The 227,098-nt window shown below is 70.6% G+C and carries 216 protein-coding genes, 4 tRNA genes and 1 riboswitch (2 of these 221 cut by a window edge); of the genes, 151 read left to right on the forward strand and 69 right to left on the reverse strand.

Annotation, left to right across the window (positions count from 1 at the left end):
* The 4 genes from nuoL to recQ all read left to right on the forward strand — a co-directional run.
* On the forward strand, positions 1–326 hold the 3' end of the coding sequence (gene nuoL / locus OG892_RS23910; RefSeq protein ID WP_328865822.1) for an NADH-quinone oxidoreductase subunit L. Its footprint begins 1,570 nt before the window's first position; only the last 326 of its 1,896 coding nucleotides appear in the window; its start codon lies beyond the left edge, outside the window; it ends in the stop codon at positions 324–326.
* Positions 327–330: 4 nt separating this feature from the next.
* Entirely contained in the window at positions 331–1,926 is a 1,596-nt protein-coding gene (locus OG892_RS23915) for an NADH-quinone oxidoreductase subunit M (protein ID WP_073732745.1), read from the forward strand.
* Entirely contained in the window at positions 1,923–3,587 is a 1,665-nt protein-coding gene (gene nuoN / locus OG892_RS23920) for an NADH-quinone oxidoreductase subunit NuoN (RefSeq protein WP_199884276.1), read from the forward strand. Before OG892_RS23915 ends, nuoN begins: the two co-directional genes overlap by 4 nt.
* Before the next feature lie 198 nt (positions 3,588–3,785).
* Positions 3,786–5,819 (forward strand): DNA helicase RecQ, encoded by a 2,034-nt coding sequence (gene recQ / locus OG892_RS23925; RefSeq protein WP_371631677.1) that lies wholly within the window; start codon positions 3,786–3,788, stop codon positions 5,817–5,819.
* A 267-nt stretch (positions 5,820–6,086) separates the two neighbouring features.
* On the opposite strand, the gene OG892_RS23930 is transcribed toward recQ, so the two are convergent.
* The 4 genes from OG892_RS23930 to OG892_RS23945 all read right to left on the reverse strand — a co-directional run bounded on the left by OG892_RS23930 (position 6,087) and on the right by OG892_RS23945 (position 11,613).
* Positions 6,087–6,734, reverse strand: a complete 648-nt coding sequence (locus OG892_RS23930; RefSeq protein WP_371630249.1) for a GPP34 family phosphoprotein — start codon at positions 6,732–6,734, stop codon at positions 6,087–6,089.
* On the reverse strand, positions 6,731–7,960 hold the full coding sequence (gene fahA / locus OG892_RS23935) for a fumarylacetoacetase (RefSeq protein ID WP_073732742.1): 1,230 nt from the start codon (positions 7,958–7,960) through the stop codon (positions 6,731–6,733). Before fahA ends, OG892_RS23930 begins: the two co-directional genes overlap by 4 nt.
* Positions 7,961–8,109: 149 nt before the next feature.
* A complete protein-coding gene (locus tag OG892_RS23940) occupies positions 8,110–10,104 on the reverse strand; it encodes a CocE/NonD family hydrolase (RefSeq protein WP_371630250.1) in 1,995 nt (664 codons plus the stop codon).
* Positions 10,105–10,113: 9 nt separating this feature from the next.
* Entirely contained in the window at positions 10,114–11,613 is a 1,500-nt protein-coding gene (locus OG892_RS23945; RefSeq protein WP_371630251.1) for a peptide MFS transporter, read from the reverse strand.
* A gap of 156 nt (positions 11,614–11,769) precedes the next feature.
* On the opposite strand from OG892_RS23945, the gene OG892_RS23950 reads away from it, so the two are divergent.
* The 5 genes from OG892_RS23950 (at position 11,770) to OG892_RS23970 (ending at position 17,059) form a co-directional block, all read left to right on the forward strand.
* A complete protein-coding gene (locus tag OG892_RS23950) occupies positions 11,770–12,780 on the forward strand; it encodes a polyprenyl synthetase family protein (RefSeq protein WP_371630252.1) in 1,011 nt (336 codons plus the stop codon).
* 238 nt (positions 12,781–13,018) lie between these two features.
* Positions 13,019–14,278, forward strand: a complete 1,260-nt coding sequence (locus OG892_RS23955; protein ID WP_371630253.1) for an outer membrane lipoprotein carrier protein LolA — start codon at positions 13,019–13,021, stop codon at positions 14,276–14,278.
* 147 nt (positions 14,279–14,425) lie between these two features.
* The gene (locus tag OG892_RS23960) at positions 14,426–15,379 is read left to right on the forward strand and encodes an ABC transporter ATP-binding protein (protein ID WP_328865816.1); all 954 of its coding nucleotides are present in this window, start codon (positions 14,426–14,428) and stop codon (positions 15,377–15,379) included.
* A complete protein-coding gene (locus OG892_RS23965) occupies positions 15,366–16,271 on the forward strand; it encodes an ABC transporter permease (protein ID WP_073732736.1) in 906 nt (301 codons plus the stop codon). Before OG892_RS23960 ends, OG892_RS23965 begins: the two co-directional genes overlap by 14 nt.
* 197 nt (positions 16,272–16,468) lie before the next feature.
* The gene (locus OG892_RS23970; protein WP_073732735.1) at positions 16,469–17,059 is read left to right on the forward strand and encodes a TetR/AcrR family transcriptional regulator; all 591 of its coding nucleotides are present in this window, start codon (positions 16,469–16,471) and stop codon (positions 17,057–17,059) included.
* 24 nt (positions 17,060–17,083) lie between these two features.
* Here OG892_RS23970 and OG892_RS23975 read toward each other — a convergent pair whose 3' ends face one another.
* Positions 17,084–17,671 (reverse strand): TetR/AcrR family transcriptional regulator, encoded by a 588-nt coding sequence (locus OG892_RS23975; protein WP_371630254.1) that lies wholly within the window; start codon positions 17,669–17,671, stop codon positions 17,084–17,086.
* 147 nt (positions 17,672–17,818) lie between these two features.
* Between OG892_RS23975 and OG892_RS23980 the strand changes: the two genes are divergently transcribed.
* A complete protein-coding gene (locus OG892_RS23980; RefSeq protein WP_328865813.1) occupies positions 17,819–18,964 on the forward strand; it encodes an NAD(P)/FAD-dependent oxidoreductase in 1,146 nt (381 codons plus the stop codon).
* Between the two features lie 23 nt (positions 18,965–18,987).
* Here the strand turns inward: OG892_RS23980 and OG892_RS23985 are convergent, their stop codons facing one another.
* From OG892_RS23985 to OG892_RS24020, 8 genes are all read right to left on the reverse strand, one after another.
* Positions 18,988–19,794, reverse strand: a complete 807-nt coding sequence (locus OG892_RS23985) for an HAD family hydrolase (protein WP_371630255.1) — start codon at positions 19,792–19,794, stop codon at positions 18,988–18,990.
* A gap of 67 nt (positions 19,795–19,861) precedes the next feature.
* Entirely contained in the window at positions 19,862–21,061 is a 1,200-nt protein-coding gene (locus tag OG892_RS23990) for a serine hydrolase (RefSeq protein WP_073733148.1), read from the reverse strand.
* A gap of 139 nt (positions 21,062–21,200) precedes the next feature.
* On the reverse strand, positions 21,201–21,650 hold the full coding sequence (locus tag OG892_RS23995) for a VOC family protein (RefSeq protein ID WP_073732731.1): 450 nt from the start codon (positions 21,648–21,650) through the stop codon (positions 21,201–21,203).
* A 65-nt stretch (positions 21,651–21,715) separates the two neighbouring features.
* Entirely contained in the window at positions 21,716–22,375 is a 660-nt protein-coding gene (locus OG892_RS24000) for a class F sortase (RefSeq protein WP_371630256.1), read from the reverse strand.
* A complete protein-coding gene (locus OG892_RS24005; RefSeq protein ID WP_371630257.1) occupies positions 22,372–23,838 on the reverse strand; it encodes a hypothetical protein in 1,467 nt (488 codons plus the stop codon). The genes OG892_RS24000 and OG892_RS24005 overlap by 4 nt, the downstream gene beginning before the upstream one ends.
* Before the next feature lie 58 nt (positions 23,839–23,896).
* Positions 23,897–25,504, reverse strand: coding sequence for an FAD-dependent monooxygenase (locus OG892_RS24010; protein ID WP_371630258.1), 1,608 nt, complete (start codon positions 25,502–25,504; stop codon positions 23,897–23,899).
* A 74-nt stretch (positions 25,505–25,578) separates the two neighbouring features.
* Positions 25,579–26,604 carry an EamA family transporter RarD gene (gene rarD / locus OG892_RS24015; RefSeq protein WP_328865808.1) on the reverse strand — a complete coding sequence of 342 codons (1,026 nt, stop codon included), beginning with the start codon at positions 26,602–26,604 and terminating at the stop codon, positions 25,579–25,581.
* A 159-nt stretch (positions 26,605–26,763) separates the two neighbouring features.
* Complete coding sequence (locus OG892_RS24020) at positions 26,764–27,627, reverse strand: SDR family oxidoreductase (protein ID WP_371630259.1); 864 nt, start codon at positions 27,625–27,627, stop codon at positions 26,764–26,766.
* Positions 27,628–27,831: 204 nt separating this feature from the next.
* Between OG892_RS24020 and OG892_RS24025 the strand changes: the two genes are divergently transcribed.
* Positions 27,832–28,176 carry a helix-turn-helix domain-containing protein gene (locus tag OG892_RS24025; RefSeq protein ID WP_073732725.1) on the forward strand — a complete coding sequence of 115 codons (345 nt, stop codon included), beginning with the start codon at positions 27,832–27,834 and terminating at the stop codon, positions 28,174–28,176.
* Between the two features lie 16 nt (positions 28,177–28,192).
* Here OG892_RS24025 and OG892_RS24030 read toward each other — a convergent pair whose 3' ends face one another.
* The 6 genes from OG892_RS24030 to OG892_RS24055 all read right to left on the reverse strand — a co-directional run bounded on the left by OG892_RS24030 (position 28,193) and on the right by OG892_RS24055 (position 37,341).
* The gene (locus tag OG892_RS24030; protein ID WP_371630260.1) at positions 28,193–30,148 is read right to left on the reverse strand and encodes an APC family permease; all 1,956 of its coding nucleotides are present in this window, start codon (positions 30,146–30,148) and stop codon (positions 28,193–28,195) included.
* Between the two features lie 167 nt (positions 30,149–30,315).
* Positions 30,316–31,404 carry a 2-oxoacid:ferredoxin oxidoreductase subunit beta gene (locus tag OG892_RS24035; protein WP_371630261.1) on the reverse strand — a complete coding sequence of 363 codons (1,089 nt, stop codon included), beginning with the start codon at positions 31,402–31,404 and terminating at the stop codon, positions 30,316–30,318.
* Positions 31,397–33,349, reverse strand: coding sequence for a 2-oxoacid:acceptor oxidoreductase subunit alpha (locus OG892_RS24040; protein ID WP_371630262.1), 1,953 nt, complete (start codon positions 33,347–33,349; stop codon positions 31,397–31,399). Before OG892_RS24040 ends, OG892_RS24035 begins: the two co-directional genes overlap by 8 nt.
* A gap of 272 nt (positions 33,350–33,621) precedes the next feature.
* Entirely contained in the window at positions 33,622–34,281 is a 660-nt protein-coding gene (locus OG892_RS24045; protein ID WP_073733147.1) for a response regulator transcription factor, read from the reverse strand.
* A 181-nt stretch (positions 34,282–34,462) separates the two neighbouring features.
* Positions 34,463–35,917, reverse strand: coding sequence for a sensor histidine kinase (locus tag OG892_RS24050; protein ID WP_371630263.1), 1,455 nt, complete (start codon positions 35,915–35,917; stop codon positions 34,463–34,465).
* Between the two features lie 215 nt (positions 35,918–36,132).
* The gene (locus OG892_RS24055; protein WP_073732721.1) at positions 36,133–37,341 is read right to left on the reverse strand and encodes a sensor domain-containing protein; all 1,209 of its coding nucleotides are present in this window, start codon (positions 37,339–37,341) and stop codon (positions 36,133–36,135) included.
* A gap of 170 nt (positions 37,342–37,511) precedes the next feature.
* Here OG892_RS24055 and OG892_RS24060 point away from each other — a divergent pair, with 170 nt between their 5' ends.
* The 14 genes from OG892_RS24060 to OG892_RS24125 all read left to right on the forward strand — a co-directional run bounded on the left by OG892_RS24060 (position 37,512) and on the right by OG892_RS24125 (position 50,116).
* Positions 37,512–37,922, forward strand: a complete 411-nt coding sequence (locus OG892_RS24060) for an NADH-quinone oxidoreductase subunit A (protein ID WP_073732720.1) — start codon at positions 37,512–37,514, stop codon at positions 37,920–37,922.
* Entirely contained in the window at positions 37,913–38,617 is a 705-nt protein-coding gene (locus OG892_RS24065) for an NADH-quinone oxidoreductase subunit B (RefSeq protein ID WP_073732719.1), read from the forward strand. The genes OG892_RS24060 and OG892_RS24065 overlap by 10 nt, the downstream gene beginning before the upstream one ends.
* The gene (locus tag OG892_RS24070) at positions 38,614–39,819 is read left to right on the forward strand and encodes an NADH-quinone oxidoreductase subunit C (RefSeq protein ID WP_371630264.1); all 1,206 of its coding nucleotides are present in this window, start codon (positions 38,614–38,616) and stop codon (positions 39,817–39,819) included. Before OG892_RS24065 ends, OG892_RS24070 begins: the two co-directional genes overlap by 4 nt.
* The gene (locus tag OG892_RS24075; RefSeq protein ID WP_073732717.1) at positions 39,816–40,784 is read left to right on the forward strand and encodes a complex I subunit 1 family protein; all 969 of its coding nucleotides are present in this window, start codon (positions 39,816–39,818) and stop codon (positions 40,782–40,784) included. The genes OG892_RS24070 and OG892_RS24075 overlap by 4 nt, the downstream gene beginning before the upstream one ends.
* Positions 40,784–41,419, forward strand: a complete 636-nt coding sequence (locus tag OG892_RS24080) for an NADH-quinone oxidoreductase subunit I (protein ID WP_371630265.1) — start codon at positions 40,784–40,786, stop codon at positions 41,417–41,419. The genes OG892_RS24075 and OG892_RS24080 overlap by 1 nt, the downstream gene beginning before the upstream one ends.
* A complete protein-coding gene (locus OG892_RS24085; protein ID WP_371630266.1) occupies positions 41,419–42,009 on the forward strand; it encodes an NADH-quinone oxidoreductase subunit J in 591 nt (196 codons plus the stop codon). The genes OG892_RS24080 and OG892_RS24085 overlap by 1 nt, the downstream gene beginning before the upstream one ends.
* Positions 42,009–42,437: an NADH-quinone oxidoreductase subunit NuoK gene (gene nuoK, locus OG892_RS24090; RefSeq protein ID WP_371630267.1), complete on the forward strand. Its 429-nt coding sequence runs from the start codon at positions 42,009–42,011 to the stop codon at positions 42,435–42,437. The genes OG892_RS24085 and nuoK overlap by 1 nt, the downstream gene beginning before the upstream one ends.
* Positions 42,434–44,434, forward strand: a complete 2,001-nt coding sequence (locus tag OG892_RS24095; protein ID WP_328865799.1) for an NADH-quinone oxidoreductase subunit L — start codon at positions 42,434–42,436, stop codon at positions 44,432–44,434. Before nuoK ends, OG892_RS24095 begins: the two co-directional genes overlap by 4 nt.
* Positions 44,435–44,461: 27 nt before the next feature.
* Positions 44,462–46,012 carry a NuoM family protein gene (locus OG892_RS24100; protein ID WP_371631678.1) on the forward strand — a complete coding sequence of 517 codons (1,551 nt, stop codon included), beginning with the start codon at positions 44,462–44,464 and terminating at the stop codon, positions 46,010–46,012.
* A 152-nt stretch (positions 46,013–46,164) separates the two neighbouring features.
* Positions 46,165–47,667, forward strand: a complete 1,503-nt coding sequence (locus OG892_RS24105; RefSeq protein WP_073733144.1) for an NADH-quinone oxidoreductase subunit N — start codon at positions 46,165–46,167, stop codon at positions 47,665–47,667.
* 103 nt (positions 47,668–47,770) lie between these two features.
* On the forward strand, positions 47,771–48,235 hold the full coding sequence (gene mscL, locus OG892_RS24110) for a large conductance mechanosensitive channel protein MscL (protein WP_073732712.1): 465 nt from the start codon (positions 47,771–47,773) through the stop codon (positions 48,233–48,235).
* Positions 48,236–48,430: 195 nt separating this feature from the next.
* Positions 48,431–49,294 carry a zinc metalloprotease HtpX gene (htpX, locus tag OG892_RS24115; protein ID WP_073732711.1) on the forward strand — a complete coding sequence of 288 codons (864 nt, stop codon included), beginning with the start codon at positions 48,431–48,433 and terminating at the stop codon, positions 49,292–49,294.
* Positions 49,291–49,683, forward strand: coding sequence for a YccF domain-containing protein (locus tag OG892_RS24120; protein ID WP_073732710.1), 393 nt, complete (start codon positions 49,291–49,293; stop codon positions 49,681–49,683). Before htpX ends, OG892_RS24120 begins: the two co-directional genes overlap by 4 nt.
* A 157-nt stretch (positions 49,684–49,840) precedes the next feature.
* The gene (locus tag OG892_RS24125) at positions 49,841–50,116 is read left to right on the forward strand and encodes a GlsB/YeaQ/YmgE family stress response membrane protein (protein WP_024493475.1); all 276 of its coding nucleotides are present in this window, start codon (positions 49,841–49,843) and stop codon (positions 50,114–50,116) included.
* 21 nt (positions 50,117–50,137) lie between these two features.
* Here OG892_RS24125 and OG892_RS24130 read toward each other — a convergent pair whose 3' ends face one another.
* The 3 genes from OG892_RS24130 to OG892_RS24140 form a co-directional block, all read right to left on the reverse strand.
* On the reverse strand, positions 50,138–50,797 hold the full coding sequence (locus tag OG892_RS24130; RefSeq protein ID WP_073732709.1) for an alpha-ketoglutarate-dependent dioxygenase AlkB: 660 nt from the start codon (positions 50,795–50,797) through the stop codon (positions 50,138–50,140).
* A gap of 1 nt (position 50,798) precedes the next feature.
* Positions 50,799–51,311 (reverse strand): methylated-DNA--[protein]-cysteine S-methyltransferase, encoded by a 513-nt coding sequence (locus OG892_RS24135; protein ID WP_073732708.1) that lies wholly within the window; start codon positions 51,309–51,311, stop codon positions 50,799–50,801.
* 150 nt (positions 51,312–51,461) lie between these two features.
* Entirely contained in the window at positions 51,462–51,950 is a 489-nt protein-coding gene (locus OG892_RS24140; protein WP_073732707.1) for a YajQ family cyclic di-GMP-binding protein, read from the reverse strand.
* A 215-nt stretch (positions 51,951–52,165) separates the two neighbouring features.
* Between OG892_RS24140 and OG892_RS24145 the strand changes: the two genes are divergently transcribed.
* Positions 52,166–52,247 (forward strand) — tRNA-Tyr (locus OG892_RS24145).
* Positions 52,248–52,318: 71 nt separating this feature from the next.
* Positions 52,319–52,768: a DUF523 domain-containing protein gene (locus OG892_RS24150; RefSeq protein ID WP_328868384.1), complete on the forward strand. Its 450-nt coding sequence runs from the start codon at positions 52,319–52,321 to the stop codon at positions 52,766–52,768.
* Positions 52,769–52,798: 30 nt separating this feature from the next.
* On the opposite strand, the gene OG892_RS24155 is transcribed toward OG892_RS24150, so the two are convergent.
* Complete coding sequence (locus OG892_RS24155; protein WP_328865778.1) at positions 52,799–53,455, reverse strand: SDR family oxidoreductase; 657 nt, start codon at positions 53,453–53,455, stop codon at positions 52,799–52,801.
* A gap of 36 nt (positions 53,456–53,491) precedes the next feature.
* Positions 53,492–54,766: an amidohydrolase family protein gene (locus OG892_RS24160; protein WP_371630268.1), complete on the reverse strand. Its 1,275-nt coding sequence runs from the start codon at positions 54,764–54,766 to the stop codon at positions 53,492–53,494.
* Between the two features lie 302 nt (positions 54,767–55,068).
* Between OG892_RS24160 and OG892_RS24165 the strand changes: the two genes are divergently transcribed.
* From OG892_RS24165 to OG892_RS24200, 8 genes are all read left to right on the forward strand, one after another.
* Positions 55,069–55,141, forward strand: a tRNA-Thr gene (locus OG892_RS24165).
* A gap of 45 nt (positions 55,142–55,186) precedes the next feature.
* A tRNA-Met gene (locus OG892_RS24170) sits at positions 55,187–55,259 on the forward strand.
* A 90-nt stretch (positions 55,260–55,349) separates the two neighbouring features.
* The gene (rpmG, locus tag OG892_RS24175; protein WP_003956487.1) at positions 55,350–55,514 is read left to right on the forward strand and encodes a 50S ribosomal protein L33; all 165 of its coding nucleotides are present in this window, start codon (positions 55,350–55,352) and stop codon (positions 55,512–55,514) included.
* Between the two features lie 110 nt (positions 55,515–55,624).
* Positions 55,625–56,077 (forward strand): MaoC family dehydratase N-terminal domain-containing protein, encoded by a 453-nt coding sequence (locus OG892_RS24180; RefSeq protein ID WP_073732704.1) that lies wholly within the window; start codon positions 55,625–55,627, stop codon positions 56,075–56,077.
* The gene (locus OG892_RS24185; protein ID WP_073732703.1) at positions 56,077–56,505 is read left to right on the forward strand and encodes a MaoC family dehydratase; all 429 of its coding nucleotides are present in this window, start codon (positions 56,077–56,079) and stop codon (positions 56,503–56,505) included. The genes OG892_RS24180 and OG892_RS24185 overlap by 1 nt, the downstream gene beginning before the upstream one ends.
* A 135-nt stretch (positions 56,506–56,640) precedes the next feature.
* Complete coding sequence (locus OG892_RS24190; RefSeq protein WP_371631679.1) at positions 56,641–57,189, forward strand: TetR/AcrR family transcriptional regulator; 549 nt, start codon at positions 56,641–56,643, stop codon at positions 57,187–57,189.
* Positions 57,190–57,323: 134 nt separating this feature from the next.
* Complete coding sequence (locus tag OG892_RS24195; RefSeq protein WP_371630269.1) at positions 57,324–58,754, forward strand: DHA2 family efflux MFS transporter permease subunit; 1,431 nt, start codon at positions 57,324–57,326, stop codon at positions 58,752–58,754.
* Between the two features lie 70 nt (positions 58,755–58,824).
* The gene (locus OG892_RS24200) at positions 58,825–59,880 is read left to right on the forward strand and encodes a UDP-N-acetylmuramate dehydrogenase (protein WP_328865775.1); all 1,056 of its coding nucleotides are present in this window, start codon (positions 58,825–58,827) and stop codon (positions 59,878–59,880) included.
* Between the two features lie 21 nt (positions 59,881–59,901).
* Here OG892_RS24200 and OG892_RS24205 read toward each other — a convergent pair whose 3' ends face one another.
* Positions 59,902–60,537 (reverse strand): NAD(P)-dependent oxidoreductase, encoded by a 636-nt coding sequence (locus tag OG892_RS24205; RefSeq protein ID WP_371630270.1) that lies wholly within the window; start codon positions 60,535–60,537, stop codon positions 59,902–59,904.
* Positions 60,538–60,624: 87 nt separating this feature from the next.
* Here OG892_RS24205 and OG892_RS24210 point away from each other — a divergent pair, with 87 nt between their 5' ends.
* On the forward strand, positions 60,625–61,230 hold the full coding sequence (locus OG892_RS24210; protein WP_073733142.1) for a TetR/AcrR family transcriptional regulator: 606 nt from the start codon (positions 60,625–60,627) through the stop codon (positions 61,228–61,230).
* A 19-nt stretch (positions 61,231–61,249) separates the two neighbouring features.
* On the opposite strand, the gene OG892_RS24215 is transcribed toward OG892_RS24210, so the two are convergent.
* Together OG892_RS24215 and OG892_RS24220 are read right to left on the reverse strand one after the other, a co-directional pair.
* Positions 61,250–62,272, reverse strand: coding sequence for an adenosine deaminase (locus OG892_RS24215; protein WP_371630271.1), 1,023 nt, complete (start codon positions 62,270–62,272; stop codon positions 61,250–61,252).
* A gap of 246 nt (positions 62,273–62,518) precedes the next feature.
* Complete coding sequence (locus OG892_RS24220; RefSeq protein WP_073732697.1) at positions 62,519–63,745, reverse strand: pyridoxal phosphate-dependent aminotransferase; 1,227 nt, start codon at positions 63,743–63,745, stop codon at positions 62,519–62,521.
* Positions 63,746–63,981: 236 nt separating this feature from the next.
* On the opposite strand from OG892_RS24220, the gene OG892_RS24225 reads away from it, so the two are divergent.
* The 15 genes from OG892_RS24225 (at position 63,982) to tuf (ending at position 83,133) form a co-directional block, all read left to right on the forward strand.
* A tRNA-Trp gene (locus OG892_RS24225) sits at positions 63,982–64,054 on the forward strand.
* 106 nt (positions 64,055–64,160) lie between these two features.
* The gene (gene secE / locus OG892_RS24230; RefSeq protein ID WP_073732696.1) at positions 64,161–64,448 is read left to right on the forward strand and encodes a preprotein translocase subunit SecE; all 288 of its coding nucleotides are present in this window, start codon (positions 64,161–64,163) and stop codon (positions 64,446–64,448) included.
* Between the two features lie 73 nt (positions 64,449–64,521).
* Positions 64,522–65,463, forward strand: a complete 942-nt coding sequence (gene nusG / locus OG892_RS24235) for a transcription termination/antitermination protein NusG (RefSeq protein ID WP_371630272.1) — start codon at positions 64,522–64,524, stop codon at positions 65,461–65,463.
* Between the two features lie 188 nt (positions 65,464–65,651).
* Complete coding sequence (gene rplK, locus OG892_RS24240; protein WP_024494105.1) at positions 65,652–66,086, forward strand: 50S ribosomal protein L11; 435 nt, start codon at positions 65,652–65,654, stop codon at positions 66,084–66,086.
* 79 nt (positions 66,087–66,165) lie between these two features.
* Positions 66,166–66,888: a 50S ribosomal protein L1 gene (gene rplA, locus OG892_RS24245; RefSeq protein ID WP_073732694.1), complete on the forward strand. Its 723-nt coding sequence runs from the start codon at positions 66,166–66,168 to the stop codon at positions 66,886–66,888.
* A 159-nt stretch (positions 66,889–67,047) separates the two neighbouring features.
* Complete coding sequence (locus OG892_RS24250; protein WP_073732693.1) at positions 67,048–67,944, forward strand: hypothetical protein; 897 nt, start codon at positions 67,048–67,050, stop codon at positions 67,942–67,944.
* A gap of 274 nt (positions 67,945–68,218) precedes the next feature.
* Positions 68,219–68,776 (forward strand): 50S ribosomal protein L10, encoded by a 558-nt coding sequence (rplJ, locus tag OG892_RS24255; protein ID WP_073732692.1) that lies wholly within the window; start codon positions 68,219–68,221, stop codon positions 68,774–68,776.
* Positions 68,777–68,860: 84 nt separating this feature from the next.
* The gene (rplL, locus tag OG892_RS24260) at positions 68,861–69,244 is read left to right on the forward strand and encodes a 50S ribosomal protein L7/L12 (protein WP_073732691.1); all 384 of its coding nucleotides are present in this window, start codon (positions 68,861–68,863) and stop codon (positions 69,242–69,244) included.
* Between the two features lie 607 nt (positions 69,245–69,851).
* Positions 69,852–73,337: a DNA-directed RNA polymerase subunit beta gene (rpoB, locus tag OG892_RS24265; protein ID WP_073732690.1), complete on the forward strand. Its 3,486-nt coding sequence runs from the start codon at positions 69,852–69,854 to the stop codon at positions 73,335–73,337.
* A gap of 130 nt (positions 73,338–73,467) precedes the next feature.
* Positions 73,468–77,367, forward strand: a complete 3,900-nt coding sequence (locus OG892_RS24270) for a DNA-directed RNA polymerase subunit beta' (RefSeq protein WP_073732689.1) — start codon at positions 73,468–73,470, stop codon at positions 77,365–77,367.
* Positions 77,368–77,829: 462 nt separating this feature from the next.
* On the forward strand, positions 77,830–78,303 hold the full coding sequence (locus tag OG892_RS24275; RefSeq protein WP_371630273.1) for a hypothetical protein: 474 nt from the start codon (positions 77,830–77,832) through the stop codon (positions 78,301–78,303).
* Positions 78,304–78,765: 462 nt separating this feature from the next.
* Entirely contained in the window at positions 78,766–79,137 is a 372-nt protein-coding gene (gene rpsL, locus OG892_RS24280; RefSeq protein ID WP_003948652.1) for a 30S ribosomal protein S12, read from the forward strand.
* Between the two features lie 2 nt (positions 79,138–79,139).
* Positions 79,140–79,610: a 30S ribosomal protein S7 gene (rpsG, locus tag OG892_RS24285; protein WP_014047773.1), complete on the forward strand. Its 471-nt coding sequence runs from the start codon at positions 79,140–79,142 to the stop codon at positions 79,608–79,610.
* A gap of 38 nt (positions 79,611–79,648) precedes the next feature.
* Positions 79,649–81,778, forward strand: a complete 2,130-nt coding sequence (gene fusA, locus OG892_RS24290; RefSeq protein WP_073732687.1) for an elongation factor G — start codon at positions 79,649–79,651, stop codon at positions 81,776–81,778.
* 161 nt (positions 81,779–81,939) lie between these two features.
* Positions 81,940–83,133 (forward strand): elongation factor Tu, encoded by a 1,194-nt coding sequence (gene tuf / locus OG892_RS24295; RefSeq protein ID WP_073732686.1) that lies wholly within the window; start codon positions 81,940–81,942, stop codon positions 83,131–83,133.
* 96 nt (positions 83,134–83,229) lie between these two features.
* Here the strand turns inward: tuf and OG892_RS24300 are convergent, their stop codons facing one another.
* Entirely contained in the window at positions 83,230–83,697 is a 468-nt protein-coding gene (locus OG892_RS24300) for an N-acetyltransferase family protein (RefSeq protein ID WP_371630274.1), read from the reverse strand.
* Between the two features lie 222 nt (positions 83,698–83,919).
* Between OG892_RS24300 and OG892_RS24305 the strand changes: the two genes are divergently transcribed.
* A complete protein-coding gene (locus OG892_RS24305; protein ID WP_371630275.1) occupies positions 83,920–84,537 on the forward strand; it encodes a hypothetical protein in 618 nt (205 codons plus the stop codon).
* Between the two features lie 100 nt (positions 84,538–84,637).
* On the opposite strand, the gene OG892_RS24310 is transcribed toward OG892_RS24305, so the two are convergent.
* The 3 genes from OG892_RS24310 to OG892_RS24320 all read right to left on the reverse strand — a co-directional run bounded on the left by OG892_RS24310 (position 84,638) and on the right by OG892_RS24320 (position 87,241).
* Positions 84,638–85,528, reverse strand: a complete 891-nt coding sequence (locus OG892_RS24310; RefSeq protein ID WP_371630276.1) for a hypothetical protein — start codon at positions 85,526–85,528, stop codon at positions 84,638–84,640.
* 33 nt (positions 85,529–85,561) lie between these two features.
* Positions 85,562–86,518 carry a helix-turn-helix domain-containing protein gene (locus OG892_RS24315; protein ID WP_371630277.1) on the reverse strand — a complete coding sequence of 319 codons (957 nt, stop codon included), beginning with the start codon at positions 86,516–86,518 and terminating at the stop codon, positions 85,562–85,564.
* Between the two features lie 297 nt (positions 86,519–86,815).
* The gene (locus tag OG892_RS24320) at positions 86,816–87,241 is read right to left on the reverse strand and encodes an ATP-binding protein (RefSeq protein WP_073732681.1); all 426 of its coding nucleotides are present in this window, start codon (positions 87,239–87,241) and stop codon (positions 86,816–86,818) included.
* Between the two features lie 163 nt (positions 87,242–87,404).
* On the opposite strand from OG892_RS24320, the gene OG892_RS24325 reads away from it, so the two are divergent.
* Complete coding sequence (locus OG892_RS24325; protein WP_328865768.1) at positions 87,405–88,280, forward strand: helix-turn-helix transcriptional regulator; 876 nt, start codon at positions 87,405–87,407, stop codon at positions 88,278–88,280.
* On the forward strand, positions 88,277–88,486 hold the full coding sequence (locus OG892_RS24330) for a DUF397 domain-containing protein (protein WP_073732679.1): 210 nt from the start codon (positions 88,277–88,279) through the stop codon (positions 88,484–88,486). The genes OG892_RS24325 and OG892_RS24330 overlap by 4 nt, the downstream gene beginning before the upstream one ends.
* A gap of 50 nt (positions 88,487–88,536) precedes the next feature.
* Here OG892_RS24330 and OG892_RS24335 read toward each other — a convergent pair whose 3' ends face one another.
* Together OG892_RS24335 and OG892_RS24340 are read right to left on the reverse strand one after the other, a co-directional pair.
* On the reverse strand, positions 88,537–90,789 hold the full coding sequence (locus OG892_RS24335) for a poly(A) polymerase (protein ID WP_371630278.1): 2,253 nt from the start codon (positions 90,787–90,789) through the stop codon (positions 88,537–88,539).
* Entirely contained in the window at positions 90,789–92,528 is a 1,740-nt protein-coding gene (locus tag OG892_RS24340; protein ID WP_371630279.1) for an RNA ligase family protein, read from the reverse strand. The genes OG892_RS24335 and OG892_RS24340 overlap by 1 nt, the downstream gene beginning before the upstream one ends.
* A gap of 507 nt (positions 92,529–93,035) precedes the next feature.
* On the opposite strand from OG892_RS24340, the gene rpsJ reads away from it, so the two are divergent.
* The 31 genes from rpsJ to truA all read left to right on the forward strand — a co-directional run bounded on the left by rpsJ (position 93,036) and on the right by truA (position 110,314).
* Positions 93,036–93,344 (forward strand): 30S ribosomal protein S10, encoded by a 309-nt coding sequence (rpsJ, locus tag OG892_RS24345; RefSeq protein ID WP_003948644.1) that lies wholly within the window; start codon positions 93,036–93,038, stop codon positions 93,342–93,344.
* A 14-nt stretch (positions 93,345–93,358) separates the two neighbouring features.
* On the forward strand, positions 93,359–94,003 hold the full coding sequence (gene rplC, locus OG892_RS24350) for a 50S ribosomal protein L3 (protein ID WP_014154591.1): 645 nt from the start codon (positions 93,359–93,361) through the stop codon (positions 94,001–94,003).
* Positions 94,004–94,007: 4 nt separating this feature from the next.
* On the forward strand, positions 94,008–94,661 hold the full coding sequence (gene rplD, locus OG892_RS24355; protein WP_073732676.1) for a 50S ribosomal protein L4: 654 nt from the start codon (positions 94,008–94,010) through the stop codon (positions 94,659–94,661).
* Positions 94,661–94,984, forward strand: a complete 324-nt coding sequence (rplW, locus tag OG892_RS24360; protein ID WP_014154589.1) for a 50S ribosomal protein L23 — start codon at positions 94,661–94,663, stop codon at positions 94,982–94,984. Before rplD ends, rplW begins: the two co-directional genes overlap by 1 nt.
* Positions 94,985–95,023: 39 nt before the next feature.
* On the forward strand, positions 95,024–95,860 hold the full coding sequence (gene rplB, locus OG892_RS24365) for a 50S ribosomal protein L2 (protein WP_024494973.1): 837 nt from the start codon (positions 95,024–95,026) through the stop codon (positions 95,858–95,860).
* A 12-nt stretch (positions 95,861–95,872) separates the two neighbouring features.
* Positions 95,873–96,154: a 30S ribosomal protein S19 gene (gene rpsS / locus OG892_RS24370; protein ID WP_015610726.1), complete on the forward strand. Its 282-nt coding sequence runs from the start codon at positions 95,873–95,875 to the stop codon at positions 96,152–96,154.
* A gap of 42 nt (positions 96,155–96,196) precedes the next feature.
* Positions 96,197–96,544, forward strand: coding sequence for a 50S ribosomal protein L22 (gene rplV, locus OG892_RS24375; RefSeq protein ID WP_073733141.1), 348 nt, complete (start codon positions 96,197–96,199; stop codon positions 96,542–96,544).
* The gene (gene rpsC / locus OG892_RS24380; RefSeq protein ID WP_024494975.1) at positions 96,544–97,383 is read left to right on the forward strand and encodes a 30S ribosomal protein S3; all 840 of its coding nucleotides are present in this window, start codon (positions 96,544–96,546) and stop codon (positions 97,381–97,383) included. The genes rplV and rpsC overlap by 1 nt, the downstream gene beginning before the upstream one ends.
* A 5-nt stretch (positions 97,384–97,388) precedes the next feature.
* The gene (gene rplP, locus OG892_RS24385; RefSeq protein WP_003966953.1) at positions 97,389–97,808 is read left to right on the forward strand and encodes a 50S ribosomal protein L16; all 420 of its coding nucleotides are present in this window, start codon (positions 97,389–97,391) and stop codon (positions 97,806–97,808) included.
* The gene (rpmC, locus tag OG892_RS24390) at positions 97,808–98,032 is read left to right on the forward strand and encodes a 50S ribosomal protein L29 (RefSeq protein WP_024494976.1); all 225 of its coding nucleotides are present in this window, start codon (positions 97,808–97,810) and stop codon (positions 98,030–98,032) included. The genes rplP and rpmC overlap by 1 nt, the downstream gene beginning before the upstream one ends.
* Entirely contained in the window at positions 98,032–98,316 is a 285-nt protein-coding gene (gene rpsQ / locus OG892_RS24395) for a 30S ribosomal protein S17 (RefSeq protein ID WP_024494977.1), read from the forward strand. Before rpmC ends, rpsQ begins: the two co-directional genes overlap by 1 nt.
* A 107-nt stretch (positions 98,317–98,423) precedes the next feature.
* The gene (gene rplN / locus OG892_RS24400) at positions 98,424–98,792 is read left to right on the forward strand and encodes a 50S ribosomal protein L14 (protein WP_003966950.1); all 369 of its coding nucleotides are present in this window, start codon (positions 98,424–98,426) and stop codon (positions 98,790–98,792) included.
* A 2-nt stretch (positions 98,793–98,794) separates the two neighbouring features.
* Complete coding sequence (gene rplX / locus OG892_RS24405) at positions 98,795–99,118, forward strand: 50S ribosomal protein L24 (RefSeq protein ID WP_018550616.1); 324 nt, start codon at positions 98,795–98,797, stop codon at positions 99,116–99,118.
* A complete protein-coding gene (rplE, locus tag OG892_RS24410; protein ID WP_018550615.1) occupies positions 99,118–99,675 on the forward strand; it encodes a 50S ribosomal protein L5 in 558 nt (185 codons plus the stop codon). Before rplX ends, rplE begins: the two co-directional genes overlap by 1 nt.
* Positions 99,676–99,677: 2 nt before the next feature.
* Positions 99,678–99,863, forward strand: a complete 186-nt coding sequence (locus OG892_RS24415) for a type Z 30S ribosomal protein S14 (protein WP_024491590.1) — start codon at positions 99,678–99,680, stop codon at positions 99,861–99,863.
* A 224-nt stretch (positions 99,864–100,087) separates the two neighbouring features.
* Positions 100,088–100,486: a 30S ribosomal protein S8 gene (gene rpsH / locus OG892_RS24420; protein WP_024491591.1), complete on the forward strand. Its 399-nt coding sequence runs from the start codon at positions 100,088–100,090 to the stop codon at positions 100,484–100,486.
* Positions 100,487–100,507: 21 nt separating this feature from the next.
* A complete protein-coding gene (rplF, locus tag OG892_RS24425) occupies positions 100,508–101,047 on the forward strand; it encodes a 50S ribosomal protein L6 (protein ID WP_024491592.1) in 540 nt (179 codons plus the stop codon).
* Positions 101,048–101,050: 3 nt separating this feature from the next.
* Positions 101,051–101,434, forward strand: coding sequence for a 50S ribosomal protein L18 (rplR, locus tag OG892_RS24430; RefSeq protein WP_024491593.1), 384 nt, complete (start codon positions 101,051–101,053; stop codon positions 101,432–101,434).
* Positions 101,435–101,481: 47 nt separating this feature from the next.
* Entirely contained in the window at positions 101,482–102,081 is a 600-nt protein-coding gene (gene rpsE, locus OG892_RS24435; protein ID WP_024491594.1) for a 30S ribosomal protein S5, read from the forward strand.
* Positions 102,081–102,263 (forward strand): 50S ribosomal protein L30, encoded by a 183-nt coding sequence (gene rpmD, locus OG892_RS24440; protein WP_024491595.1) that lies wholly within the window; start codon positions 102,081–102,083, stop codon positions 102,261–102,263. Before rpsE ends, rpmD begins: the two co-directional genes overlap by 1 nt.
* Before the next feature lies 1 nt (position 102,264).
* Entirely contained in the window at positions 102,265–102,720 is a 456-nt protein-coding gene (rplO, locus tag OG892_RS24445) for a 50S ribosomal protein L15 (RefSeq protein WP_073732675.1), read from the forward strand.
* A gap of 224 nt (positions 102,721–102,944) precedes the next feature.
* A complete protein-coding gene (secY, locus tag OG892_RS24450) occupies positions 102,945–104,264 on the forward strand; it encodes a preprotein translocase subunit SecY (protein WP_024491597.1) in 1,320 nt (439 codons plus the stop codon).
* Positions 104,264–104,923 (forward strand): adenylate kinase, encoded by a 660-nt coding sequence (locus tag OG892_RS24455; protein WP_073732674.1) that lies wholly within the window; start codon positions 104,264–104,266, stop codon positions 104,921–104,923. Before secY ends, OG892_RS24455 begins: the two co-directional genes overlap by 1 nt.
* A 118-nt stretch (positions 104,924–105,041) precedes the next feature.
* Positions 105,042–105,878 carry a type I methionyl aminopeptidase gene (gene map / locus OG892_RS24460; protein WP_073732673.1) on the forward strand — a complete coding sequence of 279 codons (837 nt, stop codon included), beginning with the start codon at positions 105,042–105,044 and terminating at the stop codon, positions 105,876–105,878.
* 172 nt (positions 105,879–106,050) lie between these two features.
* Entirely contained in the window at positions 106,051–106,272 is a 222-nt protein-coding gene (gene infA / locus OG892_RS24465) for a translation initiation factor IF-1 (protein WP_014047798.1), read from the forward strand.
* Between the two features lie 60 nt (positions 106,273–106,332).
* Complete coding sequence (rpmJ, locus tag OG892_RS24470) at positions 106,333–106,446, forward strand: 50S ribosomal protein L36 (protein WP_003956441.1); 114 nt, start codon at positions 106,333–106,335, stop codon at positions 106,444–106,446.
* Between the two features lie 193 nt (positions 106,447–106,639).
* Positions 106,640–107,020, forward strand: coding sequence for a 30S ribosomal protein S13 (rpsM, locus tag OG892_RS24475; RefSeq protein WP_014047799.1), 381 nt, complete (start codon positions 106,640–106,642; stop codon positions 107,018–107,020).
* Positions 107,021–107,124: 104 nt separating this feature from the next.
* Positions 107,125–107,529 carry a 30S ribosomal protein S11 gene (rpsK, locus tag OG892_RS24480; RefSeq protein WP_003956432.1) on the forward strand — a complete coding sequence of 135 codons (405 nt, stop codon included), beginning with the start codon at positions 107,125–107,127 and terminating at the stop codon, positions 107,527–107,529.
* Positions 107,530–107,666: 137 nt separating this feature from the next.
* Positions 107,667–108,689 carry a DNA-directed RNA polymerase subunit alpha gene (locus tag OG892_RS24485; RefSeq protein ID WP_024491600.1) on the forward strand — a complete coding sequence of 341 codons (1,023 nt, stop codon included), beginning with the start codon at positions 107,667–107,669 and terminating at the stop codon, positions 108,687–108,689.
* A 177-nt stretch (positions 108,690–108,866) separates the two neighbouring features.
* Entirely contained in the window at positions 108,867–109,370 is a 504-nt protein-coding gene (rplQ, locus tag OG892_RS24490; protein WP_073732672.1) for a 50S ribosomal protein L17, read from the forward strand.
* Between the two features lie 89 nt (positions 109,371–109,459).
* Entirely contained in the window at positions 109,460–110,314 is an 855-nt protein-coding gene (truA, locus tag OG892_RS24495; RefSeq protein ID WP_371630280.1) for a tRNA pseudouridine(38-40) synthase TruA, read from the forward strand.
* 38 nt (positions 110,315–110,352) lie between these two features.
* Here the strand turns inward: truA and OG892_RS24500 are convergent, their stop codons facing one another.
* Positions 110,353–111,207, reverse strand: a complete 855-nt coding sequence (locus OG892_RS24500) for a hypothetical protein (protein ID WP_371630281.1) — start codon at positions 111,205–111,207, stop codon at positions 110,353–110,355.
* A 67-nt stretch (positions 111,208–111,274) separates the two neighbouring features.
* On the opposite strand from OG892_RS24500, the gene OG892_RS24505 reads away from it, so the two are divergent.
* The 4 genes from OG892_RS24505 (at position 111,275) to glmM (ending at position 116,205) form a co-directional block, all read left to right on the forward strand.
* The gene (locus tag OG892_RS24505) at positions 111,275–112,894 is read left to right on the forward strand and encodes an ABC-F family ATP-binding cassette domain-containing protein (protein ID WP_073732669.1); all 1,620 of its coding nucleotides are present in this window, start codon (positions 111,275–111,277) and stop codon (positions 112,892–112,894) included.
* Between the two features lie 763 nt (positions 112,895–113,657).
* Positions 113,658–114,101: a 50S ribosomal protein L13 gene (gene rplM, locus OG892_RS24510; protein WP_024490227.1), complete on the forward strand. Its 444-nt coding sequence runs from the start codon at positions 113,658–113,660 to the stop codon at positions 114,099–114,101.
* 44 nt (positions 114,102–114,145) lie between these two features.
* Positions 114,146–114,682: a 30S ribosomal protein S9 gene (gene rpsI / locus OG892_RS24515; RefSeq protein ID WP_024490228.1), complete on the forward strand. Its 537-nt coding sequence runs from the start codon at positions 114,146–114,148 to the stop codon at positions 114,680–114,682.
* A 164-nt stretch (positions 114,683–114,846) separates the two neighbouring features.
* Positions 114,847–116,205: a phosphoglucosamine mutase gene (gene glmM, locus OG892_RS24520; RefSeq protein WP_073732667.1), complete on the forward strand. Its 1,359-nt coding sequence runs from the start codon at positions 114,847–114,849 to the stop codon at positions 116,203–116,205.
* Positions 116,206–116,314: 109 nt separating this feature from the next.
* Here the strand turns inward: glmM and OG892_RS24525 are convergent, their stop codons facing one another.
* Both OG892_RS24525 and coaA read right to left on the reverse strand, forming a co-directional pair.
* Complete coding sequence (locus tag OG892_RS24525; RefSeq protein ID WP_371630282.1) at positions 116,315–117,295, reverse strand: DUF389 domain-containing protein; 981 nt, start codon at positions 117,293–117,295, stop codon at positions 116,315–116,317.
* 28 nt (positions 117,296–117,323) lie between these two features.
* On the reverse strand, positions 117,324–118,319 hold the full coding sequence (gene coaA, locus OG892_RS24530) for a type I pantothenate kinase (protein WP_371630283.1): 996 nt from the start codon (positions 118,317–118,319) through the stop codon (positions 117,324–117,326).
* A 261-nt stretch (positions 118,320–118,580) separates the two neighbouring features.
* Here coaA and OG892_RS24535 point away from each other — a divergent pair, with 261 nt between their 5' ends.
* Entirely contained in the window at positions 118,581–118,946 is a 366-nt protein-coding gene (locus tag OG892_RS24535; protein WP_371630284.1) for a multiprotein-bridging factor 1 family protein, read from the forward strand.
* Positions 118,947–118,983: 37 nt separating this feature from the next.
* On the opposite strand, the gene OG892_RS24540 is transcribed toward OG892_RS24535, so the two are convergent.
* Entirely contained in the window at positions 118,984–119,610 is a 627-nt protein-coding gene (locus OG892_RS24540) for a LysE/ArgO family amino acid transporter (RefSeq protein ID WP_371630285.1), read from the reverse strand.
* Positions 119,611–119,679: 69 nt separating this feature from the next.
* On the opposite strand from OG892_RS24540, the gene OG892_RS24545 reads away from it, so the two are divergent.
* The 3 genes from OG892_RS24545 to OG892_RS24555 all read left to right on the forward strand — a co-directional run bounded on the left by OG892_RS24545 (position 119,680) and on the right by OG892_RS24555 (position 121,496).
* Entirely contained in the window at positions 119,680–120,603 is a 924-nt protein-coding gene (locus tag OG892_RS24545; protein WP_371630286.1) for a LysR family transcriptional regulator ArgP, read from the forward strand.
* Positions 120,604–120,610: 7 nt separating this feature from the next.
* Positions 120,611–121,003, forward strand: coding sequence for a helix-turn-helix domain-containing protein (locus OG892_RS24550; protein ID WP_199884274.1), 393 nt, complete (start codon positions 120,611–120,613; stop codon positions 121,001–121,003).
* 79 nt (positions 121,004–121,082) lie between these two features.
* The gene (locus OG892_RS24555; RefSeq protein ID WP_073732660.1) at positions 121,083–121,496 is read left to right on the forward strand and encodes a VOC family protein; all 414 of its coding nucleotides are present in this window, start codon (positions 121,083–121,085) and stop codon (positions 121,494–121,496) included.
* A gap of 28 nt (positions 121,497–121,524) precedes the next feature.
* Here OG892_RS24555 and OG892_RS24560 read toward each other — a convergent pair whose 3' ends face one another.
* The gene (locus tag OG892_RS24560) at positions 121,525–122,571 is read right to left on the reverse strand and encodes a sodium:calcium antiporter (RefSeq protein WP_328865756.1); all 1,047 of its coding nucleotides are present in this window, start codon (positions 122,569–122,571) and stop codon (positions 121,525–121,527) included.
* A 221-nt stretch (positions 122,572–122,792) separates the two neighbouring features.
* Between OG892_RS24560 and OG892_RS24565 the strand changes: the two genes are divergently transcribed.
* The 3 genes from OG892_RS24565 to OG892_RS24575 all read left to right on the forward strand — a co-directional run bounded on the left by OG892_RS24565 (position 122,793) and on the right by OG892_RS24575 (position 126,666).
* A complete protein-coding gene (locus OG892_RS24565) occupies positions 122,793–123,299 on the forward strand; it encodes a hypothetical protein (protein ID WP_371630287.1) in 507 nt (168 codons plus the stop codon).
* A gap of 170 nt (positions 123,300–123,469) precedes the next feature.
* Positions 123,470–126,220, forward strand: coding sequence for a hypothetical protein (locus tag OG892_RS24570; protein ID WP_371630288.1), 2,751 nt, complete (start codon positions 123,470–123,472; stop codon positions 126,218–126,220).
* The gene (locus tag OG892_RS24575) at positions 126,217–126,666 is read left to right on the forward strand and encodes a hypothetical protein (protein ID WP_073732658.1); all 450 of its coding nucleotides are present in this window, start codon (positions 126,217–126,219) and stop codon (positions 126,664–126,666) included. Before OG892_RS24570 ends, OG892_RS24575 begins: the two co-directional genes overlap by 4 nt.
* A gap of 6 nt (positions 126,667–126,672) precedes the next feature.
* Here the strand turns inward: OG892_RS24575 and OG892_RS24580 are convergent, their stop codons facing one another.
* On the reverse strand, positions 126,673–127,602 hold the full coding sequence (locus tag OG892_RS24580; protein WP_371630289.1) for a helix-turn-helix domain-containing protein: 930 nt from the start codon (positions 127,600–127,602) through the stop codon (positions 126,673–126,675).
* Positions 127,603–127,947: 345 nt separating this feature from the next.
* Positions 127,948–128,376: an ATP-binding protein gene (locus OG892_RS24585; RefSeq protein WP_371630290.1), complete on the reverse strand. Its 429-nt coding sequence runs from the start codon at positions 128,374–128,376 to the stop codon at positions 127,948–127,950.
* A gap of 136 nt (positions 128,377–128,512) precedes the next feature.
* Here OG892_RS24585 and OG892_RS24590 point away from each other — a divergent pair, with 136 nt between their 5' ends.
* Both OG892_RS24590 and OG892_RS24595 read left to right on the forward strand, forming a co-directional pair.
* Positions 128,513–129,364, forward strand: coding sequence for a helix-turn-helix domain-containing protein (locus OG892_RS24590; protein ID WP_371630291.1), 852 nt, complete (start codon positions 128,513–128,515; stop codon positions 129,362–129,364).
* Positions 129,361–129,567, forward strand: coding sequence for a DUF397 domain-containing protein (locus tag OG892_RS24595; protein WP_328865749.1), 207 nt, complete (start codon positions 129,361–129,363; stop codon positions 129,565–129,567). Before OG892_RS24590 ends, OG892_RS24595 begins: the two co-directional genes overlap by 4 nt.
* Before the next feature lie 362 nt (positions 129,568–129,929).
* Here OG892_RS24595 and OG892_RS24600 read toward each other — a convergent pair whose 3' ends face one another.
* The 3 genes from OG892_RS24600 to OG892_RS24610 all read right to left on the reverse strand — a co-directional run bounded on the left by OG892_RS24600 (position 129,930) and on the right by OG892_RS24610 (position 131,753).
* Positions 129,930–130,319 carry a hypothetical protein gene (locus OG892_RS24600; RefSeq protein ID WP_327338574.1) on the reverse strand — a complete coding sequence of 130 codons (390 nt, stop codon included), beginning with the start codon at positions 130,317–130,319 and terminating at the stop codon, positions 129,930–129,932.
* 269 nt (positions 130,320–130,588) lie between these two features.
* The gene (locus OG892_RS24605; RefSeq protein ID WP_371630292.1) at positions 130,589–131,038 is read right to left on the reverse strand and encodes a hypothetical protein; all 450 of its coding nucleotides are present in this window, start codon (positions 131,036–131,038) and stop codon (positions 130,589–130,591) included.
* A 130-nt stretch (positions 131,039–131,168) separates the two neighbouring features.
* A complete protein-coding gene (locus OG892_RS24610) occupies positions 131,169–131,753 on the reverse strand; it encodes a TetR/AcrR family transcriptional regulator (protein WP_371630293.1) in 585 nt (194 codons plus the stop codon).
* A 132-nt stretch (positions 131,754–131,885) separates the two neighbouring features.
* Here OG892_RS24610 and OG892_RS24615 point away from each other — a divergent pair, with 132 nt between their 5' ends.
* Positions 131,886–132,617 carry an SDR family oxidoreductase gene (locus OG892_RS24615; protein WP_371630294.1) on the forward strand — a complete coding sequence of 244 codons (732 nt, stop codon included), beginning with the start codon at positions 131,886–131,888 and terminating at the stop codon, positions 132,615–132,617.
* A gap of 106 nt (positions 132,618–132,723) precedes the next feature.
* Here the strand turns inward: OG892_RS24615 and OG892_RS24620 are convergent, their stop codons facing one another.
* The gene (locus OG892_RS24620) at positions 132,724–134,277 is read right to left on the reverse strand and encodes an FMN-binding glutamate synthase family protein (RefSeq protein WP_371630295.1); all 1,554 of its coding nucleotides are present in this window, start codon (positions 134,275–134,277) and stop codon (positions 132,724–132,726) included.
* A gap of 324 nt (positions 134,278–134,601) precedes the next feature.
* Here OG892_RS24620 and glmS point away from each other — a divergent pair, with 324 nt between their 5' ends.
* The 7 genes from glmS (at position 134,602) to tsaE (ending at position 142,055) form a co-directional block, all read left to right on the forward strand.
* Complete coding sequence (gene glmS / locus OG892_RS24625; protein ID WP_371630296.1) at positions 134,602–136,449, forward strand: glutamine--fructose-6-phosphate transaminase (isomerizing); 1,848 nt, start codon at positions 134,602–134,604, stop codon at positions 136,447–136,449.
* Between the two features lie 24 nt (positions 136,450–136,473).
* Positions 136,474–136,842 (forward strand): holo-ACP synthase, encoded by a 369-nt coding sequence (locus OG892_RS24630; protein ID WP_371630297.1) that lies wholly within the window; start codon positions 136,474–136,476, stop codon positions 136,840–136,842.
* Between the two features lie 93 nt (positions 136,843–136,935).
* Entirely contained in the window at positions 136,936–138,411 is a 1,476-nt protein-coding gene (locus OG892_RS24635) for an NAD(P)H-hydrate dehydratase (RefSeq protein WP_371630298.1), read from the forward strand.
* A 34-nt stretch (positions 138,412–138,445) separates the two neighbouring features.
* Positions 138,446–138,835: a DUF488 domain-containing protein gene (locus OG892_RS24640; RefSeq protein ID WP_371630299.1), complete on the forward strand. Its 390-nt coding sequence runs from the start codon at positions 138,446–138,448 to the stop codon at positions 138,833–138,835.
* A gap of 86 nt (positions 138,836–138,921) precedes the next feature.
* The gene (alr, locus tag OG892_RS24645; protein ID WP_371630300.1) at positions 138,922–140,136 is read left to right on the forward strand and encodes an alanine racemase; all 1,215 of its coding nucleotides are present in this window, start codon (positions 138,922–138,924) and stop codon (positions 140,134–140,136) included.
* A 139-nt stretch (positions 140,137–140,275) separates the two neighbouring features.
* On the forward strand, positions 140,276–141,529 hold the full coding sequence (locus OG892_RS24650; protein WP_371630301.1) for an alpha/beta fold hydrolase: 1,254 nt from the start codon (positions 140,276–140,278) through the stop codon (positions 141,527–141,529).
* Positions 141,495–142,055: a tRNA (adenosine(37)-N6)-threonylcarbamoyltransferase complex ATPase subunit type 1 TsaE gene (gene tsaE / locus OG892_RS24655; protein WP_328865741.1), complete on the forward strand. Its 561-nt coding sequence runs from the start codon at positions 141,495–141,497 to the stop codon at positions 142,053–142,055. The genes OG892_RS24650 and tsaE overlap by 35 nt, the downstream gene beginning before the upstream one ends.
* 407 nt (positions 142,056–142,462) lie before the next feature.
* Here tsaE and OG892_RS24660 read toward each other — a convergent pair whose 3' ends face one another.
* Positions 142,463–142,996 carry a L,D-transpeptidase gene (locus OG892_RS24660; protein WP_073732642.1) on the reverse strand — a complete coding sequence of 178 codons (534 nt, stop codon included), beginning with the start codon at positions 142,994–142,996 and terminating at the stop codon, positions 142,463–142,465.
* A 185-nt stretch (positions 142,997–143,181) separates the two neighbouring features.
* Here OG892_RS24660 and tsaB point away from each other — a divergent pair, with 185 nt between their 5' ends.
* The 4 genes from tsaB to OG892_RS24680 are packed head-to-tail and all read left to right on the forward strand — an operon-like array spanning position 143,182 to position 145,722.
* On the forward strand, positions 143,182–143,829 hold the full coding sequence (gene tsaB / locus OG892_RS24665) for a tRNA (adenosine(37)-N6)-threonylcarbamoyltransferase complex dimerization subunit type 1 TsaB (RefSeq protein WP_371631680.1): 648 nt from the start codon (positions 143,182–143,184) through the stop codon (positions 143,827–143,829).
* Positions 143,826–144,317 carry a ribosomal protein S18-alanine N-acetyltransferase gene (rimI, locus tag OG892_RS24670; protein ID WP_073732640.1) on the forward strand — a complete coding sequence of 164 codons (492 nt, stop codon included), beginning with the start codon at positions 143,826–143,828 and terminating at the stop codon, positions 144,315–144,317. Before tsaB ends, rimI begins: the two co-directional genes overlap by 4 nt.
* Positions 144,317–145,447: a tRNA (adenosine(37)-N6)-threonylcarbamoyltransferase complex transferase subunit TsaD gene (gene tsaD / locus OG892_RS24675; RefSeq protein WP_371630302.1), complete on the forward strand. Its 1,131-nt coding sequence runs from the start codon at positions 144,317–144,319 to the stop codon at positions 145,445–145,447. Before rimI ends, tsaD begins: the two co-directional genes overlap by 1 nt.
* Complete coding sequence (locus tag OG892_RS24680) at positions 145,444–145,722, forward strand: hypothetical protein (RefSeq protein WP_073732638.1); 279 nt, start codon at positions 145,444–145,446, stop codon at positions 145,720–145,722. The genes tsaD and OG892_RS24680 overlap by 4 nt, the downstream gene beginning before the upstream one ends.
* Here the strand turns inward: OG892_RS24680 and OG892_RS24685 are convergent.
* On the reverse strand, positions 145,667–146,374 hold the full coding sequence (locus OG892_RS24685) for a TetR/AcrR family transcriptional regulator (RefSeq protein WP_371630303.1): 708 nt from the start codon (positions 146,372–146,374) through the stop codon (positions 145,667–145,669). The two genes, OG892_RS24680 and OG892_RS24685, sit on opposite strands and share 56 nt — an antisense overlap.
* Positions 146,375–146,497: 123 nt before the next feature.
* Between OG892_RS24685 and OG892_RS24690 the strand changes: the two genes are divergently transcribed.
* From OG892_RS24690 to OG892_RS24705, 4 genes are all read left to right on the forward strand, one after another.
* Positions 146,498–148,009 carry an MFS transporter gene (locus OG892_RS24690; RefSeq protein WP_371631681.1) on the forward strand — a complete coding sequence of 504 codons (1,512 nt, stop codon included), beginning with the start codon at positions 146,498–146,500 and terminating at the stop codon, positions 148,007–148,009.
* A 260-nt stretch (positions 148,010–148,269) separates the two neighbouring features.
* On the forward strand, positions 148,270–148,740 hold the full coding sequence (locus OG892_RS24695) for a VOC family protein (protein ID WP_073732636.1): 471 nt from the start codon (positions 148,270–148,272) through the stop codon (positions 148,738–148,740).
* Between the two features lie 51 nt (positions 148,741–148,791).
* Positions 148,792–149,457, forward strand: a complete 666-nt coding sequence (locus OG892_RS24700) for a hypothetical protein (protein WP_371630304.1) — start codon at positions 148,792–148,794, stop codon at positions 149,455–149,457.
* A gap of 52 nt (positions 149,458–149,509) precedes the next feature.
* Positions 149,510–149,875 carry a hypothetical protein gene (locus OG892_RS24705; protein WP_073732634.1) on the forward strand — a complete coding sequence of 122 codons (366 nt, stop codon included), beginning with the start codon at positions 149,510–149,512 and terminating at the stop codon, positions 149,873–149,875.
* A gap of 24 nt (positions 149,876–149,899) precedes the next feature.
* Here OG892_RS24705 and OG892_RS24710 read toward each other — a convergent pair whose 3' ends face one another.
* Positions 149,900–151,174: a methyltransferase domain-containing protein gene (locus OG892_RS24710; protein ID WP_371630305.1), complete on the reverse strand. Its 1,275-nt coding sequence runs from the start codon at positions 151,172–151,174 to the stop codon at positions 149,900–149,902.
* 82 nt (positions 151,175–151,256) lie between these two features.
* Here OG892_RS24710 and OG892_RS24715 point away from each other — a divergent pair, with 82 nt between their 5' ends.
* From OG892_RS24715 to groL, 4 genes are all read left to right on the forward strand, one after another.
* Entirely contained in the window at positions 151,257–152,279 is a 1,023-nt protein-coding gene (locus OG892_RS24715) for a polysaccharide deacetylase family protein (RefSeq protein ID WP_371630306.1), read from the forward strand.
* Positions 152,276–152,677 carry a hypothetical protein gene (locus OG892_RS24720; RefSeq protein ID WP_073732631.1) on the forward strand — a complete coding sequence of 134 codons (402 nt, stop codon included), beginning with the start codon at positions 152,276–152,278 and terminating at the stop codon, positions 152,675–152,677. The genes OG892_RS24715 and OG892_RS24720 overlap by 4 nt, the downstream gene beginning before the upstream one ends.
* A 149-nt stretch (positions 152,678–152,826) precedes the next feature.
* Positions 152,827–153,135, forward strand: a complete 309-nt coding sequence (groES, locus tag OG892_RS24725) for a co-chaperone GroES (RefSeq protein WP_024490209.1) — start codon at positions 152,827–152,829, stop codon at positions 153,133–153,135.
* A gap of 104 nt (positions 153,136–153,239) precedes the next feature.
* Complete coding sequence (gene groL / locus OG892_RS24730; protein WP_371630307.1) at positions 153,240–154,856, forward strand: chaperonin GroEL; 1,617 nt, start codon at positions 153,240–153,242, stop codon at positions 154,854–154,856.
* Between the two features lie 320 nt (positions 154,857–155,176).
* Here groL and OG892_RS24735 read toward each other — a convergent pair whose 3' ends face one another.
* The 7 genes from OG892_RS24735 to OG892_RS24765 all read right to left on the reverse strand — a co-directional run bounded on the left by OG892_RS24735 (position 155,177) and on the right by OG892_RS24765 (position 162,347).
* A complete protein-coding gene (locus tag OG892_RS24735) occupies positions 155,177–156,205 on the reverse strand; it encodes a hydroxyacid dehydrogenase (protein WP_371630308.1) in 1,029 nt (342 codons plus the stop codon).
* Positions 156,206–156,229: 24 nt separating this feature from the next.
* On the reverse strand, positions 156,230–157,159 hold the full coding sequence (locus tag OG892_RS24740) for a carbohydrate ABC transporter permease (protein ID WP_073732628.1): 930 nt from the start codon (positions 157,157–157,159) through the stop codon (positions 156,230–156,232).
* The gene (locus OG892_RS24745; protein ID WP_311303719.1) at positions 157,156–158,094 is read right to left on the reverse strand and encodes a sugar ABC transporter permease; all 939 of its coding nucleotides are present in this window, start codon (positions 158,092–158,094) and stop codon (positions 157,156–157,158) included. Before OG892_RS24745 ends, OG892_RS24740 begins: the two co-directional genes overlap by 4 nt.
* A complete protein-coding gene (locus OG892_RS24750; RefSeq protein ID WP_371630309.1) occupies positions 158,091–159,422 on the reverse strand; it encodes an ABC transporter substrate-binding protein in 1,332 nt (443 codons plus the stop codon). The genes OG892_RS24745 and OG892_RS24750 overlap by 4 nt, the downstream gene beginning before the upstream one ends.
* A 199-nt stretch (positions 159,423–159,621) precedes the next feature.
* Positions 159,622–160,749, reverse strand: coding sequence for a substrate-binding domain-containing protein (locus tag OG892_RS24755; RefSeq protein ID WP_073732625.1), 1,128 nt, complete (start codon positions 160,747–160,749; stop codon positions 159,622–159,624).
* Between the two features lie 101 nt (positions 160,750–160,850).
* On the reverse strand, positions 160,851–161,624 hold the full coding sequence (locus OG892_RS24760) for an SDR family oxidoreductase (protein ID WP_073732624.1): 774 nt from the start codon (positions 161,622–161,624) through the stop codon (positions 160,851–160,853).
* A 57-nt stretch (positions 161,625–161,681) separates the two neighbouring features.
* Positions 161,682–162,347, reverse strand: a complete 666-nt coding sequence (locus tag OG892_RS24765; protein WP_371631682.1) for an MOSC domain-containing protein — start codon at positions 162,345–162,347, stop codon at positions 161,682–161,684.
* 114 nt (positions 162,348–162,461) lie between these two features.
* On the opposite strand from OG892_RS24765, the gene OG892_RS24770 reads away from it, so the two are divergent.
* Positions 162,462–163,352: a LysR family transcriptional regulator gene (locus OG892_RS24770; protein WP_073732622.1), complete on the forward strand. Its 891-nt coding sequence runs from the start codon at positions 162,462–162,464 to the stop codon at positions 163,350–163,352.
* 75 nt (positions 163,353–163,427) lie between these two features.
* Here the strand turns inward: OG892_RS24770 and OG892_RS24775 are convergent, their stop codons facing one another.
* Positions 163,428–163,763: a WhiB family transcriptional regulator gene (locus tag OG892_RS24775; RefSeq protein WP_073732621.1), complete on the reverse strand. Its 336-nt coding sequence runs from the start codon at positions 163,761–163,763 to the stop codon at positions 163,428–163,430.
* Positions 163,764–164,175: 412 nt separating this feature from the next.
* Between OG892_RS24775 and OG892_RS24780 the strand changes: the two genes are divergently transcribed.
* From OG892_RS24780 to OG892_RS24795, 4 genes are all read left to right on the forward strand, one after another.
* Positions 164,176–164,787 carry a response regulator transcription factor gene (locus OG892_RS24780; RefSeq protein WP_003948568.1) on the forward strand — a complete coding sequence of 204 codons (612 nt, stop codon included), beginning with the start codon at positions 164,176–164,178 and terminating at the stop codon, positions 164,785–164,787.
* A 285-nt stretch (positions 164,788–165,072) separates the two neighbouring features.
* Positions 165,073–165,648, forward strand: coding sequence for a sigma-70 family RNA polymerase sigma factor (locus OG892_RS24785; protein ID WP_073732620.1), 576 nt, complete (start codon positions 165,073–165,075; stop codon positions 165,646–165,648).
* Positions 165,649–165,799: 151 nt separating this feature from the next.
* Positions 165,800–167,302, forward strand: a complete 1,503-nt coding sequence (gene guaB, locus OG892_RS24790) for an IMP dehydrogenase (protein WP_073732619.1) — start codon at positions 165,800–165,802, stop codon at positions 167,300–167,302.
* A gap of 104 nt (positions 167,303–167,406) precedes the next feature.
* Positions 167,407–168,531 carry a GuaB3 family IMP dehydrogenase-related protein gene (locus OG892_RS24795; RefSeq protein WP_024490221.1) on the forward strand — a complete coding sequence of 375 codons (1,125 nt, stop codon included), beginning with the start codon at positions 167,407–167,409 and terminating at the stop codon, positions 168,529–168,531.
* A gap of 77 nt (positions 168,532–168,608) precedes the next feature.
* On the opposite strand, the gene OG892_RS24800 is transcribed toward OG892_RS24795, so the two are convergent.
* Both OG892_RS24800 and OG892_RS24805 read right to left on the reverse strand, forming a co-directional pair.
* Positions 168,609–169,226, reverse strand: coding sequence for a hypothetical protein (locus tag OG892_RS24800; RefSeq protein ID WP_371630310.1), 618 nt, complete (start codon positions 169,224–169,226; stop codon positions 168,609–168,611).
* Positions 169,227–169,353: 127 nt separating this feature from the next.
* Positions 169,354–170,616, reverse strand: coding sequence for a nucleotide sugar dehydrogenase (locus OG892_RS24805; RefSeq protein WP_073732617.1), 1,263 nt, complete (start codon positions 170,614–170,616; stop codon positions 169,354–169,356).
* A 248-nt stretch (positions 170,617–170,864) separates the two neighbouring features.
* On the opposite strand from OG892_RS24805, the gene OG892_RS24810 reads away from it, so the two are divergent.
* The 7 genes from OG892_RS24810 (at position 170,865) to OG892_RS24840 (ending at position 185,583) form a co-directional block, all read left to right on the forward strand.
* Positions 170,865–172,571: a glycerol-3-phosphate dehydrogenase/oxidase gene (locus OG892_RS24810; protein ID WP_371630311.1), complete on the forward strand. Its 1,707-nt coding sequence runs from the start codon at positions 170,865–170,867 to the stop codon at positions 172,569–172,571.
* Between the two features lie 400 nt (positions 172,572–172,971).
* Complete coding sequence (locus OG892_RS24815) at positions 172,972–174,924, forward strand: protein kinase (RefSeq protein WP_371630312.1); 1,953 nt, start codon at positions 172,972–172,974, stop codon at positions 174,922–174,924.
* A 180-nt stretch (positions 174,925–175,104) separates the two neighbouring features.
* Positions 175,105–177,924 (forward strand): protein kinase, encoded by a 2,820-nt coding sequence (locus OG892_RS24820; protein ID WP_371630313.1) that lies wholly within the window; start codon positions 175,105–175,107, stop codon positions 177,922–177,924.
* Positions 177,925–178,054: 130 nt separating this feature from the next.
* Positions 178,055–179,776 carry a serine/threonine-protein kinase gene (locus OG892_RS24825; RefSeq protein ID WP_371630314.1) on the forward strand — a complete coding sequence of 574 codons (1,722 nt, stop codon included), beginning with the start codon at positions 178,055–178,057 and terminating at the stop codon, positions 179,774–179,776.
* A 205-nt stretch (positions 179,777–179,981) separates the two neighbouring features.
* On the forward strand, positions 179,982–181,610 hold the full coding sequence (locus OG892_RS24830) for a succinic semialdehyde dehydrogenase (protein ID WP_371630315.1): 1,629 nt from the start codon (positions 179,982–179,984) through the stop codon (positions 181,608–181,610).
* Between the two features lie 56 nt (positions 181,611–181,666).
* The gene (locus tag OG892_RS24835) at positions 181,667–183,508 is read left to right on the forward strand and encodes a GMC family oxidoreductase N-terminal domain-containing protein (protein ID WP_371630316.1); all 1,842 of its coding nucleotides are present in this window, start codon (positions 181,667–181,669) and stop codon (positions 183,506–183,508) included.
* 326 nt (positions 183,509–183,834) lie between these two features.
* Positions 183,835–185,583: a peptidase gene (locus tag OG892_RS24840; protein ID WP_371630317.1), complete on the forward strand. Its 1,749-nt coding sequence runs from the start codon at positions 183,835–183,837 to the stop codon at positions 185,581–185,583.
* Positions 185,584–185,944: 361 nt separating this feature from the next.
* Here the strand turns inward: OG892_RS24840 and OG892_RS24845 are convergent, their stop codons facing one another.
* On the reverse strand, positions 185,945–186,247 hold the full coding sequence (locus OG892_RS24845) for a chorismate mutase (RefSeq protein WP_073732609.1): 303 nt from the start codon (positions 186,245–186,247) through the stop codon (positions 185,945–185,947).
* Positions 186,248–186,564: 317 nt separating this feature from the next.
* Between OG892_RS24845 and guaA the strand changes: the two genes are divergently transcribed.
* The 4 genes from guaA (at position 186,565) to OG892_RS24865 (ending at position 191,112) form a co-directional block, all read left to right on the forward strand.
* On the forward strand, positions 186,565–188,151 hold the full coding sequence (guaA, locus tag OG892_RS24850) for a glutamine-hydrolyzing GMP synthase (protein ID WP_073732608.1): 1,587 nt from the start codon (positions 186,565–186,567) through the stop codon (positions 188,149–188,151).
* A gap of 147 nt (positions 188,152–188,298) precedes the next feature.
* Positions 188,299–189,069 (forward strand): class II aldolase/adducin family protein, encoded by a 771-nt coding sequence (locus OG892_RS24855; RefSeq protein WP_371630318.1) that lies wholly within the window; start codon positions 188,299–188,301, stop codon positions 189,067–189,069.
* 125 nt (positions 189,070–189,194) lie between these two features.
* Complete coding sequence (locus OG892_RS24860) at positions 189,195–190,460, forward strand: hypothetical protein (RefSeq protein ID WP_073732606.1); 1,266 nt, start codon at positions 189,195–189,197, stop codon at positions 190,458–190,460.
* Between the two features lie 145 nt (positions 190,461–190,605).
* On the forward strand, positions 190,606–191,112 hold the full coding sequence (locus OG892_RS24865; RefSeq protein ID WP_328865727.1) for a DoxX family membrane protein: 507 nt from the start codon (positions 190,606–190,608) through the stop codon (positions 191,110–191,112).
* Positions 191,113–191,268: 156 nt separating this feature from the next.
* On the opposite strand, the gene OG892_RS24870 is transcribed toward OG892_RS24865, so the two are convergent.
* Positions 191,269–192,600: a PspC domain-containing protein gene (locus tag OG892_RS24870; protein WP_371630319.1), complete on the reverse strand. Its 1,332-nt coding sequence runs from the start codon at positions 192,598–192,600 to the stop codon at positions 191,269–191,271.
* A gap of 211 nt (positions 192,601–192,811) precedes the next feature.
* Here OG892_RS24870 and OG892_RS24875 point away from each other — a divergent pair, with 211 nt between their 5' ends.
* Positions 192,812–194,110, forward strand: a complete 1,299-nt coding sequence (locus OG892_RS24875) for a PspC domain-containing protein (RefSeq protein ID WP_371630320.1) — start codon at positions 192,812–192,814, stop codon at positions 194,108–194,110.
* Complete coding sequence (locus tag OG892_RS24880; protein ID WP_073732601.1) at positions 194,094–194,798, forward strand: response regulator transcription factor; 705 nt, start codon at positions 194,094–194,096, stop codon at positions 194,796–194,798. The genes OG892_RS24875 and OG892_RS24880 overlap by 17 nt, the downstream gene beginning before the upstream one ends.
* Before the next feature lie 54 nt (positions 194,799–194,852).
* Here the strand turns inward: OG892_RS24880 and OG892_RS24885 are convergent, their stop codons facing one another.
* On the reverse strand, positions 194,853–195,626 hold the full coding sequence (locus OG892_RS24885) for a GNAT family N-acetyltransferase (RefSeq protein ID WP_371630321.1): 774 nt from the start codon (positions 195,624–195,626) through the stop codon (positions 194,853–194,855).
* A 42-nt stretch (positions 195,627–195,668) separates the two neighbouring features.
* Positions 195,669–196,721 (reverse strand): NlpC/P60 family protein, encoded by a 1,053-nt coding sequence (locus OG892_RS24890; RefSeq protein WP_371630322.1) that lies wholly within the window; start codon positions 196,719–196,721, stop codon positions 195,669–195,671.
* A 357-nt stretch (positions 196,722–197,078) separates the two neighbouring features.
* Here OG892_RS24890 and OG892_RS24895 point away from each other — a divergent pair, with 357 nt between their 5' ends.
* On the forward strand, positions 197,079–197,432 hold the full coding sequence (locus OG892_RS24895; protein WP_073732598.1) for a hypothetical protein: 354 nt from the start codon (positions 197,079–197,081) through the stop codon (positions 197,430–197,432).
* A 17-nt stretch (positions 197,433–197,449) separates the two neighbouring features.
* Here the strand turns inward: OG892_RS24895 and OG892_RS24900 are convergent, their stop codons facing one another.
* Positions 197,450–198,625, reverse strand: a complete 1,176-nt coding sequence (locus OG892_RS24900; RefSeq protein ID WP_371630323.1) for an NlpC/P60 family protein — start codon at positions 198,623–198,625, stop codon at positions 197,450–197,452.
* A riboswitch (cyclic di-AMP (ydaO/yuaA leader) is annotated at positions 198,624–198,788 on the reverse strand. Its footprint overlaps the gene before it by 2 nt.
* Before the next feature lie 260 nt (positions 198,789–199,048).
* On the opposite strand from OG892_RS24900, the gene pcrA reads away from it, so the two are divergent.
* A complete protein-coding gene (pcrA, locus tag OG892_RS24905; protein WP_073732596.1) occupies positions 199,049–201,487 on the forward strand; it encodes a DNA helicase PcrA in 2,439 nt (812 codons plus the stop codon).
* Positions 201,488–201,539: 52 nt separating this feature from the next.
* Here pcrA and OG892_RS24910 read toward each other — a convergent pair whose 3' ends face one another.
* Both OG892_RS24910 and OG892_RS24915 read right to left on the reverse strand, forming a co-directional pair.
* A complete protein-coding gene (locus OG892_RS24910) occupies positions 201,540–203,096 on the reverse strand; it encodes a M23 family metallopeptidase (RefSeq protein ID WP_371630324.1) in 1,557 nt (518 codons plus the stop codon).
* Positions 203,097–203,262: 166 nt separating this feature from the next.
* Positions 203,263–204,180, reverse strand: coding sequence for an esterase/lipase family protein (locus OG892_RS24915; RefSeq protein ID WP_371630325.1), 918 nt, complete (start codon positions 204,178–204,180; stop codon positions 203,263–203,265).
* Between the two features lie 407 nt (positions 204,181–204,587).
* Between OG892_RS24915 and OG892_RS24920 the strand changes: the two genes are divergently transcribed.
* The gene (locus OG892_RS24920; protein WP_327340694.1) at positions 204,588–205,001 is read left to right on the forward strand and encodes a cobalamin B12-binding domain-containing protein; all 414 of its coding nucleotides are present in this window, start codon (positions 204,588–204,590) and stop codon (positions 204,999–205,001) included.
* Here the strand turns inward: OG892_RS24920 and OG892_RS24925 are convergent.
* Positions 204,967–206,667, reverse strand: a complete 1,701-nt coding sequence (locus OG892_RS24925) for a DUF5691 domain-containing protein (RefSeq protein ID WP_371630326.1) — start codon at positions 206,665–206,667, stop codon at positions 204,967–204,969. The genes OG892_RS24920 and OG892_RS24925 overlap by 35 nt on opposite strands.
* Before the next feature lie 54 nt (positions 206,668–206,721).
* On the reverse strand, positions 206,722–208,152 hold the full coding sequence (locus OG892_RS24930; RefSeq protein WP_371630327.1) for an SWIM zinc finger family protein: 1,431 nt from the start codon (positions 208,150–208,152) through the stop codon (positions 206,722–206,724).
* Positions 208,153–208,268: 116 nt separating this feature from the next.
* Here OG892_RS24930 and OG892_RS24935 point away from each other — a divergent pair, with 116 nt between their 5' ends.
* The 5 genes from OG892_RS24935 (at position 208,269) to sucD (ending at position 215,521) form a co-directional block, all read left to right on the forward strand.
* A complete protein-coding gene (locus tag OG892_RS24935) occupies positions 208,269–209,381 on the forward strand; it encodes an AAA family ATPase (RefSeq protein ID WP_073732591.1) in 1,113 nt (370 codons plus the stop codon).
* Positions 209,378–211,810, forward strand: a complete 2,433-nt coding sequence (locus OG892_RS24940; RefSeq protein ID WP_371630328.1) for a DUF5682 family protein — start codon at positions 209,378–209,380, stop codon at positions 211,808–211,810. The genes OG892_RS24935 and OG892_RS24940 overlap by 4 nt, the downstream gene beginning before the upstream one ends.
* A 185-nt stretch (positions 211,811–211,995) precedes the next feature.
* A complete protein-coding gene (locus OG892_RS24945) occupies positions 211,996–213,150 on the forward strand; it encodes a VWA domain-containing protein (protein ID WP_328868379.1) in 1,155 nt (384 codons plus the stop codon).
* Between the two features lie 283 nt (positions 213,151–213,433).
* On the forward strand, positions 213,434–214,615 hold the full coding sequence (gene sucC / locus OG892_RS24950; protein ID WP_073732589.1) for an ADP-forming succinate--CoA ligase subunit beta: 1,182 nt from the start codon (positions 213,434–213,436) through the stop codon (positions 214,613–214,615).
* A gap of 21 nt (positions 214,616–214,636) precedes the next feature.
* The gene (sucD, locus tag OG892_RS24955; protein WP_073732588.1) at positions 214,637–215,521 is read left to right on the forward strand and encodes a succinate--CoA ligase subunit alpha; all 885 of its coding nucleotides are present in this window, start codon (positions 214,637–214,639) and stop codon (positions 215,519–215,521) included.
* A gap of 151 nt (positions 215,522–215,672) precedes the next feature.
* On the opposite strand, the gene OG892_RS24960 is transcribed toward sucD, so the two are convergent.
* Positions 215,673–216,926 (reverse strand): helix-turn-helix domain-containing protein, encoded by a 1,254-nt coding sequence (locus OG892_RS24960; protein WP_371630329.1) that lies wholly within the window; start codon positions 216,924–216,926, stop codon positions 215,673–215,675.
* 125 nt (positions 216,927–217,051) lie between these two features.
* Here OG892_RS24960 and OG892_RS24965 point away from each other — a divergent pair, with 125 nt between their 5' ends.
* Complete coding sequence (locus tag OG892_RS24965; protein WP_371631683.1) at positions 217,052–218,629, forward strand: DUF6350 family protein; 1,578 nt, start codon at positions 217,052–217,054, stop codon at positions 218,627–218,629.
* Positions 218,630–218,644: 15 nt separating this feature from the next.
* Here the strand turns inward: OG892_RS24965 and OG892_RS24970 are convergent, their stop codons facing one another.
* Positions 218,645–219,661: a hypothetical protein gene (locus tag OG892_RS24970; RefSeq protein ID WP_371630330.1), complete on the reverse strand. Its 1,017-nt coding sequence runs from the start codon at positions 219,659–219,661 to the stop codon at positions 218,645–218,647.
* Positions 219,662–220,001: 340 nt separating this feature from the next.
* On the opposite strand from OG892_RS24970, the gene purN reads away from it, so the two are divergent.
* The gene (gene purN, locus OG892_RS24975) at positions 220,002–220,658 is read left to right on the forward strand and encodes a phosphoribosylglycinamide formyltransferase (RefSeq protein WP_371630331.1); all 657 of its coding nucleotides are present in this window, start codon (positions 220,002–220,004) and stop codon (positions 220,656–220,658) included.
* The gene (gene purH / locus OG892_RS24980) at positions 220,645–222,198 is read left to right on the forward strand and encodes a bifunctional phosphoribosylaminoimidazolecarboxamide formyltransferase/IMP cyclohydrolase (protein WP_371630332.1); all 1,554 of its coding nucleotides are present in this window, start codon (positions 220,645–220,647) and stop codon (positions 222,196–222,198) included. Before purN ends, purH begins: the two co-directional genes overlap by 14 nt.
* A gap of 111 nt (positions 222,199–222,309) precedes the next feature.
* Here purH and OG892_RS24985 read toward each other — a convergent pair whose 3' ends face one another.
* Positions 222,310–223,083, reverse strand: a complete 774-nt coding sequence (locus tag OG892_RS24985; protein ID WP_073732582.1) for an RDD family protein — start codon at positions 223,081–223,083, stop codon at positions 222,310–222,312.
* 229 nt (positions 223,084–223,312) lie between these two features.
* On the opposite strand from OG892_RS24985, the gene OG892_RS24990 reads away from it, so the two are divergent.
* From OG892_RS24990 to OG892_RS25005, 4 genes are all read left to right on the forward strand, one after another.
* Positions 223,313–224,179 carry a bifunctional methylenetetrahydrofolate dehydrogenase/methenyltetrahydrofolate cyclohydrolase gene (locus OG892_RS24990; protein WP_371630333.1) on the forward strand — a complete coding sequence of 289 codons (867 nt, stop codon included), beginning with the start codon at positions 223,313–223,315 and terminating at the stop codon, positions 224,177–224,179.
* A gap of 20 nt (positions 224,180–224,199) precedes the next feature.
* Entirely contained in the window at positions 224,200–224,784 is a 585-nt protein-coding gene (locus OG892_RS24995) for a DUF3017 domain-containing protein (RefSeq protein WP_371630334.1), read from the forward strand.
* 516 nt (positions 224,785–225,300) lie between these two features.
* Positions 225,301–226,476 (forward strand): helix-turn-helix domain-containing protein, encoded by a 1,176-nt coding sequence (locus tag OG892_RS25000; protein ID WP_371630335.1) that lies wholly within the window; start codon positions 225,301–225,303, stop codon positions 226,474–226,476.
* A 218-nt stretch (positions 226,477–226,694) separates the two neighbouring features.
* Positions 226,695–227,098, forward strand: the 5' portion of a protein-coding gene (locus OG892_RS25005) for a malate dehydrogenase (RefSeq protein ID WP_024488992.1). Its footprint extends 586 nt past the window's final position; only the first 404 of its 990 coding nucleotides appear in the window; it begins with the start codon at positions 226,695–226,697; its stop codon lies off the right edge, out of view.

The raw sequence follows: 227,098 nt of genomic DNA on the forward strand, positions 1-227,098 counted from the left end.
TCGCCTGGCTGATGTACGGGCGCAAGCCCGTGCCCGCGGTCGCCCCGCGCGGCTCGCTGCTCACCCGGGCCGCCCGCCGCGATCTCCTCCAGGACGACTTCAACCACGTGGTCCTGGTCCGCGGCGGCGAGCACCTCACCCGCTCCCTGGTCTACGTGGACCACACCCTGGTCGACGGGGTCGTCAACGGCACGGCCGCCTCCATGGGCGGGCTCTCCGGCCGGCTGCGCAAGCTGCAGAACGGCTACGCCCGCTCCTACGCGGTCTCGATGTTCGGCGGTACGGCGGTTCTCATCGCCGCGACCCTGCTGATGAGGGCGGTCTGATCACATGTCCTTTCCCCTCCTGACAGCGACGGCGGTGCTCCCGGCGATCGGCGCGATCGCCACCGCCGCCGTCCCGGCCGCACGGCGCACCGCCGCCAAATGGCTGGCGCTGCTCTTCTCGCTGGGCACCCTGGTGCTCGCGGGCATCGTGCTCGCCCGCTTCGAACCCGGCGGCAGCCGCTTCCAGCTCACCGAATCGCACGCCTGGATCAAGGACTTCGGCGTCCGGTACGAACTCGGGGTGGACGGCATCGGGGTGGCGCTCATGGCGCTCACCGCGCTGCTCATGCCCTTCATCATCCTGGCGGGCTGGCACGACGCCGACCCCCTGGAGAACCAGAGCCGGCGCTGGCGGCCCACCCAGGGCTTCTTCGCCCTGATGCTGATGACCGAAGCGATGGTGATCCTCTCCTTCGAGGCCACCGACGTCTTCGTCTTCTACATCCTCTTCGAAGCCATGCTCATCCCGATGTACTTCCTCATCGGCGGCTTCGGCGACCGGGCCACCTCCTCCGCGGCAGCCGCCGCGGCCGGTGGCGGTGACGAGAACGCCGCGGCGCAACGCTCGTACGCGGCCGTGAAGTTCCTCCTCTACAACCTGGTCGGCGGCCTCATCATGCTGGCCGCGGTGATCGGGCTCTACACGGTCGCGGGGACGTTCTCGCTCTCCGAGATCGCCGAGGCCCGCGCCAACGGCACGTTCTCCATGGCGACCAGCACCGAGCGCTGGCTCTTCCTCGGGTTCTTCTTCGCCTTCGCGGTGAAGGCCCCGCTGTGGCCGCTGCACACCTGGCTGCCCAACGCCATGGGCGAGGCGACCTCCCCGGTCGCCGTGCTGCTCACCGCGGTCGTCGACAAGGTCGGCACCTTCGCGATGCTGCGCTTCTGCCTCCAGCTCTTCCCGGAGGCCAGCAAGTGGGCCACCCCGGTGATCCTGGTCCTGGCGCTGATCAGCATCGTGTACGGGGCGCTGCTCGCCGTCGGCCAGCGCGACATCAAGCGGCTGATCGCCTACGCGTCGATCTCGCACTTCGGCTTCATCGTCCTCGGCATCTTCGCGATGACGAGCCAGGGCCAGTCGGGCGCGACGCTCTACATGATCAACCACGGCATCTCGACGGCCGCGCTGATGCTGGTGGCGGGCTTCCTGATCACCCGGCGCGGCTCGCGGCTCATCTCCGACTACGGCGGAGTCCAGAAGGTGGCGCCGATCCTGGCCGGCACCTTCCTGATCGGCGGTCTGGCCACCCTGTCGCTGCCGGGGCTCGCCCCGTTCGTCAGTGAGTTCCTGGTCCTGGTCGGCGTGTTCTCCGCCTATCCGGTGGCCGGCATCATCGCCACCACCGGGATCGTGCTCGCCGCGATCTACGTCCTGGTGCTCTACCAGCGGACGATGACGGGACCGGTCAAGGCCGAGGTCCAGGGCATGACGGACCTCAAGGTCCGCGAGCTGGTGGTGGTCCTCCCGCTGATCGCACTGCTGATCTTCCTGGGCGTCTACCCGAAGCCGCTGACCGAGATCGTCAACCCCGCGGTGAAGCACACCATGTCGGACGTACAGAAGAAGGACCCGCAGCCCGAGGTGGAGGCCGTCAAGTGAGCGCAACAGCTGTCCACAGCCTGTGGACAATGGCGGGCGGGGTGACATCGGCCGCTCCTGACGAGAAGTTCAAGGCGCCGGTCATCGAGTACGCCCAGCTGACCCCGGTCCTGATCGTGATCGGAGTCGCCGTACTGGGAGTGCTCGTCGAGGCCTTCGTGCCGCGCCGGGCCCGCTACCACACGCAGATCTTCCTGACCGTCGTCGCGCTGGTCGCCGCGTTCGCCGCGGTGATCGGCCTGGCGGCCGACGGATACGGCACGACGAAGGCGCACATCGCCGCGATGGGGGCGGTCGCCATCGACGGGCCCGCCCTGTTCCTCCAGGGCACCATCCTGCTGACGTCGCTGGTCGCCGTGTTCACCTTCGCGGAGCGGCGGCTCGACCCCGCCTCGCACGGCAACCACGTCGACTCGTTCGCCGCGCAGGCCGCCTCCGTGCCCGGCAGCGACAGCGAGAAGGCCGCGGTCAAGGCCGGGTTCACCACCACAGAGGTCTTCCCGCTGATCCTCTTCTCGGTCGCGGGCATGCTGGTCTTCCCCGCGGCCAACGATCTGCTGACGCTCTTCGTGGCCCTGGAAGTCTTCTCGCTCCCGCTCTACCTCCTGTGCGCCGTCGCCCGCCGCAAGCGGCTGATGTCGCAGGAGGCCGCGGTGAAGTACTTCCTGCTCGGCGCCTTCTCCTCGGCGTTCCTGCTCTTCGGGATCGCCCTGCTCTACGGGTACGCGGGCTCCGTCTCGTACGCCAAGATCGCCTCCGTCGTGGACGGGTCCATCCAGAAGATCGACCCGGCGCTCGCGGACACCATGGGCAACGACGCGCTGCTGCTCATCGGCGGCGCGATGATCCTGACCGGCCTGCTCTTCAAGGTCGGCGCCGTCCCCTTCCACATGTGGACCCCGGACGTCTACCAGGGCGCCCCGACCCCGGTCACCGGCTTCATGGCCGCGGCCACGAAGGTCGCCGCGTTCGGCGCCCTGCTGCGCCTGCTGTACGTGGTGCTGCCGGGCCTCACCTGGGACCTGCGCCCGGTCATGTGGGGCGTCGCGATCGTCACGATGCTGGGCGGTGCGATCGTCGCCATCACCCAGACCGACATCAAGCGGCTGCTGGCCTACTCCTCGATCGCGCACGCCGGGTTCATCCTGGCCGGTGTCATCGCGGCCACCCCGGAGGGCATCTCCTCGGTCCTCTTCTACCTGGCCACGTACTCCTTCGTGACGGTCGGCGCCTTCGCCGTCGTCACCCTGGTGCGCGACGCGGGCGGCGAAGCGACGCACCTGTCGAAGTGGGCCGGGCTCGGCCGCCGCTCCCCGCTGGTCGCCGCGGTCTTCGCGGTGTTCCTGCTGGCCTTCGCCGGTATCCCGCTCACCTCGGGCTTCTCCGGGAAGTTCGCGGTGTTCAAGGCCGCGGCCGACGGTGGCGCGGGCGGACTGGTCGTCGTCGGTGTGATCTCCTCCGCGATCGCCGCGTTCTTCTACATCCGGGTCATCGTGCTGATGTTCTTCAGCGAGCCGAAGGCGGACGGCCCCACGGTCGCCGTCCCGTCCCCGCTGACGATGACCACGATCGCGGTCGGGGTCGCGGTCACGCTGGTGCTCGGCCTGGCCCCGCAGTACTTCCTGGACCTGGCGAGCCAGGCGGGAGTCTTCGTGCGGTAGGGCGGTAGGGCGGTAGAGCGAGGCGTCCCACCGCGGGAACAGCGCCGGACGGGCTTGGAAGTCAAGCCCGTCCGGCGCTGTCGTACGCGGCGCCTATCGTGGCAGGAGAGCGCGAGGAAAAGAACGGGCCGGATGCCGGGGGACAGAGCGATGAGCGGGACGGGCAGGACAGGCGTGACAGACGTGACAGACGTGACCATGGATGTGACCGAGAGCGATGCACGGCAGACGCTCCACCGGGTCTTCGGGTACGAGACGTTCCGGGGCGAGCAGGAAGCGGTCGTCGACCACGTGGTGGCCGGCGGGGACGCCGTCGTGCTCATGCCGACCGGTGGCGGCAAGTCGCTCTGCTACCAGATCCCGTCCCTGGTCAGGTCCGGTACGGGCATCGTCATCTCGCCGCTGATCGCCCTGATGCAGGACCAGGTGGACGCGCTGCGGGCGCTGGGCGTGCGGGCCGGGTTCGTCAACTCCACGCAGGACCTCGACGAGCGGCGCTCGATGGAGGCCCAGTTCGTCGCGGGCGAGCTGGACCTGCTGTACCTCGCGCCCGAGCGGCTCCGGCTGGACTCCACGCTCGGCCTGCTCTCGCGCGGCGAGATCTCCGTCTTCGCCATCGACGAGGCGCACTGCGTCGCCCAGTGGGGCCACGACTTCCGGCCGGACTACCTGGCCCTGTCCGTCCTGGGCGAGCGCTGGCCCGACGTACCGAGGATCGCGCTGACGGCGACGGCGACCGCGGCCACGCACCAGGAGATCACCCAGCGTCTCGGCATGCCCGACGCCAAGCACTTCGTGGCGGGCTTCGACCGGCCCAACATCCAGTACCGCATCGTCCCCAAGGCCGACCCGAAGAAGCAGCTGCTGACCTTCCTCAAGGAGGAGCACGCCGGGGACGCGGGCATCGTCTACTGCCTCTCGCGCAACTCCACCGAGAAGACCGCCGAGTACCTCTGCCGCAACGGCATCGAGGCAGTGCCGTACCACGCGGGTCTGGACGCCGGGATCCGAGCACGCCACCAGTCCCGCTTCCTGCGCGAGGAGGGCCTGGTCGTCGTCGCGACGATCGCCTTCGGCATGGGCATCGACAAACCGGACGTCCGCTTCGTCGCCCACCTCGACCTGCCCAAGTCCGTCGAGGGCTACTACCAGGAGACCGGCCGCGCCGGCCGTGACGGCGCCCCCTCCACGGCCTGGATGGCCTACGGACTCCAGGACGTCGTCCAGCAGCGCAAGCTCATCCAGGGCGGCGAGGGCGACGAGGCCTTCCGCCGCCGGGCCGCCTCGCACCTGGACTCCATGCTGGCCCTGTGCGAGACCGTGCGGTGCCGCCGGGCCCAGCTGCTGAAGTACTTCGGCCAGGAACCCGCCACCGCCTCCTGCGGCAACTGCGACACCTGCCTGGCCCCGCCCGAGACCTGGGACGGCACGGTGGTCGCCCAGAAGCTGCTGTCCACGGTCGTACGGCTGAAGCGGGAGCGCGGGCAGAAGTTCGGCGCGGGCCAGATCATCGACATCCTGCTGGGCCGCAAGACGGCGAAGATCATCCAGTTCGACCACGACCAGCTCTCGGTGTTCGGCATCGGTGAGGAGCTGGCGGAGGCGGAGTGGCGCGGCGTGGTCCGCCAGTTGCTGGCCCAGGGCCTGCTCGCGGTCGAGGGCGAGTACGGCACGCTGGTGCTCACGGAGGAGAGCGGTTCGGTGCTCGGCCGGGAGCGCGAGGTGCTGCTGCGCAAGGAGCCGAAGAAGGTCGCCCCGGCCCGCTCCTCCTCGTCGAAGAGCGGCAAGGGCAAGGCAGCCGCCGTCGCCGACCTCCCGGAGTCGGCGGTCCCGGTCTTCGAGGCACTGCGCGCCTGGCGCGGCGCCCAGGCCAAGGAGCTGGGCCTCCCGGCGTACGTGATCTTCCACGACGCGACGCTGCGGGAGATCGCCGCGCTCCGGCCGGGTTCGCTCGCGGAGCTGGGCGGGATCAGCGGCCTGGGCGAGAAGAAGCTGGCGACGTACGGGGAGGGCGTGCTGGAGGTGCTGGCAGGGCTCCCGGCCGCCGACGCGGAACCCGTCACCCCGACGGAGGCGGCCCCGGCGCCCGCGACCTCCGCCCCGGCAGCAGCCCCCGCGGCCCAGGCCCGGGTGCCCGCCCCGGCACCCGCTCCGGCACCCGCCGCTGCGACCGCTGCCCCCGGCGCCGACCCGGAGTTCGGCTGGGACGAGGAGCCGCCGGAGTACGAGTGAGCAGTGCCGGGCGCGGTCCGCTGCCGGGCCGTTGACCGCGCCTGCCGCCGGAGCTCCGCCCCGGACCCCGCGCCTCAAACGCCGGCGGGGCTGGGTTCGGCGGGTCTACCCCCGCCGGACCCCGCGCCTCAAGCGCCGGCGGGGCTGGGTTCGGCGGGTCTACCCCCGCCGGACCCCGCGCCTCAAGCGCCGGCGGGGCTGGGTTCGGCGGGTCTACCCCCGCCGGACCCCGCGCCTCAAGCGCCGGCGGGGCTGGGTTCAGCGGCCCTACCCCCCGCCCCCCGACTGGTTCGCCCTGTCCTGGCGGATGTTGCGGAGCACCGCGTGGGCCGGCCAGTGGTCGTGGACCAGGTGGCGCATCGCGCCGCGGCTGCCGCGCTCCGTGCCGACGGAGCGGGACAGGCCCGCCGCCGAGACGAGGGCGGCCAGGGCGCGGCTCCGGGCGTCGGGGAAGCCCGCTCGCTCGGCGGCGTCGAAGCGGGTACGGGCCAGGGCGGCCAGGTCCTTCGCCACGATCGGGTGGCGGTGGTAGGGGAGCAGGCCGAGGAAGCGGTGGGTGTCGCGGCGCAGGACGCCGCGCTCCACCAGGGCGTCCAGATACAGGCCCTCGACCCGCCGCCCGGCGTGCCGCACCCATCTCTTGGCCGACTCCCCGGAACCCCCTCCGCCCTTGCCGGGTGCCGGCAGGCTCCGCAGCACCCCGGCGAGCAGCGGGTCCGGCGGGTCCAGCGGGTTGGCCACCTGGAAGCGCCCGCCCTGCCCGGTGACCCGGCCCTGGAGTTCCAGCTCCGCCAGGACGGCCCCGGCCATCGCGTACTCCAGGAAGCGGTTGCGGCAGAAGGGCTTGCCGCGCACCGGGTCCAGGGCCAGCAGCAGGAGTTCCTCCGGCAGCGTCGGCGTGGGCTGCGGGATCATGGCGCGGACACGATCCGGCCGGTCACCTCGCCGAGACCGACCCGGGTGCCGTCCGGGCCGGGCGCCCACGCGGTCAGCGTCACGGTGTCCCCGTCCTCCAGGAACGTCCGCTTGCCCTCGGGCAGCTCCAGCGGATCGCGGCCGTTCCAGGTGAGTTCGAGCAGGGAGCCGCGCTGGGCGGGCTCGGCGCCGCTGATGGTGCCGGAGCCGTACAGATCGCCGGTGCGCAGCGAGGCGCCGTTCACCGTCATCTGGGCCAGTTGCTGGGCCGCCGTCCAGTACATGGTGGAGAACGGCGGCTCCGCGACGACGTGGCCGTTGATGGCGACGGAGAGGCGGAGGTCGTAGCCGCCGGGCTCGTCCTCCTCGGCGTCGTCGAGGTAGGGCAGCAGCGGGAAGTCGCGGGCGGGCGGGGCGGTGCGGGCGGCGTCCAGGGCCTCCAGCGGGGTCACCCAGGCGGAGACCGAGGTGGCGAAGGACTTGCCGAGGAAGGGGCCCAGCGGCACGTACTCCCAGGCCTGGATGTCGCGCGCCGACCAGTCGTTGAGCAGCGAGAGCCCGAAGACGTGCTCGCGGAAGTCGGTGAGCGCGACCGGGTGTCCCTGCTCGGAGGAGGTGCCGACGACGAAGCCGACCTCGGCCTCGATGTCCAGCTTCACCGAAGGTCCGAAGACCGGGGCCGGGTCCGCGGGGGTCTTGCGCTGGCCCGACGGTCGCGCGACATCCGTGCCGGAGACCACGACCGTGCCCGCCCTGCCGTGGTAACCGATCGGCAGGTGCTTCCAGTTGGGGGTGAGCGCGTCGCCGTCCGGGCGGAAGATCCGGCCGACGTTGGTGGCGTGGTGCTCGCTGGCGTAGAAGTCGACGTAATCCGCCACCCGGTAGGGCAGGTGGAGCGTCACGGACTCCACCGGGTGCAGCAGCGGCTCTATGTCCGGGCGGTGGGCCGGGACCGTCACCCACGCGGTCAGCGCGCGGCGCACGTCGCTCCAGGCGGTGCGGCCGGCCGCGAGCAGCGGCATCAGGTCGGGCTGGGCCAGCAGTTGCGCGTAGGGCGAGCCGAGGGCGAGCGCGGCCGCGCCGGCGTCGAGCACATGGCTGCCGATGCGGACGCCGACGCGTCGCTCTCCGGGCCGGTCGGGGGCGGAGAACACGCCGTACGGAAGGTTGTGCGGACCGAAGGGATCGCCCTCGGCCAGTTCGAGCGGGCTGCTCTGCTCGGGCATCTGTTGCTGCCTCGCTTTCCGGGTCGCTTGGGGGACACGTTACGTGGGCGGCATAACCCGGCGGCAGAGTCCCAACCACCCGTCCCATGCCCGGAAAGTCCCGCCGTATCCCCGCGCGTCCGGAAGTACGCGGGGACCGGCGGTGCGGTTCACCCGGCCGTGCGCGGAATGCGCTTCTCCCAGGTCCGGTGGAAGACGACCTCGCCGCTGTCCTTGCAGACCACCTCGCTGGAGGTGATGAAGTGGGTCGAGTCGGCGCTGATCTCGGAACGTGTCTCGATCAGCGCGTCCCAGGCCGTCTCCGGCCGGTGCAGCCGGACCGTCCAGTCGGAGCGGGTGTGCGCGGAGAGCGGGTCGTGCTCCTGGATCGTGTACGTCTCGACCGCGTCCTCGGTGAATTCGAGGCCGTCGGGGTAGATCCGGGTGCCGCCGTAGCGCGGGTCCACCTCCATCCGCCACTCGCCCTTGGCGACGTCGCGGATCACCAGCCGCTCGGGGCGCTGTTCGTCGAGGGTGGCGGGGTAGACGACTCCGAGCGGCTCCGACTGTTCGGGCTCCTCGAAGTGGATCGCGGGGTCCTCGGTGTGCCGGCGCACCGGCAGTTCGACGTAGCTGCCCTCGGCGTCCAGCGTGAAGCCCTTCGAGCCGGCCTGCGGCCAGATCCACGGCCAGTACGAGGAGGAGACCGCGAGCCTGATGCGGTGGCCGGGCGGGAAGGTGTGGCCGATGCCGTTCAGTTCGAACGTCACGTCCTCCGTGGCCCCGGCGGGCCAGTCGTCCGCGCGGTCCCGGCCGTGCCGGGCTGCGAGGTTGAGGACGCCCCGGGTGACGAGCGTGGAGGAGCCGTCGGGGGCGACGTCGCAGAGCCGGGCGATGGCCTGGCCGCGCGGTACGTCCATCCGGATGCGCAGCCGTACCCGGGGGCGGCCCAGGATCTCGATCGGCGCTTCCTCGACCGGGAATTCGAAGGACACCGATTTGGCGTCCTCGTCGCGCTGGTCGGGCGGCAGGTCGGCGTCGTTGCCGAACGGGAAGAACCGGCCCGCGTCCACCCCGGTCTGCTGCGGGGAGTCGACGGTCTGCGGGCCGCCCTTGAGGGCGTACGCGACCGGCGAGACGTTCTCCGAGGGCCAGCTGGTGTCCCCGACCCAGCGGCCGGGCAGCGTCTCGTACACGGTGGCGGGCCGGTGCGACTCGCTGATCCAGGACCTCAGCAGCGGCTCCGACATGACGCCGGTGTCCTTGTCCTTGAGGTGCTGGTCCCACCAGCGCAGCGTCTCCTGGAGGAAGCCGATGCCGGGCCCCGGCGGCAGGCCCCGGTCGGGGTACTGGTGCGACCACGGTCCGATCAGCCCGCGGACCTTCGCCGGGTCCAGGTGCTCGACGAGCCGGAGCACGGTGTCGCGGTAGGGGTCGTGCCAGCCGCCGACCGCGAGGACGTTCGCCCGGATGGCGGAGTAGTCCTCGCAGACGCTGCCGTGCTTCCAGTAGTCGTCGCGCGTCTGGTGGTCCAGCCAGGTGTGGATGAAGGGGTCAACGGCTTCGAGGCGCTCCAGCCACATGTCCTTCCACGCGTCGCCCACCTGTGCCGGGTCGGGCGGGCGGCAGACGAAGGCGAGCATCGTCGCGGCCCAGGCGTGCATGTCCACGGCGAGGACGGAGCCGCCCATGTAGTGGACGTCGTTGTCGTAGCGGTCGTCGGCCGAGCACACGGTGACGATCGCCTTGAGCGGCTCGGGGGCGAGCGCGGCGAGCTGGAGGGAGTTGAAGCCGCCCCAGGAGATGCCGAACATGCCGACGCGCCCCGAGCACCACTCCTGCCGGGCCAGCCAGTGGATGACGGCGACACCGTCGGCCAGCTCCTGCGCGTCGTACTCGTCGCCCGGAAGTCCCTCGCTGTTGCCGTGGCCGCGTACGTCGACGCGCACCGAGGCGTAGCCGTGGCCCGCGTACCAGGGGTGGCGCTGCCAGTCGCGGGGCGCGGTCCAGTCGCTCAGCCGGTAGGGCAGGTACTCCAGCAGGGCGGGCACCGGTTCGTCGGTGACCGGCCGCCAGATCCGGGCGTACAGCCGGGTGCCGTCCGGCAGCGGGATACGGATGTCCTCGTGGGTCGTCTCGTACGGGAATTCGGTGCGGATGTGCATGGGGGTACCTCAGTGGACGGGGTGCATGGTGCGCTTGAGCCAGGGGGCGGCGGCGACGACGGCCACACCGGCCACCACCGCGATAGCGCCATTGACACCGAAGTAGGCGGGGTTGGAGACCTCGCCGTACAGCTTCACGATCTGTGCCTGGATTCCGTTGGCGAGGGCCAGTGAGAGGAACCAGAGCGCCATCGTCTGGCTGGCGAACGCCTTGGGGGCGAGCTTGGTGGTCGCGGACATGCCGGAGGTCTCCAGCAGGATGTCGCCGAGCCCGAGCAGCAGGTACGAGCCGACGATCCACCAGGCGGCCATCTTGTAGCTGTCGTCGGCGTGCCCGGAGGTCGGCAGGACCATCAGCAGGAACGACAGACCGCCGAGGATCACACCCATCGCGATCTTGTTGGACGCGTGCGGCTGGCGCGGCCCCATCCTCGCCCAGACGGCCGCGACCACCGGGGCGAGCGCGACCTCGAAGGCGCCGAGCGCGGAGGCGTACCAGCTGGCCGGGAAGTGGAAGCCGAAGATCTCCGTGCGGGCGTTGGTCGACGCCAGCAGCATCATCGTCGAGTACGCCTGGAAGAGGATGAAGTTGAAGACCACGGAGGCCAGGAACAGCACCACGTACGGGCGCAGCCTGCCGCGTTCCTCCGGGGTGACCTGCGGGCTGCGGAACATCACCACGAAGTAGACGACCGGTGCGATCACCGAGATGACCGTCAGTACGTCGACGAAGCGGTCCATGGTCAGCCAGCCCACCAGGGCCAGCACGGTGGCGACCGCCGCGACCACGACGACGCCGAGGACGATCCGCCACACGATGGAGCGCTTGGCCTCCGGAGCCAGCGGGAACTCGGCGGAGTGCTTACGCCCGGCCAGGTGACGCCGGCCCAGTACGTACTGGATCAGACCGAGCGTCATACCGAACGCGGCGGCCGAGAAGCCCCAGTGCCAGCTCGCGTGGTCACCCAGCCAGCCGGTGATCAGCGGGCCGAGGAACGCCCCGATGTTGATGCCCATGTAGTAGAGGGCGAAGCCGGCGTCGCGGCGCTCGTCGTCGGTGCGGTAGAGCTTGCCGACCATGGTGGCCACGTTGGGCTTGAGCAGCCCCGTACCGGCGCTGATCAGGCCCAGCCCGACCCAGGTCATGGTCGCGGTCGGCACCGCCATGGCGTAGTGGCCGCAGGCGATGAGGATGCCGCCGTACAGGACGGCCCGGTAGGAGCCGAGGATGCGGTCGGCCAGCCAGCCGCCCGCCACGGAGACCAGGTAGACCAGGGTTCCGTACGCCGCGGAGACGGAGGCGGCGGTGCCGGGCTCCATGCCCATGCCGCCGTTGGCGACCGTGTCGGCGAAGTACAGGACGAGGATGGCCTGCATGCCGAGGAACGAGAACCGCTCCCAGACCTCCAGGCCGGACAGGGTCATCAGACCCCGTGGCTGGCCGAAGAAGGCGTGGTCGTCGCCCGGCGGTGGCTGGGTCGGATCGGTGTCGTGAGCGGTGTGGGACAAAGGGACTACTCCTGATCGTATGAGCTGATCCCGAACATACCGGCGGTGGCGGGAAGGCGCCCACGGTGATCCAAAGGGGACCGGATACGCTGACTTGAGTGATGGCAGCGACACATCGACATTCCGTGTGATCGTCAGCAGACAGGAGATCCCCTCGTGACCGTCGTCGGGCCGTTCGGACTGAGCGTGCGGGACCAGGCTCTTGAAGCCGGTGTCCAGGCCGGTTTGGCTGCTGTCGAGTCGGGGCTGCTCGATGCGACCAAGAGCGAGGTGCCCTTCATCACCGAGGCCGCGCAGCACCTGGTGCACGCGGGGGGCAAGCGCTTCCGGCCACTGCTCGCGATGCTGGCTGCCCAGTTCGGTGACGCCGACGCCCCGGGCGTGGTGCCCGCCGCCGTGGTCGTCGAGCTGACACACCTCGCGACGCTGTACCACGACGACGTGATGGACGAGGCCGACGTGCGGCGCGGGGTGGACAGCGCCAATTCCCGCTGGGGCAACTCGGTGGCGGTGCTGACCGGCGACTTTCTCTTCGCGCGCGCGTCGCACATCCTGGCCGACCTCGGCCCCGAGGCCGTACGGATCCAGGCGGAGGCGTTCGAGCGCCTGGTCACCGGCCAGATCCTGGAGACCGCGGGTCCGCGCGACGGGCGTGACCCGGTCGACCACTACCTCGAGGTGATGCGCGGCAAGACCGGCTCGCTGGTCGCCGTGGCCTGCCGCTTCGGCGCGATGATGGCCGGTGCCGACGACGCGGCGACCGACACGCTCACCCAGTACGGCGAACGGCTCGGCGTCGCCTTCCAGCTCGCCGACGACGTCCTGGACATCGCCTCCGACTCCCACGAGTCCGGCAAGACCCCCGGCACCGACCTCCTCGAAGGCATCCCGACCCTGCCCGTCCTCCGCCTGAGGGCGCAGGTCGAGGCCGACGGCAAGCCGGACGACCTGGAGCTCGTCGCGCTGCTGGACGGCGACCTGACTCAGGACGGCCGGCTGGCAGAGGCGCTGCGGCGGCTGCGTGCCCACCCGGCGCTCGAACAGGCCCGTCGCGACACCATCCGGTACGCGGAGGAGGCGCGGGCCACGCTGGCACCGCTGCCCGGCTGCTACGCCAAGTCCGCGCTGGAAGAGATGTGCGACGCCGTGGTGCACCGCGCGGGCTGAGAACCCGCCGGTGCCGGTGGCCGGATCTGCGCGCCGCCCCCTACGGGTAGGTGGAGCGGGGGCCCGTCGGTGTCATACCGAAGAGGTATGAGGAGTTGCACCCCCGGGCTGACGCTTCTGGCTCCCGGATTTGGTCAGATGGAGAACAACCACTCCTGACCAAAACGGGTGAGAATGGCGGCACGGAGTGGACGAGTGCATCCGGACGGAAGCCGCCGACCACGGAGGTAGGGCACACATGGCACCGAACGACAGCGCAGACACCAACGGCACGGCCCCGCACGGCCCCGGGCGAGCCGTCGCGGGCCGCCGGAAGGCGGTGCGCTACATCGTCCCGGTCGCGGTGGCGGGCGTCGCGGCCGCGACGATCGGGCTGGTCCCGGCGCTCGCGAGCTCGGGCGATCCGGATCTGCCGGAGATCACCGCGCAGGAACTCATCGAGAAGATCGCCGCCTCGGACACGGAGCAGCTGTCCGGCACGGTGAAGATCAGCACCGACCTCGGCATCCCGTCCCTGGGCGGACTGGCCGGTTCCTTCGTGCCGGACGGCGCGGGGGACAAGGGCGGCGCGAGCGCGGACCCGCAGTCGAAGCTGACCGAGCTGGCGTCCGGCACGCACACCCTCCGGGTGGCGGCCGACGGCCCCGACAGGCAGCGGGTGTCCATCCTGGACAACGCGTCCGAGTACAGCCTCATCCACAACGGTGACGAGGTGTGGGCGTACGACAGCAAGTCCAACGCCGTCTACCACGCCGAGGAGAAGGCCGGGGAGCACGCGAAGCGCGGGGACCAGCCGGTCCCCGACGGCATGCCGACCACCCCGAAGGCCTTCGCCGAACAGGCCCTCAAGGCGGCCGACGGCACCACGTCCGTGAAGGTCGGGGGCACCGCGCAGGTCGCGGGGCGCGACGCCTACCGGCTGGTCGTCGAGCCCGAGCAGAGCGGCTCGACGATCGGTTCGATCACCGTCGCGGTGGACGCGAAGACCGGCGTGCCGCTCAAGTTCACCCTCCAGCCCAGCAGCGGCGGCAAGGCGGCGATCGACGCGGGGTTCACCTCCGTCGACTTCGGCAAGCCGGCCGCGTCCTCGTTCTCCTTCACCCCGCCCAAGGGTGCGGAGGTCACCGAGGCGGACAGCGCCGCGAACCACGAGAAGGTGCACAAGGCCGAGGGCGGGCTCGGCCCGTTCGAGGGCCTGAACGCCAAGGGCGAGGGCGTGAAGGTGACCGGCAAGGGCTGGAGCGCGATCGCCGAGATCAAGGCCCCCGGTGGCAGCGGCACGCCCTCGAAGTCCTCGGGCGACAAGGCGTCGGGCGGCATGCCGGCCGAGGCGCAGGGGCTCCTGGACTCGATGGGCGACAAGGTCACCGGCACGTTCGGCTCCGGCACGGTCTTCAAGACCCGCCTGGTCAACGCGCTGATGACCGACGACGGCCGGGTGTACGTCGGCGCGGTCACGAAGGACGCGCTGGTGAAGGCGGCGGACAACGCCGGCTGACATTCGACGACGCGCCGCGTCGTGCACGACGCATCCGCCCCGCCGTAGCCTCCGTACGGCGGGGCGGACGCGATCCGCGACCGCTGTCCGCGACCGCTGTTCGCATCAGAAGCCACGCGGGGCGGGCATGAGCCATGGGGAGCAGACATGACAGGGGCCGCAGCCGTGCCCGTGATCGAGACCCGGGGGCTGACCAAGCGGTACCGGGGCGGCCAGCTCGCCGTCGACGGGCTCGACCTCACCGTCCCCGGCGGCAGCGTCTTCGGCTTCCTCGGCCCCAACGGCTCCGGGAAGACCACCACCATCCGGATGCTGATGGGGCTCATCGACCCGACGTCCGGCACCGCGAGCGTCCTGGGCCGCCCCATGCCCGGCGCCGCCCGCACGGTCCTCCCGCACGTCGGGGCGCTGATCGAGGGGCCCGCCCTGTACGGGTTCCTGAGCGGCCGGGACAACCTGGTGCGCTACGACCGGGCCGACCCGACCGCCGACCCGCGCACCCGGGCCGCCCGGGTCGGTGACGCGCTGGACCGGGTCGGGCTGGCCGCGGCGGGCGGCAAGAAGGCGCGGGCGTACTCGCTGGGCATGAAGCAGCGCCTCGGACTGGCCGCCGCCCTGCTCAGGCCCCGCAGGCTGCTCGTGCTGGACGAGCCGACCAACGGGCTGGACCCGCAGGGCATGCGGGAGATCCGCACCCTGGTCCGGGAGCTGGCCGCAGAGGGCACCACGGTCTTCCTCTCCTCCCACCTCCTGGACGAGATCGAGCAGGTCTGCACCCACGCGGCGGTCATGGCGCGCGGCCGGCTGCTCACCCAGGGCCCGGTCACCGAGCTCGCGGCGGGCACCCGCGGCCGGCTCGCCGTCACCACCCCCGACCCGGCCGACGCCGCCCGCGTCCTGGCGGAACACGGAGTCACGGGAATCACCCTCGACGGCGACCGGGTGCGGGCCGACGCCCCGCCGGGCTCCGTCGAACTGTCGGACCTGAACGCGGCCCTGGTGAAATCCGGCGTCCGGGTACGGTCCTTCGGCGTCGAACGGGCCTCCCTGGAGGACGCCTTCGTCGCGCTCACCGGAGAGGGATTCGATGTCGCGGGCTGAACAGGTACGGGCTGAAGAGGTACGCGAGGAGGCCCCGCCGCTCCCGCGCAACCCGCTGTGGACGCTCGGCATCCTGCGCTCCGAACTGACCACCACCCTGCGCCGCTGGCGCACCCTGGCCCTGCTCGGGGTGCTGGCCGCCGTGCCCGTACTGATCGGGATCGCGGTGCGGATCGAGACGGCGAACGGCTCACCGGCCGGTCCCGGCGAGGGCGGGGCCGGGCCCGCGTTCCTCTCCCAGGTGACCAACAACGGCCTCTTCCTGGTGTTCGCCTCCCTCGCCGCCACGCTCCCGGTCTTCCTCCCGATGGCGGTCGGCGTCATCGCGGGCGACTCCGTCGCGGGCGAGGCCAACGCGGGGACGCTGCGCTATCTGCTGGTCGCGCCGGCCGGCCGGACCCGGCTGCTGCTCGCCAAGTACGCCACCACACTGGCCTTCTGCCTGCTCGCGACCCTGGTCGTGGCGGCGTCCGCGCTGGCGGTGGGCGCGCTGCTGTTCCCCGTCGGTGACGTCACGACGATCTCCGGCACCCGGATCGGTTTCGGTGAGGGCCTGGTGCGGGCGGCGGTCATCGCGGTCGCGGTCGCGGCGTCACTGATCGGCTTCGCGGCGCTCGGACTGTTCGTCTCCACCCTCACCAACAGCGGCATCGCGGCCATGGCGGCGACGGTCGGGGTGCTGATCACGGTGCAGATCCTGGACACCATCCCGCAGTTGCACGGGATTCACCCGTACCTCTTCCCGCACTACTGGCTGTCCTTCGCGGACCTGCTGCGCGCCCCGGTCTACTGGGACGACCTGCTGAAGAACCTGGAGCTCCAGGGGCTGTACGCGGCGGTGTTCGGCTCGGCGGCCTGGGCGCGTTTCACGGCGAAGGACATCACGGCCTGACCGTGAAAGGGGGCTTCACCCGTACCGTCGGCCGGGCGAGCCGTCCCCCGATCGGCTCGTCGCGGCACGAACGGCACGAACGGTGCGAAGGGTGGGAACGAGCCGACACGCTACGTTCCGTTTCCGCTTGAGCATTGTTCGACTTCTGGCGACGGACTGTCAATAAGGATTGGCTCGAACAGCCCTATGCTCACCGAATGATCACATCGCCGAGTTCGCTGCGCCGTAGCGAGAGCTCACGCAGGGCGACGCTGGAGGCGGCCCTCGACCTCTGCACGGAGAGGGGTTACGGCCGCGTCACCGTCGAGGCCATCGCGGCGCGGGCGGGTGTCAGCAAGAAGACGATCTACCGCTGGTGGCCGTCGAAGAGCGCGGTGCTGCTGGAGGCGTTCACGGAGGCGCTGGTCCAGGCCGCCCCGTCCGCCGACACCGATGACATCGCGGCGGATCTGCGGACCCATGTGAACGGCGCGGTCGGCGTGCTCTCCGTACCGCCCTTCGGTCCCGCGTACGCCGGAATACTCTCCGAGCTCCACCACGACGACGAACTGGCCGAAACGGTCCGCACCCAACTGATCGAACCCCGCTTCGAAGAGGTGGTCGTCAGGCTGCGCGTGGCCCAGGAACGGGGCCAGATCCCGCCGGGCGCCGATCTGCGGCTGGCGGTGGAGATGCTGTACGGCCCGGTCTACTACCGCCACGTCCTGCGCAAGCCGATGCAGGACCCCGAGGCGGTGGCGCTGCTGGTCGATCACGTACTGCGGTCGCTGGGGGCGACGGCGGGCTGACGACCGCGACGGGCCCCAGGGCCTTCACGGGTGCTGCGAGCCCTGCCAGCCGTGGATCAGCAGATCGAACACCGTCTCCACCGCGGCGCGGGGATCATGCCCGGACGCGGCCAGGGCCGGTACTTCCAGGACGAACCGTGCGAGCGCCGCACACGCCAGGTCATCGGCTTCCCGGCCGAGCTCCCGTGCGATCACGGCGCCGAGGGCGCTCGCGTGCCGCATCCACATGCGTTCCCAGTACTCGCGCAGCGCGGGCGTCCCGTCCACCAGTGCGGTGAACCGGTCCCGGCGCGGGTCCGACGCCATCCGCGTCCAGGACGTCAGCGCGTGGGCGCGGAGCGCCTCGACCACGTCCTGCCCCGGGGGTCGTTCGCGGACGGCGGCGGTCAGCGCGGCCTCGACCTCCGCCTCGCGGTCGAAGACCAGCGCCTCCTTGCCCGGGAAGTGGGCGAACAGGGTCGTCGTCGACACGTCGGCCTGCTCCGCGACGTCGCGCACGCTCACCCGCTCGTATCCGTGCTCCAGGAAGAGCTCCAGGGCGGCATCGGCGATGGCCTGCCTGGTCGCGGCCTTCTTGCGCTCGCGGCGGCCGACGGCCGGGGTGTCTGGCATGGCATCCACTCTAACGCATAGCTGGAACGAGCCAGAAACTGTAATGGTTGCAGTTTCGTACTCGTTCCTGCTTTGCTGGGGTCGGCAGGGGTTGCCGCCCATCGGGGCGTGACGTCACCCGGACCCCGCCGACGGAAGGAACCCACCATGAACAGCCCGGCCCCCGTCCAGGCCCGCATCGCCGTCATCGGCGCCGGACCCGGCGGCCTCACCTGCGCCCGCATCCTCCAGCGGCACGGCATCCCCGTGACCGTCTACGACCGTGACCCGGACGAGAACTCCCGGAACCAGGGAGGCTCGCTCGACCTGCACGACGACAACGGTCAGATCGCACTCCGCGAGGCGGGCCTGCTGGAGGAGTTCTTCGCGCTCGCCAGGGTCGAGGGACAGGAGATGCGCCGGCTGGATCCGGCGGGAAGCGTCCAGGCCCACCACATGCCGGACGCGGACGAAACGGCCCGGCCCGAGATCGACCGGGGACAGCTGCGCGATCTCCTGCTGCGCTCGCTCACCGAGGGGACGGTCCAGTGGGGCCGGGCCCTCGACTCGGTGAGCGGACCGGCCGACGGAGCACGCACGCTGAGGTTCACCGACGGGACGACCGTCGAGGCCGATCTCGTGATCGGCGCGGACGGCGCCTTCTCCCGCGTCCGCCCCGCCCTCTCGCCCGCGACACCGCACTACACGGGGGTCGGCTTCCTCGAAGCGCACTTCGACGCCGTGGAGACCGCGCACCCCGAGCTGGCCGAACTGGTGGGAGGGGGCAGCGCCCACGCCGCAGACGGGGACCGCGGCCTCTTCGCGCAGCGGAACAGCGGCGGCCACCTGCGCGTCTACATCATGCGGCGGGTCCCGCTGGACTGGATCGCGGCGGCGGGGCTCCGCCCGGCGGACACCGAGGGCATCCGCGCACAGCTGCTCCGCGAGTACGCGGACTGGTCACCGCGGATCCTCCGGATGATCACAGAGAACGACGGCCCCTACGTCGACCGGCCGATCCTCGCCCTGCCGGTGCCGCACACCTGGGAGAGCGCACCCGGCGTGACGCTCCTCGGGGACGCGGCACACCTCATGCCGCCGCTGGGCGTCGGCGTCAACCTCGCCATGCTCGACGCCAGTGAACTCGCCCTGTCGCTGGCCCGCTCCGCCACCGTCGACGACGCGGTGCGCGGTTACGAGAAGACGATGCTGCCGCGCTCGGCCGACGTGGCGCGCACGCTCGAAGGCGGAGCTGAATTCCTGCTGGCCGCGGCCGGCCCCGACGAGGACGGCTCGGCCCCCGGCCGCCCCTGAACGCACGTGCGTGGGGGCGCCGTTCAGCCGAAGAGCCGCTCCAGGACGACCGCGACCCCGTCGTCCTCGTGGGACAGGGTCACCTCGTCCGCCGCGGCCCGCAGGAGCGGATGCGCGTTGGCCATCGCCACCCCGTACCCGCAACTGCGGAACATCGGGAGGTCGTTCGGCATGTCACCGAAGGCGATGGCGGTTGCCGGGTCCAGCCCCAGGTGCTCGGCGACGAGCGCGATCCCGGCGCCCTTGTCGATGCCGTACGGCTGGAGCTCGACCGTGCCCGGCCCGGACAGCGTGACGGTCGCCAGATCCCCGACGGCCGCGTGCGCCGCGGCGGCCAGGGCGTCGTCGTCCAGCTCCGGATGGCGGATCAGCACCTTGATGACCGGAGCGGCCCACAACTCGTCGCGGTGGAGCGTCCGGCGGGCCGTCAGCGGGGGGTTCGGCATGAGGAAGCCCGGCTCGATCAGGGTCTCGCCGTCGACCCCGTCCTGGTCCACCGCGGCGAAGACCTGCCCCACCTGGGCCTCTATCTTGCCGAGCGCGGTGGCCGCCGCCTCCCGGTCCAGGGCGACCGCATGGATCATGCGTCCGGCCCCGGCGTCGTACACCTGCGTTCCCTGCCCGCAGACGGCGAGCCCCCGGTACCCGAGCGCGGCGAACAACTCCCGTACGCCGGGCACCGGTCGGCCGGTGGCCACCAGGTGGCGGGCCCCGGCGGCGGTGGCGAGGCCGAGCGCGGCACGGGTGCGGGGGCTCACGGTCGCGTCGCCGCGCAACAGGGTGCCGTCCAGGTCCGTGGCGACGAGGGCATAGGCGGGTGGGATAGGCATGGGGCGAGCGTATGCGGCCGGCGCCCGCCCCCGGCGCCCGGTCTGCGGCTCCAGCGGGAGGGCGCGGCTAGCGGGTGACGACCGCGCCGTCGTAGACGTTGTCCGGGGTGACGATCCCGGTGATCGCGCGGGCGAGCACCGTGGACGGCTCCTGGCCGTCGCGCTGGCTGTCCGTATTGATCATGATGACCAGGGTGGCCTTCTGCGACGGCAGGTAGACGGTCACGGTCTCGTACCCCGGGATCGATCCGTTGTGCCCGATCCAGCCGTTGGTCTCGAAGATCCCGAGGCCGTAGCCGGTACCGGGGAAGCCCGTCGGCAGCGTCCTGAGCCGCTGCGCCTGGGTCCCGGGGCTGAGCAGGGTGCCGGTGGCGACGGTCTTCGCCCAGCTGCGCAGATCGTGCAGGTCCGAGATCATCGCCCCGGCCGCCCAGGCCCAGCTGGGGTTCCAGTCCGTGGCGTCCGCGGTGTCGCCGCTGAGCGTCTGGTCGGTGTAGCCGTGCGGATGCGGCTCGGGGAACTCCGCCCCCTTCGGGAACAGCGTGTGGCGCAGGCGGGCGGGGCGCAGTACCCGCTGGTGGATGAAGTCGGCGAGCCGCTGCCCGCTGACCTTCTCGATCACCAGGCCGAGCAGGACGAGATTGGTGTTGGAGTACTCGAACTGGGCCCCCGGCGCAAACGTGTTCGCGTGTCTGAAGCCGTACGCCAGCGTCTCGCGCGGGGTGAAGGTGCGATGCGGGTCGCTCAGCAGGGCGTGGACGAAGTCGGGGTCGGACGTGTACGGGAACAGCCCGCTGCGCATCTCAGCCAGTTGGCGCAGCGTGATCCGGCGGCCGCCCGGTACGCCGTGGATGTATCGGGAGATGGGGTCGTCCAGCCCGATCCGGTGGTCGTCCACGAGTTCGAGCAGGGCGGTGACGGTGAAGGTCTTGGTCTCGCTGCCGATCCGGAAGAAGGAGTCGGCGGCCATCGGCTTCCCGGTGGCGGTGTCGGCCGTACCGCTCGCGCGGACGTAGCTGCCCCTGCCCGGCATCCACAGTCCGACGACGGCGCCGGGGATGCCCGCCTGCTCGCGGACGTCCGCGATGGTTCTGTCCAGCCGGGCGGTGAGCGCGGGGCCGAGGCCGCCGGGCCGGCAGTCTGCCCTGTGGTGGCAGGCGGTGCCCGCAGCCTGGACGGCGGGAGTGGTGAACGCCGTCACCGGGGCCAGTGCGGACGCCACGAGCAGGGCTGCGGCGAGCAGACGGCGGGAGGGGGTACGTCGCATGCGGGGGCACCTCTTCGTGCGGAGGGAGGCGGACGGCATGAACATCACCACCCCGGCCCGCGGCGCAGACCCGATTCCCCTCCGGGTGGGGAGGAGTCCACTCATTTGGCGCCCGGCCGACGCCCCCGCCCGCTCGCGGTCACTGCACGCAGAACTCGTTCTCCTCCGGGTCGGTCATGACAGTCCACGTCCCGCCCGGTTCCGCGACCTCGCGGAGCACCTTCGCGCCCAGCCGCTCCAGGCGGGCCACCTCCGCGTCTCGGCGGTCCGGTCCGGCGTGCACGTCCAGGTGGAGGCGGTTCTTCACCGTCTTGGGCTCGGGGACGCGCTGGAACAGCAGACGGCGACCGCGGCCCGTGCCGCTCTCCGCCTCGTACGGGTCGTCCGGGTGCCGGGCCGCCGCCAGGTCGAGCCAGGCCTTGCGGCCGTGCGCGGTCGTCGTGATCGCTTCCGGTACGGCGCCGAGGCCCAGGAGGCGTTCCACCAGGGGGCTGTTGTCCTCGATCTCGTAGCCGAGGGCGGCGGCCCAGAAACCGGCCTGGGCGTGCGGGTCCGCGGCGTCGATGACGATCTTCCAGTCAAGGGGCATGGCGCCATTCTGGTGCAGCCGGGCCCGCCCCGTGGTCGAATCGGTGTTCGGGCGTGGCGGAGTCGTCAGCCCGGCCGGACCGACGCCAGCCGGGCGAAGGCGACCACGTTGGACTGGTAGCCGCCGGCGCTGCGGTCGTAGGCGCCGCCGCAGGTGAGCAGGCGGAGTTGGGCGTCGTTCGTCGGGCCGTAGACGCGGGTGCTGGGGAAGTCGCGCTTCTCGTACTCCTGGACCGCGTAGACGCGGAACGTCGCGATCCGGCGGTCCGCGCGGCGGACCTCCACGGCGGACCCGAGCGGCAGCGCGTCGAGTCCGGCGAAGGCGGCCGGGCCGGTCGCGGTGTCGACGTGGGCCACCACGATCGCGTTGCCCGGGGAGCCCGGCGGCACCCCGTCCCGGTACCAGCCGGCCAGGTTGCGGTCCGCCGGATCGGGCACGCCGAGCTTGCCCCGGCTGTCCAGGGTCAGGCCCACCAGGGGTGCGCTGACCCGGAGTCCGGGGATGTCGATGCGGACGGGGCGGGCGCCGGGGAGCGCGGTCGGCAGGGGAGCCGCCGCCGTGGGTGCGGGGCCGGACCGGGGGGCGGTCCCGCCGCCGGGCTCCGCGAGGGGGGAGCCCAGCAGCAGGACGAGCGCCGCCGCGGCGGCCGGGACCAGCCCGGCCGCCCGGGTCAGGCGCGGGAACGGTGCTCGGGGCAGCCGTTCCCGCAGGATGCGGGGGCTCAACCGCGTCGGCGCCGAGCCGCGCGGAGCCCGTGGACCGAGGCGGCGACGGCTGCCAGCAGCCCGGCCGCGCCGATCGCCAGGCCGGGGACGGAGAGGCCGTTGGAGCCGGTGCCGGAGCCGGTCAGGGCGGTGGAGCCGTCACCGGCGTCGACCGGGCCGCTCGGCAGGGGTGCGCCACCGTGGCCGCCGCCCCAGTGGCCGTTTCCGTGGCCGTTGCCGTGACCGCCGCCGGGCGGGGTGGGCCTGGGGTGGTGGGGGTGGCTGGGGGACGGTGACGGGCTGGGGCGCGTGCCGGCGGAGGTGATCCGGCTGTGGTCCGTGGCGCTCACGCCCGTGCGCACCGGGCCGTCGGTGCCGTCGACGGTGACGGTCAGCTCGGTCGTCACGTCGAGCCGCCCGGCCGGCGCGCCCTCGGCCGCGGCCAGGGTGAACGCGGCCCCGGCCTTTCCGCCCGGTTCCAGCGTGCCGCCCGCCCGGAGGTTGGTCCGCAGTTCGCCGGTGAGCGACCCGTCCGTCTCCTGGGTCAGCGGGACCGCGGAGCCCTCGGACATGACGGTCAGCTGGTCCGGCTTCAGACCGGCCGGGCCCTTGAGCGTCAGACGCGTGCCGATGCCCTGGTACTCGGGGCCGTCCGCCGGATCGGTGTAGGAGACGTCGGCCGGCCGGGGGCCGTCGCCCGCCTTGATCCGCTCCGGGACGGTGAGCGCCGCCGACGCCCGGCCGGTGACGGCGAAGTCCCAGGTGGTGCCCTGGGCGGTGATGTTGTCGACGTAGGTGTTCAGCGTGCCGTTCGGGTCACCGAGCCGGCCGATGTTGGCGATCACCCCGTACGCCCCCTCGCACGCCGTGACGAAGTGCGACAGCGGGGCGTCCCCGCCCGCCGGGATGCCCGCCACGGCGCGCGAGGTCCGCATCACGGAGTCGTCGGTGAGCCGGTACTTCTGCCAGGTGTCCGGCTTCAGTGCCGCGCCCTGCGCGTCGGTGTTGTTGCCGGGTTCGAACGACAGGGTGGTGAAGCCCCCGCAGGACGCCGGGAACTGCAGGTTGGCGCCGATATCGGTGACGCTGGAGCCCTCCGACGCCGTGTACGCCCAGTACGAGACGCCCGCGTCCAGCAGCGGCCGCATCGGCACCGGTGTCCACGTCGCGTTGAAGTAGTGCGCGGCCTGGGCCTGTTGCCCGGCCGCGATGGCGAGGCGCAGGCTGCCGTTCAGGTGGACCGGGTCGGGCTTCGGCGAGATCTCCTGGACCCCCGGCTCCCGGTCCGGGGTCGTCTCCTGGAGGCGGAGCCAGGGACCGGCGGGGCCGAGCCCGTCCTGATGAACGGTCCGCACGGTGTCGTCCGCGACTGCGGTGGGAGCGATTCCGCAGGCGAGGACGGACACGGCGGACAGGGCGGCGGTGGCGGTCGCGGTGCGCAGGAGCGTGCGGGACGTCCCGGGAGCGCGCAGGAGTCGGGTCATAAGATGTGAGGAAAATATAAGCAGCGGGTCATCAGGGGGATGACCCGCTGCGACGCGCTCAAGCTCGCTCCAATGCCCCACCCCTCAGGTACGCGGCGACGGCCCGGTGGTCCCCGTCCGGGGCGATCAGCCCCACGTGGTTGTCCGGGCGGATCAGTACCAGGACGTCCTCGTCCGGCCCGATGCCGTACGCCGAGCGGGCCCGGCCGGCGTCGTCGGCCAGCGCGCCGTGCGAAGCGCCCCCGGCGGCGGCCCCGTTCGCCTCCGCCACCACTCCGTTCACCACTCCGTTCGCCCCGGTCACCGCGTACGCCCGCAGTTCGCCGTCGTGTGCCGAGGCCGCCGCCCGCAGGGCCTGGGCGGTGCCGGGGCCGAAGCCGAGCAGGGTGAAGTGCGGTCCGGCGAAGGCCTCGAACAGCCGGCGGGGAGCTCCGGTGGCGGCGTCGGTGCAGGGCGCGTCCGGCGCGCGGTCGCCCGCGCGCAGCCGGGCGGTGGAGCCCCCGTGCGCCAGGGAGCTCCAGTGGTAGCCGTCACCCAGGCCGTAGGTCTGCGGGGTGATCGCCGAGTCCAGGCCGCCGCCCGGCTCCTTGATCGCCTCCAGCGTGGCCCGCAGCCGTTCCGCGGTGATGTCCAGGGTCCTGGCGGCGATCGGCAGCCGCTCCTCCTCGTAGGTGTCCAGCAGTTCGGGCGGCGCCTGCCCGGTGGCGGTCCTGGCGAGCTTCCAGCCCAGGTTGTACGCGTCCTGGATGCCGGTGTTCATGCCCAGGCCGCCCGCGATGGAGTGCACGTGCGCGGCATCCCCGGCCAGGAACACCCGGCCCACCCGGTAGCGGTCCGCCAGACGCTCGTTGAACCGGTAGGAGGAGAGGAGCGTGGCCCGCGTGAGGAGTTCGCCGGGCAGCCGGGCGTGCTTGGCGAAGAGCCGTTGGAAGCCGGCCGGCGACGGGGGTAGGGGGCGGCCTGCGGCGTCCGTCTCGGGGGAGGCCTGGAACCACCAGCCGGAGCGGGTGCCGGGGATCGGGCAGAGCATCACGCCGCCGTCCTCGTCGAACCACTGGTGCCACATGCCCCGGTCAGGGCCCGTCACCTCGACGTCGCCGCAGACCATCGTCTGTTCCTCGTCCGTGCTGCCCTCGAACGGGACGCCGAGGAGCTTGCGCACCGCGCTGTGGCCGCCGTCGCAGCCCACCACGTACCGGGCCGCGATCTCCCGGCCGCCGGTCAGGGACGCCGTCACGGTGTCGTCGTCCTGGGTCAGCCCCGTGAGCTCGGCGTCGAGTTCGACCCGTACGCCGCACTCCGCGAGCCGGGCGCGCAGGATCTCCTCCAGCCGCCATTGGGCGATCAGCCAGGGCCGCTCGAAGGGGGCGTCCGGTGTCGGGCGGGCCGCCGCGTACGGGTCGGTGTCCGCGATCACCTCTCCGGCGCGGTACTTGCGCATCGGCAGCGGCGCCGATCCGGCGGCCAGCACCTGATCGATGACGCCGAGGTCCTCAAGGACCTCCAGTGAGCGCGGGTTGGGGCCCTTGGCCCGCGAACTGCGCGGGAACTGCGGGGACTTGTCGATGATCCGGATGCCGATGTCCCGCCGGGCCAGATCGATGGCCAGGGTCAGGCCGGTCGGCCCGGATCCCACGATCAGCACGGTGCTCGTGGACTTGGGCATGCGCACTCCTCGGTTGCCGTTTCCGTTGGGCTCCATGGAAACGTAACCAAGTTAAAAAAGCAACCAAGTAACGATTATGGGATACGGGTCATGGCGTCGGGGTCGTCACCGCGGACGAGTGCGGACGGGGACGGGGACGGGGCGGAACCGGAACCGTCCGGGGCGGGCCTCGCCTGCTTCGCCGCCGCCTCCCGCGCGGCCAGCGCCCGCACCCTCGTACGCCGCGACGTCCGCAGCGCGTCCCAGGTCAGCAGGGTGAGCGCCACCCAGACGAGGCCGAATCCGGCCCACCGCTCGGGCGGCATCGCCTCGTGGAAGTACACGATTCCCAGGATGAACTGGAAGACCGGCGCCAGGTACTGCAGCAGGCCGAGCGTCGAGAGGGGTACGCGGATCGCCGCCGCCCCGAACAGGATCAGCGGTCCCGCCGTCACCACTCCGGTCGAGGCGAGCAGCGCGCCGTGGCCGATGCCCCCGGAGAGGAACGTCGACTCGCCCCGCGCGCCCAGCCACAGCAGGTAGCCGAGCGCGGGCACGAACACCACCGCCGTCTCGGCCGCGAGCGACTCCAGGCCGCCCATGTTGACCTTCTTCTTCATCAGGCCGTACGTCGCGAAGGAGAACGCCAGGACCAGCGAGATCCACGGCGGCTGCCCGTACCCGACCGCCAGGACGAGCACGGAGGCCACGCCCGTGCCGACCGCCACCCACTGCACGGGGCGCAGCCGTTCGCCCAGGAGCAGGACGCCCATGGCGATGGTGACCAGCGGGTTGATGAAGTAGCCGAGCGAGGCCTCGACGACGTGGCCGTGGTTCACGGACCAGATGTACAGGCCCCAGTTGATGCTTATCACCACTGCGGCGACGGTGATCAGCGCCAGCTTCCGGGGCTGCCGCAGCAGTTCCCCGATCCAGGACCAGCGGCGCAGTGCGAGGAGTGCGATGCCGACGACGCCGAGGGACCAGACCATGCGGTGGGCGAGGATCTCGACCGCGCCGGACGGCTTCAGCAGCGGCCAGAAGAGCGGGACCAGACCCCACAGTCCGTAGGCGGCGAATCCGGACAACAGCCCGGCCCGCTGTTCGTTCGTCCCCTTCACGGGCCCTCCCGGCAGATGTGCGTCGACGCTTCGTCGGCCAGACGAAGGTAGCGCCGACCGGGCCCGGTGTCATTGCCGTATCGCCAGACGGTCATGACACCGGGCCCGGGGGCGCTGTCTTCCGCTCCTGCCGCCCGTTCCCGCTTGCCGGGGGATGGGCTACCGCTGGGCGGCTACCGCCTCCGTGACGGTGTCCGCGAGCGGGGTGGTCGGGCGGCCGATCAGCCGGGCCAGGTCGCCGCTGGTGCCGGCGAGGCGCCCGCGCCGTACCGCCTCGTCCACGTCCACCAGGATCGCGGCGAAGTCGGCCGGCAGACCGGCGCCGACCAGGATCTCCTGGTGCGCGGCGGCCGGGACGTCGTTGTGGACGATCTCCTGGCCGGAGGCCCTTGCCACCTCGGCGGCGTACTCGTCGAACGACCAGGCGACGTCGCCGCTCAGCTCGTAGGCCTTGTTCAGGTGGCCCTCGCCGGTCAGTACGGCGGCGGCCGCCGCGGCGTAGTCGGCCCGGGTGGCGGAGGCGATCCTGCCGTCGCCCGCGTTGGCCACGACGGCGCCGTGGGCCAGGACGGGGGCCAGGTTCGCCGTGTAGTTCTCGGTGTACCAGCCGTTGCGCAGGAAGGTGTACGGCAGGCCGGAGTCGAGGATCAGCTGCTCGGTCACCTTGTGCTCGTCGGCCAGCAGGAAGTCCGCGTCCGGGCCGGCCAGGATGCCGGTGTACGCGAGCTGCGCCACGCCCGCCGCCTTGGCCGCGTCGATGACGGCGGCGTGCTGCGCGACGCGGCTGCCGACCTCGCTGCCGGAGATCAGCAGGACCCGGTCACCGGCCCGGAAGGCGCCGTCCAGGGTCTCCGGCCGGCTGTAGTCCGCGATCCGGAGCTCGACGCCGAGGGCGGCGATCGCGGCGGCCTTCTCCTTGTTCCGGACGACGGCTGCGATCCCGGCGGCGGGCGTGGTGGTCAGCAGCTGGTCGATGACGAGGCGGCCGAGCTCCCCGGTGGCTCCGGTGACGACGATGCTCATGGGTTTTGCTCCTCTTTAGGTGCTCATGTTCCGTTCGTTCGTTCTGCTACTCACCATAGAGATAGCGCTAACTAAAAGAAAGTACGCACTTTGAAGTAAGGTACTGGTATGAGCGTAAGCAGCGTAAGCAGCGTGAGCAGTGTGAGGGACGCGGTTTCCGCAGCACCGCGGCAGGGTGGGCCGGGCCCCGACGTACGGGAGCCGATGTGCCCGTCCCGGGTGGTGCTCGAACACGTCACCAGCCGCTGGGGGGTCCTGGTGCTCGCCGCCCTGCTGGAGCGCTCGTACCGCTTCAGCGAGCTGCGCCGCGAGGTCGGCGGGGTCAGCGAGAAGATGCTGTCGCAGACGCTCCGGACGCTGGAGCGGGACGGCTTCGTGGACCGGGACGCCAAGCCGGTCATCCCGCCCCGGGTGGACTACACGCTCACCGCGATGGGCCGGGAGGCCGCCGAGCAGGTGTGGGGCCTGGCCCGCTGGTCGGAGCGGCAGCTGGACGCGGTGGACGCGGCGCGCACGGCGTACGACGCGAGCGCCCGGGGTTCCGGCTGAACCGCGCGCCGGGCGGTCAGCCCGTACGGGGCCGGTGCCGCTCCTCCATCGCCCGCAGCGCCCGTGAGACGTCGAACGGCAGGATCGTCACCACCACGTGCGGCAGCTGCGTCAGCGTTTTGCCCATCTTCTCGCCGGTGCCCCGGTGCAGCAGCTTGCCGAGCGCGTTGCTGTACATCCGCCGGGGCACCAGGACCGTCAGCCAGGTCTCCCCGTCCTCCGTGCTGCGGTAGGCGAGCTCCTTCATCGCGTGGCGCAGCCGCCGGTCCGGGCACGCCACTAGCTCCAGCGGGACGGCGGTGGCGGACGTCGCCTCCCAGCGGGCGGCCAGCCGTCCGGCGTACGCCTCGTCGATCGAGAAGTGCACCGCCCGGATCTCGTCGGGCCGCAGCTCATGGGCGTACCGCAGAGCCGTCAGCGTCGCCAGGTCGAGCGCCTCGACCAGCACCAGGACCAGATGGCGGCTGTACACCGCCCGGTCCGCGCCCGGGGCCTGGATGCCCTGGAGCGCGGCGGCCTCGCGCCGGTACTCGCGGTTGATCCGGGTCAGCGTCCACACCCCCAGCGGGAAGATCACCACGACCAGCCAGGCGCCCTCGGTGAACTTGGTGACCGCGAAGATCAGCACGACCGCGGCGGAGGTGACCGCCGCGAGCGCGTTGAGCGTGATCTTCGCCCTGCGGTAGCGGTCCCGGCGCCGCAGGTGGTAGACGGTGAGCCCGGCCCCCGCCATGGTGAACGCGGTGAACACGCCGATCGCGTACAGCGCCACCAGCTTGTCCACACTGGCGCCGGTCACCAGGAGCAGCGCCAGCGAGACGACGGTCAGCGCGATGATGCCGTTGGAGAACGCGAGACGGTGCCCGCGCCGGGTCAGCACCCGTGGCAGGAACCGGTCCTCCGCGACGAAGCTGGCCAGGTAGGGGAAGCCGGTGAACGGGGTGTTGGCGCCCGTGTAGAGGACCAGCGCCGTCGCCAGCTGCACGAAGACCAGCCCGGCCGTGCCGAGGAGGCCGCCGCCGAAGGCGAGATGGGCCTCCTGCGCGATGACGGTCGGCGTGCCGTCCGTGTACGGGACGGCATGGGTGAAGTGGGCCAGCGTCGAGACCCCGAGCACAAGGACGCCCAGGATCACGCTCATCGTGATCAGCGTGCGCCGCGCGTTGCGGCCCTGGGGCTCGCGGAACGCGGAGATGCCGTTGGAGATCGCCTCCAGCCCGGTGAGCGACGAGCCGCCGTTGGCGAACGAGCGCAGCACGATGAAGAGCGAGGCCCCGTACAGCCAGCCGTCGCCCGGGGTGCCGAGCGGCACGACCCCGGCGGCGTGCAGATCGGCGTGCGGCAGCCCGCCGGTGAGCCCGCGCAGCGCGGCGGCGAGCAGGACCAGCCCGACGGCGGCCATGAAGAGGTAGGCGGGCAGCGCGAAGAGCCGGCCCGCCTCCCGGACCCCGCGCAGGTTCCCGTACGCGAGGAGCACGATCACCGCGACGGAGACCGGCAGCTGGAGATGGTCCAGGCCGGTGAACTCGTCGCCCGCCAGATGGGCGAGCGAGATGAGGGCGTTGGTGCCGGCCGAGACCTGTACGGCGACGGTGACGATGTAGTCGACGAGCAGCGCCACGGCGGCGATCTGCGCGACGTTCGGCCCGAAGTTCTCCCGGGCGACGACGTACGAGCCGCCCGCCCGGGTGTAGATCGTCACCACATCGCTGTAACAGAGCGTCAGCAGCAGCAGTACCAGCAGGATCGCGAAGGTCACCGGCATCAGCAGCGTGAACGCGGCGGCGCCGACGACCGGCACCAGGACCCGGAGCATCTCCTCGGAGCCGTACGCGGACGAACTGATGCAGTCGGAGGCCAGCACCCCGAGCGCCGTCCGGTTGCTCAGCTTTTCGTCGCTGATGTGCTCCGTGGTCAGCGGCTTGCCGAGCAGGCGTGTCTTGACGCGGTACACCGGACGGTCCAGGGTCATGGCCACATGGTGCGCGGACGGAGGCCGGGACCCCGTCCGCAATCGCCGCACGCCCCGCAAAGACAGCCCGTTCGGCAACGCGACGCGACCCCCGGGAGAGGTTCCTCCGGGGGTCGCGTCGCGTTGCGTTGCCGAACGGGTGGCCGGCGGCGCTTCCTGCGAATTGCCTAGCCGACCACGGTCCAGTTGTCGTTGCCCGCGAGCAGCGCGCCCAGGTCGCCCTTGCCGTTCTGCTCGACGGCGGTGTCCAGCTGTTCGGCCATCTGGGTGTCGTAGACCTGCCGTTCGACGCTGCGCAGCACTCCGATCGGGGTGTGGTGCAGCGTGTCCGCGTCCGCCAGCCGGGACAGCGCGAACGCGGTGTTGGGGCTGGCGGCGTGTGCGTCGTGGACCAGGATCCGCGAACGGTTCTCCTCGGTGACCGCGACCACCGACAGATCACCCGTCAGCGAGTCCCGTACGACGCCCTTGGCGTTGTCGGTGCCGAAGACGATCGGCTGCCCGTGCTCCAGCCGGATCACGGCCTCCTGGGCCTGCTCGCGGTCCTTGAGGACCTCGAAGGCGCCGTCGTTGAAGATGTTGCAGTTCTGGTAGATCTCCACCAGTGCCGTGCCGGGGTGGTCGGCCGCCGCCCGCAGCACGCTGGTCAGGTGCTTGCGGTCGGAGTCGACCGTACGGGCGACGAAGGACGCCTCCGCGCCGATGGCCAGCGACAGCGGGTTGAAGGGGGCGTCCAGCGAGCCCATCGGGGTCGATTTGGTGATCTTCCCGACCTCGGAGGTGGGGGAGTACTGGCCCTTGGTGAGTCCGTAGATCCGGTTGTTGAAGAGGAGGATCTTCAGGTTCACGTTGCGGCGCAGGGCGTGGATGAGGTGGTTGCCGCCGATGGACAGCGCGTCGCCGTCACCGGTGACCACCCAGACGCTCAGATCCCGCCGGGAGGAGGCGAGCCCGGTCGCGATGGCCGGGGCCCGGCCGTGGATCGAGTGCATCCCGTAGGTGTTCATGTAATAGGGGAAGCGGGAGGAGCAGCCGATGCCGGAGACGAAGACGATGTTCTCCTTCGCCAGCCCCAGCTCGGGCATGAAGCCCTGCACGGCGGCGAGGACCGCGTAGTCGCCGCAGCCGGGACACCAGCGCACTTCCTGGTCGGACTTGAAGTCCTTCATGGACTGCTTGGCCTCTGACTTCGGCACCAGCTGAAGGAGCTCGTTGATCTCGGCCCCGGGCTGCAGGAGCTCGTTGGTCTCAGGCATCGATGGCCTCCTTGAGGGCCGTCGCGAGCTGCTCGGCCTTGAACGGCATGCCGTTGACCTGGTTGTAACTGTGCGCGTCCACCAGGTACTTGGCCCGGATGAGGGTGGCCAGCTGTCCCAGGTTCATCTCCGGGACGACCACCTTGTCGTAACGCCTCAGCACCTCGCCGAGATTCCTCGGGAACGGATTGATGTGGCGCAGATGTGCCTGGGCGATGGGCTCTCCGGCGGCGCGCAGCCGCCGGACGGCGGCGGTGATGGGGCCGTACGTGGAGCCCCAGCCCAGGACCAGCGTCCGGGCTTCCGTGGGGTCGTCGACCTCCACGTCCGGGACCTGGATGCCGTCGATCTTGGCCTGCCGGGTGCGGACCATGAAGTCGTGGTTGGCCGGGTCGTAGGAGATGTTCCCGGTGCCGTCCTGCTTCTCGATGCCGCCGATGCGGTGTTCGAGGCCGGGGGTGCCGGGGACCGCCCAGGGGCGGGCCAGGGTCTGCGGGTCGCGCTTGTACGGCCAGAAGACCTCGGTGCCGTCGGCCAGCTCGTGGTTGGGGCCGTGGGCGAACTGGACGCGCAGGTCCGGGAGCCCGTCCACCTCGGGGATGCGCCAGGGCTCGGAGCCGTTGGCGAGGTACCCGTCGGAGAGCAGGAAGACCGGGGTGCGGTAGGTCAGCGCGATCCGGGCCGCGTCGAGCGCCGCGTCGAAGCAGTCCGCCGGCGTCCTGGGGGCGACGATCGGGACCGGGGCCTCGCCGTTGCGCCCGTACATCGCCTGGAGCAGGTCGGCCTGCTCCGTCTTGGTGGGCAGTCCGGTGGAGGGGCCGCCGCGCTGGATGTCGATGATCAGCAGCGGCAGTTCCAGGGAGACGGCGAGCCCGATGGTCTCCGACTTCAGCGCCACACCCGGCCCCGAGGTGGTCGTCACCCCGAGCGCACCGCCGAACGCGGCGCCCAGCGCGGCACCGATGCCCGCGATCTCGTCCTCGGCCTGGAAGGTGCGCACGCCGAAGTTCTTGTGCTTCGACAGCTCGTGCAGGATGTCGGAGGCCGGGGTGATGGGGTACGAGCCCAGGTAGACCGGCAGGTCCGCCTGCCGGCCTGCGGCGATCAGCCCGTAGGACAGCGCGAGGTTCCCCGAGATGTTGCGGTACGTACCGGTGGGGAAGGCCTGGGTGGCCGGGGCCACCTCGTAGCTGACCGCGAAGTCCTCCGTGGTCTCGCCGAAGTTCCACCCCGCCCGGAACGCCGTCACGTTCGCCTCGGCGATCTGCGGCTTCTTCGCGAACTTGGCCCGCAGGAACGTCTCCGTCCCCTCGGTCGGCCGGTGGTACATCCAGGACAGCAGCCCGAGCGCGAACATGTTCTTGGAGCGCTCGGCCTCCTTGCGGGGGAGTCCGAAGTCCTTCAGCGCCTCGATGGTGAGGGTGGTCAGCGGCACCGGGTGGACGTTGTACGCCTCCAGCGAGCCGTCCTCCAGCGGATTTGTCTGATATCCGACCTTGGCCATCGGGCGTTTGGTGAACTCGTCGGTGTTCACGATGATTTCCGCGCCGCGCGGCACATCCGCGATATTGGCCTTCAGCGCGGCCGGATTCATCGCGACCAGCACGTTGGGCGCGTCGCCCGGAGTCAGGATGTCGTGGTCCGCGAAATGCAGCTGGAACGACGAAACCCCGGGCAGCGTCCCTGCGGGAGCCCGGATCTCGGCGGGGAAGTTCGGCAGGGTGGAGAGGTCGTTCCCGAAGGAAGCGGTCTCCGAGGTGAACCGGTCACCCGTGAGCTGCATACCGTCACCGGAGTCACCCGCGAAACGGATGATCACCCGGTCCAGACGGCGGATCTCTTTGTCACCGTTGTCTGTTGCGGACTGGGGGGCACGCTGTCCCCCCACGAGCGCCTCACTGGCCTCATCGGCCTGTTCGGCGGGGCTACTGACCTGGCTGGTCACTTACTGGACCTCCCTCGGCGCGGTGGCTCGGAACCATCCGGCCCGCCGGCGGTCCCAGGCTCCACCCTACGTCTGTAAGGGTCGCCTTCCTCTGGCCGATCATAAGTTGGACGGCATTTTGAGACGCCTGTCCGGCGCCGCCCCGCCATGATTCATCAGCCACCCGGATCCCCGTCGGACCCTCACTGGAGAGGGCGTGGAGCGAGTCGCGCGTTCCCGGCCCGGCGGTCGGACGCGGCGTCGGAACCGCCGGGAGTGCAGCGGGGAAACCGTCAGGAGTTCAGATAGGTCAGCACGGCCAGCACCCGCCGGTGGTCGCCGTCACTGGGGGACAGCCCGAGCTTCTGGAAGATGTTGCTGACGTGCTTCTCCACCGCGCCATCGCTCACGACCAGCTGTTTCGCCACCGCGGAGTTGGTCCGCCCCTCCGCCATCAGGCCGAGGACCTCGCGCTCACGGGGCGTCAGCCCGGCCAGCACGTCCTGCTTGCGGCTCCGGCCCAGCAGCTGCGCGACGACCTCCGGGTCCAGCGCCGTACCGCCCTGCGCCACCCGGACCACCGCGTCCACGAACTCCCGCACCTCGGCGACCCGGTCCTTCAGCAGATATCCCACGCCCCGGCTGGATCCGGCCAGCAACTCGGTGGCGTACTGCTCCTCTACATACTGCGAAAGGACCAGTACCCCCATGCCCGGGTACTCCTTTCGGAGCCGTACCGCGGCCCGCACGCCCTCGTCCGTGTGGGTCGGCGGCATCCGCACGTCCGCGACCACCACATCGGGCAGCGCGTCCTGCCCGGCGAGGTCGCCCACCGTCTTGATCAGCGCCTCGGCGTCCCCGACCCCCGCCACGACGTCATGACCGAGATCGGTCAGCAGCCGGGTGAGTCCCTCCCGGAGCAGTACCGAATCCTCGGCGATGACTACCCGCACCCTGTCCTCCACCACGACGTCTGTTCCCCCACCACTCGCTGTTCCCGCCCGGATGCCGTTCGGCATCCAGCATCCCAGTATCGGCGGTGACGCGGCGAGCGTTCGAAGGGTTGCGTCGCGCGGGACGGCGGGCGAGGCGTCGCGGAGGAGCGGAGGGGGCGGCTGAGGGGGCGGGCCGCGGTCAGCCGCGCCAGGGGAGTTCGGCGGTGATCTTGGTCGGGCCGCCCACCGGGGACTCGACGACCAGGATCCCGTCCACCGCGTCCAGCCGCTCCGTCAGACCGGCGAGACCGCTGCCCGACGTCAGGCCGGCGCCGCCGCGCCCGTTGTCGGTGACCTGGAGCAGCAGCCGGTCCGCCGTCCGCCACACGTCGACGGACGCCGTGCGGGCCCCGCTGTGTTTGCTGACGTTCTGGAGGAGCTCGGACACGGTGAAGTACGCGATGCCCTCGATGGCCTGCGCGGGCCGGGACGTCAGGTCCACCTCGACGGTGACCGGGACGGTGCAGCGGGAGGCGATGGCGGAGAGGGCGGCGTCGAGGCCTCGGTCGGTGAGGACGGCGGGGTGGATGCCCCTGGCCAGGTCGCGCAGTTCCTGGAGTGCGACTTTGACCTCGCCGTGTGCCTCGTCGACCATCCTGGCGGCGGCCTCGGGGTCGTCGGTCAGCTTCTCCTTGGCGAGGCCCAGATCCATGGCGAGGGCGACGAGGCGGGCCTGGGCGCCGTCGTGGAGGTCGCGTTCGATGCGGCGCAGGTCGGCGGCGGCGGTGTCGACGACCACACCCCGGTCCGACTCCAGCTCCGTGACCCGCGTCGCCAGCCGGGACGGACCCAGCAGCCCGGTCACCATCAGCCGGTCCACCGAGGTCAGACCGCGCACGATCCACGGGGTGACCAGGACGAACAGCAGCCCGACGGCGCTGGTCAGGGCCAGCTCGACGGGGGAGTCCAGATAGACCCGGTGCCCGTCGTCCCCGTACAGCTGGACCCCCTCGACGCCCGTGTACGCCGGGAAGATCCAGTGCCACGCCGGGTAGGTGAAGGCCGCCAGGCCCCAGGACCACAGGGCCGTCGAGACGATGAAGCCGAAGACGGCCCACGGCAGGTGCAGCAGCGAGTAGAGCAGGTGCCGCCAGGACACCCCGCTCTTCAGGACCGCCCCGACCCACGACATCAGCCCGCCGGTCCGCCCCCGCACCGGCTCCGGGGACGCCACGTCGAGGCCCAGCAGTCCACGGGCCCGCGCCCGCTCCAGCGCGCCGAACCCGCGGCACATGGCCAGGCCCCCGGCCAGCACCGGAATCCCCAGGAAGGTGATGAGCAGCCCTGCGCCCAGCGACGTCATGGTGATCGCGAGGGAGAAGAACACGATGCTGAGGGGCAGGCTGAGCAGCAGATACGCGGTCTCGCGCCAGGTCCGGCCCTCGAACGGGGCGCGCAGTACGGCGGGGAACACGTGCTTCGCGTCGGGGCGGTCGTCCCCCGAGCCGGACCCGGACCCGGACCCGGACCCGGACCCGGACCCGGACCCGGCCCCTTTCCTCGAACCGGTGCCGAAGCCGCTGCCGAAGCCGGTGCCGGTGCCGGTGCCCGAGCGCTGCTGGTCCCGCGTATCCGGTCCGTATGCCGTGGCCATGGCGTCCATCCGTTTCTTCCGCGTCTGCTGTTCTGGTTCTGGTTCTGGCTCTGGTTTTGGTTCTGGCTCTGGTTTGGTTCTGTACGTGCTCCGTGCTGCTTCAAGGGTGCTGTCCCGGGCGGCGGCGCACCATGAGGCCGGTCTCCCTCTTCAGCGGGGGGTTTTCCCCACCCCGGAGCCTGCCCTGTCCGGACCTGGACGGGCTCCGGGGGTGCTTACGCCTTCTCCATCCGGCCGCGTGCGGCGGCCTTCTCGTTCTCCCGGTCGCGCCAGGGCAGCTCCGCCGTGACGGTCGTCGGGCCGCCGGGCGGCGAGTCGAGGACGAACAGCCCGTCCACGGCGCCCAGCCGCTCGGCCAGTCCGGACATCCCCGTACCGCCGTCCATCGAGGCGCCGCCGCGTCCATCGTCGGTGACCTGGAGCAGCAGCCGGTCCGCCGTCCGCCACACCTCGACGGACGCCGTGCGGGCCCCGCTGTGTTTGCTGACGTTCTGGAGGAGCTCGGACACCGTGAAGTACGCGATGCCCTCGATGGCCTGCGCCGGCCGCCCCGGCAGATCCACCCCGACCGTCACGGGGACGGTGCAGCGGGAGGCGATGGCGGAGAGGGCGGCGTCGAGGCCTCGGTCGGTGAGGACGGCGGGGTGGATGCCCCGGGCGAGGTCGCGCAGTTCCTGGAGTGCGACTTTGACCTCGCCGTGTGCCTCGTCGACCATCCTGGCGGCGGCCTCGGGGTCGTCGGTCAGCTTCTCCTTGGCGAGGCCGAGCCCCATGGCGAGGGCGACGAGGCGGGCCTGGGCGCCGTCGTGGAGATCGCGTTCGATGCGGCGCAGGTCGGCGGCGGCGGTGTCGACGACCACGCCCCGGTCCGACTCCAGCTCCGCGATGCGGCGTTCCAGCTCGTCGGAGGGCGAGAGCAGCCCGCGCACCATGCCCCGGTCGGCGTTGGCCATGAACCGCGCCGTATAGGGGAGTACCGGCCACAGGACGAAGAGGCTCACGAGCGTCAACGCGAAGGTGAGCACGCCCCACGGCAGCCGGATGAAGGAGTACAGCACCGCGCGCCAGCCCACCGGGTCCTTCAGGCTCGTCCACAGCCAGGCGAAGAACCCCTCCTCGCGGCGGACCCGAGCCATCGGGCTCGGCTCGTCGATCCGCACCCCGAGCAGACCCCGCGCCCGGCCCCGCTCGGCCCGGCCGATCAGCCGCGAACCCTGGAGCCCGACGGCCAGCAGAGGCAGCCCGATGACCGTGACCGCGAGACCGACACCGATGCCGATCATGAGCACCGAGTACACGAACCCGAGGACCGCCAAAGGGAGATTGGCGAGGAGATGCGCGATCTCCTTCCAGGTGTACGTGTCGAAGGCGAAGCGGACGGGCGGCGGCCGGTCGTTACCGGGTACCTGCGGGCTCATGGTCATATGCCCAGCCTGCCGGGTGGGGCATCCGGACGCCATGGGGCTCGTGGGTGGCGATGAAGTGGGGATAACCCCACCCGTTGCCCGACGCGGCTGCTTACTGTTCCTTTACAGGGCCTAGACTCCCGTGCGTACAGATCGTCGAACAGGTTTGAGGGAGCGAGGGGGCGGACGTGACGGACGTTGCGGACCTGTCGGGACCGGCCGTTCTCGCGTCGGAGTACTTCCGCAGCTACTCGGTGGTCGGACTGCTCGCCGTGGTCGGTGTGCTCTTCGTCGCCGTCGCCTTCGGAGCCGGCCGGCTGATGCGCCCGGTGGTCCCGACGCCGGAGAAACTCCTCACGTACGAGTGCGGCGTGGACCCCGTGGGGGAGGGCTGGGCCCACACCCAGGTCCGTTATTACGTGTACGCCTTCCTGTACGTGATCTTCGCCGTCGACTCGATCTTCCTGTTCCCGTGGGCAACCGTCTTCGCCGCGCCCGGATACGGCGCGACGACGCTGGTGGAAATGTTCATCTTCCTCGGTTTCCTGGCCGTGGGACTGCTCTACGCATGGAAGAAGGGCGTCCTCGAATGGACGTGACGAGCCCGTCGTCAGCCGGTCAGCCGCAGCCACAGCCGCAGTCGGGACCGGAGTCGGGTCCCGCACCCGTACCCGGGCCCGAACCCGTACCCACGTTCCTTCCCGAGCCGAAGCGGCTGGGCGTGCTGTCCAGGCTCGCCCCCGAGCCGATGAAGGTGGTCCTCAACTGGGGCCGCCGCTACAGCCTCTGGGTCTTCAACTTCGGACTCGCCTGCTGCGCCATCGAGTTCATCGCCGCCTCCATGGCGCGCCACGACTTCATCCGGCTCGGCGTGATCCCGTTCGCCCCCGGCCCCCGGCAGGCCGACCTCATGATCGTCTCCGGCACGGTGACGGACAAGATGGCCCCGGCGGTGAAGCGGCTGTACGAGCAGATGCCCGAGCCCAAGTACGTCATCTCCTTCGGCGCCTGCTCCAACTGCGGCGGCCCGTACTGGGACTCGTACTCGGTGACCAAGGGGGTCGACCAGATCATCCCGGTCGACGTCTACGTACCCGGCTGCCCGCCCCGGCCCGAGGCGCTGCTCCAGGGCATCCTCAAGCTTCAGGAGAAGATCGCTCGCGAGTCGCTGAGCGAGCGCTACGGGACGGGCGGCGCGGCCCGCCCCTCCACCGCCGCGCTGCGCAGCGGACTGGTCGCCGCACCGTCCGCGCCCGATTCCTCGCCCGATTCCGCGCAGGAGGAGGGGAAGTGACCGCCGACGAGAGCGCCGAGGCTTATGACGGGCTGCCGGACGCCGTCACCGAGATCTTCGGCGAGGACGCCACGGCGGAGCAGGCGTACGAACTGCTGACCGTCGACGTGCCGCCCACGTCCTGGATCGCCGCGCTCGAAACAGCGCGCGACCGGCTCGGCTGCACCTACTTCGACTGGCTGAGCGCCGTGGACGAACCGGGCACGGGCTTCCGGGTCTGCGCCCACCTCGCCGCGCTGCCCGACCGCACCGGACCCGGTCCTGCGGTCCGCCGGCTGCTGCTCCGTACGACCGTTCCGCACGAGGCCGCCGTGCTGCCCAGCGCGATCGACGTCTACGCGGGCGCCGGCTGGCACGAGCGCGAGACGCACGAGATGTTCGGCATCGGCTTCGACGGCCACCCGCACCTGGTGCCCCTGCTGCTGCCCGAGGGCTTCGAGGGCCACCCGCTGCGGAAGGACTTCGTCCTGGCGGCCCGCGTGGCGAAGGCCTGGCCGGGCGCCAAGGAGCCGGGCGAGTCCGAGCACGGCGGCCCGAAGCGCCGCACGATGCTCCCGCCCGGCGTCCCCGACCCGAACGAGTGGGGCCCGCTGAAGGGCCAGCTCCCCCCTGCCCCCGCCCGCCCCGCCCGTGCGGCGAGGCCCGCGGGCGACCGCCCGGCCCGCCGCACCCGCAGCGCGAGCGACGGCTCGGCGGCCCAGCGGCCGGCCGCGGGCGCCCCAGCCACGACGGGCGAGGCACCTGGACCAGCACCCACGACGGGCGCTGCCCCGACGCCTGCTCCGGCCCCAACTCCTCCTCCGGCTACGGAGGCGTCAGCTCCGGCTGCGGACGCGCCGTGGCACAACGCCCGCCCGGCTTTCGACGACGCACCGTCGGACGTAGCGCCGTCCCCGGCTGACGCCGGTACCCCGGCTGACGCCGGTACCCCGGCTGACGCCGGTACCCCGGCTGACGCCGGTACCCCGGCTGACGCCGCTGCCTCTGATTCGGCCTCATCCCAGCCCCTCCGGCGTTTGAGGAGCGGGGGTCCGGGGGCGGAGCCCCCGGTTCGGGAAGGGGCGGGTAGGGGAGAGCCCCCGCGCAGCGGCACCGACACCCCCACCCCCGAGCAACCCTCAGACGCAGCAGCCGCAGCAGACACACCTGAAACCCCAGAGACCCCCGAGACCCCCGACACCCCCGCCGGAGGCGAAGAGTGAACGACGTACTGGACGTCGCCCTCCGCCTAGTCATCGTGTTCGCGGTGTTCATGGCCGTCCCCCTCATCGTGGGCCAGGCCGAACACAAGGTGATGGCCCACATGCAGGGCCGCCTGGGCCCCATGTACGCCGGCGGCTTCCACGGCTGGGCCCAGCTCGTCGCGGACGGCGTGAAGTTCGTACAGAAGGAAGACATCGTCCCGGCCGAGGCCGACCGCCGGGTCTTCCAGCTGGCCCCCGCCGTCGCGCTGCTCCCGTATCTCCTCGTACTCGTAGCGATCCCGATCGGCCCGGGGGAGGGCGCGGTCGGCCAGGTGGTCGACGCGGGCATCTTCTTCGTGCTCGCCGTGATGGGCGTCGGCGTGCTCGGCTCGCTCATGGCGGGCTGGGCCTCGGCCAACAAGTTCTCGCTGCTCGGCGGCATCCGCACCGCCGCTCAGTTGCTCGCGTACGAGCTGCCGATGCTGCTCGCCGCCGCCTCGGTGGCGATGGCGGCCGGTACGGTCTCGCTCCCCGGCATCCTCGACGCCTTCGAGTGGTGGTGGCTGCCCTGGCAGATCGTCGGAGCTCTGGTCTTCTTCGTGGCCGGGCTCGCCGAACTCCAGCGCCCGCCGTTCGACATGCCGGTCGCCGACTCGGAGATCATCTTCGGCGCGTACACCGAGTACACCGGCCTCCGGTTCGCCCTGTTCCTGCTCGCCGAGTACGCGGGCATCGTCGTGCTGTGTGCGCTGACCACCGTCCTCTTCCTGGGCGGCTGGCACGGCCCGCTGGGCGCCGACGGACTGGGCTGGGTCTGGACGCTCCTGAAGGTCGCCGTCCTCGCCTTCGTCGTCATCTGGCTGCGGGTCAGTTATCCGCGGCTCCGTGAGGACCAGCTGCAGAAGCTCGCCTGGACCACGCTCATCCCGCTCGCTCTCGCGCAGATCGCGCTCACCGGCATCGTGAAGGTGGCGATCAACTAGTGCCCCCGATCCCCGGCGCAGGCCTGGCCAAGGGCCTCGCCGTCACCCTGCGGACGATGACGAAGAAGACCGTCACCGCCCAGTACCCGGACACGCAGCCCGAGCTGCCGCCCCGCTCCCGAGGCGTCATCGCGCTGTTCGAGGAGAACTGCACGGTCTGCATGCTCTGCGCCCGTGAGTGCCCCGACTGGTGCATCTACATCGACTCCCACAAGGAGACGGCGCCCGCCGCGGCCCCGGGCGGGCGCGAGCGCAGCCGCAATGTGCTGGACCGCTTCGCCATCGACTTCTCGCTCTGCATGTACTGCGGGATCTGCATCGAGGTGTGCCCGTTCGACGCGCTGTTCTGGTCTCCGGAGTTCGAGTACGCGGAGACGGACATCCTCGAACTCACCCACGAGCGCGACAAGCTCCGCGAGTGGATGTGGACGGTGCCGGAGCCGCCGGCGCTCGATCCGGGGGCCGAGGAACCCAAGGAGATCGCCGCCGCCCGCAAGACGGCGGACAAGCTCCAGGCCAAGCGTGAGCAGGAGGAGGCCGCCGCCGAGGCTGCCCCACCCGCCGAGGCTGCCCCACCGGCCCCACCGGCCCCACCGGCCCCACCCGCCCCGACGGACCAGGAGGGCCAGGCGTGATGCCCGCCACCGTCCTCGCCGCCGGGAGCCACCCCGGTTTCCTCTCCCCGTCCGGTATCGAGATCGCCTTCGTCCTGGTCGGGATCGCCACCCTCGGCGCGGCCCTCGTCACCGTCACGACCAGGCAGCTGGTGCACGCGGCCCTCTGGCTGATCGTGGCGCTCGGCGGCCTCGCCGTCGAATACCTCCTGCTCACGGCCGAGTTCATCGCCTGGGTGCAGGTACTGATCTACGTAGGGTCCGTCGTCGTCCTCCTGCTGTTCGGCCTGATGCTCACCAGGGCCCCCATCGGCCGCTCCCCGGACGCCGATTCGGAGAACCGCTGGGCCGCCCTCGCGGTGGCCGTCGCCGCCGCCGGCACCCTCGTATGGGTCGTCGTGGACGCCTTCCGCACCACCTGGATCGAACTGGACGGACCGGCCCAGGGATCCACCGAGGTCACCGGCGCCTTCCTCTTCCGGAACTGGGTACTCCCCTTCGAAGCGCTCTCCGTTCTCCTGCTCGCGGCCCTCGTCGGCGCGATCGTCCTGTCCCGCAAGGGCCGGGAGAGGACCACCCCGGCCGGCCCGCGCCGAGAGGACAAGAGCTGATGCACCTCGCCTATCCCGCCGTGCTCGCCGTCCTCCTCTTCTGCACCGGCCTCTACGGGGTGCTCGCGCGCCGCAACGCGATCCTCGTCCTGATGTCCGTCGAGCTGATGCTCAACGCCGTCAACCTCAACCTGGTCGCCTTCGACGTCTGGCTCCGCGACGCCCTGCACTCCGGCCAGGCCCTCACCCTGTTCACCATCGCCATCGCGGCGGCGGAGATCGGTATCGGCCTGGCCATCGTCCTCGCGGTGTACCGCAACCGAGGCAGTTCCGACATCGACCGCCTCCGCGACACCGCCGAGACCGACGAGGCCGAAACGGTCCCGGCCGGCGACGACGACGCGAGCGATGTCGAAGCCCCGCAAGCCGCCGAAGACCAGGCCACTGCTCCGGCAGGGAAGGCAAAGAAGGCAGAGGCCACTCCGTGACCACCACGACCCTCGCCGTCCTCGTCCCCCTCCTCCCGTTCCTGGGAGCCGCGGCCGGACTCCTCCTCGGGCGCAGCGCCCCCGGCTTCGTCCGTCCGCTGGCGGTACTGCCCTCCCTCGCCTCCCTCGTCATCGCGGCCGTCGTCGCCGCACGCCAGGGCGGCGGCCGGGCCATCGACGCCGCGACCCAGCTCACCCCCACCGGATCGGTCCCGATCGACCTGGCCCTGCACCTCGACGGCTTCGCGGTCCTCGTGGCCGTGCTGGTCGCCCTGGTCGCGAGCTGCGTGCAGATCTACTCGACCGCGTACCTGCGCGACGACCCCCGCTACCCCTCGTACGCGGCTCTCGTCTCCCTCTTCACCTCCGCGATGCTGCTCGTCGTCTACTCCGGCGACCTGATGGTGCTCCTGGTCGGCTGGGAGATCATGGGCATCTGCTCCTACTTCCTGGTCGGCCACTACTGGGAGACGCCCGAGGCCCGCGCGGCCTCCCTCAAGGCGTTCCTGGTCACCAAGCTCGGTGACGTCCCCTTCCTCATCGGCCTGTTCGCCCTCGCCGCCGACACGGGCACCTTCCGCATCACCGGCATCCTGGGCTCCGTCGCCCACGGCGGCCTCGACCACCCCACCGTGATCGCCCTGCTGCTCCTGGCCGGCGTCGCGGGCAAGTCCGCGCAGTTCCCGCTGCACACCTGGCTGCCCGACGCGATGGCCGGTCCCACCCCCGTGTCCGCGCTGATCCACGCGGCGACGATGGTCGCGGCCGGCATCTACTTCGTGGCCCGGCTGCTCCCCGTCTTCGCCGCCTCCGGCGCGGCGCTCGTCGTCCTCGCCGTGATGGCCGCCGTCACGATGATCGGCTCCGGACTCGCCGCCCTCGCCCAGGACGACATCAAACGCGTCCTCGCCTACTCCACGATCGGGCAGCTCGGCTACATGTCCGGCGCCCTGGCCGTCGGTGACCGTGGCGCGGCCGTCTTCCACCTCCTCTCGCACGGCGCGTTCAAGGCCGTCCTCTTCCTCGCCGCGGGCGTCGTCATCCACGCCGCGGGGACCAACTCACTGGCCGCGATGTCCCGCATGGGCGGCCTGGCCAAGCGCATCCCGGACGCGTACTGGACGATGACCGTCGCGCTCCTCGCGCTGGCCGCCATCCCGCCGTTCGCCGGCTTCTTCTCCAAGGAAGCCGTCCTCGTCGCCGCCGAGCACACCGCCCTCGGTGACCGCCACGTCGCCCCGGCCGCCGCCGGCTGGACCGTGCTGGTCGCCGGACTCCTGGCCGCCGTGCTCACCGCCGCGTACGCCACCCGCCTCTGGCTCCTCGCCTTCCGGGGTCGGGGCGCGGAGGCCCCCGACCACGGCAGGCAGCCCGTCGCCATGACCTCGGTCCTGTGGGTACTGGCCGTCCCCACCATCGCCTTCGGACTGACCGTCGGTGTGCTCGGCGACTGGTTCGACGGCCACAGCCTCACCCCGTCGCTGACCACCGCCGTCCTGTCCACCGGCGTCGGCCTCGTCGGCGGACTCGTCACCTACGGGGCCTGGCGCCACACCACCGCGCTCGCCGCCCGTACCCCCATGGGCTCCGTCACCGCCCACCCCGACGCCGAACCGGCCCTCATCGAGGTCGAGGCGCTGGAGAGCCACACCGCCGCCTACGGAGACGCCGGTGACGCCCCCGACCCGGCCGACCCCGGCCGACTGCTGCTCGGCCCGCTCCACCGCCACGCGGCCACCGGCTTCCACCTGGACGCCGTCTACGCGGCCCTGTTCGTCCGCCCGGTCCAGGCCGCCGCGAGCCTCGTCCGCTTCCTGGACCGCGAGGTCGTCGACACCTACGTACGCGGCTCCGCCACCGGCGCACGCTGGCTCGGCACCGCCGTCCGCCGTGCCCAGACCGGCAACGTGCAGACCTACCTCAGCGCGCTGCTCGCCGGTTCCCTGGTCCTGGCGGTCGCCGCCGTCGTCTTCGCCAACGTCAACGCCGGGTCGTGAGCCGTGATCGATATGAGCGAATCCGTGATGCAGTTCCTTCTGGCGTTCATCGTCGTCGCCCCGCTGCTCGGAGCCGTCGCGGCCCTGCTCCCGGCCCCGCCCGGAATGAAGGGCCGCAACCCCGACCAGGCCGTGCTCCGCCACGGCGTGACCGTGACCGGCGTGATCCTCCTCGCCGCGATCGTGCTCGTCCTGGGCTTCGACCACGACCACCCGTCGAAGATGCAGGCCACCACCGACATCAGCTGGATCCCGGCGCTCGACGTCCGCATCCATCTCGGCATCGACGGCATCTCGCTCCCCCTTCTCGTACTGACCGCGCTGCTGACCTTCCTCTGCGCGCTCCACAGCTACTTCAAAATGCCGGCCGGCCCCTCCCCGAAGGCCTTCGTCGCACTGATCCTGCTCCTGGAGTCCGGCACCCTCGCGACCTTCGCCGTCCTCGACCTGCTGCTGTTCTTCCTGGCGTTCGAGATGGTGCTCATCCCGATGTACTTCCTCATCGCCCGCTGGGGCGGTGCGCGGAAGCAGGCGGCCGCCTGGAAGTTCATCCTCTACACCCTGCTCGGCTCGGTCGTCATGCTGCTCGGGCTGCTCCTCATCGGACTGAAGAGCGGCACCTTCGACATGGTGGCACTCGCCACTGACAACGGCCGCGGCCTCACCTCGTCCGTGCAGGTCATCGCCGTTCTCGCGATCGGCATCGGACTCGCCGTCAAAACCCCGATGTGGCCGCTGCACAGCTGGCTCCCGGACGCCCACACCGCCGCTCCCACGGTCGGCTCCGTCCTCCTGGCGGGCGTCCTGCTGAAGATGGGCACGTACGGATTCGTCCGGATCCTGCTCCCGATCGCCCCCGACGGCATGCACACCTTCGCGCCCTACCTCGCGGCCTTCGCGGTCGCCGGCATCATCTACGGGTCGCTCGCCTGCCTGGCGCTGGCCCGGCCCGGCGCCAAGGGCGACCTGAAGCGCCTGATCGCGTACTCCTCCGTCGGCCACATGGGCTTCGTCCTCCTCGGCATCGCGAGCATGACCCCCACCGGCGTCAACGGCGCGCTCTTCGCCAACATCGCCCACGGGCTCATCACCGGCCTGCTGTTCTTTCTGGTCGGCGCGGTCAAGGACCGCTACGGAACCGCCGACCTCGACACCCTCTCCGGTGCCACCGGCGCCGCGCTCTACGGCAGCGCGCCCCGCCTCGGCGGCCTCCTCGCGTTCACCGCGGTCGCCTCCCTCGGCCTGCCCGGACTGGCCGGGTTCTGGGGCGAGATGCTGACCCTGTTCGGCGCCTTCGACCCGGCCGACGGGCTGAGCCGCCCCGCCTTCCTGACGTTCATGTCCATCGCCGCGTTCGGCACCCTGCTCACCGCCGCGTACATGCTCATCCTGGTACGCCGCGTCTGCATGGGCGCCAAGCCCGAGGAACCGCACCGGATCCCCGACATCCAGCACCACGAGTTCGCCGCCTGGACCCCCCTCGCCGCCCTCACCGTCCTGGCCGGGCTGTGGCCCGCCGTCCTCCTCGGCCTCACCGACCCGGCCGTGCAGAAGCTCCTCGCAGGAGGCAAGTCGTGACCACAGCGGCCGAGAGCACCACCGGCCTCGTCCAGACCGCGGCGGGGGACGCCACCGGCCTCGTCCAGACCGCGGCGGGGGACGCCACCGGCCTCGTCCGGACCGCGGCGGGAGGCACGTCCAGCCTCGTCCAGTCCGTCGACTGGCTCGCCATCGCGCCCCCGCTCACCGTCGCGGCCGTCGCCCTCGTCATCCTGGTCGCCGACCTCTTCGTACCCAAGGAACGCAAACCGCTGCTCGGCTACGGAGCCGTCGCCGGTCTCGTGGCCGCCCTGGCACTGCTCCTCCCGCTGCGCGACGGCGACCGCTCCACCTTCTGCCTCACCACCGGCACCCACGCCTGCAGCTACACCGCCGACCACTTCACCCTGGTCATCCAGCTCCTCGTGCTCGGCGGCGCGCTGCTCACCGCGCTGCTGTCGATCGGAGACACCCGCAAGCTGCCGGCCGGCGAGTTCTGGTTCCTGCTGCTGTCCTCCGCCGCGGGAGCCGCGCTGCTGCCCGCCGCCCGCGACCTCGCCACGCTCGTCGTCGCCCTCGAAGTCGCCTCGCTGCCCGCCTTCGCCCTCGTCGGCATCAAGCGCGGCGACCGGCGGTCCTCCGAGGCCGCGCTGAAGTTCTTCCTGTCCTCCGTCGTCGCGACCGCCGTGATGCTCCTCGGCGTCAGCTTCGTCTACGCGGCGACCGGCACCCTCCACCTCACGGAGATCGCCACCCGCCTCGACGACGTACCCGGACAGCTCGCCACCCTCGCCGAGGCGGGCGTCGCCCTCACCCTCGTCGGCTTCGCCTTCAAGACGGCCGCGGCGCCCTTCCACTTCTGGGTCCCCGACACCTACGTCGGCGCCCCGCTGCCGATCGCCGCCTACCTCTCGGTCGTCGGAAAGGCCGTCGGCTTCTCCGGCCTCATCCTCGTCACCGTGGTCGCGTTCCCCTCCTACGCGGACGTCTGGGGCCCCGCCCTCGCCGTCCTCGCCGCGCTCACCATGACCGTCGGCAACGTCGCCGCGCTGCGCCAGAACGCCACCCGCGCCCGCAGCGCCGTACGCCTCCTCGCCTGGTCGTCCGTCGCGCAGGCCGGCTACCTCCTGGTGCCGATCGCCGCCGCCGCGTACGCCGGCGACCGGCAGATCGGCTCCACCGTCGCGTACGCCCTCATGTACGCCGTCGTGAACCTCGGCGCCTTCGCGGTGGCCGCCCTGGTCGCCCGTACCCACCCGGGCAACCGTCTGGCCGACTACCGCAACCTCTACGCCACCCGCCCCCTGGCCGCCCTCACCCTGGGCTTCTTCCTGCTCTGCCTGGCCGGACTGCCGCCGGGCATCATCGGCCTCTTCGCCAAGGTCACCGTCTTCTCCTCGGCCGTCGACGCCGGACTCGGCTGGCTCGCCGTCGTCATGGCCGTCAACGTCGTGATCGCGCTGTACTACTACCTCCAGTGGACCGCCGCCCTGTTCCGCGGCCCCGCGGAGGACGAAGCACGGGACGGCGCCCAGGACCGGACGGCCGAGGACAGTACTGACCAGCGGCCCGCCGCCCCCCACCGCGCCCCGGCACCGCTCACCGCCGCGATCGTCATCACCGCCGTCGCCGGCATCGCCCTGTCGGGCGCTCCGCAGGCCGTCCTCAGGTTCGCCGGCGTCAACCTGTTCTGACGCGTACCAAGATCGGTTTGCCCGGCGCGGTCCGCGCAGGGCAGGGTCATGCCCGCGCAACGGCGCGTACGGACGTCACATCACAACAGAGGAGCCAGAGGCAGTGCTGAACGGGTTCAAGGAATTCATCCTGCGCGGAAACGTCATCTCCATGGCGATCGGCCTCGCCGTAGGAGCCGCGTTCACCGCGGTCGTCACCGGGTTCAGCAACGCGTTCATCGTGCCGCTGATCGGCCTCATCACCCGGGGCACCGGTGACTTCAGCAAGGCCGAGTTCAAGTTCGACGGTGTGACGTTCCCCTACGGCCTCTTCGTCGCCGCCGCGATCGCCTTCCTCATCACCGCCGCGGTCCTCTACTTCTGTGTCGTCATGCCCATGGCCAAGGTCCAGGACCGCTTCACCGCCAAGAAGGACCAGGAAGCGGTCGACATCAAGGCCGCCCTGCGCGACTGCCCCCGCTGCTACACGGAGATCCCCGCCGTCGCCTCCCGCTGCGCCCACTGCACCAGCGAGGTCGAGCCCGACCCCGAGGCCCTCGCGCTCGCCAAACTCCCCGTCCAGCGCTGACCCGGCGGTACCCCTCCACCCGTACGGCCTACGGCTCGCTCCGGAACGAACTCCCGGAGCGAGCCGGGCCCCGCGGCAGCGAGCACAAGGGAACTAGCTCTCCTCGCCTGGCGTTGACCAGTACGGGAGGCTCCACTGGGGAGTGGAGCACCACCAAGCAAGGGTTCCCCTGCTGCACCATTTGGAGGGCGTACCGTGCACCGCCGGCACAACGGGCTGAGAACCGCCGTACTCCTCGGGGGCCTGTCCGCACTCATCATTCTCATCGGCAGCTTCTTCGGACGTACGGGCCTGATCGTCGCGCTCCTGGTAGCCGTCGGCACCAACGCCTACGCGTACTGGAACAGCGACAAGCTGGCGCTGCGCGCCATGCGCGCCCGTCCGGTGAGCGAGTTCGAGGCGCCCCAGCTCTACCGCATGGTCCGCGAGCTCTCCACGGCCGCCCGGCAGCCCATGCCGCGGCTCTACATCTCCCCGACGCAGGCCCCCAACGCCTTCGCGACCGGTCGCAACCCGCGCAACGCGGCGGTCTGCTGCACCGACGGCATCCTCCAGATCCTGGACGAGCGGGAGCTGCGCGGCGTCCTCGGCCATGAGCTGAGCCACGTCTACAACCGCGACATCCTGATCTCGTCCGTCGCCGGAGCCCTCGCCTCCGTCGTCATGTTCCTGGTCAACTTCGCCTGGCTGATCCCGGTCGGCCGCTCCAACGACGACGAGGGCCCCGGCATCCTCGGCATGCTCCTGATCATGATCCTGGGCCCGCTCGCCGCCTCCGTCATCCAACTGGCCGTCAGCCGCTCCCGGGAGTACGAGGCGGACGCCTCCGGCGCCCAGCTCACCGGTGACCCGCTGGCCCTTGCCGCCGCCCTGCGTAAGCTTGATGCCGGAACCAAGCAGCTTCCACTGCCCCCCGAACCGCGGATCGAGACAGCGAGCCACATGATGATCGCCAACCCGTTCCGCCCCGGCCGGGGCATGTCCAGGATGTTCTCGACCCACCCGCCGATGGCGGAGCGCATCGCCCGACTTGAGCAGATGGCAGGTCATCGCCCATGAAGACAATTCTGAACGTTATTTGGCTGGTCCTGTGCGGCTTCTGGATGTTCCTGGGCTACCTGCTCGCGGGGCTCCTGCTGTGCATCACGATCATCGGCATCCCGTTCGGCCTCGCGGCCTTCCGCATCGGCGTCTACGCCCTGTGGCCCTTCGGCCACCGCGTCGTCGACCGCCGGGACGCGGGCGCGCCCTCCTGCGTCGGCAACGTGCTCTGGCTGGTCCTCGCCGGCTGGTGGCTGGCGCTCGGTCACATCACCACCGGCATCGCCCTGTGCATCACGATCATCGGCATCCCCCTGGGCATCGCGAACTTCAAGCTGATCCCGGTATCGCTGATGCCCTTCGGCAAGGAGATCGTCAGCACCGACGAGCAGTTCGCCGGCTGGTGACGGACGGCTGGTGACGACGGCCCGGTGACGGACGGCGCGCGAGTGGCTTACGGCGCCGCGAGTGGCGTAGGGCCAGCTCACAGCCCATGTCTCGCAACCACCCACCCCTCACCCGCGTCTTGGATTCCAAGACCGAGTGAGGGGTAGGTTCGCACGCATGACGATTATTGGCTGGATCATTCTTGGACTTGTCGCGGGCGTCATCGCCAAGATCCTGCTGCCGGGACGCGACCCCGGCGGCCTCGTGGGCACCACGCTCATAGGGATCGTCGGCGCCTTCGTGGGTGGCTGGATATCCGCGCGCTTCCTGGACCGCCCGATCTCCAAGGACGACTTCTTCGACGCGGCGACCTGGATCTCGGCCATCGGCGGCTCGTTGATCCTGCTGATCGCCTACCGGCTGCTGTTCGGGAACTCCCGCGAACGCCGCTGACGCCCCTGCCGTTGTCCGTCCTCAGACGCCCAACCCGGTCTCGCGAAGGGTCAGATTGAGCCGACCACCGCTCATGCCTGTCGCGGGACCGGCCGTCCCCGGGTGGATCCTCGGCACCCCGTGGAACGCGAAACGCGAAGGCCCGCCGAAGACGAACAGATCGCCCGAGGCCAACTCCACGTCGGTGTAGGGCCTTCCGCGGCCCTCCGTGTTGCCGAAGCGGAAGACGCAGCTGTCACCGATGCTCAGCGACACCACAGGCGCACCGGACCGCTCCTCCTTGTCCTGGTGCATGCCCATCCGCGCCGCGTCGTCGTAGAAGTTGATCAGTGCGGTGTCCGGCGCGTAGGCCCGTACCTGGCTCTCCTGCCCGTACGCCGCCACCAGCGCGGCCCGCCCCAACTCCCCGAGCCACTCCGGGAACGGGGCGACCGGTGCGCCGTTCACGTCGTCCGCCGTGCGCGTGTAGCGGTACGGCTGCCAGTGCCACCCCAGGCACACCGTCCGCACGGACATCACCCCGCCGCCCGGCAGCGCCGTGTGCCGCAACGGCACGGGCCCGCGAGCCCACTCCCGGCAGGCCGCCACCAACTCCCGCTGCCGCTCCTCGGAAAGCCATTCGGGAACATGCACCGCCCCGGGCGCGATCTCCGCCCGAGGCCGGGGAAAGAGCCCGGCCATATCAGCTCGCCGCCAGGGCGCCCTCAAGCCCCAGAAGCCGCTCCTTGCGCTCCAGGCCGCCCGCGTAGCCGCGCAGCGCCCCGTCGGCGCCGATCACCCGGTGGCACGGCCGTACGACCAGCACGGGGTTGCGCCCGATCGCCGTGCCCACGGCACGCACCCCCGCCCCGGAGGCGCCGACCCGCTCGGCGATCTGCCCGTACGACACCGTCTCCCCGTACGGGACCTCGTCCAGCGCGGCCCACACCCGGCGCTGGAACTCGGTGCCCAGGCCGTCCGCGAGGGCGATGTCGAAGCGGGTCCGCCGCCCCTCGAAGTACTCCCGCAGCTGCCCGGCGATCCCGGCGAAGGCCCCGGGCTCGCTGATCCAGCCGTCCTGGACGACCGCCGCGCCCTTCTGGCCCGGCAGGGAGAGCGAGACGAGCGCGACCCCGTCGCCGGCCGGTCCGGAGGCCTTCTCACCGACCAGCAGCAGCTCGCCCAGTGGGCTGTCGACCGTCGCGTACATGGTCATGACTCGTACCTCTTCTCGTCCGACGGACAGCGCGGTCATCGGCTGCCACGGACCAGTCTGCGTCGCCCGAACCGCCGGGACCGGCGGTATTCGGACATGACGTCCGGACGCGGAACCACCCATTCCGCCCCGCGTCCGGACCGCCGCTTCCTACCGGTAGTTCGCGAACTGCACGGCGAAGTCGAAGTCCTGGCCCTTGAGCAGCGCCTGAACGGCCTGCAGGTCGTCCCGGCTCTTCGAGCTGACCCGCAGCTCGTCACCCTGGACCAGGGCCTTGACGCCCTTGGGGCCCTCGTCACGAATGATCTTCGCGACCTTCTTGGCGTTCTCCTGGGAGATGCCCTCCTCGATGGTGGCGAAGAGCTTGTACTCCTTGCCGGACAGCTGGGGCTCGCCCACGTCCAGCGACTTCAGCGAGATGCCGCGCTTGATCAGCTTGGACTGGAAGATGTCGAGGATCGCCTTGACCCGCTCCTCGCCGCTCGCCTCCATGAGGATCTTCTCGCCCGACCAGGAGATCGAGGCGCCGGTGCCCTTGAAGTCGTATCGCTGCGAGATTTCCTTTGCGGCCTGGTTGAGGGCGTTGTCGACCTCCTGCCGCTCGACCTTCGAGACGATGTCGAAACTGGAGTCGGCCATGACGTGTGGCTCCTTGTATCGGGGGTGCTGGAAACGGAATGTCTACGGGGCGGCCGCGGGGCCCACTGGCACCACGCCGCCGACCAAAGCCTAGCCACCCCGGCCCGCGCGGGCCGCTGATCAATCCAGTGGCGTAGCACCCCTGGGCATCAGGTATCGTTTACGTCGTTGCCACAGAGCGCCGTCGCGAGACGGGCCCGACGGCAGCATCCCTTGGCGGTGTGCCCGAGTGGCCAAAGGGAGCAGACTGTAAATCTGCCGGCTCAGCCTACCCAGGTTCGAACCCTGGCGCCGCCACAAAGCAAGGCCCTCGTCCTCGGACGGGGGCCTTCTCTGTTGTGCCGGTCGCGAAGGGCGTAACCATGGAAATGGAACCCGTACTGGTCAGTGCCTGCCTGCTGGGCGTGCCCTGTCGCTTCGACGGCCGGGGCAAGGCCTCCGCCGAGCTCGCCGCGGCCATCGGTGACCGCAGGGCCGTGTCCTGCTGCCCCGAGGTCGCCGCCGGGCTGCCCACGCCCCGCCGCCCCGCCGAGATCGTCGGCGGCGACGGCCATGATGTGCTGGACGGCCGCGCACGCGTCGTGGACGACTCCGGGCACGATGTGACCGAGGCGTTCCTGGACGGCGCGCGGCGGGCCCTGGAGGCGGCGCGCGAGGCCGGTTGCACCGAGGCGTTGCTGATGGCCCGGAGCCCTTCGTGCGGGCGCGGCAGGGTTTATGACGGGACGTTCACCGGGGGGCTGCACGAGGGTGACGGGGTGACGGCGGCCCTGCTGGAGCGGCACGGCATCACCGTACGTCCGGCACCGGGCGGCTGACCGGGGCGGCCGGACCCCGGCGCCCCGCCGTCAGTTGCCCGCGATGTCCTTCACCGCGACCATCACCGGCACGTTGCCCGAGATGAGTTCCAGCGTCAGGCCCGCCGTCGCCGGGGTGTCCAGCAGCTCCATGAGCGCGGCCGCCACGTCGTCGCGCGGGACCGGGCCCCGGCCGGTCGACGCGGCGAGCAGCACCTGGCCGGTGCCGGCGTCGTTGGTCAGCATGCCGGGGCGCAGGATCGTCCAGTCGAGCGCCGTCCTGGAGCGCACGTACGCGTCCGCCGCGCCCTTGGCCCGCAGGTACGCGTCGAACACCTCGTCGCCGGGGTGGTCCGCGTCGGCGCCCATGGACGAGACGACGACGTAGCGCCGTACCCCCGCCCGTTCCGCCGCGTCCGCGAAGAGCACGGCGGCGCCGCGGTCCACCGTGTCCTTGCGGTCCGTGCCGCTGTTGGGGCCCGCACCGGCCGCGAAGACCACCGCGTCGGCCCCGCGGAGCACCTCCGCGGTCTCCTCCACGGTGGCCGATTCGAGGTCCAGGACCACCGGCTCCGCGCCGACGGCCCGCAGGTCGTCACGCTGTCCGGGATCGCGGATGATCCCCACCGCCTCGTCCCCGCGCGCAGCGAGCAGCCGCTCGAGCCGCAGCGCGATCTGACCATGTCCACCTGCGATGACAATGCGCATGCTCACGACCGTACGCCGCAGCGCGCCGCAGCGCGCTCAAGCCCCGCCGCCGCGACCGGAATCCGGCCGTCCCTGGCGGGGGAGTCCGGCGCCGCCCGGCTCGGAGTCGCAGTACTCGCGTACCGCGCTCGTCCGGGCCACCACCCGGCCGCGGTGCACCACGATCCGGCTGTAGGCCAGTGAGAGCACCCCGGTGAGCTGTTCGCCGCGCACGGCGAGCAGCTCGGCCGGGAAGCCCGCCTCGATCCGCACCTCCGGCAGCCCCATCGCCCCTCTGGCCTCCGCGGACACGGCCTCGTAGGCGTGCTCGGCGCTCAGCCCGCTCTGCGAGGCCAGCAGGAAGGCGGCCTCCAGCGGGTCGCCGCGTCCCACCGGGTTGGCGAGGTCCCGCAGCGCCCCGCTGCCCGCCGCGACCCGGACCCCGGCGGCGCGCAGCAGCCGTACCGGGGCGGTACCCCGGCGCTCCGCCCCGCAGCAGCCTCCCTGGGGCAGGCAGATGACCGTCACACGGGACGCGGCGAGCTGGTCCGCGGCACGGGCCGCGGCCTCCCTGGGAAGCCGGGAGAGGCCCGCGCAGGGGCCGACGGCGACCCCTTGGCGCAGTCCGCCGGCCATGGTGGCGAGCCGGGCCAGCCGGGCCGGGTCGTCACTGTCCGTGTGCAGATCGACGGGGCAGCCGTGTTCGGCGGCGATCTCCAGTACGGCTTCCGCGTACCCCGTCGGGTCCGGATCCAGGTCGGGGCAGCCGCCGACCGCCCCGGCGCCCATCTTCACCGCGTCGCGGAGCATGGCCAGGCCGTCGGCGCCCGCGATGCCGGTGAGCAGCCGGGGGACGGCGACCGCGGTCAGATCGGCGAGCCCGCGCAGCGACCGGCGTGCCTGGAGGACGGCTTCGAGGGCGGCGAGGCCCTGTACGTCGCCGATCCGCACGTGCGAGCGCAGCGCGGTCGCGCCGTGCCCGAGTTGCAGCAACGCGGCCTCTGTGGCGCGCCGCTGGACGTCCTCGGGGAGCTGCGAGGCCGGTCCGGGGGCGCCGGAAACGGCGTCGTCGGCGGTGAGCGCGGTGTCGCTGTGGGCGTGCGGCTCGGCGGGCGCCGGCAGCAGGAGGTAACCGCGCAGATTGATGCGCGCGCCGGACGCGGGGAGGCTGCCGGCGGTGCCGACGGCCTCGATCCGGCTGCCGCCGAGCCGTACGTCCACGATGCGGCCGTCGGTGAGACGGGCGCCGCAGAGCGTCAGTGCCGTGCTCTCCCGGCTGTCGGACGCGTCGGCGGCGTGGTCGTCCGGCGGCCGCGGCCTGCTGTCGGGCATCGCGCTCCAGGGAAGGGGACAGGATTACGCAGAGTGAGACGAGCCTAGGGGTGTGATGTACCGGGATCGAGGAGGAGCTGAATAGTCGTACCGGTGGCCGTCCGCAGGGGCGTGCGCAGGGGCGTGCGGGACGAGTGGGCACGTGTGGGGCGGGAGATGGTCCGGGGGCTGCTGAACCGCTGATCAAGTGCCGGACGAGCGGCTGATCAAGGGTTCGGAGCGGCGCCGGTCAACGGCTTTGGATGGGGCTTCGAAACGGATTTGGGCGATCGGCGACCGAGCGTGTAATGTCTTCATCGCTCGCCCCAATAGCTCAGTCGGTAGAGCGTCTCCATGGTAAGGAGAAGGTCTGCGGTTCGATTCCGCATTGGGGCTCTGGTGATCGGGAAACCCCGCTTCGGCGGGGAGACTCATCATCAAAGCGGTGTAGCTCAGTCGGTAGAGCAAGCGGCTCATAATCGCTGTGTCACCGGTTCAAGTCCGGTCACCGCTACTAACAGTAGCCGATTGTGGGGTCGGTCCTCCGATCGGCTACTCTTTTTTTTGCGTTCATCCGTCCACCGTCCGTCCAAGGAGCACTCACGTGGCTGCCACCGACGTCCGCCCGAAGATCACGCTGGCCTGCGTGGAGTGCAAGGAGCGGAACTACATCACCAAGAAGAACCGGCGTAACAACCCGGACCGTCTTGAGATGAAGAAGCATTGCCCGCGCTGCAACTCGCACACTGCGCACCGCGAAACGCGCTGAATCAGGCTCGTACACGAGGCCGTCCCCGTTGGGGGCGGCCTCGTGTCGTTGTACGAAGCTGTACTCCGAGACTTCGGCCCATTCGTCTTTCATCAGGAGGTTGCGAGCCCATGGCGCTCGATCAGTCCTTCGTGGGGCGGACCTACCCGCCCACCACGCCGTACGAGGTCGGCCGGGAGAAGATCCGGGAGTTCGCCGAAGCGGTCGGCGACGCCAATCCCGCGTACCTGGATCCCGATGCGGCCAGGACACTCGGTCACATTGATGTGATCGCGCCGCCCACGTTCGTGTTCTCGATCACCTTCAAGGCCGCCGGGCAGGTCGTGCAGGACCCGCAGCTGGGCCTGGACTACAGCCGCGTGGTCCATGGCGACCAACGGTTCGTGTACGTCCGCCCGGTGCGGGCGGGGGACCGGCTGACGGTCACGTCGACCATCGAGACGGTCAAGTCCATGGCCGGCAACGACATCCTGGACGTCCGTGGCGAGGTCCACGACGAGTCCGGCGAGCTGGTCGTGACGGCGTGGACGAAGCTGGTGGCGCGCGCCGCCGAGGAGGCGTGATGACGGCGAAGGTGACTTACGACTCTGTCGAGGTCGGTACGGAGCTGCCGGCGCGGTCCTTCCCGGTCACCCGGGCGACGCTGGTGCAGTACGCGGGTGCCTCCGGCGACTTCAACCCGATCCACTGGAACGAGAAGTTCGCCCGCGAGGTCGGACTGCCGGACGTGATCGCGCACGGCATGTTCACCATGGCCGAGGCGATCCAGGTGGTCACGGACTGGACCGGCGATCCCGGTGCGGTCGTCGAGTACGGGGTCCGGTTCACCAAGCCGGTCGTCGTGCCCAACGACGACAAGGGCGCCCTGATCGAGGTCAGCGCCAAGGTGGCCGCCCTGCTGGACGACAAGCGGGTACGGGTCGACCTGACGGTGATGAGCGACGACAAGAAGGTGCTGGGCATGTCCCGCGCCGTGGTCCAGCTCGCCTGACTCCGTAGTAGAGGTGTGGCGTAAGGGGTGTGGCCCAGGGGCCGCGCCCCTTACGCGTGGGGCCCGGGTAAGGCTGGGGCCGCGTATCGATTGACTAAGTTAGTGATTGAGTACTAACTTACCTGTATGGCAAGGATGAGTGCGGACGAGCGGCGCGAAAGCGCCATCCGCGCGGCGATCACCGAGTTCGCCCGCGGCGGGTACAACGGCACGTCCACCGAGGTGATCGCCAGACGGGTGGGCGTCTCGCAGCCGTACCTCTTCCGCCTCTTCCCCAACAAGCAGGCGATGTTCCTGGCCGCCGCAGAGCGGTGCATCGCGGACACCCGCCGGGTCTTCGCGGACGCGGCCGAAGGGCTCGAAGGTGAAGAGGCTCTGCATGCCATGTCCGAGGCCTACCAGCGCCTGATCGTGCACGACCCCGACCGGCTGCTGATGCAGATGCAGATGTACGCGGCCGTCGCGGCGGCCGAGGCCGCCGGGGACCACGAGTTCGGCGAGTCGCTGCGGGCCGGCTGGCTGCGGATGTTCGACGACATCGCTCTCGTGCCCGGTGCCGATGCAGACGAGGCGACCGCGTTTCTCGCGTACGGCATGCTCATCAACACCCTGACCTCGCTCGGCTATCCGGCGGGTCACCGGGTCTGGTCCGGGTTCCGGGACCCGGCCACGCAGGACGCCTGAACCAGGGCCCGGTCGCGCCGGGCGCCTGAACCAGGACCCGGTCGCGCCGGGCGCCTGAACGGGGCGTCCCGGGTGCGGCCCGTTTTTCTGTCCAGAGAAGTTAGTCATCAATAACTAACCCACAGGGGGAAACAGTGGAACAGCACGTGCAGGGCCGCCGGGGAGCGGTCTGGGCCCTCGTCATCACCAGCATCGCGGGCTTCATGGCGGCCCTCGACAACCTCGTCGTCACCACCGCCCTGCCGTCCATCCGCGAGAGCCTCGGCGGCGAGCTGGGGGAGCTCGAATGGACGGTGAACGCGTACACCCTCACCTTCGCCGTCCTGCTGATGCTCGGCGCCTCCCTGGGGGACCGGTTCGGCCGGCGCCGGCTCTTCGTCATCGGGCTCACCGTCTTCACCGGCGCCTCCGCCGCGGCCGCCCTCTCGCCCGGGATCAACGAACTGATCGCCTTCCGCGCGGTCCAGGGCGTCGGCGCGGCGATCATGATGCCGCTGACGCTCACCCTGCTCACGGCCGCCGTGCCGCCCGCCCGCCGCGGCGTGGCGCTGGGCATCTTCAGCGCCGTGACCGGACTGGCCGTGGCCAGTGGGCCACTGGTCGGCGGCAGCCTCACCGAACACCTCTCCTGGCAGTGGATCTTCTGGCTGAACGTGCCGATCGGCCTGATCCTGCTGCCGCTCGCCCGGCTGCGCCTGGCCGAGTCGTACGCCCCGGACTCCCGGCTCGACATCCCCGGCACCCTGCTGGTCAGCGGCGGGCTCTTCGGGATCGTCTACGGACTGGTGAACGCCAACTCCGAGGGCTGGAGCGATCCCGTCGTCCTCACCTCACTCATCGCCGGTACCGCGCTCATAGGCGCGTTCATCGGCCACGGATTCCGCGCCGAGAACCCGATGCTGCCGATGCGGCTCTTCCGGAGCCGGGCGTTCTTCGGGATCAACATGGCCGGCCTGCTGATGTTCCTCGGGATGTTCGGTTCGATCTTCCTGCTCAGCCAGTACTTCCAGGGGGTGATGGGCTACTCGCCCGCGGAGGCCGGTCTGCGGATGCTGCCCTGGACCGGAATGCCGATGCTGGTGGCTCCCGTCGCCGGGATGCTCGCCGACCGGTTCGGCGGCCGCCCGGTGGTCGCGACCGGACTCGCCGTCCAGGCCGTCGGCCTCGGCCTGTTCGCCATGTCTCTGGCGCCCGACGCCTCCTACGCCTCTCAGCTGCCCGGACTGATCGTCGGCGGCGTCGGCATGGCCCTGTACTTCGCACCCGCCGCCAGCCTGGTGATGTCCAGCGTCCGCCCGGCCGAACAGGGCATCGCCTCCGGCGCCAGCAACGCGCTGCGCGAGGTCGGCGGAGCGCTCGGGGTCGCCGTGCTCGCCACGGTCTTCTCCTCGCAGGGCGGTTACGACTCCGCGCGGACCTTCACGGACGGGACCGTCCTCGCGGTCTGGCTCGGCGCGGGAGTGGTGGCCCTCGCCGCCCTCGTCGCCCTGATGATCCCGGGCCGTCGCGGCACTCCGGCGCCGGAGGCGGGCCGGCCCGGGGAGCGGGTCCCGGTGGCCGCCTGAGGGGATGTCACGCGCGTACGGTCCGCGGTCCCGCCCGGGTGGCGGGGGAGCGGACCGTACTCTTGTCCCCGTGCAGGAACTCCACGACGCCCCCCTCGCCCCCCTGACCACCTTCCGGCTCGGCGGCCCCGCCACCCGCCTGATCACCGCGACGACCGACGCCGAAGTGGTCGACGCCGTACGCGCGGCCGACGACAGCGGCACCCCGCTCCTGATCATCGGCGGCGGCAGCAATCTGGTCATCGGCGACAAGGGCTTCGACGGCACCGCCCTGCGCATCGCCACCAAGGGATTCGTGCTGGACGGCGCGACCCTCGAACTGGCCGCCGGAGAGATCTGGACGGACGCCGTCGCCCGCAGCGTGGAGGCCGGTCTCGCCGGCCTCGAATGCCTGGCCGGAATCCCCGGCTCCGCCGGAGCGACACCGATCCAGAACGTCGGGGCGTACGGGCAGGAGGTGTCGTCCACCATCACGGAGGTCGTCGCCTACGACCGGCACAGCCATGAAACGGTCACCATTCCGAACAGCGAGTGCGACTTCTCGTACCGGCACAGCCGTTTCAAGGCCGAACCCGACCGTTTCGTGGTGCTGCGTGTCCGCTTCGGGCTGGAAGAGGCGGGTGGCCTCTCCGCGCCCCTGAAGTACCCCGAGACGGCCCGCGCCATGGGTGTCGCCGAGGGCGAGCGCGTGCCCGCCGCCGCGGCACGTGAGACCGTGCTCCGGCTCCGGGCCGGCAAGGGCATGGTGCTCGACCCCGAGGACCACGACACCTGGTCGGCCGGCTCGTTCTTCACCAACCCGATCCTGGACCGGGAGCAGTTCGAGGCGTTCCTCGCCCGAGTGGCCGACCGGCTCGGACCCGAGGTCTCGCCCCCCGCCTTCCCCGCGGGCGAGGGACAGACCAAGACATCGGCGGCCTGGCTCATCGACCGGGCCGGATTCACCAAGGGGTACGGCACCGGCCCGGCCCGGATCTCCACCAAGCACACGCTCGCCCTCACCAACCGGGGCGCCGCGAGCACCGAGGACCTGCTGGCCCTCGCCCGTGAGGTGGTCGCCGGGGTCCACGAGGTCTTCGGCGTCACGCTGGTCAACGAGCCGGTGACCGTGGGCGTGACCCTGTAGGGCCTGTCGGCGGGCCCTCGCTCAGTACGCCACTCCCACGCCCTGCTTCACCGCCGCCGGGTCGTCGGTCAGCGCGAGCATCGCGTGCGCCACGTCGGCCCGGGAGATGGACCGGCCGCTGCGCGGGTTGCTGCCGATGACCGTCCGGTACGTACCCGTCAGCGGGCCGTTGGTGAGCTTCGGGGGCCGCACGGACGTCCATTCCGTCGCGGAGGCCGCCAGAGCTGCCTCCATGGCGGTGAGGTCCGCGTAGACCTCCTTGAGGATCGCGCCGATCGCCCCGAGCATCATCCGGTCGATCAGCGGGTCGTCCGCCGGCTTCGGCGCGACCGGGGCCGCGCTCACCACGAGCAGCCGCCGCGTCCCCTCGGCCTCCATCGCCGCCAGCACGGCGCGGGTCAGCCGCTCCGCGACCCCTCCTGCCTTCCGGCCCCGCGAACCCAGACCGGAGAGGACCGCGTCACGGCCCGCGACCGCCTCGCGCAGCGCCTCCGGGTCGTCCACCCGGGCCACCGGGTGAACCGTCAGGCCGGAGAGCGGCACCGACAGGCGCGCGGGGTCCCGCACCACCGCCGTCACCTCGTGCCCCGCAGCCACCGCCTGACGGACGATCTCCTGGCCGATACCGCCTGTCGCGCCGAACACTGTGAGCTTCATGGCGCACCCTCCTTGGGTGGGTAAGTATTCACTCACCTCTAGAGTGAGTGAGTACTTACCCGTCCGTCAAGCTTCGTTGGAGTGCACATGGAGCAGAAGCCGGCCCGCGCCCGCATCATCGACGCCGCTCACCGGCTGATGCTCACCATCGGTCTGACCCGCGCCACCACCAAGGAGATCGCCAAGGCGGCAGGCTGCTCGGAGGCCGCGCTCTACAAGCACTTCCCGAGCAAGGAAGAGCTCTTCGTGGTGGTCCTGAAGGAGCGGCTGCCCAAGGTCGACGGCATCCTGAAGCGGCTGATAGCCGACCCGGGTGAGGGGGAGCGGACCGTCGAGCGGAATCTCACCGAGATCGCCCGCGAGGGCGCCCTCTTCTACGAGCAGAGCTTCCCGATCGCGGCGTCCCTGTACGCGGACCCGAGGCTCAAGGACCGGCACAACGCGGCGATGCGGGAACTCGGTACCGGCCCCCACGTGCCGATCCACAACGTGGACGCCTATCTGCGCGCCGAACAGTCCGCGGGCCGGATCCGGGCCGACGCCGACACGTACGCGGCCGCGTCCATGCTGATGGGGGCCTGCGCCCAGCGGGCGTTCGCCTACGACGCCACGGAGACGGGCAGGTCGCCGCAGCCACTCGACGCCTTCGCCGCCTCCGTCGCCCGGACCCTGCTGAGCGGGCTCACCGACTGACGCGGGCGGGCCGCGGGCGTCAGTCGACCGGCCCCGCCAGCCAGTCGTCCACGCCCGCCAGCAGCTCGGCCCGCACAGACTCCGGCGCCGCGGAACCCCGTACCGACTGACGCGCCAGCTCCGCCAGCTCCTCGTCGGTGAACGCGTGATGGCGGCGTACGAGGTCGTACTGCGCGGCCAGCCGGGAGCCGAAGAGCAGCGGGTCGTCCGCGCCGAGCGCCATCGGCACCCCGGCCTCGAACAGGGTGCGCAGGGGTACGTCGGAGGGCTTCTCGTAGACGCCGAGCGCCACGTTCGAGGCCGGGCACACCTCGCAGGTCACCCCGCGCTCCGCCAGCCTGCGCAGCAGCCGCGGGTCCTCCGCGGCCCGCACCCCGTGCCCGACCCGGGACGCGTCCAGATCGTCCAGGCAGTCGCGGACGCTGGAGGGGCCCGACAGCTCACCGCCGTGCGGGGCCGCCAGCAGGCCGCCCTCCCTGGCGATCGCGAAGGCCCGGTCGAAGTCGCGGGCCATGCCGCGCCGCTCGTCGTTGGAGAGCCCGAACCCGACGACGCCCCGGTCGGCGTAGCGCACCGCGAGCCGGGCCAGGGTCCTGGCGTCCAGCGGATGCTTCATCCGGTTCGCCGCGATGACCACCCGGATCGGCAGCCCGGTCTCCCGCGACGCGCTGTCCACCGCGTCCAGGATGATCTCGATCGCCGGAATGAGCCCGCCGAGCAGCGGCGCGTACGAGGTGGGGTCGACCTGGATCTCCAGCCAGCCGGAGCCGTCCGCCACGTCCTCCTGGGCGGCCTCGCGCACCAGCCGCTGGATGTCCTCGGGTGAGCGCAGACAGGACCTGGCGGCGTCGTAGAGCCGCTGGAAACGGAACCAGCCGCGCTCGTCCGTCGCGCGCAGCCGGGGAGGCTCACCGCTGGTCAGCGCCTCGGGCAGCCGTACGCCGTACTTGTCGGCGAGTTCGAGCAGCGTCGTGGGCCGCATCGACCCGGTGAAATGCAGGTGCAGGTGGGCCTTGGGCAACAGCCGTACATCACGATCCATGCGGGAACACCTTCTGTAGCTGTTACGCTCCGCTCTGTGCCGAAGGGCGTCGGGCAGGGCTTGTCCGTCATGCGGCCCATCGTCGGCCAAATGAGAAGCCCCCTGACAGCAGGGGGAGGAGTCACTCCAAGATCCTGCCGCAAGGATCTCGGCCCAGGCAGCCGGATTCATCGAACGAGCGCCTGCCTGAACGCATAAGCGGGTCCCCGGCCGAGCCGGGGACCCGCTTATGCGCAGCATGGAGCGTCAGGCCTTGGCCTCGCCCAGCAGCTTCTGGAGCCGCGACACGCCCTCGACGAGGTCCTCGTCGCCCAGCGCGTAGGAGAGACGCAGGTAGCCCGGCGTGCCGAAGGCCTCGCCCGGTACGACCGCGACCTCCGCCTCGTCCAGGATCAGCGCCGCCAGCTCCACCGAGGTGGCCGGGCGCTTGCCGCGGATCTCCTTGCCGAGCAGCTCCTTCACCGACGGGTACGCGTAGAACGCGCCCTCGGGCTCCGGGCACAGCACGCCGTCGATCTCGTTGAGCATCCGCACGATGGTGTGCCGGCGCCGGTCGAAGGCGGTGCGCATCTCCGCGACCGCGTCCAGGTTCCCCGAGACGGCGGCCAGCGCGGCGATCTGGGCCACGTTGGAGACGTTGGACGTGGCGTGCGACTGCAGGTTGGTCGCGGCCTTCACGACGTCCTTGGGGCCGACGATCCAGCCCACGCGCCAGCCGGTCATCGCGTACGTCTTGGCGACGCCGTTGACCACGATGCACTTGTCGCGCAGCTCGGGCACGATCGCCGGCAGCGAGGTGAACGTCGCGTCGCCGTAGACCAGGTGCTCGTAGATCTCGTCGGTCAGCACCCACAGGCCGTGCTCGACGGCCCAGCGGCCGATCGCCTCGGCGTCGGCCTCGCTGTAGACCGCGCCGGTCGGGTTCGACGGGGAGACGAACAGGACGACCTTCGTACGCTCGGTACGGGCCGCCTCCAGCTGCTCCACGGAGACCCGGTAACCGGTGGTCTCGTCGGCGACGACCTCCACCGGGACACCGCCCGCGAGGCGGATCGACTCGGGGTAGGTGGTCCAGTAGGGAGCCGGGACGATGACCTCGTCGCCCGGGTCGAGGATCGCGGCGAAGGCCTGGTAGATGGCCTGCTTGCCGCCGTTGGTGACCAGGATCTGGGAGGCGTCGACCTCGTAGCCGGAGTCGCGCAGCGTCTTCTCCGCGATGGCGGCCTTGAGCTCGGGGAGCCCGCCGGCCGGGGTGTAGCGGTGGTACTTCGGGTTGCGGCAGGCCTCGACCGCGGCGTCGACGATGTAGCCGGGGGTCGGGAAGTCGGGCTCACCGGCACCGAAGCCGATCACCGGACGGCCGGCGGCCTTGAGGGCCTTGGCCTTGGCGTCGACGGCGAGGGTGGCGGACTCGGAGATTGCACCGACGCGGGCGGAGACCCGGCGCTCGGAGGGAGGAGTAGCAGCGCTCATGCCCCCCATGCTCCCAGACGGTATTCCTTGTCGGCACAGGGGTTTCAGTGACCGGACACCACGTGGACAGCATGCGGACAGGGAAGCGGACAGCATCGGACAGGAGCGGTCGGAAGCTTTCTGTTCGACGCCAGGCCGCTGAGCACGTACACTCACCTGTCGTTGGCCTTCACCAGCCGCACCGTTCCTGCACCCGGGGCATCCCGGAGCATGCGGTAGGTTGGTGGAAACCACAAAGGGTCGTAGCTCAATTGGTAGAGCACTGGTCTCCAAAACCAGCGGTTGGGGGTTCAAGTCCCTCCGGCCCTGCTACACACTCCTTCGCCAGGATGTGTGCGCATGTACGTACTTCAATGCATCGCCGTGCGGCTCCACCGGGCGCGGCACGGCCATGACCCGGAATCAGGTGAGAAGCGTGACGGACGCCGTGGGCTCCATCGACATGCCTGATGCCGAGGATGAAGTCCCCGAGTCGAAGAAGAAGACCCGGAAGGGCGGAAAGCGCGGCAAGAAGGGCCCTCTGGGCCGTCTCGCGCTCTTCTACCGCCAGATCGTCGCCGAGCTCCGCAAGGTTGTCTGGCCGACTCGCAACCAGCTGACGACATACACCTCCGTGGTGATTGTGTTCGTCGTCGTCATGATCGGTCTCGTTACCGTGATTGACTTCGGTTTCCAGCGGGTCATCAAGTACGTCTTCGGCTGATCCCGCGGAGGGCGCCTCATGGGCGCCCCTTTCGCATGTTCCACCCATTTGTATCCAGGAAGAAGCAGCCACCGTGTCTGACCCGAACCTGAACGACGCCGTCGAGCCGACGGCGGGCGCCTTCGAGTCCGCCGAGGACGAGCTCGACATCGTCGAGGCGGCGGACGCTGTGGAGCCGGACCAGGCTGAAGCTGCCGACGCCGCCGCGGGCGAGCCCGCCGAGCAGGCCGCAGTGAACCCCGAGCCCGCCGACGAGGCCGCGGCTACCGATGACGCCGAGGTCGAGGCCGAGATCGAGGAAGCCGCGGACGAGGCCGCCGAGGCGGACGCGTCCGACGACGAGGCCGAGGAAGCCGCGGACGAGGCCGACGAGGAAGAGGCCGAGCCGGCCGCCCCCGTCGACACCGTCACGGCCCTGCGCGAGGAACTGCGCACCCTGCCGGGCGAGTGGTACGTCATCCACACGTACGCCGGGTACGAGAAGCGTGTGAAGGCCAACCTGGAGCAGCGCGCCGTCTCGCTGAACGTGGAGGAGTTCATCTATCAGGCCGAGGTGCCTGAGGAGGAAATCGTCCAGATCAAGAACGGCGAGCGCAAGAACGTCCGGCAGAACAAGCTCCCGGGATACGTCCTGGTGCGCATGGACCTGACGAACGAGTCCTGGGGCGTCGTCCGCAACACTCCCGGTGTCACCGGCTTCGTGGGCAACGCCTACGACCCGTACCCGCTGACCCTGGACGAGATCGTCAAGATGCTGGCGCCGGAGGCCGAGGAGAAGGCCGCCCGTGAGGCCGCGGAGGCCGAGGGCAAGCCGGCCCCGTCCCGCAAGGTCGAGGTCCAGGTGCTGGACTTCGAGGTGGGCGACTCCGTCACCGTCACCGACGGCCCGTTCGCGACGCTGCAGGCGACGATCAACGAGATCAACGCGGACTCGAAGAAGGTCAAGGGTCTCGTCGAGATCTTCGGCCGCGAGACGCCGGTCGAGCTCAGCTTCGACCAGATCCAGAAGAACTAGCACCACCCGAGCAGGCGACTGCCAGCTTCTGGACACATGCCTACCAAGCAGGTCAGACCGGCTGTCAAAGCCTGTCTGACCTGCTTGGTTTTTGGTCGCGCAGCTATACCCGTTATCGTTGTGCGGTATGCCTGCATCCGGATGACCGGATGACGGCGAAAACTCTCACTAGGACCCGGAGAGAGCACATGCCTCCCAAGAAGAAGAAGGTCACGGGGCTTATCAAGCTCCAGATCAACGCCGGTGCGGCCAACCCGGCCCCGCCGGTCGGCCCCGCACTGGGTCAGCACGGCGTCAACATCATGGAGTTCTGCAAGGCCTACAACGCCGCGACCGAGTCGCAGCGTGGCATGGTCGTGCCGGTGGAGATCACGGTCTACGACGACCGCTCCTTCACCTTCATCACCAAGACTCCGCCGGCCGCCAAGCTGATCCTCAAGGCCGCGGGTGTGGACAAGGGCTCCGGCGAGCCGCACAAGACCAAGGTTGCCAAGCTGACGGCCGCCCAGGTCCGCGAGATCGCCACGACGAAGCTCCCCGACCTGAACGCCAATGACCTCGACGCCGCGTCGAAGATCATCGCCGGCACCGCCCGTTCCATGGGCATCACGGTCGAAGGCTGATTCAGCCCCACCCCCTCAGTGGTAGGACCAAGCGCTGGTCCGCACCACGACTCCACACTCTGAAACCACAGGAGTAGAAGTGAAGCGCAGCAAGAACCTCCGCGCTGCGGACGCCAAGATCGACCGGGCGCGTAACTACGCCCCGCTCGAGGCCGTTCGTATCGCCAAGGACACCGCCTCCACGAAGTTCGACAGCACCGTCGAGGTCGCGTTTGCCCTGGGTGTTGACCCTCGCAAGGCCGACCAGATGGTCCGTGGCACCGTGAACCTCCCGCACGGCACCGGCAAGACCGCCCGGGTCCTGGTCTTCGCGACCGGTGACCGTGCTGCGGCCGCGGAAGCCGCGGGCGCCGACATCGTCGGCGCCGACGAGCTCATCGACGAGGTGGCGAAGGGCCGTCTGGACTTCGACGCCGTCGTCGCGACCCCGGACCTCATGGGCAAGGTCGGCCGCCTCGGCCGCGTGCTCGGTCCGCGTGGTCTGATGCCGAACCCGAAGACCGGCACCGTCACCCCCGATGTCGTGAAGGCTGTCAACGACATCAAGGGCGGCAAGATCGAGTTCCGCGTCGACAAGCACTCGAACCTGCACTTCATCATCGGCAAGTCCTCGTTCGACGAGACCAAGCTGGTGGAGAACTACGCAGCGGCGCTGGACGAGATCCTCCGTCTGAAGCCGTCCGCCGCCAAGGGCCGCTACATCAAGAAGGCCACCCTGGCCACCACGATGGGCCCCGGCATCCCGCTGGACTCCAACCGCACCCGTAACCTCCTCGTCGAGGAGGACCCGGCCTCCGTCTGAGCCTGAAGCGCTCGTACGACCGCCGTGTCACGTGTGACATTGACGGGCCCCGCAACCTTTCGAGGTGCGGGGCCCGTCCTCGTATATACGTACTGAAGGCTGTCGGTGCCGTGCGTTAGCGTGAGGTGACCGAGAGCCGACAAAGGGGTGGGAGCGGATATGAGGACGAGTACCGTACGACGCGTGGGTCTGTCTGTGGCGGTGGCGGCGGCGCTGACGTCGGTCGCGGCCTGCGGCGGATCGGACAAGGGCGGGAGCGACGGCGCCGCGGTGTCGAAGGCCCAGCCGATCGCCGCGCTGCTCGCGGTCCAGAAGAAGACCGGCGGGGCGAACTCGGCCAAGGTCGAGGGCACCACCTCGATGGGCAGCACGATGTCCATGAAGCAGACCGGATCCCTCGACTGGTCCGACGGCATCAGCGGCGTCATGGAGATCAAGTACACCGGCGGCTCCATGGCGGACGCCATGAAGCAGATCGGTGGCGGCGGCACGATGCAGGCGCGCTACTTCAAGGACGGCTACGCGGCCAACATGGGCGACGCCTTCGCCCAGCAGACCGGCGGCAAGCACTGGATCAACTACAGCTACGACGACCTCGCGGAGCTCTCCGGGGCCTCGGGCGAGGTGATGAAGGACCAGATGCAGAACACCACCCCCGACCAGGGGGTGAAGGCGCTGCTGGCCTCGGGCGACGTGAAGAAGGTCGGCCAGGAGGATGTCCGCGGCGTGACCGCCACGCACTACTCCGGCACGGTCGACGTCGCCGAGCTGACCACCAAGAACTCCGAGCTGGACGCCGACCAGCTCGCCGCGTTCAAGAAGCAGCTGAGCGACGCCGGGGTCTCCACGGAGAAGGTCGACATCTGGGTCGACAAGGACGACCTGCTGGTGAAGAAGACCGAGCGCGGCCAGATGAAGACGGGCGAGCTGAACTCCACGGTGTTCTACAGCGACTACGGCACCAAGGTGTCGGTCGAGCGGCCGCCGGCCTCCGACAGTGTCGACTTCAAGGAGCTCCTGAAGCAGCAGCAGGGCGCGTCCGGCAGCGCGTCCTAAACCTCCCGGACCACCCGATCCGGGACGGATTTGCTCGGCGCGGCTCCGGTCGCGTACTCTTCTGCAGAAGCCAAAGACCGCTGGTCGTTGCTGCTTTCCCGTAAGGGGGACAGCAACCGAAGGATCCGTTGAGCACGGACGACCTGCGCAGGTGACTGTGGAAAGCTCCCGGACTTCGTGCGGTCGAGCTACGCCCTGGCACCTGTGCCGGGGCGTTTCGTCTTTTCCGGCCCCTTCTGAGCGGTCCTCATCACCCGGAAGGAGGCCGACGCTCATGGCAAGGCCCGACAAGGCTGCCGCGGTAGCCGAGCTCGCGGACCAGTTCCGCAGCTCGAACGCCGCCGTGCTGACCGAGTACCGGGGTCTCACCGTGGCACAGCTCAAGCAGCTGCGCCGTTCGCTCGGTGAGAACGCCCAGTACGCCGTGGTGAAGAACACGCTGACCAAGATTGCGGCCAACGAGGCCGGGATCGACACGCTCGACGACCTGTTCGCAGGTCCGACGGCGGTTGCCTTCGTCACCGGTGACCCGGTGGAGTCGGCGAAGGGTCTTCGTGACTTCGCCAAGGACAACCCCAACCTCGTCATCAAGGGCGGTGTCCTTGATGGCAAGGCACTGTCCGCCGACGACTTCAAGAAGCTCGCGGACCTCGAGTCCCGCGAGGTTCTGCTCGCCAAGCTGGCCGGTGCCATGAAGGGCAAGCAGACTCAGGCTGCGCAGCTCTTCCAGGCTCTGCCGTCGAAGTTCGTCCGCACTGCGGAAGCGCTTCGCGCCAAGAAGGAAGAGCAGGACGGTGCCGGTACGCCGGCTCCCGTCGAGGCCGCGGAGTAATTCCGCTCAGCGGTCCGGCGGGCGCCACGTACGCCCGCCGACATATACATCCGGCACCTGCCGAATAGTGGAAGGACGCCTGTCATGGCGAAGCTGTCCCAGGACGACCTGCTCGCGCAGTTCGAAGACATGACCCTCATCGAGCTCTCCGGCTTCGTGAAGGCCTTCGAGGAGAAGTTCGACGTCACCGCCGCCGCGGCCGTCGCCGTTGCCGGTCCCGCCGCCGGTGGCCCCGCCGCCGAGGCCGAGGCCGAGCAGGACGAGTTCGACGTCATCCTCACGGGTGCCGGCGAGAAGAAGATCCAGGTCATCAAGGTCGTGCGTGAGCTGACCTCGCTGGGCCTCAAGGAGGCCAAGGACCTCGTGGACGGCGCCCCGAAGCCCGTCCTGGAGAAGGTCGCCAAGGAGGCCGCCGAGAAGGCTGCCGAGTCCCTCAAGGGCGCCGGCGCCTCCGTCGAGGTCAAGTGACCCTGCGAGTCTTCTGACTCGTCTGGACCCCCGTGCCGCGAGGCGCGGACGTCACATCACGAAAGGCGATCACCCGTACGGGTGGTCGCCTTTCGGCGTACCCGTGGGAGTGCCTTGCTCTTCCCGCGCTGACGAGTATGGTGATCTTCGCCGTGCGCCTCTCGGAGGGGAGTGCGAACGGCGCGCGGGGGCGGCGTACCCCGGTCCCCGGGGCTCGTACCGGCTGGGGGGCCTTGACGAACCGCACGAGGCGCGCAATTCTCAAGGCGCGTCGTCATATCGATCCGGATCCGAGGCATGGATCGAGGGCGAAGAGGGCAGTAAAGAAGAGCGCAGCTCATGCAGGGCTATGCACGGCTAGACATAGGTGTTGAGAACAAGCTGTTGAGAGCAACGTGGGTCTCTGAGAACCCCGACTGGACATCAGTGTGCCTCTTGGCTACACTGACCCTTTGCGCTGCCTGTTAGCTGCCTCCTGCCCGTCACCAGGGGCATACCCATCTTGTGCACCGTGGACTGAGCATCCCTGAAGAGGGACATCTATCCATGTGTCCAGTTTGGGACCGGTACGCGCGTAGTGAGTCCGAGCCCTCGGAAGGACCCCCTCTTGGCCGCCTCGCGCAACGCCTCGACCGCGAATACGAACAACGGCGCCAGCACCGCCCCGCTGCGCATCTCTTTTGCAAAAATCAAGGAGCCCCTCGAGGTTCCGAACCTCCTCGCGCTGCAGACCGAGAGCTTTGACTGGCTCCTCGGTAACGCCGCCTGGAAGGCTCGCGTCGAGGCTGCTCTGGACAGTGGACAAGACGTCCCCACCAAGTCCGGCCTGGAGGAGATCTTCGAGGAGATCTCACCGATCGAGGACTTCTCCGGGTCGATGTCGCTTACGTTCCGCGACCACCGCTTCGAGCCCCCGAAGAACTCGATCGACGAGTGCAAGGAGCGCGACTTCACGTTCGCCGCTCCGCTCTTCGTCACGGCCGAGTTCACCAACAACGAGACCGGCGAGATCAAGTCCCAGACGGTCTTCATGGGCGATTTCCCGCTCATGACCAACAAGGGCACCTTCGTCATCAACGGCACCGAGCGTGTCGTCGTGTCGCAGCTGGTCCGCTCGCCGGGTGTCTACTTCGACTCCTCGATCGACAAGACGTCCGACAAGGACATCTTCTCCGCCAAGATCATCCCTTCCCGGGGTGCCTGGCTGGAGATGGAGATCGACAAGCGCGACATGGTCGGTGTCCGCATCGACCGCAAGCGCAAGCAGTCCGTCACCGTCCTCCTGAAGGCTCTCGGCTGGACCACCGAGCAGATCCTCGAGGAGTTCGGCGAGTACGAGTCGATGCGCGCCACCCTGGAGAAGGACCACACCCAGGGCCAGGACGACGCACTGCTCGACATCTACCGCAAGCTGCGTCCGGGCGAGCCGCCCACCCGCGAAGCTGCTCAGACGCTGCTCGAGAACCTCTACTTCAACCCGAAGCGCTACGACCTCGCGAAGGTCGGCCGCTACAAGGTGAACAAGAAGCTCGGCGCGGATGAGCCGCTCGACGCCGGTGTCCTCACCAGCGACGACATCATCGCGACCATCAAGTACCTGGTGAAGCTGCACGCCGGGGAGACCGAGACCGTCGGCGAGTCCGGCCGTTCGATCGTCGTCGAGACCGACGACATCGACCACTTCGGCAACCGTCGTCTGCGCAACGTCGGCGAGCTCATCCAGAACCAGGTCCGTACGGGTCTGGCTCGTATGGAGCGCGTCGTGCGTGAGCGGATGACGACCCAGGACGTCGAGGCGATCACGCCGCAGACCCTGATCAACATCCGGCCGGTCGTCGCCTCCATCAAGGAGTTCTTCGGCACCAGCCAGCTGTCGCAGTTCATGGACCAGAACAACCCGCTGTCGGGTCTCACCCACAAGCGCCGCCTGTCGGCGCTTGGCCCGGGTGGTCTCTCCCGCGAGCGGGCCGGCTTCGAGGTCCGTGACGTGCACCCGTCCCACTACGGACGCATGTGCCCGATCGAAACCCCTGAAGGCCCGAACATCGGTCTGATCGGTTCGCTCGCCTCGTACGGCCGCGTCAACGCGTTCGGCTTCATCGAGACGCCGTACCGCAAGGTCGTCGACGGCCAGGTCACCGACGAGGTCGACTACGTCACGGCCGACGAGGAAGACCGTTACGTCATCGCCCAGGCGAACGCGACGCTCTCCGACGAGCTGCGCTTCACCGAGCCCCGCGTCCTGGTCCGCCGTCGTGGCGGAGAGGTTGACTACGTGCCCGGCACCGAAGTCGACTACATGGACGTCTCGCCGCGCCAGATGGTGTCCGTCGCCACCGCGATGATCCCGTTCCTGGAGCACGACGACGCCAACCGTGCCCTCATGGGCGCGAACATGATGCGTCAGGCGGTGCCGCTCATCAAGTCCGAGGCGCCGCTGGTCGGCACCGGCATGGAGTACCGCTGCGCCACCGACGCCGGTGACGTACTGAAGGCCGAGAAGGACGGTGTGGTCCAGGAGGTCTCCGCGGACTACATCACCGTGACCAACGATGACGGCACGTACACCACGTACCGCATCGCGAAGTTCATGCGCTCGAACCAGGGCACCTCGGTCAACCAGAAGGTCGTCGTCTCCGAGGGCGACCGGGTCATCGAGGGCCAGGTGCTCGCCGACGGTCCGGCCACCGAGAACGGTGAGATGGCCCTGGGCAAGAACCTGCTCGTGGCGTTCATGCCGTGGGAGGGTCACAACTACGAGGACGCGATCATCCTGTCGCAGCGCCTCGTGCAGGACGACGTCCTCTCCTCGATCCACATCGAGGAGCACGAGGTCGACGCCCGTGACACCAAGCTCGGCCCGGAGGAGATCACCCGGGACATCCCGAACGTCTCCGAAGAGGTCCTCGCGGACCTCGACGAGCGCGGCATCATCCGGATCGGTGCCGAGGTCGTCGCCGGTGACATCCTCGTCGGCAAGGTCACGCCCAAGGGCGAGACCGAGCTGACCCCCGAGGAGCGCCTGCTCCGCGCGATCTTCGGTGAGAAGGCGCGCGAAGTGCGCGACACCTCGCTGAAGGTGCCGCACGGTGAGATCGGCAAGGTCATCGGCGTCCGCGTCTTCGACCGCGAAGAGGGCGACGAGCTGCCGCCGGGCGTGAACCAGCTGGTCCGCGTCTACGTCGCGCAGAAGCGCAAGATCACCGATGGTGACAAGCTCGCCGGCCGTCACGGCAACAAGGGCGTCATCTCGAAGATCCTGCCGATCGAGGACATGCCGTTCCTGGAGGACGGCACCCCGGTCGACATCATCCTCAACCCGCTGGGTGTCCCGTCCCGAATGAACCCGGGACAGGTCCTGGAGATCCACCTCGGCTGGCTCGCCAGCCGCGGCTGGGACGTCTCCGGCCTCGGTGACGAGTGGGCCAAGCGCCTGCAGTTCATCGGCGCCGACCAGGTCGCCCCCGGCACCAACGTCGCGACCCCGGTCTTCGACGGTGCCCGCGAGGACGAGATCACCGGCCTCTTCCAGGCCACGATCCCGAACCGCGACGGGGACCGGCTGGTCCAGCCCTCGGGCAAGGCCAACCTGTTCGACGGCCGCTCCGGCGAGCCGTTCCCGGAGCCGGTGTCGGTCGGCTTCATGTACATCCTCAAGCTCCACCACCTGGTCGACGACAAGCTCCACGCTCGTTCGACGGGTCCGTACTCCATGATCACCCAGCAGCCGCTGGGTGGTAAGGCCCAGTTCGGTGGACAGCGCTTCGGTGAAATGGAGGTGTGGGCGCTTGAGGCTTATGGCGCCGCATACGCCCTCCAGGAGCTGCTGACGATCAAGTCCGACGACGTGACCGGCCGCGTGAAGGTCTACGAGGCCATCGTCAAGGGCGAGAACATCCCCGAGCCCGGCATTCCCGAGTCCTTCAAGGTGCTCATCAAGGAAATGCAGTCGCTCTGCCTCAACGTGGAGGTGCTGTCCTCGGACGGCATGTCCATCGAGATGCGCGACACGGACGAGGACGTCTTCCGCGCGGCGGAGGAGCTCGGTATCGACCTGTCCCGGCGCGAGCCGAGCAGCGTCGAAGAGGTCTGACGGGTTGGCCGGCCGGATCCCTGTGATCCGGCCGGCTCTCCCCGGACCCGTTCAGACCATTGCTGAAGTGCCCCGATTTCTCGCGTTGACGCGAGGGGGCTCGAACCCCCGAAAGAGGGATTGACGACAAGTGCTCGACGTCAACTTCTTCGACGAGCTGCGGATCGGCCTTGCCACCGCGGACGACATCCGGACCTGGTCCCACGGCGAAGTGAAGAAGCCGGAGACCATCAACTACCGCACGCTCAAGCCCGAAAAGGACGGACTCTTCTGCGAGAAGATCTTCGGTCCGACCCGGGACTGGGAGTGCTACTGCGGCAAGTACAAGCGTGTCCGCTTCAAGGGCATCATCTGTGAGCGCTGTGGCGTCGAGGTCACTCGCGCCAAGGTGCGCCGTGAGCGCATGGGCCACATCGAGCTTGCCGCTCCCGTCACCCACATCTGGTACTTCAAGGGCGTCCCGTCGCGACTGGGCTACCTGCTGGACCTCGCGCCGAAGGACCTTGAGAAGGTCATCTACTTCGCCGCGTACATGATCACGTTCGTCGACGAGGAGCGCCGTACCCGCGACCTCCCGTCGCTGGAGGCGCACGTCTCCGTCGAGCGCCAGCAGGTCGAGAACCGTCGCGACTCCGACCTGGAGAACCGCGCCAAGAAGCTGGAGACCGACCTCGGCGAGCTGGAGGCCGAGGGCGCCAAGGCCGATGTGCGCCGCAAGGTGCGCGAAGGCGCCGAGCGTGAGATGAAGCAGCTGCGCGACCGTGCGCAGCGCGAGATCGACCGCCTCGACGAGGTGTGGAGCCGCTTCAAGAACCTCAAGGTCCAGGACCTGGAGGGCGACGAGCTGCTCTACCGCGAGCTGCGTGACCGCTTCGGCACGTACTTCGACGGCTGCATGGGTGCCGCTGCCCTGCAGAAGCGCCTGGAGTCCTTCGACCTCGACGAGGAGGCCGAGCGCCTCCGCGAGATCATCCGCACCGGCAAGGGCCAGAAGAAGACCCGTGCGCTCAAGCGCCTCAAGGTCGTCTCCGCGTTCCTGCAGACCAGCAACAAGCCCAAGGGCATGGTGCTCGACTGCGTGCCGGTCATCCCGCCGGACCTGCGTCCGATGGTGCAGCTGGACGGTGGCCGCTTCGCGACCTCCGACCTGAACGACCTGTACCGCCGTGTGATCAACCGCAACAACCGCCTCAAGCGTCTCCTTGACCTCGGTGCCCCCGAGATCATCGTGAACAACGAGAAGCGGATGCTGCAGGAGGCCGTCGACGCGCTGTTCGACAACGGCCGCCGCGGTCGCCCGGTCACCGGTCCCGGTAACCGCCCGCTCAAGTCCCTCAGCGACATGCTGAAGGGCAAGCAGGGCCGATTCCGTCAGAACCTTCTCGGTAAGCGTGTGGACTACTCCGCACGTTCCGTGATCGTCGTCGGCCCGCAGCTCAAGCTGCACCAGTGCGGTCTGCCGAAGGCCATGGCGCTGGAGCTCTTCAAGCCGTTCGTGATGAAGCGCCTGGTGGACCTGAACCACGCGCAGAACATCAAGTCGGCCAAGCGCATGGTCGAGCGCGGCCGCACGGTCGTGTACGACGTCCTGGAAGAGGTCATCGCGGAGCACCCGGTTCTCCTGAACCGTGCGCCCACGCTGCACCGTCTCGGCATCCAGGCCTTCGAGCCGCAGCTGGTCGAGGGCAAGGCCATCCAGATCCACCCGCTCGTCTGCACCGCGTTCAACGCGGACTTCGACGGTGACCAGATGGCCGTGCACCTGCCGCTCTCCGCGGAGGCGCAGGCCGAGGCCCGCATCCTGATGCTGTCCTCGAACAACATCCTGAAGCCGGCCGACGGTCGTCCCGTCACCATGCCGACCCAGGACATGGTGCTGGGTCTGTTCTTCCTCACCACCGACGGTGAACTCCGTGACACCAAGGGCGAGGGCCGTGCGTTCGGCTCCACGGCCGAGGCGATCATGGCGTTCGACACCGGCGAGCTGGCGCTCCAGTCGTCCGTCGACATCCGCTTCCCGGTGGGCACCATCCCGCCGCGTGGCTGGGTGCCGCCGGTCGCAGAGGAGGGCGAGCCCGAGTACCAGCCGGGTGACACCTTCCGGCAGCGGACGACCCTGGGCCGCGCGCTCTTCAACGAGCTGCTGCCCGAGGACTACCCGTTCGTCGACTACTCCGTCGGCAAGAAGCAGCTCTCCGAGATCGTCAACGACCTCGCCGAGCGCTACCCCAAGGTCATCGTGGCGGCGACGCTCGACAACCTGAAGGCGGCGGGCTTCCACTGGGCCACCCGTTCCGGAGTCACCGTCTCCGTCGCGGACATCGTCGTCCCCGAGGCCAAGAAGGCCATCGTCAAGGGCTACGAGGACCAGGACGAGAAGGTCCAGAAGCAGTACGAGCGCGGTCTGATCACCAAGGACGAGCGCACGCAGGAGCTCATCGCGATCTGGACCAAGGCGACCAACGAGGTTGCCGAGGCGATGAACGCGAACTTCCCCAAGACGAACCCCATCTTCATGATGGTTGACTCGGGTGCCCGAGGAAACATGATGCAGATGCGTCAGATCGCCGGTATGCGTGGTCTGGTGTCCAACGCCAAGAACGAGACGATTCCCCGTCCCATCAAGGCGTCCTTCCGTGAGGGCCTCACCGTTCTGGAGTACTTCATCTCCACGCACGGTGCCCGTAAGGGTCTGGCGGACACCGCCCTGCGTACCGCCGACTCGGGTTACCTGACCCGTCGTCTGGTGGACGTCTCGCAGGACGTGATCATTCGCGAGGAGGACTGCGGCACCGACCGCGGCCTCAAGCTGAAGATCGCGGTCAAGGGCGCCGACGGCGTGCTCCGCAAGACGGAGGACGTCGAGACCTCGGTCTACGCCCGCATGCTCGCGGAGGACGTCGTCATCGACGGCAAGGTCATCGCGCCTGCCAACGTCGACCTCGGTGACGTCCTGATCGACGCCCTGGTGGGCGCCGGCGTCGAGGAGGTCAAGACCCGCTCGGTCCTGACCTGTGAGTCCGCGGTCGGCACCTGTGCCTTCTGCTACGGACGCTCGCTCGCCACCGGCAAGCTGGTCGACATCGGTGAGGCGGTCGGCATCATCGCCGCCCAGTCCATCGGTGAGCCCGGCACCCAGCTGACGATGCGTACCTTCCACACCGGTGGTGTGGCCGGTGACGACATCACCCAGGGTCTGCCCCGAGTCGTCGAGCTCTTCGAAGCCCGTACGCCGAAGGGTGTCGCCCCGATCTCGGAGTCCGCGGGCCGGGTCCGGATCGAGGAGACCGAGAAGACGAAGAAGCTCGTCGTGACGCCGGACGACGGCAGCGAGGAGATCCCGTTCCCGATCTCCAAGCGTGCCCGTCTGCTGGTGGGCGAGGGCGACCACGTCGAGGTGGGCCAGAAGCTCACCGTGGGTGCCACCAACCCGCACGACGTGCTGCGGATCCTCGGTCAGCGCGCGGTCCAGGTCCACCTGGTCGGCGAAGTCCAGAAGGTCTACAACTCGCAGGGCGTGTCGATCCACGACAAGCACATCGAGATCATCATCCGGCAGATGCTCCGCCGCGTGACGATCATCGAGTCCGGCGACGCGGAACTGCTGCCGGGCGAGCTCGTCGAGCGCTCGAAGTTCGAGACCGAGAACCGTCGTGTGGTCACCGAGGGCGGTCACCCCGCCTCCGGCCGTCCGCAGCTGATGGGTATCACCAAGGCCTCGCTGGCGACGGAGTCGTGGCTGTCCGCGGCTTCCTTCCAGGAGACGACCAGGGTCCTGACGGACGCGGCGATCAACGCCAAGTCCGACTCCCTGATCGGCCTCAAGGAGAACGTCATCATCGGTAAGCTCATCCCGGCCGGTACGGGTCTGTCCCGCTACCGCAACATCCGGGTCGAGCCCACCGAGGAGGCCAAGGCCGCGATGTACTCGGCCGTCGGCTACGACGACATCGACTACTCGCCGTTCGGCACCGGCTCCGGCCAGGCCGTTCCGCTGGAGGACTACGACTACGGTCCGTACAACCAGTAAGCGAGTCGCTTGATTCGACCGGAGGGCGGTCACCCCGTACATGGGGTGGCCGCCCTCCGGCGTTTCCCGGTCGCGCCTGGGCGCGGGCGGCCGGACCTCGTGGTCCGTGAGCTGCCGGTCGCTCCGGTCGGTTATCGGTAAAGGGTTGCTGAATGTCAGGCGAGCCCGGAGAGAAGCCCATCAACTTTCGCTTGCATTCTCCGAGGTGATCGGCCAATTGCAGACGAGGCGTTGCGGTGCGGTCATCGCGCTGACGCACAGGGGGAAAAGACTGCGTTTCCCCGGTGCCGCGACCAGGCCTTTGTCTGTGAATAGTGCAGGCAGGAAGCCGGGTCTCGCTTTGAGGTCTTCCGGGGTTTCTCAGGGGGTCCGGATCGTTCAGGTGCCCTGGAATCACCCGGGTGCCTCTGCTGCTGGCACGGCGGCGCTCCCTTCGATTATTTTGGCCCTTTTTGTGTATGTGTGCCTGCGGCCCTTTCGCTGAGAGTGTTGCTGCGTGCTGGGGTGTTGTGCGATCATTTCCCCAAAAATCGCCCTGGAGGATCGGTGCCGTTTTTTGTCGTCGGCGTAATATTCATTATTTCCGTCATGGCGCTTCTGGTGTTCGGAATCCCTTTCGTCCTGCAGTCTCCCCTGCGTGCGCGCGGAGTGCACTGCTATGCCACCGTCGCCCGCAAATCCATCCCCAAAGACGGCAAGATCGATGTGGTTTTCGCGTACGTCACTGCCGATCGAAAGCGGTTTACGATAACGAGGTTCGGTCTCTCCTATGTGCCTCAAGGTGCGGGCGTGATCTACGACCCGCTGAATCCCGGGCGATCCGAATTTGTCGACGCGGTCCCCAGGAACCCGAGGAGGCGGCGCATATTCCTGATCGTGACGGCAGGGGTGGCGGTGATCGCATTGGCGCTGCTCTGTGCCGGGCTGTTGGTCTGATGTGTCGCGCCCGGTACGCGATGTCCGCGCACGGGTTCTGTGCCGGACCGCACTGATCCGCGTGCCCCGCCCGCGGCCTGCGTCCGCCCCTCGGCCCGGTCTCGCGTCGGCCGAGTGGTGCGCGGCCTCGGGCGCGGGCCGAGTGCGTCGGTGAGGTGCGGCGGTGGCCGGCCCGGCGCCCCATGGTCCCGGCGTGGCAGGGCGTGACCCCCCGGCGTTTCGGGGGCGCTGCATTTGTTTTGACCCAAGTCGATGAGGTAGGTACGCTCATACCTTGTGCCTGGGTTGTGCCTGGGCTCGTGTGCGTGTCCTCAACCGCACGGCGAGCTTGTCTTTGGCCACCGTGATCTGTGGATGAACCGCCTTCAGGGCAGTGACCCGCAGTATCCGACACACCCGACCGCGTGGGTCGGAGTTGTTCCAGGTTAGTTTCACCGACGGCACACAGAAACCGGAGAAGTAGTGCCTACGATTCAGCAGCTGGTCCGGAAGGGCCGGCAGGACAAGGTCGAGAAGAACAAGACGCCCGCGCTCGAGGGTTCTCCCCAGCGCCGCGGCGTCTGCACGCGTGTGTTCACGACCACCCCGAAGAAGCCGAACTCCGCGCTCCGGAAGGTCGCACGTGTGCGTCTGACCTCCGGCATCGAGGTCACGGCCTACATCCCGGGTGAGGGACACAACCTGCAGGAGCACTCCATCGTGCTCGTGCGTGGTGGCCGTGTGAAGGACCTGCCGGGTGTTCGTTACAAGATCATCCGCGGCTCCCTTGACACCCAGGGTGTCAAGAACCGCAAGCAGGCCCGCAGCCGCTACGGCGCCAAGAAGGAGAAGTAAGAATGCCTCGTAAGGGCCCCGCCCCGAAGCGCCCGGTCATCATTGACCCGGTCTATGGTTCTCCTCTTGTCACCTCGCTGATCAACAAGATCCTGCTCAACGGCAAGCGTTCCACCGCCGAGCGGATCGTGTACGGCGCCATGGAAGGCCTCCGCGAGAAGACCGGCGCTGACCCGGTCATCACGCTGAAGCGCGCGCTTGAGAACGTCAAGCCCTCGCTCGAGGTCAAGTCCCGCCGTGTCGGTGGCGCCACCTACCAGGTGCCGATCGAGGTCAAGCCCGGTCGCGCCGCCACCCTCGCGCTGCGCTGGGTCGTCGGTTACTCCCGTGCCCGTCGCGAGAAGACGATGACCGAGCGGCTCATGAACGAGCTGCTCGACGCCTCCAACGGTCTTGGCGCTGCCGTCAAGAAGCGCGAGGACACCCACAAGATGGCCGAGTCGAACAAGGCCTTCGCGCACTACCGCTGGTAGTCGCTTACCCCATCGAGACCGAGAGAAGATTGAGCCTTATGGCCACCACTTCGCTTGACCTGGCCAAGGTCCGCAACATTGGGATCATGGCCCACATCGACGCGGGCAAGACGACCACCACCGAGCGGATCCTCTTCTACACCGGCGTTTCGTACAAGATCGGTGAAGTCCACGACGGCGCTGCCACGATGGACTGGATGGAGCAGGAGCAGGAGCGCGGCATCACGATCACGTCTGCCGCGACGACCTGCCACTGGCCGCTCAATGATGTTGACCACACGATCAACATCATCGACACCCCGGGTCACGTCGACTTCACCGTCGAGGTGGAGCGTTCGCTCCGCGTCCTCGACGGCGCTGTCACCGTGTTCGACGGTGTGGCCGGCGTCGAGCCCCAGTCCGAGACCGTCTGGCGTCAGGCGGACCGCTACGGCGTGCCGCGTATCTGCTTCGTCAACAAGCTCGACCGCACGGGCGCGGAGTTCCACCGCTGTGTCGACATGATCGTCGACCGCCTCGGTGCCGTCCCGCTCGTCATGCAGCTCCCCATCGGCGCAGAGGCCGACTTCAAGGGCGTCGTCGACCTCGTGTCGATGAAGGCCTTCGTGTGGCCCGAAGAGGCCGCCAAGGGCGAGATGTACGACACGGTCGAGATCCCGGACACCCACAAGGAAGCTGCCGAGGAATGGCGCGGCAAGCTCCTTGAGGCCGTCTCCGAGAACGACGACGAGATGATGGAGCTGTACCTGGAGGGCGTCGAGCCCACCCAGGACCAGCTGCACGAGGCGATCCGCCGGATCACCCTCGCGTCGAAGGGCACTGCCGACTCCGTCACGGTCACCCCGGTGTTCTGTGGCACCGCGTTCAAGAACAAGGGCGTCCAGCCCCTGCTCGACGCGGTCGTCCGTTACCTGCCCTCCCCCCTGGACGTCGAGGCCATCGAGGGCCACGACGTCAAGGACCCCGAGAAGGTCATCGAGCGCAAGCCTTCGGACGACGAGCCGTTCTCCGGCCTGGCGTTCAAGATCGCGAGCGACCCGCACCTCGGAAAGCTCACCTTCGTCCGGATCTACTCCGGTCGCCTTGAGGCCGGCACCGCGGTGCTGAACTCGGTCAAGGGCAAGAAGGAGCGCATCGGCAAGATCTACCGCATGCACGCGAACAAGCGTGAGGAGATCGCGTCGGTGGGCGCGGGCGACATCATCGCTGTCATGGGGCTCAAGCAGACCACGACCGGTGAGACGCTCTGTGACGACAAGAACCCGGTGATCCTGGAGTCCATGGACTTCCCGGCACCGGTCATCGAGGTCGCCATCGAGCCGAAGTCCAAGGGCGACCAGGAGAAGCTGGGTGTCGCCATCCAGCGCCTCTCCGAGGAGGACCCCTCCTTCCAGGTGCACTCCGACGAGGAGACCGGCCAGACCATCATCGGTGGTATGGGCGAGCTTCACCTCGAGGTGCTCGTCGACCGCATGAAGCGCGAGTTCCGCGTCGAGGCGAACGTCGGCAAGCCGCAGGTCGCGTACCGCGAGACGATCCGCAAGGCCGTCGACCGTATCGACTTCACGCACAAGAAGCAGACTGGTGGTACCGGCCAGTTCGCGAAGGTGCAGATCGCCATCGAGCCCATCGAGGGCGGCGACGCGTCGTACGAGTTCGTCAACAAGGTCACCGGTGGCCGCATCCCCCGGGAGTACATCCCCTCGGTGGACGCGGGTGCCCAGGAAGCCATGCAGTTCGGCATCCTGGCCGGCTACGAGATGGTGGGCGTCCGCGTCACCCTTCTCGACGGTGGTTACCACGAGGTCGACTCCTCGGAGCTGGCCTTCAAGATCGCCGGTTCGCAGGCGTTCAAGGAGGGTGCCCGCAGGGCGTCCCCCGTGCTCATGGAGCCGATGATGTCCGTCGAGGTCACCACGCCCGAGGACTACATGGGCGATGTGATCGGCGACCTCAACTCCCGCCGTGGCCAGATCCAGGCCATGGAGGAGCGCAGCGGCGCTCGCGTCGTGAAGGGCCTCGTGCCCCTCTCGGAGATGTTCGGCTACGTCGGAGACCTCCGCAGCAAGACCTCGGGTCGCGCAAGCTACTCGATGCAGTTCGACTCCTACGCCGAGGTTCCGCGGAACGTCGCCGAGGAGATCATCGCGAAGGCCAAGGGCGAGTAACTCTCCCGAGCTCACGCTTTAGGCTTGTCACCGGAGCCCGGTGGGGCATTCGGCACAGCGCGCAAGCACTGTGCCGAATGCCCCCGGGTCCCGGCATCCCAGCAAAGATCACCTGGCGCCGATGAAGCAAGGCGTACAGAACCACTCCGCAGGAGGACCCAGTGGCGAAGGCAAAGTTCGAGCGGACTAAGCCGCACGTCAACATCGGCACCATCGGTCACATTGACCACGGTAAGACGACCCTCACGGCCGCCATTACCAAGGTGCTGCACGACGCGTACCCGGACCTGAACGAGGCCTCGGCCTTCGACCAGATCGACAAGGCTCCCGAAGAGCGCCAGCGCGGTATCACCATCTCGATCGCGCACGTCGAGTACCAGACGGAGTCGCGTCACTACGCGCACGTCGACTGCCCCGGTCACGCTGACTACATCAAGAACATGATCACGGGTGCGGCGCAGATGGACGGCGCCATCCTCGTCGTCGCCGCGACCGACGGCCCGATGCCGCAGACCAAGGAGCACGTGCTCCTGGCCCGCCAGGTCGGCGTTCCGTACATCGTCGTCGCGCTGAACAAGGCCGACATGGTGGACGACGAGGAGATCCTGGAGCTCGTCGAGCTCGAGGTCCGTGAGCTCCTCTCCGAGTACGAGTTCCCGGGCGACGACCTTCCGGTCGTCAAGGTCTCGGCGCTCAAGGCTCTTGAGGGTGACAAGGAGTGGGGCCAGACCGTCCTCGACCTGATGAAGGCCGTCGACGAGTCCATCCCGCAGCCCGAGCGTGACGTCGAGAAGCCGTTCCTGATGCCGATCGAGGACGTCTTCACGATCACCGGTCGTGGCACCGTCGTCACCGGTCGTATCGAGCGTGGTGTCCTCAAGGTCAACGAGACCGTCGACATCGTCGGTATCAAGACCGAGAAGACCACCACCACGGTCACCGGCATCGAGATGTTCCGCAAGCTGCTCGATGAGGGCCAGGCCGGTGAGAACGTCGGTCTGCTCCTCCGTGGCATCAAGCGCGAGGACGTCGAGCGCGGCCAGGTCATCATCAAGCCCGGTTCGGTCACGCCGCACACCGAGTTCGAGGCCCAGTCCTACATCCTGTCGAAGGACGAGGGTGGCCGTCACACCCCCTTCTTCAACAACTACCGCCCGCAGTTCTACTTCCGTACCACGGACGTGACGGGCGTTGTGACCCTTCCCGAGGGCACCGAGATGGTCATGCCGGGTGACAACACCCTCATGAACGTCGCGCTGATCCAGCCGGTCGCCATGGAAGAGGGCCTGAAGTTCGCCATCCGTGAGGGTGGCCGGACCGTGGGCGCCGGCCAGGTCACCAAGATCCTCAAGTAAGTCCTTGAGCGTCTGACCTGGTAGCTCCGCACAGAGCACCGAGAAGGGCCCCCTCCCATCGCGCAAGCGGTGGGAGGGGGCCCTTCTGCTTTGTGTTCACGGAGTGGGTACCGGCGGCCGCCGCACCATGAACACGTCGACCGGGTCCTCGCGCTCCAGGGCGAACCCGTGCCGCTCGTACAGCCTCCGGGCCGCGCTGCCCTGGAGCACGTTGAGCCGGACGGTGGCCCCTTCGGCGTCGGTACGGGCCAGCAGCTCGCGCAGCACCGCCGAGCCGATGCCCGCGCCCTGGAGGCCCTCGGCGAGGAAGAAGTTCTCCAGGCACCAGCCGTCCTCGACGGGCCGGAGGGTGACACTGCCGCCGAAGCGTCCGTCCACGACGATGATCGAGGTGTACTCCGGCAGATAGGAGTCCCGCAGCCGCTGGCGCACCCGGTGTTCGTCGTAGCGCCCCAGCCGGACGAGATCCGGGCGCATCACGACCGCCCGGATCTCGGCTATGGCCTCAAGATCCCCGGGGGTGGCGGGGCGCAGCGCCCAGCCTTGAGTGGTACGTACATGCATGGCGGGATTGTGTCAGAGGCGGGGTCGGGAAGCGCAGGTGGGACGGGGCGGACCGGATTCGAACCGGTGTCCTCCCACATGATGTGAAGGCGCGACAACCACTGCGCTACGCACCCTGTCCCGCCGGGCATCGTATAGGGCGCCCGGCGCCCCGGCGCTTCTCAGTTCTTCGCATCGGTATTCGGATGCGGGGCTGCTGGGCGCGACCGTACTCTCACGTGGATGGCGAGCTTTGAGACTCATCGTCGGCGCGTGCACGACACGGGCCGGACCGTTCGCGCTCGTCACTCCGCGCTCCGGACCTGTCTGGTCACCTTCGCGCCCTATGGCTTTCGCGCCACGTACCACCACCTGTGTCGTAGCGCCCGGATTCCCCGTGACCTGGAGAAGGATCCGGCCTCGCTGATCCGTGCGGTGGAGGAGCTCGATGCGGCCCGCCGGCACTGGCTGGCGGACGAGGCCGTGTTCGTGGCACGCCGTCGGCAGGAGAAGGCCGCGGGAGTGCGCCGCCCCCAGAGCGATGGCAGCTGGCGGGACGCGGGGCGGGCTTCGTCGGGGATGCCGGCCTACTGCCCCAATCCGGAGTTCCATCCCGACGAACCGCTTTCGGTAGTGGTGGAACGCGTACTCGGCTCGGTCGTACTGCCAACGGCAGCGTCCTCGTGGTGCCTTGTCTGCGGCAGGGCCGGGGCGACGACTCGCTGGAGATCCGAGTGCTACGTGCACCGGCTGTGTGCGCGGTGCGGGGTGAGTCTCGGTGCGGAGCGGACCGCTGCGAACAGCAATGTCTGTCGGGCTCGGGCCGAGCGGTGGAGCGAGATCTGGCGGCGTGAGGCCTGAGGCCTGAGCAGGATGAGGGCGGTCGGCCCCGGCCCTTGCGGGGGCCGACCGGAGAGCGTGCGTATACGGACGCAGGCCCTCGGTGTTCGAGGGCCGGGGGTCAGTGGTCCTCGGTGAAGACGTCCTCGACGGTGGTGGCGGTGGTGGCTCGGTTGAGCCACCGGTGCAGGAGCTGGGGGTCGGTGCAGGTGCTGATCTTTTCGCGGGTCTCGTCGGTGAGGGCGATGCCGCGCGCCTGGAGGATCAGGAGGAGGCCTTCCGCCCGGCCTTCCGCCCGCCCTTCAGCTCGGCCTTCGTCCCGGATTTCTTCTGACATGAAGGACTTGTAGAAAGAGGTATCCACGGCCACCAGGTTCCTCCACTGTTGTGCGGCCGGGCGATTGCCCAGGCCCTGTGCGGTGAGTTCGACGATGGGGTCTGCGACGTCCTCCGGTGCTTCGCGCAGCGCGGCGGAGAGCGTTTTCAGTATGGCACCGACGTCCGGATTGTCGGCGTGTGTGATGGCGGCGAGGGTGGCGAGTGCGAGGTCCTTGCGGGCTTCGGCCACGTTGGTGATGACGGGCAGGTTGTGGGGGCCCGCGACGAGGGGGTTGAGGGTGAGGGTCGGCCATTGGGGGAGGCCGATGGTGAGGGGGCGGGCGGCCCATTCGGCGGTGGCGTGGTCCTGGCAGACGACCAGGAGGAGGACGGGCAGCCCGTCGTATCTGTTGTGCAGATAGCTGACGTAGTAGGGCCAGCTGGTCGTCTTGCGCCGGTCCTTCTTGCCCTGGGCCTCGATGGCGAGGAGGAAGGGTCCGTCGGTCTCTGTCTCGATGCGCAGGAGGGTGTCGACTCGGCGTTCGACGGGTTTGGCCTCGGTGAGGTCGGTCGGCAGGACGGTGGCCGAGGTGGGCTGTGGGAGGTCGACGCCGAGCACTTCGGAGACGCGGGAGAAGAGGCCCGGGTACTCCTGGAAGATGCGGTGCATCGCCTCGTGGGGCGAGCTGACCATGCAGGTCCGTTCGGGGCTGAGGGCGGATGGGTGTTACGCGGTGGCGCTGTGTGTGACGGCCGGTTCTTCGGTTCGGCAGTCGCGGCAGTGCCCTGGCCCTGTGGCGCGGAAGGCGCGTTCGCAGGTGTCGCAGTTCTGGAGCGGGATGACGAGGACCTTGCGGCGGGGCGGGGTGAGGTCGGCCGCGCCGGGGAGCGGGGGTGGCAGGAGGGTCGTGATGCGGTGGCGCAGGAGCTTCGCGGGGTGCTTGACGGGGATCGGGAGGTCGGTGGTGAGCGCGTGGCGGATGGTGTCGGGGTGGCTGTCGCGTTCGAGCCAGGTGGCGATGCCGGGCGTGAGGGTCGCGATGTCGCCCTCGGTGAGCGTGAGTTGGGGCGCGTGACGGCGTAGGTCGGCCAGGAACGCGGAGGCGGTCCGGTGCAGTTCCCCGGTGGGTGCGTGCGGCTGGGGGAGCGGTTGGGGCGGAGTCCTGGGCGCGGTGGGCGGCGGTACGTGGACGGGGGCAGGCGGCGCGGGTGGGGTGGCGGCCTCGCGTGGTGGTGGGGCGGCGGGTGTCGTCGGCGATTTACGGGGTCGGGGCCGGGTCTTTGGAGCGGTCGTCGTGGACGGCTTGGCGCCGGGCTGGTTGTACGACACCGTGCGCGTGACCATGCGTCCGCTGGGGAGGCGTACGCGGCTGCGATGCAGGTAGCCCTCCGCTTCCAGCTCGTGCAGGGCGGCCGTGATACGGGCCTCGCTCTCCGGGAATCGGTCGGTGAGCACCTTGATGCCGACCTTCGCCCCGGCGGGCAGCGACTGGATGTGCGCGGCGAGGCCGATCGCGACGAGGGACAGCTCGTGGTGCTGGGCGAGGTGGTTGCCGATGACCGTGAAGCCGGAGGCGTGGCGGGTGTTGACGTGGATGACGCCGGATGTCGGCGTGACGTCGGGCCGGGTGCCGGGGGAGCCGGGCGGGGCGCACGGAGGCGCGATAACCTGCTGGGTATCCATCGGGAAGATCTCTACTTCCTCGTGGTCAGGCCCCTGGTTGAGATTCGCGTCTCGCCGGGGGCCGTCTCGTTCTGTGGTTGTCGCGGCGAGCATATGCCAGCCAACCCGGGCCAAATCCAGCTCAGTTGTCATATGTCACCCGTGTGAGTGACGCAGGTCAGGACGGGGTCGGGTGGGGTTTGGGTGGGTTGTTTTCCCGAGTTCTTTAAAAGCCTTTAGGCGTCGTGGCCGGCCGCGTCGCGGCTCACCGGGTCGTGGCCGATGGGGTCGTGGGCGCCCGCGACCCGGTGGGTTCGGTCACGGTACGAGGTCGAGCTCCGCCCAGACCGTCTTGCGCGGGACCGGGCCCGGGACGATGCCCCAGCGGTCGGCGAGGGCCTCGACGATGAGCAGACCGCGCCCGCTCTCCGCGTACGGCTCCGGGATCGCCGCGACGGGCAGGCGGTCCCCGCGGGTGTCGGTGACCTCGATCCGCAGCCGATCGGCCGTGTCCACGGCGAGGCGCAGTTGGAAGTCCCGGCCCGGCACGCGGCCGTGGACCGTGGCGTTGGCGGCGAGCTCCGCGACGATGTGCGCGGCCGCCTCGGACGGCAGGCCCCAGAGCCCGAGGTGGGCCACAGCGAGGAGGCGGGCGAGCCGGGCGCCCCGGCGGGTGGGGGAGAGCCGCACGGTGAACGTGCGCTCGCGGGTGGGGTGTTGGGGGGCGGCGGTTTTCTGGTTCACGTCACTCAGCGTGGCCGTTCCTGCGTACTCTGCCCAGTGACGAAGCCCTTGCGTACGGTGATTGTCCCGGGCTTGTCCAGCGCTGTCCCGGCTGTCCGGAGTGACGTGCAGGGAACAGAGGCGGTTGAGGAAGAACGGCACGCACGTCGGAAGTGGGGCACGGATGAGTGTGGACGGGACCGGTACGGAGCAGGGCGGCGGCGCGGACGAGCCCGGTTGGGACGTCGATCCCGATGACGAGTCCGGCGTCGCGGTCGTTGCCGCCGTGGGCCGCCAGATCAAGGCCTGGCGGGAAGCGGCCGGGATGCGGGCCGCCGAGTTCGGGGCGGCGCTCGGTTACGGGGAGGACCTGGTCTACAAGGTCGAGGGCGGGCGCCGTATCCCCCGGCCCGAGTTCCTGGACCGGGCGGACGACTTGGTGGGCGCGGGCGGCAAGCTCGCCGCGATGAAGCGGGATCTGGCGGAGGTGCGGTACCCGAAGAAGGTCCGGGAGCTGGCGAAAATGGAGGAGCGGGCGGTTGAGATGGGGTTGTACAGCAACCACAACATCCACGGCCTGTTGCAGACGCCGGAATATGCGCGGGCCCTGTTCGAGATGAGGCGACCCGCGTACTCGGAGGAAGAAGTGGAGCGGGTGTTGGCCGCGCGGATGGCCAGGCAGCGCATTTTCGAGAGGTCGCCCGCTCCCACGCTCAGCTTCGTGCAGGAGGAGGTGACCCTGCGTCGTCCTATTGGGGGGACACTGGTGTTGCGTCGACAGCTCGAACGGCTGCTGGAGATCGGACAGTTGCGGAATGTCGAGATTCAGGTGATGCCGACAAGCTGCGAGGACCACGCCGGAATGGACGGCGGGGTTGAGGTATTGAAGTTCGAGGATGGCACTGCGGTGGGGCGGTCGGATGGCGCCTTCGCAGGTCGGCCGGTGTTCGATCCGAAGCAGCTCCGAATCCTTGAGCTGCGCTGTGGGATGATCCGGGCCCAGGCTCTCCCGCCAGGAGAGTCGCTGGCCTTCATCGAGCAACTGCGGGGAGAGACATGAGCAGCGAGACCTCTGCCGGGGGCGCTTCCGAGCTGGACTGGTTCAAGAGCAGCTACAGCAGCAGCAGCGAGGGGGACTCTTGCGTCGAGGTCGCCGCCACCCCCGGCACAGTGCACGTGCGCGATTCCAAGAACCTGCCGGGGCCACGTCTCTCCTTCGCGGCGGGCGCTTGGGCGGGCTTCGTTCCGTACGCCTCCGGCCGCTGACCCCCCTTACGTAGGCCCGCCTCGGGCCCGGCGCGGGAGCGCAGCCGTTTTCAGGCGGCCCCGTCCGCGAATGCCGCGTCCCCGCTCGATCGCAGCGCGGGCAGCCCCACCGGCGCCAGCGACGCGTCCCGGATTCCGCGCAGCAGCTCCGCCCCGATCTCCGCGAGACGTGGCCCGTCCGGCGGGGTCGCGCCCAGGCCGATCGCGTACCCCGTGCGGCCGTCGGCCGTGACCGGGTGCGGCCAGACGCGGCAGTCGGCGGCGCCCGCCTCGGCGAGGGCGGCGGTCAGGGCGAGGAGCCTGCCGCGCAGTCGGCCCTCTTCCGGGCCGGGGTGTGCGGAGGCGAGGGCCCAGGAGGTGTGGCCGTCCCGCAGCGCGGGCGGGGCGCAGAGAAGGGGACGGGGGTCGTCACCGTCCTCCGCCGACTCCAGGATTTCCCAGGCGCGGTACAGCTCGGCGGCGAGGAGATCGCGGCCGGCAGCCGAGACCTGCGTGGTGCAGGAACGTACCGGAGCGGTGGGGGTCAGCACCGTGACCGGGTCGCCGGTCGCCGCAGCCCCGCCCACCGGCTCGTCCCAGTCCCACGCCGCCCAGGTCGCGAAGAAGCGCCGGAGCAGTACGAGGGGCGGCAGGTCGCCCGACTCGTGCGCGGTACGGGCGGCGAGGACGGCCCAGGCCAGGCCTGGCAGCCCGCCGCAGGGTGCGGAGTCCAGGCCCCGGGCCCGCGCCCAGGCCTTGGCGTCCCGGGCGAGGGACGCGAAGGCCGCCCCGTGGGGTTCCGCCGCCGCGAGTACCGCCGCCGCGTCGCTCACCGCGCTCAGCGCGGTCGCCGCCGCCTCGCCCAGTTCTGCGCGGTGGGCGACCGCGTCGGCCGGGGAGAGCGACCCCGTCGCCACCGTGACCAGGTCGATGCTCAGCCCGTCCAGGCGGAGGCGCAGGCCGGGCACCCGGGCGCCCGTCACCTCGCGCACGTCCCGGGCCTCGGGGAGCGTGGCGGCCAGCCGTTGCCGCAGCTCCGCCGGACCGGGTGCGCCGGGCAGCGCGGCCACCAGGTCCAGGTCCGCGTCCGGCAGCGCGCAGCCCATGCGCCGGGAGCCGACGACGTGGACCCGGGCGCCTGGGAGGGCGGCGGCGACCCGTTCCGCGAGTCCGTCGGTTGCCGCTGGTACCGGCGGGCCCAGCTCCACCCGTACCCCGTAGTGGTCGGAGATGTAGAGACCCTCCGGGCCCGGGGCGTCGCCGGTCAGCTCCGCCGTCCGCGCCCGCAGCCGGTCCGTGCGCAGCAGCACCCGGTCCAGCCGGGAGGCGCGGCCGGAGAGGGAGGAGACGGCCGCCAGGGGGTTCGCGGACGGGTCGAAGGTCGGGGTCGCGTCGGCGGGGCCGTGGACCTGGTGCCACGCGTCCGTCATCGCCAGCCGGGTCTGCGGGCGGTCGCCGCCGTCGTTGAAGTCCCCTACGAGCAGCACCTCGCCCTCGACACCGGCCAACCCCGTTGCCAGATCGGCCAGTTCGCTGTCGCGGCGGGCCGCACCTGCGGGGGAGTGGTCGCTGCTGAGGTGAGTCACGGCCACCGTGACCGGGCAGCCGTCGGCCGTCTCCACCACGGCTGCCGCCACCGCCTTGTGCGGGCCGAGGACGTGCAGCCCCGCCTCGCGTACGGGGAGCCGGCTGAGCAGCAGCAGACCGCAGTCCGCCACGTCCCGGCCCGCCGGTTCCGTGGCGAGCGTGTATCCGTCGCGCACCCAGCCGCTCCCCAGCAGCAGATCCAGCAGCGCGGGCTCCGCCTCCTGGAGCGCGATGACGTCCGCGTCCGCCGCGTGCAGTGCGTCGAGCAGCAGGGGGCGGCGGCGGGCCGTGTCGATCCGGTCGGCGTCGTACCGGTCCCAGAGGGTGTTCCAGGTCAGCACGGTCACGGAACCGGCATCGGCCCGGCTCGCCTGCCCGGCCGGTGCCGGTTCCCAGGTCTCTGTAGAAGGTGTCGGTTCCCAGCTGCCAGTAGAAGGGGAGTACACGTGCGGGGTGCGGGACGTGAAGTAAGGGGACGGGAGCCTGCGCGGCGTGCGTATCCGGCCCGCGTCCGTCGCGTCGATCCGGTCGGTGCCCGTGGACCGGTCCCACACCACCTCGCCGTCGGCCTCGAAGAACAGCACCCGGTGCCAGGGGATGTCCCCGCCCGGGGTGAACCGTTCCAGCGGCACCCGCTTGGGGTCCCGGCCGCGCTGGGCGACGCCCAGGACGAAGCGGGCCGGGTCGAACCGGGGGTCCCAGCGGACCCGGTGGTAGATGTCCTCGCTCGTGCGCATCAGGCCCGGTCCTCCACGGTTGTGCTGCTGCCGATGTACCAGGTGCGGTGCGCCTGGCCCGGGTACGGGGGGACGAACCGGCGCAGCTGGGAGGCCAGTACCTCCGGGGGCACCGGGTGGGTGCGGCGGGCGTTGCGCGCGGTCAGTTCGTCCTCGCCGGTCCAGGCCACGGTGTGGGTGAGCAGCGCGTCCCGGCGGTCGGCGACCGCGTGCACCGGGTTGCGCTGGTGCGGGTTGAGCGAGGTGGCGTCCCAGACCACGGTGGCGCCGGGGACCAGGGCCGCGTCCAGCCGCCGCAGCCCCTCGCGCAGGACGTCCGCGTTGGCGCTCTGGTCGGCGCGCGAGCCACGGGCGAGGCGCAGGTCGTCGAGGGATATATAGGTGTCGGTGCCCGGCAGGGCGCGGCCGAAGGTGCTCTTGCCGCTGCCCGACGGGCCGACCAGGTGGATCAGGCGGGGGAAGTTCCCGTCCCGCCACCGCCAGGTCGCGGCCACCGCCTCCTCCGCGGTGCTGATCCGGCCCAGCGCGTACGCCTGACGGGCCTGCGCCAGGCAGCGGTCCGCGGCGGCCGGCTCCAGCTCCGCGAACGCCTCCCGGAGCCCGGCCGGCTCGCCCACCTCCTCGGCGTGCAGTCGCGACCACTCCACCTGCTCGCGGGCCTCCGGGCTCGCGGCCAGGGCGCCGGCCACCGCGTGCAGCACCGGCAGCCGGGCGGCGCGCGACATCCGCGCCAGTCCGCCGCGCCGCTCCTCGTCCGGGTACGGGCGGTGCAGCGAGGGGGCCAGCCCCACCAGGTCCGCGACGCGGCGGGCGAGCGGCATGCCGAGCGGGCCGGCCAGCGCGGGGGCCAGCGCCGCGCGCCGGGTGCGGTGCAGCAGGGCGGCCAGCACCCCGGACAGCCGGTCGTCGCCGGTGAGGCCCATCGTGTCCAGGGCGTCGGCCGCCGCGAGGGCGGCGGGTGCGTCACCGGCCCCGGCCGAAGCGGCGGCGGACGCGTCTGCCGGTGCGTGGCCCGGTCCGTCGGTGCCCGGTCCGGTGCCGACGGCGACGCCGAGCGCCACCGGGTCGACCGGGGCGCCCGAGCGCACGTCCCAGAGCGCGGCGGACGGGCCCAGCGCGTTCTCCACCACCGCCGCGTGCATCCAGTGCGTGTCCGTGACGACGTGGCCCGGCCGCACCCACTTGGCCACCCGCCGCCCGAACTCGGCGGCCGGAAAGCTCCCGGCGGGGCGGACGACGTAACCCTCCTGGCGTCCGGTGTCCAGGCGCAGCGCGCGCAGCGTCCGTTCCGCGCGGGCGTCGAACACCCCGCGCCACAGCACCGGCGGGGCCGGGATGCCGAGCCCGTGCAGGAACGCCACGGTCCGGTCCCACCCCAGGCAGGTGTCCCCGTCCCAGACGGAGAAGCCGTAGAAGTGGCCCGCCAGGTCGTCGTACGGGATGGAGTGCCGGGCGAACACGTTCTCGCCGCAGATCCGCCATCCCGCCGGGATGCGGGGGCCGACGCGGCCCTGGAGCGCCTTGACCCGGGCCCGGGAGGGGTGGTGCGCCGAGTCGAGCGAGCGGGCGTGCAGCCCGTCGGCGTAGAGCGTGGTGTTCTCGCCGTCCATCTTCTCGGTGACCACGACCTCGGAGCCGGTGAGTCCGGCGAGGTCCGTGCGGCCGGTGAGCCGTACGTCGTCCGAGGTGGCCCCCGGTGACCAGGGCAGATGCGGTGTCCTCGGATAGTGCGTGCGCATGGATTCCCGCCCCCGGTGACGTGCCTGGCCCGGCCGGTCACTGTAGGGGTGGGGGACCGCGGCGCTCGACCGAATTACCCCGTCGGGGGAGGGGAACGGGGGTGGTGGAGGCGTGCCCGCGTTTGACCATTCATCCCCGGGGGGTAAGATCCCCGGCCGATTGGCCAGGCTCACACCCCGTATGGCACACTGACCAGGTTGCTCGGTTGAGTGTCAATGCTGCGCGCCTCCCGCCGGGAGGACCGGAAGCGAGTCCCACAGTACTCGTCGGCCCCATGGGCCGGACGTACGGGAATCTTTCGGGAAGCGTATGTGTGCCACCGGCCAGGCACCCGGTGGGGTTCCTCCCCCGGCATCCGCGGTCTCAGGCCCGCACCCCCTTGGTTGGGATCTTCTTCGGGAGATTTTCGTAGAGGGGATGCGACACGCCCGACCGCGTGGGTCGGAGGCGGAGTATTCAGAACCCCGGGTTCCAGAGCGTTACGAGAGACAGGACTACTAGTAGCCATGGCGGGACAGAAGATCCGCATCCGGCTCAAGGCCTACGACCACGAGGTCATCGACTCCTCGGCGAAGAAGATCGTCGAGACGGTGACCCGCACTGGTGCGTCGGTCGCAGGCCCGGTGCCGCTGCCCACTGAGAAGAACGTGTACTGCGTCATCAAGTCGCCGCACAAGTACAAGGACTCGCGCGAGCACTTCGAGATGCGCACGCACAAGCGCCTCATCGACATTCTCGACCCCACGCCGAAGACGGTTGACTCGCTGATGCGCCTCGACCTGCCGGCGGGCGTCGACATCGAGATCAAGCTCTGAGGGGACGGGCCGAGATGAGCAAGAACATCAAGGGCGTCCTGGGCGAGAAGCTCGGCATGACCCAGGTCTGGGACGAGAACAACCGGGTTGTCCCGGTGACCGTCGTCAAGGCCGGTCCGTGCGTCGTGACGCAGGTCCGTACGAACGACAGCGACGGCTACGAGTCGGTCCAGATCGCCTTCGGCGAGATTGACCCGCGCAAGGTGAACAAGCCCCTCAAGGGTCACTTCGCCAAGGCCGACGTCACCCCGCGCCGCCACCTGGTGGAGCTCCGCACCCCTGACGCCAGCGAGTACACGCTGGGCCAGGAGGTCACTGCCGAGGTGTTCGAGTCCGGCGTCAAGGTTGACGTCACGGGCAAGAGCAAGGGCAAGGGCTTCGCCGGTGTCATGAAGCGTCACAACTTCAAGGGCCTCGGCGCCGGCCACGGCGTCCAGCGCAAGCACCGTTCCCCCGGTTCGATCGGTGGCTGTGCCACCCCTGGGCGTGTCTTCAAGGGCATGCGCATGGCCGGTCGGATGGGTAACGAGCGCGTCACCACCCAGAACCTGACCATCCACGCGGTTGACGCGGAGAAGGGTCTGCTGCTCATCAAGGGCGCGGTCCCCGGTCCGAACGGCGGCCTCGTCCTGGTCCGTACCGCGGCCAAGGGGGCTTGAGGTAATGAGCACCATTGACATCCTTTCGCCGGCAGGCGACAAGGCCGGTACCGTCGAGCTCCCCGCGGAGATCTTCGACGCGAAGACCAGCGTTCCGCTGATCCACCAGGTCGTTGTCGCACAGCTGGCAGCTGCCCGTCAGGGCACGCACAAGACCAAGCGTCGTGGCGAGGTCCGCGGTGGTGGGCGCAAGCCTTACCGCCAGAAGGGCACCGGCCGCGCGCGCCAGGGTTCGACCCGCGCACCGCAGTTCGTCGGCGGTGGCGTCGTCCACGGCCCGCAGCCGCGTGACTACTCGCAGCGCACCCCGAAGAAGATGAAGGCCGCCGCCCTGCGCGGTGCCCTCTCCGACCGGGCGCGCCACTCCCGCATCCACGTCGTCACCGGCGTGGTCGAGGGTGCCGCAGTCTCCACGAAGGCAGCGAAGTCGCTGTTCGGCAAGATCTCGGAGCGCAAGAACGTGCTCCTGGTCGTCGACCGCAACGACGAGGCCGCGTGGCTCTCCGCACGCAACCTGCCCCAGGTGCACATCCTGGACCCGGGCCAGCTGAACACGTACGACGTGATCGTCTCTGACGACGTGGTCTTCACTCAGGCCGCTTTCGAGTCCTTCGTGTCTGGCCCCCAGACCGCTGAGACCGAAGGGAGCGACGCCTGATGAGCGAGGCGACCGTTACCAGCAAGACCTACTCCGACCCGCGCGACGTTCTCGTCAAGCCGGTTGTTTCGGAGAAGAGCTACGCGCTGCTCGACGAGAACAAGTACACGTTCATCGTCGCGCCCGGCTCCAACAAGACCCAGATCAAGCAGGCCGTCGAAGCGGTCTTCTCGGTCAAGGTCACCGGGGTCAACACGATCAACCGTCAGGGTAAGCGCAAGCGCACCAAGACCGGTTTCGGCAAGCGCGCAGACACCAAGCGCGCCATCGTGACCCTCGCTGAGGGCGACCGAATCGACATCTTCGGCGGCCCGACCTCCTAACGGAGGTCGAGTCGTCCGGAATCGGACGAGGACTGAGAAATGGGTATCCGCAAGTACAAGCCGACGACCCCGGGCCGTCGTGGCTCCAGCGTCGCCGACTTTGTCGAGATCACGCGGTCCACGCCGGAGAAGTCGCTGGTCCGCCCCCTGCACAGCAAGGGCGGCCGTAACAACACCGGTCGTGTGACCGTTCGCCACCAGGGTGGTGGCCACAAGCGCGCCTACCGCGTGATCGACTTCCGTCGTCACGACAAGGACGGCGTGCCGGCCAAGGTCGCGCACATCGAGTACGACCCGAACCGCACCGCGCGCATCGCGCTCCTGCACTACGCCGACGGCGAGAAGCGCTACATCATCGCGCCGCGCGGCCTGGGACAGGGCGACCGTGTCGAGAACGGCCCGGCCGCCGACATCAAGCCCGGTAACAACCTGGCGCTGCGCAACATCCCGGTCGGTACGACCATCCACGCCATCGAGCTGCGGCCCGGCGGCGGCGCGAAGTTCGCCCGTTCCGCGGGTGCCTCCGTGCAGCTGCTGGCGAAGGAGGGCACCATGGCCCACCTTCGTATGCCGTCGGGTGAGATCCGCCTGGTCGACGCCCGCTGCCGCGCCACGATCGGTGAGGTCGGCAACGCCGAGCAGTCGAACATCAACTGGGGCAAGGCCGGTCGCATGCGCTGGAAGGGCGTTCGCCCGTCCGTCCGCGGTGTTGCGATGAACCCGGTCGACCACCCGCACGGTGGTGGTGAAGGCAAGACCTCCGGTGGACGTCACCCGGTCTCGCCGTGGGGTCAGAAGGAGGGTCGTACTCGCTCGCCGAAGAAGGCATCGAGCAAGTACATCGTCCGCCGCCGCAAGACGAACAAGAAGCGCTAGGAGCGGGTTTAGATGCCGCGCAGTCTCAAGAAGGGGCCCTTCGTCGACGGCCACCTCGTCAAGAAGGTGGACGTACAGAACGAAGCCGGCACCAAGAACGTCATCAAGACCTGGTCCCGTCGCTCGATGATCATCCCGGCCATGCTGGGTCACACCATCGCGGTGCACAACGGCAAGATCCACGTCCCGGTGTTCGTCACCGAGTCGATGGTCGGCCACAAGCTCGGCGAGTTCTCGCCGACTCGCACCTTCCGCGGCCACGTCAAGGACGACCGGAAGTCGAAGCGCCGCTAGCGCGGGGTGGAAACGACTATGACTCACACCGAAGGGACAACCATGGAAGCCAGGGCCCAGGCGCGGTACATCCGCGTCACGCCCATGAAGGCCCGCCGAGTGGTGGACCTCATCCGTGGCATGGATGCCACGGAGGCTCAGGCGGTCCTGCGTTTCGCCCCGCAGGCCGCGAGCGTGCCGGTTGGCAAGGTGCTTGACAGCGCCATCGCCAACGCTGCACACAACTACGACCACCCCGACGCTTCTTCGCTGGTCATCAGCGAGGCGTTTGTGGACGAGGGTCCGACCCTGAAGCGGTTCCGTCCGCGTGCTCAGGGCCGTGCCTACCGGATCCGTAAGCGGACCAGCCACATCACCGTGGTCGTCAGCAGCAAGGAAGGAACCCGGTAATGGGCCAGAAGGTTAACCCGCATGGGTTCCGGCTCGGCATTACCACGGACTTCAAGTCCCGTTGGTACGCCGACAAGCTGTACAAGGACTACGTCAAGGAAGACGTCGCCATTCGTCGCATGATGACGAAGGGCATGGAGCGGGCCGGCATCTCGAAGGTCGAGATCGAGCGCACCCGCGACCGCGTCCGCGTTGACATCCACACCGCCCGCCCGGGCATCGTCATCGGCCGCCGCGGCGCCGAGGCCGACCGCATCCGTGGCGAGCTGGAGAAGCTGACCGGCAAGCAGGTCCAGCTGAACATCCTCGAGGTCAAGAACCCCGAGGTGGACGCTCAGCTGGTGGCCCAGGCCGTCGCCGAGCAGCTCTCCTCCCGCGTCTCCTTCCGTCGTGCCATGCGCAAGAGCATGCAGAGCACGATGAAGGCCGGCGCCAAGGGCATCAAGATCCAGTGCGGCGGTCGTCTCGGCGGCGCCGAGATGTCCCGCTCGGAGTTCTACCGCGAGGGCCGCGTGCCCCTGCACACCCTCCGTGCGAACGTCGACTACGGCTTCTTCGAGGCCAAGACGACCTTCGGCCGCATCGGCGTGAAGGTCTGGATCTACAAGGGCGACGTCAAGAACATCGCCGAGGTCCGCGCCGAGAACGCTGCTGCCCGTGCGGGCAACCGCCCGGCCCGTGGCGGCGCTGACCGTCCGGCCGGCCGCGGTGGCCGCGGTGGCGGCGAGCGTGGCGGTCGCGGCCGCAAGCCGCAGCAGTCGGCTCCGGCCGCCGAGGCCCCCAAGGCCGAGGCGCCCGCCGCTGCTCCGGCGGCTGAGAGCACCGGAACGGAGGCCTGACCGAAATGCTGATCCCCCGTAGGGTCAAGCACCGCAAGCAGCACCACCCGAAGCGCAGCGGTATGTCCAAGGGTGGCACGCAGGTTGCGTTCGGCGAGTACGGCATCCAGGCGCTGACCCCGGCGTACGTGACGAACCGTCAGATCGAGTCCGCTCGTATCGCGATGACCCGTCACATCAAGCGTGGCGGCAAGGTCTGGATCAACATCTACCCGGACCGCCCCCTGACGAAGAAGCCTGCCGAGACCCGCATGGGTTCCGGTAAGGGTTCTCCCGAGTGGTGGATCGCGAACGTCAAGCCGGGCCGGGTGATGTTCGAGCTGTCCTACCCGAACGAGAAGATTGCTCGTGAGGCGCTCACCCGCGCTGCTCACAAGCTTCCGATGAAGTGCCGGATTGTTCGGCGCGAGGCAGGTGAGTCGTGATGTCGGCCGGTACCAAGACGTCCGAGCTGCGCGAGCTGGGCAACGAGGAGCTCCTCAACAAGCTCCGCGAGGCCAAGGAAGAGCTGTTCAACCTCCGCTTCCAGGCGGCGACCGGACAGCTCGAAAACCACGGCCGGCTCAAGTCCGTCCGTAAGGACATCGCCCGGATCTACACCCTGATGCGTGAGCGCGAGCTCGGCATCGAGACGGTGGAGAGCGTCTGATGAGCGAGAAGACTGTGACTGAGACGAACACTGACCGCGGTTTCCGTAAGACCCGTGAGGGTCTCGTCGTCAGCGACAAGATGGACAAGACCGTCGTCGTCGCTGTCGAGGACCGCGTCAAGCACGCGCTGTACGGCAAGGTCATCCGCCGTACGAACAAGCTCAAGGCTCACGACGAGCAGAACGCCGCCGGCGTCGGCGACCGTGTCATCCTCATGGAGACCCGGCCGCTGTCCGCCACGAAGCGGTGGCGCGTCGTCGAGATCCTCGAGAAGGCCAAGTAATTCCTGAGAGGCATTCCTCTCAGGCAGGTTCCGCCAGGCTCGGTGGGGGTTCGCTCCGGTAACGGAGCGGCCCCCGCCGGGAACCGGCAGACGATCAGGAGATAGACGTGATCCAGCAGGAGTCGCGACTGCGCGTCGCCGACAACACGGGTGCGAAGGAAATTCTCACCATCCGTGTTCTCGGTGGCTCGGGTCGCCGCTACGCGGGCATCGGTGACGTCATCGTCGCCACCGTCAAGGACGCGATCCCCGGTGGCAACGTGAAGAAGGGTGACGTCGTCAAGGCCGTCATCGTTCGCACCGTCAAGGAGCGTCGTCGTCAGGATGGCTCGTACATCCGCTTCGACGAGAACGCCGCCGTCATTCTGAAGAACGACGGCGACCCCCGCGGCACCCGTATCTTCGGCCCGGTGGGCCGTGAGCTGCGCGAGAAGAAGTTCATGAAGATCATCTCGCTCGCGCCGGAGGTGCTGTAAGCATGAAGATCAAGAAGGGCGACCTGGTTCAGGTCATCACCGGTAAGGACAAGGGCAAGCAGGGCAAGGTCATCGTTGCCTACCCTGCTCAGGACCGCGTCCTCGTCGAGGGTGTCAACCGGGTCAAGAAGCACACGAAGGCCGGTCAGACCGCTCGCGGTTCGCAGACCGGTGGCATTGTGACGACCGAGGCCCCCGTCCACGTCAGCAACGTGCAGCTGGTTGTTGAGAAGGACGGCAACAAGGTCGTTACTCGCGTCGGCTACCGCTTTGACGACGAGGGCAACAAGATCCGCGTTGCCAAGCGCACCGGTGAGGACATCTGATGACTACCACCACAGCGCCGCGTCTCAAGACGCGCTACCGCGAGGAAATCGCCGGCAAGCTGCGTGAGGAGTTCTCCTACGAGAACGTCATGCAGATCCCCGGTCTGGTCAAGATCGTGGTCAACATGGGTGTGGGCGACGCCGCCCGCGACTCCAAGCTGATCGATGGCGCCGTGCGCGACCTCACCACGATCACCGGCCAGAAGCCCGCCGTCACCAAGGCCCGCAAGTCGATCGCGCAGTTCAAGCTGCGCGAGGGGCAGCCGATCGGCTGCCACGTCACCCTCCGCGGTGACCGCATGTGGGAGTTCCTGGACCGTACGCTGTCGCTCGCGCTTCCGCGTATCCGTGACTTCCGTGGCCTGTCGCCGAAGCAGTTCGACGGCCGTGGCAACTACACCTTCGGTCTCACGGAGCAGGTCATGTTCCACGAGATCGACCAGGACAAGATCGACCGGGTCCGGGGCATGGACATCACCGTGGTCACCACGGCGACCAATGACGACGAGGGTCGTGCCCTCCTTCGTCACCTCGGCTTCCCGTTCAAGGAGAACTGACCGTGGCGAAGAAGTCCCTGATCGCTAAGGCCGCCCGCAAGCCGAAGTTCGGCGTCCGCGGGTACACCCGCTGCCAGCGCTGCGGCCGGCCCCACTCCGTCTACCGCAAGTTCGGCCTGTGCCGCGTGTGCCTTCGTGAGATGGCTCACCGTGGCGAGCTGCCGGGCGTGACCAAGAGCTCCTGGTAATCCTCCTTCGCCCTCTGGGCGTTGGGATTATCCGGAAGCTCTCGGTAAGTATCTGGTCGGCAGGAGCCCGGCCCCACATGCCGTAGGCTTGTGTGGTTGGGCGCCTGCCGCCCTAGACCGACTTACTACGCCGTAGGTCCCCGCACCGCACCCGTCCCGCCACTGAGTGGGGAGAGGGATGGCGCATACAGGAAACCCCGGCGAGAGAGGCCGAAGGCCAACTCATGACCATGACTGATCCCATCGCAGACATGCTCACGCGTCTGCGTAACGCGAACTCGGCGTATCACGACGACGTCAAGATGCCGCACAGCAAGATCAAGTCGCACATCGCGGAGATCCTCCAGCAGGAGGGCTTCATCACCGGCTGGAAGGTCGAGGACGCCGAGGTCGGCAAGAGCCTCGTTCTCGACCTGAAGTTCGGTCCGAACCGCGAGCGTTCGATCGCCGGCATCAAGCGTATTTCGAAGCCGGGTCTGCGTGTATACGCAAAGTCCACCAATCTGCCGAAGGTTCTGGGCGGCCTGGGCGTGGCGATCATCTCCACGTCCCACGGTCTCCTGACCGGCCAGCAGGCCAGCAAGAAGGGCGTAGGTGGGGAAGTCCTCGCCTACGTCTGGTAGTCGGGAACGGAGGAAAAGCTCATGTCGCGAATCGGCAAGCTCCCCATCCAGGTTCCCGCCGGTGTGGACGTCACCATCGATGGCCGCACGGTTGCGGTGAAGGGCCCCAAGGGTTCCCTCTCGCACACCGTCGCCGCGCCGATCGAGGTCACCAAGGGTGAGGACGGCGTTCTGAACGTCGTCCGCCCGAACGACGAGCGTCAGAACAAGGCCCTTCACGGCCTGTCCCGCACGCTGGTGGCGAACATGATCACCGGTGTGACCCAGGGATACATCAAGGCGCTCGAGATCAGCGGTGTCGGTTACCGCGTCCAGGCGAAGGGCTCCAACCTGGAGTTCGCCCTGGGCTACAGCCACCCGATCCTCATCGAGGCCCCCGAAGGCATCACCTTCAAGGTCGAGTCGCCCACGAAGTTCAGTGTCGAGGGCATCGACAAGCAGAAGGTCGGCGAGGTTTCGGCGAAGATCCGCAAGCTGCGGAAGCCTGACCCGTACAAGGCCAAGGGCGTCAAGTACGCCGGCGAGGTTATCCGCCGCAAGGTCGGAAAGGCGGGTAAGTAAGCCATGGCATACGGTGTAAAGATCGCCAAGGGCGACGCCTACAAGCGTGCCGCCCTCAAGCGTCGCCACATCCGCGTCCGGAAGCACATCTCCGGTTCGCCCGAGCGTCCGCGCTTGGTTGTGACGCGTTCGAACCGCCACATGGTCGCTCAGGTCATCGACGACATCGCGGGCCACACGCTCGCGTCGGCGTCGACGCTCGACGCTTCCATCCGCGGCGTCGAGGGTGACAAGAGTGCCCTCGCCAAGCAGGTCGGGGCCCTGGTCGCCGAGCGCGCCAAGGCCGCAGGCGTCGAGGCCGTCGTGTTTGACCGCGGTGGCAACCAGTACGCCGGGCGGATTGCCGCTCTGGCTGACGCCGCCCGTGAAGCCGGGCTGAAGTTCTAAGCCCCGGTTCCTACGCACAGCGGACGTAACAGAGAGAGGTAATTCCAATGGCTGGACCCCAGCGCCGCGGAAGCGGTGCCGGTGGCGGCGAGCGGCGGGACCGGAAGGGCCGTGACGGCGCCAGCGCCGCCGAGAAGACCGCGTACGTCGAGCGTGTCGTCGCGATCAACCGTGTCGCCAAGGTCGTGAAGGGTGGTCGTCGCTTCAGCTTCACCGCGCTGGTCGTGGTGGGCGACGGTGACGGCAGCGTCGGTGTCGGATACGGCAAGGCCAAGGAAGTTCCCGCGGCCATCGCCAAGGGCGTTGAAGAGGCCAAGAAGAGCTTCTTCAAGGTTCCGCGTATCCAGGGCACCATCCCGCACCCGATCCAGGGCGAGAAGGCCGCGGGCGTTGTCCTGCTCAAGCCTGCTTCCCCCGGTACCGGTGTGATCGCGGGTGGCCCCGTGCGCGCCGTGCTCGAGTGCGCCGGCGTTCACGACATCCTGTCGAAGTCGCTCGGTTCTTCGAACCCGATCAACATCGTGCACGCGACGGTGGCGGCCCTCCAGGGTCTGCAGCGTCCCGAGGAGATCGCGGCCCGCCGCGGTCTGCCCCTCGAGGACGTGGCCCCGGCCGCTCTGCTCCGTGCCCGAGCGGCGGGTGTGTGATGGCTCGCCTCAAGATCACGCAGACGAAGTCGTACATCGGCAGCAAGCAGAACCACCGCGACACCCTTCGTTCGCTCGGGCTCAAGCGCCTGCACGACGTGGTTGTCAAGGAGGACCGCCCCGAGTTCCGCGGAATGGCTAACACCGTCCGCCACCTCGTGACGGTTGAGGAGGTCGACTGACATGGCGGAGAACCAGCCGCTGAAGGCCCACGACCTCCGGCCTGCCCCGGGCGCCAAGACCGCCAAGACCCGTGTGGGTCGAGGCGAGGCGTCCAAGGGTAAGACCGCCGGACGTGGCACCAAGGGCACCAAGGCCCGCTACCAGGTTCCGGAGCGCTTCGAGGGCGGGCAGATGCCCCTCCACATGCGTCTCCCGAAGCTCAAGGGCTTCAAGAACCCGTTCCGCACCGAGTACCAGGTCGTGAACCTGGACAAGCTCGCGACGCTCTACCCCGAGGGTGGAGAGGTCACGGTGGCCGGTCTGGTCGCCAAGGGCGCGGTGCGCAACAACCACCTCGTCAAGGTCCTCGGACAGGGCGAGATCTCCGTGGCGCTGCAGGTTTCGGTTGACGCCGTCTCCGGCTCCGCCAAGGAGAAGATCGCCGCCGCGGGCGGCACCGTCACCGAGCTGGTCTGAGACAACTCGGACACATAGGTGGCCTGAACATCCGACCGGGGATGCCTCTCATATGGGGCATCCCCGGTTGGTCGTTCCTAGGGGGGCATGTACGCCGGTAAGGTGGCGTCCGTTGCTGTGGTAAGCCCTGGACGCATGTCGTTCGGGGACCTTTGACTGTTACGTATTCGTCAATCCTCAAGACCGTCACCTCTACGCATTGCGCGGGGGTCGCAGGAGGCACCGTGCTCACCGCGTTCGCCCGGGCGTTCAAGACGCCCGACCTGCGCAAGAAGCTGTTCTTCACGCTCGGCATCATCGTGCTCTACCGGCTCGGGGCGCATATCCCGGTCCCGGGGGTGAGTTACGAGAACGTCCAGACCTGTGTTGATCAGGCAAGCAAGGGCAATAACAGCCTCTTCGGCCTGGTGAACATGTTCAGCGGTGGTGCACTGCTGCAGATCACGATCTTCGCGCTCGGCATCATGCCGTACATCACGGCCAGCATCATTCTTCAGCTGCTGACCGTGGTGATTCCCCGACTAGAGGCGCTCAAGAAGGAGGGGCAGTCCGGCCAGGCCAAGATCACGCAGTACACGCGTTATCTGACGGTCGCGCTCGCCATCCTCCAGGGCACCGGCCTGGTGGCCACCGCACGCAGCGGCGCGCTGTTCAGCGGCTGCCCGGTCGCCGACCAGATCGTCCCGAACCAGTCGCTGTTCACGACCATCACGATGGTCATCACGATGACCGCCGGCACGGCCGCCGTCATGTGGCTCGGTGAGCTGATCACCGACCGCGGCATCGGCAACGGCATGTCGATCCTGATGTTCATCTCGATCGCCGCCAGCTTCCCCGGCGCACTGTGGGCCATCAAGACGAGCGGCAAGCTCGCGGACGGCTGGATCGAGTTCGGCACCGTCATCCTGATCGGCTTCGTGATGGTGGCCCTCGTGGTCTTCGTCGAGCAGGCCCAGCGCCGCATTCCGGTTCAGTACGCGAAGCGCATGATCGGCCGCAGGTCCTACGGTGGTACGTCCACCTACATCCCGCTGAAGGTGAACCAGGCGGGTGTGATTCCCGTCATCTTCGCTTCTTCGCTGCTCTACATCCCGGCCCTGATCGTCCAGTTCTCCAACTCCCAAGCGGCTTGGGCGACCTGGATCAAGGACCACTTCGTCAAGGGCGACCACCCGTACTACATCACCGCGTACTTCCTGTTGATCGTCTTCTTCGCCTTCTTCTATGTGGCGATTTCGTTCAACCCCGAGGAAGTCGCGGACAACATGAAGAAGTATGGTGGCTTCATCCCGGGTATCCGGGCTGGTCGACCTACTGCCGAGTACCTGAGCTACGTGCTCAACAGGATCACTTGGCCGGGCTCGCTGTACCTGGGTCTGATCGCTCTGGTGCCAACGATGGCGTTGGCAGGCTTCGGTGGCGCTAACCAGAACTTCCCGTTCGGCGGGACGAGCATCCTCATCATCGTGGGTGTGGGTCTGGAAACCGTGAAGCAGATTGAGAGTCAGCTCCAGCAGCGCAATTACGAAGGGTTCCTCCGCTGATGCGAATCGTCCTCGTCGGCCCGCCGGGTGCCGGCAAGGGAACGCAGGCTGCGTACCTTGCCAAGAACCTGTCGATTCCGCACATCTCCACGGGCGACCTCTTCCGCGCCAACATCAGCCAGGGCACTGACCTTGGCAAGCAGGCCCGCGCCTACATGGACGCGGGACAGCTGGTGCCGGACGAGGTCACGATCGGGATGGCCAAGGACCGGATGTCCCAGTCGGACGCGGTCAACGGCTTCCTGCTCGACGGCTTCCCGCGCAATGTGGGCCAGGCCGAGGCCCTTGATGTGATGCTCAAGGACGAGGGCGTAAAGCTGGACGCGGTTCTCGATCTCGAAGTCCCCGAGGACGAGGTCGTGAAGCGGATCGCGGGCCGTCGCATCTGCCGCAACGAGAGCGCGCACGTGTTCCACGTGACGTACAACCCGCCGAAGACCGAGGGTGTCTGCGACACCTGCGGCGGCGAGCTGTACCAGCGCGACGACGACAGCGAAGAGACGGTCCGCACCCGGCTGGAGGTCTACCACACGCAGACCGAGCCGATCATCGACTACTACAGGGCTCAGGACCTGGTGGTCACCATCTCCGCGCTCGGCAAGGTCACCGACGTGACCGAGCGGGCCATGGAGGCGCTGAAGAAGTCCGACGAGGGCTGACAGCGAACCCGTCAGTACCAGTCATTCGGCCGCGGCGTCCATGGGCGCCGCGGCCGAATGCGTGCGGCCGTATCGTTGAGCAGGCCGCCCCGTCCCGTATCCAGAAAGGCGCCGCGCAATGGTGCAGATCAAGACCCCCGAGCAGATCGCGAAGATGCGTGAGGCGGGGCTGGTGGTCGCTGCCATTCACGCGGCCACCCGAGAGGCCGCCGTTCCCGGTGCCAGCACGCTGGACCTGGACCAGGTCGCCCGCAAGGTGATCGACGAGCACGGTGCGAAGTCGAACTTCCTCGGTTACGGCGGATTCCCCGCGACGATCTGCACCTCGGTCAACGAGGTCGTCGTCCACGGCATCCCGGACGAGAAGACCGTCCTCAAGGACGGCGACATCATCTCCATCGACGCCGGCGCGATCATCGACGGCTGGCACGGCGACGCCGCGTACACGGCCTTCGTCGGCACCGGTCACGCCCCGGAGCTCATCGAGCTGTCCCGGGTGACCGAGGAGTCGATGTGGGCCGGCATCGCCGCGATGAAGGTGAACAACCGCCTGGTCGACATCTCGAAGGCGATCGAGTCCTACATCCGCCGCCAGCCCCGCCCGTCGACCGGCAAGTACGGGATCGTCGAGGACTACGGCGGCCACGGCATCGGCACCGAGATGCACATGGACCCGCACCTGCTGAACTACGTCGCCCGCAAGCGCGGCAAGGGCATCAAGCTGGTCCCCGGTGTCTGCCTGGCCATCGAACCCATGGTCTCCCTCGGCACGGCCCGCACCGAGGTGCTGGAGGACGAGTGGACCGTCATCACCCCCGACGGCAGCTGGTCCTCCCACTGGGAGCACTCCATCGCCCTCACGGAGCAGGGCCCGCTGGTGCTCACCGCTCCGGACTGCGGCCGCGAGAAGCTCGCGCAGTACGGCATTGAGGCGGCGCCCGACCCTCTGGGGTGATTGAGGCCCACCAGGAGGTCTAAGGATCTCCGGGGCGGGGCAAACTTGACGGATTCGTCTTTTGGAGTCCGCTGACGTAGACTGACTCGTCGGCTCTCGTGCATCAGTGTGCCCGTATGTATGCACACGAAGGTACGGAGCCGATCAAGGTAGCCGATTCGAAAGGCGAAGCGTGGCCAAGAAGCAAGGTGCCATCGAAATTGAGGGCACCGTGATCGAGTCTCTCCCGAACGCCATGTTCAGGGTGGAGCTCCAGAACGGTCACAAGGTCCTCGCGCACATCAGCGGGAAGATGCGGATGCACTACATCCGAATCCTTCCCGATGACCGGGTCGTCGTGGAGCTCTCCCCGTACGACCTGACGCGTGGCCGGATCGTCTACCGCTACAAGTAGATCTTGCCCACATTCCGCTTCGGCGGGGTGCTGGCACTGACCCGGAGAACCTGACATCCCATGAAGGTCAAGCCGAGCGTCAAGAAGATCTGCGACAAGTGCAAGGTGATCCGCCGTCACGGTCGGGTCATGGTCATCTGCGACAACCTGCGCCACAAGCAGCGCCAGGGCTGACGCACGACCCCCTGCATCTCGCAGACTTCGCGCGACGCACGTAAACGTACATACGCAGTGCCCGTCCAAGCCACGGCTGACGACACCTCCGGCGGGGGCCGGAGACCCGGGCGTACCACCGGCTCCGAGCGAGCGGTCGGCGGTCGGGAGCGGCACTGCGGAAGACCCCCGAAATAACAACTGGAGCCATTGAATGGCACGCGTTTCAGGTGTTGACATCCCGCGCGAAAAGCGCGTGGAGGTTGCCCTCACCTACGTCTTCGGTATCGGGCGCACCCGGTCCAAGGAGATCCTCGCCACCACCGGCGTGAACCCCAACACCCGCGTTCGTGACCTGGCCGAGGAAGACCTGGTCAAGATCCGCGAGTACGTGGACGCCAACCTCCGCACCGAGGGTGACCTCCGCCGCGAGATCCAGGGCGACATCCGCCGCAAGATCGAGATCGGCTGCTACCAGGGCATTCGTCACCGCCGTGGTCTGCCGGTTCACGGTCAGCGCACCAGCACGAACGCGCGTACCCGCAAGGGCCCGCGTCGCGCGATCGCCGGTAAGAAGAAGCCGGGCAAGAAGTAGTCCTCAGCGGACGCACTGCGAACGTCCGGTTCCCGGGCATCCGCAGCATCCAGCGGTCTTCGCTGTAGGACCGATCACCTCCCCTCTCCATCTGGAGTAAAGACATGCCCCCCAAGGGTCGTCAGGGCGCAGCCAAGAAGGTGCGTCGCAAGGAAAAGAAGAACGTCGCTCACGGCCACGCGCACATCAAGAGCACGTTCAACAACACCATCGTCTCGATCACGGACCCCTCGGGCAACGTGATCTCCTGGGCCTCCGCCGGCCACGTCGGCTTCAAGGGCTCGCGCAAGTCCACCCCCTTCGCCGCGCAGATGGCCGCCGAGTCGGCCGCCCGCCGCGCGCAGGAGCACGGCATGCGCAAGGTTGACGTCTTCGTGAAGGGTCCGGGCTCCGGCCGCGAGACCGCGATCCGCTCCCTCCAGGCCACGGGCCTCGAGGTCGGTTCGATCCAGGACGTCACCCCGACGCCGCACAACGGCTGCCGTCCGCCGAAGCGTCGCCGCGTCTGATCCGTCACGGCCGGTGACGGCCGTGCGTCAGTAGCGTGGGTACGGGCGGTATGCCCCCTACGGGGGTGTGCCGCCCGTATCCTTGTTTCATCTGTCGGGCGTCAAATAGTGGTCGCCCACGACTGAAGGATTCACACATGCTTATCGCTCAGCGTCCGTCGCTGACCGAAGAGGTCGTTGACGAGTTCCGCTCGCGGTTCGTCATCGAGCCCCTGGAGCCGGGTTTCGGCTACACGCTCGGTAACTCTCTTCGCCGTACGCTCCTCTCCTCGATCCCGGGCGCCGCTGTCACCAGCATCCGGATCGACGGCGTTCTGCACGAGTTCACCACCGTGCCGGGTGTCAAGGAGGACGTCACCGACCTCATCCTCAACATCAAGCAGCTGGTCGTCTCCTCCGAGCACGACGAGCCGGTCGTGATGTACCTGCGCAAGCAGGGCCCCGGCCTGGTCACCGCTGCCGACATCGCCCCGCCGGCCGGTGTCGAGGTCCACAACCCGGACCTCGTCATGGCCACCCTGAACGGCAAGGGCAAGCTGGAGATGGAGCTGACCGTCGAGCGCGGTCGCGGCTACGTCTCCGCCGTCCAGAACAAGCAGGTGGGCCAGGAGATCGGCCGGATTCCGGTCGACTCCATCTACTCGCCGGTGCTCAAGGTCACGTACAAGGTCGAGGCGACCCGTGTCGAGCAGCGCACCGACTTCGACAAGCTGATCGTCGACGTCGAGACCAAGCAGGCCATGCGTCCCCGTGACGCCATGGCGTCGGCCGGTAAGACCCTGGTCGAGCTGTTCGGTCTGGCGCGCGAGCTCAACATCGACGCCGAGGGCATCGACATGGGCCCGTCCCCGACGGACGCCGCGCTCGCCGCCGATCTGGCGCTGCCGATCGAGGAGCTGGAGCTCACGGTCCGCTCGTACAACTGCCTCAAGCGCGAGGGCATCCACTCGGTGGGCGAGCTCGTGGCCCGCTCCGAGGCGGACCTGCTCGACATCCGCAACTTCGGTGCGAAGTCGATCGACGAGGTCAAGGCGAAGCTGGCCGGTATGGGCCTGGCGCTGAAGGACTCGCCTCCCGGCTTCGACCCGACCGCCGCTGCCGACGCGTTCGGTGCGGACGACGACGCGGATGCCGGTTTCGTGGAGACCGAGCAGTACTGAGTCGCCTCCGGCTGGGGTGCCCGGTATTGCTGGGTGCCCCGGACCGGGCGAGGGCTTTGTCCTCAAGCGCCGGACGGGCTTGAATGTTCGGCTCGTAAGACTTCCGTGTGGCGACCGCCGCGCGGGAACTGACACCGGTACCTGATACGGCCGGTGCAGCACACAAGGAGAAATACCATGCCTCAGCCCGCCAAGGGCGCCCGTCTGGGCGGCAGCGCTGCGCACGAGAAGCTTCTTCTCAACAACCTCGCGAAGTCGCTGTTCGAGCACGGCCGCATCACCACGACCGAGGCCAAGGCCCGCCGCCTGCGTCCGGTCGCCGAGCGTTTCATCACCAAGGCCAAGAAGGGCGACATCCACAACCGTCGCCTGGTGCTGCAGTCGATCACGGACAAGGGCATCGTCCACACGCTCTTCACCGAGATCGCCCCGCGGTACGAGAACCGCCCCGGTGGTTACACCCGTATCACCAAGATCGGCAACCGTCGTGGCGACAACGCCCCGATGGCCGTCATCGAGCTGGTCGAGGCCCTGACCGTGGCGCAGGCTGCCACCGGTGAGGCCGAGGCCGCCACGAAGCGTGCGGTCAAGGAGGACGCGGCCAAGAAGGACGAGACCCCGGTCGAGTCCGTCGAGGACGCCAAGCCGGCCGCCGCCGACGAGGAGTCCAAGGACGCCTGAGCGTTCTGAGACCTCTGGACGGGCCCGCATCACCCTTCGGGGCGGTGCGGGCCCGTTCCGCTTGTACGGATCTTGAAAGGACCGCTGGTGTGAGTGACGTGGTGGAGCCCGGTTTCGTACGGGTGCGGCTGGACCTGGCCTACGACGGCAAGGACTTCTCCGGCTGGGCGAAACAGACGAGCCGGCGCACCGTCCAGGGGGAGATCGAGGACGCCCTGCGCACCGTGACCCGCTCCTCGCGGACGTACGACCTGACCGTGGCCGGGCGCACCGATGCCGGGGTGCACGCCCGCGGCCAGGTGGCGCACGTGGACCTGCCTGCCGAGGTGTGGGCCGAGCACGCGGACAAGCTGCTGCGGCGGATGGCCGGGCGGATGGCGCCCGATGTGCGGATCATGCGGATCGAGGAGGCCCCGGCGGGTTTCAACGCGCGCTTCTCGGCGCTGTGGCGCAGGTACGCGTACCGGGTGGCGGACCGGCCGGGCGGGGTCGATCCGCTGATCCGGGGTCATGTCCTGTGGCACGACCGGCCGTTGGACATCGATGCGATGAACGAGGCGGCGGCGCTGATGACCGGCGAGCACGACTTCGCCGCGTACTGCAAGAAGCGCGAGGGCGCGACGACCATCCGCACCCTCCAGAAGCTGAACTGGGTGCGGGACGAGGCGTCCGGGGTCATGACGGCGACCGTGCAGGCCGACGCGTTCTGCCACAACATGGTGCGGGCGCTGATCGGGGCGGCCCTGTTCGTGGGGGACGGGCGGCGCCCGGCCGCCTGGCCGGCCGAGGTGCTCGCTGCCGGGGTGCGGGACCCCGGGGTCCACGTGGTGCGGCCGCACGGGCTGACGCTGGAGGAAGTGGCTTACCCGGCCGATGAGTTGCTGGCCGCGCGGGCTGTCGAGGCCCGTAACGTGCGGACGCTGCCGGGGGCCGGCTGCTGCTGAGCGGCCGGCCCCGTGCGGCGGGGGTCAGGTGGTAGGGGTCATGTGGTGGGGGCGGTGGCCGCCTCCGAGGCCTGGACCTCGCCGCGGTGGCGGATCTGGCGGAACGTGAAGTCCGTCAGGTCGTTCCCCACGGTGAAGACGTTCTTGTCGGCCTTGGTGACGCTCTTGCCGTTGGTGAAGCCGCTGATCGCGAAGTAGACGTACCGGCCGTAGTAGTTGGTCGTACGGCGGCAGACGGCGCCGCCCCGGCAGAACGTCGGCACACCCGAGCCGCTCAGTGACGCGATGCTGCCTGAGGCCTGCTGGGCGGTCTTCTTGGCCTGGGCCTCGGTCTCGAAGACCGCCAGCCCGATCGTCACCGCCACGCCGCTGCGGCTGTAGGTGGCCCGGATGACCTGGTCGCAGCCGTTGCCGACGAGGATCGAGCCGAGTGCGCCCTGGGTGGCGGCGGCGCACTTCGTCGTCCGGTTCGTGGCGCCCTTGGCGTAGACGCGGTCGCCCATCTTGAGCTGCTTGCCGGGGAAGAAGGCGTCGGCGCTGACGGGCGCCCGGTCCTTCTTCACGTCGGATATGTAGTCCTTCGGGTCCGGCGGTGGTGGCGGCTGCACCGCGGAGAAGGACGGCTCCGGCTCGGCCGTCTGGCTCGGCAGGTCCGTCGCCGACGGCAGCTGGCTCGCGTCCTTCCCCCCGGAAGCGGCGGTGTCGTCCTTGTTGGTCTTGATCACCGCCGTCGCCACGATCGCCGCGACGGCGGCGGTGGCCAGCGCGCCCCCGCCGATCATCAGCCACCTCTTGCGCTTGTTCCGCGCCGCGGACTGGTCGGCCAGAGCCGACCAGTCCGGAGTACCGCTCTCCCCTGGCCCCCAGGAGGGCCCCCCTTGCCCAAAGCTCATGCCGCGAATCCTAGACGGAACACAAACCGGTTGGGCCAGAGCTTCGCGGGCCGTGACAATGCTGTGTATGGGACATCTTGAAGCAGGCCATCTGGAGTACTACCTACCGGACGGGCGGGTGCTGCTCGGCGATGCTTCGTTCCGTGTGGCGGACGGCGCGGTGGTCGCCCTCGTCGGGGCGAACGGCGCCGGGAAGACCACGCTGCTGCGGCTGCTCGCCGGTGAGCTCCAGCCGCACGGCGGCTCGGTCTCGGTGAGCGGCGGGCTCGGCGTGATGCAGCAGTTCGTCGGCTCGGTACGCGACGAACGCACCGTGCGCGACCTGCTGGTATCCGTCGCCCAGCCCCGTATCCGGGAGGCCGCGCAGGCCGTCGACCGGGCCGAGGAGAAGATCCTCGCCGTGGACGACGAGGCCGCGCAGATGGCGTACGCGCAGGCGCTCAGCGACTGGGCGGAGGCGCGCGGGTACGAGGCCGAGACCGTCTGGGACATGTGCACGACGGCGGCGCTCGGCGTCCCGTACGAGAAGGCGCAGTGGCGCGAGGTGCGCACGCTCTCCGGCGGTGAGCAGAAGCGGCTGGTCCTGGAGGCGCTGCTGCGCGGGCCCGACGAGGTGCTGCTGCTCGACGAGCCGGACAACTATCTGGACGTCCCCGGAAAGCGCTGGCTGGAGGAGAAGCTGAAGGAGACCCGTAAGACGGTCCTCTTCGTCTCCCACGACCGGGAGCTGCTGTCCCGGGCCGCCGAGAAGATCGTCAGCGTCGAGCCCAGTGCGGCCGGCAGCGACGTATGGGTGCACGGCGGCGGCTTCGCCACGTATCACCAGGCCCGCAAGGAGCGGTTCGCGCGCTTCGAGGAGCTGCTGCGGCGCTGGGAGGAGGAGCACGCCCGGCTGAAGGCGCTCGTCCTGCGGATGCGGCAGCAGGCGGCGAACAGCCCCGACATGGCGAACCGCTACCACGCGATGCAGACCCGGTTCAAGAAGTTCGAGGACGCGGGCCCGCCGCCGGAGCCGCCCCGCGAGCAGGACATCCGGATGCGGCTGCGCGGCGGCCGGACCGGGATGCGGGCGGTGACCTGCAAGAACCTTGAGCTGACCGGCCTGATGAAGCCGTTCGACCTGGAGATCTTCTACGGGGAGCGGGTCGCCGTCCTCGGCTCCAACGGGTCGGGCAAGTCGCACTTCCTGCGGCTCCTGGCCGGCGAGCCGGTGGCGCACACGGGGGAGTGGAAGCTCGGGGCGAGGGTGGTGGCCGGCCACTTCGCGCAGACCCACGCCCACCCGGAGCTCCTCGGCAAGACGCTCGTCGAGATCCTGTGGACGGAGCAGGCCAAGGACCGGGGCGGCGCGATGTCGGTGCTGCGGCGGTACGAGCTGGAGCGGCAGGGGGACCAGCCCTTCGAGAAGCTGTCCGGCGGCCAGCAGGCCCGGTTCCAGATCCTGCTGCTCGAACTGGCCGGTACGACGGCGCTGCTCCTGGACGAGCCGACGGACAACCTGGACCTGGAGTCGGCCGAGGCGCTCCAGGACGGCCTTGAGGTGTACGACGGCACGGTGATGGCCGTCACGCACGACCGCTGGTTCGCGAAGTCCTTCGACCGGTATCTGGTCTTCGGCTCCGACGGGGTCGTACGGGAGACGGCGGAGCCGGTCTGGGACGAGCGAAGGGTGTCCCGGGTCCGTTAGGCCTCCGGCGGGGCCCCTGCGGCGCTGGGTCCCGTGTTGCGCTTGCCCCGGTCCGGGGCGCGGGGTTCCGTCCTCAATCGCCGGACGGGCTTTGGTGCGGGTGCTCCGCCTGTGCGGGGTGCGCCTGCCCCGGTGGGCGGGGGGTGGTGCCCCTCCGGGGCGTCTCCTCGAAAATGGCGTGTTCACCCGGGTACGTGAGGGACCCGGGTCGTACGCCATTTCCTGCGGGGACTCCCCTGCACGTCCCCACCCCAGCATCACTCGCGTCTGCACACCGGCCCCGCGACTGTCGCAGACGCGCGACGGCCGGGTTCGGGGGCGTGCAGGGGAGTCCCCGCAGGACGACGAACGGATACCCGGGTCCGCTGCGTACCCGCCGCACGTTCGTCGTTTGAGGAGACGCCCCGGAGGGACCCCGAACCCCCACCCACCGGGAAAGCGCACCCCGCGGGGGACCCGCACCCAAGCCCGTCCGGCGATTGAGGACGGAACCCCGCACCCCGGAAGCCCGCGCCCCAAACCCGCGCGCCCCCGGCCGAGGGCACCGTTTTGACCCGTCCGGGGCGTGGCGGGTACTCTCGGGCGTTGTTATACGTATTGGCTTCGTCGTTCTCACGCGAAGGGCCCTTACGTAGGTTCTCTGGAGCAGTTACCAGTGGCTCGCATACGGGCAGCGTCCCCGGCATTGTCAGCCCCAGCTGCATATCGCTTCAGAGGTGCCATGTGTCTGGACCCCATCCACTGAAGAAGCGAAGGCTACGAAGTGCGTACGTACAGCCCCAAGCCCGGCGATGTCACTCGCCAGTGGCACATCATTGACGCCGAGGACATCGTCCTGGGCCGTCTGGCCACCACGGCTGCGAACCTCCTCCGAGGCAAGCACAAGGCGATCTACGCCCCCCACATGGACATGGGCGACTTCGTCATCATCATCAACGCCGAGAAGGTTCACCTCTCCGGCAACAAGAAGACCCAGAAGATGGCGTACCGCCACTCCGGGTTCCCGGGCGGTCTGCGCTCCGTGCGCTACGACGAGCTTCTCGCGAAGAACCCCGAGAAGGCTGTCGAGAAGGCCATCAAGGGCATGATCCCCAAGAACACTCTGGGTCGCCAGATGATCTCGAAGCTCAAGGTCTACGCGGGTGACCAGCACCCGCACGCTGCCCAGCAGCCGGTCCCGTTCGAGATCACCCAGGTCGCGCAGTAGTTCCGGCCTCCCCCTAAGACGTACAGAAAGATCTGAGGAGAATCGTGGCCGAGACCACTGCAGAGACGCCCGTCGAGGGCACCGAGGTCACCGAGGGCGAAGAGACCTTCGCCGAGGTGACCACCTTCGAGTCCGAGGTGCCCGTCGAGGGCGAGTACACCTCGGAGTCGCTCGTGGGCCGCTTCGGCGACCCGCAGCCCGCGGCCGGCCTTGGCCGTCGCAAGAACGCCATCGCCCGCGTCCGGATCATCCCGGGCACCGGCAAGTGGAAGATCAACGGTCGCACCCTTGAGGACTACTTCCCCAACAAGGTGCACCAGCAGGAAGTCAACGAGCCCTTCAAGGTGCTCGAGCTCGACGGTCGCTACGACGTCATCGCCCGCATCTCGGGTGGCGGCGTCTCCGGCCAGGCCGGTGCCCTGCGCCTCGGTGTCGCCCGTTCGCTCAACGAGGCGGACGAGGACAACAACCGCGCCACGCTGAAGAAGGCCGGCTTCCTCTCCCGCGACGACCGTGCGGTCGAGCGCAAGAAGGCCGGTCTCAAGAAGGCCCGTAAGGCCCCGCAGTACAGCAAGCGCTAAACCGCCTGCTCATCCGCGTTACACGTTCGCCCCGGCGGCACACCTCGTGCTGCCGGGGCGTTCGTTTATTGACAGCCTCGGGCATATAACGGCATAAGACGTTCATACGCTCGTGGACTGCCTGGTCTGTTTTTTGCGTTTCGGAGCACCTTCGGAGGACACCAGTGGGACGACTCTTCGGCACGGACGGCGTGCGCGGTGTCGCCAATGCGGACCTGACGGCTGAGCTCGCGCTCGGCCTGTCGGTCGCTGCGGCGCACGTACTGGGCGAGGTGGGCACCTTCGCGGGCCACCGGCCGACGGCCGTGGTCGGCAGAGATCCCCGTGCCTCCGGAGAGTTCCTGGAGGCCGCAGTGGTGGCGGGCCTCGCCAGCGCGGGCGTCGACGTCCTGCGCGTCGGCGTGCTGCCGACCCCCGCCGTGGCGTACCTCACGGGTGCGCTGGGCGCCGACATCGGCGTGATGCTCTCCGCCAGCCACAACGCCATGCCGGACAACGGCATCAAGTTCTTCGCCCGCGGCGGCCACAAGCTCGCGGACGAGCTGGAGGACCGCATCGAGACGGTCTACGAGCAGCACCGCACGGGCGAGCCGTGGGCCCGCCCCACCGGCGCCGGAGTGGGCCGCATCAGCGACTACGCGGAGGGCTTCGACCGCTACGTCGCTCACCTCATCGGCGTACTGCCCAACCGGCTCGACGGCCTGAAGGTCGTACTGGACGAGGCGCACGGTGCCGCGGCCCGCGTCTCGCCGGAGGCGTTCGCCCGCGCCGGGGCCGAGATCGTCACGATCGGCGCCGAGCCGGACGGCCTGAACATCAACGACGGCTGCGGCTCCACGCACCTGGAGCTGCTCCGCGCCGCCGTCGTCGAGCACGGCGCCGACCTCGGCATCGCGCACGACGGTGACGCCGACCGCTGCCTGGCCGTGGACGCGGCGGGCGAGGAGATCGACGGCGACCAGATCCTGGCCGTCCTCGCCCTCGCCATGCGCGACGCCGGGCAGCTCCGCAAGGGCACCGTGGTCGGCACCGTGATGTCGAACCTCGGCTTCAAGATCGCCATGGAGCGGGAGGGCATCGAGCTCGTCCAGACCGCGGTGGGCGACCGCTATGTGCTGGAGTCGATGAAGGACCAGGGTTACGCCCTGGGCGGCGAGCAGTCCGGCCACGTCATCGTCCTGGACCACGCCACGACCGGTGACGGCACGCTGACCGGCCTGATGCTGGCGGCCAGGGTCGCCGCCACCGGCCGTACGCTCGCCGAGCTGGCGGGTGTGATGGAGCGCCTGCCGCAGGTCCTCATCAACGTGCCGGACGTCGACAAGTCCCGGGTGTCCACCTCCCCGGAGCTGGCCGTGGCCGTGTCCGAGGCCGAGCGCGAGCTGGGCGCCACCGGACGCGTGCTGCTGCGCCAGTCGGGCACGGAGCCGCTGGTACGGGTCATGGTCGAGGCGGCCGACATCGAGCAGGCGCGCGCGGTGGCCGGCCGACTGGCCGACGTGGTGAAGTCCGCGCTCGGATAGCGGGATAGCGGGATAGCGGGATAGCGGGGTAGCGGGAGAGCGATACGGGCGGGCGCCCGGAGCGCGGAGCCCGGAGCCGGGGCCGGTGCCCCGGCTCCGGGGGGCGCTCTCAGCTCCCGCCGCGCCGGTCCGCGGCCGTCCGCGCCGGGGGCCGGACGTTCGCACCCCGGTTGCGGGCCGCCCGCCACAGGGCCTTCTGGGCCAGCAGCGTCAGCGTCCCCGCCAGCACGATCCCGCCGAGGTTCGCCAGCAGCTGCTGCACGGAGCCGGTCATCTGGCCGTAGTCGCTGTAGCTGAACGCCACCGCCGCGTTGGCCGCGGCCGGCACGGTCGTCACGGAGATCGCGACCCCGATCAGCGCGCCGGACTTGGCCGAGGTGAGGGAGAGCGTCCCGGCGATGCCCGCGAGGAACGCGACCACGAACGACATCCAGTCGGGCTGCCAGACGAACGCCGTGTTGGGCCGGTCCGCCTCGATCATCCCCATGTCGAACAGCCCGAGGACGTCCATCAGCCAGGCGAAACCGGCCGTCAGCACCATCGCCACGGCGAAGCCGCCGATCAGCGCCAGCAGCGAGCGCCAGACCAGCCGCGGAGCCCGCTGCACCAGGGCCGTGGAGATCCCGGCCAGCGGACCGAACTCCGGGCCCACCGCCATCGCGCCCACGATCAGGATCGCGTTGTCGAGCATCACACCGCAGGCGGCGAGCATCGTCGCGACCGCGAGGAACGCCACGTAGGTGACGCTGAACGTCGACTCCTCGTGGGTCGCCTCCGTCAGCTCCTCCCACAGCACCGCGTCCGCGCCCTCGCCCGGGGCGTCCGCCTCGGCCCGGTCGGCGCGCGCGGAGAGCGTCAGGTCCATGTTCTCGACGGTGATCGAGCCGTACTCGTCGACGCCGAGCTCCCGCAGCGCCCCGATCAGCTCGTCGCCCGCCTCCCGCGCCACGTCGCACATCACCACGTCGCCCACCGGGTCGCGGGCCACGCCCGGCAGCACCACGAGATGGGCGGTGCCGACGGTCCGCTCCAGCAGATCCGTCACCTCGTCCGTACGGCCGGTGGGCACGATCAGACGCAGATGCAGCACAACGGGCTCCTCGGGTGGGTCCTGCGGCTCAGAGCTTGCGCAGGGACAGCCGCTGGACCTTGTGGTCGGGGCCCTTGCGGAGCACCAGGGTGGCACGGCCCCGGGTCGGCGCGACGTTCTCCACCAGATTCGGCTTGTTGATGGTCCGCCACATCGTCGCCGCGTACTCCAGCGCCTCCGCCTCGGAGACCTGTGTGTACTTGCGGAAGTACGAGGACGGGTCCTGGAACGCCGTCTCGCGCAGCTTGCGGAAGCGGTTGAGGTACCAGGTCTCGATGTCCTCGGGCCGGGCGTCCACGTACACGCTGAAGTCGAAGTAGTCCGCCAGCCCGACCCTGGTGCGGCCGTCCTTGCCGGGGAGCGCGGGCTGGAGCACGTTCAGCCCCTCGACGATGAGGATGTCGGGGCGCCGGACGGCGAGCCGCTCACCGGGCACGATGTCGTAGATCAGGTGCGAGTAGACGGGGGCGGTCACCTCGTCCTTGCCCGCCTTGATGTCCGCGACGAAGCGGGTCAGGGCGCGCCGGTCGTAGGACTCGGGGAACCCCTTGCGCGACATCAGCCCGCGCGCGTGGAGCTCCTTCATCGGCAGCAGGAACCCGTCGGTGGTGACCCGCTCCACCCGGGGGTGCTCCGGCCAGCGGGCCAGCAGCGCCTGGAGGAGACGGGCGCTGGTCGACTTGCCGACCGCGACGCTGCCCGCGACCCCTATGACGAACGGGGTGCCGCGCTGCGCCCCCTGCCCGTTGCCCGCGTCCCCGAGGAAGGTGTTCAGCGCGCCGCGCAGCCCGGACGTGGCCTGCACGTACAGGTTGAGGAGCCGGGAGAGCGGCAGGTATACATCCCGCACCTCGTCGAGGTCGATGACGTCCCCGAGCCCGCGCAGCCGCTCCACCTCCTCGGCGGTCAGCGGCAGCGGCGTCTTGTCGCGCAGCGCGCTCCACTCCGCTCGGGAGAGGTCGACGTACGGCGTCGCGGCGTGCTCGGCGCGTCGGTTCGTGCTCCGTGTCGGCGAAGTGATCACAGGTTCATTGTCGCGGGAATTCGAACGGAGCGGGGGGTGGGGTCGGTCACGTGGCGGGCGGGCCCGGCGTGGCCGCTAGCCGGAGGCCGGGGTCGAGGTCGCGTTGCGGCGCGACTCATATCGATTTCTATATATTAGGCGGGTGGGTGATTTGCGGCGGGGCGAGATCGAACCAGAGGTCCGGCAGTGGCTGAGCTTCTGAGTGTGCGAGTCGGACCACGGTCCTGCTCGGCACGACTACGACAGGACGGAGGAGAGCCCGTGAACCACGCGCAGTGGAAGACTCGCCGGACCAGGAAGCTCCTGGGGGAGACGGAGGAAGAGTCCCTCGCCTATGTGGAAGCCGGCTACGCGTTCGCGCTGGGGCAGGCCGTCTACGACCGGCGCGCCGTCCTTGGCATCTCGCAGGCGGAGTTGGCGAGGAACGCGGAGATGACCCAGTCCCAGATCTCTCACATCGAGAGCGGGGATTCCGTACCGACCCTGCCCCTGCTCACCCGCCTGGCCAAGGCACTCGACGCTGCTCTGACCATCGACCTGGACGGCGACACATCGGCCTTCGTTTTCACCCCGCACGAGCGCCATCAGCCGGAGGACGGTACGGGAAGGGGCCGGCCGGCGGCCTGACGGCGGTCGTGCCACGGAAATCCGTGCGCCGCGTGCGTCAGACCGAGCGGGCCAGCAGCATGGCGCCCATCGTGAGCATCGTGAGCGCGACGAGCGCGTCCAGGATCCGCCAGGCGGCGGGGCGGTTGAGGATTCCGCTGAGCAGCCGGGCGCCGTAGGCGAGGCCGGCGAACCACACCAGGCTGGCCAGGATCGCTCCGAACCCGAAGACCCAGCGCAGCGAGCCGCGTTCGGCGGCGACCGAGCCGAGCAGCAGCACGGTGTCGAGGTACACGTGCGGGTTGAGCCAGGTCAGGGCCAGGCAGGTGAGCACCGCCGTACGGATGGAGCCCGTCGAGGCGCCCTCGGCCGTCAGCGCCTGCCCGGAGGCGGGGCGCAGGGCGCGGCGCGCGGCCAGGGCGCCGTAACAGAGCAGGTAGCCGCCACCGGCCAGACCGACCGCGGTCAGGACGGCGGGCCACGCGGCCACCGCGGTTCCCAGCCCGGCCACTCCCAGGGCGATGAGGGCGGCGTCCGACGCGGCGCAGATGCCCACCACCGCGAGCACGGCCTGCCTGCGCACGCCCTGGCGCAGGACGAAGGCGTTCTGCGCGCCGATGGCGACGATGAGGGAGAGGCCCGTACTGAATCCGGCGATGGCCACCGGGAGGATGTCGCTGTTCACTCCGTCGACGCTATGGACCACGGGACCATCAGTACAGCTAAAGTTTCTTAGGTAAGATTAGCGATTGTGATGATCGAGCTTCCGTCCGACCACATGCGCACGCTGCTCGCCGTCGTTGCCGAGGGCACCTTCGATGCCGCCGCCGCGGTTCTGCATGTGACGCCGTCCGCGGTCAGCCAGCGGGTCAAGGCGTTGGAGCAGCGCACCGGCCGCGTGCTGCTGATGCGGACGAAGCCGGTCAGGCTGACGGAGTCCGGCCGGGTGGTGGTGCGGTACGCGCGCCAACTGGCCGCGCTGGAGCGCGAAGCGCACCTGGAGCTGGGCATCGCGGACGCCTCGGGCCCGGCGCGGCTGCCCATAGCGGTGAACGCGGACTCGCTGGCCACCTGGTTCCTCACCGCCCTGACGCGGGTGCCGCAGGACGTGCCGGTCTGCTTCGAGCTGCACCGCGAGGACGAGGCGCTCACCGCGACGCTGTTGCGCGAGGGGCAGGTGATGGCGGCGGTGACGTCGTCGGCGGAGCCGGTCGCCGGCTGCGTCGTGCGTCCGTTGGGCCTGGCCCGCTATCTGCCGGTGGCGACCCCCCGGTTCGCGGAACGCCATCTGGGAACGGCCCCTCTTGAGCGCTCGCTGTCTGAGGCGCCGGTGATCGTCTTCGACCGCCGGGACGAACTCCAGGACCGCTTCGTCCGGTCCCTCTCGCCCAGTGCCCCGGGTGCTGGGCGGATGCGTCACCACGTGCCCACGTCGGAGGGCTTCTGCGACGCGGTGGCGGCCGGTCTCGGCTGGGGCCTGGTCCCGGAGGCGCAGGCGGACCCGCTGCTGCGGTCGGGCGCCCTCGTGGAACTGGCGCCGGGACGGCGGCTGGACGTGCCCCTGTACTGGCAGCACTGGAAGCTGGACGTGCCCGCGCTGGCCGTCGTGACGGGCGTCATCGCCGCCACGGCGGCCGAGTTTCTGTACGGGGATCCGCACCCCGTCCCCGTGGTGTGATGGCAGGGTGAGCCGTGCCGCAGAGGAGTCGAACCGCCGGATGCTCCGGGCCCGGGACGCGATGGACCGTTCCTACGCGCAGCCGCTGGACGTACCCGCCCTGGCCCGTATCGCGCACGTCTCCCCGGCGCACTTCTCGCGCACCTTCCGGGCCACGTTCGGTGAGACGCCGCACCGCTACCTGCAGCGCCGCCGGGTGGAGCGCGCGATGTTCCTGCTGCGGGAGACCGGGCGCAGCGTGACGGACATCTGCTTCGAGGTCGGCTTCGGCAGCACCGGCACCTTCAGCCGTACCTTCAGCGCGATCGTCGGCCGCTCGCCGAGGGCGTACCGCAAGCAATCCGTGCCGACGGGCGTACCCACGTGCTTCACGATGGCGTGGACGAGGCCCAGCGACTGAGCAGTTGAGGGCGGTGCGACGGCGCGATCCAGCAGTTCCGGATAAGTTTTCCCGGCCCGGCGCCCGTAGCGTTGAGCACATGTTCAACGCAATCACGCACTCACAGATCTACGTCCTCGACCAGGACCAGGCCCTCGACTTCTACGTCGGCAAGCTCGGCCTCGAAGTCGCCGCCGATGTCGACATGGGCATCATGCGCTGGCTCGCCGTCAGCGTCCCCGGCCACCCCGAGCGCCAGATCCTGCTGGAGCGGCCGGGCGCCCCCGCGATGTCCGAGGAGACCGCGGAGCAGGTACGCGAGCTGGTGACCAAGGGCGCGATGGGCGGCTGGCTCATCCTCACCACGGACGACTGCCGCAAGACGTACGAGACGCTGCTGGCCAAGGGCGTCGAGTTCACCGAGGAGCCCACAGACCGCGACTACGGCATCGACTGCGGCCTGCGCGACCCGTTCGGCAACCGCCTCCGCTTCACCCAGCTCAAGACCGTCTGAAGGCCGCTGAGGACGGCCGTCGGCCGGGTCAGGCCAGGATCGGGATGAGTCCCAGCCCGAAGACGGCGTAGAAGAGCGCCGTCACGGCCAGCCGCCCGGGGGTGAGCCGGTGGGCGCGCATCGTCAGCAGCAGGTAGACGATCGCGGCCATGGTGATCAGCCCGGACCAGAGCAGGGCGCCGTCGAACTCCCAGCTGGTGAACAGCAGCCCCAGGCCGCTGGGGACGGTCGCCTGGATCATCATCGCGCCGGAGATGTTCGCCAGCGCCAGCTGGGTCTTGCCCTGCCGGACCCAGATGATCGCGTTCATGACCTCGGGCAGCTCCGTCGCGACCGGCGACAGGAGCAGCGCGGTGACGGCGGACGAGAGCCCGAGCATCGGGCCGATCGCGTCGAGCTGCCTCACGAACAGCTGGGACGCGAAGAAGATGACGGCGAGGGTGGCCAGGGTCTGGACCACGACGGCCCAGGTCTCCGGGACGGCGGACCGGGGGCGGAGCTTCAGCGGCTCCAGCTCCTCGTCCTCCCCGCCGTCGTCGCCGCTGCGGATCTCGCGCCAGAAGTAGACGGCGTACGCGGCGAAGAACAGCACGCCGAGGACCGGCTTGAAGGCGAACGCCACCAGGCCGAGGGCGACCTTGACCACGAAGATCGGCAGGAACCAGGTCTGGTCCTTGGCCAGCCGCTTCATGTCCTTCTCGTCCCCGAGCGGGGCCCGTACGCCATCACTGCCGCCACCGTCGCCACGGCCGGCCGGGTCCGGGGCGTGCTCCCTGCGCCGCTTGAGGAACAGCATCGCGCCCGTCACGCCGTAGGCGATCGTGGACAGCGCGAGCGGGCCGCCCATCGCCGCGCCGACGCCGATGTTCTTGGCCTCCTCGTCGGCGCCCGTGGTGACCGCGACCAGCGTGACGACCGACTCCGGCAGCGCGGTGCCGAACGCGGCCAGGATCGTCCCGACCGCCATCTTCCCGACGTCGAGGCGCTGCCCCAGCCACTCCACCGCGTTGACGAACCACTCGCATGAGAGGTAGATCGCCACCGCGCACACGATGAGCAGAACGAAATGGATCACACTGACCGCCCGGCCTTCCCGCACCACGGATTCCTGGGCTCTGGGCTTCTGGGTCCGCGACGCCCACCCGCCAGATTCTGCACGGGCCCGGCTGCCGGGAGCCGCAGTGACTCCAGCAAGTCGCTGACCTGTTGGATTCGATTCATGGCCGGGCGGACCGGCCTCGCGGCGCCCTACATTCGGTTCATGACACACGCCTTGCAATTCCGTTCGGTGGCGACGTGAGCGGTTGGTGGGACTACTTGGAGGAACAGACCCGCCAGGAGGTGGACGCGAGCGTGCTGGGCGATCGTCGAATGACGGCCGTCCGAGCCGTGTGGGAAGCCCTGCGCCCAATGGATTTGGGCCTGCGCGAGGCGGAACAGGTGGTCCACGCCCGTTACGCGGCCCTTGGCGATCGCGTGCGGTACAGCCGGCCCGATCCGCTTGACGTCCCCTCACTTGCCGCCCGCGCCACGGCGTTCCCGGGTCGCGTGGCGGGCGTTGAGGCCCTGTGGGACGGCGACACCGTTCACGACTGGTTCGTGCTGCTGGTCGCGGTCCTGGAGCGTCCGGCCGGAGAAGGTCACCTGGCGACCGTCCACCGCGGCCCCGGCGGCCCCGGGCCGGGTACCGTCGCGGCCGGAGCAGGCCGGGCCCTGGCCGACCACCTCGGAGTGCCGTTCCGCTTCGACTCCCCGGATGTCCCTGACGACGGGTCCCCGCGCGGGCGGCCTCGGGTGCCCTGAACGCGCGGTTGCAGCCGGCTGTCCGAGGGCCTTCCGACGCGACCTTTGGGCCTGGCCATGGGCCCGTGGGCCCTTCGGGTTGGGCCTCCCGCGTACCTAACGTGACGCATACGCGTCACGGCTGGATCGGGGAGGCCGGACGTCTTCAGCAGTCGGCGAAGGGTTGCCCGTTGTCGGACTCACAAGGCCTGGTGCTTCGCGGGGAGCTTCCCCGGTCGCTCGCCGTGATGCGGGTGCTCCTGTATCTGATGTTCGGCCTCACGCTGCTGGGCGGCGTCGCTGTGCTCAACTCACTGCTGGAACTGGGCAGCCACATCACCCCGATGCTCTCTCTGATGGCGCTGTACGCGGTCGTGCCGGGTATTGCCGCCGTGATTCTGGCGCGGCTCGTGTGGACAGGTGGGAGAGCGGTCTGGATCGGGCTGATCGTGCTCCAGGTCTGGCTGCTGGCCGGTGGCATCGTCAACCTGTACGAGGGCTCGACGCGCGGGCTCAGCCAACTGCTGCTCCCGGGCGTGCTGCTGGCTCTGGCCAGTGTGAGCGCCAGCCGGACCTGGTTCGAACTGCCGCCGCAGCAACGGGCGGTGAGGCCGCGCTGGACGCGTGAGTGGTTCCGCCGGGAGGCGTTCCCGTCGATCCCGCACCTGATCACGTGGCGCCGGAACCGGGGCCAGACGTCGGTCGAGTACCTCGGCCTGATCACCCTGGTCGCCGTCATCATCGGCGTACTCCTGCTCAGCGGCACGGGGGCCCAGATCACGGGCCGCATCCAGGAGGCGGTGTGCAGCCTCGTCGGGGAGGACGACTGCTCGGGCGACACGGTCGCAGGGGATGACGGCGGCGGGCAGGGCGGTGATCCCTCCGGTGGCGGTAGTGGTGCCAGTGGAGGTGCCGGTGGTGGCAGCGCTGGTGGCAGTAGTGGCGGCAGCAGCGGTGGCAGTAGTGGTGGCAGTGGTGGTGACTCGGGCGGGAGCTCGGGTGACGACGACGACGGCGGTGGTGACGACGGCGGTGGTGCCTCGGGTGGCGCCAGCGGAAGCGCAAGCGGAAGCGACGGTGGAGACAACTCAGGTGGTGGAGTCAGCGGTGGTGTCTCAGGCGGTAGCAGCGGCGGGAAGTCCGGTGGCGACAACTCCACCGGCAGCAGCGGCAATGGCTCCGGTGGGAACAGCTCCGGGGGAGACGACTCCAGCTCCAGCGGTGGTGCCGGCGGCGGCCACTCCGGCGGCGGGGACAACGGGGGCGGGGACAACGGAGGCCACTCCGGCGGCGGCAGCTCCGGTGGTGACAGCGGTGACAGCGGTGACAGTGGCGGAGGAAGCGCCGGCGGTGGTGACTCCGGGGGTGGGGACAGTGGCGGCGGTGTCTCCGGCGGCAGCAGTGGTGGGGATTCCGGTGGCAACGATTCCGGGGGTAGTGACTCCGGTGGTGGCGACTCCAGCAGTGGTGGAAGCGACTCCGGTGGCGGGGACAGTGGCGGCGGTGACTCCAGTAGCGGTGGAAGCGACTCCGGTGGTGATGATTCCAGCAGCGGTGGCAACAACTCTGGGGGCAGTGACTCCGATGGTGGGGATAGCGGTGGCGGTGACTCCGGCGGTAGTGATTCCAGTAGCGGTGGAAGCGACTCCGGTGGCGGAGACAGCGGCAGCGGTGGAGACAGCGGTGGTGGCGCCTCCGGAGGGAACTCCAGCGGCGGTCTGATCAGTGGCGGCCTGCTCAGCGGTGGGCTCATCACCGGCGGTCTGCTCAGCGGCGGAATGGTCAGCGGCGGTTCGTCCGGCGGCAGCAGCGGCGGCTCGTCCAGCAGCAGTGGTGGTTCGTCCGGCGGCAGTGACAGCGGTGGGAAGTCCGGCGGGACCAACTCCACTGGCGGGGACTCCACCGGCGGGGACTCCGGTGGCGATGAGGACGACTGCGACGACAGCGGATCGTCATCCGGTGGTTCGGACGCCTCCGGTGGCGCTGCGAGCATCGGTGGGGGAAGGAGCATCGGTGGTGCAGGGCCCCGCCTCATCGCGCTCTGCGACGACGGCGACGACGATGACGACGACGACAAGGACGATGACGACGACAAGGACGACTGCCGGGACGACAACGCCGCTTACCGCAGCGGCCTGACCACCGTCGCCCCCGGCAACGGGCGCTACACGCTCGCCTCGGCCGCTGCTCCGCACCGGGTCCTCATCAGCGGCAGGCTCGCAGCGGGGCGGAGGAGCCCTTCTCCGATGGAAGTGATGGAGAAGGTGTCCGGGTACACCCTCCCCGGTATCGACAGGTACCAGGACGTGGAGGACAGGCTCAGCAACGCGATCGGGCTCACGGACCCGCCGCCCCCGCCGATCAAGGACGACCCGAAGCCGGACCCGGAGCCCTCGGACGACTGCTCCTCCGACGACTCGGACGACCCGGATGACGACAAGTGCCCGGTGGTCGCGGCTCCCGGCCGCGAGGCCGAGCGGGGTGGCGTCCTGCGCGTGTCCACCGTGGCCAACGGTGGTATCCGGAACGCGGCAGACGACTGCGACGACGACACTCCTCCGCCCAACAAGAAGTTCGGCGACGACCAGAGCAAGGAGCAGAACCGCGCCTCGATCGACGATCTGAATCCGGGCGAAGGGTTCACCGGCGTCTGGCAGCCGGGCGGCAAGATGAGGGGAAGGCTGAGCGGTGACGCCGAGGGGGCCCTGGTCAACCGTCGCGGCGGGCACGCCAAGATCAACCGGGAGGACTTCGGCAACGCCGACAACACCGTGGGCTTCGCGGCCATCAAGAAGCCGGACGGCAACCTGGAGGTGACCTTCATCTCGGGCCTCAACCTGGCGCACTTCGGGGGTCGCACCACTGTGCCGGAGAAGTACAAGAAGGAGATCATCGAGGAGTTGGCGGAGATCACCGGACTGAAGGTGGAAGAGAAGACGTGAGCGCGAACGGCAGTGGCGACGGTGTGCGGGCCGACGGGGAGGCGTTCGTCGTCGGCGGCCTCCCCGTCCCGCCCGAGCTGGCCGGACTCATCAGGACGGGGAAGTGGGTGCCACCCGCTGTGGAGGTCCTGCGCCGGATCTTCGACGACGAGCCCGTGCAGCCGTGCTTCTACAGCGAGAGCGTGCTCGTACGGGAGAACAACGACTGGCACACCGAGACGGACCCCGTCTGGCTGGGAGACCCGGCCGACGAGAGGAACGAGGGGATCGTCCCGGAACGGTCGCTCTCGATCGCGGACCTCGGCCCGGACATGCCGGTCATGCTCGACTACCGCGAGTCGCTCACCGCTCCGCGTGTGCTGTACATGAACGACACCGGGTGGGTACAAGTGGCAGCGAACGTCAGGGAGTTCCTTGCCCTCCTGTACCCGGACGAGAGCAGCTGATGGTTGCTACGCGGTGACGGACAACTCCGCGAGGCACTCGCCGCACCGGCCGGCCTCGGGGGCTCTGAACGCGCGGTCGCAGTCGTCGCAGTTCTGGAGCGGCACCGGGGGAGGGGTGAACGGCGCGGGCGGGACGGCGGCCGGGAGCAGGGCGCTCAGCCGGTGCGCCAGCAGCTTGGCCGGGTACTTCAGGGGTACGGGCAGGTCCGTCGTCAGGGCCAGGGTGATCGAGGCGGGGGCGGCGTCGCGTTCCAGCCAGGCGGTTACGGCGGGCGTGAGGCTGCGGATGTCGCTCTCGGAGAGGACGAGTACGGGAGCCTCGCGCCGCAGCCCGAGCAGGATGGCCGACGCGCGTCGGTGCAGGTCCGGGTTGGGTTCCTGCCGCCGAGGGGCGGGGACGGAGACGGGGACCGGTACGGGAGCGGGCGCGGGGGCCGGTGCGGCAACCAGGACCGGGGCCGGAGCCGGAGCCTCAACCGGGGCCGCTGCCGCGGCAGGAACAGGAACAGGAACAGGAACAGGAACGGGAGCGGGAGCGGGCGGCAGGTCGGCCGCGACGTCGCACGGCTGGTTGTACGACGTCGAGCGCGTGATCACGCGGCCACTGGCCAGGCGCTCGCGGGTGCGCCTCAGGTAGCCCTTGGTTTCGAGTTCGCGCAAGGCCTCAGCGATGCGGTACTCGCTCTCCGGGAAGCGCTCGACCAGGAACTTGATGCCGATCTTGGCCCCGTCCGGCAGCGACTGGATGTGTACGGCGAGCCCGATCGCGACCAGGGAGAGCTCCTGGTGCTGGGCGAGATGGTTGCCCACGACCGTGAAGTGACTGGTGTGGCGCACGTTGACGTGGAGGACACCGCCGGACCGGGCGCTGGACCGGGCACCTGATGAGGTGCCTGAAGAGGCGCGCGAGGGCGCGATATTCTGCTGGTTATCCATCGGGAAGATCTGCTGCTTCCTCTTGGTCAGGCCCTCGCTCGGGATTCCAGTCCCGGCGGGGGCCATCTCATGTCTGAAGTTGGTTTCGTGAGCATATGCCAGGCAACCCGGGCGAAATCCAGCTCAGTTGGCCAACCTCACCCGTGTGAGTGACGGGCGCCCACGCGGGTGCGCGGGGGCCTGCTGAGGTCCACCGGGGTGGGTTGGGTGGGGTTGGGTTTGAGAGTTCCTTCTTCCCAAAGGACTTAAAAGCCTTTTACGTCGTGGGCAGCCGCGTCGTGGGCAGCTGCGTCGCGGCCGACCGGGTCGTGGTCCACCGCGTCGCGGCCGACCGGGTCGCGGTGGTCACGATCCGGTGAGGGAGAGCTCCGCCCAGACCGTCTTGCGCGGGAACGGGCCGTGCCGGACGCCCCAGCGCGTGGCCAGTGCCTCGACGAGAAGGAGCCCCCGCCCGGACTCGTACACCTCGTACACCTCGGACTGATCCGGCACCCGGGGCAGCCGCTCCCCGCGTGCGTCCGCCACCTCGATGCGCAGCGTGTCCCCGGTGACCGTCAGCAGGATGCGGAAGTCGCGCCCCGGTACGTAACCGTGCATCACCGCGTTCGACGCCAGCTCAGCGATGACCTGTCTGGCGTCGTCCAGCGGCAGCCCCCAGGAGCGGAGCTGTTCGGTCGCCAGCAGCCGGGCCAGCCGGGCGCCCCGACGGGTGGCGGAGAGCTGCACGGCGAACTGTCCGCTGCGTGCACGCGGTTGGGTGATTTCTCGGTTCACGTCACTCAGCGTGGCCGCCCGTCGCTACGCTGAAAAGCAGTGACACGTATACGGACGGTGACTGTCCAGCGGTCGTACGGGCCTGTCCACGCCGTACAGCGCAGGAGCGCCGCGAACGGGTGGAGGCGGATGGCGCATGACTGGCAACGACATGGTGGACGGGCCGGATTGGGCGGTCGATCCCGAGGACGAGTCGGGTGCCGTGATGGCCATGGTCGGCAGGCAGATCCGGCTCTGGCGTGAGGCGGCGGGCTTACGCGCGGCGGAACTGGGCGAGGCGATCGGGTACGGCGAGAACCTGGTCTACAAGGTGGAGGCCGGTACCCGGATCGCCAAACCGGAGTTCCTGGACCGGACGGACGACGTCCTGGGCGCGAAGGGCAAGATCGCCGCGATGAAGAAGGATGTCGCGGAGGCGCGGTATCCGAAGAAGGTCCGCGATCTCGCCAAGTTGGAGGCCGATGCGGTCGAGTTGGGCTCGTATGCGTCCGGTGTGATCGACGGGCTGCTTCAGACGGAGGCGTATGCCCGCGCTCTCTACGGGGAGCGGCGCCCGGCGTTCACCGAGGAACAGGTCGACCGCTTCGTGGCCGCACGAATGGCTCGGCAGGCGATCTTCGAGCGTCGGCCCGCCCCGCTGCTGACCTTCGTGCAGGAAGAAGCCACGCTCAGGCGCCCCACGGGCGGAAGAGCAGTGTTGCGTCGACAGCTCGAACACCTGCTGGACCTAGGCAAGTTGAGGCATGTCGAGATCCAGGTGATGCCGACCGAGACCGAGGAACACGCCGGCTTGGACGGCCCTCACCGGGTGTTTAAGCTGACTGACGGTACGGCTGTGGGGCTCAATGAGGTACAGCTCACCAGTCGGCTCATCAGCGATCCCAAGGAAGTCCAGATCCTTGACATGCGTTACGGCCTGACCCGGGCCCAGGCGCTCACGCCTCGGCTCTCGCGCATCTTCATCGAAAAACTGCTGGGAGAGACATGACTGCGAAGCGCTCGGACGGAAGCCCTTCCGACCTGACCTGGTTCAAGAGCAGCTACAGCACCAGCGACGGTCCCTCGTGCGTCGAGGTCGCCGCCGCCCCCACCACCGTCCACGTCCGCGACTCGAAGAACATCCCCGGCCCCGAACTCGGCTTCGCCCCGGGCGCCTGGGCCGAGTTCGTCTCGTACGCGTCGACCGACTGAGCGTCGGCACACCGCCACCGCCGTCCCCCCGAGGGCCTGCCCGCGCATACGCGTGTGTGGCAGGCCCTCGGTGCTGCGTGAGGGGGCGGGGCCGTACCTCCGGCCAGAACCGGCCGAGGGGATGGTCGATCGGGTGGAGGGCGTTGGTCATCACCGCTGCTGGGCGAGGGTGCTCGGACGGATTGCCTGATTGCCGAAGCGGGCCCGTGCCCGGACAGCGACGACGTATCCGGCTGCGACATGGAGAAATCGTGACCGACGACCACGCTCACCTGCTCGTCGCCATCGTCGAGCTCTGCGGCGAGCTGGGAGTTACCCGTAACGGGCGCTTCAGGGCGCGGTCATCCCAGAAGGCTGCGCGGTCAGCGACGACCGCCGCCGATGCGGCGGTCGTCGGCCAGTCCGGTCAGCGGGCCGAACTCGCAGGCAAGCTGGTTCCACGTCAGAACCTCGCCACAGCGGGCCGGGAAATCCTTCGGGTCGAACTCGGGCATGGTCCAGGTGCCGGTGTCCCGGTCCCGCAGCCACAGGTCCCCGTCACCGTCGACCACGGTCGGCGGGACCGGTACGGGCTCGGCCTGATCGGTGGGCTCCCAGGTGACCCGGCCCGGGTGGGAAGCGCGGCGCAGCTCGGTGGTGGCCAGCCGTGCGGCCAAGTCACGGGTGGACTCTTCGGCGTCCTTGACCGACGCGAGTCGGAATGCGTCGTCAAGTACGGGCAGGGCTGGAGTCTTGCTGCGCTTTGAACTCATACGCTGACTACCTCCGGTAGGGGGAGTGACATCCGTTATGGCACCCCGTAGAGGATCACGGTATCCGAGGCGGGAGCCGGGTCGGCTATGACCACTGTCCAGGTGGAGGCGCCGGCACACAGGGCGGTGGGGCCATGCCGTTTCGTTCGGATCATCGGGCTGACCACAGGAGGATGCCTGCGATGTGGAGTCCGGCGAGGTGGATCGTGGCGATCTTCTCGTAGCGGGTGGCGATGCCGCGCCATTGCTTCGTCCCCACGGGAGCCGGGCTACTCCAGTCCTCCGGTCTCGACGATGTGGGCCAGGAAAAGCTCGATCAATTGGCTCTTCTCGGTAATGGGTACGTCGGCATCCGGAATCCCGCTTTCCACCCCCCACTCGGTATTGAACGTGATGGTGTGCCCGGGCGGTATGGCGCTGGTTCTTAGCCATTCAACAAAATCTGCTGCCTGTTGTGCTGTGCAGTTTTGGGCCGCAACGCCCTCCGGGGAAATCTTGGCCATGCCTTCGAGTTCTTTTCCCTCAAGGGTGAATTCGAAAAACATGAAAGAGTCGCCGGGCGAGTTCCCGTCTCGGGGATCTTCTACGCGAATGAATACTTCGGGGTTGGCCTCAAGTAGGCGCTGCTTGAGGTAGGTGAATGTCAATCCCCATGTGTCGCCTGGTGAAGGAGCGAAGATGAACAGCGTCTCCAGCTCTTCCAGGTCGAAGTTTTTCACTGCGGAATCTCATTTCGGTGTGCTCGCCGGAGCCGTTCCCCTGCGCGCACGCGCCACACCGCGCATTGGCGGCAATCCTCCGACACTGCCTGGATCCGGCAGTTCCGCGGCCGGGCTTCTGTCGTCAGTTTTAGGGGAGTTGCGACGGCGCGGCCTTCAGTCCGTCCAGGGTGAGGTCGAGGAGGCGTTCGGCCTGCTCTCGCTGCTCGGGCTTGGCCGAGGTGAGGGCGATGCCGGCGAGGGCGGCGAACATGTCGGTCGGGCTGATGTCGGACCGGATCGTTCCGGCAGCGGTATTGGCGTCCATGAGGGAGGAGAGGGCGGCCTGAATCATCTTGTGACTGTCGGCGTAGGGATTGGTTCCGGCGCTGACGACGGCTCGCAGCGCTTCGGCCATGCCGAGTTTGGCGGTGGCGTAGTCGATGAAGCGGCGAGTCCAGGCCCGTAGGGCCTCGGGCGGCGACATCGCCGCAAGGAGGCCGGGGACGGCGTCGCACAGCCGGGCCACTTCGTTGCGGTACGCCGCCTCGATCAGGGCTTCCCTGGTCGGGAAGTTGCGGTAGAGGGTGCCGGTTCCCACGCCTGCTTCTCTGGCGATGCGCTCGAAGTGCGCATCCAGTCCCTCCTCGGTGAACACGCGCACCGCGGCGGCCAGGATCTTGTCCCGGTTCCGCTGTGCGTCAGCCCTCAGCGGGCGTCCTGCATCCCGGGTCATCGATGACTCTCCCCTGTCTCCATTTGCTAAGTGGAGGAGCCGCCACTTAGTGTGGGTGAAGTGGCGGGGCCTCCACTTTCACTTTAGGGCATGGCGGCCGCCCCCACTCCTCCACCGGAAGGACCGTCCATCATGTCGGGAATCGAAGGAAAAGTCGTAGCGATCACGGGCGCCAGCAGCGGCATCGGTGAGGCGACCGCGCTCCTGCTCGCCGAGCGCGGCGCGAAGGTCGTCCTCGGGGCACGCCGTCCGGAGCGTCTTGAGGCCCTGGCCGCCCGCATCGAAAAGGCCGGCGGGGAAGCCGCCTGGGCCCGCACGGACGTGACGCGGCGCGAGGACCTTTCCGGTCTCGTCGAGCTGGCACGCGATCGGTACGGCAAGCTCGACGTCCTCGTCAGCAATGCCGGGGTCGGCCTGATCTCCCGTCTGGACGACCTGCGCGTCGAGGACTGGGAGGAGATGATCGACGTCAACCTCAAAGGGGTCCTGTACGGGATCGCCGCAGCCCTTCCCGTCTTCCGGGAGCAGGGCTTCGGGCACTTCGTGAACACCGTGTCCACCGCCGGACTGCGCATCGTGCCGCTCCAGTCGGTGTACGCCGGCACGAAGAACGCCGTGCGCACCATCTCCGAGGGCCTGCGCCAGGAGGCCGGCGACAGCCTGCGCGTGACCATCGTCTCGCCCGGCGCCGTCCGTACGGACTTCGCGGAGCGCATGGATCCGGCGGTGAAGGACCAGATCGACAAGATGATGGAGGTGGCCCTCTCGCCGGACGCGGTGGCCCGCGCCATCGCCTTCGCCATCGAACAGCCGGACGGTGTCGATGTGGGTGACATCGTCGTCCGCCCCACCGCCCAGGGATAGGCCCGCGCGGCCGCACGGGAGCGGCGCCCGGCGGTTCCTACTTCACCGCTCGGCCGCAGGGGCGGCATCGACCCTTCATGAGCCGTTCGGGCCCACTGCCGGTGTCTCAGGCGGCCGGTCCCTGCCCGGAGGCCGGCTTCGATCGGGTGGCGAGCAACTCGGTGATCTCACCGGCGACGTGCGGGCCCAGCTCGCCCCAGCCGTCCTTGTAGCCGTAGACACCGGACAGGGTGCGGGCGTCGTAGTCGCCGTTCAGGATCTCGATGTCGTCGGCCGTGATGAAGGCCGGGTGGGCGACGCCGACGGCCGCCGAGACCTTCATCAGCTCCATCCGCAGGGTGCGCAGGTATGCGGCGACGCGGGCGGCCTTCGAGGTCGGATCGATGCCTCGGGCCAGCCGCGGGTTCTGGGTGGCGACGCCGGTGGGGCACTTGTCGGTGTGGCACTTCTGCGACTGGATGCAGCCGATCGACAGCATCGCCTCACGCGCCACGTTGATCATGTCGGCGCCGAGGGCGAAGGCGACCACGGCGTTCTCGGGCAGGCCGAGCTTGCCGGAGGCGATGAAGGTCAGGTCGTCGGTCAGCCCCAGCTCGGCGAAGGTGCCGTAGACCCGGGAGAAGCCCATCCGGAACGGCAGCGACACCGAGTCGGCGAAGATCAACGGTGCCGCCCCGGTGCCGCCCTCGCCGCCGTCGACGGTCACGAAGTCGACGCCGCGGTCGCCCCGCGCCATCAGCGTGGCCAGCTCCTGCCAGAACCCCATCTCCCCGACCGCGCTCTTGATCCCGACCGGCAGACCGGTCTCGGTGGCGAGCAGTTCGACGAAGTCGAGCATCGAGTCGACATCGCTGAACGCGGTGTGCCGTGACGGGGAGGCGCAGTCCACGCCGAGCGGGATGCCCCGTATCTCGGCGATCTCCGGGGTCACCTTCGCGCCCGGCAGCAACCCGCCCAGCCCCGGCTTGGCGCCCTGGGAGAGCTTGATCTCTATCGCCTTGACCGGGGCGCCGGCGACCACGTCCATGAGCTTGTCGAGGCTGAAACTGCCGTCCTCGTTGCGGCAGCCGAAGTAGCTCGTACCGATCTGGAGAACGAGGTCCCCGCCCTTGCGGTGGTACGGCGAGAGGCCGCCCTCGCCCGTGTTGTGCATCGTGCCCGCCAGCGCCGCCCCCTTGTTGAGGGCCGTGATCGCCGCACCGGAGAGTGACCCGAAGCTCATCGCCGAGATGTTCACCACGCTCGCCGGCCGGAACGCCTTGGCACGTCCGCGCGGACCGCCCAGCACCTTGGCCGACGGCAGCAGGGCCTGCGGGTCGTGCGCGTCGGGGAGGAGTTCTCCGGCGAACGTGCGCTGCTTCACGTACGCGTGCCCCTGCACGTGCTCGATGTCGTTGTCGGTCCCGAACCCGAAGTAGTTGTTCTCGCCCTTCGCCGACGCGTAGATCCAGGTGCGCTGGTCACGACTGAACGGGCGCTCCTCGTCGTTGGAGGTCACGATGTACTGCCGCAGCTCAGGGCCGATCGTCTCCAGCAGGTACCGGGCGTGACCGACCACCGGGAAGTTCCGGAGCAGTGCGTGCTTCTTCTGGACGAGGTCGCGGGCGCCCACCAGCGCCAATGCTGTCGCGGTGGCGGCAACGATATTCCGGGCACGCATGAACGTTCCTCTTTTCGAAGCTCGACGCCAACGCCATGTGATGGCCGTCGTCGTGTTGTGTCGCTGTTGCGCGGCGGGCACGACCTTGTGGGCGTCGGCGGCCGCCGGAGCACACCGTAATTGATATGAGAAGCCCGCACGGGTGCGCCCGTGATCAGGGTCGTCGGGTGAGGGACGGGCCTGCGCGGGCCTCCGGGGGCGGCGGCGTGCTCCGGCGCCGAGCCGTGGCGCCGCATCCCCTGGCCGACGCCGTCCTCCCTGCCACCCCCCGCACCTTCTGCGACTATGCGAAGAACGTGGGCAGATGGCAAGGAAAGGGATGATATGTGCGGGATCGTCGGATACGTCGGTGGGCAGTCGGCGCAGGACGTCGTCGTCGCGGGCCTCAAGCGGCTGGAGTACCGGGGGTACGACTCCGCCGGGATCGCCGTCCTCGCTGATGGCGGGCTGGCCGCCGCGAAGCGGGCCGGGAAGCTCGTCAATCTGGAGAAGCTGCTGGTCGAGCGGCCGCTGCCGGCCGGGAGCGCCGGGATCGGCCACACCCGGTGGGCCACGCACGGCGGGCCCACCGACGTCAACGCCCACCCACACCTGGACAACGCCGGGCGCGTCGCCGTCGTGCACAACGGGATCATCGAGAACTTCGCCGCCCTGCGGTCCGAACTGACCGGGCGCGGCCACGAGCTGGCATCCGAGACCGACACCGAGGTCGTCGCCCACCTCCTCGCGGAGGAGTACGCGGGCAGCGAGGACCCGGCAGAGGCGATGCGGCAGGTCTGCCGGAGGCTCGAAGGGGCGTTCACGCTCGTCGCCGTGTTCGCGGACGCGCCCGACGTGGTGGTCGGGGCCCGGCGCAACTCACCGCTCGTGGTGGGGGTGGGGGAGGGCGAGGCGTTCCTGGCCTCCGACGTCGCCGCGTTCATCGCGCACACCCGGTCCGCGATCGAGCTGGGCCAGGACCAGGTGGTGGAGCTGAGCCGGGAGGGCGTCGTCGTCACCGGGTTCGACGGGCGGCCCGCCGAGGTGCTGCCGTACCACGTGGACTGGGACGCGTCCGCCGCCGAGAAGGGCGGCTACCCCTCCTTCATGCTCAAGGAGATCGCCGAGCAGCCGAAGGCCGTCACCGACACCCTCCTCGGCCGGATCGACCCGGAGGGGACCCTGCACCTCGACGAGGTGCGGATCACCCGGGCGGAGCTGCGCGAGGTCGACAAGGTGGTGATCGTCGCCTGCGGGACCGCGTTCCACGCCGGGATGATCGCCAAGTACGCCATCGAGCACTGGACCCGGATCCCCTGCGAGACCGAGCTGGCCAGCGAGTTCCGCTACCGGGACCCGATCCTGGACCAGCGCACGCTCGTCATCGCGATCTCGCAGTCCGGCGAGACGATGGACACCCTGATGGCGCTGCGGCACGCCCGTGAGCAGGGTGCGAAGGTCCTCGCCATCTGCAACACCAACGGGTCCACCATCCCGCGCGAGTCCGACGCCGTCCTGTACACGCACGCCGGACCCGAGGTCGCCGTCGCCTCGACCAAGGCGTTCCTCACCCAGCTCGTCGCCTGCTACCTCGTCGCGCTGTACCTCGGGCAGGTCCGGGGGACCAAGTGGGGCGACGAGATCCGCACCGTCATCCGTCAGCTCTCCGAGATCTCCGGCGAGGTGCGGCGGGTCCTGGGGACCATGGAGCCGGTGCGCGCGCTGGCGCGTTCGCTGGCGGGCCACGACACGGTGCTCTTCGTCGGGCGGCACGTCGGCTACCCGGTCGCCCTGGAGGGCGCGTTGAAGCTCAAGGAGCTCGCGTACATGCACGCGGAGGGGTTCGCCGCCGGGGAGCTGAAGCACGGGCCGATCGCGCTGATCGAGGACGGCCTCCCGGTCGTCGTGGTGGTGCCGTCGCCGCGCGGGCGCTCGGTGCTGCACGGCAAGATCGTGTCGAACATCCAGGAGATCCGGGCCCGGGGCGCGCTCACCGTCGTCATCGCGGAGGAGGGTGACGAGGCGGTCGTCCCGTACGCCGACCACCTCATCCGGATTCCCGCAACGCCTACGCTGCTTCAGCCGCTGGTCGCCACCGTTCCGCTCCAGGTCTTCGCCTGCGAGCTGGCGACGGCCAGGGGCAACGAAGTGGACCAGCCGCGCAATCTGGCGAAGTCCGTCACCGTGGAGTGAATGGAGTGACATGAGGGTGCGTACGTGATCATCGGGGTCGGTATCGACGTGGCGGAGATCGAGCGGTTCGACGAGGCGCTGGAGCGCACCCCGAGGATGGCTCAACGCCTCTTCCTGGAGAGCGAGTTGATGTTGCCGGACGGTGAGCGGCGCGGGATCGCCTCGCTGGCCGCGCGGTTCGCCGCCAAGGAGGCGCTCGCCAAGGCGCTCGGCGCTCCCGCCGGGCTGCTCTGGACGGACGCCGAGGTGTACGTCGAGGCGAGCGGGCAGCCCCGGCTGCGGGTGAGCGGCACGGTCGCGGCCCGCGCCGCCGAACTGGGCGTGCGCCAGTGGCACGTGTCGCTCAGCCATGACGCGGGGGTGGCGTCCGCCGTGGTGATCGCGGAGGGGTGAGGGCGGAGGGCCGAGCCGGGCGCGTGACGGCGGGCCTGGCCTGGGCGTGACCTGGCCGGGGCGTGGCGGGCGTTTTCTGCGTACGTTGGAGCCATGCGTACTGCGTACAGCGTCTCGACCGTACGGGCCGCCGAACAGGCCCTCATGGCACGGCTCCCGGAGGGCGCGCTGATGCAGCGCGCCGCCGCGGGGCTCGCCGCCGCCTGCACCGACCTGCTGCGGCGCGGCGGCCGGGTGTACGGGTCCCGCGTCGTCCTCCTGGTCGGCAGCGGCGACAACGGCGGCGACGCGCTGTACGCGGGTGCCCGGCTCGCCCGGCGCGGGGCCGGTGTGCTCGCCGTCCGGGTCTCGCCGGGCCGGGCCCACGAGGGCGGGAGCCAGGCGCTGCGCGCGGCGGGCGGCCGGGTGGTGGACGGTCTCGACGTCCCGGCGACGAGCAGGCACCGGGACTGGGCGGGCCGCGTCGACCTCGTCGTCGACGCCGTCACCGGCATCGGCGGGCGCGGCGGACTGCGCCCCGGCGCCGCCGCGCTCGTGGCCCGGTACACGGCGCACGACGCGCCCGTCGTCGCCGTCGACCTGCCCAGCGGCGTCGAGGCGGACACCGGTGAGGTGCTCGGGGACGCGGTCCGCGCCGACGCCACCGTCACCTTCGGGGCGTACAAGCCGGGGCTCCTCATCGACCCGGCCGCCGAACGGGCCGGGGCGCTGCACCTCGTCGACATCGGGCTCGGCGCCGAACTGCCCGCCGTGCCGGACCTGGAGGCGCTCCAGTACGCGGACGTGGCCGCGCTGCTGCCCGTACCGGGCGCCGAGAGCGACAAGTACCGGCGCGGTGTCGTCGGCATCGCCGCCGGCTCCGCGCGCTACCCGGGCGCCGCGGTGCTGGCCGTCTCCGGGGCGCTGCGCGGCGGCGCCGGGGCGGTGCGCTACGTCGGCCCCGGGGCGGACGCGGTCATCGCGCGGCATCCCGAGACCCTGGTCCACGCGGGCCCGCCGTCGAAGGCGGGGCGGGTGCAGGCCTGGGTCGTCGGACCGGGGCTCGGTGACGGGACGGACGCGGAGGAGGCCGTCTCCGACGTGCTCGCCGCCGACGTGCCGGTGCTGGTCGACGCGGACGGGCTGCGGCTGCTGGACGCCGACGCGGTCCGGGCGCGCACCGCGCCGACCGTCCTGACCCCGCACGCCGGGGAGGCCGCGGCCCTGCTCGGCGTCCCGCGCGAGGAGGTCGAGGCGGGGCGGCTCGCCGCCGTACGCGAACTCGCCTCCCGGTTCCGCGCCACGGTCCTGCTCAAGGGCTCGACGACGCTCATCGCCACCGAAGACCCCGGCGCCCCCGTGCGGGTCAACCCGACCGGCACCTCCTGGCTCGCCACGGCGGGCAGCGGCGACGTGCTCTCCGGGCTGACCGGCTCGCTGCTCGCCGCCGGTCTCGCCCCCCACGACGCCGCGTCCGTCGGCGCCCACCTCCACGGCCTCGCGGCCCGGCACGCCTCCGACGGCTCCCCGGTCGCCGCCCAGGACGTCGCGGAGGCGATCCGGTCGGCCTGGCGGGACGTACGGGCCTGAGCGATCCTGGAAGCGGCGAGAGAGGGGCTCGGTCGTGAGCGACAGCAACGGTGACGTGCGCGTACGCCGGGTGTACGACCCGCAGGAGGACGGCGACGGCACCCGCGTGCTGGTCGACCGGCTCTGGCCGCGCGGGGTCGCCAGGGAACGCGCCGCGATCGACAAGTGGCTGAAAGACCTCACCCCGTCGAAGGAACTGCGCTCCTGGTACCACGAGGACCGCTCCGGCACCCGCTACGACGACTTCGTCGACCGCTACCGCGCCGAACTCGCCGACCCCGTGCACACCGCCGCCGTCGGTGAACTCGTCGCGCTGGTCCGCGACGGCGGCCCGGTGACGCTCGTGACAGCGGTCAAGGACGTCCGGCACAGCCACGTACCGGTCCTCGTCGACCACCTGGAACACGAGCTGCGCCACCGCTGACCCGGCCCCCGGCGCGCCCTGCCGCGAGCGGCGCCCGAAGGCCGCACCGTACGGCTCCGGGACACGGCTCTGAGACACTGGGCGCGATGAACGAGACAGCGTCCCTGAGAGCCCGTGCCGAGATCGACCTCGCCGCACTCCGCGCCAACGTGCGCGTTCTGCGTGCCCGTGCGTCCGGCGCGCAGCTCATGGCCGTCGTCAAGTCCGACGCGTACGGACACGGCGCGGTGCCCTGCGCCCGTGCCGCGCTCGAAGCCGGTGCGACCTGGCTGGGCACCGCCACCCCGCAGGAGGCGCTGGCGCTGCGCGCGGCGGGGCTCGGCGGCCGGGTGATGTGCTGGCTGTGGACGCCGGGCGGGCCCTGGCGCGAGGCGATCGAGGCCGATGTCGATGTCTCGGTCAGCGGCATGTGGGCGCTGCGCGAGGTCACCGCGGCGGCCACCGAGGCCGGCCGCCCCGCCCGTATCCAGCTCAAGGCCGACACCGGCCTCGGCCGCAACGGCTGCCAGCCCGCCGACTGGCCAGAACTGGTCGCCGCCGCCCGCACCGCGGAGCAGGCCGGGACCGTCCGGATCACCGGCCTCTGGTCCCACTTCGCCTGCGCGGACGAGCCCGGACACCCCTCCATCGCCGCCCAGCTGACGGTGTTCCGCGACATGGTGGCGTACGCGGAGAAGGCCGGTGCAGAACCCGAGGTACGGCACATCGCCAACTCCCCGGCCACGCTGACCGTCCCCGAGTCGCACTTCGACCTGGTGCGGACGGGCATCGCCATGTACGGCATCTCGCCCAGCCCCGAGCTGGGCACCCCGGCCGATTTCGGACTCCGTCCGGTGATGACGCTCGCCGCCTCCGTCGCCCTGGTCAAGCAGGTGCCCGCCGGGCACGGCATCAGCTACGGGCACCACTACACGACGAGCGGCGAGACCACGCTCGGCCTGGTGCCGGTGGGGTACGCGGACGGCATCCCGCGCCACGCCTCAGGCCGGGGCCCGGTCCTGGTCGGCGGGGTCCGGCGGACGGTCGCGGGCCGGGTGGCGATGGACCAGTTCGTCGTCGACCTGGACGGCGACGTGGTCGCGGAGGGCAGTGACGCGGTGCTGTTCGGCCCCGGTGACCGGGGCGAGCCGAGCGCGGAGGACTGGGCGCGGGCGGCGGACACGATCGCCTACGAGATCGTCACCCGGATCGGCGGCCGGGTGCCACGCGTCTACCGGGACGGGACGGAGAAAGGCACGGCGGAAAGGACGGCGGAAGGCACGGCGGACGGGACAGCGGACGGAATGTCGGCCGGGTCCTGACCTAGGAAGCGTTCCTGACCAGGCACGATCGGTTTCGGTCTGATCAGATCGGAGCAGATTGGACCGGGACCGATCCGATCGGAGCTGATGTGATCGGACCGGCCCCGACCCGAACACGACCCACGAGGAGCGCGGCACGGTGAGCGAGATCAGCGCGGGGGACGCGATGGCGACGGCCGCCTCGACGGTCGGCTGGCGCCGGGCGGGGGTCGCCGGGGCCGCCATAGGCGTGATCGCGGCGGGCGCGGCGGCCGGCGTCGCGGTCGAGCGGCTGACGGTCGGCCGGGGGATGCGGAAGCGGGCCAGGCTGGCGCTGGACGCCACCGGGCCGTACGGCTCGCTGCGCGGGATGCCGGGCCGGGCCACCGCCGACGACGGCACCGAGCTGTACTACGAGATCGACGAGGTCGAACCCGGCGGCGGCACCGGCACCGACGGTACGCCCCCCGGCAACGGAGCCGGTCCGCGCAGGCGCCGGCTCTTCGGGCGCAAGGCCCCCGCCCCCGTCACGGTCGTCTTCAGCCACGGCTACTGCCTCAGCCAGGACTCCTGGCACTTCCAGCGCGCGGCCCTGCGCGGACTCGTGCGCACGGTCCACTGGGACCAGCGCAGCCACGGCCGCTCTGAGCGCGGCCGGGCCCAGGCGCAGGGCGTCCACGTCGGTATCGACCAGCTCGGCCGCGACCTCAAGGCCGTGATCGACGCGGCCGCCCCCGAGGGACCGCTGGTGCTGGTCGGGCACTCCATGGGCGGCATGACGATGATGGCGCTCGCCGACCAGTACCCGGCCCTGATGCGCGACCGGGTCGTCGCCGTCGCCTTCGTCGGTACGTCGAGCGGGAAGCTCGGTGAGGTCAGCTTCGGGCTGCCGGTGGCGGGCGTGAACGCGGTACGGCGGGTGCTGCCCGGGGTGCTGAGGGCGCTCGGCTCGCAGGCGGAGCTGGTGGAGCGGGGCAGGCGGGCGACCGCCGACCTGTTCGCGGGGCTCATCAAGCGGTACTCGTTCGGTTCGCGGGACGTGGACCCGGCGGTCGAACGGTTCGCGGAACGCCTCATCGAGTCCACCCCGATCGATGTGGTCGCGGAGTTCTACCCGGCCTTCACCGAGCACGACAAGAGCGCCGCGCTGCCCCTGTTCCTCGACGTCCCGGTGCTGATCCTGGCGGGCGACAAGGACCTGGTGACGCCCAGCTCGCACAGCGAGGCGATCGCGGACCGGCTGCCCGACGCGGAACTGGTCATCGTCCCGGACGCCGGACACCTGGTGATGCTGGAGCACCCGGAGACGGTCACCGACCGGCTCGCGGACCTGCTGGTGCGGGCGGGAGCCGTACCGGAATCCTCTAACGTTGGCGGGCATGGAAGCACCGCACAACAGCCCGGCGGCCGCTGAGACCGCCGCGAGCGAGTCCGGCACCGTCAGCGTGAGGCTGACCGTCGAGTCCCCCGAACAGATGCAGGCCCTGGGCCGCCGGATCTCCGGTGTGCTGCGCCCCGGCGACCTCGTGATGCTCACCGGAGAGCTGGGGGCCGGGAAGACCACCCTGACCCGCGGCCTCGGCGAGGGCCTGGGGGTGCGCGGCGCCGTCACGTCCCCCACGTTCGTGATCGCCCGCGTCCATCCGCCGCTCGGCGACGGACCCGCCCTGGTCCATGTCGACGCCTACCGGCTGGGCGGCGGGCTCGACGAGATGGAGGACCTCGACCTCGATGTGTCGCTGCCGGAATCGGTGGTGGTCGTCGAGTGGGGCGACGGCAAGGTCGAGGAGCTGGCGGACGACCGGCTCCAGGTGCTGATCGACCGGGCGGTCGGTGACACGGACGACGAGCGGCGCGTGGTGACGCTGGTGGGCGTGGGGGCGCGCTGGGCCGGACTGCCCCACGAGCCCTGGGAGCCGTGGGCGGTGGACGGGGCCTGAGCGGCGCCTGCTTTCCGACACAGTGTCGGCAAATTGTTGCGCGGGGCGGTGCGGGCGTGGTGACATGGAGGGCGAGAGCAGGTTAGGTCTGCCTAACCGTGCCTTTCCACCGGAGCCCCAGGAGGCGTCCATGCCGACATCCGAGAGTGACCTTCGGCCGCCGCGCGCGGTAACGATGACCGAGCTGCTGGCGGCGGGGGCGGCGGCGAGCGCGGTGTCGACGCCGCCGGATGACGTGTCTCCGGGTGCGGACGGGTGCGCCCCGGGCCCTTCCGGCCCTCCGCCCGTGTGCGGCACCCCGTCCGTGTCCGGCCACTCAAGCCCGTCCGGCGATTGAGGACGGAAGCCTTGCGCCGGGGTCGGCGGAGCTTACGGATGTCCTCAATCGCCGGACGGGCTTGAGGTGGTTACCGGACCACGACGACCTTCGCGCCGACCGTGGCGAACGTCCAGACCGCGTTGCCGTCCGCACGGGACATCCGTACGCCGCCCGCCTTCAGCGTCGGGTCCGGGCTCTCCATCGAGCCGTCCTGAGCGGCGCTGAAGCCGATGGCCACGTCGTTGGTCGTCGCGAACCGCACCACGTGTTCGATCGGCACCCCGTCGGAGCCGGTGACGCTGCCGGAGCGTGAGGTGACCTGGTACGTCCCCGGGAGCGCGCTGACCGCGCTCGGCATGACCTTGAAGGTCCGGGTCGCCTTGCCCTTCGCGTCCACCAGCCACACCCGCCGGTCACCCAGCGCGTAGACGACCCGCATCCCCGTACCGGAGGAGCCCGGGACCGCGAGCGGGTCCTTCGTGGGCTTCGGCTTGGCGTGCCCGGCGGCCGGCGAGCTGCTGGACGCCTTCGGCTTCGGGGCGACGCTGGCGGGGGCGTTCGCCGACGCCTGGTAGGCCAGGAAGCTCACCGCGGCAACGGCCGCAGCGGTGAGCGCGACCACGATTCCCGAGCTGCCCCTAGACACCGTGCGCGCCTCTTTCGCCGTTGGTTGTCGTACAAGCGTTTACACGTACTCCGCGTACACCCGGTGACGGTAGCAGCCGTGACCCCGGGTGCCGGGACGCCGTACGGGGCGCGGCCGCCCCCGCGCGGGAGCCGTAGGCTGTTTGCGTGCTCTTGCTCGCTATGGATACCGCCACCCCTGCCGTCACCGTCGCCCTGTACGACGGGACCCGTGTCGTCGCCGAGTCCGGTCAGGTCGACGCCCGGCGGCACGGGGAGCTGCTGCTGCCCGCCGTCGACCGGGTCCTCGCCGCCGCCGGGGTGAAGCTCGACGCCGTGACGGACGTGGTCGTGGGCGTCGGCCCCGGCCCGTACACCGGTCTGCGGGTCGGCCTGGTGACGGCCGCGACGTTCGGGTCCGTGCTGTCCGTGCCCGTGCACGGGCTGTGCACCCTGGACGGCCTCGCGTACGCCGCCGGACAGGACGGCGTCGAGGGACCGTTCGCCGTCGCGACGGACGCCCGCCGCAAGGAGGTCTACTGGGCGCGGTACGAGGACCCCCGCACCCGGACCGGCGACCCCGCCGTCGACCGGCCCGCGGAGATCGCGGAGCAGCTCGCCGGTCTCCCCGTCGTCGGGGCGGGCGCGGTGCTCTACCCCGAGGCGTTCCCGGACGCGCGCGGCCCCGAGCACGTCGCGGCCGGTGCGCTGGCCGCCCTCGCCGCCGAGCGCCTCGCCTCCGGGGCCGAGATGCTGCCGCCGACGCCGCTCTACCTCCGCAGGCCGGACGCGCAGGTCCCGAAGAACTACAAGGTGGTCACGCCGAAGTGAGCACCGCGACCGCCGCCCTGCGCGAGATGCGCTGGTGGGACATCGAGCCGGTGCTCGACCTGGAGCACGAGCTGTTCCCGGACGACGCCTGGTCGCCCGGCATGTTCTGGTCCGAGCTGGCCCACGCCCGGGGCCCGCGGGCGACCCGCCGCTACGTGGTCGCGGAGGACCCGGCGACCGGCCGGATCGTCGGCTACGCGGGACTGGCGGCGGCCGGTGACCTCGCCGACGTACAGACGATCGCCGTCTCCCGCGACCACTGGGGCGGCGGCCTCGGCTCCGAGCTGCTGACCGATCTGCTGAAGCACGCCACGGCCTTCGAGTGCGCCGAGGTGCTGCTTGAGGTCCGGGTCGACAACACCCGGGCGCAGAAGCTGTACGAACGCTTCGGCTTCGAACCGATCGGCTTCCGGCGCGGCTACTACCAGCCCGGCAACATCGACGCGCTCGTCATGCGCCTCCACGTACAAGAAACAGAGACTGACTGATGGCTGACGAACCGCTCGTACTCGGTATCGAGACCTCCTGCGACGAGACTGGCGTGGGCATCGTCCGGGGGACGACGCTGCTCGCCGACGCCGTCGCCTCCAGTGTCGACACGCACGCCCGCTTCGGCGGCGTCGTCCCGGAGATCGCCTCCCGCGCACACCTGGAGGCGATGGTCCCGACCATCGAGCGCGCGCTGAAGGAGGCCGGGGTCAGCGGCCGCGACCTCGACGGCATCTCCGTCACCGCAGGTCCCGGGCTGGCCGGTGCGCTGCTCGTCGGCGTCTCGGCGGCGAAGGCGTACGCGTACGCGCTGAACAAGCCGCTGTACGGGGTGAACCACCTGGCCTCGCACATCTGCGTCGACCAGCTGGAGCACGGACCGCTGCCCGAGCCGACGATGGCGCTGCTGGTCAGCGGCGGGCACTCCTCGCTGCTGCTGGCGCCCGACATCACCAACGACGTCCGGCCGCTCGGCGCGACCATCGACGACGCGGCGGGCGAGGCCTTCGACAAGATCGCCCGGGTGCTGCACCTCGGCTTCCCCGGCGGCCCGGTCATCGACCGGCTCGCGAAGGAGGGCGACCCGAAGGCCATCGCGTTCCCGCGCGGTCTGACCGGCTCGCGCGACCCCGCGTACGACTTCTCCTTCTCCGGCCTGAAGACCTCCGTCGCCCGCTGGATCGAGGCGAAGCGCGCGGTCGGCGAGGAGGTGCCGGTACGGGACGTGGCGGCGTCGTTCCAGGAGGCCGTGGTGGACGTGCTCACCCGCAAGGCCGTCCGCGCCTGCAAGGACGAGGGCGTCGACCACCTGATGATCGGCGGCGGGGTCGCGGCCAACTCGCGGCTGCGGGCACTCGCCCAGGAGCGCTGCGAGCGCGCCGGTATCCGGCTGCGGGTGCCGAGGCCCGGTCTGTGCACCGACAACGGCGCGATGGTCGCCGCCCTGGGCGCGGAGATGGTGGCCCGCAACCGGGCCCCCTCCGACCTGGAGCTGTCGGCCGACTCCTCGCTGCCGGTGACCGAGCCCCACGTACCCGGCGCCCACGGCCACGGCCACGGCCACTCGCACTCGCACTCGCACGATCATGATCACGTGCACGAGATCAGCAAGGACAACCTCTACTCATGAGCGGTACGACGGTCGCCCTGATGTGGGAGGCCCGTGCCACAGAGGGCCGGGGCGCGGAGCTGCTGGAGTGGGCGCGCGCCCGCGCGGGCGAGCTGGCGCGGCCGCCGCTGCGCAGCGAGCTGCTGCGCGCCCCGCAGGACCGGGTGCTGGTCATCACCTGGTGGGAGGGCGCGTACGGCGACGAGCTGCCGGAGCTGCCCGAGCCGGACGCGGCGGCCGTCACCCGGCCGGTGCACCGCTGGCGCTTCGAGTCCCTCGGGCCAGCAGACCGGTGATGATCGCGTCGAGTTCGTCCACCACGTCGTAGTCGGCGGCGTACGCCCGCCAGTCGTCCTTGATCGCGGTGAGCCGGGGCAGCTCCGCCGCGTCCGCCTCTGTGACCATGTCGGGGAAGTACCGCTTGGGCGACGGGTGTTCGGCCCGTCTGGCGGCGGCCCGGCGGAAGACCAGGTCGCCGTAGACGTAGCTCCAGATCGTCCGGTAGGCGCGTACCGCCCGGCCGGGGGAGAGGCCGCAGTCGAGCGCGCAGCCGATGATCTCCTCGACCATCCAGAGCGCGTTGCGGTCGGTCAGCTCGCCCAGCGCCAGGATGTCGAGCACCCAGGGGATCTGCGCCAGGATCTCGTGCATGTGCGCGGCGACGGCGGTCAGCCGTTCGCGCGGGTCCGCGGGCAGCTCCGGGCGCGGGAAGGCGGCCGCCGTCCCGGAGAGGGTGAGCATCAGCAGCTCGTCCTTGTCCTGGACGTAGTGGTAGAGCGCCATCGGGGTGGAGCCGAGCTCCTTCGCCACCCGCCGCATGCTGAGGGCGTCCAGGCCCTCTTCCTCGATGATGCGGCGCGCCGTGGCGACCATGGCGTCCGGATCGAGCCTGCGCGGACGCCCTACGGACCGCTTGGTCCCCGGCGGTTTCTTCTCTGTCCCTGACACCCGGTCATTGTCTCCCGTCCCCTCCGCCGCATCATCCGCGCTTAATTTCTATACGCGTATAGTAATCTCTCGACCGAGTGACCGCGAGGGAAGGGGAAGACCGTGAACGACCGATCACGGCGGATGCGTTGGCTCCTGCCGGTAGCTCTCACCGTGCAGTTCATGGTGGCGCTGGACATGTCCGTGGTGAACGTCGCGCTGCCGGACATGCGCGCCGATCTCGGCTTCACACCGCAGGGGCTCCTGTGGGTCGTGAACGCCTACGCGCTCGCCTTCGGCGGGCTGCTGATGCTCGGCGGGCGGCTCGCCGACCTGCTCGGCAGCCGGCCCGTGCTGATCGGCGGACTGGTGCTCTTCGGGGCGGCGAGCCTGGCCGGCGGGTTCGCCGGGTCGCCGGGCCTGCTGCTGGCCGCGCGGGCGGTGCAGGGGGTCGGCGCCGCCGCGCTCGCCCCGGTGGCCTTCGCGCTGATCGCCATCGCCTTCCCGGCCGGACCGGCGCGCTCCCGCGCCCTCGGGCTCTGGGGCATGGCGGGGGCGGCGGGCGGCGCGGTCGGGGTGCTGGCCGGCGGGGTGCTCACGGACGCGGCGGGCTGGCGCGCGGTGATGCTCGTCAACGTGCCCATCGTGGCCTTCGCCCTGTTCGCCTCCCTGCGCACCGGACCGACCGCGGGACCCGCGGGGCCCGGCGCCCGGCTCGACGTGGCCGGGGCGCTGCTCGCCACCTGCGGTACGACCCTGCTCGTCCTCGGGCTCGTGGGGACCTCGACCCACCCGTGGGGGTCCGCCAGGACCCTCTGCACCCTCGGCGGCGCGGCCCTGCTGCTCGTCGCCTTCGTCGTCGTCGAACAGCGCACCGCGCACCCGCTGCTGCGGCCCGGCCTGCTGAAGGGGCGGCCGGTCCTGACGGCGAACCTGTTCTGCCTGCTGCTCAGCTCCGGCCAGTTCGCCGCGTTCTACTTCGTCTCGCTCTGCCTGCAGCAGGTGCTCGGCTACGGACCGACCGCGGCCGGAATCGCCTTCCTGCCGTTCAGTGCGGGCGTCGTCGCGGGCTCGGTCATCGCCACCCGTACGGTCGCGGCGCTCGGTACCCGGTGGCTGCTGGCCCTGGGCGGCTCGCTGGCCGCCCTCGGCATCGCCGGGTTCGCGGTCACCGCCCGGACGGACGCCACCTTCCTCACCTTCGTCCTCGGCCCGTCCGTGGTCTCCGCCGTCGGTATCGGCATGTGCTTCGTGCCGCTCGGCACCGCCGCCACGACCGATGTCGAGGCCGGGGAGACCGGGATGGCCTCCGGGCTGCTGAACAGCGCCCGGCAGGTGGGCGGCTCGCTGGGGCTCGCGGTCCTGGTGACGGTCGCCGCGCAGGTCAGCGGGGACTCCAGCCGGCCGGCCGACCTGGTCTCCGGATACGCGACGGCCTTCTGGGCCGCCGCCGGGCTGCTCGCGGCGGGGACGCTGGCGGCGCTGCTCCTGCTCCCGCGCGACCGGCGGGCCGGGGCGGCGCCCGCGTCCGGAACCGGGACGGCGACCGCTCCGGTAACCGGACCGGCGGGCGTACCGGTGGCCGGTCCGGAAGGCCTCCGAACCCATTCCGCCGGAGATGGTGATCCGGCCGTGTCCCGTTCGACGCGGGGGTGAGGGGCGGGGGCCCGGCCGCGAGAGCCCTCGGTCGCGCCCCCGCCCTCAAGGCGTACGACTTGCCGCCGGGCGTCCGGCGGGATCTGCTGGTCAGGATGGGGCGTACGGACGAGGCGCGCGTCGAGTCCGTACGGGCGGCGGAGCCGACCCGCGAAGGACGGGAACGGGCGATGCCGCTGGACCGGGCCGGCCGATGAGTTCCGGGTCCGGGACCGGTCTACCCTGCACGACCGTCCGCACCACCGTGCGAGGAGAAGACCATGCAGAAAGTCACCACGTTCCTGTGGTTCGACCACAACCGGGCCGAGGAGGCCGCGGACCACTACATTTCGGTCGTCGGCGGTGACTCCCGCGTCCTGGACGTGACCCGCTGGACCCCGTCGTCACCCGGCGAGGCGGGCGCCGTGATGACCGTGCGTTTCCAGCTGGAGGGCACGGAGTACATCGCGTTCAACGGCGGCCCCGAGTTCCCCTTCAGCGAGGCCGTGTCCCTCTCCGTCGAATGCGCCTCCCAGGAGGAGGCGGACCGGCTGTGGGACGAGCTCACCGCGGACGGCGGACAGGAGAGCCAGTGCGGCTGGCTCAAGGACAGGTTCGGCGTCTCCTGGCAGATCGTCCCGCCCGGCCTCGGTGACGCCCTGACCGACCCGGACCCGGAGAAGGCGGCCCGCGCCATGAAGGCGATGCTCGGCATGAAGCGGCTCGACATCGAGGCCCTGCGCAACGCCTGAACCCGGTCCCGAAGGCTGTCCGGGCAGCGCGCGCTCGGTAGGGTCTCGGCCATGTCCCGCCGTTCAGCGCTGCCGCCGCCCCCGCCGCCCGTGGAGATACGCACCTGGCCCGACCGGGGCGCCCTGCTCGCCGACCGGGCCCTGATCCTGGGCGAGTTGGTGAAGATGCACCTGGGGCCGGGGCGGCTCGGGCTGCTGTGGCTCTGGGGTGGGCTCGGCGCGCTCGGCTGGTCGCTGATCGGTACGGCGTTCATCTCCTTCGAGGAGTCCTACGACATCTTCGGCGCCATCTACGGGGTGGTCCTCCTCGCCCTGGGCGCGGGCGCCCTGGTGCCGGCCGTCATCCTGGTCGTCGTCGGCCTGCGCCGCGACGTCCAGGTACGCCGACTGCTCGTCGGGTGGGGCGAGTTGGAGCGCGATCCGGTGGGTGACCGCGCGCTCCGGATGCCGGGTACGAGCCTGGTCTGGCTGCTGCTCTCCTTCCTGCTGTGCGCGGGCGGGCTGTTCACCTGCGTCGCCGTTCCGGCCGGTGCCACCCGTGGGGACGACAGCTACGGACTGGTCGCCCTCGGCATGGGGCTCGGCCTGATCGGCTGGCTCGTCGGTCTGATCGGCGTCACCAAGGCTCTCCTGCACCGGCGTTGGGTGATCCGGGTGCTGATCGGGGCGCCCGCGCCCGGCGCGCTGATCTCCTCCGGAGGCGGGGCGCACCGCTGACTCCGGTCCTATCCTTGGCGCGTACACGAAGAATTCTGGGGGAGGGCGTGTCATGGAGTGGTACTGGTGGTTGCTGATCATCTTCTGGACGGGCGGATTCGGCTGGCTGGTCGACAACGGCCGTACGGCGCTGCGCAACCGGCACGAGCGCAGGCTGGAACTGCTGGAGGCGGGCAAGCGGGAACGGCTGGCCGTCGAGGCGGCGAACAAGCCGCCGGAGCCGGTCTGCGGCTGCACGCACCACCTCGCCAAGCACGACAAGCAGGGCAAGTGCCATGAGCTGGTCGAGGTGCCGACCGCCTGGGACGAGCAGAAGAAGCCGGTCCGCTTCGAGTCGGGCGGGTGCAACTGCCAGCAGTACGTGGGCCCGCAGCCGCTCTCGCAGGTGTACGCCGACGAGCTGACCGACCTCGGCTGAAGCGTCTGCGAAGTGCCGCCTTCGCTACCGGTGGTCGGCCTCCGGGCCGGTCACGGGGTGGCCGATCAGCATCGTCGGGGCGTCCGCGACCCGGGTCAGGAAGACGGTGGCCCGGTTGGGGCCCTGGAGCTTCATCTTCCGGCGCAGTTCCTCCGGTTCGACCGGCGAGCCGCGCTTCTTGACCGTCAGGACGCCGACCTTCCGCTCCCGCAGCAGCGCCTTCAGCCGCTTCATGTTGAACGGCAGCTGATCGGTGATCTCGTACCCGGCGGTGTACGGGGAGTCGTACAGCTCGTCGCTCGTGACGTACGCGATCCTCTCGTCGATCAGCCGGCCGCCGCACCGGTCCACGATGTCCGCGACCAGATGGGCCCGGATCACCGCGCCGTCCGGCTCGTACAGATACCGGCCGACCGGCCCGACCGGCGGGGCGGGCAGCGCGGCCTGGGCCGACAGGGTGGCCCCCGACGGGAGCAGGGTGGCGCGGTAGGCGCCCGCCTCGAAGCCCTCGCCGAACCAGAGCACCGCCTCCTTCACGTCGCCGCCGTCCGAGATCCACTCGGCCTCCGCCTGCGGGCCGATCGCCTCGTGCGGGACGCCGGGCGCGATCTTCAGCGCCGCCCTCGGGGCCTTGAGCGCGGCGGCGGTCGCCCAGGACAGCGGCGGGGAGTAGGCCTCCGGGTCGAAGATCCGGCCCCGGCCGCCCCGGCGGGCCGGGTCGACGAACACCGCGTCGTACGGCGAGGTGTCGATCTCCGTGACGTCGGCGCACCGCACCTCGATCAGCGCGTCCAGGCCGAGCGCGGCGGCGTTGGCCCCGGCCACCTCCGCGGTCAGCGGGTCGCGGTCCACGGCGAGGACGGAGATCCCGGCGCGGGCCAGCGCGATGGCGTCGCCGCCGATCCCGCAGCAGAGGTCGGCGACGCTGCGGACCCCAGCGCCCGCGAACCGTCCGGCGCGGTGGGCCGCCACCGAGGTGCGGGTCGCCTGCTCCACCCCGTTCGGCGTGAAGAACATCCGGTGCGCGTCCTCGGCGCCGAACTTCGCCACCGCCCGCTGCCGCAGCCGCGCCTGCCCCAGCGCCGCGGAGACCAGGCCGGCCGGGTGGGTGCGGCGCAGCCGGGTGGCGGTGGCGAGTTCGGTGGCGGGGTCGTACGAGCGCAGCCCGGCCAGCAGCTCGGCACCCTCGGGGGTGCGCAGGGCCCGGAACCCGGCGAGGGGGTCGGGGGCGTCGGACGGGTTGGGGGCGTCGGACGGGTCGGGCCCGTCGGGCGGGGCGAGAGCGTTCACCTGCCCCATTGTGAGCCAGCCGGGCGACCGTGCGGGCCCGGCGGCGGTGTCGGCCCGGGAGCCCGATGACGTACTGGCAGTATGCGGCGCCATGCAGCTTGTACGACAAAAGGAAGAATTCACCATGAAGAGGCGCAGACCCGGACAGGCGGAACAGGGGCAGGGCGGCACGGGGCGCGGGAGGGGATACCTGCGGCGCCGGCCCGGATACGCGGTCCTGGCCGCGCTCCTGGTCGCCGCGGTCGGCTCCGGCTGCGCGGCCGGGACCGACAGCCGTACCGACGTGGGGGCCGGACAGGGCGCCAAGGCCCTCGCCGGGCAGCCGGGCAGCCAGGCCGGGAACGCGGGAGCGGCGGGCACCCGCGCCGCCCAGGCCGAGAAGGCGCGCCTGGCCCAGGCCGCCCGCGCGGTCGCCGCCAAGAAGTGGGGGCTGGCGAGCACCCCGCTGGCCGCGCCGGTCCCGCCCGCCGTGAAGCCGCACATCACCACCCGCAAGGGCTTCGAGGTCGAGGGCGGTGACGACTCGCTGCCGCCGGTCTTCACCACGGTCCCGACCGACAAGAAGATCGTCTTCCTGACGATGGACGACGGGGACGACAAGGACCCCGAGCTGCTGCGGATGATGTCGGACCTGAACATCCCGTACAGCGCCTTCCTCAGCGACTACCTGGTGCGCGACGACTACGGGTACTTCAAGGACGCCCAGTCCCGCGGCGTCTCCATCAACAACCACACGCTCAACCACCGCTACCTGCCCGGTCTCTCCCACGACGAGCAGAAGCAGGAGATCTGCGACCAGCAGGACATCCTCCAGAAGCAGTACGGCGAGCGCCCCCGGCTCTTCCGGCCGCCGTACGGCAACTACAACGGCGACACCCTGCGGATCGCCAAGTCCTGCGGCATCACCGCCGTGCCCCTGTGGGCGGCGGAGGCGTTCCCCGACCACATGGAGTGGCGGGAGGAGGACCAGGACCTGCACCCCGGAGACATCATCCTCACGCACTTCCGCGGCAAGAAGGACTGGAAGGGCTCCATGCCCGACCTGGTCCGGGCCGCCATGAAGGTCATCACGGACAAGGGATACGCCGTGGCCCGGCTGGAGGACTACGTATGAGAGGGGCGCACCGGCTGCTGGCCGGACTGCTGGCCGCCGGTGCGCTCCTGACCGCCACCGGCTGCGCGCAGTCGGTGGACCCGATCGAACGGCTCGGCCGCAAGGCCGCGCAGCGGGTGAACCCGCCGCCGAGCCGGGCGGCGGCGCGGTCGGCGGGCCCGCGCGCCACGGCCGTGCGGGGTGACCACGGGGCGCCGGGGGCGCTGGTCGTCGTCTCCTGCGGCGGCTCGCCCCGGCCGGGGCACGCCCGGACGCCCGCCGGTGAGGTCCGGAACGGTGCGGGTGGACGGGACGTTGTCCCGGGAGAGGGCACGGTTCCTGCCGGTCCGGGGGGCGGGGGTGTCCGGAACGGACGCCACGAGGGGCGTGAATTGGCACTCCGCTTGACCGAGTGCTAACCGCGGTCATAGTCTCAGTGCTGGCACTCCCCACTGGAGAGTGCCAGCAGTACTGTGCGACCGGCAGGTCCGGCACCCGCGACGACGGGCCCACCTGGTCGCCACCCAAAGACTGTTAACCCCGTGAGATCTCCGAAGGGGGAGACCGGATCGTGTCGACCAGCACCAAGGTTGCGATCAAGCCGCTCGAGGACCGCATTGTGGTCCAGCCGCTCGACGCCGAGCAGACCACGGCCTCCGGCCTGGTCATTCCCGACACCGCCAAGGAGAAGCCCCAGGAGGGCGTCGTCCTGGCCGTGGGCCCGGGCCGCTTCGAGAACGGCGAGCGGCTTCCGCTCGACGTCAAGACCGGCGATGTCGTGCTGTACAGCAAGTACGGCGGCACCGAGGTGAAGTACAACGGCGAGGAGTACCTCGTCCTCTCGGCTCGCGACGTGCTCGCGATCATCGAGAAGTAATTCACCCAACGTTTGCTTCTGTTCTGCGCCCCTGGCCCCCTGCGACATAACTAGCCGGGCGGCGAGGGGCGCAGTTCTTGTTTTTGAGAGGACAGTTCAGCTCCATGGCGAAGATCCTGAAGTTCGACGAGGACGCCCGTCGCGCCCTTGAGCGCGGCGTCAACAAGCTTGCCGACACGGTGAAGGTGACGATCGGCCCCAAGGGCCGCAACGTCGTCATCGACAAGAAGTTCGGTGCGCCCACCATCACCAACGACGGTGTCACCATCGCGCGCGAGGTCGAGCTCGACGACCCGTACGAGAACCTCGGTGCCCAGCTGGTGAAGGAGGTGGCGACCAAGACCAACGACGTAGCGGGTGACGGTACGACCACCGCCACCGTGCTCGCCCAGGCGCTCGTCCGCGAGGGCCTGCGCAACGTGGCCGCGGGCGCGTCCCCGGCCGCCCTGAAGAAGGGCATCGACGCCGCGGTCAAGGCCGTGTCCGAGGAGCTCCTCGCGACGGCCCGCCCGATCGACGACAAGTCCGACATCGCCGCCGTGGCCGCGCTCTCCGCGCAGGACAGCCAGGTCGGCGACCTCATCGCGGACGCGATGGACAAGGTCGGCAAGGACGGTGTCATCACCGTCGAGGAGTCCAACACCTTCGGTCTGGACCTTGAGTTCACCGAGGGCATGGCCTTCGACAAGGGCTACCTGTCCCCGTACATGGTGACCGACCAGGAGCGTATGGAGGCCGTCCTCGACGACCCGTACATCCTGATCCACCAGGGCAAGATCGGCTCGATCCAGGAGCTGCTGCCGCTCCTGGAGAAGGTCATCCAGGCCGGTGCCTCCAAGCCGCTGCTGATCATCGCCGAGGACGTCGAGGGCGAGGCCCTGTCGACCCTGGTCGTCAACAAGATCCGTGGCACCTTCAACGCCGTCGCGGTGAAGGCCCCCGGCTTCGGTGACCGCCGCAAGGCCATGCTCGGCGACATCGCCACCCTCACCGGTGCGACCGTCATCGCCGAGGAGGTCGGCCTCAAGCTCGACCAGGCCGGTCTGGACGTGCTGGGCACCGCCCGCCGCGTGACCGTCTCCAAGGACGACACCACCATCGTCGACGGTGGCGGCAAGTCCGACGAGGTCACCGGCCGCGTCAACCAGATCAAGGCCGAGATCGAGTCCACGGACTCCGACTGGGACCGCGAGAAGCTCCAGGAGCGCCTGGCGAAGCTGGCCGGCGGGGTCTGCGTGATCCGCGTCGGTGCGGCCACCGAGGTGGAGCTCAAGGAGAAGAAGCACCGTCTGGAGGACGCCATCTCCGCGACCCGCGCCGCGGTCGAGGAGGGCATCGTCTCCGGTGGTGGCTCCGCTCTGGTCCACGCCGTCAAGGTCCTCGAGGGCAACCTCGGCAAGACCGGCGACGAGGCCACCGGTGTCGCGGTCGTGCGCCGCGCCGCCGTCGAGCCGCTCCGCTGGATCGCGGAGAACGCCGGTCTTGAGGGCTACGTCATCACCTCGAAGGTCTCCGAGCTCGACAAGGGTCAGGGCTTCAACGCCGCGACCGGCGAGTACGGCGACCTGGTCAAGGCCGGCGTCATCGACCCGGTCAAGGTCACCCGCTCCGCCCTGGAGAACGCCGCGTCCATCGCGTCGCTGCTGCTCACGACCGAGACCCTGGTCGTCGAGAAGCCGGCCGAGGAAGAGGCCGAGGCCGGTCACGGCCACTCCCACTAGCACGTAGCTCTCCGCGCAAGCGCTGAGGCCCGGCACCCTACGGGGGTGCCGGGCCTTTCGCGGGTCCGGGCCCACCCGGCGCATCCGGCTTCGGCCGGGCAAATCCGGCCTCGTCCGGTGTGGCCGAGACTCATCCGGGCAAATCCAGCCTCGCCGGCGTTTGAGGCGCGGGGTCCGGGGCGGAGCCGGGGGGCGCTGCCCCCGGACCCCCGCTCCTCAATCGCCGGAGGGGCTTGAAGTGGCCGGCGGGCCTCAACGCGCTGAGGGGGCTTGAGGCGGATGGCGAGTCCGGATGAGGCGGAGAGCCCGGAGGCGGCCGGCTACGCCGAGCGCGGGAGCGCGTCTCCGTGGACCGGGTCCGCGAACGGGCGGCCGGAGGCGAAGCGTTGCAGCTCGTCCAGCGCCTGGTCCGCCATCCGGTGCAGCTCGTTGCCGAGCGAACCCGCGATGTGCGGGGTCAGCAGCACGTTCGGCAGGTCGTAGAGCGGTGAGGACTCCGGCGGCAGGTCTGGGTCCGTCACGTCCAGGACGGCGTGCAGCCGGCCCCGTACCAGCTCCGTGACCAGGGCCGGCTCGTCGATCAGCGAACCGCGTGCGGTGTTGATGAGCGTCGAGCCGTCCGGCATGGCCGCCAGTTGCGCGGCTCCGATCAGCCGGCGGGTGGCGGGGAGCTCCGGCGCGTGGACGGAGACGATCCCGCTGCGGGCGCAGAGCTCGTCGAGGGGGACCGGCTCCGCACCGAGCCGGGTGGCCGCGGCGGGTTCCAGGTACGGGTCGTACAGCAGGACCTCGAAGTCGAACGGCCGCAGCAGCTCGATGACGCGGCGCCCGGTCCGGGACGCGCCGACGATGCCCACCGTGCGGCCGTGGTTGCCCCAGCCGTCGAGCTCCTCGCGCCAGTCGTGCGCGGCGCGCAGCTCCCGGTAGCGGCGGGCGCTGCCCAGCACGTTCTTGCCCGCGAAGAGGATCGCGGCCAGCGTGTACTCGGCCACCGGCCGGGCGTTCGCACCGGCCACGGAGGTGACCTGGATGCCCCGCTCCCAGCACGCGTCCGTGACGTGGTGCTTGACGCTGCCCGCGGCGTGGACGACCGCCCGCAGCCGGGGCGCGGCCGCGAGGACGGCCTCGGTGAGCACGGGCGCGCCCCAGCAGGTGAGCAGGACCTCGGCCTCGGCCAGCGCGGCGGCGACCTGCGGCGACGGGTCGGCCAACTCGTGGGCGACGAGATCCGGATCGGTGCGGACGAGGCCGGTCAGCCGGTCCCGGTGAGCGGGCGTGAGCAGCCGTTCTGCGATCCCCGGTCCCATCGCGAGGAGCGCGGCGGGCCGGGTGTCAGTGGTGTGGTGCATGGTGGAACTCGGGCTCCTCTGATGTCACTTGACGCTGCCGGCGGTGAGACCGGCCTTCCAGTGACGTTGCAGGGTGATGAAGGCGATGATCAGCGGCGCGACGGCGAGGAGGGATCCGGTGACGACCATCGGGTAGAAGCTGGGGTCGGCGTTGGCGGTGCTGTGCCAGTTGTAGAGGCCGAGGCTCAGCGGGTAGAGCTTCTTGTCCGAGAGCATGACCAGGGGGAGGAAGAAGTTGTTCCAGATCGCGGTGAACTGGAAGAGGAAGACGGTCACGAACCCCGGCATGACCATGCGCAGACCCACCGACCAGAACGTGCGCATCTCGCCCGCCCCGTCGATCCGGGCGGCCTCCAGGACCTCGTCCGGTATGTAGCCGGCGCTGAAGATCCGGGAGAGGTACACGCCGAACGGGTTCACCAGGGACGGGATCAGCACCGCCCAGTAGGTGTTGACGGTCCCGGTCTTCACGGCCAGCAGGTAGAGCGGCAGGGACAGCGCGGTGGAGGGCAGCAGCACACCGAGCAGGACGAGCGCGAACAGCTTCTCCTTCCCCCGGAAGCGGTACTTGTCGAAGGCGTACCCCGCGGCGACGCTGACCAGCGAGCAGCCGAGCGCCCCGATGCCCGCGTACAGCAGGGAGTTGCCGTACCAGCGGAAGTAGACGCCGTCCTGGTAGGTGGACAGGGCGGAGAGGTTGCCGCCGAGGTTGAAGCCCTCGAAGGAGAAGACGTCACCGCCCAGCAGGTTCCCGGCGTCCTTGGTGGCCGCGGTGACCAGCCAGATCAGCGGGAACAGCGTGTAGAGGGCGGCGATGACCAGTACGCCGTTGACCGCGGTCTTCGACAGCCAGCGGCTGGACCGGGCCCCTCCCGCGCCGACGGGCGCGCGGCCCTCGGTGCGGGCGGGGGTGCGGGCCGGCGCGGCCGGATCGATCATGACGGGGGAGGTCATGCCCGTGCCTCCTTGCGGTTGTTGGTGAAGCGCGTGACGACGAAGGAGAGCGCGGCGGCGACGAGGGCGATGAGCACGGAGGCGGCCGCGGCGAGGCCGTAGTCGTTGCGCTCGAACGCGGCGCTGTAGGCGTACATGTTCGGGGTCCAGGTGCTGGTGACGGCCGAGCCGGAGCCCCGGTTCAGGATCAGTGGCTCGGTGAACAGCTGGAGCGAGCCGATGATGGTGAAGAGCAGCACCATCACCAGCGAGGAGCGGATCAGCGGGAGCTTGATGGAGAAGGCGATCCGCCAGTTCCCCGCGCCGTCCACGGTCGCGGCCTCCAGCAGCGAGCGGTCGACGGCCTGCAGTGCGGCGTAGAAGATCACCACGTTGTAGCCGAGCCACTCCCACAGGGCGATGTTGACGATGGAGGGCAGCGTGCCCTGGGACGAGAAGAAGTCGAAGCCGATGCCGCCCGACTCCATCGCCTTGACGACCGGGCTGAGCTGCGGCGTGTACAGGTAGATCCAGATCAGCGCGGCGATCAGCCCGGGGATGGCGTGCGGCAGGAAGAGCGCCAGCTGGAAGAAGCGCCGGGCGCGCGCCAGCGCGGTGTCCAGCAGCAGCGCCAGCACGATCGCGCCGCCGGCCATCAGCGGGATGTAGAAGGCGCAGTAGCCCAGGAGCACCCAGAAGCCGTCGCGGAACGCCTGGTCCCCGAGGGCGGAGGCGTAGTTCCCGAGCCCGTCGAAGACGGTACGGGGACCGTCGAAGCCGAGACCGGACTGCTTCTCGGTGAAGAGGCTCAGCCAGAGCGCGTAGCAGACCGGGATGATCATCGCGACGGTGAACAGGACGAAGAACGGCGTGAGGAAGGTACCGGCCGCGATCCGGGTGCGGGCCTTCGCGCTCAGCCCGCCGGGGCGGGTACCGGATGTGGGAGGCGTGCTCATGAGGGCTCCTCGACCTTCAGGCCGCGCTTCTTGAGATCGGCGACAGTGGCGTCATGGGCGGTCTTGATCGCATGCGGCAGGGTGGAGCTGCCGCCGACGACCTCACCGAGTTCGTCGCCGAGCGCGGAGTTGGTGGCGCCGGGGCTCGGGCCCCACACCCAGTCGGGCCCGATCGAGGCGCCTACCTTCGTGAACAGGCCGTACAGGTCCTGGCCTCCGTAGAAGCTGGTGTCGAAGGCCTTGCGGGCGATCGGCACCATGGCGGGGGAGGCGGGCAGCGCGCTCGATGTGCTCGCCCCGATCCGGGCGTTGATGGCGTCCTGGTGGGTGGACATCCAGAGCGCGAACTCGACGGCGGCCGCGGCCTTCTTGCTGTTCTTGCTCACGGCGAAGGTGGAGCCGCCGACCATCCCGCTGGCGGGCTTGTCCGCCTCCCAGCTGGGCAGCGGCACGGCCGCCCACTTGCCCTTCTCCTCGGGGACGATGCCCGCGAGCACCCCGGCGCTCCAGGAGGCGCCGAGGTAGCCGACCGTGGTGCCCTGCTTCAGGGAGCTGGTCCACTCCGGGCTGAACGAGGAGGCGGTGCTCACCAGCTTGTCGTCGATCAGCCCCTGCCAGTACTCCGCGGTCCGCTTCGAGGCGGGGTCCGTGGTGTCGACCTTCCAGGCGTCCTTACCCGCGCTGAACCACTGGGCGCCGGCCTGCCAGGCCAGAGCCTGGAAGAACGTCGGGTCGTCCGGGAAGAACGTGGCGATCCTGGTCTTCGGCGCCGCCTTCTTGACGTCGGCGGCGGCGGTCCGGAAGTCGTCCCAGGTCTTCGGCAGCGCGATGTGGTGCTCGGTGAAGAAGTCCTTGCGGTAGTAGAAGACCTGCGGCGCCGCGTCGAACGGCACCGCCCAGTTCTTGCCGCCGAGCGTCGTCATCTCGATGGTCTGCGGAAGGAACTTCTTCTTGATGTCGTCGGTGAGGTAGCTGCTGATGTCCTGGAGCGAGCCCTGGCTGACGAACGCGGAGAGCTGCGGGTACTCGATGGAGAGCAGGTCGGGGGCGATGCCCGCCTTCACCGCGTTGGCGATCTTCGGATAGCCGCCGAGACCGCCGGACGGTATCTCCTCGAACTTGACCTTGATCGTGTCGTGGGTCGCGTTGAACGAGTCCACGACCTCCTGCGACCCCTTGGTCCAGGCCCAGAAGGAGACGGTCACCGGGTGCTCTGCGGTGCCATGGGCGGGGGAGTCGTCGGCGCTGCCACCGCACGCCGTCAGGACGGCGAGGGCGGTGGCAGCGCCGACCAGTGCATGGATGGGACGGGACCAACTGCGGCTCACGGGAACAGCTCCTGTACGTGCGGGAACAGGCATTGGCCGTGATGTTTCGATCCCCGGTGAGCGAAGTCAAGAGCGAAAGATTGAATGATCGAAAAATGATCGAACGGGGAGGTGGTGAATGGGGTCAAACGTTACTTATGGGGTGGGCGTGGTGCTGGCGACCGGTGCGCCCTGCCTCAACTGTCGGACGCCCCCGAGCTCAGCTGTCGGACGCCCCCGAATCCGCCGTCCGGCTCGACGGCCGCCCGCACGAGTCCCGCACCCGCAGCGTCGGCAGCAGGGCGACATGACGCCTCGGCGCCAGGTCGGAGGGGACCCCGTAGCGCTCCCCCGACAACCGCTCGACCAGCAGCTCCGCCGCGCTGCGCCCGACCTCCCGCTTGGGCGGCGCCACCGCGGTGAGCGGGGTGTCCGCGAGCGCCGCCACCTCGTCGTCGTACGTGACCAGGGACAGGTCGTCGGGCACCCGGACGCCGAGCTCGGCCAGCCGCCGCATCATCCGGATGGCGTCCTCGTCGTTGTGCATCAGCGCCGCGGTCGCCCGCCCGCGCCGCACCGCGTCCCGCAGCCCGAGCGCGGCCTGCTCGAACAGCACCGGATCGCGCTCGTCCGAGGACGACTCGATCACCGGGCCCGGCGCGCGCAGCCCCAGCACCGCCAGCCCCCGCGCGTACCCGGCCCGGACCGCCTGCGCCGTCGGGCTGTCCGCACGGGCGACCAGCAGCGGCGCCCCGTGGCCCAGCTCCAGCAGGTACCGGATGGCGAGCAGCACCCCGTGCGCATGGTCCGAGCAGACCCGGTCGAAACCGTCCAGCGGCCCGCCCGGCACCCCGGTCCGCTCGACCAGGACCTTCTCCACGGGCAGCTGGGCGAGCCAGTCGCTGTAGGCGGCCGGATGGCCCGGCTCCGTCCAGCTCGGGGCGAGCAGCAGCCCCTGCGCCCCGGCCGCCAGCAGTCCGGCGGCGTGGGCCGCGTCGTCCTCGGGGCGGTAGTCGGTGACCCGCAGGATCAGCCGGGCGCCGAGCCGGGCCGCGGCCTCGTGGGCGCCGCGGATCACCTCGGCGAAGTAGTAGACGGCGGCCGGGGCCAGCATCCCGATGACCGGGCCGCCGCCCGCCGGGGTGCCGGCCGGTCCGCGTTCGGCGGGCCAGGAGACCGAACCGTGCACCCGGTCGAGCAGCCCCCGCGCCGCCAGCGCCTCGGCATCGCGGCGCGCCGTCACCGGGGAGACGCCGAGCCGGTCCGCGAGGTCCGAGACCCGTGCGGTGCCCTGTTCGCGTACCAGTTTCAGCAGTCGGTCATGACGTTCAGCGGCACCTTCGCGCACGGTGGCAGCCCCTCAGGCGGTTAGCGGATGATCGAACGTTGTGCTGTTCCGATCATTCGATCACACACGGCCGGGGGCGTCACGGCGCCGGGAAGCGTTCGTCACTGAGGTCCGTACTTGCGGCCCGTCCTGGAGGTGACGCCCCCGAGCAGGCCGCGCGGTGTCACCTTGACCAGGCCCATGAGCGCTTTGTAGCGGGGGTCCGGGACCGAGACCGACTTGCCCCGTGCCAGGTCCGCCAGGGCCGTGGTCACCAGCTTGTCGGCGTCCAGCCACATCCAGCCCGGGATGTTGCCCGTGCCCATGCCGGCCCGCTGGTGGAACTCCGTCCGCACGAAGCCGGGGCAGAGCGCCATCAGCCGCACTCCCGAGCCCGCCATGTCCTTGGCCGCGCCCTGGGTGAACTGCACGATCCACGCCTTGGACGCCCCGTACGTACCGCGCGGCACGAACGCCGCGACCGAGGCCACGTTCACCACTCCGCCCCGGCCGCGCTCCTTCATCCCGGTCGCCGCCGCGGAGGTCAGCCGCAGCACCGCCTCGCAGTGCACCTTCAGCATCGCCAGCTCATCGGCCATGGGGACGTCCAGATAACTGCCCTTGTTGCCGAACCCGGCGTTGTTGACCAGCAGATCGACGGACTGCAGACGGTCGCCCAGCCGGGCCTCCACCGCCGCGATCCCGTCGTCCTGGGACAGGTCCGCGGGCAGCACCTCGGCCTCGATGCCGTGCCGGTCGTGCAGCTCGGTGGCCTGCTCGCGCAGCCGCTCGGTGTCGCGGGCCACCAGGACCAGGTTGTGGCCCTCGGCCGCGAGCCGCCGCGCGAACGCGGCCCCGATGCCCGAGGTCGCGCCGGTAATCAGTGCAGTCGTCATACGCGGCACGTTAGTGCCCCGCGCGAACCCCCTGCCGCGCCGCCCGGCGCTCCCCGCTCACCGCTGCCGCGCCACGTACTCCCGCGCCTGCCGCAGCGGCTCCGGGTGCAGCGCCTCCCCGGCCGGGAGCAGCAGCGGCAGCAGCTCCCGACGGGTCGTCACGGCCCGGAACTGGAGCTCCACCGTGACCTCGTGGTCCGGCCGGTGCACGATCTCCACCGGATCGCCCGCCCGGATCACGCCCGGCGCGATCACCCGCAGATACACCCCGGGGGTGGCCGCCCGGGTGTACCGCTTGACCCACTGCCGTTCGTCGAGATGGCCCGCGAACGTACGGCACGGGACGCGGCCCGAGGTGATCTCCAGGACCAGATCGGGACCGACCCGCCAGCGTTCTCCGATCAGCGCGCCCCTGACGTCCACCCCGTCCGTCGTCAGGTTCTCGCCGAAGGCGCCGTTGGGCAGCGGACGCCCGAGTGCCTGCTCCCAGCGGTCCAGTTCCTCGCGGGCGTAGGCGTACACGGCCTGGTTCGAGCCGCCGTGGAACCGCAGGTCGCAGACCGCGTCCCCGGCCAGTCCGCTGCCGCCCGTGCCCTCGGGACCGGGCTCCGTGACCCGTACTGGGCCATCGACCGGGCGCTTGTCGATCCCGGTCACCCCGCCCGGGGAGTCGGTGTACGGGACCGCCACGGGCCGGCCGGTGTTCACGGTCAGCACTCTCAACGCGCTCATTCCCGCACGTTAGCGGCTCCCTGGTGGCTACGCGCGGAAACCGTTCTGCTCAAAGTCACACGCGAAGAATTCGCCCCTTACCCAAGAAGCCCTTATATTCGAAGGGTGATCGAAGCCCGCCATCTCCGCGTCCTGCGAGCCGTGTCCGCCACCGGCTCCTTCTCCGCCGCCGCCCGCGAGCTGGGCTGCACACAGCCCGCGGTCAGCCAGCAGATGAAGGCCCTGGAGTCCTCCGCCGGCACCACCCTGCTCATCCGGACCGGACGCGAGATGCGGCTGACGCAGGCCGGTCAGGCGCTCGTACGGCACGCCTCCGGCATCCTCGCCGGGCTCACCGCCGCGGAGGAGGAGGTCGCCGCGATCGCGGGCCTGCGGGCCGGCCGGGTCCGGCTGGTGTCCTTCCCGAGCGGTAGCTCCAGCCTGGTCCCTGGCGCCCTCGCGGCGCTGCGGGCGGACCACCCCGGCACCCGGGTCTCCCTGGTCGAGGCCGAGCCGCCCCGCTCGGTGGAGATGCTGCGCGACGGCGACTGCGACATCGCCCTCGCCTTCCGGTACGGCACGCAGGGCGCCGAGTGGGACGACCTGGTGGTGCGCCCGCTGCTCACCGACCGGCTGATCGGCCTGCTGCCCGAGGGGCACGAGCTGGCGGGCCGGGCTGCGGTGGGCATCGCGGATCTCGCCGCCGAACCGTGGATCGCCGGCTGCCCGCGCTGCCGCCGGCAGCTGGTGGAGGTCTGCGAGGAGTCCGGTTTCACCCCCCGGATCGACTTCGCGACCGACGACTACCCCGCGGTGATCGGCCTGGTCGGTGCCGGTCTCGGGGTGGCCGTGCTGCCGGCGCTCGCGATCGAGTCGGTACGCCCCCGGGGCGCCGTGACGGTCACCGTGGAACCGGCCATCGAGCGCGAGATCGTCGCGCTGACCCTGCCCGACCTGGCGCAGGTCCCGGCGGTGGCGGCCACGCTGGACCAGCTGTCGCTGGCGGCCGCCCGCTGAGGGACCGCGGGGCGTGGCGCCTGCGGAGCGGGGATCTGGAGAAACGTTTCTTCCGTACTGGGGCGGTGGCGGGAGTCAGCCGTGCCCGGGGGGTGACGCCGGGCCTGCGGGCGCCGTCGCGGAGATCAGCCGGTTGCGGGCCCGGCCCATGAGCTCCTCGCGCTCGTCCTCGGTCAGTCCGCCCCACACCCCGTAGGGCTCTCGCACCGCCAGGGCGTGGGCCGCGCACTCGGCGCGTACCGGGCACCGCATGCAGACCTCTTTCGCGGAGTTCTCGCGGGCGCTCCGGGCGGCGCCCCGTTCGCCCTCGGGGTGGAAGAACAGCGAGCTGTCGACCCCCCGGCAGGCCGCCAGCAGCTGCCAGTCCCACAGATCGGCGTTGGGTCCGGGAAGGCGGGAGAAATCTGCCATTGCTTGTCCCCTCGAAACCGTGCTGAGTCGGAAACGTCGTTGTCGTCCGTCGTCGGCCCTGTTCATGACCGTACATCTACGGTCTTAGTAGATGTAAATATGACTGATTGCGAATCTAGTCACAGACACCAGCAAAAGGGAAGAAAACCCGCTAAATGGGGCATAAGTTCCTGTGAAAGTTCAATTGACGGCTGGACGAACCGTGGCGCTCTCCTCCGTGTCCGCACCCTCACGTAGAGTGCCGAACCCTGTTCTCCGACCCGTAACTCTTTCGAGTGACCATCGTTGAGAGTGCGGAGGCGGTTGACAGAGAAAGCGATCGGGCAGGTGTCCGAGAGCGTCAACCGCACAGGTGACGACTTGTAACAGCCTGGAGGCTCAAGGTGACGCGCATCAGCTTCGGAGGGCGGTCATGACATCCGTCCTCGTCTGCGACGACTCCCCGCTTGCCCGAGAGGCGCTCCGTCGCGCGGTCGCGACCGTGCCCGGCGTCGAGCGTGTGACGACGGCGGCCAACGGCGAGGAAGTCCTCCGCCGCTGGGGTGCCGACCGTTCGGATCTGATTCTGATGGACGTACGCATGCCCGGTCTGGGAGGTGTGGAGACGGTCCGCCGACTGCTCTCCGCCGACCCCGGAGCGAGGATCATCATGCTGACCGTCGCAGAGGACCTGGACGGTGTCGCGCTCGCGGTCGCCGCCGGGGCCCGCGGGTATCTGCACAAGGACGCCTCCCGGGCGGAGCTCCGGGCGACCGTCACCCAGGCGCTGGCCGATCCGACGTGGCGGCTGGCCCCGCGCCGGCTGCGGTCGGCCGAGATGGGCGCGGCCCCCACGCTCACGGCGCGTGAGATCCAGGTGCTCGAAGGGATGAGCCACGGCCGCTCCAACGCGGAGATCGGCCGTGAGCTGTTCCTCTCGGAGGACACGGTGAAGACACACGCCAGGCGTCTTTTCAAGAAGCTCGGAGCCTCGGACCGGGCGCACGCCGTCGCGCTCGGCTTCCGCTGGGGCCTGGTCCGCTGAGGACCGGGCACGGCCGGCAGTCGATCCACCCCCCGTCCGCACACCGGCGGACGGGGCGACCCGGGGCCCGGCGGTTTCCCGCCAGAGGAGTCCGCCGCCCCCGCGGTATGTGACGCTTCCCGGCCGATGCCGCATCCTTGAGATGTGGAGTTCCTCGGGAACGATTCGGTCGAGCGGAAGGGGAGGGCGCAGGACATGACTTCCGGCGCACCCGCTCATAACGCTTCGGTGCACAACTACGGACGCGGTGCCGCGGATGACGCGGCACCGAGGCACCATGGTCCGATGCGCGACGACGGAACGACGGTGATCGGTGCCCTGGTGCACCGCGCCGTCGAGGGCGACGCGCAGGCCACCCATGATCTGCTGGCCCATGTCCACCCCCTCGCGCTGCGCTACTGCAGGTCCCGGCTGAACCGGCTGCCCGGTGATGCCCGCCACTTCGTGGAGGACCTGGCGCAGGAGGTCTGTGTCGCGGTGCTGATGGCGCTGCCTCGGTACAAGGACACCGGCAGACCCTTCGAAGCCTTCGTCTTCGCCATCGCAGGCCATAAGGTGGCCGACCTCCAGCGGGCCGCGATGCGGCACCCGGGATCGACCGCGGTGCCCTCCGACGAGATGCCGGAGCGGCCGGACGATTCACTCGGGCCCGAGGAGCGTGCGCTGCTCAGCAGCGATGCCGCCTGGGCCAAGCGGCTCCTCGCCAACCTCCCGGAGAACCAGCGCGAGCTGCTGGTCCTGCGCGTCGCGGTCGGTCTGACCGCAGAGGAGACCGGGCAGTTGCTGGGCATGTCGCCCGGCGCGGTCCGGGTCGCCCAGCACCGTGCGCTGAGCCGGCTGCGGGCCCTCGCGGAGCAGTGAGCCGGGGCCTTCGCGGCCCCCGCGGGCCGGGCCTTCGCGGCCCCGTAGGAAAGTACAGAACCTCCGGGTGATCTTGCTCGTGGAATGAGACACGCACGGAGGCCGTTAGCATGGACATCCGCACCGATCAAGGCCATTTGGGGAAGGTGTCATGACTGCAAACGTCGACGGAGTGCCCGAGAAGTTCGCGACGCTCGGGCTGACATACGACGACGTGCTGCTGCTGCCGGGCGCATCTGACGTGCTGCCCAACGCGGTCGACACCTCGTCGCTCATCTCGCGCAACGTCCGTGTGAACATCCCGCTGCTCTCCGCCGCGATGGACAAGGTGACCGAGGCCCGCATGGCGATCGCCATGGCCCGTCAGGGCGGCGTCGGCGTACTGCACCGCAACCTCTCGGTCGAGGACCAGGTCAACCAGGTCGACCTGGTGAAGCGGTCCGAGTCCGGCATGGTCACCGACCCGATCACGGTCAGCCCGGACGCCACGCTCGGCGAGGCCGACGCGCTGTGCGCCAAGTTCCGCATCAGCGGCGTCCCGGTGACCGACCCGGCGGGCAAGCTGCTCGGCATCGTCACCAACCGCGACATGGCCTTCGAGTCGGACCGCGCGCGCCAGGTGCGCGAGGTCATGACGCCGATGCCGCTGGTCACCGGCCGGGTCGGCATCTCCGGCGTGGACGCCATGGAGCTGCTGCGCCGCCACAAGATCGAGAAGCTTCCGCTGGTCGACGAGGCGGGCATCCTCAAGGGCCTCATCACGGTCAAGGACTTCAAGAAGGCCGAGCAGTACCCGAACGCGGCCAAGGACGCCGAGGGCCGGCTGCTCGTCGGCGCGGCCGTCGGCGCCAGCCCCGAGGCACTCGACCGCGCCCAGGCGCTGGCCGGGGCCGGGGTGGACTTCCTGATCGTCGACACCTCGCACGGCCACAACAGCAACGCCCTCAACTGGATGGCGAAGATCAAGTCGGCCGTGAACGTGGACGTCATCGGCGGCAACGTCGCGACCCGCGACGGCGCCCAGGCCCTGGTCGACGCCGGTGTGGACGGCGTCAAGGTGGGCGTCGGACCCGGTTCGATCTGTACCACCCGAGTGGTCGCCGGCATCGGCGTCCCGCAGGTCACCGCCATCTACGAGGCCGCGCTCGCGGCCCGTGCGGCGGGCGTCCCGGTCATCGGTGACGGCGGCCTGCAGTACTCCGGCGACATCGGCAAGGCCCTGGTGGCCGGCGCGGACGCGGTGATGCTCGGCTCGCTGCTCGCGGGCTGCGAGGAGTCCCCGGGCGAGCTGCAGTTCATCAACGGCAAGCAGTTCAAGTCGTATCGGGGCATGGGTTCGCTCGGCGCGATGCAGTCCCGCGGCCAGGGCCGCTCGTACTCGAAGGACCGGTACTTCCAGGCCGAGGTGTCCTCCGACGACAAGCTCGTCCCCGAAGGCATCGAGGGCCAGGTGCCCTACCGGGGCCCGCTGGCCAACGTCCTGCACCAGCTCGTCGGCGGTCTCCGCCAGACGATGGGCTACGTGGGCGCCGCCTCCGTCGACGAGATGGAGAGCAAGGGCCGCTTCGTCCGGATCACCTCCGCGGGTCTCAAGGAGAGCCACCCGCACGACATCCAGATGACGGTCGAAGCACCGAACTACAGCAGGAAGTAACGCGACAGCGCAGGTGAGGGGCGGTCCGGGGTTCCCGGGACCGCCCCTCCCTCATGTGTCGGGGATACTGGACAGCGCAGACGTAGAGGGAAAGGCCACACATCGTGACTGAGATCGAGATCGGGCGCGGCAAGCGCGGCCGCCGGGCATACGCATTCGACGACATCGCCGTCGTCCCGAGCCGCCGGACCCGCGACCCGAAGGAGGTCTCGATCGCCTGGCAGATCGACGCCTACCGCTTCGAGCTGCCGTTCCTGGCCGCTCCCATGGACTCCGTGGTCTCCCCGCAGCACGCCATCCGCATCGGCGAGCTCGGCGGACTGGGCGTGCTGAACCTGGAAGGCCTGTGGACCCGGCACGCCGACCCGCAGCCGCTGCTCGACGAGATCGCCCAGATGCCCGTCGAGTCGGCCACCCGCCGGCTCCAGGAGATCTACTCCGCCCCCATCCAGGAGGAGCTGATCGGCCAGCGCATCAAGGAGGTGCGCGACTCCGGTGTCGTCACCGCCGCCGCGCTCTCCCCGCAGCGCACCGCCCAGTTCTCCAAGGCGGTCGTCGACGCGGGTGTGGACATCTTCGTCATCCGCGGAACGACGGTCTCCGCCGAGCACGTCTCCGGCGCGGCCGAGCCGCTCAACCTGAAGCAGTTCATCTACGAGCTGGACGTCCCGGTGATCGTCGGCGGCTGCGCCACGTACACCGCCGCCCTGCACCTGATGCGCACCGGCGCCGCCGGTGTCCTCGTCGGCTTCGGCGGCGGCGCCGCGCACACCACGCGCAACGTCTTCGGCATCCAGGTCCCGATGGCGACCGCCGTCGCCGACGTGGCCGGTGCCCGCCGCGACTACATGGACGAGTCCGGCGGCCGGTACGTGCACGTGATCGCGGACGGCGGCGTCGGCTGGTCCGGCGACCTGCCGAAGGCCATCGCCTGCGGCGCGGACGCCGTGATGATGGGCTCGCCGCTCGCCCGCGCGACGGACGCGCCGGGCCGCGGCCGGCACTGGGGCATGGAGGCCGTCCACGAGGACGTGCCGCGCGGCAAGCTGGTCGACCTCGGCTCTGTCGGGACGACGGAGGAGGTCCTCACCGGCCCCTCGCACACCCCCGACGGCTCGATGAACATCTTCGGCGCACTGCGCCGGGCGATGGCGACCACGGGCTACAGCGACCTCAAGGAGTTCCAGCGCGTCGAGGTCACGGTGGCCGACTCGCAGCACCGCCGCTGAGCGCACCCGCACACACCGGAGGGCCCGGACGGCGATCGCCGTCCGGGCCCTCCGGTGTGTGCGGTGCGTGGTCCGTACTAGGCCGCGGCCTTCTTGGCGCCGGAGAACGCGGCGACCGCCGCGACGGCGAAGAAGAGGTACGAGATGAAGTCCGAGTCGGCCTTCCACGCGTCGTTCAGCAGGCCGAAGTGGTCGAAGAACAGCTCGGAGACCGTGACGGGGTAGTCCTTGGCCGCGATCATCGCCTCGCCGAGGAGCTGGCCGAAGTAGACGGCGATGAGTGAGAAGACGGCGCTGAGGACCGGCAACGCCGGGTTCCGGCCACCGACCTTGCCCGAGGCGAAACCGACCAGGAAGCCGACACCGACGGCCGCGTAGCCGATCTCGTGCTTGGTGGCGCCGATGATCGCACCGTAGACCGCTCCCGCGACGACGGCCGCGACGACGGCGGCGAGGATGCCGAGCCCCACGTTGTCCCGCGCCGGGGCCACCGGCGCGAACGGTGCACCGCCGCCGAACTGGGCGCCAGGCTGGCCGTACGGACCCGGCTGCTGGCCGCCGAACGGGTTGCCGGTCGGGGCGCCCGGCTGGGGCTGGCCCGGCTGCTGTCCGGCGTACGGGTTGCCGTCCGCCGGCTTCGGGGCCTGCGGCTGGCCGTCGTAAGGCTGGTTCGGCGGTGGTACGGGCTGGCTCATTCGGGTTCCCCCCTGGGCGATGCGCACGGCTGTGCGATAAGTGACGCCGCAGGCTAGCAGCCGCGTCGGACATCGGCCCAGAAGATTCCGTGGCTGGATTGCGCCCAAAAGCTTGCAGGGAGTGGAACTAGAGCCGGTGCGCGGCCCCTGCCGGTGTCGCGCCCCGGGTGTCCAGGAGCAACTGCGCCTTCACGGCGAGCCCCTGGAGGTCGTACGTGCGGTGGTGCTGGAGCAGCACCGTGAGGTCGGCGCTGGAGGCCGCCTCGTACAGCGAATCGGCGCGGGGGACCGGGAGTTCGCGTACCCGCCAGTCCAGCACGTGGGGGTCGTGGTAGCCGATCTGGGCGCCCATGTCCATCAGCCGGGTGGCGATCTCGCGGGCGGGGGAGGCCTCCTGGTCGGCGAGGTCCGGCTTGTACGTGACGCCGAGCAGCAGCACCCGGGCGCCGCGCACGGACTTGCCGTGCTCGTTGAGGAGGGTGGCGCAGCGCTGGATCACGTACTGCGGCATCCGGTCGTTGATCTCCTGGGCGAGCGAGACCATCCGCAGCGGGTGCCCCGGGGTGCGGCTGCTGTACGGGAGGAAGCCCGGGTCGACCGGGGCTCCGTGGCCGCCGACGCCGGGTCCCGGGCGGAAGGGCTGGAAGCCGAAGGGCTTGGTCTCCGCGCACCGGATGACGTCCCAGAGGTCGACGCCGAGGTCGTGGCAGAGCACGGCCATCTCGTTGACCAGGGCGATGTTGACGTGCCGGAAGTTGGTCTCCAGGACCTTCGTCATCTCGGCCTCGCGCGGGCCCCGGGCGCGGACGACCTTGTCGGTGAGCCGGCTGTAGAAGGCCGCGGCCGACTCGGTGCAGGCGGGGGTGAGGCCGCCGATGACCTTGGGGGTGTTGGCGTAGACGTGGGTGCGGTTGCCGGGGTCGAGCCGGGTCGGGGAGTACGCGAGGTGGAAGTCGCGGCCGCCGCGCAGCCCGGAGCCCTTCTCCAGGAGGGGGAGCAGGAAGTTCTCCGTGGTGCCGGGCGGCACCGAGGATTCCAGCAGCACCGTGGTGTGCGGGCGCAGCCGGGCGGCGAGGGCGCGGGCCGCCTCACCGACGGCGCTCAGGTCCAGGGTGCGGTCGGGGCCGAGCGGGGTGGGCGCGCAGATCACGGCGGTACGGACCCGGCCGAGCTCGGCCTCGTTGGTGGTGGGGCGGAATCCCCCGGAGAGCATGCGCCGGATGTCGGACGCGGGTAGTGATCCCTCGACGGGGGTGCGGCCCGCGGAGAGCTCCGCGAAGGCCCGGGGGTCGGTGTCGTAGCCGACGGTCTGGATGCCGGCTGCGACGGCGGCTTGGGCGAGGGGCAGGCCGAGGTGACCGAGTCCGATGACGGCGAGGTCTGCAGGCACGTGGGTGGCCGTCCTTCCCTAAGACCATGAGGACAGAAAGCGCAACCCCTGGGGACAGCGCAATGTCAGACTAGGCGTAAATATGACCTATATGTCGCATTGTGTGGCCGTGGTTGTCCGGGTGTTGTCCACAGGCGGTGGCTGAAGTCGCGAAGCGCGGACAGAATCGAGGGGTGGGCACGGGTGTCCGACCCTCCGGTCGGACCGCACCCCGTGCCCGGACCACCCCGATCTACCGGGAGGCAGCAGTGAGGACAGCGACACTGGGACCCGCGGAACGCGTCGAGGCGCTCGCAGCGATGGCCGAGCGCGAACTGGACGTGCTGGTCGTGGGGGCGGGCGTGGTCGGCGCCGGGACGGCACTCGACGCGGCCACGAGAGGGCTCTCGACCGGACTGGTCGAGGCACGCGACTGGGCGTCCGGCACGTCGAGCAGGTCGAGCAAGCTGATCCACGGCGGGCTGCGCTATCTGGAGATGCTCGACTTCGCGCTCGTCCGGGAGGCGCTGAAGGAGCGCGGGCTGCTGCTGGGGCGCCTCGCGCCACATCTGGTGAAGCCGGTGCCGTTCCTCTACCCGTTGCAGCACAAGGGCTGGGAGCGGCTGTACGCGGGCTCCGGCGTCGCGCTGTACGACGCGATGTCGGTGTCGTCCGGGCACGGCCGCGGACTGCCCGTGCACCGGCACCTCTCCCGCCGCCACGCCCTGCGGGTCGCCCCCGCACTGAAGAAGGACGCGCTGGTGGGGGCCCTGCAGTACTACGACGCCCAGATGGACGACGCCCGCTACGTGGCGACGCTGGTGCGGACCGCCGCGGGGTACGGCGCCCACGTGGCGAACGGGGCCCGGGTGACCGGCTTCCTCCGCGAGGGCGAGCGCGTCGTCGGCGTCCGGGTGGAGGACGTCGAGGCGGGCGGTGAGTACGAGGTCAGGGCCAAACAGGTGGTCAACGCCACCGGCGTCTGGACGGATGACACCCAGGCGCTGATCGGGGAGCGCGGGCAGTTCCACGTCCGGGCGTCCAAGGGCATCCACCTCGTCGTCCCGAAGGACCGCATCCACTCCTCCACCGGCCTGATCCTGCGCACCGAGAAGTCCGTGCTCTTCGTCATCCCGTGGGGCCGCCACTGGATCATCGGCACGACGGACACCGACTGGGACCTGGACAAGGCCCACCCGGCGGCGTCCAGCGCCGATATCGACTATCTGCTGGAACACGTCAACTCGGTCCTTTCCACCCCGCTGACCAGGGACGACGTCGAGGGCGTCTACGCCGGACTGCGCCCCCTGCTGGCCGGCGAGTCGGACGCGACCAGCAAGCTGTCCCGCGAGCACACGGTGGCGCATCCGGCCCCGGGCCTCGTCGTCGTCGCGGGCGGCAAGTACACGACGTACCGGGTGATGGCCAAGGACGCCGTCGACGAGGCGGTGCACGGCCTCGACCAGCGGGTGGCCGACTGCGTCACCGAGGACACCCCGCTGCTGGGTGCGGAGGGCTACCACGCCCTGTGGAACGCGCGGGCCAGGATCGCCGCCCGGACCGGGCTGCACGTCGCCCGGGTGGAGCATCTGCTGAACAGGTACGGCGCGATGACCGAGGAGATCCTGGAGCTGATCGCCGCGGATCCTGTGCTGGGCGATCCGCTGCCGTCCGCCGACGACTACCTCAAGGCCGAGATCGTCTACGCGGCCTCGCACGAGGGCGCCCGCCACCTCGACGACGTGCTGACCCGGCGGACCCGGATCTCCATCGAGACCTTCGACCGGGGCACGCGTTCCGCCCGGCTCTGCGCGGAGCTGATGGCCCCGGTGCTCGGCTGGGACAAGAGCCAGATCGACCGGGAGGTCACGCACTACGAGAAGCGCGTGGAGGCGGAACGGGAGTCGCAGCGCCAGCCCGACGACCTCACGGCGGACGCGGCACGGCTCGGAGCGCCGGACATCCAGCCGATCTAGGACCTCTGTTGCCGTTGGGTGCCCTCGGGCCGGGCGGAACTCCGCTTCCAGGAGAGCCGGTTCGAGGGCGCCCGGCCGCGGCCCCGCGTGCCGGAGGCCGGGCCCGGGGCTGCGCACGTGTGTATCAGGAGTGCCGCAGTGGGGGCTTCGCCCTGGACGGCGGGCCGTGGCACGTAGCAGGCTGCGGGCGTGAGGTGTGGTTCGCTGGGCAGGCTCGCTGTTCCGGGGCCGGGCGGCGCCGTCACCGACAGGGCGACGAGCGGTGCCCGTGAAGTCGGCATGCCAGGGAGCCCCTTCCGCCGGTCACATCGGGGCGGACCCGGGCCCCGGCACCAGGACCGGTCCCGGGGTAGGGGACAATGAACGCTCTGCCAGGGCGGGTTGATCGCAGAGGGGACGCATGTCGGAGGCGGAGCAGGCACGGGAGCCCCAACGGGACAAGGACGGACGTCTCCTTGCGGGGCGCTACCGGCTCGGGGAGGTGCTCGGCCGGGGCGGTATGGGCACGGTCCACCGCGCCGTCGACGAGACGTTGGGCCGCACGGTCGCGGTCAAGGAACTGCGGTTCCCGACAGCCATCGACGACGACGAGAAACGCCGTCTCATCACGCGCACGCTGCGCGAGGCGAAGGCGATCGCCCGGATTCGCAACAACGGCGCGGTCACGGTCTACGACGTGGTCGACGAGGACGACCGGCCGTGGATCGTCATGGAACTCATCGAGGGCAAGTCGCTGGCCGAGGCGGTGCGCGAGGACGGTGTCCTGACGCCGAGACGGGCGGCCGAGGTAGGCCTGGCCATACTCGACGTGCTGCGCTCCGCGCACCGCGAGGGCATCCTGCACCGTGACGTGAAACCGTCCAACGTGCTGATCGCGGAGGACGGCCGGGTCGTCCTGACCGACTTCGGGATCGCCCAGGTCGAGGGCGACCCCTCCGTCACCTCCACGGGCATGCTCGTCGGCGCACCCTCGTACATCTCGCCGGAGCGGGCCCGCGGGCACAAGCCGGGCCCCCCGGCCGACCTGTGGTCGCTCGGCGGACTGCTCTACGCGAGCGTCGAGGGCTGCCCGCCGTACGACAAGGGCTCCGCGATCGCGACCCTGACCGCAGTGATGACCGAGCCGCTCGACCCGCCGAAGAACGCGGGCCCGCTGGAAGAGGTCATCTACGGTCTGCTCGCCCGGGACCCCGAGCAGCGGCTCGACGACGCCGGTGCGCGCGCCCTGCTCAACGACGTGATCAACGCCCCCGAGCAGTCGGACGCCCCGGTGCCGCCGGCCGACGCCACCCAGGTGATGGCGCTGCCCAAGGTGCCCGCGCCCACGAAGCCCGCCTCGAAGAGCGGCGAACCGGGCGAGGGCACCCGCGACCGGCTGCGGGGCGCGCTGCGCTCCGCGCGGAACGCGAAGGCCGCGCCCGTCGCAGGTACCCCCGCGGCCCCCGCCGCACCGGCCCGGCCCGCCACGGCACCCTCGACGGCCACGGCATCCGCCTCCGGAGCCGTACCGCCGCCGCGTCCGGCCACCACTGCGCCCGCCCCGCCCCGGGCTTCGCTCACCGACGTGGTGCCGCGCCGCACCCTGGCGATCATCGCGGCCGTCATCGTGCTCGCGGTGCTCGGCACGGTCCTCGCGCTCTCGCTGGGCGGCGACGACACGGGCAAGGACAACGCGGGCAAGGGCAAGGACGACACCTCGGCCTCGTCCGGCGCCTCGACGGCGGACTCCTCCACCGGGACCGGCGGCACGGAACAGAGCGGCGGCAGCGGCAAGGACCAGGGCAAGGACCAGGACGGGAACGACGGCCGGGGCAAGGGCAAGGACGACTCCGGGAAGGACGACTCCGGCAAGGGCTCGGACGACTCCGAAGGCGACGCGGACGGCAAGGGCGCGCTGCCCGCCGGGTACAAGCGGGTCACCGACAAGCGGTTCCACTTCACCATGGCGATGCCCGAGGGATTCGAGCGCAACTCGATCGCGGGCAGCAATTCCGGCGGCATCTACAACATCGACAAGGGCTTCCCGCGCGTCCAGATCGACTACAACAGCTCGCCGGGCGACGACGCGGCCGCCGCCTGGAACGGGCTGAAGGGCGCGGTTGCCGGCAGCAGCAGCGGGTACCAGCACCTGGGTATCAAGAAGGTCGAGTACAACGGGTACCCGACCGTCGCGGACTGGCAGTTCGAGCGCAACGAGAACGGGCAGCGCAGCCGGGTACTGAACCGGGGCTTCAAGGTCGACGCGAAGCGCGGCTACTCGATCATGATCAGCTGCAAGGTCGACGAGTGGGACAGCAAGGCGTGCAAGACGCTGCGCGAGACCGCGTTCGACACGTTCGAGCCGCTCGGCTGAGGACGGCTGCCGGGCCGGGTTGCGCAGACCCTGCCGCGCGGCCGCCCGTTGCCACGTATTGTGAGAGCCCGAAGACCGTACGCAGCCGAAACCGCGTGTCAATTGCACCGTAAGTGACCACAATTGGTGAGTTCGGTGTGGTCTGTGTGACCGGGGGACAGCGCGCTCTGGGGAGGCGTCGTGGACGACTACGCGGGTCGGGTACTTGCCGACCGCTACCGGCTTCCGCTGCCCCCGTCCGATGCGTACGAACTGGTGGAAACCCGGGCGTTCGATACCTATAGCGGGCAGGAAGTCCTGGTCCGGCAGGTGCCGTTACCGGAAGTCGTGGACGCGGAGGTGCTGGACGCCGACGGCCTGCCCGCACCCGCCCGGCTGACCGGCGGGCGCACGGTGCGGCGGTCCACCGATCCGGCGGTCCGGCGCGCGATCGAGGCCGCCCAGGCGGCGGCCCAGGTGCCCGACCACCCCCGGCTCGACCAGGTCTTCGACGTGTTCGCCGAGGCGGGATCGCTCTGGATAGTGAGTGAACTGGTCGCGGCCCGCCCGCTGGCGGCGCTGCTCGCGGAGCGCCCGCTCAATCCGTACCGGGCCGCGGAGATCGGCTCCGACGTCCTGACGGCGCTGCGCGTGCTGCACGCCCACGGCTGGACCCACCGCAACATCACCGTGCGCACCGTGCTCATCTGCGACGACGGACGCGTCGTGCTGACCGGTCTGGCGGCCGGGGCGGCGGAGGAGGCCCTCTGCGGCTACGTACCGGTGCCGCGTCAGGACGACGCGGAGGAGGACGGGGAGTACGGCGGCCCCGCCGTGGAGTCGGGCCCCACCGGCCCGTACGTCCCGCCGACGGACGAACAGGGGCCCGGGGCCGAGTACGGAGACGATGACGAGCCCCTTTCCGGCCCCGACGACCCGCCGGAGGTGCCCGGTTCGCGCAGCCCCGCGGCGATCGAGTCCGGGCCGTACGCGGGCGGTCCCGGGTATCCGTACGGCGCCGCTGAGCTGGAGTCCGTACGCCGCCCGCCGCCGCCGCAGCCCCTCCCCGCCCCCGAGCCCGGCAGCGCCGCCCAGGTGCGTGCCGCGCGTGCGGGCGCCATCGCCGCGTACCGCGCGGGGGCCCGCGCCGCCGCCGCACGCGTCAGCGAGGAGGAGCGCCGCACCGCGACGCCGGACGAGGACTGGGACACCGGCGTGCTGCCGGTCCAGCGCGAAGGCACCGGCCAGGCCGGTCCGCAGCCGGCCGCCGACCCGTCCCGGCTGCCCGACCCGCTGGCCGACGACTACACGTACGACTACGGCAACAACGACGCGTACGACGACGAGGACGACGCGTACGACGACGAGGACGAGGACGCCACGTACGGCGAGGACCGTGACGGCCGTGACGGCGGTGACGACGGTCAGGCGCCGCCCCGGCGGCTGCATCTGACCGGCTCCTGGGACGACGGCCCCGGCGCCGGACGCCCGGTCCCGGCCGGCGGCTCCAGCGAGGACGCCCTGCGGGCCGACTCCCGGCGCGAGGGCACCACCCCGGCCGTCGTCCGCCCCACGCCGCCCGCCGCCCGGACCAGGGAGTCCGGGGCGGCCGCCCCGGGCGGCTGGGACGAGATCGTCGCCGGGAACCGCGACACCCCCGCCTACCGCGGCCCCGCCACCACCCTCGCCGCCGAACGCGCGCGGCAGGCCCGGATCGCCGTCGTCGGCGCGGTCACCGAGCGCTGGGCGCCCGAGCAGGCCGGACCGGTCCACGAGAACTGGCAGCTCGCACCGCCCATCGGCCCCTCCACCGACCTCTGGGCACTGGGCGCGCTGCTCTACCGCGCCGTCCAGGGCCACGCCCCGTACCCGGAGGAGAACGCCGCCGAGCTCGTCCAGATGGTCTGCGGCGAGCCGCCCGCCTTCGCGGAGGAGTGCGGCGCGCTGCGGCCCGTCGTCGAATCGCTGCTGCGGCAGGACCCGACCGAGCGGCCGGACTTCGAGGAGCTGCGCGGCTGGCTGCGCTCCCTCGTGCGCTCCGCGCCCGAGCCGGAGGCCGGTCTCGACGTGGTGCCGCTGCCGTCCGTGGACGAGACCAAGCTGCCCGTCGTACGCCGCCGGGGCGAGCTCGTCCGCAAGCGCCGCGGGCGCCGGGGCGGCGCCGCGCACGGCCGCCACCGCCAGTCCAGGGGCCGGGTAGAGGCGGAGCCGGTCCGCGCGGAGCCGCGCGAACCCCGGGCCGTCAGGCCGCCGCGCGAGCCCAAGGGCCCCAAGGCGCTGCGCACCCCGCCCCGCCCGCGGCAGGACGGGCAGCGCGCGCCGCGACGGCTCGGCCGGCTGCTGCTCGTCCTGATCCTGCTGGTGCTGGTCGCGGCGATCGTCTACGCCGTGATGTTCATGCCCAAGTCGGGTTCGCAGTCCGGCGCGGGCGCCAGTCCGTCCCGTACGGCGACCGGATCGCCGGAGCCCGGCTCCGCCCGCCCGAGCGGCTCCGGCAAATCGTCCAGCTCGCCGCCCCGGTCCCCCGGCAAGCAGAAGCCGCAGACCAGCCGGTCCGCCGTGGCGCTCCCGTCCGGCTACGTGCTGCGCAAGGACGACGAGGGCTTCGAGGTCGGGGTGCCCAAGGGATGGCAGCGCAGCCCCGCCAACACGGAGCGACAGGTCCACTACGGCAGCGACGGCTTCACCCTGCTGATCGTCCCCGGCCGCGACACCGTCAAGGCGAACGGCGCCGACCCGCTCGGCTACCAGCGTGACAAAGAACCCGAGTTGAAGCCCTTCCGGGACTCCAGCTGGTCGTCCGCGAGCGGGCTGCGCCGAATAGACGTCGGCAGACAGGCCATGGCGGAGGGTCAGTTCACCTGGCAGGACAGCTCCGGACGGGAGGTGTACGTACGCAACCTCGCGATGATCGTCAAGGGCCGCTACCACCTCCTCCAGGTCATCGGTCCGGAGGACCAGCGCGACAAGGTTTCGGACATCTACCAACAAGCCATCGCTTCCTACCGCGTGACGCCCTGATACCTGACGGGACCCCAGAGCGACCGGACGACGCGACAAGCATCACAGTGCGATCTCGTGGGCGGTGCGAGGTTCCGTGGCCGCACCTCCCGTCCGTAACCTGTCATCCGAAGGAACGGGGCAGGGACACGTGGATCGATCACAGGGCACGGATGCGGGACTGTTGCTGGCCGGGCGATACCGGCTCGGTGAAGTCCTCGGACGCGGCGGCATGGGCAAGGTCTGGAGAGCCCACGACGAGGTGCTGCACCGCACCGTCGCCGTCAAGGAGCTGACCGCCGGGCTGTACGTCGCGGAGGCGGACCGGGTGGTGCTGCACGCCCGTACGCAGAAGGAGGCCCGCGCCGCCGCCCGCATCACGCACCCGGGCGTGGTCACCGTCCATGACGTCATCGAGTACGACAACCGGCCGTGGATCGTCATGCAGTACGTCGACGGTCCGTCACTCGCCGACGCCGCCAAGGAATCCGGGCCGCTGGTGCCGCGCGAGGCCGCCAGGATCGGCCTCCACGTGCTGGGCGCGCTGCGCGCAGCACACAGCGCCGGGGTGCTGCACCGCGATGTGAAGCCGGGCAACGTCCTGCTCGCCCGGGACGGCCGGGTGCTGCTCACCGACTTCGGGATAGCGGCGATAGAGGGCGACTCGACCATCACCAGGACCGGTGAACTGGTCGGGTCCATCGACTACCTGGCGCCCGAGCGGGTCCGCGGCGGCGATCCCGGCCCCGCGTCCGACCTGTGGTCGCTGGGCGCCACGCTGTTCACCGCGGTCGAGGGCAGCTCGCCGTTCCGGCGCACCTCGCCGATATCCACCATGCAGGCCGTCGTCGCGGAGGAACCCCCGGAGCCCGCCAGGGCCGGGGCGCTGGGCCCCGTCATCACGGCGCTGCTCCGCAAGGAGCCGGACGACCGGCCGTCGGCCGCGGAGGCCGAGCGGATGCTGCTGGAGGCCATGGAGGGGCGCCAGCCCCGGGCGGCCCAGGAGTTCGTCCCGACGCAGCACCTGTCGGAGGAGGCCATGCGCGCGGCGGGCCCCGGCGGCGCGACCGGCTCCACGGCCCAGCTCCCGCACCCCGGCGCCACGGGGCAACTGCCGCACCCCGGCGCCACGGGTCAGCCGCACCACCCCGGCGCCGTCCCGCCCGCCGGGCCCGCCCCGGCGACCCGGCGAGGCCGGGCCCGGTGGCGTACGGCCCTGCTGGTGCTGGCCCTGGCGGCGCTGCTCGGCGTCGGCGCGGGGATCGCCGCGATGAAGTACCGCGACCGCCCGGACACCGGCACCGCGAGCGGCGGCACCGCGGACCCGGGTACCCGGTCCCAGGACCCGGCTCCCCACAAGTCCTCGCCCGGCCCCTCCGAGAAGCCGGACCCGAAGCCGGACCCGACGCTGAAGGGCGTACCGGCCGGCTGGCACCGGGTCCAGGACCCGGAGGGGTTCAAGCTCCTCGTACCGGACGGCTGGCAGCGCCGGAAGAGCGGCGCGAACATCGACTACACCCCGGACAACGGCAAGCGCTACCTCCGGATCAGCATCGATCAGAGTCCCGACTTCGAGACCTCGTACCTGCACATGCAGAACATGGAGCCGGGCCTGCGGGAGCGGCTGCCGCAGTACCGGGGCCTGGCCCTGCGCGCCAACTTCTACCGTGACCACCCCGGATCGCTCTGGGAGTTCACCTGGACCGAGAACAGCGGCGAGCAGCGGCACGCCATCGACCAGATGTACTACGCGGGTGACGACGGACCGGAGTACGCGCTGTACATGACGGGTCCGGCGGCGGACTGGGACACCACCCGGAAGCAGTTCGACACCATGCTGCGCGGCTGGCGCGCGCCGGGGGACACCGGCTGACGACCGGAACCCGACTGCGCGTCCGCCACTCCTCCCGATCGCACTCCGCGATGCGTGACCGCGAAAGATAGCCCCTGATCAGCGCTTATGTAGCCAGTGGACACTGGCTCGATCGGCGGGGGCCGGCGGAGGGCTCTTGTGGGGACTGTGAAAAGCCGTTACCCACGGGTACCCAAAGCATCCGGCTGGACGTACTCTCGCCCTCATGACGGACTCGCAGGCCTCCACGCCCACCTCCGCCGCCGCTGTCGGCACCAACCCGGTGGCCGCGGCGCCCGCGGGCGTGCGCACGGCCGCCGACGTCGTGACCCCCGAGGTGATCGCCCAGCTGACCCGTGGCGTCGTCGGCTCCGGCCGCACGGCCAACCACACCCCGTTCACCGGGGAGAAGCTGGCCGATCTGCCGGAGTCCACCCCCGAGGACGTGGCCGACGCCTTCGAGCGGGCCCGCGCCGCCCAGCCCGCCTGGGCCGCGCTGCCCGTCCGGGCCAGGGCCGCCGTGCTGCTGCGCTTCCACGACCTCGTGCTCGGCCGCCAGTCGGAGGTCCTCGACCTCATCCAGCTGGAGACCGGCAAGGCCAGGCTGCACGCCCACGAGGAGGTGCAGGCCGTCGCCGTCGCCGCCCGGCACTACGGCCGCAAGGCCGGCTCGTACCTGAAGCCGAAGCGGCACACGGGTGTCGTGCCGACCCTCACCAAGGTCACCGAGCTGCGTCAGCCGCGCGGTGTCGTCGGCCAGATCGCGCCCTGGAACTACCCCTTCGAGCTGTCCGTCGGTGACGCGCTGCCCGCGTTCGTCTCCGGCAACGCCGTCGTGATGAAGCCCGACACGGAGACCGCGCTGACCGCGTTGTGGGCCCGTGACCTGCTGATCGAGGCCGGGCTGCCCGCCGAGGTGTTCCAGGTCGTGCTCGGTGACGGACCGGTGGTCGGACCCGAGGTCGTCAAGCACGCCGACTACGTCTCGTTCACCGGCTCCACCCGCACCGGCCGCGAGGTCGCCCAGGGCGCCGCCGCCCGGCTCGTCGGGGTGTCGCTGGAGCTCGGCGGCAAGAACGCCATGCTGGTCCTGAAGGACGCCGACGTGGAGAAGGCCGCCGCGGGCGCCGTCCGGGCCTGCTTCTCCTCCGCCGGCCAGCTCTGCATCTCCATCGAGCGGCTGTACGTGCACGAGTCGGTCGCGGACGACTTCGTGGAGCGCTTCGCCGCCCGTACGAAGGCGATGCGGCTCGGCAACTCCCTCGCCTACGGGGCCGACATGGGCTCGCTGGTCGGTGAGCGCCAGCTGGAGACCGTCAGCCGGCATGTCGCGGAGGCCGTCGAGAAGGGCGCCAGGCTCGTCGCGGGCGGCGTCGCCCGCCCCGACATCGGCCCGCTCTTCTACGAGCCGACCATCCTGGACGGCGTCGAGGCGCCGATGGCCGTCTGCACGGAGGAGACCTTCGGACCGGTCGTCTCCATCTACCGATTCAGTGACGAGGACGAGGTCATCGGCCTCGCCAACGCCACCCCGTACGGCCTCAACTCCAGTGTCTGGACCAAGGACGGCAGGCGCGGCCACGCCGTCGCCGCCCGGCTGCGGACCGGCACGGTCAACATCAACGAGGGCTACGCCCCCGCGTACGGCAGCGTGCAGTCCCCGATGGGCGGCATGAAGGAATCCGGTCTCGGCCGCCGGCACGGCTCCGAGGGCATCCTCAAGTACACCGAGGCCCAGACGGTCGCCCAGCAGCGGCTGATCCCGCTCGCCCCGTCCTTCGGTATGGACGACGAGAAGTACGCGGCGCTCATGAGCCGCAGCCTGAAGGCGATGAAGGTCTTCCGCCTGCGCTGACCCCGCTGCCCCCGCACCACCGCAGCATTTCTGTCCTTTTCGTACGGAGGAGTGCCATGTCCCAGGACAGCCCTGCCCAGAATCAGGCCGGACCCGGCGGTGCGGCCGACGACGACGCCGCGTACGACTACGACGTACTGGTCGTCGGATCGGGCTTCGGCGGCGCGGTGTCGGCCCTGCGGCTGAGCGAGAAGGGATACCGGGTCGGCGTCCTGGAGGCCGGCCGCCGGTTCACCCCCGCCACCCTGCCCAAGAACTCCTGGGACCTGAAGAACTACCTCTGGGCCCCCGCCCTCGGGCTCTTCGGCATCCAGCGGGTGCATCTGCTCGGCAAGGTGATGGTGCTGGCCGGGGCGGGGGTCGGCGGCGGTTCGCTGAACTACGCCAACACGCTGTACGTGCCCCCGGCGCCGTTCTTCGAGGACCGCCAGTGGGCGGACATCACCGACTGGCAGGACGAGCTGAAGCCGTACTACGACCAGGCCACCCGCATGCTCGGGGTCCGGCTCAACCCGACGACGACCCCCTCCGACGTCCACCTCAAGGCGGCCGCGGAGGCGATGGGCGTCGGGGACACCTTCCATCTCGCCCCGGTCGGGGTCTTCTTCGGCGACGGCAAGGACGCCGACGGGACGGCGCGGGCCAAGCCCGGCGGAACGGTCGCGGACCCGTACTTCGGCGGCGCGGGACCCGCCCGCAAGGCCTGCACCGAGTGCGGCGAATGCATGACGGGCTGCCGCCACGGCGCGAAGAACACCCTCAACGAGAACTACCTCCACCTCGCGGAGAAGGCCGGAGCGGTCATCCACCCGATGACCTCCGTCGTCGCGGTCACCGACCACCCGGAGGGCGGCTACCGCGTCACCACCGTGCCCACAGACCGCCGCCGGAAGGCGAAACCGACCCGGCTGCGCGCCCGCCAGGTGGTCGTGGCGGCGGGTACGTACGGCACCCAGACCCTGCTGCACACGATGAAGGACCGGGGACTGCTGCCCCGCATCTCGTCCCGGCTCGGCGAGCTGACCCGGACCAACTCCGAAGGGCTCGTCGGAGCGCAGACCTCCGACCGGCGCTACCGCAAGAAGCACGGCACCAAGGCCGACTTCACCAGGGGCGTCGCCATCACCTCCTCGATCCACCCCGACGAGAACACCCACATCGAACCGGTCCGCTACGGCAAGGGGTCCAACGCGATGGGCGGGATGACCATCCTCCAGGTCCCCTACAGCACCCACCGGGTGCTCGGCTGGCTCGGCAGCATGGCCAGGCACCCGGCGCTCGCCATGCGCTCGCTCTCCAACCGGCGCTGGTCGGAGCGGACGATCATAGGGCTCGTCATGCAGTCGCTGGACAACTCCCTGACCGCCTACCGCAAGCCGGGCGGCATAGGAAAGGGCCTGCTCACCGCCCGGCAGGGGCACGGCGCGCCCAACCCGACCCAGATCGCGGAGGCCACCCGCGGCGCGACGCTGCTCGCGGAGGAGATCAACGGCTTCGCGGGCTCCAACATCGGTGAGCTGATGGGCACCCCGCTCACCGCGCACTTCCTCGGCGGCTGCCCGATCGGCGCGAGCGCGGAGGACGGGGTGATCGACGCCTACCACCGGCTGTACGGGCACCCGGGCATCTCGGTGGTCGACGGTTCCGCGGTCTCCGCCAACCTCGGCGTCAACCCGTCGCTCACGATCACCGCGCAGGCGGAGCGGGCCATGTCCTTCTGGCCGAACAAGGGGGAGCGGGACCCCCGTCCGGCGGCGGGAGAGCCGTACGAGCGGCTGGCGGCGGTCGAACCGCAGGCGCCGGCCGTCCCGGCGGAGGCCTTCGGCGCGCTGCGGCTGCCGTTCCTGGGGATGCCCGCGATGCCGCGGAAGAAGACCGGAAGGGCAGGGAAGCCCTGACCCGGGACACCTGACCCGGGACACCTGACCCGGGACACCTGACCCGGGACAGCAGAAGGGGCTGCACCCCCCTCCGAGTGCAGCCCCTCATGCTCTACCGGTGAAGCCGAGTTACGGATGTGACCGGTGGTTCCGCATGCATGACCTGCAAGGCATCCCGATGGTTGTCCCGAAGTTCACAAAATCCTTATGTGACGTCGGTCACGCCTCGCGATGTGCCCGATCCGTGATCCGGAGCCGCGCAACTATTCACCCGGGCCCGTGGTCGTACCCACGTCGCCGCAAAGGCGATCACCCAGCTCCTCACGACCCGGAGAGCCCTCGATATGAGAAGCACGACCCCGAGAGCCGCTCTGCGCAGGGCCGCGGGAGGATTCGCCGCCGCCGGTCTGCTGGCCGCCGGATCCCTCGCTCTGACCGCTCCGGCGCGGGCCGCCGCCCCCGAGTTCACCCTCGGCGGTCCGGCCGGGACCGCGCTGCACCCGTACCCGGCGACGGGCACCCCGCAGAAGGCCTCGCTCGGCTTCACGGTCAACAACCCTTCGGAGGACGAGGAGAACGGCGCCTTCGAGGGCGAGTACACCGTCCGCTTCGACCTCAGCGGGATCAAGGGTGTCGCGGACGTGGCCTTCGGCAAGAAGGGCAGCGCCGACTGCACGGTCACCGGGACGAGCGCGGTCTGCCACGCCTGGGGCATCTTCCCCGGCGTGAGCACCCTCGCGGAGCTCGACGTCACCGCGGCGAAGGGCAGCGAGGACGGCGACACGGGCGCCATCGAGGTCACCGCGGAGGCGGACGGGGCCACGTTCACCTCGTTCACCGCCCGGATCGGCATCGGCGGCCCCGACCTGTCGATGGAGCAGCTGCCGTTCAGGACGGAGCTGAAGACCGGCGACACCCAGCCGGTGCCCGTCACCTTCACGAACAACGGCACCCGCGCGGCCGACGGCGTGCTGCTCACCCTGCGGTACACGCGCGGCATGGAGTTCACCGAGCGGTACCGGAACTGCGAGTACAGCGAGTCCGACGGGGGCATGGGCAGCCCCGGCGCCTGGACCACCGCCCTGTGCTCCTTCGACGGCAGCTACGAGCCCGGCGTCGCCTACACGCTGGCCGAGCCGCCCGCCATCAGGGCCACGGAGCGCGCCTTCTACGACTCCTTCCTCTACCGCATCGAGGAGGACGGCTCCGCCGCCCGTGCCGCGCAGCGCGCCGGTGCGGAGTACAGCCCCGGAAAGGGCGCCACGCTGGCCCTGCGCAAGGCCCCGGCGGCCCTGACCGCCGACCTGGACCCGAGCGACAACCAGCAGGAAGCCGACTTCCGGACCGCCAACACCGCCGACTTCGCGGCGTACGGTGACCGCGCGAAGGGCGGAGCGGGCGGCTCGGTCGAGGTGAAGGTCGGATTCCGTAACCGGGGTCCCGCGTGGATCGGCTACATCCGCTCCGGCGAGGACGTCGCCACCGTCGACGTCACCGTCCCCGAGGGCGCCTCGGTCGTCGCCAAGCCGGAGTCCTGCCGGGGTGTGACGGCCGCCGGGGAGTACCGCGAGAACCAGACCGCGGCCCCGCGCTACTTCTGCTCCACCCCGATGTCCGTACGCGAGGACGCCGACTTCGCCCTGCCCTTCGAGCTGAAGATCACCAAGGTGGTCGAGGGGGCCTCCGGCAAGGTCGTGGTCCGCAACCCCTTCCTCCAGGACCCGAAGCTGCGGTTCGACCCCGAGCCCGCCAACAACACCGCCTCGCTGGTCCTGAACGCCAAGGACTCCGGCACGGGCGACTCCGGAGCCACCACGGGCGACGGTGACACGGGCTCGGGCGGCGCGACCTCGACGGGCACCACCACCGGTTCCACCGGCTCCACCGGCGGCTCGGGCGACTCCGGCGGCAGCGCGTCGGGCGGCTCCACCGGTTCGGCCGGCTCGTCCTCGTCGGGCAGCACCGGCGGTGACTCCGGCGGCGGCCTCGCCGCGACCGGTTCCGTCGCCCTGATGACCGGCGCCGCGGCCGCGGCCGCCCTGGTCGCGGGCGGGGTCCTCTACACGGTCTCCCGCCGCCGCGCGGCCCGCTGAGCCGAAGCCGGACCGCGCGGGAGCGGACACAGAAGAACGGCCGGCCCCGGGCGTCCCCGGAGCCGGCCGTTCCTTCGAGGACCCAGCCCCTGGGGGCGGACCCTGCGGGTGACCGGGCTGCTGTCCCCTGCCGACCGGTCACGCACGCCGGTGCGCGGTCCCACGGCGTACCTGCGGTACGCCACACGCCCCGGCGGAGCCACGCGTGGTTTCCTTCCACCGCCGCCCCTGGCTGGCACGGACACCGGGACCAACGAAGCCGCGGCGGGCCCGGTCACGCGCCGTACGGGTGAGACCCCGCCCGAACTGGGATACGCCCCTACAGCCCTGCGGTGCCAAGGGCCGTCCGGCCAGCGGCGGGTCACACACGGCCGCGGCACAGCTCCAGCAGCGTCATCGCCAGGGAGGTGCCGGGCTTGCCGAGCGCGTCCCGGTACTGGCCGAGGATCTCCATCTCCCGGGAGAGGTTCACCCGGCGGCCCCCGGAGGTGATCCGGGCCTCCTGGATGACCGAGGAGACGGCCATCCGTTCCTGGACGAGACCGATGATCCGGTCGTCCAGGGTGTCGATGCGCGCACGGGCGTCGCCGATCAGGGACGCGGCCTCCTCGGTGTGCGCGCCGGTCGTCTCCGCGGCGGTGCGGGTGGCTGCGGTGCTGCTCATGGTGGGTCTCCCGGGTAGCTGCGGCTCCACGGAACCGACTTGGCCCGGAACGCCAGAACGCCCCGGGCCTGTCGGCCCGGGGCGCCTGGAACGTTGCTTGTCAGTTGCTCAAGCAGCACGACCATGGCAGCCGGCGGGCCGGGTGCCATAGGTAAAGACGAAGGTCGTGTGCTGACGCATGGCAGACAGTATGGACCCACTCCCGGCCGGGGCTCGCGCCGGGCCCGGATGGTGAGACGGGAGCCCGGCGGGGCGATGGTCCACGGCCGGTAGAATCGGAAGAACCGACCCCCTCTCCACCGCCGGAAGGCCGCCCCGTGCCAGCAGCACCCCCCGCCGCCCCCGACACCACCACCGACGTGGTCCTCGTTGTCGACTTCGGCGCTCAGTACGCCCAGCTCATCGCCCGCCGTGTCCGTGAGGCCCGGGTCTACAGCGAGATCGTGCCGTCCACGATGCCGGTGGCCGAGATGCTGGCCAAGAACCCCCGCGCGATCATCCTGTCCGGCGGACCCTCCTCCGTGTACGCGGAGGGCGCGCCCTCGCTCGACCGCGCGCTGTTCGAGGCCGGGGTCCCCGTCTTCGGCATGTGCTACGGCTTCCAGCTGATGGCCACCACGCTCGGCGGCACCGTCGACGACAACGGCGCCCGCGAGTACGGCCGTACCGCGCTCGCCGTCTCCAAGAGCGGCTCGACCCTCTTCGAGGGCACCCCGGACGAGCAGTCGGTGTGGATGTCGCACGGCGACGCCTGCTCCGCCGCCCCGGAGGGCTTCACCGTCACCGCGTCCACCGACGTCGTGCCGGTCGCCGCCTTCGAGAACGACGAGAAGAAGCTCTACGGCGTCCAGTACCACCCGGAGGTCCTGCACTCCACGCACGGCCAGCAGGTGCTGGAGCACTTCCTGTACCGGGGCGCCGGCATCGAGCCGAACTGGACGACCACCAACGTCGTCGAGGAGCAGATCGCCGCGATCCGCGCCCAGGTCGGCGACAAGCGCGCCATCTGCGGCCTCTCCGGCGGCGTGGACTCCGCGGTGGCAGCGGCCCTCGTGCAGAAGGCCATCGGCTCCCAGCTGACCTGCGTCTACGTCGACCACGGGCTGATGCGCAAGGGCGAGACGGAGCAGGTCGAGAAGGACTTCGTGGCCGCGACCGGCGCGAAGCTGAAGGTCGTCGACGCGGAGAAGCGCTTCCTGGACGCCCTGGCCGGTGTCTCTGACCCGGAGCAGAAGCGGAAGATCATCGGCCGCGAGTTCATCCGCGTCTTCGAGCAGGCCCAGCTGGAGATCCTCCAGGAGGACGGCCCCGAGGTCGCCTTCCTGGTGCAGGGCACCCTCTACCCGGACGTCGTCGAGTCCGGCGGCGGCACCGGCACCGCCAACATCAAGTCCCACCACAACGTGGGCGGCCTCCCCGACGACATCGAGTTCCAGCTCGTCGAGCCGCTGCGCCAGCTGTTCAAGGACGAGGTCCGGATGGTCGGCCAGGAGCTGGGCCTGCCGGACGAGATCGTCCAGCGCCAGCCCTTCCCCGGCCCCGGTCTCGGTATCCGGATCGTCGGCGAGGTCACCAAGGAGCGGCTCGACCTGCTCCGCGATGCCGACGCCATCGCCCGCGAGGAGCTGACCGCGGCCGGACTGGACCGCGACATCTGGCAGTGCCCGGTGGTCCTGCTCGCGGACGTCCGCAGCGTCGGCGTCCAGGGCGACGGCCGCACCTACGGCCACCCGATCGTGCTGCGCCCGGTCTCCTCCGAGGACGCCATGACGGCGGACTGGTCGCGACTGCCGTACGAGACCCTCGCCAAGATCTCCACCCGCATCACCAACGAGGTGGCCGACGTCAACCGCGTCGTCCTCGACGTGACCAGCAAGCCCCCGGGCACCATCGAGTGGGAGTAGTCCCGCCGCTCCCTCGCTCATGACGATGCCGCCGCCCGGCCTCCGGGCGGCGGCATCGTCGTACCTCTGGCCACCTGCGGCAACCGGCGGTAACTTCCGGATTCCGTACGTCTGATCCCGTACGCCGGGGAGTCTTGAGGAGCCGCCATGCCCGAGCCCACACCCATACCGGTGGACCAGCTCCACTTCGCGATGCCGCCCGTGCACACCTCCCTCGAAGAGGAACGCGCGTACCGCAGGGAACGCCTGGCCGGGGCGCTGCGGCTGTTCGGTGAGTACGGGTACGAGGACGGCGTCTCCGGGCACATCACGGCGCGCGACCCGGAGTTCACCGACTCCTTCTGGGTCAACCCCTTCGGCGCCCCCTTCGAGGGGCTGCGCCCCGACGAGCTGATCCTGGTCAACGGGGAGGGGCAGGTCGTCGAGGGCCGCCACCACGTCAACCAGGCCGCGTTCGCCGTCCACGCCCAGGTGCACCGGGCCCGCCCGGACGTCGTAGCCGTGGCGCACACCCACTCCGTGCACGGGCGCGCGCTGGCCGCACTGGGGGAGCTCATCGAGCCGATCACCCAGGAGTCCTGCGCCTTCTACGAGGACCACGCCCTCTACGACGCGTACACGGGCGTCGTCGTGGACGAGGACGAGGGGCGCCGGATCGCCGCCGCGCTCGGCGGCCGCAAGGCGGTCATCCTGCGTAACCACGGACTGCTGACCGTGGGTGACTCGGTGGACGCGGCGGCCTGGTGGTTCCTCACCCTTGAGCGGTCCTGCCAGGTGCAGCTGGCCGCGCGGGCGGCCGGGAAGCCGGTGCTGATCGAGCACCGGGACGCGCTCACCACCCGGGAGCAGCTCGGCAGCGACCTGGTCGCCTGGATCAACTACCAGCCGCAGTGGCAGCGCATCGCTCGAACGTTCTGACGAACCCACCCGCCCGATGCGCCCCGATGCGGGAGCAGCCCGTCCGGTACGGCACAATTCGCAGCAATCACAGCTGAGTTGGATTGACCACAGCTGTACCGGGGCGGGAAAGGGCGGCGTTCTCCGTGGCGTTGGACGAGGCACGACAAGGCGCACACGGCGGTGGCTGTACGTGCGGCGACTGCCCGCACGGAGCGCGCGAGGGACACCGGCGCGCGGTGGCCGCATTCCTGGCCAAGCGGGACGGGCTCGCCGCAGGTCAGGGGCTGCCCGCGGCCGTCGCCCAGTCGCCCTCCGCGACCCGGCAGTGGGTCTCCGACGAGCTGACCCAGTCCGCGCGCGCCGTCGCGGACCGGGGCCGGGAGGCGGGCGACGCCTGGCTGTACCGGGTGTGGCAGCGCACCCTGGTCATCGTGTGGGGCGCCGTCGCCGTACTGGCCGTCGCGGAGGCCGCCACCGCGATCGGCGCGGGCTGGAGCCACGCCCGCACCGCAGGGCTGGTCGCCGGACTCGTCACCGCCGCGCTGCTGACCGGGGCCGCCCACGTCCACCGGGGGCGCGGCGGTCTCCTCGCCCCGCTGATCGGTGAGGACAACCGGCTCTCCACCTCCCGGGCGGTCGCCGCGTCCTGGGTGCTGCTCGCGGTCTTCTCCGTACTCGTCCTCGCGCTCCAGCTGGCGGTCGCCTCCGGCCACGACCAGCGCGACGCGCTGATCGAGGGCCTGGACCTGGCGCGCGGCGCCGGGGTGGTGACCGTGCTGGCACTGGTGTGCGCCATCGCCGTGGTGGTCCGGCGGGTGGTGGGCGTACGGGTGCTGTCCGGACGGCTCCAGAAGCTGCGGGCCGACCGGCCGCGCGCCGCCGACCTGCTCACCGACGACGCGGGGCGTGGCGGCTTCACGGACGTGCAGTACGTGCTGGTGTCCACCGTCGCGGTGCTCTTCGCCGCGGTCCGCCTCGCCCGGCGGCCCGAGCAGCTGCCCGATCTGCCCTGGGGGCTGGCCCTGCTGGTGGCCGTCTCGGCGGCGGCGTACTTCGCGGGCAAGTACACGGAGTCCGGCCGGCCCGTGGTGCTGTCGGTTGTCAGGGCCCGGGAGGCGGGCGATCTGGACGCGCCGATCCGTACCGGTGACGACATCGAGATCCGCGGCGCGGGATTCGTGCCGCCCGGTGCCGGGGCCCCGGACCGGCTGGCCCGGATGGTCGTGCGGATCGGCCCGGTCCACGTCCACGTCCCGCTGGTCCCGGTCCCGGGCGGCTTCGCCAACCCGACCGACACCGTGCTGACCGTGCCGGTGCCGGTGGAGGTGGAGCCGGGGGTGGTCGAGGTGCAGGTGGTCACGGCGTCCGGCACGGAGTCGAACCGGGTCGAGATCGACGTGACGGACTGAGCCCCGGGGCCCTCGGGGCCCTCGGGAGCCGGCCACCCGGAAGGCCTTAGGGTCTGGTGACGGGTCGAACGGTCCGGCGAGGGTCGAATGGCCCTGTGGGCGGGGCCGGGCGGTCCGCCGCAGGGCTGCGGAAGGCGGGGCACCAATGCACTACGGCATGAACGGGCGCGGGCTGGGCGAGCCGAAGAGCCTGCGGGAGCTGGCACGGGAGCACGCCCTGCTGCCGCTGCGGATCTTCCTCGGGGCCACCTTCGTCTACGCCGGGCTCGACAAGCTGACCGACAGCGCCTTCTTCCACAGCACCGGCACCGGCTCCATCGGCGAGACGATGAACGCGGTCCGGGACTCCGCCGCGATCCCGGCCCTCGTCGACCTCGCGCTCAAGAGCCCGTCCGGCTTCGGCTACGCCATCGCGATCGGTGAACTCCTCGTCGGGCTCGGGACCCTCCTCGGCCTGTGGACCAGGATCGCCGCGCTCGGCGGCGCGCTGATCTCGCTGAGCCTGTGGCTGACCGTCAGCTGGCAGACCGAGCCGTACTACCTCGGCAACGACCTGATCTACCTCATGGCCTGGCTGCCGCTGCTGCTCGGCGGAGCCACGTCGTTCTCGGTGGACGGCATCCTCCCGCCGCGGCGGCGCCGGATCCGGTAGGCGACCCAGGTGGTCAGCACGGCGATGCAGAGGCCGCCGGCGAACAGCGCGACGAAGAACACCCACGGAGCGTGCCAGAGACCGGCGGCGTCCGCCCCGTAACCGGCCGCCAGACCCATCATCACCAGGCCCGCCACCGCCCGTCCGGGCCGGATCTCATGACGAAGCACGGGTGACCTCCACCTGTCCGAGGGCGACTTCCAGATCGAGTTCGACAGTGCCGGCCGGCGGGCCGCCCGGCTCGGGGGACAGCGTCCGGTGCTCGTTCTCCGAGATCCTGATGTCCACGTCGCCCTGGCGCGACCCGCCGCCGGGCGACCCGTCAGGCAGCGTGACGTCACCCAGGCCGGCCCGCGCGCTCAGCCGCACGGTGACCGCCTTCGGCACGCGCACGACGACCCGGCCCGCACCGACCTCCACCCGGGTCCTGAGCGTGTCGCCCTTCGGCACCGCGACCCGGGTGAGATCCAGGTCCGCCACCCCTGAGCCCACCTCGTAGCGCGGCTGCACCGCCGCGACCGTGGCCGGGCGCCACTCCTCGCGCACCCAGTGCGCGGTGATGTTGGCCGGGAGCGCGGACGCCCCCGCCAGCAGGCCCGCGGTGATCATCGAGAGCAGCACCGTGCCGAAGCCGGTCCGCCCGACGAAGGCGCTGACCAGCATCCCGGCCCCGAACACCGCGAGCGCGGCGGTCAGCCCGATCTGCAGGCTCAGCCCCAACGGCTGGCTGTCCCAGTTCGCCCGCGCGCCCACCGCGCCCGCCACCACCGCCAGCAGGAAGACGGCCCCGGCGATCGAGGTCGGCTCCGCGTTCTGCCGCGACTTCCTGGGCGTCCGGAACGGGTCGGTGGCCGTCGCCCCGCGCGGCCCGGCCGCCCGGCTGTCCAGCGTGGTGTCCGCCGGCCCCCACAGATAGCCGGGACCCACCGGGCCCGTGGTGCCGTCCTTGATGATCGGGTCCCGCCACCAGGACGGGCTGCCCGGCCTCGGCGGCGCCTTCACCTCCGGCGGCGCGTCCGAGACCGCCTGCGCGGCGGCGGGATGCAGCGGGCCCTGCGGATCGCCCGTCCTGCGGTGCTGCGTCCACACGGAGAAGCCGATCACCGCGAGCGACAGCATCGCGGCGAACGCCAGTGTGCCGCCGTTGCCCAGCATCGACAGGAAGAGCCCGCAGCCGACCAGCGCGAACAGCACCGCGATCAGCGACGCCCCCTCGACCCGGCCCGACAGCAGCCGGCGCGCCTCGTTCTCCTCCTCGCCGTCCAGCGGGACCAGCAGCCACGCGAAGCCGTAGAAGATCAGCCCGAGACCGCCGGTCACGGAGAGCACCCCGAGCACGATCCGGAAGATCACCGGATCGACGTCGCAGTACCGGCCGAGGCCGCCGCAGACCCCGGCCACCACCTTCTGCCGCGAGCTGCGCCGCAGCCGCCCGCCGGGCCCGGCGGACGGTACGGCGCCGGGCGGCGCATCCTGGGGAACGGTCATGGCTCCATGGTGACGGGCGCCGGGCACGTCCGGCACCCGCCCCGACCCTGGACGAACCCTGAGATCGTCCCCGCCCGACCCTGAAGGGACCGTTCCGGCTACCGGCGCCCGCCCGTTCGCTCCCGTCCCTTCGCTCCGCACGCGGCTCTCAGGGTCGAAGTGGGGGCCGACCCTGATGCCACCGGCCGCACACACGTGTGACGATCGGGTCATGCCAGCCGCCACCACCCGAGCCGCCAGCTCCCTCAATCCGGACCCGGAGGAGCCACCGCTGCGCAAGCTGTACCGCAGCGCCGACGGACGGCTGCTCGGCGGCGTCGCACGCGGTCTCGCCGGACACCTGGGGCTGCCGGTCGCCTGGGTGCGGTTCGTCTTCCTCGGACTGTTCTTCGCGGACGGCCTCGGCGCGCTCCTGTACGCCGTGTTCTGGATCGTCGTCCCGCTCGGCGTCGGCGGCGTGGACAGCCCCCGCTCCGTCTTCGAGACCGCCCCCGACGGCAGACGCCGGCTCCGCAAACCCGACCGGGGCCAGGTCTTCGCCCTGGTCGCGCTCCTCATCGGCGCCGTGATCTTCGTCGGCAACGTCGACATGGGCAGCAAGGCCGACCGCTACATCTGGCCCACCCTGCTGATCGGCGCCGGTTCGGTCCTGGTCTGGCGGCAGGCCGACAACGCCCGCCGGGCCCGCTGGATGGAGGTCGGCAGCCGCCGCCGGGTCCTGAACCTGGCCCGCGGGCTCGCCGGAGTCGCCCTGGTCGGCCTCGGCCTCGCCGGCTTCATGGTGGTCCGCGGCTCGGCCGCCCAGCTCGGCAACGTCCTCACCGCGGCCATCGCCGTGCTCACCGGCATCGCCCTGCTGGCCGGTCCCTACCTCGTCCGGATGACCCAGGACCTCTCCGAGGAACGCCTGATGCGCATCAGGGCCCAGGAGCGCGCCGAGGTCGCCGCCCACGTCCACGACTCGGTGCTGCACACCCTCACCCTGATCCAGCGCAACGCGGAGGACGCGGGCGAGGTGCGCAGACTGGCCCGCGCCCAGGAACGCGAGCTGCGCAACTGGCTCTACAACCCCGAGGGCACCGGCAAGGACGAGGACGACGAACCCGAGACGCTGGCCGAGGCCGTCAAACGCGCCGCCGCCGAGGTCGAGGACAAGCACGGCGTCCCGCTGGAGGTCGTCGTCGTCGGCGACTGCCCGCTCGACGAGAAGGTGACCGCACAGATGCAGGCCGCGCGCGAGGCGATGGTCAACGCCGCCAAGTACGGTGGCGAGGGTGGCGCCGTACAGGTCTACGCCGAGGTCGAGGGCCGCACGGTCTTCGTGTCGGTACGCGACCGGGGACCGGGATTCGACCTGGACTCCGTACCGGGGGACAGAATGGGCGTACGAGAGTCAATCATCGGCCGGATGCAGCGCAACGGCGGTACCGCCCGGCTGCGTTCGGTGCCCGGCGGGGGCACGGAAGTCGAGTTGGAGATGGAGAGGACGAGCGATGAACGGGACCACTGAGGCGACCGGGGGCCACGCGGACCCGGAGCGCCGGGTACGAGTCGTGCTCGTCGACGACCACCGGATGTTCCGCACCGGCGTACAGGCCGAGATCGGCCGCACAGAGGAGACCGGCGTCGAGGTCGTGGGCGAGGCCGCCGACGTCGACCAGGCGGTCACCGTCATCACCGCGACCCGCCCGGAGGTCGTCCTCCTGGACGTGCACCTGCCGGGCGGCGGCGGCGTCGAGGTGCTGCGCCGCTGCGCCCCGTTCATGGGCGCGGTGGAGAACCCCGTGCGCTTCCTCGCGCTGTCCGTCTCGGACGCCGCGGAGGACGTCATCGGGGTCATCCGGGGCGGCGCCCGCGGCTACGTCACCAAGACCATCACCGGCGCCGACCTGGTCGACTCGGTCTTCCGGGTCCAGGACGGCGACGCGGTGTTCTCGCCCCGGCTGGCCGGCTTCGTCCTCGACGCCTTCGCCTCGACGGACGCGCCGCCGGTCGACGAGGACCTCGACCGGCTGACCCAGCGCGAGCGCGAGGTGCTGCGGCTGATCGCCCGGGGGTACGCGTACAAGGAGATCGCCAAGCAGCTGTTCATCTCGGTGAAGACGGTCGAGTCGCACGTCTCCGCGGTGCTCAGGAAGCTCCAGCTCTCCAACCGCCACGAGCTGACCCGCTGGGCGACGGCCCGACGGCTGGTCTGAGCGGACGGCCGGTCCGAGCCCGACGACCGGTCCGAGCCCGACGGCTGGTCCGAGTCAGCCGGCTTCCCGTTCCGGATCGAGCGAGATGTTCAGCTTCTCGCCGATCCTGCGGTAGCCGATGGACGCGTAGATCCGTTCCACATCGGCGTCGCCCGGCTCCAGCCACACCACCCGGCAGCCCCGCTCGAAGGCGGTCGCCGTGAGGTGGGTGGAGAGGGCGGCCCCGATGCCGCGGCGCCGGAAGTCCGCCGAGACCGCGAGTCCGGCCAGTTCGCTGAGGCCGTCGACCGGGACCGAGCAGCCGCCCGCACCCGCCGGGATGCCGTCGACGGTGGCGAGCGCGGCGACGCCGCCGTTCGCCGCCGCGTCGCGCAGCCACTCCGCCTCGCCGCCCTCCGGCTCGCCGGTCCCGCCGTACCCCAGGTGCTGGACGAGCGCGGCGGCATCGAACTCCGCCGCCGTGACCGGTTCGGCCGTCACCAGACCGTCCACCGGCTTCGGCGGCAGCAGGCCGCCGGGGGCGCAGGCCAGGATCGGGGCCCGGTTCTCGACGGTGAACCCGGCGGCGAGCAGGGCGGGTTCGACGGCGGGCGCCCAGCCGGGCAGGTACTCCAGACGCGGCATCCGGTCCCGTTCGCGGAACGCCGCGACCAGGGCGTCGAGTTCGCCGGGTGTCGGTTCCGCGCCCTGGTCCGGGATCGCGTAGTTGGCGTACTTCAGCGACCAGTTCACGTTGTGGCGCACCGTGAACGGGCCCACCCGGTAGTGGTCCGGGGAGCGGAGGGCGAGCGTACGGGCGTGGGTCTGGACGTCGAAGTCCATGGGCATGTGTGGGTGTCCTTCTGTCCGGTCGGTCGGAAGGACGGGAGCCTATGCCACCCGGGTCGCTCCGGCGAAGGGCATTTCGTCGATCGGCGCGATGCGGACCGGGGCTCCGGGGCGCGGGGCGTGGATCATCCGCCCGTTGCCGATGTAGAGGCCGACATGGCTGATGCCCGAGTAGAAGAACACCAGGTCCCCGGGAGCGAGTTCGGACCGTCCGACCCGCTGCCCGGCGTTGATCTGGGTGTACGTGGTCCGGGGCAGCGAGACACCTGCGGAGCGCCAGGCGGCCTGGGTGAGGCCGGAGCAGTCGAACGAGGAGGGGCCGGTGGCGCCCCAGACGTACGGCTTGCCGAGGGCCCCGTACGCGAAGGCGACGGCCGCCGCCGCGCGGGCGTTCGGTGCCTGTGCAGAGCCGCGCGGGGCGCTGCGGTCGGCGTGGCCCGCGCCGCCTCGGCCGCCGTCGTCGGAGGCGTCGTAGGCGGCGCGCTGGGCGGGGGAGAGGCGGGCCAGCAGCGTGCGGGCCTGCGACAGCTTGGCCCGGACCGTCGCCTTGTGCTTCTGGAGGTCGTCCTGGCGGGCGGTCAGCTCGGCCAGTTGCCCCGCCGCCTCGGAGCGCAGCTGCGCCACGTCCGCCACCTGGCGCTGCACGGCGCGGACCTCGTCGGCCCGGCCCGATGCGGCCCGCTCCACGTAGGAGGCGCGCTGGAGGTACTGGTCGGGGTCGGAGGAGAGGGCCAGCTGGAGGGAGGGATCGAGGCCGCCCGCGCGGTACTGCGCGGCGGCGTACGAGCCCAGCGCCTCGCGCGAGGTGTTGAGCCGCTCGGTCCTGCGGGCGGCCTCGTCGCGCAGCGCGTCGATCGACCTGGCGGCGGCGGCCGCCTTCACCTTCGCGCCGTTGTACTGCTCGGTGGCGACCTCCGCCTCCCGGTACAGCCGGTCCACCTGGGCCTTGACCTTGGCGGCGGTGGGCGTCGGCTCTGCGTGCGCGGATCCCGGCAGCGCGGCAGCGGTCGCGGCCCCGGCGAGGGCGAGGGTCGCCGCGGTGCGGGCAGCAGAGCCGGTGTACGGGCGCTGCTTGGGTTTCCGGTGCGCGGCCACGAGGGCGGTGGTCCTTCCTGTCGACTGCCCGCCGGGGCCTACCGGCGGACCCGCCCGGTCCGGCGGCGGGTCGCCAACAGGGGGAGCGGCCCGCCGCCGGATCTCTCGGCGGGGCGACCGGGCGGCGCCGTCCGGGTGCGGAGCGGCGGTGATCCGGTCACCTGGTAGGGACGCTAAACCCGGGGCACGGGGAAGAGTCGTAATGACGCTTATTGCCCGAATTTGGCGGTGCGTTGTTTCTGAATGACAGGAAAAATTGCACCAGAGTCAGGCAATTGGTGCATTAGTCGGTCAAGCGACCAGTAAGTAGCACCTGGCTGCGGAGGCCTGCTAAGGGCGGGGCTAGGGTGCGGAACCATGCGTGTACTCATCGATGTCTTCGTCGCTCTTCACATCATCGGAATCGCCGCCCTGCTGGGAGGTTTCCTCACCCAGATGAAGGCGATGGGCGCGGGGACGGCTCGATTCGTACCGGGGATGCTGCACGGCGCGCTGACCATGCTGGTCACCGGGATCGCCCTGGTCGGGCTCGACCAGGCCGACGACCACCCCGTGAACAACGTCAAGATCGGCATCAAGCTGCTGATCCTCGTCGTCGTCCTCGGGCTGGTCTACGTCAAGCGGGACGAGGAGAAGGTCGAGAAGGGCCTCTTCGCGGCGGTGGGCGGACTGACGATGGTCAACATCTTCATCGCCACGCTCTGGACCTGAGCGCTTCCTGCTGCTGCCTAGCCGGGGCGCACGCTCCCGTAGATCGGCATGTAGAAGATCGACTCCTCGCGCACATTGGCCCCCGGCTTCGGCGCGTGGATCATCATGCCGTCGCCCTTGTAGATCCCGACGTGGCTGATGTCGTCGTAGAAGAAGACCAGGTCACCGGGCTGGAGGTCCGCCGTGGCGATCCGGGTCCCGACGTTCACCTGGTCCCAGGTGGTCCGCGGAATGCTGACGCCCGCGGCCTTCCAGGCCGCCTGGGTCAGCCCCGAGCAGTCGTACGAGGACGGGCCGGTGGCCCCCCAGACGTACGGTTTGCCCATCTGGGCCCTGGCGAACGCGAGGACCTTCTCGGCCTTCGTCGTCGCGCTGCTGTCCGAGCCGGAGCCAGAACCGGAACCGGTGCCCGTTCCCGTGCCCGTACCGGAGCCCGTGCCGCTGCCGCTGCCGGCCTCCTTGGCCTTGCGCTCTGCCTCCGCCTTCGCGGCCGCCTGCTTCTTCGCCAGCTCCTTTGCCTTGCGCGCGGCCTCGGCCTTCTTCTTCTCCTCCAGCTCGGCCAGCCGCGCCTTCTCCTGCGCGGTCAGCTTCGACAGCAGCGTGCGCGCCTCGGTCAGCTTGTTCTGCACGTCCTGCTTGCTGGTGCGCAGCTTGGTCTGCGACGCGGTGAGCGTCTCCAGGCTCGTCACCGCCTCTGCCCGCTTCTTCGACGCCTGCGCCTGCTTCGTCCGGAAGTCCGTGACGGCCTGCTGCTGGTTCGTGGCCATCCGGTTCATCAGGTGGGTCTGGTCGAAGAACGACTGCGGGTCGTTGGCCAGGAAGAAGGTGGCGGTCGGCGCGAGCGCGCCGTCGCGGTACTGGGCGGCCGCGTAGTTCCCGAGCGTCCGGCGGGCGTCGTTCAGCTTGTCGGCGCGCTTGGCGATGTCGTCCAGCAGCCCGTCCACCTTGGTGCGCTGCGCGGCGGACGCCTCTTTCGCCTCGTCGTAGTGCTGGGTCGCGGTGCCCGCCTGCCGGTAGAGGTCGTCGACCTTCTTCTGGACGTCCTCGATGCTGGGCTTCGGGGCCGGGGCCGCCAGCGCGCTCTGCGTGGACAGCAGGGTCACCGAGGCGAGTGCGGCCGTCGTGAACCCGATGGCGGGGGTGGTGCTGCGCACCCGGGGGCGCGGTTTGCGATGCGATGCCAAGGCCGGCATTTCCTTCCGTGGACCGCCTACCGGGTTAGCTGTCGGGTTCGGGCGGAACGGAAGGCTGCCCTACGGTCCTGGTGGGGGTTGCGGACCGATTCACCCCGGTGCTGCGTGTGGGTCCCCGGTTCCGGACCCCGTACGGGCGGCCCGGATTCGGCGTGGACGCCCGCTCGGCGTGGTTCGCCTCTGGGGGTACGGCCGTCCGAACGAGCACGCTAGCCAACTCATGGTGCCGCTGTGAAGGTTGATGTTCGATATGCCCGATACATTTTCGTGACCTTGCGGAACCCGTGCCGTACGGCCGGGCGCGGCGCGGCATTTTCCTACGCAGGGTGGTCCGGGCATCGCCGTGTGTGGCTCCCGTGGGTGCGGGTTCTGCCGTGCGACCCCGGCCATGATCCGCCGGACAGGCCCTAGACTCGGAGGGCGATGAGCAGCCTCTTTGACGACAGTTTCCTGGCCGGCCTCCAGCACACGGAGGAAGGGCCCCCGCCACCCCCCGAGGACTCCGCACCCGAAGCGGTGCCGGAGGACCTCTTCGGGGGCGTGTTCGACGGGCCCCCGCCGCCCCGCGACGCGTACTACCGCGACGGGGCCCACCGCCCGGTCATCGACGCCGCCGCGCTGCTCGACGGGCTGAACACCGAGCAGCGTGCCGCCGTCGTGCACGCGGGCTCCCCGCTGCTCATCGTCGCCGGGGCCGGTTCGGGCAAGACCCGGGTGCTGACGCACCGCATCGCCCACCTGCTGGCCGAGCGCGGGGTGCACCCCGGCCAGATTCTGGCGATCACCTTCACCAACAAGGCCGCCGGTGAGATGAAGGAGCGCGTCGAGCAGCTCGTCGGGCCCCGCGCCAACGCCATGTGGGTCATGACCTTCCACAGCGCGTGCGTCCGGATCCTGCGCCGCGAGTCGAAGAAGCTCGGCTTCACCTCCTCGTTCTCGATCTACGACGCGGCGGACTCCAAGCGGCTGATGGCCCTGGTCTGCCGCGATCTCGACCTCGACCCGAAGCGCTTCCCGCCGAAGTCGTTCACGGCCAAGGTGTCGAACCTGAAGAACGAGCTGATCGACGAGGAGACCTTCGCCGGACAGGCCACGGACGGCTTCGAGAAGACCCTCGCCCAGGCCTACGCGATGTACCAGTCCCGGCTGCGCGAGGCCAACGCGCTGGACTTCGACGACATCATCATGACGACGGTGCACCTGCTCCAGGCCTTCCCCGACGTCGCCGAGCACTACCGCCGCCGCTTCCGGCACGTTCTGGTCGACGAGTACCAGGACACCAACCACGCCCAGTACACGCTCGTACGGGAGCTGGTCGGCCCGGCCGGCGAGGCCGACGCCCCCGGCGAGCTGTGCGTCGTAGGTGACGCCGACCAGTCGATCTACGCCTTCCGGGGCGCCACGATCCGCAACATCCTCCAGTTCGAGGAGGACTACCCGGACGCGACCACGATCCTGCTGGAGCAGAACTACCGCTCCACCCAGACGATCCTGTCCGCCGCCAACGCCGTCATCGAGCGCAACGAGAGCCGCCGCCCGAAGAACCTCTGGACCAACGCCGGCTCCGGCACCCGGATCACCGGCTACGTCGCGGACACCGAGCACGACGAGGCGCAGTTCGTCGCGGACGAGATCGACCGGCTGACCGACGCGGGCGACGCCAAGGCGGGCGACGTCGCGATCTTCTACCGGACGAACGCGCAGTCCCGTGTCTTCGAGGAGATCTTCATCCGGGTCGGCCTGCCCTACAAGGTCGTCGGCGGTGTGCGCTTCTACGAGCGCAAGGAGGTCAGGGACGTCCTGGCCTACCTCCGGGTCCTGTCCAACCCGGAGGACACGGTCCCGCTGCGCCGCATCCTGAACGTGCCCAAGCGCGGCATCGGGGACCGGGCGGAGGCGATGATCGACGCCCTGTCGATGCGCGAGAAGATCACCTTCCCGCAGGCGCTGCGCCGCGTCGACGAGGCGTACGGCATGGCCGCCCGGTCCGCCAACGCCGTCAAGCGGTTCAACACGCTGATGGAGGAGCTGCGCACGATCGTCGAGTCGGGCGCGGGCCCGGCCGTGGTGCTGGAGGCCGTCATGGAGCGGACCGGCTACCTGGCCGAGCTCCAGGCCTCCACCGACCCGCAGGACGAGACCCGGATCGAGAACCTCCAGGAGCTCGCCTCCGTGGCGCTCGAATTCGAGCAGGACCGGAGCGAGGAGGAGGGGTCGGGAACGCTCGCCGAGTTCCTGGAGCGGGTCGCGCTCGTCGCCGACTCCGACCAGATCCCCGACGAGGACACCGACGGCTCCGGAGTCGTCACGCTGATGACCCTGCACACGGCGAAGGGCCTCGAATTCCCGGTGGTCTTCCTGACCGGCATGGAGGACGGCGTCTTCCCGCACATGCGCGCGCTGGGCCAGGTCAAGGAGCTGGAGGAGGAGCGCCGGCTCGCCTATGTCGGCATCACCCGCGCCCGCGAACGGCTCTATCTGACCCGGGCGTCGATGCGCAGCGCGTGGGGCCAGCCCTCGTACAACCCGCCGTCGCGGTTCCTGGAGGAGATCCCGGAGCAGCACCTTGAGTGGAAGCGCAAGGGCCCGATGGCGGCTCCGGCGGGACCGACGTCGGGCATCACCTCATCGTTGTCCGCGTCCCGTTCGCGCTCCGGGCCCTCGGGCTTCGCGACCCGGCGGACGTCGGACAAGCCGACGATCACGCTGGTGGTCGGCGACCGGGTCACGCACGACCAGTTCGGTCTGGGCACGGTGACGGCGGTCGACGGCATCGGCGACCAGGCGAAGGCCACGGTCGACTTCGGGGACGAGCGGCCGAAGAAACTGCTCCTGCGGTACGCCCCGGTCCAGAAGCTGTAGCGGGGCGTACCGTCCGGCCCGGTTCCTCCAGGAGGAGGCCGGGCCGGTCAGGTCAGGTCGGGTCGATGTCGTGGCTGCGGAGCCAGGGCAGCGGGTCCACGGCCGCGCCGCCGCCGGGCCGCACCTCGAAGTGCATGTGCGGGCCGGTCGAGTTGCCGGAGCTCCCGGAGTGCGCGATCACGTCTCCGGCCTTGACGTTGCCCGAGCGGATCCGGGTGCTGCTGAGGTGGCAGTACCAGGTCTCGGTGCCGTCGGCCATCGTGACGATGGCCATGTTGCCGTAGGCGGTGTTGTACTGCGTACGGATGGTGCCGTCGGTCGCCGCCATGACCGGGGTCCCGTACTGGACGGGGAAGTCGATGCCCGTGTGCACGGACATCCAGTTGACGCCCGCCTGGCCGAAGTACGCGCTGAGTCCGTGCTCCTTGACCGGCATGACGTACTTGGGGCGCAGGGCCTCCTTGCGGGCGGCCTCCTCCTCGCGCTTCTTCTTCTCGGCGGCCTGCCGCTCCTTCAGGTCGATGCGCTCCTGGGTGCGGCTGGCGCGGCCGGCGAAGTTCTCCGCGTCGGCGCTGAGGTTGGCGAGCTGGGTGTCCAGCTTGTTGTTCGCGGCTACCGGCTCGACCGTGGCGGGGTCCGCGGCCGCCATCGTCGTGGTGTCGTCCTTCGTCTCCTCGCCGCCACCCATGCCGCCCACGGAAGCGGCGGCGATACCGGCCACGCTCATCACGCAGGCGGAGGGGACGGCGATGGTGAGGAGGGCGGAGCGCTTGGCGGGCGAACGCCTGCGGCTGCGGCTGCCACCGCGGGAGACCTGACGGCCTGCGGGGTGGTGGGCGTCCGGCTCCGGGCCCGCCTCGGGGAGGCTGAACGCGGCGGTCTCGGAGGTTTCGTAGATCTCGACGAGTTCGGCGGGCTCGGCGGTCGTCGGCACGGCCTGGGCGGGCTCGTACGCCTCGTACGCCTGGTACGTCCCGTACGCCTCACGCGTCTCGTGCGCCTCATGCGTCTCGTACGGTGCGTGTGATTCGTACGGATGCTGCCGTGTCTGTTCGGGCTCGTGCGATGCCGTCAGATTCTGCGGCGTTTGCTGTCCGTGCTCGGGCGTGGCGCCGGTGTTCCAGGCGGTGGCGTCGTACGCGCCGGAGTCGTATCCCGCCGTGTCGGTGCTTGACCACTGGCCGTTCGTGTACCAGCCGGAGGTGTCCCACTGGCCAGAGGAGTCGGGGGCGCCGCCCTGTGCCGGGATGTTCGCGTGGGCGTCCGCCGTTGCCCAGGTGCCGGTGGTGTCGTACTGCTGCGGGGCCGCGTCGTACTGCGGGGCCGCGTCGTACTGGGGGTGCTGCTGGAAGTGGGGGGTGTAGGCCGCGTAGTCGGCGGCGTGGTCGTACGCGGCGGTGCGGTGAGCGCCGGTGTCCCACTGGGTGGTGTCGTACTGGCCACTGTGACCGGCCTGGCCGGTGTCGTACGGGGCGGCGTAACCGGTCGTGGTGTCGTACGGACCGTCGTAACCGCTGGGGAGGGAACCGAAGAGCGGGTCGTCGTCGAAACCGCTCGTGGAGTGGCTGTCGTATCCGACATACCCGGCGTGGGGGTGCTGGTCGTTCACCAACTTCTCTCTCGCCTCGGCAGCAGGACCTTGGGTCCGGGGCCCGTGGGGGACCCCGGGGGAAAGCAGTGGCCGCGACTGTACCCGGCGGTACGCGACGCCGACAATCTTCCACGGCTCGCGGGCGATCAGGAATCGGGCAATCGGCCGTCTTTCGACGGGCCACTCACACAGCCTTGGCTCTATGTTCGAGATTCGTTCTATTTCCGGGCTCCTGGGCGTCGAGCGCCTGGCGGACCCCGGCGGCCACGGCCGGGTGCACGGGCAGTGCGAGATGGCCGATCCCGCTGACGCGGACGTTGGTCGCGTCGAGGTCGGGATGGTCGATACAGGCCGCCTCGGCAGGGACGATGACCTGGTCCAGCTCGCTCCAGAAGCTGACGAACCGGGTGCGGCACCCCGGCGCCGGAAGCCGGAGCTCCTCGATCGGCGCCGATCCGCCGCGCATCTGGCGCACGATCGGGAGGGCGCCGGCCAGCGGGGCGACGGCGGTGCCCGCGTGCGGCGTACCGAGTGTGACCAGGGTGCGGACCCGTCGGTCGCCGCCCAGTCGCTGTACGTAGTAGCGCGCTATCAGGCCGCCCAGGCTGTGCCCGACGATGTCGATCTCGCGGTGCCCGGTGCGGGCGCAGATCTCCTCGACGTGGCGGCCGAGCAGCTCGGCGGCGCTGCGGATGTCGCAGGTCAGCGGGGAGTAGTTGAGCGACTCCAGATGACGCCAGCCGTGCCGGGCCAGCGAGCGGCGCAGCAGCACGAAGACGGAGCGGTTGTCGATGAAACCGTGCAGGAGTACGACGGGCGGCCGGTCCGGGTGCCCGATGTGCCCCGCGCTCCCGGCGTGCGCGCCCGGCAGGGCCGTGGTCCCGGGAGGTGCGGGGACCGGCTCGGCCGCCGGGCGTGGCGGGGTGCGCCGCTCGCCGGTGATGCCGGTGGGGTAGATCAGCGCGTGTCCGGCGAGCACCACGAGCTCCAGCGCGGTCGCTCTCAGCAGCGCGGACGACAGCCAGGCGTTGCGCGGGCCCGTCCGGCGTGGCAGTAGGGGAAGAAGGCTCGACAGCAGGGGAAGAAAAGGCGGGGTCTTCATTGACCGACCTCCTGCTTCCGGCACCCGGGGAGCGGCGGCTCCTGCCCCGTATGCCCTCGTGGGGCGCCGTGTCGGTCGTCCGGGCGGCGGTTCACCGTCCGGGACGCGCCGCCCGCCGCGCCTTCCGGATCACCTTCGGTGACCGGCCGGTGGGCGGTCGGTGAGCCGTACCACCGTGCCGTGCGGCTGACGGCGCGGTGGTACGACGACCTCGTGCGGCTCCCCCGGCGGCCGGTCCCGCACGGCAGGTGAGCCGCGTGCTGCGGGAAACGGCGCCCGGTGAACTTGTCCCACGTGTGATTTCCCCCTCCCCGACCACCGCGAAACAGCGGCTTGCGGGATGCTGTGGATAACGTTCGTTCACATCCCCGGCCTGTCGGGGGCGGGAGACGCGTGTGGAGGCAGTGATGGGTGTGACCGGTCCGATCCGAGTGGTGGTGGCCAAACCGGGCCTCGACGGCCATGACCGAGGGGCCAAGGTGATCGCGCGGGCACTGCGCGACGCCGGTATGGAGGTCATCTACACGGGGCTCCACCAGACTCCCGAGCAGATCGTGGACACCGCGATCCAGGAGGACGCCGACGCGATCGGCCTCTCGATCCTCTCCGGTGCGCACAACACCCTCTTCGCGAAGGTGATCGCCCTGCTGAAGGAGCGCGAGGCCGAGGACATCAAGGTCTTCGGCGGCGGCATCATCCCGGAGGCGGACATCGCACCGCTGAAGGAGCAGGGGGTCGCGGAGATCTTCACCCCGGGTGCGACGACGGTCGAGATCGTCTCCTGGGTCAACGCGAACGTCCGTCAGGCTGCGGAGGCCTGATCCCGCCCGGTGCCAGCTCCGCGTCCATCGCCGCGCGGAGCCGCAGGGTGGAGACCAGCCGCTGGAACGCCTCCGACCAGTAGCCGTTCGCGCCGGGGGAGGCGTCCGCCGGTTCGTCGGGGGTCGTGGTGAGGACCTCCAGGCGGTCGGCCTCCGCCGGATTCAGGCAGCGCTCCGCGAGCCCCATCACTCCGCTGAAGCTCCACGGGTAGCTGCCGGCGTCCCGGGCGATGTCGAGGGCGTCGACGACGGAGCGGCCGAGCGGCTCCGCCCAGGGGGTCGGGCAGACCCCCAGCAGCTGGAACGCCTCCGAGAGTCCGTGCGCGGCGATGAACTCGGCTACCCAGGCGGCCCGTTCGGCGGCGGGCAGCACGATCAGGAGCTTCGACCGCTCGGCGAGCGAGGCCGTGCCCGGACCGTTCGACGGGGGTGTCGAGGGGGCGCCGAGCAGCGCCCGCGCCCACTCCGGGTCCCGCTGCCGGACGGCGGCCCGGCACCAGGCGGCGTGCAGCTCCTCGCTCCAGCCGTCGGCCACGGGGAGCGCGACGATCTCCCGCGCCTCGCGGCCACCGAACCGGGCCGGCCAGACCGAGAGTGGGGACGACTCCACCAACTGGCCCAGCCACCAGGACCGTTCGCCCCGCCCGGACGGCGGGAGCGCCACCACGCCGTCGCGCTGCATCGCCGCATCGCACTCGTGCGGGGCCTCCACGGCCACGGAAGGGCCGGTGCCGGTGAGGCCGGGACTCACGCAGGACAGGGCGCGGTCCGCCATCCGGCGGGCGAGCGCGGAGCCGGGCAGTGCGGAGAGCAACTCGGCGGCCGTCGCCCGCACATTGCGGCTGCGGTCGGTCAGAGCCTGCTCAAGGAAGGGCTCGTCGGCGTCGGAGAGCCCGGTGCGCAGTGAGTCGACGAACATCAGCCGGTCCTCGGCCCGCTCGGTGGCCCACGTGGTGGCGAGCAGGGCGAGAGCGGCGTCGGACTCGTGCGCCCGCACTGCGGAGAGCAGCGCGACCCGTTCCGCGAACAGGCCCTCCTCCCAGAGCCGGTGGACCGCCTCCCGGTCGGTCACGTCCGGCAGCAGCGAGGTGCCGGACGCACCGCGCAGCGCGAACTTCCACTCGGGGTTCAGCCCGGCCAGCCAGAGCCCGCGCGGTCCGGCGAACGCCAGGGCCTGCGGCCGTAGATCGGTCCGCGCGCGGGCCGCGTCCAGCAGGGCGGGCAGCGTCGCGTCCGGTGCCCGGTAACCGTGCAGGTTGGCGGTGGCCAGCCACTGCGGGATCAGTTCGGTCAGATCGGGAGCGGTGCCGCGTCTGCCGGCCGAACCGCTCGGGGCCGCCCGGTCCGCGAGCAGCCGCTCCAGCCGGCCCCGGGCGGCGGCCGGAAGGGCCGGCCGGGGGTCGGCGGGAGCGCGATCGGGCCGGGGCGCGGCCGGGGCGGGCAGCAGGCCCGCCCGGCGCCGCACGGTGTGCAGGGCGGCCGCGTCCAGCAGCGCGGCCGCCGCGCCGTCCGGGCCGGCATCGCCCGGCACACCCGGTGGCCGGCGGCGGTCCGTGCCGAGCAGCGCCGAGGTGACCAGCTCCTCCCACGGAGCGGCGGCCGGCATGGCGGGTGCGGTGGGTGCGGTGGGTGTGGTTGGCGTGCTGGGTGGGCTGGTACGGGGCATCGTTCCTCCACCAGTAGTCGCGAGAATCAACGGAGTTCAGCGGGACCGCCGGAGTCAGATGAGCGGAACCGTCTCGGCGTCGGCCGGGCGCGCGTCCGTGGCCGGCTGCGTGTCCGCGTTCGTGGGCGCCCAGGCCGCGAGCGGGTCGAAGCCGCGGTGGCCGCACTCGCCGAAGACGGTGAGCGGACCGCCGCCGGAGAGCGCGACGAGCTTCCACAGCGCGGGCCGGGACAGCGCGGCCGGGGCGACCGGCAGGGCCGAATCCCCTTCCGCGTCCGCCAGTTGCCAGCCGTCCCGGGACGGCACGGGTATGACGTCGCGCAGGGGCACCGGCCAGGAGTCCAGCCAGGGGTCGTCGGCCAGGGCCCGCCCGTACGCGGCGATGGCCCCGGTGACCGTGACACCCGGCGGCGGGGCGCCGGTCGGCACCGGAGACCCGAACTGCGGTCCCAGTTCGGCCCGTAGCTGCCCCGCCCCCCGATGCGGCGTGAGCTCCGCGTCCAGCGTGACACCCACCGGCAGGGCCTGGCGGGGGGAGCGGCCGGGGGCCCCGAAGGACAGCAGCAGCGCGGTGCGGCCCGACTCCCGCCCGTACAGCCAGCTGCGGCGGGCGACGATCTTGCCCTCCGGGGTGTCGTACTGGGCGAGGACCAGCCAGTGATCACGGACCGGCGCGCCCCCGGCGGCGGCCGGCAGCCCGACCCGGGTGCGGACCGTGGCCGCCAGCGGCGGCGGCAGCCGGTCGATGCCCTGCCAGCCCGTGTCCAGCAGATGCAGCAGCGCGCACTCCTCCAGCAGCCGCACCGGCCAGCCCGGCCCGGACGCCGGAATCGCCCCCAGCTCCCGCACCCGGCCGGCGAGACCCGGAGCCTGGGCGTCGACCATGCGGGCCGCCGTCTCCTCCCACAGCTCGTAACCGGACTGCTCGGCTGCCGCAAGGCCGCCGCGCACCAGGTCGGTCAGCCGCCGTTCCAGCTCCTGGACGCCGCCGCCGATCCGCTCGGCCCTGCGCTCGGCCCGACGCCGGGCGGCGGCCGGATCGGCGGGCCCGGCCGCGGCGCCCGCACCGCCCACCGGCTCCTCCCGCACCGCAGAGGCCTCCGCGCGGCGGCGCCGGTCCGCCAGCCACTCACCGGCCCAGTCCGGCGGAACGGCCGAGGGCAGGGCCGCCTCGTCGGACGCCCGGAGCAGCAACAGGCCCAGCGCGTGCTTGCAGGGGAACTTCCGGCTGGGGCAACTGCACTTGTACGCGGGCCCTGTGGTGTCGACCACCGTCCGGTACGGCGTGCTCCCGCTTCCCCTGCACAGCCCCCACACCGCACCAGGCTCCTCCCGGCCGGTCTCCGACCACGGCCCGGCCGAACCGAGCTTGTTCCCCGCCTTGCGTGAAGCGTCGTCAGGAGCCAGGGCCAGGACCTGCTCCACCGTCCAGCGCACCGCCGGAGCAGCGGTGCCCAAGGGTTCTCCCCCGTCAGTCAGCAGCATGGATACGACGGTAGGCCGCACCACTGACAACTGGCTTGACCTGCGGGAACGTTGATTGTCAGTGCCATGGTGCACGGTGGGAAGCACATCGGGACGACCGATCCGGAGGGGGATCCATGACCGTGTCAGAAACCACCGCAGCCGTGGGCGCGGAGGCGCTGCGCCCACACGCGGAGGACGCCTTCGCCGACGAGTTGAAGGCGCTCGCCGCCGCCGACGACCGCCCGCGTCCCGCCCGTTGGAGGCTGTCGCCCTGGGCCGTCGCCACGTATCTGCTGGGCGGCGCGCTGCCCGACGGCACCGTGATCTCACCCAAGTACGTGGGTCCGCGCCGTCTCGTGGAGGTCGCCGTCAGCACCCTCGCCACGGACCGGGCGCTGCTCCTGCTCGGGGTGCCCGGCACCGCCAAGACCTGGGTGTCCGAGCACCTCGCGGCGGCCGTCAGCGGCGACTCGACCCTCCTGGTCCAGGGCACGGCGGGCACCCCGGAGGAAGCCGTCCGCTACGGGTGGAACTACGCGCAGCTCCTCGCGCACGGCCCCAGCCGCGACGCGCTGGTGCCGAGCCCGCTGATGCGCGCCATGTCCGAGGGCATGACCGCGCGGATCGAGGAGCTCACCCGCATGCCCGCCGATGTGCAGGACTCGCTGATCACCATCCTGTCCGAGAAGACCCTGCCGCTGCCCGAGCTGGGCCAGGAGGTCCAGGCGGTCCGCGGGTTCAACGTCATCGCCACCGCCAACGACCGCGACCGGGGGGTCAACGAGCTGTCCAGCGCGCTGCGCCGCCGGTTCAACACCGTGGTCCTGCCGCTGCCGGCCACCCCGGAGGCGGAGGTCGAGATCGTCTCCCGGCGCGTCGAACAGGTCGGCCGCGCCCTCGACCTGCCTCCCGCCCCCGACGGCCTCGCCGAGATCCGCCGCGTGGTCACCGTCTTCCGCGAGCTGCGCGACGGGGTCACCACCGACGGCCGCACCAGGATCAAGTCACCCTCGGGGACGCTGTCCACGGCCGAGGCCATCTCCGTCGTCACCAACGGCCTCGCCCTCGCCGCCCACTTCGGTGACGGGGTGCTGCGCGCGGGGGACGTGGCGGCCGGCCTCCTCGGCGCGGTCGTCCGGGACCCGGCCGCCGACCGGGTGGTCTGGCAGGAGTACCTGGAGACGGTCGTGCGTGAGCGGGACGGCTGGAAGGACTTCTACCGCGCCTGCCGTGAGGCCTCCGCATGACCGGCACCCCGCGCCCCGGCATCCCACGGCCCGGCTCCTCCCGCCCCGGCGGTCCGCTGCTGCTGGGGGTGCGGCACCACGGTCCCGGCTCGGCCCGTGCGGTCGGCGCCGCGCTGGAGGCCGCCCGGCCCGGGGCGGTGCTCATCGAGGGCCCGCCCGAGGGCGACGCGCTGCTGCCGCTCGCCGCCGACGAGCAGATGCGGCCGCCCGTCGCACTGCTCGCCCACGCGGTGGACGATCCCGGCCGGGCGGCGTTCTGGCCACTCGCCGGGTTCTCGCCCGAATGGGTCGCGATCCGCTGGGCCCTCGCGCACGACGTCCCGGTCCGCTTCATCGACCTCCCGGCCGCCCACTCGCTGGCCATGGCGGAGAAGGAGGAGGAGCGGGAGCGGGAGCGGGAGAAGGAGAAGGAGCACCCGGGCTCGGCGGAGCGGGCCGGGGAAGCGGGCCCCGCGCCCGTCCCGGTCGACCCCATCGGGGTGCTGGCCGAGACCGCGGGCTACGACGACCCCGAGCGCTGGTGGGAGGACGTCGTCGAACACCGCGCCCACGACGGGGGCCCCGGCGACCCGTTGGCGGCCTTCGCCGCGCTCGGCGAGGCGATGACCGCCCTGCGCGAGGTGTACGGGGACGGCGGCCACCCCAGGGACGCGGTCCGCGAGGCGTACATGCGCATCCAGCTGCGCACGGCCCGCAAGGAGTTCGACGACGACGTCGCCGTGGTCTGCGGTGCCTGGCACGTACCCGCGCTCGAAGCGAGGACGACCCTCGCGGCCGACCGGGCCCTCCTCAAGGGGCTGCCCAAGGTCAAGGCCGAGCTGACCTGGGTGCCCTGGACCCACCAGCGGCTCGCCCGGCACAGCGGATACGGGGCCGGGATCGACTCACCCGGCTGGTACGCCCACCTCTTCGCGTCCCCGGACCGCCCGATCGAACGGTGGATGACCAAGGTCGCCGGACTCCTGCGCGACGAGGACCGGTTCGTGTCGTCCGCCCATGTCATCGAGGCCGTCAGGCTCGCCGGGACCCTCGCCGCCATGCGGGGCCGCCCGCTCGCCGGTCTGGGCGAGGCGACCGACGCCGTGCGGGCCGTGATGTGCGAGGGCTCCGACATGCCGCTCGCCCTCGTCCGGGACCGGCTGATCGTCGGCGGCGCCCTCGGCGAGGTACCGGACACCGCCCCCGCCGTGCCGCTCCAGCGCGATCTCACCCGCCTGCAGCGCACCCTGCGGCTCAGACCGGAGGCGTCCGAACGGGACATCGAGCTCGACCTCCGCAAGGACACCGACGCGGCGCGCAGCCGGCTGCTGCACCGGCTGCGGATCCTCGGTGTCGGCTGGGGCGAGCCCACCGAGGGCCGGGGGAGCACCGGCACCTTCCGGGAGAGCTGGCGGCTGCGCTGGGAGCCGGAGCTGTACGTACGTGTCGCGGAGGCCGGCATCTGGGGCACCACCGTGCTCTCCGCCGCGACCGCCCGCGCCGAGTCGGACGCCCTGTCGGCCACCGCCCTGGCCGACGTCACCGCCCTCGCGGAACGGTGCCTGCTGGCCGGACTGCCCGACGCGCTGCCCGTCGTCATGCGGATGCTCGCGGACCGCGCCGCGCTCGACACGGACGTCGGCCACCTCGCGGACGCCCTGCCGTCCCTGGCCCGCGCGCTGCGCTACGGAGACGTCCGGTCCACGGACACCGCCGCGCTCGGGGAGGTCGCGGCGGGGCTCGCGGAGCGGATCTGCGTCGGGCTGCCCCCCGCCTGCACCGGACTCGACGACGAGGGGGCCGCCGCGCTGCGCCGCCAGGTGGACGGCGTCCACACGGCGATCGGCCTGCTCGCCGGCGCCGTACCGGCGAACGCGGACGGGCTGCGCGAGCGCTGGAGAGCGGTCCTGCACAAGCTCGCCGCCCGGGACACGGTCGCGGGAGTGATCAGGGGCCGGGCCGCCCGCCTGCTGCTCGACGAGGGGCACCTCGAACAGGACGACGCGGCCCGGCTGATGGGCCTGGCCCTCTCGCCCGGCACACCGCCCGCAGACGCCGCCGCGTGGATCGAGGGCTTCGTCGGCGGGGCGGCCGGCGGCGGCATGCTCCTGGTCCACGACGAGAGGCTGCTCGCCCTGGTCGACGCCTGGCTGTCCCAAGTCGCCCCCGACACCTTCACCGACGTACTGCCGCTGCTGCGCCGCACCTTCTCGGCGTACGAACCGGGCATCCGGCGCACGCTGGGCGAGCTCGTCCGGCGCGGCCCGGCCGCCGGGGGAGGGACCGGCGCGGGCGCGGTCCCCGGCGTGACGACGGCCCCCGGATTCGGCCCCGTCCTGGACGGTCCACGCGCGGACGCGGTGCTGCCGGTGCTCCGCCTCCTGCTGGGCCTGGACGGGGGAGCGACGGCGACCGAGAACGACGAACAAGCGCTGGGGGCGACGGGATGACCAGGAACACGCACACGCAGGGCAACACGCACACAGACACGGGCGCGGACGCGCACACGCAGGGCAACACGGACACAGACACGGACGCGGACACGCAGGGCAACACGCACACAGACACGGGCGCGGACGCGCACACAGAAACGCACACCAAGGGGCCGGACGCCGAACGGCTGCGGCGCTGGCGCATGGTGCTGGGCGCGGACAGCGCGGAGAGCACCGGCCACACCCTCACCGCACGCGACGCCGCGATGGACGGCGCGCTGACCGCGCTGTACGAGAGCGGCGGCAGACAGCCAGGCGGCCGGGGCGGCAGCGGCCGCTCGGCCGGGCTCGGCGCGTCCGCGCCCTCCGTGGCCCGCTGGCTCGGGGACATCCGTACGTACTTCCCCAGCTCCGTCGTCCAGGTCATGCAGCGCGACGCCATCGACCGGCTGGGCCTCTCCGCGCTCCTGCTCGAACCGGAGATGCTGGAGGCCGTCGAGGCGGACGTCCATCTCGTCGGCACCCTGCTCTCGCTCAACAAGGTCATGCCGGAGACGACGAAGGAGACCGCGCGAGCCGTCGTGCGCAAGGTCGTCGAGAAGCTGGAGAGCCGCCTCACCACCCGCACCAGGACCGCGCTCACGGGTGCGCTGGACCGCTCGGCGAAGGTCACCCGGCCGCGCCACCACGACATCGACTGGAACCGGACCATCCGGGCCAACCTCAAGAACTATCTGACCCTCCCCGGTGAGGACGGGGCGGCCGGGACGGGCACGGTCGTGCCCGAGCGGCTCATCGGCTACGGGCGCGCGGCGCGGTCCGTGCGCAAGGACGTCATCCTCTGCGTCGACCAGTCCGGTTCGATGGCGGCCTCCGTCGTCTACGCCTCGGTCTTCGGCGCCGTGCTCGCCTCCATGCGCGCCCTGCGGACCAGACTCGTCGTCTTCGACACGGCCGTCGTCGACCTCACCGACCAGCTCGACGATCCGGTGGACGTGCTCTTCGGCACCCAGCTCGGCGGCGGCACGGACATCAACCGGGCGCTCGCCTACTGTCAGTCCAGGATCACCCGCCCGGCGGACACCGTCGTCGTGCTCATCAGCGATCTGTACGAGGGCGGCATTCGCGACGAGATGCTGAAGCGGGTCGCCGCGATGAAGGCGTCCGGGGTGCGGTTCGTGACCCTGCTTGCCCTCTCCGACGAGGGAGCGCCCGCCTACGACCGTGACCACGCGGCGGCGCTCGCCGCGCTGGGTGCTCCGGCCTTCGCCTGCACGCCGGACCTCTTCCCCGAGGTGATGGCGGCCGCGATCGAGAAGCGGCCGCTGCCCGTGCCGGACCGGGAGGCCCCCGCGTGACGGTGGTGTCCCCCGGCCCGGACGGGACGTCCCCCGACCCTCGTACCGGTGTCGATTTGTCCACTGCGACCCGGCCACCAGGGCGGTCTGTGACCGTAATCACCGCCCAGGGAGGATCTGCGATTTAGGGTCCTGCGGGGCGCGGGGATAACCTGCGAGATGGACATGCCGCGTATTCGGTCACCGTGTGCGCCTTCCTAGTGACAGAGCAGTCACGTTGCCCCTCGCGGCACGCCCACGCAGAAAACCAACCGCGAGACCATTTGATAAGGGACGGACGCGCGTGGACCTGTTCGAGTACCAGGCGAGGGACCTCTTCGCCAAGCACGGTGTACCGGTGCTGGCCGGTGAAGTCATCGACACGCCTGAGGCAGCCCGCGAGGCGACCGAGCGGCTGGGCGGCAAGTCTGTCGTCAAGGCGCAGGTGAAGGTCGGTGGCCGAGGCAAGGCCGGTGGCGTCAAGCTGGCCGCCGACCCCGACGAGGCGGTCGCCCGTGCGACCGACATCCTCGGCATGGACATCAAGGGCCACACGGTCCACAAGGTGATGATCGCCGAGCTGTCCCCGGAGATCGAGGCGGAGTACTACGTCTCGTACCTCCTCGACCGCACCAACCGCACCTTCCTGGCCATGGCCTCCGTGCAGGGCGGCATGGACATCGAGGAGGTCGCGGAGAAGACCCCCGAGGCCCTCGCGAAGGTCCCGGTGAACGCCGTTGACGGTGTCGACATCGTCAAGGCCCGCGAGATCGTGGCCCAGGCGAAGTTCCCGGCCGACGTGGCCGAGGGTGTCGCCGAGGCCATGGTGACCCTGTGGGACACCTTCGTCGCGGAGGACGCCCTCCTCGTCGAGGTCAACCCGCTGGTGAAGACCAAGGACGGCCGGATCCTGGCCCTGGACGGAAAGGTCTCTCTCGACGAGAACGCCGACTTCCGCCAGCCCGACCACGAGGCGCTCGAGGACAAGGCCGCAGCCAACCCGCTCGAGGCTGCCGCCAAGGCCAAGAACCTCAACTACGTCAAGCTCGACGGCGAGGTCGGCATCATCGGTAACGGTGCCGGTCTGGTCATGTCGACCCTCGACGTCGTCGCGTACGCCGGTGAGAACCACGGCAACGTGAAGCCCGCCAACTTCCTCGACATCGGTGGCGGCGCCTCCGCAGAGGTCATGGCGAACGGCCTGGAGATCATCCTCGGCGACCCGGACGTCAAGTCCGTGTTCGTCAACGTCTTCGGCGGCATCACCGCCTGTGACGAGGTCGCCAACGGCATCGTCCAGGCGCTCGAACTGCTCAAGACCAAGGGCGAAGCGGTCACCAAGCCGCTCGTCGTGCGCCTCGACGGCAACAACGCGGAGCTGGGTCGCAAGATCCTCTCCGACGCCAACCACCCGCTGGTCCAGCGCGTGGACACCATGGACGGCGCGGCCGACAAGGCCGCCGAGCTCGCCGCGGCTGCGAAGTAAGGAAGAGGGACTCAGACCACCATGGCTATCTTCCTCACCAAGGACAGCAAGGTCATCGTCCAGGGGATGACCGGCGCGACGGGCATGAAGCACACCAAGCTCATGCTCGCCGACGGCACCAACATCGTCGGCGGCGTGAACCCGCGCAAGGCCGGCACCTCCGTCGACTTCGACGGCAACGAGGTCCCGGTCTTCGGTTCCGTCAAGGAAGCGATCGAGAAGACCGGCGCGAACGTGTCCGTCCTCTTCGTGCCGCCGGCCTTCTCGAAGGCCGCCGTCGTCGAGGCGATCGACGCCGAGATCCCCCTCGCCGTCGTGATCACCGAGGGCATCGCCGTGCACGACTCGGCCGCCTTCTGGGCGTACGCCAACGCCAAGGGCAACAAGACCCGGATCATCGGCCCGAACTGCCCGGGTCTCATCACCCCCGGCCAGTCCAACGCCGGCATCATCCCGGGCGACATCACCAAGCCCGGCCGCATCGGTCTCGTGTCGAAGTCCGGCACGCTGACCTACCAGATGATGTACGAGCTCCGCGACATCGGCTTCTCGTCCGCCGTCGGCATCGGTGGCGACCCCGTCATCGGTACGACGCACATCGACGCCCTCGCGGCGTTCGAGGCCGACCCCGAGACCGACCTCATCGTCATGATCGGCGAGATCGGCGGCGACGCCGAGGAGCGCGCGGCGGACTTCATCGCGAAGAACGTCACCAAGCCGGTCGTCGGCTACGTCGCGGGCTTCACCGCCCCCGAGGGCAAGACCATGGGCCACGCCGGCGCCATCGTCTCCGGCTCCTCCGGCACCGCGCAGGCGAAGAAGGAGGCCCTTGAGGCCGCCGGCGTCAAGGTCGGCAAGACGCCGACCGAGACCGCCAAGCTGGCGCGCGAGATCCTCGGCGCCTGACGCCTCACCGCGTCGGAGCAGCACCGCAGGATCGCGTCACCGAACGCACAGACGCGGGCCCGTACCCCCGGCCGGGGGTACGGGCCCGCGTCTTTCGTGTACGGTCTGCGCCTTTCGCGTACGGCCGCGTCCTTCGTGTACGGCCTCGGGCTCAGCCCACCCGGGGAACCAGCCGGGCCGGACCGTGCACCAGCTCGCCGCCGAGCTTCTTCTGAAGCTTCCTGTCCTGCGGCGTGAGCTTCTGCGGCCCGCCGAGCGCCGGCACCCCGCCGACCTTCTGCGCGGGCGACTGGGGCGTTTCGTACTTCCTCGGGGCGGTGGCCAGGGTGATCAGGGTCAGGCCGATCAGCAGCACGGTGAACGCGATGGCCGCCCGTGTCCAGAGCTGCGCCTTGCGCTCGCTGCCCGTCCGGATCAGCTCCGGGACCGGCAGCGAGGTCGCGGGCTGGGCGAGGGCGAGCGCGCCCAGGTGCTCGTGCAGCAGCGCCGCCTGCTCGGCCGGTGCCGTCGCCGTCGCGAGCTCGGGCAGCTTTTCCGCGACGGCCGCCCGCGCGGTCATCAGCCGCCCCGCCGCCGCCGGGGTGCTCGCCTCCGTCTCCGCCGCGGTCTCGGGCAGCCCGAGCCCGACACCGTCGTGGAGCAGCAGCGTGCGGCGGTACACGGGCGGCAGGGTCAGCAGCGCGTCGAGCAGCGCGCGGGGGCCGGGCGCCTCGGGCGGCGGATCGGCCCGGCGGTGTTCGGGGCGCATCAGGCGCCACGGCGACATCGCGTGCTCGTAGGCGGCCGCCCGCACCCAGCCCACCGGGTCGCGGTCCACGGCGACCTCCGGCCAGCGCTGCCAGGCGAGGTCGAAGGCCTTGCCGACGGCCTCGCGGGACAGGTTGCGGCGGCCGGTCAGTAGATAGGTCTGGCGGAACAGCGCGGCGGCCGTATGCCGGTACAGCGCGTCGAACGCCTCGGCCGGGGAGGCGGTGGACGACGTGGGAGACGATGTGGGCGCCTCGGCGGAGGGTTCGGCGTGCGCCTCGCCGCAGGACCCGGCGGGCGTCTCCGCGAGGGATTCGGTGGGCGGCTCCGCAAGGGATTCGGTGGGCGGCGCGACTGGTGCTCCGGTGGGGGACTCGACGGGCGCGTCGACGGGGGGCTGCGGGGGTGCCGGGGGCGTGGACGTGGGTGCGGACGCGGACGTCGCGTCCGCCGTTCCGATGAGCCTGGCGTACGCCTCGCGCTTGCGCCCGCGTGGACTGGTGCGGCCCGTCTCCCAGGACCGGACTGTGGCCCGGGTGACCCCCACGGCCGCCGCGACCTGCTCCTCGCTCAGCGACTTCGCCTCGCGCAGCCTGCGGCGCTCCTTGGGTGAGGGGAGCGGCTGGGCGGCCGCCGTGCCGGTCGTGCTCTGTGTCATGAGGGTTCCCCGCCCGGTCTGCACTGGGTCAAAAAGTACATAAGCATATATTGAGCGACACAGCGGTCATTCGCCCGTTACATGGATTAAGCGCGTGTCGTTGGGAGCATTGCGGCGTGACCCAAGTGACCGAACGCAGCCCCTCGTTGTCAGCGGAGCAGGGACGGCCCGCCGTACTGGCCTCGGCGCTGCTGCGCGGCGTGCTCGCCGCAGGGCTCGGGCTGGGCTCCATCGCGGTGCTCGTCATGGTGCTGTGGATCAGTTCCCCGGCCTCCGGCAGCGGTCCCGGCGAGGCCGTGCACACGGCCGCAGGCCTCTGGCTGCTCGCCCATGGTGCCGAACTGATCAGAACCGACACCCTGACCGGGACCCCGGCCCCCGTCGGCGTCGTCCCGCTGCTGCTCGCCGCCGTGCCGGTCTGGCTGGTGCACCGCGCGGTCAGGGACGCGCTGGAGCCCGACGAAGGGCGCGTAGCCCCCTCGCCCGCGGCCGCCTTCGCCCTGGTGACGGGCGGTTATCTGCTGGTCGGAGCGCCCGTCGCGCTCTACGTGCGCGGGGCCTCGCTGTCCGCGGAGCCGCTGTCCCTGCTGTTCCCGTCGCTCCTCGTGGTGGTGGGCGCGGCGGCGGCCGGGGTGTGGACGGCCGCCGGGCGCCCGCTCGGGCCGCCGCCGTCATGGGCGCCGGTGCGGCTGCACGAGGCGATGGCGCGCTCCCGGTTCATCCGGCGGGCGGAGGCGGCGGGCCGGTCTGCGGCGGCCGGAGTGATGGTCCTGCTGGGCGGGGGCGCGCTGGTGGTCGCGGTGGCGCTGGTGTGGCACGCGGACCCGGTCCAGGACTCGTTCCTGCGGCTCTCGGGCGACTGGGCCGGCCGGTTCGCGGTGCTGTTCCTGGCGCTGCTGCTGGTGCCGAACGCGGCGGTGTGGGGCGCGGCGTACGGGCTCGGGCCGGGGTTCGCGCTCGGTACGGCGTCCACGGTCGGCCCGCTCGGGTTCACCGGCCGCCCGGCGGTGCCGGACTTCCCGCTGCTGGCCGCGATGCCGGCCGAGGGCGCGGGGGCGCCGCCGAACTGGGCGACGGCCGCGGTCCCGGTCGCGGCGGCGCTGGCGGTGGCCTGGTTCACCGTGCGACGGGCGGCGCCCGCGCACGGTGAGCGCGAGGAGGCGTGGAGCCTGCGGGAGACCGCGTTCACCGCCGTGCTGGGGGCGCTGGGGTGCGGGATCGGCGCCGCGCTCCTGGCGGCGGCGGCCGGCGGACCGCTCGGGACCCGGGCGCTGGCGGAGTTCGGTCCCGTGTGGTGGCTCACCGGGGCGGCGGCCCTGGTGTGGACGGCGGTGCTCGGCGTTCCGCTGGCGCTGCTCCTGCGGGCCTGGCGGCTGCGTGGACGTGCCGCCCCCGAGCAGCCGGCGAAGAGCACCGTGCCCGCACCGACACCGACACCCGCCCCCGCTCCCGCTCCCGTATCGGAAGGCACCGCCGGGCGGGATAAGGACGCCAAGGACGCCAAGGACACGAAGGGAGCCAAGGACGCCAAGCACGGTGAGGGCGGCGGAGACGGCGGGGACGGCGGGGACGGCGGGGACGGTGAGGACGCCGAGCTGTACGACTTCCTGCCGACCGATCCCTGGCACGCGCGGGCGGACAGCGAACGGGCGGACCAGCCGGCCGAGGCCGGACCGGTCCGCCCGCCGGACGCTGCTTTCTGAAGCCGACTCCGGACGCTACTTCTTGACGCCGAAGAGGGGCTCCAGCGGCTTCGGCAGCAGATCGTTGCAGGCCACCTGGCCCGACTTGGTGAGGGCGTCGTTCACGCAGGTGTAGTAGTCGCGGTAGACCAGCTGCACCGTGAACGACGTCGCGACGATCGCCAGCGCGATCAGTGCCGTCACCAGACCGCTGACGGCGGCTGTCGTCTGCTGCCTGCTGCCGCGCTGTAGGACATTGGCGCCCGGTGCGCCCGGTGTACCCGGCGCGGCTGCCGAACCCGGCGCGGCTGCCGTACCCGGCGCCTGGGCCGGGCCCGCGGCGGTACCGGGCCCCTGGAGAGCGGCGCCCGCGCCGGGGGCCGCAGCCTGCCCGGCGGCCCGGTCGCCGGTCGCTGACGGGTCCTTCGGCTTGGCCCGGAGCGCGCTGATGGACCAGTAGGTCGCGAGCGCCCCCAGCAGCAGGGCGATCTCCGGCAGATCGAAGATCGCGAAGAAGAAGGCCCACATACCGGCGAGCAGCGAGTAGCGCGCCCGGCGCTGGAAGGGATCGGTCGGGTCCCAGCGCATCCCGCCGGGCTTGCCCTCAGGACCGCCCTTGCCGCCACCCTGCCCGTTCGGGCCGGTGGGCCCGGCGGGCTGCCCGCCGAAGCCACCGCTCTGGCGTCCGGGCTGGTCGCTGCTCCACTGGCTGCCCCAGACGGGCCGGTTGTCCGTGGAGCCGCCCTCGGGCGCGTCCTCACCGTCCCCGCTGTCGCCGTTGTTCCCGCCGTTGGCCGGGTGACGCGGCTGCCACGGCTGGTCCGGGCGGTCCTCCGGCGGCGGCGCGAAGGGGTTGTCGTCCTGCGGGCCGGACCCGGAGGACCCCGACGGCGAAGAGGACGAAGGAGACGAAGAAGAGGGCGAGGAAGAAGAGGAAGGAGAGGAAGAAGAAGAGGAGGAGCCCGGCGTGGGGGACTGGCGCTCCCGCATCAGCAGTGAGCTCGGCTCGGTCAGCGGGTGGCGGAAGGCGGTGCGGCGGCGTCGGTCCGGCATATGGTGAACGTCTTCCCCATCTCGTCATTGCCGCCCTGCGGACGGTTCGCTGTCCCTGACGCTACCTCCCGGTGAGGAGGGGCCGAAAGCTGGGCGTGTACGCGCGGTGGCCGACAGCTGCCGCCCGCAGCACCGCTCCCGGTACCGGCCGGAGCGCCACCGGTCCCTCACCCCCGTCACGCAAGGGCCTCGCAAGGTGCCGGTATCGTTGCTGACGGTCGGCTCGTTCGTAGAGTTCCCCGTATCGGGGGGCGTGATTCTTTCGTACGACCGTACAAACAGCATGGCCGCCGTGGCGCGGCCGCTTCGGACTGCTCCATACGCGAGAAAGGGCCCAGCCGTGGCCTCCCCGCTCTCCTCCGCCGCCCCGGCCCGACTGGTCGTCCTGGTCTCCGGATCGGGTACGAACCTCCAGGCCCTGCTCGACGCGATCGGTGACGACCCCGAGGGGTACGGCGCCCAGGTCGTGGCGGTCGGTGCGGACCGCGACGGGATCGCCGGTCTTGAGCGGGCCGAACGAGCCGGAATCCCCACGTTCGTGTGCCGGGTCAAGGACCACGAGACGCGCGCGGAGTGGGATGCCGCGCTCGCCTCCGCCACCGCCGCGCACCGCCCGGACCTCGTCGTGTCCGCGGGGTTCATGAAGATCGTCGGCAAGGAGTTCCTCGCCGGGTTCGGCGGCCGGATCATCAACACCCACCCCGCCCTGCTCCCCAGCTTTCCCGGTGCCCACGGGGTACGTGACGCGCTCGCGTACGGCGTGAAGGCCACCGGGTGCACCGTCCACTTCGTCGACGACGGCGTCGACACCGGTCCGATCATCGCGCAGGGCGTGGTCGAGGTGACCGAAGAGGACACCCCGGAGGGCGAAGCGGCCCTCCATGAACGCATCAAGGAAGTCGAGCGCAAGCTGCTCGTCGAGGCCGTGGGGCGGCTCGCCCGTGACGGCTATCGCATTGAGGGACGAAAGGTTCATCTCGATCATGTCGGTGAATAAGCCCATCCGCCGCGCCCTGGTCAGCGTCTACGACAAGACCGGGCTCGAAGACCTCGCCCGCGGTCTGCACGAGGCCGGTGTCGAGCTGGTCTCCACCGGCTCCACCGCCGGAAAGATCGCGGCCGCCGGGGTGCCGGTCACCAAGGTCGAGGAGCTCACCGGCTTCCCCGAGTGCCTCGACGGCCGCGTCAAGACGCTGCACCCCCGCGTCCACGCCGGAATCCTGGCCGACCTCCGGCTGGACGCCCACCGCGAGCAGCTCGCCGAGCTCGGCGTGGAGCCGTTCGACCTGGTGGTCGTCAACCTCTACCCGTTCAAGGAGACCGTCGCCTCCGGCGCCTCCGCCGACGAGTGCGTGGAGCAGATCGACATCGGCGGCCCGTCGATGGTCCGTGCCGCCGCGAAGAACCACCCGTCGGTGGCCGTCGTCACCAGCCCCGAGCGCTACGCCGACGTGCTGGCCGCGGTCGAGGCCGGCGGCTTCGACCTGACCGCCCGCAAGCGGCTCGCCGCCGAGGCCTTCCAGCACACCGCCGCGTACGACGTCGCCGTGGCCTCCTGGTTCGCGGCCGACTACGCCGCCGCCGACGACTCGGGCTTCCCCGACTTCTTCGGTACGACGTACGAGCGCCAGGACGTCCTGCGCTACGGCGAGAACCCGCACCAGCCCGCCGCGCTCTACACCTCCGGCACCGGCGGCCTGGCCGGTGCCGAGCAGCTGCACGGCAAGGCGATGTCGTACAACAACTACACGGACACCGACGCCGCGCGCCGGGCCGCGTACGACCACGCCGAGCCCTGTGTCGCGATCATCAAGCACGCCAACCCGTGCGGCATCGCGATCGCCGACGACGTGGCGGAGGCGCACCGCAACGCGCACGCCTGCGACCCGCTCTCCGCGTACGGCGGTGTCATCGCCGTCAACCGTCCGGTGACCGTCGCCATGGCCGAGCAGGTCGCGGAGATCTTCACCGAGGTCATCGTCGCCCCGGCGTACGAGGACGGCGCCGTCGAGGTGCTGTCCCGCAAGAAGAACATCCGGGTGCTGCGCTGCCCCGAGGCCCCGTCCGCAGAGGTCGAGGTCAAGCCGATCGACGGCGGTGCGCTGCTCCAGGTCACCGACCGGCTCCAGGCCGAGGGCGACGACCCGGCCAACTGGACGCTCGCCGCGGGCGAGGCGCTCTCCGCCGACGAGCTGCGGGAGCTGTCCTTCGCCTGGAAGGCGTGCCGCGCGGTCAAGTCCAACGCGATCCTGCTCGCCAAGGACGGCGCCTCGGTCGGCGTCGGCATGGGCCAGGTCAACCGCGTCGACTCCGCGAAGCTCGCCGTCGAGCGCGCGGGCGAGGAGCGGGCCCGGGGCTCCTACGCCGCCTCCGACGCCTTCTTCCCCTTCCCCGACGGGCTGGAGATCCTGACCGGCGCCGGCGTCAAGGCCGTGGCCCAGCCCGGCGGTTCGGTCCGTGACGAGCTGGCGGTCGAGGCCGCGAAGAAGGCGGGCGTGACGATGTACTTCACGGGCACCCGGCACTTCTTCCACTGACACGCATCGCACCCGGGTGGCCCGGGTACGACCGAAGGCCGCCGACTCCCCGGAACGTAAGGGGAGTCGGCGGCCTTCGCAGTGGTGCGGGTGGTTACACCTTCAGCATGCTCACTTCGTCTTGATGACGATCGTGGAGCCGGCGCGGTCGTGCCAGCCCTGGAGCTTGCCCGAGTTGTCGAAGAAGGGGGAGAGGTAGACCAGCAGCGTACCGAGGCCGCAGAAGAGCGAGCCGACCATCGGGATGATCCAGCGGATGAAGCCCGCACCCAGGCCGGGGGCCTGGCCGGTGCTCTCCTTGACGACCTTGACGTTGAGGACCATCTTGCCGAGCGTGGCGCCCCAGATGGAGACCATCAGCCACTCGTAGAGCAGCGCGATCAGCGCGAACACGGCGATGAAGCCGAGGAAGCCCGCGACGACGCCGACGCTGGCGGAGGCCGCGTCGTTGACGCACTGGGTGTGGGCGGCGGTGCCGTACGCGGTGTCGCTGCAGTCGTCGACGGTCTTCGAGGCACCCACCAGGCCCGCGATGCCGATGACCGAGAAGATCACGTAGAGGATGCTGTACGCGACGCCGTCCAGTGCACGCGCGCCCAGGCGGCGCCCCATCGTGGCGACTTCGACGGTACCGAGGCCCGGCACGTTGATGTAGCCGTTGTTGGCCTGGAGGGTGCCGCCCGGCTGCTGGGGCGGGTAGCCGTAGCCGGGCTGGCCCTGCGGCGGAACGCCGGGCTGCTGCTGCGGGTAGCCGTAACCGGGCTGGCCCTGCGGCGGGATCCCCTGGGGAGCCTGCTGGGGGTAGCCGTAGCCCGGCTGGTCCTGCGGCGGCTGGCCGGGCTGCTGCCCGTAGGGGTTGTTCGGGTTCGGGTCGCCGAAGCTCATGTGGGCGTTTCCTCCAACGGACATACGGGGACGAATTGCGGCCGCGTGGAGGAAGAAAACATCAGTGGTCCGCCCCCCGGGTACTTCTGCGGCACTGCGGCCTTCATCGTTATAAGCGGGACGTAAGTTTGTCCAGCCAGATGTGCGAGAAGTTGTCCAAGCGCAACCTTGTGTCCACGGCCGGTACCTGCAATTGGTCCCGGGTGGGGTCATCCGCGAGAATGCCCCCATGACTGCCCAGATTCTCGATGGCAAAGCCACCGCAGCCGCGATCAAGTCCGATCTCACCGTCCGCGTGGCGGCCCTCAAGGCGCGGGGCATCACCCCCGGCCTGGGGACCCTCCTGGTGGGGGACGACCCGGGCAGCAAGTGGTACGTGGCCGGCAAGCACCGCGACTGCGCGCAGGTCGGCATCGGCTCGATCCAGCGCGAACTCCCCGACACCGCCACCCAGGAGGAGATCGAGGACGTCGTACGCGAGCTGAACGCCGATCCCGAGTGCACGGGTTACATCGTGCAGCTGCCGCTCCCCAAGGGAATCGACACCAACCGCGTCCTGGAACTGATGGATCCGGCCAAGGACGCCGACGGCCTGCACCCGATGAACCTCGGCCGGCTCGTGCTCAACGAGAAGGGCCCGCTGCCCTGCACCCCGCAGGGTGTCGTGCAGCTGCTCCGCCACCACGACGTGGAGATCAACGGAGCGCACGTCGTGGTCGTCGGACGCGGTGTCACCATCGGCCGGTCGATCCCGCTGCTGCTGACCCGCAAGTCGGAGAACGCCACGGTGACCCAGTGCCACACCGGTACGCGTGACCTCTCCGCCCAGCTCCGGCAGGCCGACATCATCGTCGCGGCGGCCGGTGTGCCCCACATCATCAAGCCCGAGGACGTGAAGCCGGGTGCGGCCGTGCTCGACGTCGGCGTCAGCCGGGACGAGAACGGCAAGATCGTCGGCGACGTCCACCCGGGCGTGGCCGAGGTCGCCGCGTGGATCTCGCCCAACCCGGGCGGCGTCGGCCCGATGACCCGTGCCCAGCTGCTCGTCAACGTGGTCGAGGGGGCCGAGCGCGACTCCGCCCCGGCCGCGGGCTGATCCGAACCGGAAGGAACCCCATGGGTGCTGGTACGAGTCCGGCCGACCGCGCCGCCGCCGCGGACGGGCCGGCCGCCGAGAGCGATGCGGCGGAAGTGGAAGCGCAAGCGGAAGCCGTAGAGGCGCCGGGAGGCGCGGCGGACGACACCGCGGACGGCCGCACCGGCAGCCACCTGGCACCCGCTCCCGCCGAGGGGTCCGCGGCGGGCCGCTCGCGCGAGGCGGCGGCGCTCACCACGGACACCGCGCGCCCCGAGGGCGGCGGCCGGGCGGCGGGCGGGGACGCGCCGGCCCCCGCCCGGCAGTGGCCGTTGCTCGTGGTGCTCTGCACGGCCGCGATCGGGCTGCTGGTCGTGGCCACCGACCCCTTCGTGGAGGCCTTCCGGATCGGCACGATACTGATCGGTGTGGCCCTCATCGGGGGCGCGGTGCTCCGGCTCGTGATCCCCTCGGTGGGCATGCTCGCGGTGCGTTCCCGCTTCACGGACCTGGTGACGTACGGACTGCTGGGCGTCCTCATCGTGATGCTCTCGCTGATGGCCCAGCCCAAGCCGTGGCTGGACATCCCGTTCCTGGAGAACGCGGTCCACTTCACGATCCGCTGAACCGTGCCGCTCACCGGTGCCCGTCCCCTCCCCCGAGAAGGGACGGACACCGGGGGAGGGGCGTGCCGGAGCGAAAAGCTCCGGAATGCGGCGAGTTGAGCGGCCTTGCCCCGTCCTGGTTCCAGCCTTGTGGTTGGGGGAGGTCTGTTCAAGGGATGACTGTGGCCTGTGGCACGGAAGTGACCATTCCGCCACGGTGTGATCGTCAGGCAACGATGGCAGACTGGCCCGGCGGGCAGCCGGTGCACGGCAGTCGGCGGATGGCAGTCGTCGGATGGCCGTGGGCCGGCGAGGCAGGGGCGCGCGAGGTGCGTGCCGGACGCACGAGTGCAACCGTGCGCTGCTTCGCCAGGAACTGGCAGTCCGCGTTCGCGCATCTCCCTGGGTAGCCCGGAACGGAAGACCACCGGTTCCGGGCAGGGGGCGAGCGGTGCGCGATGCGCGGGACGCGTCCGGGAAACGGGATAGCGGAAGCCGGAACGACGTGAAGCGGGAATTGGGAAGCAGGGGGAAGTAATGCCTCGTTGGAAGGCACTGCCGGAGGATCTCGACCCACAGGTACGGGAGTTCGCGGGCCAGCTGCGCAGACTCGTCGACCGCAGCGGCCTGAGCATCGCCGCGGTGGCCGACCGCACGGGGTACAGCAAGACGTCGTGGGAGCGGTACCTGAACGGGCGGCTCCTCGCCCCCAGAGGGGCGATCGTCGCGCTGGCCGAGGTGACGGGCACCAACCACGTCCATCTGAACACCATGTGGGAGCTGACGGAACGGGCCTGGAGCCGGGCCGAGATGCGCCACGACATGACGATGGAGGGCATGCGGATCATCCAGGCGCGTGCGGCGCTCGGTGAGACCGGGCAGCCGTCGCGCGGCCATGGCAGGAGCCGCCCCTCGGGTGCCGTCGGCACGGCAGAGGGCGCTGCCGGTGCGAGCGGCGGGGGCCGCTCGCCGTCCGTACCGGTCCAGCGCGGGACCGTTCCGCACATCCCTCAGCAGCCGCAGCCGCAGCCGCAGCCGCAGTCCCAATCCCAGCCCCAGCCCCAGCCCCAGCCCCAGCCCCAGCCCCAGCCGCAGCCGCTGGCCTGGCCGGGGCAGGCCGTGGGCGCGGGCGCGGGGCCCGGTCAGCCGCCGTCCGCGCACCGTGAGCCCGGGAGCCGCCGTGGTGGCCGTGACAGTGGCGGGGGCCGCGACGGCAGTCGCCGTAAACAGTTGGTGATCGCCGTGGCCGCGTTGGGCGTCCTGGTGGCGGTGACCGGTGCCGTGCTGCTGACCGGCCCCGGTGGCGACTCCGACGCCGACCGGGCCGCCGCCCCCTCACCCACACCGAAGAGCAGCGCGCCCAAACTGCCGGCCGGGGTCGGGTGCAGCGGCTCCGCCTGCGCCGGACAGGACCCCGAGGACATGGGGTGCGGCGGCAAGCACGTCCGTACGGTCGCCAGCGCCACCGTCGGCGCGAGCGTCGTCGAGGTGCGCTACAGCGAGCCCTGCGGGGCGGCATGGGCCCGGATCACCAAGGCGGCGGCCGGTGACATCGTGCGGATCAGCGCGGGCGGCGCGGGCCAGGACGGCAAGGTGTCCGCCGCGCTGGACACGTACACCCCGATGGTCGCCGTGAAGCGGGTCGCGGACGTCAAGGCGTGCGCCACCCTCGCCACCGGCACGAAGGGGTGCACGGCCGAAGCGACCGGGTGAGCCGGTGAGCCGGGTGAGCCGGTGGGCCGGATGAGGTCGGGGCGGGGCCGTGATGAGCGCGGAGTGACCGGTTGTGTGCGGGGCCACAGGGGGCCGGGCGGCCACGGGGTTCCGGGTCGGATAGCCTGATCGCTGGATATCTCTTCACATCAAGATTCAGGGATGTCCAGCACCAGGGGCCAGGAGCCCCCACCGCCAGCTGTCTAACGGAGATCGCCATGACCCGCACTCCCGTGAATGTCACCGTGACCGGCGCAGCCGGCCAGATCGGCTACGCGCTGCTCTTCCGCATCGCCTCCGGCCACCTGCTCGGCCCGGACGTGCCGGTCAACCTGCGTCTCCTGGAGATCCCGCAGGGGCTGAAGGCGGCCGAGGGCACCGCGATGGAGCTCGACGACTGCGCCTTCCCGCTGCTGCGCAACATCGAGATCACCGACGACGCCAACGTCGGCTTCGCCGGTGCCAACGTCGCGCTGCTCGTCGGCGCCCGCCCGCGTACCAAGGGCATGGAGCGCGGCGACCTGCTCTCCGCCAACGGCGGCATCTTCAAGCCGCAGGGCAAGGCGATCAACGACAACGCCGCGGACGACATCAAGGTCCTCGTCGTCGGCAACCCGGCCAA

The sequence above is a fragment of the Streptomyces sp. NBC_00341 genome, from assembly GCF_041435055.1.
Taxonomy (GTDB): Bacteria; Actinomycetota; Actinomycetes; order Streptomycetales; family Streptomycetaceae; genus Streptomyces.

What these genes read in the sequence shown, in the direction of transcription:
- rplR (WP_024491593.1), top strand. Translation starts at nt 101,051, where the DNA reads ATGGCATACGGTGTAAAGATCGCCAAGGGCGACGCCTACAAGCGTGCC.
- rplD (WP_073732676.1), top strand. Translation starts at nt 94,008, where the DNA reads ATGAGCACCATTGACATCCTTTCGCCGGCAGGCGACAAGGCCGGTACC.
- tsaD (WP_371630302.1), top strand. Translation starts at nt 144,317, where the DNA reads ATGGCTGACGAACCGCTCGTACTCGGTATCGAGACCTCCTGCGACGAG.
- rpsJ (WP_003948644.1), top strand. Translation starts at nt 93,036, where the DNA reads ATGGCGGGACAGAAGATCCGCATCCGGCTCAAGGCCTACGACCACGAG.
- OG892_RS24025 (WP_073732725.1), top strand. Translation starts at nt 27,832, where the DNA reads ATGTGCCCGTCCCGGGTGGTGCTCGAACACGTCACCAGCCGCTGGGGG.
- OG892_RS23980 (WP_328865813.1), top strand. Translation starts at nt 17,819, where the DNA reads ATGAACAGCCCGGCCCCCGTCCAGGCCCGCATCGCCGTCATCGGCGCC.
- rplO (WP_073732675.1), top strand. Translation starts at nt 102,265, where the DNA reads ATGGCGGAGAACCAGCCGCTGAAGGCCCACGACCTCCGGCCTGCCCCG.
- rpsE (WP_024491594.1), top strand. Translation starts at nt 101,482, where the DNA reads ATGGCTGGACCCCAGCGCCGCGGAAGCGGTGCCGGTGGCGGCGAGCGG.
- rplJ (WP_073732692.1), top strand. Translation starts at nt 68,219, where the DNA reads ATGGCAAGGCCCGACAAGGCTGCCGCGGTAGCCGAGCTCGCGGACCAG.
- OG892_RS24700 (WP_371630304.1), top strand. Translation starts at nt 148,792, where the DNA reads ATGTCCCGCCGTTCAGCGCTGCCGCCGCCCCCGCCGCCCGTGGAGATA.
- OG892_RS24020 (WP_371630259.1), bottom strand. Translation starts at nt 27,627, where the DNA reads ATGAGCATCGTCGTCACCGGAGCCACCGGGGAGCTCGGCCGCCTCGTC.
- OG892_RS24920 (WP_327340694.1), top strand. Translation starts at nt 204,588, where the DNA reads ATGGGTGTGACCGGTCCGATCCGAGTGGTGGTGGCCAAACCGGGCCTC.
- OG892_RS24985 (WP_073732582.1), bottom strand. Translation starts at nt 223,083, where the DNA reads ATGAGCTTCGGCGACCCGAACCCGAACAACCCCTACGGGCAGCAGCCC.
- purH (WP_371630332.1), top strand. Translation starts at nt 220,645, where the DNA reads ATGTCGGTGAATAAGCCCATCCGCCGCGCCCTGGTCAGCGTCTACGAC.
- OG892_RS24735 (WP_371630308.1), bottom strand. Translation starts at nt 156,205, where the DNA reads ATGCACCACACCACTGACACCCGGCCCGCCGCGCTCCTCGCGATGGGA.
- OG892_RS24615 (WP_371630294.1), top strand. Translation starts at nt 131,886, where the DNA reads ATGTCGGGAATCGAAGGAAAAGTCGTAGCGATCACGGGCGCCAGCAGC.
- rplV (WP_073733141.1), top strand. Translation starts at nt 96,197, where the DNA reads ATGGAAGCCAGGGCCCAGGCGCGGTACATCCGCGTCACGCCCATGAAG.
- OG892_RS24595 (WP_328865749.1), top strand. Translation starts at nt 129,361, where the DNA reads ATGACTGCGAAGCGCTCGGACGGAAGCCCTTCCGACCTGACCTGGTTC.
- OG892_RS24160 (WP_371630268.1), bottom strand. Translation starts at nt 54,766, where the DNA reads ATGCCCGACAGCAGGCCGCGGCCGCCGGACGACCACGCCGCCGACGCG.
- OG892_RS24555 (WP_073732660.1), top strand. Translation starts at nt 121,083, where the DNA reads ATGTTCAACGCAATCACGCACTCACAGATCTACGTCCTCGACCAGGAC.
- OG892_RS24800 (WP_371630310.1), bottom strand. Translation starts at nt 169,226, where the DNA reads ATGAGCCAGCCCGTACCACCGCCGAACCAGCCTTACGACGGCCAGCCG.
- OG892_RS24775 (WP_073732621.1), bottom strand. Translation starts at nt 163,763, where the DNA reads ATGGCAGATTTCTCCCGCCTTCCCGGACCCAACGCCGATCTGTGGGAC.
- OG892_RS24180 (WP_073732704.1), top strand. Translation starts at nt 55,625, where the DNA reads ATGGCGCTCGATCAGTCCTTCGTGGGGCGGACCTACCCGCCCACCACG.
- rplB (WP_024494973.1), top strand. Translation starts at nt 95,024, where the DNA reads ATGGGTATCCGCAAGTACAAGCCGACGACCCCGGGCCGTCGTGGCTCC.
- OG892_RS24215 (WP_371630271.1), bottom strand. Translation starts at nt 62,272, where the DNA reads ATGGATCGTGATGTACGGCTGTTGCCCAAGGCCCACCTGCACCTGCAT.
- OG892_RS24120 (WP_073732710.1), top strand. Translation starts at nt 49,291, where the DNA reads ATGAAGACAATTCTGAACGTTATTTGGCTGGTCCTGTGCGGCTTCTGG.
- groL (WP_371630307.1), top strand. Translation starts at nt 153,240, where the DNA reads ATGGCGAAGATCCTGAAGTTCGACGAGGACGCCCGTCGCGCCCTTGAG.
- OG892_RS24915 (WP_371630325.1), bottom strand. Translation starts at nt 204,180, where the DNA reads ATGAAGACCCCGCCTTTTCTTCCCCTGCTGTCGAGCCTTCTTCCCCTA.
- OG892_RS24010 (WP_371630258.1), bottom strand. Translation starts at nt 25,504, where the DNA reads ATGCCCAAGTCCACGAGCACCGTGCTGATCGTGGGATCCGGGCCGACC.
- OG892_RS24855 (WP_371630318.1), top strand. Translation starts at nt 188,299, where the DNA reads ATGCCCGAGCCCACACCCATACCGGTGGACCAGCTCCACTTCGCGATG.
- rplQ (WP_073732672.1), top strand. Translation starts at nt 108,867, where the DNA reads ATGCCTCAGCCCGCCAAGGGCGCCCGTCTGGGCGGCAGCGCTGCGCAC.
- OG892_RS24690 (WP_371631681.1), top strand. Translation starts at nt 146,498, where the DNA reads ATGCGTTGGCTCCTGCCGGTAGCTCTCACCGTGCAGTTCATGGTGGCG.
- OG892_RS24745 (WP_311303719.1), bottom strand. Translation starts at nt 158,094, where the DNA reads ATGAGCACGCCTCCCACATCCGGTACCCGCCCCGGCGGGCTGAGCGCG.
- OG892_RS24455 (WP_073732674.1), top strand. Translation starts at nt 104,264, where the DNA reads ATGCGAATCGTCCTCGTCGGCCCGCCGGGTGCCGGCAAGGGAACGCAG.
- OG892_RS24100 (WP_371631678.1), top strand. Translation starts at nt 44,462, where the DNA reads ATGCAGTTCCTTCTGGCGTTCATCGTCGTCGCCCCGCTGCTCGGAGCC.
- OG892_RS24960 (WP_371630329.1), bottom strand. Translation starts at nt 216,926, where the DNA reads ATGACACAGAGCACGACCGGCACGGCGGCCGCCCAGCCGCTCCCCTCA.
- OG892_RS24945 (WP_328868379.1), top strand. Translation starts at nt 211,996, where the DNA reads ATGGTGCTGGGCGCGGACAGCGCGGAGAGCACCGGCCACACCCTCACC.
- rpsG (WP_014047773.1), top strand. Translation starts at nt 79,140, where the DNA reads ATGCCTCGTAAGGGCCCCGCCCCGAAGCGCCCGGTCATCATTGACCCG.
- OG892_RS24710 (WP_371630305.1), bottom strand. Translation starts at nt 151,174, where the DNA reads ATGGGGCAGGTGAACGCTCTCGCCCCGCCCGACGGGCCCGACCCGTCC.
- OG892_RS24600 (WP_327338574.1), bottom strand. Translation starts at nt 130,319, where the DNA reads ATGAGTTCAAAGCGCAGCAAGACTCCAGCCCTGCCCGTACTTGACGAC.
- OG892_RS24880 (WP_073732601.1), top strand. Translation starts at nt 194,094, where the DNA reads ATGAACGGGACCACTGAGGCGACCGGGGGCCACGCGGACCCGGAGCGC.
- OG892_RS24760 (WP_073732624.1), bottom strand. Translation starts at nt 161,624, where the DNA reads ATGACGACTGCACTGATTACCGGCGCGACCTCGGGCATCGGGGCCGCG.
- OG892_RS24035 (WP_371630261.1), bottom strand. Translation starts at nt 31,404, where the DNA reads ATGCCTGAGACCAACGAGCTCCTGCAGCCCGGGGCCGAGATCAACGAG.
- OG892_RS24580 (WP_371630289.1), bottom strand. Translation starts at nt 127,602, where the DNA reads ATGGATAACCAGCAGAATATCGCGCCCTCGCGCGCCTCTTCAGGCACC.
- OG892_RS23975 (WP_371630254.1), bottom strand. Translation starts at nt 17,671, where the DNA reads ATGCCAGACACCCCGGCCGTCGGCCGCCGCGAGCGCAAGAAGGCCGCG.
- rplW (WP_014154589.1), top strand. Translation starts at nt 94,661, where the DNA reads ATGAGCGAGGCGACCGTTACCAGCAAGACCTACTCCGACCCGCGCGAC.
- OG892_RS24085 (WP_371630266.1), top strand. Translation starts at nt 41,419, where the DNA reads ATGCCCGCCACCGTCCTCGCCGCCGGGAGCCACCCCGGTTTCCTCTCC.
- OG892_RS24185 (WP_073732703.1), top strand. Translation starts at nt 56,077, where the DNA reads ATGACGGCGAAGGTGACTTACGACTCTGTCGAGGTCGGTACGGAGCTG.
- OG892_RS24310 (WP_371630276.1), bottom strand. Translation starts at nt 85,528, where the DNA reads ATGGTCAGCTCGCCCCACGAGGCGATGCACCGCATCTTCCAGGAGTAC.
- rplP (WP_003966953.1), top strand. Translation starts at nt 97,389, where the DNA reads ATGCTGATCCCCCGTAGGGTCAAGCACCGCAAGCAGCACCACCCGAAG.
- OG892_RS24210 (WP_073733142.1), top strand. Translation starts at nt 60,625, where the DNA reads ATGGAGCAGAAGCCGGCCCGCGCCCGCATCATCGACGCCGCTCACCGG.
- OG892_RS24680 (WP_073732638.1), top strand. Translation starts at nt 145,444, where the DNA reads ATGAGCGGTACGACGGTCGCCCTGATGTGGGAGGCCCGTGCCACAGAG.
- OG892_RS24885 (WP_371630321.1), bottom strand. Translation starts at nt 195,626, where the DNA reads ATGCCCATGGACTTCGACGTCCAGACCCACGCCCGTACGCTCGCCCTC.
- rpmC (WP_024494976.1), top strand. Translation starts at nt 97,808, where the DNA reads ATGTCGGCCGGTACCAAGACGTCCGAGCTGCGCGAGCTGGGCAACGAG.
- OG892_RS24065 (WP_073732719.1), top strand. Translation starts at nt 37,913, where the DNA reads ATGGACGTGACGAGCCCGTCGTCAGCCGGTCAGCCGCAGCCACAGCCG.
- rpsS (WP_015610726.1), top strand. Translation starts at nt 95,873, where the DNA reads ATGCCGCGCAGTCTCAAGAAGGGGCCCTTCGTCGACGGCCACCTCGTC.
- rpsC (WP_024494975.1), top strand. Translation starts at nt 96,544, where the DNA reads ATGGGCCAGAAGGTTAACCCGCATGGGTTCCGGCTCGGCATTACCACG.
- OG892_RS24865 (WP_328865727.1), top strand. Translation starts at nt 190,606, where the DNA reads ATGCACTACGGCATGAACGGGCGCGGGCTGGGCGAGCCGAAGAGCCTG.
- OG892_RS24840 (WP_371630317.1), top strand. Translation starts at nt 183,835, where the DNA reads ATGAGAAGCACGACCCCGAGAGCCGCTCTGCGCAGGGCCGCGGGAGGA.
- OG892_RS24995 (WP_371630334.1), top strand. Translation starts at nt 224,200, where the DNA reads ATGGGTGCTGGTACGAGTCCGGCCGACCGCGCCGCCGCCGCGGACGGG.
- OG892_RS23990 (WP_073733148.1), bottom strand. Translation starts at nt 21,061, where the DNA reads ATGCGACGTACCCCCTCCCGCCGTCTGCTCGCCGCAGCCCTGCTCGTG.
- OG892_RS24835 (WP_371630316.1), top strand. Translation starts at nt 181,667, where the DNA reads ATGTCCCAGGACAGCCCTGCCCAGAATCAGGCCGGACCCGGCGGTGCG.
- OG892_RS24935 (WP_073732591.1), top strand. Translation starts at nt 208,269, where the DNA reads ATGACCGTGTCAGAAACCACCGCAGCCGTGGGCGCGGAGGCGCTGCGC.
- nuoK (WP_371630267.1), top strand. Translation starts at nt 42,009, where the DNA reads ATGCACCTCGCCTATCCCGCCGTGCTCGCCGTCCTCCTCTTCTGCACC.
- OG892_RS24300 (WP_371630274.1), bottom strand. Translation starts at nt 83,697, where the DNA reads ATGCATGTACGTACCACTCAAGGCTGGGCGCTGCGCCCCGCCACCCCC.
- OG892_RS24305 (WP_371630275.1), top strand. Translation starts at nt 83,920, where the DNA reads ATGGCGAGCTTTGAGACTCATCGTCGGCGCGTGCACGACACGGGCCGG.
- tsaE (WP_328865741.1), top strand. Translation starts at nt 141,495, where the DNA reads ATGGAAGCACCGCACAACAGCCCGGCGGCCGCTGAGACCGCCGCGAGC.
- OG892_RS24900 (WP_371630323.1), bottom strand. Translation starts at nt 198,625, where the DNA reads ATGCCGGCCTTGGCATCGCATCGCAAACCGCGCCCCCGGGTGCGCAGC.
- OG892_RS23985 (WP_371630255.1), bottom strand. Translation starts at nt 19,794, where the DNA reads ATGCCTATCCCACCCGCCTATGCCCTCGTCGCCACGGACCTGGACGGC.
- OG892_RS24720 (WP_073732631.1), top strand. Translation starts at nt 152,276, where the DNA reads ATGAGAGGGGCGCACCGGCTGCTGGCCGGACTGCTGGCCGCCGGTGCG.
- OG892_RS24250 (WP_073732693.1), top strand. Translation starts at nt 67,048, where the DNA reads ATGAGGACGAGTACCGTACGACGCGTGGGTCTGTCTGTGGCGGTGGCG.
- OG892_RS24590 (WP_371630291.1), top strand. Translation starts at nt 128,513, where the DNA reads ATGACTGGCAACGACATGGTGGACGGGCCGGATTGGGCGGTCGATCCC.
- rpmJ (WP_003956441.1), top strand. Translation starts at nt 106,333, where the DNA reads ATGAAGGTCAAGCCGAGCGTCAAGAAGATCTGCGACAAGTGCAAGGTG.
- OG892_RS24205 (WP_371630270.1), bottom strand. Translation starts at nt 60,537, where the DNA reads ATGAAGCTCACAGTGTTCGGCGCGACAGGCGGTATCGGCCAGGAGATC.
- OG892_RS24705 (WP_073732634.1), top strand. Translation starts at nt 149,510, where the DNA reads ATGGAGTGGTACTGGTGGTTGCTGATCATCTTCTGGACGGGCGGATTC.
- rplX (WP_018550616.1), top strand. Translation starts at nt 98,795, where the DNA reads ATGAAGATCAAGAAGGGCGACCTGGTTCAGGTCATCACCGGTAAGGAC.
- OG892_RS23930 (WP_371630249.1), bottom strand. Translation starts at nt 6,734, where the DNA reads ATGATCCCGCAGCCCACGCCGACGCTGCCGGAGGAACTCCTGCTGCTG.
- OG892_RS24715 (WP_371630306.1), top strand. Translation starts at nt 151,257, where the DNA reads ATGCAGCTTGTACGACAAAAGGAAGAATTCACCATGAAGAGGCGCAGA.
- OG892_RS24925 (WP_371630326.1), bottom strand. Translation starts at nt 206,667, where the DNA reads ATGCCCCGTACCAGCCCACCCAGCACGCCAACCACACCCACCGCACCC.
- OG892_RS23940 (WP_371630250.1), bottom strand. Translation starts at nt 10,104, where the DNA reads ATGCACATCCGCACCGAATTCCCGTACGAGACGACCCACGAGGACATC.
- OG892_RS23965 (WP_073732736.1), top strand. Translation starts at nt 15,366, where the DNA reads ATGTCGCGGGCTGAACAGGTACGGGCTGAAGAGGTACGCGAGGAGGCC.
- OG892_RS24785 (WP_073732620.1), top strand. Translation starts at nt 165,073, where the DNA reads ATGCGCGACGACGGAACGACGGTGATCGGTGCCCTGGTGCACCGCGCC.
- OG892_RS24780 (WP_003948568.1), top strand. Translation starts at nt 164,176, where the DNA reads ATGACATCCGTCCTCGTCTGCGACGACTCCCCGCTTGCCCGAGAGGCG.
- OG892_RS24050 (WP_371630263.1), bottom strand. Translation starts at nt 35,917, where the DNA reads ATGGCCACGGCATACGGACCGGATACGCGGGACCAGCAGCGCTCGGGC.
- OG892_RS24930 (WP_371630327.1), bottom strand. Translation starts at nt 208,152, where the DNA reads ATGCTGCTGACTGACGGGGGAGAACCCTTGGGCACCGCTGCTCCGGCG.
- OG892_RS23955 (WP_371630253.1), top strand. Translation starts at nt 13,019, where the DNA reads ATGGCACCGAACGACAGCGCAGACACCAACGGCACGGCCCCGCACGGC.
- rpsK (WP_003956432.1), top strand. Translation starts at nt 107,125, where the DNA reads ATGCCCCCCAAGGGTCGTCAGGGCGCAGCCAAGAAGGTGCGTCGCAAG.
- OG892_RS23915 (WP_073732745.1), top strand. Translation starts at nt 331, where the DNA reads ATGTCCTTTCCCCTCCTGACAGCGACGGCGGTGCTCCCGGCGATCGGC.
- tsaB (WP_371631680.1), top strand. Translation starts at nt 143,182, where the DNA reads ATGGATACCGCCACCCCTGCCGTCACCGTCGCCCTGTACGACGGGACC.
- OG892_RS25000 (WP_371630335.1), top strand. Translation starts at nt 225,301, where the DNA reads ATGCCTCGTTGGAAGGCACTGCCGGAGGATCTCGACCCACAGGTACGG.
- OG892_RS24030 (WP_371630260.1), bottom strand. Translation starts at nt 30,148, where the DNA reads ATGACCCTGGACCGTCCGGTGTACCGCGTCAAGACACGCCTGCTCGGC.
- OG892_RS24940 (WP_371630328.1), top strand. Translation starts at nt 209,378, where the DNA reads ATGACCGGCACCCCGCGCCCCGGCATCCCACGGCCCGGCTCCTCCCGC.
- OG892_RS24970 (WP_371630330.1), bottom strand. Translation starts at nt 219,661, where the DNA reads ATGCCGGACCGACGCCGCCGCACCGCCTTCCGCCACCCGCTGACCGAG.
- OG892_RS24005 (WP_371630257.1), bottom strand. Translation starts at nt 23,838, where the DNA reads ATGACCCGACTCCTGCGCGCTCCCGGGACGTCCCGCACGCTCCTGCGC.
- OG892_RS24130 (WP_073732709.1), bottom strand. Translation starts at nt 50,797, where the DNA reads ATGGCCGGGCTCTTTCCCCGGCCTCGGGCGGAGATCGCGCCCGGGGCG.
- rplF (WP_024491592.1), top strand. Translation starts at nt 100,508, where the DNA reads ATGTCGCGAATCGGCAAGCTCCCCATCCAGGTTCCCGCCGGTGTGGAC.
- OG892_RS24870 (WP_371630319.1), bottom strand. Translation starts at nt 192,600, where the DNA reads ATGACCGTTCCCCAGGATGCGCCGCCCGGCGCCGTACCGTCCGCCGGG.
- OG892_RS24875 (WP_371630320.1), top strand. Translation starts at nt 192,812, where the DNA reads ATGCCAGCCGCCACCACCCGAGCCGCCAGCTCCCTCAATCCGGACCCG.
- OG892_RS24500 (WP_371630281.1), bottom strand. Translation starts at nt 111,207, where the DNA reads ATGAGCTTTGGGCAAGGGGGGCCCTCCTGGGGGCCAGGGGAGAGCGGT.
- fusA (WP_073732687.1), top strand. Translation starts at nt 79,649, where the DNA reads ATGGCCACCACTTCGCTTGACCTGGCCAAGGTCCGCAACATTGGGATC.
- OG892_RS24485 (WP_024491600.1), top strand. Translation starts at nt 107,667, where the DNA reads ATGCTTATCGCTCAGCGTCCGTCGCTGACCGAAGAGGTCGTTGACGAG.
- OG892_RS24895 (WP_073732598.1), top strand. Translation starts at nt 197,079, where the DNA reads ATGCGTGTACTCATCGATGTCTTCGTCGCTCTTCACATCATCGGAATC.
- OG892_RS24335 (WP_371630278.1), bottom strand. Translation starts at nt 90,789, where the DNA reads ATGCGCACGAGCGAGGACATCTACCACCGGGTCCGCTGGGACCCCCGG.
- OG892_RS24815 (WP_371630312.1), top strand. Translation starts at nt 172,972, where the DNA reads ATGTCGGAGGCGGAGCAGGCACGGGAGCCCCAACGGGACAAGGACGGA.
- OG892_RS24505 (WP_073732669.1), top strand. Translation starts at nt 111,275, where the DNA reads ATGGGACATCTTGAAGCAGGCCATCTGGAGTACTACCTACCGGACGGG.
- rpmD (WP_024491595.1), top strand. Translation starts at nt 102,081, where the DNA reads ATGGCTCGCCTCAAGATCACGCAGACGAAGTCGTACATCGGCAGCAAG.
- guaB (WP_073732619.1), top strand. Translation starts at nt 165,800, where the DNA reads ATGACTGCAAACGTCGACGGAGTGCCCGAGAAGTTCGCGACGCTCGGG.
- OG892_RS23970 (WP_073732735.1), top strand. Translation starts at nt 16,469, where the DNA reads ATGATCACATCGCCGAGTTCGCTGCGCCGTAGCGAGAGCTCACGCAGG.
- rplL (WP_073732691.1), top strand. Translation starts at nt 68,861, where the DNA reads ATGGCGAAGCTGTCCCAGGACGACCTGCTCGCGCAGTTCGAAGACATG.
- rplC (WP_014154591.1), top strand. Translation starts at nt 93,359, where the DNA reads ATGAGCAAGAACATCAAGGGCGTCCTGGGCGAGAAGCTCGGCATGACC.
- sucD (WP_073732588.1), top strand. Translation starts at nt 214,637, where the DNA reads ATGGCTATCTTCCTCACCAAGGACAGCAAGGTCATCGTCCAGGGGATG.
- OG892_RS24610 (WP_371630293.1), bottom strand. Translation starts at nt 131,753, where the DNA reads ATGACCCGGGATGCAGGACGCCCGCTGAGGGCTGACGCACAGCGGAAC.
- OG892_RS24845 (WP_073732609.1), bottom strand. Translation starts at nt 186,247, where the DNA reads ATGAGCAGCACCGCAGCCACCCGCACCGCCGCGGAGACGACCGGCGCG.
- OG892_RS24220 (WP_073732697.1), bottom strand. Translation starts at nt 63,745, where the DNA reads ATGAGCGCTGCTACTCCTCCCTCCGAGCGCCGGGTCTCCGCCCGCGTC.
- OG892_RS24330 (WP_073732679.1), top strand. Translation starts at nt 88,277, where the DNA reads ATGAGCAGCGAGACCTCTGCCGGGGGCGCTTCCGAGCTGGACTGGTTC.
- OG892_RS24055 (WP_073732721.1), bottom strand. Translation starts at nt 37,341, where the DNA reads ATGACCATGAGCCCGCAGGTACCCGGTAACGACCGGCCGCCGCCCGTC.
- map (WP_073732673.1), top strand. Translation starts at nt 105,042, where the DNA reads ATGGTGCAGATCAAGACCCCCGAGCAGATCGCGAAGATGCGTGAGGCG.
- glmS (WP_371630296.1), top strand. Translation starts at nt 134,602, where the DNA reads ATGTGCGGGATCGTCGGATACGTCGGTGGGCAGTCGGCGCAGGACGTC.
- OG892_RS24190 (WP_371631679.1), top strand. Translation starts at nt 56,641, where the DNA reads ATGAGTGCGGACGAGCGGCGCGAAAGCGCCATCCGCGCGGCGATCACC.
- pcrA (WP_073732596.1), top strand. Translation starts at nt 199,049, where the DNA reads ATGAGCAGCCTCTTTGACGACAGTTTCCTGGCCGGCCTCCAGCACACG.
- alr (WP_371630300.1), top strand. Translation starts at nt 138,922, where the DNA reads ATGAACGAGACAGCGTCCCTGAGAGCCCGTGCCGAGATCGACCTCGCC.
- OG892_RS24140 (WP_073732707.1), bottom strand. Translation starts at nt 51,950, where the DNA reads ATGGCCGACTCCAGTTTCGACATCGTCTCGAAGGTCGAGCGGCAGGAG.
- fahA (WP_073732742.1), bottom strand. Translation starts at nt 7,960, where the DNA reads ATGCCCGAGCAGAGCAGCCCGCTCGAACTGGCCGAGGGCGATCCCTTC.
- OG892_RS24340 (WP_371630279.1), bottom strand. Translation starts at nt 92,528, where the DNA reads ATGCGCACGCACTATCCGAGGACACCGCATCTGCCCTGGTCACCGGGG.
- OG892_RS23995 (WP_073732731.1), bottom strand. Translation starts at nt 21,650, where the DNA reads ATGCCCCTTGACTGGAAGATCGTCATCGACGCCGCGGACCCGCACGCC.
- OG892_RS24125 (WP_024493475.1), top strand. Translation starts at nt 49,841, where the DNA reads ATGACGATTATTGGCTGGATCATTCTTGGACTTGTCGCGGGCGTCATC.
- OG892_RS24135 (WP_073732708.1), bottom strand. Translation starts at nt 51,311, where the DNA reads ATGACCATGTACGCGACGGTCGACAGCCCACTGGGCGAGCTGCTGCTG.
- OG892_RS24545 (WP_371630286.1), top strand. Translation starts at nt 119,680, where the DNA reads ATGATCGAGCTTCCGTCCGACCACATGCGCACGCTGCTCGCCGTCGTT.
- OG892_RS24620 (WP_371630295.1), bottom strand. Translation starts at nt 134,277, where the DNA reads ATGCGTGCCCGGAATATCGTTGCCGCCACCGCGACAGCATTGGCGCTG.
- OG892_RS24740 (WP_073732628.1), bottom strand. Translation starts at nt 157,159, where the DNA reads ATGACCTCCCCCGTCATGATCGATCCGGCCGCGCCGGCCCGCACCCCC.
- OG892_RS24695 (WP_073732636.1), top strand. Translation starts at nt 148,270, where the DNA reads ATGCAGAAAGTCACCACGTTCCTGTGGTTCGACCACAACCGGGCCGAG.
- OG892_RS23960 (WP_328865816.1), top strand. Translation starts at nt 14,426, where the DNA reads ATGACAGGGGCCGCAGCCGTGCCCGTGATCGAGACCCGGGGGCTGACC.
- rplE (WP_018550615.1), top strand. Translation starts at nt 99,118, where the DNA reads ATGACTACCACCACAGCGCCGCGTCTCAAGACGCGCTACCGCGAGGAA.
- OG892_RS24990 (WP_371630333.1), top strand. Translation starts at nt 223,313, where the DNA reads ATGACTGCCCAGATTCTCGATGGCAAAGCCACCGCAGCCGCGATCAAG.
- OG892_RS24155 (WP_328865778.1), bottom strand. Translation starts at nt 53,455, where the DNA reads ATGCGCATTGTCATCGCAGGTGGACATGGTCAGATCGCGCTGCGGCTC.
- rpsQ (WP_024494977.1), top strand. Translation starts at nt 98,032, where the DNA reads ATGAGCGAGAAGACTGTGACTGAGACGAACACTGACCGCGGTTTCCGT.
- OG892_RS24830 (WP_371630315.1), top strand. Translation starts at nt 179,982, where the DNA reads ATGACGGACTCGCAGGCCTCCACGCCCACCTCCGCCGCCGCTGTCGGC.
- OG892_RS24150 (WP_328868384.1), top strand. Translation starts at nt 52,319, where the DNA reads ATGGAACCCGTACTGGTCAGTGCCTGCCTGCTGGGCGTGCCCTGTCGC.
- rpsM (WP_014047799.1), top strand. Translation starts at nt 106,640, where the DNA reads ATGGCACGCGTTTCAGGTGTTGACATCCCGCGCGAAAAGCGCGTGGAG.
- OG892_RS24325 (WP_328865768.1), top strand. Translation starts at nt 87,405, where the DNA reads ATGAGTGTGGACGGGACCGGTACGGAGCAGGGCGGCGGCGCGGACGAG.
- OG892_RS24635 (WP_371630298.1), top strand. Translation starts at nt 136,936, where the DNA reads ATGCGTACTGCGTACAGCGTCTCGACCGTACGGGCCGCCGAACAGGCC.
- rplK (WP_024494105.1), top strand. Translation starts at nt 65,652, where the DNA reads ATGCCTCCCAAGAAGAAGAAGGTCACGGGGCTTATCAAGCTCCAGATC.
- OG892_RS24315 (WP_371630277.1), bottom strand. Translation starts at nt 86,518, where the DNA reads ATGGATACCCAGCAGGTTATCGCGCCTCCGTGCGCCCCGCCCGGCTCC.
- rpsH (WP_024491591.1), top strand. Translation starts at nt 100,088, where the DNA reads ATGACCATGACTGATCCCATCGCAGACATGCTCACGCGTCTGCGTAAC.
- recQ (WP_371631677.1), top strand. Translation starts at nt 3,786, where the DNA reads ATGGATGTGACCGAGAGCGATGCACGGCAGACGCTCCACCGGGTCTTC.